Annotated in this window: 205 protein-coding genes, 1 tRNA gene, 2 pseudogenes and 3 riboswitches (1 of these 211 cut by a window edge); of the genes and pseudogenes, 112 read left to right on the plus strand and 96 right to left on the minus strand. The window is 72.4% G+C overall.

Annotated elements, in window-relative coordinates; all coding sequences use genetic code 11:
• Positions 1–214 precede the first annotated feature (214 nt).
• Complete coding sequence (locus ACICHK_RS36285) at positions 215–865, plus strand: DUF4360 domain-containing protein (protein ID WP_406840253.1); 651 nt, start codon at positions 215–217, stop codon at positions 863–865.
• Between the two features lie 85 nt (positions 866–950).
• Here the strand turns inward: ACICHK_RS36285 and ACICHK_RS36290 are convergent, their stop codons facing one another.
• The gene (locus ACICHK_RS36290; protein ID WP_103553717.1) at positions 951–1,157 is read right to left on the minus strand and encodes a hypothetical protein; all 207 of its coding nucleotides are present in this window, start codon (positions 1,155–1,157) and stop codon (positions 951–953) included.
• Between the two features lie 203 nt (positions 1,158–1,360).
• On the opposite strand from ACICHK_RS36290, the gene ACICHK_RS36295 reads away from it, so the two are divergent.
• From ACICHK_RS36295 to ACICHK_RS36315, 5 genes are all read left to right on the plus strand, one after another.
• Entirely contained in the window at positions 1,361–1,597 is a 237-nt protein-coding gene (locus ACICHK_RS36295; protein WP_406840254.1) for a chaplin, read from the plus strand.
• Between the two features lie 146 nt (positions 1,598–1,743).
• Positions 1,744–2,625 carry a hypothetical protein gene (locus ACICHK_RS36300; RefSeq protein WP_406840255.1) on the plus strand — a complete coding sequence of 294 codons (882 nt, stop codon included), beginning with the start codon at positions 1,744–1,746 and terminating at the stop codon, positions 2,623–2,625.
• Between the two features lie 127 nt (positions 2,626–2,752).
• Positions 2,753–3,004, plus strand: coding sequence for a hypothetical protein (locus ACICHK_RS36305; protein ID WP_151471773.1), 252 nt, complete (start codon positions 2,753–2,755; stop codon positions 3,002–3,004).
• 11 nt (positions 3,005–3,015) lie between these two features.
• Positions 3,016–4,209 (plus strand): flotillin family protein, encoded by a 1,194-nt coding sequence (locus ACICHK_RS36310; RefSeq protein WP_406840256.1) that lies wholly within the window; start codon positions 3,016–3,018, stop codon positions 4,207–4,209.
• A gap of 173 nt (positions 4,210–4,382) precedes the next feature.
• Positions 4,383–5,855, plus strand: coding sequence for an FAD-binding protein (locus ACICHK_RS36315; RefSeq protein ID WP_406840257.1), 1,473 nt, complete (start codon positions 4,383–4,385; stop codon positions 5,853–5,855).
• Between the two features lie 276 nt (positions 5,856–6,131).
• Here the strand turns inward: ACICHK_RS36315 and ACICHK_RS36320 are convergent, their stop codons facing one another.
• The 7 genes from ACICHK_RS36320 to ACICHK_RS36350 form a co-directional block, all read right to left on the minus strand.
• A complete protein-coding gene (locus tag ACICHK_RS36320; RefSeq protein ID WP_406840258.1) occupies positions 6,132–7,079 on the minus strand; it encodes a TauD/TfdA dioxygenase family protein in 948 nt (315 codons plus the stop codon).
• Positions 7,080–7,419: 340 nt separating this feature from the next.
• The gene (locus ACICHK_RS36325; protein WP_406840259.1) at positions 7,420–7,887 is read right to left on the minus strand and encodes a peroxiredoxin; all 468 of its coding nucleotides are present in this window, start codon (positions 7,885–7,887) and stop codon (positions 7,420–7,422) included.
• Positions 7,884–8,264 (minus strand): MauE/DoxX family redox-associated membrane protein, encoded by a 381-nt coding sequence (locus tag ACICHK_RS36330; protein ID WP_151471777.1) that lies wholly within the window; start codon positions 8,262–8,264, stop codon positions 7,884–7,886. The genes ACICHK_RS36325 and ACICHK_RS36330 overlap by 4 nt, the downstream gene beginning before the upstream one ends.
• 305 nt (positions 8,265–8,569) lie before the next feature.
• Complete coding sequence (locus ACICHK_RS36335; protein WP_406841413.1) at positions 8,570–8,971, minus strand: hypothetical protein; 402 nt, start codon at positions 8,969–8,971, stop codon at positions 8,570–8,572.
• A 169-nt stretch (positions 8,972–9,140) separates the two neighbouring features.
• Complete coding sequence (locus tag ACICHK_RS36340) at positions 9,141–9,446, minus strand: hypothetical protein (protein ID WP_225860709.1); 306 nt, start codon at positions 9,444–9,446, stop codon at positions 9,141–9,143.
• Between the two features lie 109 nt (positions 9,447–9,555).
• On the minus strand, positions 9,556–9,966 hold the full coding sequence (locus tag ACICHK_RS36345; RefSeq protein WP_406841414.1) for an ATP-binding protein: 411 nt from the start codon (positions 9,964–9,966) through the stop codon (positions 9,556–9,558).
• A gap of 135 nt (positions 9,967–10,101) precedes the next feature.
• Positions 10,102–10,362: a WhiB family transcriptional regulator gene (locus ACICHK_RS36350; protein ID WP_406840260.1), complete on the minus strand. Its 261-nt coding sequence runs from the start codon at positions 10,360–10,362 to the stop codon at positions 10,102–10,104.
• 259 nt (positions 10,363–10,621) lie between these two features.
• Between ACICHK_RS36350 and ACICHK_RS36355 the strand changes: the two genes are divergently transcribed.
• On the plus strand, positions 10,622–11,326 hold the full coding sequence (locus ACICHK_RS36355; protein WP_406840261.1) for a GAF and ANTAR domain-containing protein: 705 nt from the start codon (positions 10,622–10,624) through the stop codon (positions 11,324–11,326).
• Positions 11,327–11,414: 88 nt separating this feature from the next.
• On the opposite strand, the gene ACICHK_RS36360 is transcribed toward ACICHK_RS36355, so the two are convergent.
• A complete protein-coding gene (locus ACICHK_RS36360; protein WP_406840262.1) occupies positions 11,415–12,629 on the minus strand; it encodes a phospholipase D-like domain-containing protein in 1,215 nt (404 codons plus the stop codon).
• A 462-nt stretch (positions 12,630–13,091) separates the two neighbouring features.
• Here ACICHK_RS36360 and ACICHK_RS36365 point away from each other — a divergent pair, with 462 nt between their 5' ends.
• Positions 13,092–13,502, plus strand: a complete 411-nt coding sequence (locus ACICHK_RS36365) for an ATP-binding protein (RefSeq protein WP_406840263.1) — start codon at positions 13,092–13,094, stop codon at positions 13,500–13,502.
• 133 nt (positions 13,503–13,635) lie between these two features.
• Here the strand turns inward: ACICHK_RS36365 and ACICHK_RS36370 are convergent, their stop codons facing one another.
• Positions 13,636–14,823 carry a PP2C family protein-serine/threonine phosphatase gene (locus tag ACICHK_RS36370; protein WP_406840264.1) on the minus strand — a complete coding sequence of 396 codons (1,188 nt, stop codon included), beginning with the start codon at positions 14,821–14,823 and terminating at the stop codon, positions 13,636–13,638.
• Between the two features lie 213 nt (positions 14,824–15,036).
• Here ACICHK_RS36370 and ACICHK_RS36375 point away from each other — a divergent pair, with 213 nt between their 5' ends.
• Entirely contained in the window at positions 15,037–15,468 is a 432-nt protein-coding gene (locus tag ACICHK_RS36375; RefSeq protein WP_406840265.1) for a MarR family winged helix-turn-helix transcriptional regulator, read from the plus strand.
• Positions 15,469–15,521: 53 nt separating this feature from the next.
• Here the strand turns inward: ACICHK_RS36375 and ACICHK_RS36380 are convergent, their stop codons facing one another.
• Entirely contained in the window at positions 15,522–15,899 is a 378-nt protein-coding gene (locus ACICHK_RS36380; protein WP_151471786.1) for an STAS domain-containing protein, read from the minus strand.
• Positions 15,900–16,114: 215 nt separating this feature from the next.
• Here ACICHK_RS36380 and ACICHK_RS36385 point away from each other — a divergent pair.
• Positions 16,115–16,378 (plus strand): annotated as a pseudogene (locus tag ACICHK_RS36385) (ABC transporter permease); the annotation flags it as partial.
• Between the two features lie 32 nt (positions 16,379–16,410).
• Here ACICHK_RS36385 and ACICHK_RS36390 read toward each other — a convergent pair.
• A complete protein-coding gene (locus ACICHK_RS36390; protein WP_406840266.1) occupies positions 16,411–16,635 on the minus strand; it encodes a cold-shock protein in 225 nt (74 codons plus the stop codon).
• Positions 16,636–17,124: 489 nt separating this feature from the next.
• Positions 17,125–17,964 carry an NAD-dependent epimerase/dehydratase family protein gene (locus tag ACICHK_RS36395; RefSeq protein ID WP_406840267.1) on the minus strand — a complete coding sequence of 280 codons (840 nt, stop codon included), beginning with the start codon at positions 17,962–17,964 and terminating at the stop codon, positions 17,125–17,127.
• Positions 17,965–18,258: 294 nt separating this feature from the next.
• Between ACICHK_RS36395 and ACICHK_RS36400 the strand changes: the two genes are divergently transcribed.
• Positions 18,259–19,896, plus strand: coding sequence for an MFS transporter (locus ACICHK_RS36400; RefSeq protein ID WP_151471790.1), 1,638 nt, complete (start codon positions 18,259–18,261; stop codon positions 19,894–19,896).
• Between the two features lie 131 nt (positions 19,897–20,027).
• On the opposite strand, the gene ACICHK_RS36405 is transcribed toward ACICHK_RS36400, so the two are convergent.
• Positions 20,028–22,757 carry a SpoIIE family protein phosphatase gene (locus tag ACICHK_RS36405; RefSeq protein WP_406840268.1) on the minus strand — a complete coding sequence of 910 codons (2,730 nt, stop codon included), beginning with the start codon at positions 22,755–22,757 and terminating at the stop codon, positions 20,028–20,030.
• 188 nt (positions 22,758–22,945) lie between these two features.
• Between ACICHK_RS36405 and ACICHK_RS36410 the strand changes: the two genes are divergently transcribed.
• Complete coding sequence (locus tag ACICHK_RS36410) at positions 22,946–23,182, plus strand: DUF6296 family protein (protein WP_151471792.1); 237 nt, start codon at positions 22,946–22,948, stop codon at positions 23,180–23,182.
• Here the strand turns inward: ACICHK_RS36410 and ACICHK_RS36415 are convergent.
• Both ACICHK_RS36415 and ACICHK_RS36420 read right to left on the minus strand, forming a co-directional pair.
• Positions 23,143–23,700 carry a GNAT family N-acetyltransferase gene (locus tag ACICHK_RS36415; protein WP_406840269.1) on the minus strand — a complete coding sequence of 186 codons (558 nt, stop codon included), beginning with the start codon at positions 23,698–23,700 and terminating at the stop codon, positions 23,143–23,145. The two genes, ACICHK_RS36410 and ACICHK_RS36415, sit on opposite strands and share 40 nt — an antisense overlap.
• 77 nt (positions 23,701–23,777) lie before the next feature.
• Positions 23,778–26,021, minus strand: coding sequence for an MMPL family transporter (locus ACICHK_RS36420; protein ID WP_406840270.1), 2,244 nt, complete (start codon positions 26,019–26,021; stop codon positions 23,778–23,780).
• A gap of 185 nt (positions 26,022–26,206) precedes the next feature.
• Here ACICHK_RS36420 and ACICHK_RS36425 point away from each other — a divergent pair, with 185 nt between their 5' ends.
• On the plus strand, positions 26,207–27,058 hold the full coding sequence (locus ACICHK_RS36425; RefSeq protein ID WP_406840271.1) for an SMP-30/gluconolactonase/LRE family protein: 852 nt from the start codon (positions 26,207–26,209) through the stop codon (positions 27,056–27,058).
• Positions 27,059–27,623: 565 nt separating this feature from the next.
• Positions 27,624–30,017, plus strand: a complete 2,394-nt coding sequence (locus ACICHK_RS36430) for a M4 family metallopeptidase (RefSeq protein ID WP_406840272.1) — start codon at positions 27,624–27,626, stop codon at positions 30,015–30,017.
• A 109-nt stretch (positions 30,018–30,126) separates the two neighbouring features.
• Here the strand turns inward: ACICHK_RS36430 and ACICHK_RS36435 are convergent, their stop codons facing one another.
• The gene (locus ACICHK_RS36435; RefSeq protein ID WP_406840273.1) at positions 30,127–30,747 is read right to left on the minus strand and encodes an L-threonylcarbamoyladenylate synthase; all 621 of its coding nucleotides are present in this window, start codon (positions 30,745–30,747) and stop codon (positions 30,127–30,129) included.
• Between the two features lie 135 nt (positions 30,748–30,882).
• Here ACICHK_RS36435 and ACICHK_RS36440 point away from each other — a divergent pair, with 135 nt between their 5' ends.
• On the plus strand, positions 30,883–31,956 hold the full coding sequence (locus tag ACICHK_RS36440; RefSeq protein ID WP_406840274.1) for a dihydrodipicolinate reductase: 1,074 nt from the start codon (positions 30,883–30,885) through the stop codon (positions 31,954–31,956).
• 9 nt (positions 31,957–31,965) lie between these two features.
• Positions 31,966–32,445 carry a carboxymuconolactone decarboxylase family protein gene (locus ACICHK_RS36445; protein ID WP_151471880.1) on the plus strand — a complete coding sequence of 160 codons (480 nt, stop codon included), beginning with the start codon at positions 31,966–31,968 and terminating at the stop codon, positions 32,443–32,445.
• Between the two features lie 33 nt (positions 32,446–32,478).
• Here ACICHK_RS36445 and ACICHK_RS36450 read toward each other — a convergent pair whose 3' ends face one another.
• On the minus strand, positions 32,479–34,122 hold the full coding sequence (locus ACICHK_RS36450) for a GMC oxidoreductase (RefSeq protein ID WP_406840275.1): 1,644 nt from the start codon (positions 34,120–34,122) through the stop codon (positions 32,479–32,481).
• A gap of 245 nt (positions 34,123–34,367) precedes the next feature.
• Between ACICHK_RS36450 and kstD the strand changes: the two genes are divergently transcribed.
• The gene (gene kstD, locus ACICHK_RS36455; protein WP_406840276.1) at positions 34,368–36,170 is read left to right on the plus strand and encodes a 3-oxosteroid 1-dehydrogenase; all 1,803 of its coding nucleotides are present in this window, start codon (positions 34,368–34,370) and stop codon (positions 36,168–36,170) included.
• Between the two features lie 37 nt (positions 36,171–36,207).
• On the opposite strand, the gene ACICHK_RS36460 is transcribed toward kstD, so the two are convergent.
• Complete coding sequence (locus tag ACICHK_RS36460) at positions 36,208–37,353, minus strand: PP2C family protein-serine/threonine phosphatase (protein ID WP_406840277.1); 1,146 nt, start codon at positions 37,351–37,353, stop codon at positions 36,208–36,210.
• A gap of 185 nt (positions 37,354–37,538) precedes the next feature.
• Here ACICHK_RS36460 and ACICHK_RS36465 point away from each other — a divergent pair, with 185 nt between their 5' ends.
• The gene (locus tag ACICHK_RS36465; protein WP_406840278.1) at positions 37,539–38,396 is read left to right on the plus strand and encodes a DMT family transporter; all 858 of its coding nucleotides are present in this window, start codon (positions 37,539–37,541) and stop codon (positions 38,394–38,396) included.
• Positions 38,397–38,454: 58 nt separating this feature from the next.
• Positions 38,455–39,168, plus strand: coding sequence for an HAD family hydrolase (locus tag ACICHK_RS36470; protein ID WP_406840279.1), 714 nt, complete (start codon positions 38,455–38,457; stop codon positions 39,166–39,168).
• 181 nt (positions 39,169–39,349) lie between these two features.
• Here the strand turns inward: ACICHK_RS36470 and ACICHK_RS36475 are convergent, their stop codons facing one another.
• The 3 genes from ACICHK_RS36475 to ACICHK_RS36485 form a co-directional block, all read right to left on the minus strand.
• Positions 39,350–41,767 carry a SpoIIE family protein phosphatase gene (locus ACICHK_RS36475; RefSeq protein ID WP_406840280.1) on the minus strand — a complete coding sequence of 806 codons (2,418 nt, stop codon included), beginning with the start codon at positions 41,765–41,767 and terminating at the stop codon, positions 39,350–39,352.
• A gap of 102 nt (positions 41,768–41,869) precedes the next feature.
• The gene (locus tag ACICHK_RS36480) at positions 41,870–46,147 is read right to left on the minus strand and encodes a HAMP domain-containing protein (protein WP_406840281.1); all 4,278 of its coding nucleotides are present in this window, start codon (positions 46,145–46,147) and stop codon (positions 41,870–41,872) included.
• A gap of 357 nt (positions 46,148–46,504) precedes the next feature.
• Entirely contained in the window at positions 46,505–47,389 is an 885-nt protein-coding gene (locus ACICHK_RS36485) for an RNA polymerase sigma factor SigF (RefSeq protein ID WP_406840282.1), read from the minus strand.
• A gap of 381 nt (positions 47,390–47,770) precedes the next feature.
• On the opposite strand from ACICHK_RS36485, the gene ACICHK_RS36490 reads away from it, so the two are divergent.
• Positions 47,771–48,706: an anti-sigma factor RsbA family regulatory protein gene (locus ACICHK_RS36490; protein WP_406840283.1), complete on the plus strand. Its 936-nt coding sequence runs from the start codon at positions 47,771–47,773 to the stop codon at positions 48,704–48,706.
• A 104-nt stretch (positions 48,707–48,810) separates the two neighbouring features.
• Here ACICHK_RS36490 and ACICHK_RS36495 read toward each other — a convergent pair whose 3' ends face one another.
• Positions 48,811–49,380 carry a Dps family protein gene (locus ACICHK_RS36495; RefSeq protein WP_151471807.1) on the minus strand — a complete coding sequence of 190 codons (570 nt, stop codon included), beginning with the start codon at positions 49,378–49,380 and terminating at the stop codon, positions 48,811–48,813.
• 289 nt (positions 49,381–49,669) lie between these two features.
• Between ACICHK_RS36495 and ACICHK_RS36500 the strand changes: the two genes are divergently transcribed.
• The 12 genes from ACICHK_RS36500 (at position 49,670) to ACICHK_RS36555 (ending at position 59,336) form a co-directional block, all read left to right on the plus strand.
• Entirely contained in the window at positions 49,670–50,029 is a 360-nt protein-coding gene (locus tag ACICHK_RS36500; RefSeq protein WP_406840284.1) for a DUF5133 domain-containing protein, read from the plus strand.
• A 332-nt stretch (positions 50,030–50,361) separates the two neighbouring features.
• Positions 50,362–50,811, plus strand: coding sequence for a hypothetical protein (locus ACICHK_RS36505; protein WP_406840285.1), 450 nt, complete (start codon positions 50,362–50,364; stop codon positions 50,809–50,811).
• 400 nt (positions 50,812–51,211) lie between these two features.
• Complete coding sequence (locus ACICHK_RS36510) at positions 51,212–51,388, plus strand: hypothetical protein (RefSeq protein WP_192582574.1); 177 nt, start codon at positions 51,212–51,214, stop codon at positions 51,386–51,388.
• Positions 51,389–51,576: 188 nt separating this feature from the next.
• Positions 51,577–53,244 carry a PP2C family protein-serine/threonine phosphatase gene (locus ACICHK_RS36515; RefSeq protein ID WP_406841415.1) on the plus strand — a complete coding sequence of 556 codons (1,668 nt, stop codon included), beginning with the start codon at positions 51,577–51,579 and terminating at the stop codon, positions 53,242–53,244.
• Entirely contained in the window at positions 53,241–54,350 is a 1,110-nt protein-coding gene (locus ACICHK_RS36520) for a B12-binding domain-containing protein (RefSeq protein WP_406840286.1), read from the plus strand. The genes ACICHK_RS36515 and ACICHK_RS36520 overlap by 4 nt, the downstream gene beginning before the upstream one ends.
• Complete coding sequence (locus ACICHK_RS36525; RefSeq protein ID WP_406840287.1) at positions 54,347–54,721, plus strand: STAS domain-containing protein; 375 nt, start codon at positions 54,347–54,349, stop codon at positions 54,719–54,721. Before ACICHK_RS36520 ends, ACICHK_RS36525 begins: the two co-directional genes overlap by 4 nt.
• 214 nt (positions 54,722–54,935) lie before the next feature.
• Positions 54,936–55,301: a PRC-barrel domain containing protein gene (locus ACICHK_RS36530; RefSeq protein ID WP_406840288.1), complete on the plus strand. Its 366-nt coding sequence runs from the start codon at positions 54,936–54,938 to the stop codon at positions 55,299–55,301.
• A gap of 100 nt (positions 55,302–55,401) precedes the next feature.
• On the plus strand, positions 55,402–55,773 hold the full coding sequence (locus tag ACICHK_RS36535) for an STAS domain-containing protein (RefSeq protein WP_406840289.1): 372 nt from the start codon (positions 55,402–55,404) through the stop codon (positions 55,771–55,773).
• Positions 55,770–56,180, plus strand: a complete 411-nt coding sequence (locus ACICHK_RS36540) for an ATP-binding protein (protein ID WP_406840290.1) — start codon at positions 55,770–55,772, stop codon at positions 56,178–56,180. Before ACICHK_RS36535 ends, ACICHK_RS36540 begins: the two co-directional genes overlap by 4 nt.
• Before the next feature lie 290 nt (positions 56,181–56,470).
• Positions 56,471–57,385: a YihY/virulence factor BrkB family protein gene (locus tag ACICHK_RS36545; RefSeq protein WP_406840291.1), complete on the plus strand. Its 915-nt coding sequence runs from the start codon at positions 56,471–56,473 to the stop codon at positions 57,383–57,385.
• A gap of 84 nt (positions 57,386–57,469) precedes the next feature.
• The gene (locus ACICHK_RS36550; RefSeq protein WP_151471815.1) at positions 57,470–57,748 is read left to right on the plus strand and encodes a GlsB/YeaQ/YmgE family stress response membrane protein; all 279 of its coding nucleotides are present in this window, start codon (positions 57,470–57,472) and stop codon (positions 57,746–57,748) included.
• Positions 57,749–58,127: 379 nt separating this feature from the next.
• Complete coding sequence (locus ACICHK_RS36555; protein WP_406840292.1) at positions 58,128–59,336, plus strand: cysteine desulfurase-like protein; 1,209 nt, start codon at positions 58,128–58,130, stop codon at positions 59,334–59,336.
• A gap of 19 nt (positions 59,337–59,355) precedes the next feature.
• Here the strand turns inward: ACICHK_RS36555 and ACICHK_RS36560 are convergent, their stop codons facing one another.
• From ACICHK_RS36560 to ACICHK_RS36585, 6 genes and pseudogenes are all read right to left on the minus strand, one after another.
• Entirely contained in the window at positions 59,356–60,423 is a 1,068-nt protein-coding gene (locus tag ACICHK_RS36560; protein ID WP_406841416.1) for a MerR family transcriptional regulator, read from the minus strand.
• A 213-nt stretch (positions 60,424–60,636) separates the two neighbouring features.
• Positions 60,637–62,592, minus strand: a complete 1,956-nt coding sequence (locus tag ACICHK_RS36565) for an ATP-binding protein (protein ID WP_406841417.1) — start codon at positions 62,590–62,592, stop codon at positions 60,637–60,639.
• A 186-nt stretch (positions 62,593–62,778) separates the two neighbouring features.
• Complete coding sequence (locus ACICHK_RS36570) at positions 62,779–63,666, minus strand: oxygenase MpaB family protein (protein WP_406840293.1); 888 nt, start codon at positions 63,664–63,666, stop codon at positions 62,779–62,781.
• A gap of 29 nt (positions 63,667–63,695) precedes the next feature.
• Positions 63,696–63,854: pseudogene (locus ACICHK_RS36575) on the minus strand (DUF2236 domain-containing protein); the annotation flags it as partial.
• Positions 63,855–64,089: 235 nt separating this feature from the next.
• Positions 64,090–65,040 (minus strand): ornithine cyclodeaminase family protein, encoded by a 951-nt coding sequence (locus tag ACICHK_RS36580; protein WP_406840294.1) that lies wholly within the window; start codon positions 65,038–65,040, stop codon positions 64,090–64,092.
• Complete coding sequence (locus ACICHK_RS36585) at positions 65,037–65,909, minus strand: IclR family transcriptional regulator (RefSeq protein WP_406840295.1); 873 nt, start codon at positions 65,907–65,909, stop codon at positions 65,037–65,039. Before ACICHK_RS36585 ends, ACICHK_RS36580 begins: the two co-directional genes overlap by 4 nt.
• 154 nt (positions 65,910–66,063) lie before the next feature.
• On the opposite strand from ACICHK_RS36585, the gene ACICHK_RS36590 reads away from it, so the two are divergent.
• Together ACICHK_RS36590 and ACICHK_RS36595 are read left to right on the plus strand one after the other, a co-directional pair.
• Entirely contained in the window at positions 66,064–67,509 is a 1,446-nt protein-coding gene (locus tag ACICHK_RS36590) for an amidohydrolase family protein (RefSeq protein WP_406840296.1), read from the plus strand.
• On the plus strand, positions 67,506–68,585 hold the full coding sequence (locus ACICHK_RS36595; protein WP_406840297.1) for a dipeptidase: 1,080 nt from the start codon (positions 67,506–67,508) through the stop codon (positions 68,583–68,585). Before ACICHK_RS36590 ends, ACICHK_RS36595 begins: the two co-directional genes overlap by 4 nt.
• A 284-nt stretch (positions 68,586–68,869) precedes the next feature.
• Here the strand turns inward: ACICHK_RS36595 and ACICHK_RS36600 are convergent, their stop codons facing one another.
• Positions 68,870–69,556, minus strand: a complete 687-nt coding sequence (locus ACICHK_RS36600; protein ID WP_406840298.1) for a hypothetical protein — start codon at positions 69,554–69,556, stop codon at positions 68,870–68,872.
• Positions 69,557–69,895: 339 nt separating this feature from the next.
• Between ACICHK_RS36600 and ACICHK_RS36605 the strand changes: the two genes are divergently transcribed.
• Both ACICHK_RS36605 and ACICHK_RS36610 read left to right on the plus strand, forming a co-directional pair.
• The gene (locus ACICHK_RS36605) at positions 69,896–71,245 is read left to right on the plus strand and encodes a transaminase (RefSeq protein ID WP_406840299.1); all 1,350 of its coding nucleotides are present in this window, start codon (positions 69,896–69,898) and stop codon (positions 71,243–71,245) included.
• A gap of 43 nt (positions 71,246–71,288) precedes the next feature.
• A complete protein-coding gene (locus ACICHK_RS36610) occupies positions 71,289–71,729 on the plus strand; it encodes an Lrp/AsnC family transcriptional regulator (RefSeq protein ID WP_103553863.1) in 441 nt (146 codons plus the stop codon).
• A 94-nt stretch (positions 71,730–71,823) separates the two neighbouring features.
• Here the strand turns inward: ACICHK_RS36610 and ACICHK_RS36615 are convergent, their stop codons facing one another.
• Entirely contained in the window at positions 71,824–74,019 is a 2,196-nt protein-coding gene (locus ACICHK_RS36615) for an FUSC family protein (protein ID WP_406841418.1), read from the minus strand.
• A 229-nt stretch (positions 74,020–74,248) separates the two neighbouring features.
• On the opposite strand from ACICHK_RS36615, the gene ACICHK_RS36620 reads away from it, so the two are divergent.
• Complete coding sequence (locus tag ACICHK_RS36620) at positions 74,249–74,935, plus strand: GNAT family N-acetyltransferase (protein ID WP_406840300.1); 687 nt, start codon at positions 74,249–74,251, stop codon at positions 74,933–74,935.
• Positions 74,936–75,142: 207 nt separating this feature from the next.
• On the opposite strand, the gene ACICHK_RS36625 is transcribed toward ACICHK_RS36620, so the two are convergent.
• Positions 75,143–76,594, minus strand: a complete 1,452-nt coding sequence (locus ACICHK_RS36625) for an MFS transporter (RefSeq protein ID WP_406840301.1) — start codon at positions 76,592–76,594, stop codon at positions 75,143–75,145.
• 185 nt (positions 76,595–76,779) lie between these two features.
• Here ACICHK_RS36625 and ACICHK_RS36630 point away from each other — a divergent pair, with 185 nt between their 5' ends.
• On the plus strand, positions 76,780–77,235 hold the full coding sequence (locus tag ACICHK_RS36630; protein WP_406840302.1) for a MarR family winged helix-turn-helix transcriptional regulator: 456 nt from the start codon (positions 76,780–76,782) through the stop codon (positions 77,233–77,235).
• A gap of 104 nt (positions 77,236–77,339) precedes the next feature.
• Positions 77,340–77,960 carry an exonuclease domain-containing protein gene (locus ACICHK_RS36635; protein ID WP_406840303.1) on the plus strand — a complete coding sequence of 207 codons (621 nt, stop codon included), beginning with the start codon at positions 77,340–77,342 and terminating at the stop codon, positions 77,958–77,960.
• On the opposite strand, the gene ACICHK_RS36640 is transcribed toward ACICHK_RS36635, so the two are convergent.
• The gene (locus tag ACICHK_RS36640; protein ID WP_406840304.1) at positions 77,957–78,550 is read right to left on the minus strand and encodes a DinB family protein; all 594 of its coding nucleotides are present in this window, start codon (positions 78,548–78,550) and stop codon (positions 77,957–77,959) included. The two genes, ACICHK_RS36635 and ACICHK_RS36640, sit on opposite strands and share 4 nt — an antisense overlap.
• A 249-nt stretch (positions 78,551–78,799) precedes the next feature.
• On the opposite strand from ACICHK_RS36640, the gene ACICHK_RS36645 reads away from it, so the two are divergent.
• The 3 genes from ACICHK_RS36645 to ACICHK_RS36655 all read left to right on the plus strand — a co-directional run bounded on the left by ACICHK_RS36645 (position 78,800) and on the right by ACICHK_RS36655 (position 80,414).
• Positions 78,800–79,174: a VOC family protein gene (locus ACICHK_RS36645; RefSeq protein ID WP_406841419.1), complete on the plus strand. Its 375-nt coding sequence runs from the start codon at positions 78,800–78,802 to the stop codon at positions 79,172–79,174.
• 234 nt (positions 79,175–79,408) lie between these two features.
• Entirely contained in the window at positions 79,409–80,113 is a 705-nt protein-coding gene (locus tag ACICHK_RS36650; RefSeq protein WP_406840305.1) for a beta-glucanase, read from the plus strand.
• A gap of 127 nt (positions 80,114–80,240) precedes the next feature.
• Positions 80,241–80,414 (plus strand): hypothetical protein, encoded by a 174-nt coding sequence (locus ACICHK_RS36655; protein ID WP_406840306.1) that lies wholly within the window; start codon positions 80,241–80,243, stop codon positions 80,412–80,414.
• A gap of 18 nt (positions 80,415–80,432) precedes the next feature.
• Here ACICHK_RS36655 and ACICHK_RS36660 read toward each other — a convergent pair whose 3' ends face one another.
• Positions 80,433–80,759 (minus strand): hypothetical protein, encoded by a 327-nt coding sequence (locus tag ACICHK_RS36660; protein WP_406840307.1) that lies wholly within the window; start codon positions 80,757–80,759, stop codon positions 80,433–80,435.
• Between the two features lie 489 nt (positions 80,760–81,248).
• Positions 81,249–81,420, plus strand: a riboswitch (cyclic di-AMP (ydaO/yuaA leader).
• A 7-nt stretch (positions 81,421–81,427) separates the two neighbouring features.
• Here ACICHK_RS36660 and ACICHK_RS36665 point away from each other — a divergent pair.
• Entirely contained in the window at positions 81,428–83,362 is a 1,935-nt protein-coding gene (locus ACICHK_RS36665; RefSeq protein ID WP_406840308.1) for an NlpC/P60 family protein, read from the plus strand.
• Positions 83,363–83,438: 76 nt separating this feature from the next.
• Here the strand turns inward: ACICHK_RS36665 and ACICHK_RS36670 are convergent, their stop codons facing one another.
• A complete protein-coding gene (locus tag ACICHK_RS36670; protein ID WP_151471833.1) occupies positions 83,439–83,756 on the minus strand; it encodes a hypothetical protein in 318 nt (105 codons plus the stop codon).
• 176 nt (positions 83,757–83,932) lie between these two features.
• Here ACICHK_RS36670 and ACICHK_RS36675 point away from each other — a divergent pair, with 176 nt between their 5' ends.
• The 4 genes from ACICHK_RS36675 to ACICHK_RS36690 all read left to right on the plus strand — a co-directional run bounded on the left by ACICHK_RS36675 (position 83,933) and on the right by ACICHK_RS36690 (position 87,608).
• A complete protein-coding gene (locus ACICHK_RS36675) occupies positions 83,933–84,463 on the plus strand; it encodes a helix-turn-helix transcriptional regulator (protein WP_406840309.1) in 531 nt (176 codons plus the stop codon).
• An 84-nt stretch (positions 84,464–84,547) separates the two neighbouring features.
• Entirely contained in the window at positions 84,548–85,723 is a 1,176-nt protein-coding gene (locus ACICHK_RS36680; RefSeq protein WP_406840310.1) for a DUF2306 domain-containing protein, read from the plus strand.
• A 62-nt stretch (positions 85,724–85,785) separates the two neighbouring features.
• Positions 85,786–86,673, plus strand: coding sequence for a hypothetical protein (locus ACICHK_RS36685; protein WP_406840311.1), 888 nt, complete (start codon positions 85,786–85,788; stop codon positions 86,671–86,673).
• A 239-nt stretch (positions 86,674–86,912) separates the two neighbouring features.
• Positions 86,913–87,608 (plus strand): hypothetical protein, encoded by a 696-nt coding sequence (locus ACICHK_RS36690; protein ID WP_406840312.1) that lies wholly within the window; start codon positions 86,913–86,915, stop codon positions 87,606–87,608.
• Positions 87,609–87,681: 73 nt separating this feature from the next.
• On the opposite strand, the gene ACICHK_RS36695 is transcribed toward ACICHK_RS36690, so the two are convergent.
• On the minus strand, positions 87,682–88,911 hold the full coding sequence (locus ACICHK_RS36695; RefSeq protein WP_406840313.1) for a PP2C family protein-serine/threonine phosphatase: 1,230 nt from the start codon (positions 88,909–88,911) through the stop codon (positions 87,682–87,684).
• Between the two features lie 364 nt (positions 88,912–89,275).
• On the opposite strand from ACICHK_RS36695, the gene ACICHK_RS36700 reads away from it, so the two are divergent.
• The 4 genes from ACICHK_RS36700 (at position 89,276) to ACICHK_RS36715 (ending at position 92,961) form a co-directional block, all read left to right on the plus strand.
• Positions 89,276–91,408 carry a DUF1996 domain-containing protein gene (locus ACICHK_RS36700; protein WP_406840314.1) on the plus strand — a complete coding sequence of 711 codons (2,133 nt, stop codon included), beginning with the start codon at positions 89,276–89,278 and terminating at the stop codon, positions 91,406–91,408.
• A gap of 213 nt (positions 91,409–91,621) precedes the next feature.
• On the plus strand, positions 91,622–92,053 hold the full coding sequence (locus ACICHK_RS36705) for a hypothetical protein (RefSeq protein WP_103553805.1): 432 nt from the start codon (positions 91,622–91,624) through the stop codon (positions 92,051–92,053).
• Between the two features lie 98 nt (positions 92,054–92,151).
• Positions 92,152–92,225, plus strand: a tRNA-Met gene (locus ACICHK_RS36710).
• A 142-nt stretch (positions 92,226–92,367) separates the two neighbouring features.
• Positions 92,368–92,961, plus strand: coding sequence for a uridine kinase (locus ACICHK_RS36715; protein WP_192582578.1), 594 nt, complete (start codon positions 92,368–92,370; stop codon positions 92,959–92,961).
• Positions 92,962–93,188: 227 nt separating this feature from the next.
• Here the strand turns inward: ACICHK_RS36715 and pflA are convergent, their stop codons facing one another.
• From pflA to adhE, 3 genes are all read right to left on the minus strand, one after another.
• Entirely contained in the window at positions 93,189–94,016 is an 828-nt protein-coding gene (gene pflA / locus ACICHK_RS36720; RefSeq protein WP_406840315.1) for a pyruvate formate-lyase-activating protein, read from the minus strand.
• A gap of 74 nt (positions 94,017–94,090) precedes the next feature.
• A complete protein-coding gene (pflB, locus tag ACICHK_RS36725) occupies positions 94,091–96,355 on the minus strand; it encodes a formate C-acetyltransferase (RefSeq protein ID WP_406840316.1) in 2,265 nt (754 codons plus the stop codon).
• A gap of 52 nt (positions 96,356–96,407) precedes the next feature.
• Positions 96,408–99,098: a bifunctional acetaldehyde-CoA/alcohol dehydrogenase gene (gene adhE, locus ACICHK_RS36730; RefSeq protein WP_406840317.1), complete on the minus strand. Its 2,691-nt coding sequence runs from the start codon at positions 99,096–99,098 to the stop codon at positions 96,408–96,410.
• Between the two features lie 314 nt (positions 99,099–99,412).
• Here adhE and ACICHK_RS36735 point away from each other — a divergent pair, with 314 nt between their 5' ends.
• Positions 99,413–99,865 (plus strand): flavodoxin family protein, encoded by a 453-nt coding sequence (locus ACICHK_RS36735; RefSeq protein ID WP_406840318.1) that lies wholly within the window; start codon positions 99,413–99,415, stop codon positions 99,863–99,865.
• A gap of 34 nt (positions 99,866–99,899) precedes the next feature.
• Here ACICHK_RS36735 and ACICHK_RS36740 read toward each other — a convergent pair whose 3' ends face one another.
• The 3 genes from ACICHK_RS36740 to ACICHK_RS36750 all read right to left on the minus strand — a co-directional run bounded on the left by ACICHK_RS36740 (position 99,900) and on the right by ACICHK_RS36750 (position 103,464).
• Entirely contained in the window at positions 99,900–101,549 is a 1,650-nt protein-coding gene (locus ACICHK_RS36740; protein WP_406840319.1) for an FAD-dependent monooxygenase, read from the minus strand.
• 118 nt (positions 101,550–101,667) lie between these two features.
• Positions 101,668–102,846 (minus strand): PP2C family protein-serine/threonine phosphatase, encoded by a 1,179-nt coding sequence (locus tag ACICHK_RS36745; RefSeq protein WP_406840320.1) that lies wholly within the window; start codon positions 102,844–102,846, stop codon positions 101,668–101,670.
• Positions 102,847–103,008: 162 nt separating this feature from the next.
• Complete coding sequence (locus ACICHK_RS36750; protein ID WP_406840321.1) at positions 103,009–103,464, minus strand: hypothetical protein; 456 nt, start codon at positions 103,462–103,464, stop codon at positions 103,009–103,011.
• 198 nt (positions 103,465–103,662) lie between these two features.
• Between ACICHK_RS36750 and ACICHK_RS36755 the strand changes: the two genes are divergently transcribed.
• A complete protein-coding gene (locus tag ACICHK_RS36755) occupies positions 103,663–104,298 on the plus strand; it encodes a TetR family transcriptional regulator (protein WP_406841420.1) in 636 nt (211 codons plus the stop codon).
• Positions 104,299–104,504: 206 nt separating this feature from the next.
• Here ACICHK_RS36755 and ACICHK_RS36760 read toward each other — a convergent pair whose 3' ends face one another.
• From ACICHK_RS36760 to ACICHK_RS36770, 3 genes are all read right to left on the minus strand, one after another.
• Entirely contained in the window at positions 104,505–106,070 is a 1,566-nt protein-coding gene (locus tag ACICHK_RS36760; protein ID WP_406840322.1) for an MFS transporter, read from the minus strand.
• 355 nt (positions 106,071–106,425) lie between these two features.
• Positions 106,426–107,148 (minus strand): FAD binding domain-containing protein, encoded by a 723-nt coding sequence (locus tag ACICHK_RS36765; protein ID WP_151471847.1) that lies wholly within the window; start codon positions 107,146–107,148, stop codon positions 106,426–106,428.
• Between the two features lie 250 nt (positions 107,149–107,398).
• On the minus strand, positions 107,399–108,232 hold the full coding sequence (locus ACICHK_RS36770; RefSeq protein WP_406840323.1) for an ABC transporter ATP-binding protein: 834 nt from the start codon (positions 108,230–108,232) through the stop codon (positions 107,399–107,401).
• Positions 108,233–108,528: 296 nt separating this feature from the next.
• Here ACICHK_RS36770 and ACICHK_RS36775 point away from each other — a divergent pair, with 296 nt between their 5' ends.
• The gene (locus ACICHK_RS36775) at positions 108,529–109,269 is read left to right on the plus strand and encodes an alpha/beta hydrolase (RefSeq protein WP_406840324.1); all 741 of its coding nucleotides are present in this window, start codon (positions 108,529–108,531) and stop codon (positions 109,267–109,269) included.
• On the opposite strand, the gene ACICHK_RS36780 is transcribed toward ACICHK_RS36775, so the two are convergent.
• The 4 genes from ACICHK_RS36780 to ACICHK_RS36795 all read right to left on the minus strand — a co-directional run bounded on the left by ACICHK_RS36780 (position 109,250) and on the right by ACICHK_RS36795 (position 112,143).
• Positions 109,250–109,831 carry a hypothetical protein gene (locus ACICHK_RS36780; RefSeq protein WP_406840325.1) on the minus strand — a complete coding sequence of 194 codons (582 nt, stop codon included), beginning with the start codon at positions 109,829–109,831 and terminating at the stop codon, positions 109,250–109,252. The two genes, ACICHK_RS36775 and ACICHK_RS36780, sit on opposite strands and share 20 nt — an antisense overlap.
• Positions 109,832–109,968: 137 nt before the next feature.
• Positions 109,969–110,661, minus strand: coding sequence for a hypothetical protein (locus tag ACICHK_RS36785; protein ID WP_406840326.1), 693 nt, complete (start codon positions 110,659–110,661; stop codon positions 109,969–109,971).
• A gap of 108 nt (positions 110,662–110,769) precedes the next feature.
• On the minus strand, positions 110,770–111,537 hold the full coding sequence (locus ACICHK_RS36790) for a hypothetical protein (RefSeq protein WP_406840327.1): 768 nt from the start codon (positions 111,535–111,537) through the stop codon (positions 110,770–110,772).
• A 60-nt stretch (positions 111,538–111,597) separates the two neighbouring features.
• On the minus strand, positions 111,598–112,143 hold the full coding sequence (locus ACICHK_RS36795) for an RNA polymerase sigma factor (RefSeq protein ID WP_225860720.1): 546 nt from the start codon (positions 112,141–112,143) through the stop codon (positions 111,598–111,600).
• A 90-nt stretch (positions 112,144–112,233) separates the two neighbouring features.
• Between ACICHK_RS36795 and ACICHK_RS36800 the strand changes: the two genes are divergently transcribed.
• The 5 genes from ACICHK_RS36800 to ACICHK_RS36820 all read left to right on the plus strand — a co-directional run bounded on the left by ACICHK_RS36800 (position 112,234) and on the right by ACICHK_RS36820 (position 117,618).
• Positions 112,234–113,142, plus strand: coding sequence for a serine/threonine-protein kinase (locus ACICHK_RS36800; RefSeq protein WP_406840328.1), 909 nt, complete (start codon positions 112,234–112,236; stop codon positions 113,140–113,142).
• Between the two features lie 275 nt (positions 113,143–113,417).
• Positions 113,418–114,581 carry an endonuclease domain-containing protein gene (locus ACICHK_RS36805; RefSeq protein WP_406840329.1) on the plus strand — a complete coding sequence of 388 codons (1,164 nt, stop codon included), beginning with the start codon at positions 113,418–113,420 and terminating at the stop codon, positions 114,579–114,581.
• 189 nt (positions 114,582–114,770) lie between these two features.
• Entirely contained in the window at positions 114,771–115,655 is an 885-nt protein-coding gene (locus tag ACICHK_RS36810; protein ID WP_406840330.1) for a type II CAAX prenyl endopeptidase Rce1 family protein, read from the plus strand.
• Between the two features lie 49 nt (positions 115,656–115,704).
• On the plus strand, positions 115,705–116,925 hold the full coding sequence (locus ACICHK_RS36815) for a sensor histidine kinase (RefSeq protein WP_406841421.1): 1,221 nt from the start codon (positions 115,705–115,707) through the stop codon (positions 116,923–116,925).
• Between the two features lie 3 nt (positions 116,926–116,928).
• Positions 116,929–117,618, plus strand: a complete 690-nt coding sequence (locus ACICHK_RS36820) for a response regulator (protein ID WP_406840331.1) — start codon at positions 116,929–116,931, stop codon at positions 117,616–117,618.
• Positions 117,619–117,660: 42 nt separating this feature from the next.
• Here ACICHK_RS36820 and ACICHK_RS36825 read toward each other — a convergent pair whose 3' ends face one another.
• Entirely contained in the window at positions 117,661–118,650 is a 990-nt protein-coding gene (locus ACICHK_RS36825) for a zinc-dependent alcohol dehydrogenase family protein (RefSeq protein WP_406840332.1), read from the minus strand.
• Between the two features lie 86 nt (positions 118,651–118,736).
• Here ACICHK_RS36825 and ACICHK_RS36830 point away from each other — a divergent pair, with 86 nt between their 5' ends.
• Complete coding sequence (locus ACICHK_RS36830) at positions 118,737–119,120, plus strand: winged helix-turn-helix transcriptional regulator (protein ID WP_406840333.1); 384 nt, start codon at positions 118,737–118,739, stop codon at positions 119,118–119,120.
• A 43-nt stretch (positions 119,121–119,163) separates the two neighbouring features.
• Here the strand turns inward: ACICHK_RS36830 and ACICHK_RS36835 are convergent, their stop codons facing one another.
• Positions 119,164–119,805: an MBL fold metallo-hydrolase gene (locus tag ACICHK_RS36835; protein ID WP_192582579.1), complete on the minus strand. Its 642-nt coding sequence runs from the start codon at positions 119,803–119,805 to the stop codon at positions 119,164–119,166.
• A gap of 88 nt (positions 119,806–119,893) precedes the next feature.
• Between ACICHK_RS36835 and ACICHK_RS36840 the strand changes: the two genes are divergently transcribed.
• The gene (locus ACICHK_RS36840; protein ID WP_406840334.1) at positions 119,894–120,319 is read left to right on the plus strand and encodes a MarR family winged helix-turn-helix transcriptional regulator; all 426 of its coding nucleotides are present in this window, start codon (positions 119,894–119,896) and stop codon (positions 120,317–120,319) included.
• Between the two features lie 188 nt (positions 120,320–120,507).
• Here the strand turns inward: ACICHK_RS36840 and lpdA are convergent, their stop codons facing one another.
• Together lpdA and katG are read right to left on the minus strand one after the other, a co-directional pair.
• Positions 120,508–121,908 carry a dihydrolipoyl dehydrogenase gene (gene lpdA, locus ACICHK_RS36845; RefSeq protein ID WP_406840335.1) on the minus strand — a complete coding sequence of 467 codons (1,401 nt, stop codon included), beginning with the start codon at positions 121,906–121,908 and terminating at the stop codon, positions 120,508–120,510.
• 128 nt (positions 121,909–122,036) lie between these two features.
• A complete protein-coding gene (gene katG, locus ACICHK_RS36850) occupies positions 122,037–124,253 on the minus strand; it encodes a catalase/peroxidase HPI (RefSeq protein WP_406840336.1) in 2,217 nt (738 codons plus the stop codon).
• Between the two features lie 593 nt (positions 124,254–124,846).
• On the opposite strand from katG, the gene ACICHK_RS36855 reads away from it, so the two are divergent.
• Both ACICHK_RS36855 and ACICHK_RS36860 read left to right on the plus strand, forming a co-directional pair.
• Positions 124,847–125,257, plus strand: a complete 411-nt coding sequence (locus ACICHK_RS36855) for a Fur family transcriptional regulator (RefSeq protein ID WP_406840337.1) — start codon at positions 124,847–124,849, stop codon at positions 125,255–125,257.
• A gap of 89 nt (positions 125,258–125,346) precedes the next feature.
• A complete protein-coding gene (locus ACICHK_RS36860) occupies positions 125,347–125,838 on the plus strand; it encodes a GNAT family N-acetyltransferase (RefSeq protein ID WP_406841422.1) in 492 nt (163 codons plus the stop codon).
• On the opposite strand, the gene ligA is transcribed toward ACICHK_RS36860, so the two are convergent.
• Entirely contained in the window at positions 125,826–127,919 is a 2,094-nt protein-coding gene (ligA, locus tag ACICHK_RS36865; protein WP_406840338.1) for an NAD-dependent DNA ligase LigA, read from the minus strand. The two genes, ACICHK_RS36860 and ligA, sit on opposite strands and share 13 nt — an antisense overlap.
• A 192-nt stretch (positions 127,920–128,111) precedes the next feature.
• Between ligA and ACICHK_RS36870 the strand changes: the two genes are divergently transcribed.
• Positions 128,112–129,086 (plus strand): helix-turn-helix domain-containing protein, encoded by a 975-nt coding sequence (locus ACICHK_RS36870; RefSeq protein WP_406840339.1) that lies wholly within the window; start codon positions 128,112–128,114, stop codon positions 129,084–129,086.
• Between the two features lie 27 nt (positions 129,087–129,113).
• Here the strand turns inward: ACICHK_RS36870 and ACICHK_RS36875 are convergent, their stop codons facing one another.
• From ACICHK_RS36875 to ACICHK_RS36915, 9 genes are all read right to left on the minus strand, one after another.
• The gene (locus tag ACICHK_RS36875; RefSeq protein WP_406840340.1) at positions 129,114–129,536 is read right to left on the minus strand and encodes an ArsR/SmtB family transcription factor; all 423 of its coding nucleotides are present in this window, start codon (positions 129,534–129,536) and stop codon (positions 129,114–129,116) included.
• Between the two features lie 204 nt (positions 129,537–129,740).
• Positions 129,741–130,115 carry a hypothetical protein gene (locus tag ACICHK_RS36880; protein WP_151471867.1) on the minus strand — a complete coding sequence of 125 codons (375 nt, stop codon included), beginning with the start codon at positions 130,113–130,115 and terminating at the stop codon, positions 129,741–129,743.
• Between the two features lie 236 nt (positions 130,116–130,351).
• Complete coding sequence (locus ACICHK_RS36885; protein WP_406840341.1) at positions 130,352–132,355, minus strand: acetoacetate--CoA ligase; 2,004 nt, start codon at positions 132,353–132,355, stop codon at positions 130,352–130,354.
• A 29-nt stretch (positions 132,356–132,384) separates the two neighbouring features.
• Complete coding sequence (locus tag ACICHK_RS36890) at positions 132,385–132,963, minus strand: RBBP9/YdeN family alpha/beta hydrolase (RefSeq protein WP_406840342.1); 579 nt, start codon at positions 132,961–132,963, stop codon at positions 132,385–132,387.
• Complete coding sequence (locus ACICHK_RS36895) at positions 132,960–134,246, minus strand: MFS transporter (protein ID WP_406840343.1); 1,287 nt, start codon at positions 134,244–134,246, stop codon at positions 132,960–132,962. Before ACICHK_RS36895 ends, ACICHK_RS36890 begins: the two co-directional genes overlap by 4 nt.
• A gap of 99 nt (positions 134,247–134,345) precedes the next feature.
• Positions 134,346–135,254, minus strand: coding sequence for a TauD/TfdA dioxygenase family protein (locus tag ACICHK_RS36900; RefSeq protein ID WP_406840344.1), 909 nt, complete (start codon positions 135,252–135,254; stop codon positions 134,346–134,348).
• A 51-nt stretch (positions 135,255–135,305) separates the two neighbouring features.
• Positions 135,306–136,280, minus strand: a complete 975-nt coding sequence (locus ACICHK_RS36905; protein WP_406840345.1) for a quinone oxidoreductase family protein — start codon at positions 136,278–136,280, stop codon at positions 135,306–135,308.
• Positions 136,281–136,598: 318 nt separating this feature from the next.
• Positions 136,599–137,651 (minus strand): 3-keto-5-aminohexanoate cleavage protein, encoded by a 1,053-nt coding sequence (locus tag ACICHK_RS36910; RefSeq protein ID WP_103549317.1) that lies wholly within the window; start codon positions 137,649–137,651, stop codon positions 136,599–136,601.
• A gap of 357 nt (positions 137,652–138,008) precedes the next feature.
• Positions 138,009–139,010, minus strand: a complete 1,002-nt coding sequence (locus tag ACICHK_RS36915) for an AraC family transcriptional regulator (RefSeq protein WP_151471610.1) — start codon at positions 139,008–139,010, stop codon at positions 138,009–138,011.
• A 158-nt stretch (positions 139,011–139,168) separates the two neighbouring features.
• Between ACICHK_RS36915 and ACICHK_RS36920 the strand changes: the two genes are divergently transcribed.
• On the plus strand, positions 139,169–140,314 hold the full coding sequence (locus ACICHK_RS36920) for a TauD/TfdA family dioxygenase (protein ID WP_406840346.1): 1,146 nt from the start codon (positions 139,169–139,171) through the stop codon (positions 140,312–140,314).
• Positions 140,311–141,804, plus strand: a complete 1,494-nt coding sequence (locus ACICHK_RS36925; protein ID WP_406840347.1) for a long-chain-fatty-acid--CoA ligase — start codon at positions 140,311–140,313, stop codon at positions 141,802–141,804. Before ACICHK_RS36920 ends, ACICHK_RS36925 begins: the two co-directional genes overlap by 4 nt.
• Positions 141,805–141,856: 52 nt before the next feature.
• Here the strand turns inward: ACICHK_RS36925 and ACICHK_RS36930 are convergent, their stop codons facing one another.
• From ACICHK_RS36930 to sigK, 8 genes are all read right to left on the minus strand, one after another.
• A complete protein-coding gene (locus ACICHK_RS36930) occupies positions 141,857–143,482 on the minus strand; it encodes a cation acetate symporter (protein ID WP_406840348.1) in 1,626 nt (541 codons plus the stop codon).
• On the minus strand, positions 143,479–143,922 hold the full coding sequence (locus ACICHK_RS36935) for a DUF485 domain-containing protein (RefSeq protein ID WP_406840349.1): 444 nt from the start codon (positions 143,920–143,922) through the stop codon (positions 143,479–143,481). Before ACICHK_RS36935 ends, ACICHK_RS36930 begins: the two co-directional genes overlap by 4 nt.
• 378 nt (positions 143,923–144,300) lie before the next feature.
• Positions 144,301–144,864 carry a hypothetical protein gene (locus ACICHK_RS36940; RefSeq protein WP_406840350.1) on the minus strand — a complete coding sequence of 188 codons (564 nt, stop codon included), beginning with the start codon at positions 144,862–144,864 and terminating at the stop codon, positions 144,301–144,303.
• Positions 144,865–145,241: 377 nt separating this feature from the next.
• On the minus strand, positions 145,242–145,733 hold the full coding sequence (locus ACICHK_RS36945) for a peptidylprolyl isomerase (protein ID WP_406840351.1): 492 nt from the start codon (positions 145,731–145,733) through the stop codon (positions 145,242–145,244).
• Between the two features lie 288 nt (positions 145,734–146,021).
• Positions 146,022–147,539 carry a glycerol kinase GlpK gene (gene glpK / locus ACICHK_RS36950; RefSeq protein WP_406840352.1) on the minus strand — a complete coding sequence of 506 codons (1,518 nt, stop codon included), beginning with the start codon at positions 147,537–147,539 and terminating at the stop codon, positions 146,022–146,024.
• Between the two features lie 24 nt (positions 147,540–147,563).
• The gene (locus tag ACICHK_RS36955; protein WP_406840353.1) at positions 147,564–148,409 is read right to left on the minus strand and encodes an MIP/aquaporin family protein; all 846 of its coding nucleotides are present in this window, start codon (positions 148,407–148,409) and stop codon (positions 147,564–147,566) included.
• A 196-nt stretch (positions 148,410–148,605) separates the two neighbouring features.
• Positions 148,606–149,340 carry an anti-sigma factor domain-containing protein gene (locus ACICHK_RS36960; protein WP_406840354.1) on the minus strand — a complete coding sequence of 245 codons (735 nt, stop codon included), beginning with the start codon at positions 149,338–149,340 and terminating at the stop codon, positions 148,606–148,608.
• On the minus strand, positions 149,337–149,933 hold the full coding sequence (gene sigK / locus ACICHK_RS36965; RefSeq protein WP_406840355.1) for an ECF RNA polymerase sigma factor SigK: 597 nt from the start codon (positions 149,931–149,933) through the stop codon (positions 149,337–149,339). Before sigK ends, ACICHK_RS36960 begins: the two co-directional genes overlap by 4 nt.
• A gap of 420 nt (positions 149,934–150,353) precedes the next feature.
• Here sigK and ACICHK_RS36970 point away from each other — a divergent pair, with 420 nt between their 5' ends.
• The 6 genes from ACICHK_RS36970 to ACICHK_RS36995 all read left to right on the plus strand — a co-directional run bounded on the left by ACICHK_RS36970 (position 150,354) and on the right by ACICHK_RS36995 (position 154,856).
• The gene (locus ACICHK_RS36970) at positions 150,354–150,716 is read left to right on the plus strand and encodes a hypothetical protein (protein WP_406840356.1); all 363 of its coding nucleotides are present in this window, start codon (positions 150,354–150,356) and stop codon (positions 150,714–150,716) included.
• 128 nt (positions 150,717–150,844) lie between these two features.
• Complete coding sequence (locus ACICHK_RS36975) at positions 150,845–151,204, plus strand: DUF6204 family protein (protein WP_151471634.1); 360 nt, start codon at positions 150,845–150,847, stop codon at positions 151,202–151,204.
• 60 nt (positions 151,205–151,264) lie between these two features.
• Positions 151,265–151,723 carry a MarR family winged helix-turn-helix transcriptional regulator gene (locus ACICHK_RS36980; protein ID WP_406840357.1) on the plus strand — a complete coding sequence of 153 codons (459 nt, stop codon included), beginning with the start codon at positions 151,265–151,267 and terminating at the stop codon, positions 151,721–151,723.
• A 208-nt stretch (positions 151,724–151,931) separates the two neighbouring features.
• Positions 151,932–152,678, plus strand: a complete 747-nt coding sequence (locus tag ACICHK_RS36985) for a class I SAM-dependent DNA methyltransferase (RefSeq protein ID WP_406841423.1) — start codon at positions 151,932–151,934, stop codon at positions 152,676–152,678.
• Positions 152,679–152,766: 88 nt separating this feature from the next.
• Positions 152,767–153,525, plus strand: a complete 759-nt coding sequence (locus ACICHK_RS36990) for an IclR family transcriptional regulator (RefSeq protein WP_151471638.1) — start codon at positions 152,767–152,769, stop codon at positions 153,523–153,525.
• Between the two features lie 212 nt (positions 153,526–153,737).
• Entirely contained in the window at positions 153,738–154,856 is a 1,119-nt protein-coding gene (locus tag ACICHK_RS36995; RefSeq protein ID WP_406841424.1) for a PP2C family protein-serine/threonine phosphatase, read from the plus strand.
• Between the two features lie 74 nt (positions 154,857–154,930).
• Here ACICHK_RS36995 and ACICHK_RS37000 read toward each other — a convergent pair whose 3' ends face one another.
• The 5 genes from ACICHK_RS37000 to ACICHK_RS37020 form a co-directional block, all read right to left on the minus strand.
• Positions 154,931–155,902: an expansin EXLX1 family cellulose-binding protein gene (locus ACICHK_RS37000; RefSeq protein ID WP_406840358.1), complete on the minus strand. Its 972-nt coding sequence runs from the start codon at positions 155,900–155,902 to the stop codon at positions 154,931–154,933.
• A 180-nt stretch (positions 155,903–156,082) separates the two neighbouring features.
• Entirely contained in the window at positions 156,083–157,291 is a 1,209-nt protein-coding gene (locus ACICHK_RS37005) for an acyltransferase family protein (RefSeq protein ID WP_406840359.1), read from the minus strand.
• A gap of 571 nt (positions 157,292–157,862) precedes the next feature.
• The gene (locus ACICHK_RS37010; protein WP_406840360.1) at positions 157,863–158,471 is read right to left on the minus strand and encodes a hypothetical protein; all 609 of its coding nucleotides are present in this window, start codon (positions 158,469–158,471) and stop codon (positions 157,863–157,865) included.
• Complete coding sequence (locus ACICHK_RS37015; RefSeq protein WP_406840361.1) at positions 158,468–159,121, minus strand: RNA polymerase sigma factor; 654 nt, start codon at positions 159,119–159,121, stop codon at positions 158,468–158,470. The genes ACICHK_RS37010 and ACICHK_RS37015 overlap by 4 nt, the downstream gene beginning before the upstream one ends.
• Positions 159,122–159,326: 205 nt before the next feature.
• On the minus strand, positions 159,327–160,748 hold the full coding sequence (locus ACICHK_RS37020) for an MFS transporter (RefSeq protein WP_406840362.1): 1,422 nt from the start codon (positions 160,746–160,748) through the stop codon (positions 159,327–159,329).
• Between the two features lie 168 nt (positions 160,749–160,916).
• Here ACICHK_RS37020 and ACICHK_RS37025 point away from each other — a divergent pair, with 168 nt between their 5' ends.
• The gene (locus ACICHK_RS37025; RefSeq protein WP_151471649.1) at positions 160,917–161,189 is read left to right on the plus strand and encodes a hypothetical protein; all 273 of its coding nucleotides are present in this window, start codon (positions 160,917–160,919) and stop codon (positions 161,187–161,189) included.
• Between the two features lie 133 nt (positions 161,190–161,322).
• Here ACICHK_RS37025 and ACICHK_RS37030 read toward each other — a convergent pair whose 3' ends face one another.
• Positions 161,323–162,114 (minus strand): glutathione S-transferase C-terminal domain-containing protein, encoded by a 792-nt coding sequence (locus tag ACICHK_RS37030; RefSeq protein ID WP_406840363.1) that lies wholly within the window; start codon positions 162,112–162,114, stop codon positions 161,323–161,325.
• 111 nt (positions 162,115–162,225) lie between these two features.
• Positions 162,226–162,291 (minus strand): putative leader peptide, encoded by a 66-nt coding sequence (locus ACICHK_RS37035; RefSeq protein WP_351121255.1) that lies wholly within the window; start codon positions 162,289–162,291, stop codon positions 162,226–162,228.
• Between the two features lie 36 nt (positions 162,292–162,327).
• Positions 162,328–162,473: riboswitch (SAM riboswitch) on the minus strand.
• A 458-nt stretch (positions 162,474–162,931) separates the two neighbouring features.
• Here ACICHK_RS37035 and ACICHK_RS37040 point away from each other — a divergent pair.
• The 10 genes from ACICHK_RS37040 (at position 162,932) to ACICHK_RS37085 (ending at position 172,506) form a co-directional block, all read left to right on the plus strand.
• A complete protein-coding gene (locus ACICHK_RS37040; RefSeq protein WP_406840364.1) occupies positions 162,932–163,936 on the plus strand; it encodes an amino acid ABC transporter permease in 1,005 nt (334 codons plus the stop codon).
• Complete coding sequence (locus ACICHK_RS37045; RefSeq protein WP_151471652.1) at positions 163,933–164,718, plus strand: amino acid ABC transporter ATP-binding protein; 786 nt, start codon at positions 163,933–163,935, stop codon at positions 164,716–164,718. Before ACICHK_RS37040 ends, ACICHK_RS37045 begins: the two co-directional genes overlap by 4 nt.
• Before the next feature lie 91 nt (positions 164,719–164,809).
• Complete coding sequence (locus tag ACICHK_RS37050; RefSeq protein ID WP_406840365.1) at positions 164,810–165,835, plus strand: ABC transporter substrate-binding protein; 1,026 nt, start codon at positions 164,810–164,812, stop codon at positions 165,833–165,835.
• A gap of 237 nt (positions 165,836–166,072) precedes the next feature.
• The gene (locus ACICHK_RS37055; protein ID WP_406841425.1) at positions 166,073–166,165 is read left to right on the plus strand and encodes a putative leader peptide; all 93 of its coding nucleotides are present in this window, start codon (positions 166,073–166,075) and stop codon (positions 166,163–166,165) included.
• A gap of 72 nt (positions 166,166–166,237) precedes the next feature.
• A complete protein-coding gene (locus tag ACICHK_RS37060) occupies positions 166,238–167,446 on the plus strand; it encodes an LLM class flavin-dependent oxidoreductase (protein WP_406840366.1) in 1,209 nt (402 codons plus the stop codon).
• 18 nt (positions 167,447–167,464) lie between these two features.
• Positions 167,465–168,850: an NtaA/DmoA family FMN-dependent monooxygenase gene (locus ACICHK_RS37065; RefSeq protein ID WP_406840367.1), complete on the plus strand. Its 1,386-nt coding sequence runs from the start codon at positions 167,465–167,467 to the stop codon at positions 168,848–168,850.
• Positions 168,851–168,864: 14 nt separating this feature from the next.
• Entirely contained in the window at positions 168,865–169,992 is a 1,128-nt protein-coding gene (locus tag ACICHK_RS37070) for an LLM class flavin-dependent oxidoreductase (protein WP_406840368.1), read from the plus strand.
• A gap of 179 nt (positions 169,993–170,171) precedes the next feature.
• Positions 170,172–171,254: an enoyl-CoA hydratase/isomerase family protein gene (locus tag ACICHK_RS37075; RefSeq protein ID WP_406840369.1), complete on the plus strand. Its 1,083-nt coding sequence runs from the start codon at positions 170,172–170,174 to the stop codon at positions 171,252–171,254.
• 56 nt (positions 171,255–171,310) lie between these two features.
• Positions 171,311–171,457: riboswitch (cobalamin riboswitch) on the plus strand.
• Between the two features lie 40 nt (positions 171,458–171,497).
• Positions 171,498–171,719, plus strand: coding sequence for a CbtB-domain containing protein (locus ACICHK_RS37080; protein WP_406840370.1), 222 nt, complete (start codon positions 171,498–171,500; stop codon positions 171,717–171,719).
• A 22-nt stretch (positions 171,720–171,741) separates the two neighbouring features.
• Positions 171,742–172,506, plus strand: a complete 765-nt coding sequence (locus tag ACICHK_RS37085; RefSeq protein WP_406840371.1) for a CbtA family protein — start codon at positions 171,742–171,744, stop codon at positions 172,504–172,506.
• A gap of 120 nt (positions 172,507–172,626) precedes the next feature.
• Here the strand turns inward: ACICHK_RS37085 and meaB are convergent, their stop codons facing one another.
• From meaB to ACICHK_RS37100, 3 genes are read right to left on the minus strand one after another with little or no spacing between them, the layout of a single operon-like run.
• On the minus strand, positions 172,627–173,610 hold the full coding sequence (gene meaB / locus ACICHK_RS37090; protein WP_151471660.1) for a methylmalonyl Co-A mutase-associated GTPase MeaB: 984 nt from the start codon (positions 173,608–173,610) through the stop codon (positions 172,627–172,629).
• Positions 173,607–175,781, minus strand: coding sequence for a methylmalonyl-CoA mutase (gene scpA, locus ACICHK_RS37095; RefSeq protein WP_151471661.1), 2,175 nt, complete (start codon positions 175,779–175,781; stop codon positions 173,607–173,609). Before scpA ends, meaB begins: the two co-directional genes overlap by 4 nt.
• Entirely contained in the window at positions 175,781–177,589 is a 1,809-nt protein-coding gene (locus ACICHK_RS37100) for a methylmalonyl-CoA mutase family protein (RefSeq protein ID WP_406840372.1), read from the minus strand. Before ACICHK_RS37100 ends, scpA begins: the two co-directional genes overlap by 1 nt.
• Positions 177,590–177,691: 102 nt before the next feature.
• Here ACICHK_RS37100 and ACICHK_RS37105 point away from each other — a divergent pair, with 102 nt between their 5' ends.
• Positions 177,692–178,189 carry an NUDIX hydrolase gene (locus ACICHK_RS37105; protein ID WP_406840373.1) on the plus strand — a complete coding sequence of 166 codons (498 nt, stop codon included), beginning with the start codon at positions 177,692–177,694 and terminating at the stop codon, positions 178,187–178,189.
• A 22-nt stretch (positions 178,190–178,211) separates the two neighbouring features.
• On the opposite strand, the gene ACICHK_RS37110 is transcribed toward ACICHK_RS37105, so the two are convergent.
• Complete coding sequence (locus ACICHK_RS37110; protein ID WP_406841426.1) at positions 178,212–182,312, minus strand: molybdopterin-dependent oxidoreductase; 4,101 nt, start codon at positions 182,310–182,312, stop codon at positions 178,212–178,214.
• A 255-nt stretch (positions 182,313–182,567) separates the two neighbouring features.
• On the minus strand, positions 182,568–184,124 hold the full coding sequence (locus ACICHK_RS37115) for a hypothetical protein (RefSeq protein ID WP_406840374.1): 1,557 nt from the start codon (positions 184,122–184,124) through the stop codon (positions 182,568–182,570).
• A gap of 433 nt (positions 184,125–184,557) precedes the next feature.
• On the opposite strand from ACICHK_RS37115, the gene ACICHK_RS37120 reads away from it, so the two are divergent.
• Positions 184,558–184,761 (plus strand): cold-shock protein, encoded by a 204-nt coding sequence (locus ACICHK_RS37120; RefSeq protein ID WP_103549273.1) that lies wholly within the window; start codon positions 184,558–184,560, stop codon positions 184,759–184,761.
• 801 nt (positions 184,762–185,562) lie between these two features.
• Positions 185,563–186,141 (plus strand): lamin tail domain-containing protein, encoded by a 579-nt coding sequence (locus ACICHK_RS37125; RefSeq protein ID WP_406840375.1) that lies wholly within the window; start codon positions 185,563–185,565, stop codon positions 186,139–186,141.
• Positions 186,142–186,329: 188 nt separating this feature from the next.
• On the opposite strand, the gene ACICHK_RS37130 is transcribed toward ACICHK_RS37125, so the two are convergent.
• Entirely contained in the window at positions 186,330–187,202 is an 873-nt protein-coding gene (locus ACICHK_RS37130) for a UbiA family prenyltransferase (RefSeq protein ID WP_406840376.1), read from the minus strand.
• A 148-nt stretch (positions 187,203–187,350) separates the two neighbouring features.
• Between ACICHK_RS37130 and ACICHK_RS37135 the strand changes: the two genes are divergently transcribed.
• The 3 genes from ACICHK_RS37135 to ACICHK_RS37145 are packed head-to-tail and all read left to right on the plus strand — an operon-like array spanning position 187,351 to position 189,999.
• A complete protein-coding gene (locus tag ACICHK_RS37135; protein WP_406840377.1) occupies positions 187,351–188,409 on the plus strand; it encodes a type III polyketide synthase in 1,059 nt (352 codons plus the stop codon).
• 40 nt (positions 188,410–188,449) lie between these two features.
• On the plus strand, positions 188,450–188,983 hold the full coding sequence (locus ACICHK_RS37140; RefSeq protein ID WP_406841427.1) for an isoprenylcysteine carboxyl methyltransferase family protein: 534 nt from the start codon (positions 188,450–188,452) through the stop codon (positions 188,981–188,983).
• Entirely contained in the window at positions 188,980–189,999 is a 1,020-nt protein-coding gene (locus ACICHK_RS37145) for an NAD(P)/FAD-dependent oxidoreductase (RefSeq protein WP_406840378.1), read from the plus strand. Before ACICHK_RS37140 ends, ACICHK_RS37145 begins: the two co-directional genes overlap by 4 nt.
• Before the next feature lie 806 nt (positions 190,000–190,805).
• Here the strand turns inward: ACICHK_RS37145 and ACICHK_RS37150 are convergent.
• The 6 genes from ACICHK_RS37150 to ACICHK_RS37175 are packed head-to-tail and all read right to left on the minus strand — an operon-like array spanning position 190,806 to position 194,545.
• Positions 190,806–192,548, minus strand: a complete 1,743-nt coding sequence (locus tag ACICHK_RS37150; RefSeq protein WP_406840379.1) for a complex I subunit 5 family protein — start codon at positions 192,546–192,548, stop codon at positions 190,806–190,808.
• Positions 192,545–192,895, minus strand: a complete 351-nt coding sequence (locus ACICHK_RS37155) for a sodium:proton antiporter (RefSeq protein ID WP_151471670.1) — start codon at positions 192,893–192,895, stop codon at positions 192,545–192,547. The genes ACICHK_RS37150 and ACICHK_RS37155 overlap by 4 nt, the downstream gene beginning before the upstream one ends.
• 19 nt (positions 192,896–192,914) lie before the next feature.
• Positions 192,915–193,655, minus strand: coding sequence for an MnhB domain-containing protein (locus ACICHK_RS37160; protein WP_406840380.1), 741 nt, complete (start codon positions 193,653–193,655; stop codon positions 192,915–192,917).
• Positions 193,652–193,912, minus strand: a complete 261-nt coding sequence (locus tag ACICHK_RS37165) for a DUF4040 domain-containing protein (RefSeq protein ID WP_151471672.1) — start codon at positions 193,910–193,912, stop codon at positions 193,652–193,654. Before ACICHK_RS37165 ends, ACICHK_RS37160 begins: the two co-directional genes overlap by 4 nt.
• Entirely contained in the window at positions 193,905–194,366 is a 462-nt protein-coding gene (locus tag ACICHK_RS37170) for a monovalent cation/H+ antiporter complex subunit F (protein ID WP_406840381.1), read from the minus strand. The genes ACICHK_RS37165 and ACICHK_RS37170 overlap by 8 nt, the downstream gene beginning before the upstream one ends.
• On the minus strand, positions 194,363–194,545 hold the full coding sequence (locus ACICHK_RS37175; RefSeq protein WP_406840382.1) for a hypothetical protein: 183 nt from the start codon (positions 194,543–194,545) through the stop codon (positions 194,363–194,365). Before ACICHK_RS37175 ends, ACICHK_RS37170 begins: the two co-directional genes overlap by 4 nt.
• Positions 194,546–194,877: 332 nt before the next feature.
• Here ACICHK_RS37175 and ACICHK_RS37180 point away from each other — a divergent pair, with 332 nt between their 5' ends.
• From ACICHK_RS37180 to ACICHK_RS37230, 11 genes are all read left to right on the plus strand, one after another.
• Entirely contained in the window at positions 194,878–195,189 is a 312-nt protein-coding gene (locus ACICHK_RS37180) for a hypothetical protein (RefSeq protein WP_406840383.1), read from the plus strand.
• A gap of 75 nt (positions 195,190–195,264) precedes the next feature.
• Complete coding sequence (gene fdh, locus ACICHK_RS37185; protein WP_406840384.1) at positions 195,265–198,510, plus strand: formate dehydrogenase; 3,246 nt, start codon at positions 195,265–195,267, stop codon at positions 198,508–198,510.
• A complete protein-coding gene (locus tag ACICHK_RS37190; RefSeq protein WP_406840385.1) occupies positions 198,507–199,445 on the plus strand; it encodes a 4Fe-4S dicluster domain-containing protein in 939 nt (312 codons plus the stop codon). The genes fdh and ACICHK_RS37190 overlap by 4 nt, the downstream gene beginning before the upstream one ends.
• The gene (gene nrfD / locus ACICHK_RS37195; RefSeq protein ID WP_406840386.1) at positions 199,442–200,362 is read left to right on the plus strand and encodes an NrfD/PsrC family molybdoenzyme membrane anchor subunit; all 921 of its coding nucleotides are present in this window, start codon (positions 199,442–199,444) and stop codon (positions 200,360–200,362) included. The genes ACICHK_RS37190 and nrfD overlap by 4 nt, the downstream gene beginning before the upstream one ends.
• 3 nt (positions 200,363–200,365) lie before the next feature.
• Positions 200,366–200,707, plus strand: a complete 342-nt coding sequence (locus ACICHK_RS37200) for a hypothetical protein (RefSeq protein ID WP_406840387.1) — start codon at positions 200,366–200,368, stop codon at positions 200,705–200,707.
• Between the two features lie 85 nt (positions 200,708–200,792).
• The gene (locus ACICHK_RS37205) at positions 200,793–201,758 is read left to right on the plus strand and encodes an LLM class F420-dependent oxidoreductase (RefSeq protein WP_406840388.1); all 966 of its coding nucleotides are present in this window, start codon (positions 200,793–200,795) and stop codon (positions 201,756–201,758) included.
• Between the two features lie 19 nt (positions 201,759–201,777).
• Positions 201,778–202,449 carry an HAD family hydrolase gene (locus ACICHK_RS37210; RefSeq protein ID WP_406840389.1) on the plus strand — a complete coding sequence of 224 codons (672 nt, stop codon included), beginning with the start codon at positions 201,778–201,780 and terminating at the stop codon, positions 202,447–202,449.
• A 173-nt stretch (positions 202,450–202,622) separates the two neighbouring features.
• On the plus strand, positions 202,623–202,994 hold the full coding sequence (locus ACICHK_RS37215) for a phage holin family protein (protein ID WP_406841428.1): 372 nt from the start codon (positions 202,623–202,625) through the stop codon (positions 202,992–202,994).
• Positions 202,991–203,494 (plus strand): DUF3618 domain-containing protein, encoded by a 504-nt coding sequence (locus tag ACICHK_RS37220; protein ID WP_406840390.1) that lies wholly within the window; start codon positions 202,991–202,993, stop codon positions 203,492–203,494. The genes ACICHK_RS37215 and ACICHK_RS37220 overlap by 4 nt, the downstream gene beginning before the upstream one ends.
• A gap of 459 nt (positions 203,495–203,953) precedes the next feature.
• Positions 203,954–204,280, plus strand: a complete 327-nt coding sequence (locus ACICHK_RS37225) for a plasmid stabilization protein (RefSeq protein ID WP_406840391.1) — start codon at positions 203,954–203,956, stop codon at positions 204,278–204,280.
• A 106-nt stretch (positions 204,281–204,386) separates the two neighbouring features.
• A complete protein-coding gene (locus ACICHK_RS37230) occupies positions 204,387–204,914 on the plus strand; it encodes a DUF6328 family protein (protein WP_406840392.1) in 528 nt (175 codons plus the stop codon).
• Between the two features lie 335 nt (positions 204,915–205,249).
• On the opposite strand, the gene ACICHK_RS37235 is transcribed toward ACICHK_RS37230, so the two are convergent.
• A complete protein-coding gene (locus ACICHK_RS37235; protein WP_406840393.1) occupies positions 205,250–206,038 on the minus strand; it encodes an SAM-dependent methyltransferase in 789 nt (262 codons plus the stop codon).
• Positions 206,039–206,288: 250 nt separating this feature from the next.
• Between ACICHK_RS37235 and ACICHK_RS37240 the strand changes: the two genes are divergently transcribed.
• Both ACICHK_RS37240 and ACICHK_RS37245 read left to right on the plus strand, forming a co-directional pair.
• A complete protein-coding gene (locus tag ACICHK_RS37240) occupies positions 206,289–207,800 on the plus strand; it encodes an MFS transporter (protein WP_406840394.1) in 1,512 nt (503 codons plus the stop codon).
• A gap of 199 nt (positions 207,801–207,999) precedes the next feature.
• A complete protein-coding gene (locus tag ACICHK_RS37245) occupies positions 208,000–208,956 on the plus strand; it encodes an Ig-like domain-containing protein (RefSeq protein WP_406840395.1) in 957 nt (318 codons plus the stop codon).
• Between the two features lie 29 nt (positions 208,957–208,985).
• Here ACICHK_RS37245 and ACICHK_RS37250 read toward each other — a convergent pair whose 3' ends face one another.
• Positions 208,986–209,867: a diacylglycerol kinase family protein gene (locus tag ACICHK_RS37250; RefSeq protein WP_406840396.1), complete on the minus strand. Its 882-nt coding sequence runs from the start codon at positions 209,865–209,867 to the stop codon at positions 208,986–208,988.
• Between the two features lie 113 nt (positions 209,868–209,980).
• Positions 209,981–211,570: an FAD-binding oxidoreductase gene (locus ACICHK_RS37255; protein ID WP_406840397.1), complete on the minus strand. Its 1,590-nt coding sequence runs from the start codon at positions 211,568–211,570 to the stop codon at positions 209,981–209,983.
• A gap of 74 nt (positions 211,571–211,644) precedes the next feature.
• Between ACICHK_RS37255 and ACICHK_RS37260 the strand changes: the two genes are divergently transcribed.
• Both ACICHK_RS37260 and ACICHK_RS37265 read left to right on the plus strand, forming a co-directional pair.
• The gene (locus ACICHK_RS37260; RefSeq protein ID WP_406840398.1) at positions 211,645–212,244 is read left to right on the plus strand and encodes a TetR/AcrR family transcriptional regulator; all 600 of its coding nucleotides are present in this window, start codon (positions 211,645–211,647) and stop codon (positions 212,242–212,244) included.
• The gene (locus ACICHK_RS37265; RefSeq protein ID WP_406840399.1) at positions 212,241–213,878 is read left to right on the plus strand and encodes an FAD-dependent oxidoreductase; all 1,638 of its coding nucleotides are present in this window, start codon (positions 212,241–212,243) and stop codon (positions 213,876–213,878) included. The genes ACICHK_RS37260 and ACICHK_RS37265 overlap by 4 nt, the downstream gene beginning before the upstream one ends.
• Here ACICHK_RS37265 and ACICHK_RS37270 read toward each other — a convergent pair.
• Positions 213,854–214,276, minus strand: a complete 423-nt coding sequence (locus ACICHK_RS37270; protein WP_406840400.1) for a hypothetical protein — start codon at positions 214,274–214,276, stop codon at positions 213,854–213,856. The genes ACICHK_RS37265 and ACICHK_RS37270 overlap by 25 nt on opposite strands.
• Before the next feature lie 186 nt (positions 214,277–214,462).
• Here ACICHK_RS37270 and ACICHK_RS37275 point away from each other — a divergent pair, with 186 nt between their 5' ends.
• The 3 genes from ACICHK_RS37275 to ACICHK_RS37285 all read left to right on the plus strand — a co-directional run bounded on the left by ACICHK_RS37275 (position 214,463) and on the right by ACICHK_RS37285 (position 218,080).
• Positions 214,463–215,200: a YoaK family protein gene (locus tag ACICHK_RS37275; protein ID WP_192582558.1), complete on the plus strand. Its 738-nt coding sequence runs from the start codon at positions 214,463–214,465 to the stop codon at positions 215,198–215,200.
• A gap of 172 nt (positions 215,201–215,372) precedes the next feature.
• Positions 215,373–217,097, plus strand: a complete 1,725-nt coding sequence (locus ACICHK_RS37280; RefSeq protein ID WP_406840401.1) for a PASTA domain-containing protein — start codon at positions 215,373–215,375, stop codon at positions 217,095–217,097.
• A gap of 167 nt (positions 217,098–217,264) precedes the next feature.
• A complete protein-coding gene (locus ACICHK_RS37285) occupies positions 217,265–218,080 on the plus strand; it encodes a hypothetical protein (protein ID WP_406840402.1) in 816 nt (271 codons plus the stop codon).
• Positions 218,081–218,119: 39 nt separating this feature from the next.
• Here ACICHK_RS37285 and ACICHK_RS37290 read toward each other — a convergent pair whose 3' ends face one another.
• Both ACICHK_RS37290 and ACICHK_RS37295 read right to left on the minus strand, forming a co-directional pair.
• Positions 218,120–218,974: a ribonuclease BN gene (locus tag ACICHK_RS37290; protein WP_406840403.1), complete on the minus strand. Its 855-nt coding sequence runs from the start codon at positions 218,972–218,974 to the stop codon at positions 218,120–218,122.
• Between the two features lie 158 nt (positions 218,975–219,132).
• A complete protein-coding gene (locus tag ACICHK_RS37295) occupies positions 219,133–220,968 on the minus strand; it encodes an arabinofuranosidase catalytic domain-containing protein (protein WP_406840404.1) in 1,836 nt (611 codons plus the stop codon).
• Between the two features lie 550 nt (positions 220,969–221,518).
• Here ACICHK_RS37295 and ACICHK_RS37300 point away from each other — a divergent pair.
• The 5 genes in view from ACICHK_RS37300 to ACICHK_RS37320 are tightly spaced (at most 54 nt apart) and all read left to right on the plus strand, a layout consistent with a single transcriptional unit that may run on beyond the window.
• Complete coding sequence (locus ACICHK_RS37300; protein WP_406840405.1) at positions 221,519–224,287, plus strand: phosphoenolpyruvate synthase; 2,769 nt, start codon at positions 221,519–221,521, stop codon at positions 224,285–224,287.
• A complete protein-coding gene (locus ACICHK_RS37305; RefSeq protein WP_406840406.1) occupies positions 224,284–225,936 on the plus strand; it encodes a hypothetical protein in 1,653 nt (550 codons plus the stop codon). Before ACICHK_RS37300 ends, ACICHK_RS37305 begins: the two co-directional genes overlap by 4 nt.
• Before the next feature lie 54 nt (positions 225,937–225,990).
• The gene (locus ACICHK_RS37310) at positions 225,991–227,169 is read left to right on the plus strand and encodes an SDR family oxidoreductase (protein WP_406840407.1); all 1,179 of its coding nucleotides are present in this window, start codon (positions 225,991–225,993) and stop codon (positions 227,167–227,169) included.
• Positions 227,166–228,110: a nucleoside-diphosphate kinase gene (locus ACICHK_RS37315; RefSeq protein ID WP_406840408.1), complete on the plus strand. Its 945-nt coding sequence runs from the start codon at positions 227,166–227,168 to the stop codon at positions 228,108–228,110. Before ACICHK_RS37310 ends, ACICHK_RS37315 begins: the two co-directional genes overlap by 4 nt.
• 11 nt (positions 228,111–228,121) lie before the next feature.
• A protein-coding gene (locus tag ACICHK_RS37320; protein ID WP_406840409.1) for a ScbA/BarX family gamma-butyrolactone biosynthesis protein crosses the window boundary here: on the plus strand, positions 228,122–228,258 show its 5' portion. The gene runs 844 nt beyond the window's last position; 137 of the gene's 981 nt are visible here — the first part of the coding sequence; it begins with the start codon at positions 228,122–228,124; the stop codon falls past the right edge of the window.

Genomic DNA, 228,258 nt, shown 5'->3' on the forward strand with positions numbered 1-228,258 from the left:
CGTACGATTTCGTCGCTCCCGGCCTTCACAGCTCCTTCACAGCCAGGAGCGGGTTGCGCATGTGCATTTGTCATGTGCATGTACAAACGAACCACGCTTGATCCACCGCACTGGTCCGCGACGGCTCCCCGTCCTTCGGGGCGCCGCACCCCCCATTCATGGCGGCACGCCCGTGTGCGGTCGCCGGAACACCGACGCAACGGATTGGAGCACCATGGCCGGTGGCCTGTTCCTGGGCGGCGCGATCGCCGCCCTGTTCGCCACAGCGCTTCCCCTGTCGAGTCAGTCGTCCCCGTTCGACGACCCGCCCCCGGACAAGATCATCATCAGCGTCGCCACGGTCAACGGGTCCGGCTGTCCCCAGGGAACCGCGGCCGTCGCCGTTTCCCCGGACAACACCGCCTTCACCGTGACCTACAGCGACTACCTCGCCCAGGTCGGGGGCAACGCCGACCCCACCGCGTTCCGCAAGAACTGCCAGCTCAACCTGAATGTGCATGTCCCGCAGGGCTTCACCTACGCCATCGCCAGCGCGGACTACCGCGGCTTCGCCTCGCTCCAGCGGGGAGCCAGCAGCACCGAGAAGGCCTCGTACTACTTCCAGGGATCCCCGAACACGGCCTCCATCTCCCACCCCTTCCGCGGCCCGTACAGCGACGACTGGCAGGCCACGGACACCACGGACTGGGCCCAACTGGTCTGGGCCCCCTGCGGTGTCCAGCGCAACTTCAACATCAACACCGAACTCCGCGTCAACGCGGGCACCTCGACGCCCGGCAGCTCCAGCTTCATGACCATGGACTCGACGGACGGTGACATCAGCACCGTCTATCACCTGGCCTGGAAGGAGTGCCCCGCCGCCTGACCCGTCCTTGCCTCGCGGGTCCCCGGCCGGCTCCGCCGCATCGGAGCCGGCCGGGCCGGTCCGTGACCTCTCTCGCGCTCAGGCCCTAGGGGAGCAGCTTGTTGACCGCCGCGGAGCCCTCCTCCTGGAGCTTGCGCTCGGCCCAGGCGAGGTTCTTCGGTGTGACGTCGCGACCCGTGGCGAGGACGAGGTCCTCGGCCGACACCGGGCCTTCGGCCCCGGTGTGCAGCATCTTGTCGGGGGTCGCCCGGTCGTCGGAGGGCGTGGACGCGTCGCTCTGGCTTGTCGGCATGGTTTCTCCCTGCTTCACCGGATCTGTTCTCACGCTACGGGCATTCCGTGCGCCCCGCGCGACACGCCCGGTGCCAGGCCCGTTCCACGCCCGCCGCGGCGGGCGAACCCCCGTTCGGCCGCGCTGCGATGTCGTAGATCGTTCGTGGAGGTGATGGTGAAGGGGCTCGCACCCCTGCGAACGAAACGAACGGAGCTTGGAACATGCGTATTCGTCTGATGGCCGCCGCCGGACTCGCCGGTGTGGCCCTGCTGGCCACCGCCGGGACCGCCGCCGCCGACGATGGGCCGGTGGTCGGTGTCGCGCAGAACAGTCCCGGAGTCCTGTCCGGCAACGTCATCCAGGATCTCGTCGACGTCGACGCCAACGTCTGCGGCAACACGATCGACGTGGTGGGCCTGCTGAACCCTGCGTCCGGGAACAGCTGCTCGAACGGCTGACGGTCCGTGGGTCCGGGCGTTCCCTGCCCGGACCCGGCGGCGGCCCGAGCCCGGCACCCCTCTGTTCCTCGATTGGCCTGTACATGACCATGTGGGCGGGTCAGACTGTGCGCCGACCAGTCACCCCCCAGCGAGGAGCACCATCCATGCGCAAGCCCGCACGGCAACGTTGTCACGCGGTACTGGCCGGTCTCGTCACCCTCACCACCGCCGCCGTCCTGTCCGTGACCACGGGAACGCCCGCCTTCGCCGCCGACACCTGGAACGAGGTGGGGTCGGACCGCGCCGACCCGCTGACCGAGAGTCAGGGACTGGCCTCCGTCGAGGTCCCGGCCGGCAGCCCCAACCGCTACACGGGCATCGGCACGATCCCCGCGAGCGTGAGCGCACGGGGCTGGAACCACGTCGGCGACCCGGACGCCTCGTACGACGGCCATTACGTGGAGCCCTACCAGAGCGACTCCGGCGGCGCGAAGATGTTCCGCGTGCGGGCGCCCGGCGGCGCCTGGTCCGAGTACGTCCACGAGCTGGGCGCCGGAGAGGCGCCGAACAACTCCTTCGCCGCCGTCGCGCCGAGCGGTACGTGGATGCTGTCCGGTGAGTACGGCACGATGAGCCGGCTCCTGGTGTTCCCCACCCCCGGCGTCAACCCGGCCACTTCGCCCTCGGCCGACCTCCCGCTGGTGTCCACCGTCGACCTCGACCACGCCGTGCGCGACGTACAGGGCTGCGACTTCGTCACGGCAACCCGGCTGCTGTGCTCGTCCGACGACCCCGCGGGCACGCTCTTCGGGATGACCAGGCCGCTGCTGCAGATCGACCTGTCCGGCGAGCCGAACGGCTCGGCCGACGTCTCCGGACACGTCACCGCACTGCGTCAGCTCCCGCTGCGCAGCTCCTGCTCGGGCACCTTCGAGGCGGAGGGCATCGACTACGACCGCCGCGGCGCCACCCTGCGCGTGATCGTGGTGTCCCCGGGCTTCTGCGCGCTGACGGACAGCAAGACCTATCGCTTCACCAGGGGTTGAGCCCACACTTCTCCCGAGGCCCGGGCACGTGTCCCGTCGGGGCGCCGACCGACGGGGGGCGTGTACGGCCCGAAAGGGCTGGGTCTAAGGTCAGGGGCAGATTCAGAGTGATGGGGGGTGGCCGACTGTGGTGCAGGACGAAGCCGTGATCGGCTGCACGGGGGAACTGCTCATCGGCACCCGGGGAGCCGCCGGTCCCGGCGAGATCCTGGTGCGCGTGAGAGGCGGATCCGAGACCTTCCTCGCCTGGTCCCGGGAGCCCCTGCCCAAGGGGGCGACCGTGCTGGTGATCGAGTCCCGGGGGTGTCGCACGGTTGACGTCATCGCGTGGGCCGATCCGCTGGACGCGCTGGACGGCGACGCCGTCGGCGCCGGTTGAGAAGGAGAAGCATGTTCGGTTATCGCGTGCCCGCCCCCGACGAGGCGATGTTGATCTCGGGCGGCAGGCGGGGACTGGGGGGCGCGCCGTTCCGGGTCGTGACGGGGCACGGCAAGTTCGTGCTGCCGATCTTCCGCAAGACCCGCTTCCTGACGCTGTCCATGTGCGAGGCGGAGGTCACCGAGACCTGCGTCACCAAGCAGGGCATCACGCTGCACGTCCGTGCCGTGATCGCCTTCAAGGTCGGCAACGACACCGAGAGCATCATCAACGCGGGGCAGCGGTTCCTGTCCGACCAGGAGCAGATGTCGGTTCTGACGGGCCGGATCTTCGCGGGCCACCTGCGCGCCATCATCGGTTCGATGACGGTCGAGGAGATCGTCACCGAGCGGCAGAAGCTCGCCGCCGAGGTCCTCGACACCTCGAAGACGGAGATGGCGAAGATCGGCCTGATCGTCGACTCGTTCCAGATCCAGTCGATCGACGACGGGGACACCGGCTACATCGACGCGATGTCCGCGCCGCACAAGGCCGCCATCCAGCGCCAGGCCCAGATCGCCCAGGCGCAGGCCACCCAGGCCTCCGTCGAGGCGGAGCAGGTGGCGGCGCGCAACCAGGCCGAGTACGCCCGGCAGACCGCGATCGTGCAGGCGGAGTACTCGGCCGAGGTGGACCGGGCCCAGGCGATGGCCGCCCAGGCGGGCCCGCTCGCCCAGGCCCACGCCCAGCAGGAGGTCCTGGCCGCGCAGACCGAACTCGCCCAGCGCGCCGCTCGGCTGCGGCAGGAGCAGCTGGTGGCCGAGGTCGTCAAGCCCGCCGAGGCCGAGGCCGAGCGCATCAAGGTGCTCGCCGTCGCCGATGCCGAGCGCATGAAGATCCAGGCCGAGGCGGCCGCCTCGCACGACCGGGTCGCGCTCGACCGGATGCTGATCGACCAGCTGCCCCTCATCGTCAAGGAGGCGGCCGGCGGTCTCGCCGGCGCGAACGTCAACGTCCTCAACGGCGCCGACGGCCTCGGCGAGATCGCGGCCGGACTGGTCGCGCAGGGCCTGACCATCCTCGACTCGGTCCGCCAGAACCTGGGCGGACAGAACTCCGAGGGCGGCGCCGCGAAGGCGAGCGGCCCGCTCGAACTCCCGGGGTACAGCCGCACGCCGGTCGACGTCGACGGCGACGAGCCGAAGGGCGCCCCGTCGGCCGGCTGACGGTCCACGGCTCCCGGTCCACCGCGTCCGCCGTCCCTCCCGGGACGGCGGACGCGGCCGTTTCCCGCCACGGCGCGCCCGCGACCCCGTTCGGGTCAATCGGCCCCAGGAGATCTCAAGTCCCTTACACTCTGCCCCAGTTGATCTCGACGCGGCCGCACCAGGAGGAGCGCATGCCCCGGACACCCTCGCGACGCACCGCACTGCAAGGCCTCGCCGCCGGCGTCGCGGTCGTCGGGTTCGATCCCTTCACCCGGAGCTGGGCGGCCACCACGACCCGCACCGCCGGGCGGCCGCTCGCCGGTCTGCCGCCGCTGGACGGCAGCGTGCACACCGACGACGCCTCCCTCGCGGCGGACGCCGACGACTTCGGCCACATCGTCCACCGGCGTCCGGCCGCGGTGCTGCGGCCGGGCTCGGTCCGCGACGTCGTCGCCATGGTGCGCTTCTGCAACGAGCACGGCGTGTCCGTCGCGCCCCGGGGCCAGGGCCACGCCACCCAGGGGCAGGCACAGGTCGACGGGGGTCTGGTCATCGAGACCACACCGCTCGCCTCCATCGGCCCGGTCGGACCGGGCAGCACCACGGTCACCGTCGGCGCCGGAGCCCGGTGGAGCGAGGTCGCCCGGGCGACCCTGGCGCACGGACTCACCCCGCCCACCTTCACCGACTACCTCGAACTCTCCGTCGGCGGCACCCTGTCGGTCGGTGGCATCGGGGGCCAGACCCACCAGCAGGGCGCCCAGGTCGACAACGTGACGGAACTCCAGGTCGTCACCGGCGCGGGCGATCTCGTCCGCTGCTCCCCGACCCGTCACCGCGACCTGTTCCACGCCGTGCTCGCCGGGCTCGGCCAGTGCGCGGTCATCGTCGGTGCCACGCTGCGCCTGGTCCCCGCGCCCGGGACCGTACGCCAATACCTCCTTCCGTACGACGACCTGCGCACGTTCCTGGACGACCAGCGGCTGCTGGTCCAGGAGGGCCGCTTCGACTACCTCGAGGGCCAGGTGAGCGCCGACGCCGACGGGGCCTTCCGCGGCTACGTCATCGAGGCCGTCGCCTACGGTCCGCCCGTCGGGCCCGCCCCCGACGACACGGCGCTGCTGCGCGGACTGCGGCACGATCCCGCGGGCGCCCGGACGAGCGACCTCGGCTACTACGACTTCCTCGACCGGCTCGCGGCCTCGGTCGCCGCACTCAAGGAAGCGGGCCTGTGGGCCTTCGCCCACCCCTGGCTGAACCTGCTGCTGCCGGGCCGTTCGGCGGCGACGCTGGCCGAATCCCTGCTGGCGGACCTCACCCCGGCCGATCTCGGTCCCGGCGTCGTCCTCCTGTACCCGGTGCTGCGGAAGAACCTGCACACCCCGTTGCTGCGCACGCCCGACGACCCCGTGTCCTATCTGCTGGCCGTCCTGCGCACGACCGCGCCCGACGACACCGCGACCGTCGACCGGCTCCTCGCGGCCAACCGGGCCGCCTACGACACCGTCCACGCGGCGGGCGGCACCCACTACCCGGTCGGCTCGGTCCCCTTCGGCGCGGCGGACTGGCGCGAGCACTTCGGGCCCGTCTACCGACGCCTGGCCACCGCCCGGCACACGTACGACCCGAGAGGGATCCTGGTCCCCGGGCAGGGCGTCTTCTGAGGGCGGCGGTCCGTTCGCGGTCCGCCCCCGTCCCGGCCCTAGGGCCTGTCTGACAATTCCCGTCTGCCATGCGACGCCATGCACGCTCCCCCGAGCTCTTCGAGCAGGGGGCACCCCCACTCGCCGCACCGGCCCCAGACCCGAGTACATCCAGTACGCAGGCCTGGGGCCGGCACTCCCCCAAGCTCTTCGAGCAGGGGGTACCCCCAGAGCACGCACCTGACGCCGCCCGGCCGCCCTCCGGGCGACGACGCGAATTGTCAGACAGGCCCTAGCTCACCAGCGGCCCGGCTCGCTGCCCACGATCGGCACCGACGGCTCGCCGTCCACCCCCCTCGGGACGTCACCGGCCAGCATCACCCGGTGCATGACCCGGGGGTGGTCGAGGTGGGCCGTGTCGCCCGGCGCCAGATGGACGGTGGCCCGGTTGTCCCAGAAGGCCACGCTGCCCGGCTCCCACCGGAAACGGACCGTGTACTCGGGCCGGGTCGCCTGCTCCAGCAGCATGTCGAGCAGTGCCCGGCTCTCCGGCCGGGACACCCCCAGGATCTGCTCGACGTAGTAGCCGTTGACGAACAGCACCCGCTCGCCCGTCTCCGGGTGCACCCGCACCAGCGGGTGGTCGGTGGCGATCTGACGGTCCAGCAGATGACGGAGGTACGCGTCGTCGCCCGGCCGGCTCTGGTACCCGACCCCGAGCCGGTGCTCGGCGCGCAGGGTGTCGACGAAGGCGCGCACGGGAGCCGACAGGCCCGCGTAGGCGGCGGCCAGGTTCGACCAGGTCGTGTCGCCCCCGTACGGGGGTACGGTCTCGGCGCGCAGGATCGTCGCGGCCGGGGGGTCGACCCGGGCGCCGTGGTCGCAGTGCCACCCGCGCAGCAGGGAGTGACGGCGCCTGCGCAGCCACTCCTCGTGGTCCATGCCGTAGCGCCCGCCCAGTTCGAGACGGTCGGCCGTCGTCTCGACCTCGGGGAACTCCCCGGGCGACACGCTGCCGCGGGACCGCAGCCGGACCGGTGTCCCGAACCGGCGCGCGAAGGCGACGTGCGCGGCGTGGTCGAGCCGCTGGCCGCGGAAGAACAGCACCTTCCAGCGCAGCACCGCCGCCCGGATCGCGGCCACGGCCTCGTCCGTCAGCGGCCCCGCCAGGTCGACTCCCGTGATCTCGGCGCCGATGTGCCCCGCCGCCGGTCTCACTTCGAGGGGTGTGACCTGGTCCGTCATGGGGCCTCCGTGGCTCGTGCGTCCGGCTCGTCGGCTCCAGCATGACCGCTCGGCCCAGTGCCCGACAGGCCGCCTCGCGCACGGAAGCGGGCGCGCGGGCCGGGAGGCCCGGCGCTCGCGGAGGCCCCGGGCGCGTACGGAAGGCGCGGGCGCACACGGGAGGCGCGCCGCGCGCACGGGGTGTGTCCGGTGTCCCCCACGTCACTGTGGCGCACTCCCTGTCGGCGGACGCGGCCCGTGCCGAGAATGGGGGGCAGTGAACGGGGCCCGCCTTCCATCCGCATAGGGGCGGGGCCCGTTCGCTCCGTTCGGGACCGGGCGCGAGCGCGCTCCGGACGTCTCAGCCCTTGTGCCCGCGCAGCGCGGCGAGAGCCCGGTCGGCGTGGACGCTCATGCGCAGCTCGCTGCGGACCACCTCCAGGACGGTGCGGTCCTTCCCTATGACGAACGTGACCCGCTTCGTGGGGGCGAGCGTGAAGCCCCGCTTCACGCCGAATCGTTCCCTCACGGTTCCGTCGACGTCGGACAGCAGCGGGTAGCCGAGCGTGTGACGGTCGGCGAACTCCTGCTGCCGTTCGACCGCGTCGCCGCTGACGCCGACCAGCCGCGCGCCCGCGGCCGTGAACTCGGTGGCCAGATCGCGGAAGTGGCAGGCCTCGGCGGTGCAGCCGGCGGTGAGGGCGGCGGGATAGAAGAAGAGCACCACCGGCCCGTCGGCCAGCAGCTCGGACAGGCTCCGCGTCACCCCGGTCTCGTCCGGCAGCGCGAAGTCCTCGACCTGGTCGCCCACGTTCACCTGAGATGTCATGACTGTCCCTTTCCGGACCGGGCGACTCCGCGCGCCCACAGTACGAGCGGCACCTGGAGCGGGAGCCGGGCGAGTGCCGCGGCCCTGAGCGGCGCGGGACGGCGACGCCAGTCCACGGCCATCTGGACGTTGGCGGGGAAGACCCCGACGAAGAACGCGGCGGTGGCGAGCGCGGCCACCCGGCGTGTGCGGGGGAGGGCCACCCCGGCGGCCAGGGCGAGTTCGGCGGCACCGCTCGCGTACGTCCAGGTCCTGGGTGCTCCCGGAAGGGCGCGCGGGATGGTGGCGTCGAACTGCCGTGGTGCGGCGAAGTGGGCGACGCCCGCGGTGGCCAGGAGGCCTGCGAGCAGCAAGGGTGATCGTTCGGGCCGTGGCACGGTTCCTCCTCCGGAAGCCTGCCGCGGATATTACTGCAGGGTAAGTGGCCGTGGTGCGGGCGGGACATGACGGTGAGGTGCTGTTCACGGGCCGGGGCGGGGGCGAAGTCCGGTGCGTGCCCGAACGTCCGGGTTCGGGCACGCGGTCCACGGTCGGCCGCGGAAGTGACGCGCCCCGGCCGCTCCCGCCGCCCGTACCCCGTGCCGACCCGTACCCCGTGCCGGCCCGTACTCCGACCCGGAGCGGGACAGCGGGACGGGGCGGACTCCGACCCGGAGCGGGACAGCGGGACGGGGCGGAGCGGTCAGGCCGTCAGGGCGTGCCGAAAGGTGCCCGGGTCCATCGCCTCGCCCCGGCCGACCGCCTTGCTCCGGCCGATCGTCCCTTTCCGGCCGGCCGCCTCGCCCCGGCCCGTGGCGGGTGCCGCGGCCCGGACGGTGTACGTGGTCTTCGCGGGGTCGACGAGCGGATCACCGAGCACGATGCGGCCCGCCGCGTGCAGCGCGTCGCACTCGCCGGTGGGCAGGGCCACGTAGCAGCCGCCGCGTCCGGTCGCGGGATCGAGCGGAAGCCAATAGCCGTACCGGCGGCGGCCGTTCGCGTGCACGGTGAGGCGGACGGGGAACCGCCGCTGGGTGATCAGACGCAGGACCTCGGCACCCTCGGGACCGAGCGGGGCGCGTGCGCGGGACAGCGGCCGCAGCATGGTCACCGGCCTCCCATCGGCGCTCGCGGCACGGCACGGAGGTGCGGGGTCGGCGTCATGTGCGGGCGGCCTTTCGACGGACGGACGGGATCACGCGGCACCGGGGCGGTGACGTTCTGGCTGACCGGCATTGTTCCGCAGGGCACTGACAACGCGGGCCGGCCGGCGTTCAGCCGTGCCGTCCCGATGCCCGCGCGCGGTTGGACCGGGCGGTGAGCTGCCCCTGGACGAAGGGATCCGTGGCCGGGTCGTACGAGCCGGCGTGGTCGGCCAGGACGTCGGTGATCCGTTCCCATTCGTCCAGCTCCGTCCGCGCGTCGGGGGTCGTCCTGCCGTCGGCCGAACCCTCCTCGGCCGCCTTCCGCGCCTCGTCGAGGGCGGCCTTCGCCCGGTGATGGTCCATCCCGGTGGCGGTGCGACGCACCCGGTCCCACACGGCGTGCTCCCGCTCGGACGGTTCCCGCTCCGGATCCAACGTTCCCCCTCGATCGTGCGACGCGGCGGCTTCCTTCACCGGAACCGTGTGCCCAGGCCGCGCGGAACGACACCTCCGCGTCGGCGGCGCGGCCGCGGGTGGCGTTCCGTCACCAGGGCAGGAACACGTGGATGTCCTTGCCGTCGGGCCGCACGATCACGCTCACCTGGTCGCAGAGCGCGTGGACGAGGTGCCAGCCGATGCCGCCCCCGCCCTGGGAGGGGCGGAAGCGGCGGGGCGTGGGCGGGGTGGTGCTGCTGTCGTGGAACATCACGTGCACACCGCCGGTGGTGGGACGCATCTGGAGCTCGAAGGGGCCGGGAGCGTACTGGATCGTGTTCGCGGCGAGTTCGGTGACCACCAGCAGGATGTCGTCCCAGTGTTCGGCGGCCGAGGGCGGTGTCGTTCGCGCGAGAACGCGAAGATAACCGTCCGCGGCCAGCCGAGCGTCGGTCACGTTGCGCAGTTCTCCGCCGAACGCGCTCGTGAGCGTCCCGAACTCCTCGGACGACGGCCTCATGTTCCGGCTCGGATCGATCTCCATCGTGCCCTTCGTTCGGATCTCGTCGGCGGGATGCCTCCCGCCGCTTCGCGACCCGGTCGCCTGCTCCCGGACCGGGCTCCACGGCGAGGCCCGGTGATGCTTCCGTCCTGCCTACGCGGAAGAGTCCTGAGGGCGCCGACGCGATCGCCGCCGTGCCAGCGCACGCCGCTCCGCCTCACTCGTACCGCCCCAGACGCCGACGGTCTGGCCCGTGTCCAGGGCCCAGCGCAGGCACTCCTCACGGACCGGGCAGCCCGCGCAGACCGCCTTCGCCTCCTGGATCTGCAGCAGCGCGGGACCGGTGCTGCCGATGGGGAAGAACAGATCGGGGTCAACGGTGCGGCAAGACGCGCTGTCGCGCCAGTTCTCCATGCGAGCCTCCTGCGATCGGGTCGGACGCGTCCTCGGGAATTTCGGTCCCTTCTCGGGTCACCCTTGATCCGCCGGATGAAACAGGTGAGTCGTGCAAAGAACCGGTGGAAACCGGAGCGGCCGCGCGCCGCAGGGCGGGAGCTCCCCCGGAAGGAGAGGAACAGGCGTCACCCGATCGCCTCGGCGGGGGTGCACCGGGATGGCAAAATGGGACCCCGGGTGAAGGCTGGTTTCGTTTCGACGGATGAACGGATGGTCCATGGCGCAGGAGTCCGGCGAGGTCTGGGAGAAGTTTGCCGTCGCCCTGGCGGACATGGCGCGCGACCTGCTGGCCCAGGACTCGGTGCAGGCCACGCTGGACCGGATCGTGGAACACGCGACGGTACTGATCAACGGCTGCGACGAGGGGGGCATCCTCACGGTCCGCCGCGGTGAGGTCAGAGCGCTGGCCGCGACCAGCGACGTCGTGCGCAGGGCGGACCGGATCCAGCAGGACCTGCGGGAGGGGCCGTGCTTCGACGCGGTGACCGACCGGGAGCAGCTGTACGCCATCGAGGACCTGCGCCGGCCGCACGAGAAGTGGGCTCGCTTCGCGCCCGAGCTGAGGAAGCTGGGCATGGGCAGCATGATGGGCTTCCTGCTGTACACCGAGGACGACGAACTCGGCGCCCTCAACCTGTACTCGCGCCGCCCGGACATGTTCGACGAATCGGCCCAGCGCGCCGGCTGGGTGCTCGCGTCGCACGCCGCGGTCGCCCTGTCCTCGGCCCGGACGCACCAGCAGCTCGGCGACGCCCTGGAGACCCGCCACGAGATCGGTGAGGCCATGGGCATCCTCATGGAGCGCCACGGTCTCGGCGAGGAGGACGCCTTCGCCGTGCTGAAGAAGGCGTCCCAGGACCACAACATCAAATTGCGGGAGATCGCCCGCAAGGTCTGCGAGACCGGCGAGCGGCCCCGCTGACCGTTCCGCCGGTCCCGCCGCGGGCACGGCCGGACCGGCGGGGGCCCGGCCGGGCCGGCGGGGCGGGACCGCCGACCGGGCCACCGGACTAGAGGAAGCGGCGCAGCGGTGTGACGGCCAGTTCCTTGGCGCGCTGGACCGACGGCCTGCGCCGCCAGCGTGCCGGGTCGATGCCCACCGCGCGCTCCCGGTCCTCGTCGAAGTCCCGGTCGAGGGCCGCGGTGAACGACTCGTCGAGGACGGCCAGCATGACCTCCTCGTCGTGCTCCATGGAGCGGCGGTTGAAGTTGCTGGAACCGATGAGGGAAGCCACCCCGTCCACCGTCATGATCTTGGTGTGGAGCATGGTCGGCTGGTACTGGCGTATCTCGACACCGGCGGCCAGCAGCGCGCCGTAGTGGTTCTGGCCGGCGAGCTGACAGGCCCGCTGGTCGGTGTACGGACCGGGCAGCAGGATCTCCACCCGCACACCGCGGCGCGCCGTCGCGCACAGCAGGTCCACGAAGTAGACGTCGGGGGCGAAGTAGGCGGTGGAGAGGCGGAAGCGTTCCTCGGCGGACGTGAGCATCACGCGGATGAGGGTCTGCATGTCCTGCCAGCCGAAACTGGCGGAGCCCCGCACCACCTGCACGGTCGCCGTGCCCGGCTGACCGTGTCCGGTGAAGCGGTCCCGGTCGTCGAAGAGCTCGTCGTGGCACTCCGCCCAGTTCTGGGCGAACGCGGCGGCTATGCCGTCCACGGCGGGCCCCCGCACCTTGACGTGGGTGTCCCGCCACTCGGCGGGGCCGCGGGCGTCCCCGCACCATTCCTCGGCGATGCCCACGCCCCCGGTGAACGCGGTGTGCTCGTCGACGACGAGCGCCTTGCGGTGGCAGCGGTGGTTCTGCTTCAGGGGGGAGAGCCACAGCGGTTTGCGGAACCACGCGACCTGCACGCCCGCGGAGGTCATGGACCGCAGCAGGTCCTCCTCGATCCGCTTCGCGCCGAAGCCGTCCAGCAGGAGCCGCACCCTGACACCCGCCCGCGCCCGGTCGGCGAGCGCGGCCGCGAAGTCGCGGGCTATCTGCCCGCGCCAGTAGACGAAGGTCATCATGTCGACGGTGTGCTCGGCGGACCGTATCGCGTCGAGCATCGCGGCGAAGATCCGGTCGCCGTTGCGCAGGGGGACCAGCTCGTTCCCCTCGGTGGCGGCGATCCCGAGGAGCCGTTCCAGGCGTCTGCGGAACCGCTGCTTGCGGCGTCGCGCCTCCGCCGGGTCGACCGCTCCGCTCGCCTCGACTGGTGCCGTGATCGTCCTGGACATCCGCCGTCTCCTGTTGTCCGTGCCGTGATCCGCCTCGCCGCCCCGCGCGGACGAGGAGGAGTGGTGCCGGGGTGGTGGCCCCGCCGTCCCCTGCCCGGCGAGGGCCACCACCCCGGCCGCTCGACCGTGCCGGCTCCGGGGTCGCCCGGCCCCGTACGACCGTCACGGGAGCGATGTCGCCGAGACACCCGCGGGCGCCCGGGACGCGTGTCTGGTGCCCCCGATCCGCCGGGACAGTCCCCCGGACTTCGGCCGCCGCCGCCGACGGGAGGGCGGCAGCCGGACTCCTCGGCGTCGCCCGGACAGGGCTCCTGTGGGCGGGGAGTGAAGGTGGGGAACCCGTGACATGGCCTCCGGCGGTCCGGGAAGAAGAGGAGACAGCCTGTCCGGCACTGTGGACCTGCACGGAGCCGAGCCGCTGCGCGGTGAACGGACGGGAGGTACGGCAAGGGAGGCAAAGGCATGACCACCGTCGAACCGCCCCGCGCGTTCGGCCCCGGTCTCGGCGCGAGGCTGGAGCGGGATTCGCAGGCCGCCGTGCACGCCCGGCGGATGGCGCGCACGTTCCTCGGCGGTCTGCCGCGCGCTGTACCGCGGGAGACCGCCGAGGCGGTCACGCTCGTGGTCTCGGAGCTCGTGACGAACGTGGTGCGACACGCGCGCGGTCGGCTGTGCAGTCTGGACCTGGAGGACATGGGCCACGGAGTGGGCATCGCGGTCTCCGACGACGACCCCGAACCGCCGCGTCCCAGGAACCTCGATCTGACCGGCCGGGGCGGCTTCGGCTGGCCGCTGGTGCGCCGGCTGTCCTCCGAGCTGACCGTGCTGTCCCGCCCCGACGGCAAGACGGTCCACGCGGTCGTGAGCTTCTGACGAGCTCCACCACCGACGAGCCCTGCCGCCGAGGAGCCACGCTGATGCCGAGGAGTCCCGCTGCCGCTGACGGGCCCCGCTGCCGCTGACGGGCCCGGCGGGCGGGCGCCCGCCGGGCCGCCGAGGCATCGGGCTATCGGTCCGCCTGGCCCCCGGTGCCCGCCGGGCCGTGCCAGTCGAGGCACACCACGAGGGCGTCGTCCTCCGGCCGGGTCCCGGCCCGGTGGCCGGTCAGCTCCCTCAGCACGGCGCGGGGCACCTCCGTCGCGGGCAGCAGCCGGGTGGATCCGATCGCCCTGTCCAGGGCCCTCTCCCCGTACTCCTCCCCGCCCGGCCCGGCGACGGCGTGGACGCCGTCGCTCACGAAGAGGAACCGGTCGCCGGGTTCCGCCTGGAACTCCTGCACGAGGTAGTCGGTCTCCTCGAACATGCCGAGGGGCAACTGGGCCTCGAAGCCGACGTGTTCGACGGTCCGGCCGCGCAGCCGCAGCATCCGGGGCGATCCCGCGTCGATCACTCGCATCCGGCCGGTGGACAGCTCGAAGTCGAGCATGAGCACGGACAGATGGCGCTCGCCGCGGTACTGGGCGTAGATCGCCTGATCGGCGAGGGCCGCCTGGTCCTGGAGGGGGATGCCGGCCCGGCGCGCGTTGCGCAGGGCGTTGACACCGAGATTGGTCAGCAGCGACGCCTCGATGCCCTCGCCCATCCCGTTCGTGACGTAGAGGGACAGCCGGTCGGCGTCGGCCGACCAGTCGAAGTTGTCGCCGAAGATCGCGTAAGCGGGCTCCAGCTGGGCGCCGAGCTCGTACTCGGGCCGGGAACAGGAGCGGCCGGGCAGCAGCTGCCACTGCATCTCCGCGGCCAGCGTCAGCCGGTCCTTGCGGCGCGCCCGGAGGTACAGGTCGGTGTCGCGTTCGGCCACGATCACCTCGTGGCCGAGGACCTCCGCGATGTCGGCGAGCTCGGCGAGCGTCTTCGCCCCACAGGCCTCGGGGGGCAGGACGACGGACAGGACGCCGAGCCGGTCACCGCGCACCGTCACCGGGAAGTGCGCTCGTACGCCCTCGTCGCCGCGTTCCTCGACGAAGGGTTCCTGGGACCCGAAGGCCCGGCCCTCGGGGCTGGTGTGCACCGGAACGGGTTCCAGGGTGTGCGGGAGCACCGAGACGGGCTGCAGCACGGTGAGCCCGTAGTCGGCCATGAAGAGTTCGACGGAACGGGCCGCGTAGTGGTCGCACAGCACGCCACGGACCGCGTCCAGCAGCTGGTGGGGCGCCGCGGTGCGCAAGGCGCGCTCCGCGGCCACGAATCTGTTCACGATGTCGGGCAGACCAATCTTCGGTGAGTCGGCTGAGTCGGATGAGTCGGGTGAGTTCGGTGAGTTCAGTGAGGCGGCTCTCGCACACGAGTGCCGCTATCCACCATTTTGTTCATTTCGTCGTGGCGACGGGCTGACAGTGCCCGCGAAGGCTGGGAGAGTTGGACGGTGACTTCCTCCGGCCCGCGTCCGCACCGCAGTGAGGTGGCTCGCGTGACCGCCGAGGCGGCCGAGCTGCTGGAGATCCTCTGGGGCCGTGCCTCGACGGCTCCGGTCTCCGCCTCCCAGCTGCGGGTGCTGTTCATCCTGGAGCACGACGAGGGCATCAACCTGAGGACCCTGGCCGACGCGCTCGGCTCCACTCCTCCCTCGACCAGCAGGCTCTGTGACCGGCTGCAGGCCGTGGGGTTCGTCGAACGGGCACCGGGCGCCACCAGCCGCCGGGAGCTGCGGCTGTTCCTGAGCCCCCAGGGCCGGACCTTCCTCACGGAGCTGCGCTCACGGCGCGAGCACGCCGTGGAGACGGTCCTCGCTCAGATGCCGCCCGCCGGGCGGGCGGCGCTCGTGGAGGGGCTCGCGGCCTTCTGCGCGACAGCGGCGGCGCAGCTCCACGAGGGCGGCACGACGGACGTCCGCTCGGCCTGAACGGTACGGCCGCCCGGACCGGCCCTTTCCCTGGTGCCGGGCCGTCCCTTCGCCTAGTGCCGGGCCGTCCCTTCGCCTATGTGGACCAGCGCGGCGTCGACATCGTCCACCGACGTGATGGCGAGACTGACGCCCGTGAGATCCAGGACGCGCCGGACGGCCGGCGCCGGGGACACGAGGCACACGCCGCCGCCCGCCCGGCCGGCGGTGTCATGGGCCTTGAGCAGGGCGTTGATGCCGGAGGAGTCCATGAAGGGGACCGCGGACAGGTCGAGCAGCAGGTGCCGCCGGCCGCCGCGCACCTGGTCGGCCAGTCGGTTGTGCAGCTCGGGGGCTGTCTCGACGTCCAGTTCCCCGGCGACGGTGACCAGGGCGATGCCCTCGCCGTACAAGGTCGCGTCGATGGACACAGGAGCTTGTTCGGCCGGCACGGTTACCTCCAAGTTGGAACTGACGTCGGGATCCACCCGGCGCTGGGGCACACCGGTGAGCAGGTCAACGGTTACCCCCCGGATCGAGATGCACACCTTGGGTTTCGCCGCCGTGCCCGACCGGACGCCGCCCTGGGCCCACGCGGTCGGCGCGGAGACCGCTGACGGGGGAGCCCCGCTCGCCGGAAGCGACGGCGAACGGCAGCGAGACGTTCACCCGGAACCGCCTGATGGGCACCGGACAGGCCATCACCATGCCGCTGTTCTTCGGCTCCAACGCCCTCTACCCGGTTGCCGTCATGCCCGGCCGGCCCCAGGCCGTCAGTCTGGTCAACCCGCTCAGTTACCAGGTCGACGCCCTGCGCGGCCTGTTGCTCGGTACGCCGGCTCACCTGCCCCTCGGCTACGGAGTCCTGGCCGTGGCCGCGGCTCTCGGTGTCCTGTCCGCCTCGTCGCTGCTGGGCCGGCCGGCCAGGTGAGACGGCGACCGGGCCCGGGACCGGAGCGGGTGTCAGGCGGGCCGGGGCACGATGCTCACCGCTCGGTAGTCGTACCCGTCCTGCTTGAAGCCGGGGGCCTCCCAGGTGAGGTCCACCCGCTGTCCGGGCGACAGCGTGCGGAAGCCGGGCTCCTGGATGTCGGAGTAATGGCCGAAGCAGCCGCCGGGAGTCTCGGGGGAGTCGAGCACGCCCCACCCCTCTTCGTCGCTCCACTCACGGACGGTCGCGATCACCATGGGTGGCACCCTACGGGCCTCCTCCGCGTCGGCGAAACGCTTTTCGAGCCTCGACTCGGTAGTTGCGGGTCGGCCAGCGGTGCCTCGGCCCGCCGCTCCACCGCGACGAACGCCACGCAGGACACCACGGTCAGTGCGAAGCATCCGGCACCGCGGCCGACGTCCAGCCCCATGTGGACCCTCGCCGAGCGCGAGCAGCGCCGGGGTGAGCACGGCGGCGATCAGCATGATCCCCGCGAAGCGGATCGAGCGGCTGCGATCCGGATCGCGTGATCCGGCGACGCCCTTCAGCGTGACCGGTACGAGGGCGAGCGCGATGCCGGCATCGATCAGGAACAGGACCTGCCCCCCGTGCCGTCGACCAGCGGACCGTCGGGCAGCGGTCCGGCCGTGGCGCCCACCGTCGACGCGCCACCCCACAGCGTCGCCGCTCGTGCCTGTCCCTCTCCCGACGCGGACACGGACAGCAGGCTCGTTCCGCAAGCGTGGTCAGCCGTCCGTGCGGGCCTCGGTCAGCAGCGCCGTCACCCCGTGACGGGGCCGGTAGCCGAGCACCGCGCCGGCCCGTGCCGACACGTACACCCGGTCGATCGACATCGGCAACGCCCATCCGAGCCGGCCGAAACCTGTCGCCACTTCGGGGAGGCGCCACGTGATGAGCGCGGCCGGATCGTGCCACAGCTGTTTCCTGTCCTCGGCCCGCCACGGGTACGGGCCCGCGATGTTCAGTACTCCGGCCGCCTCCTGGGCGCCGCGGACCGCGAGCAGATGGGCCTCGGCCACGTCGGCGATGTCCACACCCCGGTGGAGCCGGTGCCGGGCCCGGACCGGCGGCGGTTCGGGGAAGCACCGGGCGATGCGCAGACACACCGTGCTCATCGTGTCCGCCGCGGAGAGCACCAGGCGTTCGGCCGCGAGTTTCGTCTCGTCGTAGATGTCGCGCGGTCGGCAGGGGACGTCCTCGGTGACCCAGACCGCCTCGTCCATCGGTTCCAGGGCGTGCCCGTACACCGAGGTCGAGCTCGTGTACACGAAACGGCGCACCCCTGCCGCGGCCGCCGCGTCCAGCAGGTCCCGGGTCGCCCCGACGTTGATCTCGCGGAACTCGTCGTCCGGGCGTACTCCGACGTGCGGTGCGTGCAGAGCCGCCGTGTGGACGACGGCACCGGCCCCGGACAGTGCCTGGCGCCACGCGGCGGGATCACGCAGGTCCGCCACCACGGACGTGTCGGGCGACGGCACGCGGTCGACACCCGTGACCGGGTGGCCCGCGGCTCTGAGACGGCGCACGATCGCCGAACCGACCAGTCCCGCGGCCCCGGTCACCACGACATGCCCCGACTACTGCGGCACGGACACCCTCCCCTGGACGAGCCGGACGAGCCGGACGAGCCGGATGAGCTGGGCGAATGGGACGGTGTGATCCCCGTCTTGAGCGTACGACCTCCCGGGCCGTCAGTCCGGTCAATCCGTTCGGTCACCAAGTCGGCGCCCCGCGCGGCCTGTTGCCGGCACGCCCGGGCCCGGTCCGTTGATCGATTGGTGAGGCGGGGCGGGCAGGCTTAACGTCGATGGAGTGAACGTCCGCGTTCACCGCCGACCCGCGATGCAGGGCCCTCTCCGATGACGGCCGATCACGTGACATCCTCCGAGTCTGCCGAGTCCCCGCAGCGGGGCCGAGGCAGTGGTATCGCTCTCCTCGTCATCGCCTCGTGCCAGTTGATGGTGGTCCTCGACATCACCATCGTGAACATCGCCCTGCCGCACATCCAGACCTCGCTCGGCTTCTCGACCGAGAACCTGTCCTGGGTGATCAACGCCTACACGCTGACCTTCGGCGGTCTGCTGCTGCTCGGCGGACGCTCCGGCGACATCCTCGGCAGACGCCGGATGTTCATGTTCGGCGTGCTGCTCTTCGTGTTCGCGTCCCTGCTCGGCGGACTCTCCCAGGAGGCCTGGCAGTTGCTCGCCGCCCGCTCGCTGCAGGGCGTCGGCGGGGCCATCGCCTCACCCACCGCCCTGTCGCTCATCACCACCACCTTCCGTGAAGGCCCCGAGCGCAACCGGGCGTTCGGCGTGTTCGCCGCCGTCTCCGCGGGCGGCAGCGCGATCGGTCTGCTCGCGGGCGGTGTCCTCGTCGAATGGCTCGACTGGCGCTGGGTGTTCTTCGTGAACGTCCCCATCGGCCTGCTGATCGTGCTCGCGACCCCCCGCTACATCAGGGAGTCCGAACGGCATCCGGGCCACTTCGACTTCCTCGGTGCCATCACCTCCACGCTGGGCATGGTGCTGCTGGTCTACGGCTTCATCCGGGCCTCCGAGGAGGGCTGGAGCGACCCCCTCACGCTCGCCGCCTTCGGCGCCGCGCTGGTGTTCCTGATCGCGTTCATCGCGGTCGAACGCCGGTCGAGACAGCCCATCACGCCCCTGTGGATGTTCCGCGACCGCAACCGCTCGGGCGTCTACGCGATGATGCTCAGCCTGTCCGCCGCCATCTTCGGGATGTTCTTCTTCCTCACGCTCTTCGTGCAGAACATCCTCGGCTTCAGCCCGCTCAAGGCCGGTTTCGCCTTCCTTCCGGTGAGCGTGATCATCGCGATCGGCGCGGGAGTCGCGTCCAACTTCCTGCCCAGATGGGGCCCCAAACCGTTCATGGTCGTGGGCGCGATCCTGGCCGCGCTGGGCCTGGGCTGGCTGACGCTGACGAACGTCGACAGCACCTATCTCGGCAGCATCCTCGGCCCCACCCTCGTCTTCGGCTTCGGCATGGGCCTGCAGTTCGTGTCGCTGACCCTGATGGCGGTGTCGGGAGTGCAGCCCAGGGACACGGGCGCCGCCTCCGGCATCCTCAACGCCACCCAGCAGGTCGGCGGATCCCTCGGCCTGTCGGTGCTGGTCACGGTCTTCGGCACCGCCAGCCGCAACGAGGCGACGGACCAGGTCAAGAACTTCCTGTCGACCGCGACCCCGGCACAGCAACTGCAGTTCCGCAGGACGGGACAGCTGCCGGCGCCCTGGAGCAACGAGGTGCTGACGTCCGGCATCACGGGGGCGTTCGTCGCCGCCGCGGCCTTCGCGGTCGTCGCCGCGCTGGTCGCCCTGATCGTCATCCAGGTGCGCCCCTCCGACCTGGAGCGGCTCCAGGGAGGCGCCGCCGCGATGACACCCGTGGACGGGGCCGGTGACGAGGCGGGCGCGTCGGCGGGCGCGGCCCCGAGGGGGGAGCCGGACGGGCGGGACGGCCCGTCCGCTCCCGGCTGACCATCCGACCATCCACACCCGCGCCGGTGCCCGCACGCCCCGCGCCGGTGCCCCGCACGTCCTGCCCGAGCGGTCGGCTCGTGCCCCGTCCCGAGCGGCCCGCCCGGGACGGCGGGCCGCTCCGGCCGGGCTCACGGCAGCGGCTGTTCCGCCCAGATGACCTTGCCCCCCGGCGTGTAGCGGGTGCCCCAGCGGTCGGTGAGCCGGGCGACCAGGAACAGCCCGCGCCCTCCCTCGTCCGTCGTCGCCGCGTACCGCAGATGCGGTGAGGTGCTGCTGCCGTCGAAGACCTCGCAGATCAGCGCCCGGTCCAGCAGCATGCGGACCTCGATGGGCCCGTTGCCGTAGCGGATCGCGTTGGTCACCAGCTCGCTGAGGATCAGCTCCGTGGTGAACGCCATCTCGTCGAGCCCCCACCGTGCCAGCTGCCGGCTGACCGAGGCACGCACCTCGCCGACGGCGGCCGGTTCGGGCGGCACGTCCCACGACGCGATCCGGTCGGCGTCGAGGACACGGGTGCGTGCCACGATCAGGGCGATGTCGTCGCTCGGCCGGGCCGGCAGCAGGGCGTTCAGAACGGCCTGGCAGATGTCCTCCGGCGAGCGGTCGGCTCCGGCCAGCGCCGTGCGCAGCAGTTCGAGCCCGACGTCGATGTCCCGTTTCCGGTCCTCGACCAGGCCGTCCGTGTAGAGCACCAGCCGGCTGCCCTCCTCCAGTTCCAGCTCGGCCGTCTCGAAGGGCAGACCGCCCAGACCGAGCGGCGGGCCGGCCGGTACGTCGGGGAACTCGACGCTGCCGTCCGGACGGATCACCGCCGGTGGCGGGTGTCCGGCGCGGGCGACGGTACAGCGCCGGGTCGTCGGATCGTAGACGGCGTACACGCAGGTGGCGCCCGTGACGGCGGCCCTGTCCTCCGGGAGCTCGTCCTGGTCGATGCGCCCGACCAGTTCGTCCAGGAGCGCGAGCAGTTCGTCGGGTGGCAGGTCGAGCGCGGAGAAGTTGTGCACCGCCGTGCGCAGCCGGCCCATCGTCGCGGCGGCCAGCAGTCCGTGGCCGACGACATCGCCGACGACGACCGCGACCCGGGCGCCGGGCAGCGGCAGCACGTCGAACCAGTCGCCGCCCACCCCCGCCTGTGCCGGCAGATAGCGGTAGGCGAGGTCGAGGGCGTTCTGGTCGGGGAGCGTGCGCGGCAGCAGACTCCGCTGCAGGGTCACGGCCATCGTGTGTTCGCGCGTGTAGCGGCGCGCGTTGTCGATGGAGACCGCCGCGCGGGCGACCAGTTCCTCGGCGAGGGCGAGGTCGTCCCCGTCGAAGGGACCGGGCTTCTCGGAGCGCCAGAAGTTGACCACGCCCATGACCCGCGGGCCGACGCGCAGGGGGACGGTGATGAGGGAGTGGATTCCGTAGTCGACGACCCGTGCGGTGCGCTGCGGGTCCTGGGCCAGCCAGCCCGGGGCCCCGCCGAGATCGGGCTCGACCACCGCCTTCCCGGTGCGCAGACTGTGGGCCTGGGGCGAGGAGGGGATGAAGCCGATGTGCTCGCCGACCGGATAGAGCGGCGCGTCCTCGCGGATGCCGCCGTAGGCGGTGCGGCGCAGGCCGGTGCCCGCGTCCGGCTCCTGCCCGTTCAGCACGGCGTCGGCCAGGTCCACGGTGACGAAGTCGGCGAACCGGGGAACCGTGACCGCCGTCAGCTCCTCGGCCGTCGTGGTGACGTCCAGGCTCGTGCCGATGCGCACTCCGGCGTCGTAGAGGAGTCCGAGCCGTTCGCGGGCGATGTCCGCGCGGCCGGAGAGCGCCCGCAGTTCCGTGGAGTCACGGAGCGTGGCGACGCTGCCGACCGGTCCGCCGCGCAGGTGCGTGGGCCGCTGGTTGACCGCGAGGAGCTGCTCACCGACGAGGTGCACCTCGTCGGTGGCGACGCGCCCGGAGGCCAGCAGTTCGGCGGTGCCCGGGTCCAGGCCGAGCCGCTGCACGTGCTGTCCCTCGGCGTCGGCGGGCAGGCCGAGCAGGCGGTTCGCCTCGTCGTTGGCCAGGAGCAGCTCCCCCTCCGCGCCGACGATGATCACTCCTTCCCGGACGGAGTGCAGCACGGCGTCGTGGTGCTCGTACATGCGGGTCATCTCGTACGGGCCGAGGCCGTGTGTCTGGCGCAGCAGGCGCCGGCTCACCAGCGCGGTGCTCGTGGTCGCGAGGGCGAGGGCCACCGCGGCGGTGCCCAGCAGGAGCGGGAGCTGGTGGTCGGCGGCGCCGCCGACGTTCTTCGTGGTGATGCCGGCCGACACCATGCCGACGACCCTGCCGTCGGGAGCCTCGACCGGGACGGTGGCCTGCACCAGCGGCCCGAGCGTTCCGTCGACCTTCTCGGTGACGGAGTGGCCGGCCAGGACCGGTGCGGTGGTCCCGATGAACTTCTTGCCGATCCGGTCGGGCTTGGGGTGGGTGTAGCGGATCGCGTCGGTGTTCATCACGACGATGAAGTCCACGTCCGACGCCTTGCGGGCGGCTTCCGCGCTGGGCTGCAGCAGGGCCGTGGGGTGGGGGGCGTCGAGGGCCGCGCGCGTGCCCGGCGCGTTGGCGAAGGTCTCCGCGACGGCGAGCGAGCGGTTGCGGGCTTCCTGCGTGCTGTCGTGCCGCACCTGGAGGATCAGCGCGACCACCGCGGCGACGACCAGGAGCAGCACGATCACCACTTGCAGGACGAACACCTGTCCGGCGACACTGCGCCCGCCGATGGCGGAGCGTAGCCCGTTGGACGGGCCGTGCCTGTGCTTGCCGTCGTGCGGCCCACGCTCATGGTGCGCTGTACTGGGGCGGCGGGGCGACTGAGCCCGGGTTCGACCCAATAGTCCGACCATGAGCCATGTCTACACTGCCCGGCGTCCTGTGGCGAGAGGCGTGACGGACAGTGACGGGTCGCCGCCCGGGTGCGGGCACCGCTCGGCGGGTCCGCCCGGCGCGGACGGAGCGGCTCACGGGTACATGGCCGCATGATGGGGACACAGTCCTTATTACCCTTATTTGCCGATTCGGCGTGGAGGCCCTGATGAAGACCGCGGACCGCTACCGGCTGACCTTCACCCATCCCGGCCCGGACGCGCGCATGGTGACGGACGAGGTGGTCGTGGAACGGACGAGCGCCAACGGACCGGGCGGCCACCCGGTGTACAGCGATCCCACCGGCATCCTGCGCGCGGAGATCAGCCCGGCGGGCGAGGTCCGCATGCTGGCCAGCGGTGCCTATCAGTCGCCGATCAACCCGGCCGTCGAACCGCTTTCCTGACGGCCCGAGCGCCCGGCCGCGGGCACGGCGCCCGCGGCCGGCAGTTCGCGTGCGAAGCGGAGGGCCGGGCGTCCGTTCAGCTCCGTACGGCCCGTGACGAGGAACCCGGCGCGGGCCAGGACCTTCCGGGACGCGGCGTTGTCGGTGGTCGCGGCGGCGCGCAGGAGACGCAGACCGTACGCGCTCGCCGCCAGGGCGCACACCTCCTGTACGGCGGCCGTGGCGAGGCCCCGGCCCGCCGCCCGCTCGGCGACGCGGTATCCGAGGTCGGCCGAACCGTGCGCCACGTCGACCAGGTTGACGCGGGCGAGCACCGTGCCGTCGTCGTCCACCACGAGATGGAAGTGGGCCAGCCCCGCGGCCTGTTCGTCCAGACGCTCGCCCAGGAGGGCGTCGAACCGGTCGAAGAAGGTGTCGCCGCGGTCGGGGATCGTCGCGGCGAAGTAGGCGCGGTTCTCCCGCTCGAACGCGAGCAGCGCGGGCGCGTGGTCGGCATGGAGACGCTCGATCCGGGGCATCACGTCATGCTAGGTACCCGCGGGCTCCGGGGCACGCGGTTTTCCCCCGGGCGCCGGGAGGCTGCCGACGACAGGGCCTAGGGGTGATCGCCCTCGGGGTCGATGTGCGGGAGGATCCGGTCCAGCCAGCGCGGTGACCACCAGGCACGGGCCCCGAGCAGGGTCATCACCGCCGGGACCATCAGGAGCCGTACGACCGTCGCGTCGATCAGCACGCTCACCGCGAGTCCGAGGCCGAGCATCTTGACCACGATGTTGTCGCTGACGATGAACGCGGCGAAGACGCTCATCATGATCAGGGCCGCGCAGGTGATCACCCGGGCGGTGATCTCCAGGGCGTGCGCGACGCTCGCCTTGGCGTCCCCGCTGCGCAGCCAGAACTCGTGGACCCGCGACAGCAGGAAGATCTCGTAGTCCATGCTGAGTCCGAAGATGATCGCGAACATCATCATCGGCACGTAGCTCTCGATGGGCACCTTGCCCGACACCCCGAGCGCCGGGCCGCCCCAGCCCCACTGGAAGACGGCGACGACGACACCGTAGGAGGCGGCGATGGACAGCACGTTGAGGATCGCCGCCTTCAGCGCGACGAGGAGACCGCGGAAGACGATCAGGATGATGATGAAGGCGAGCCCGACCACCACCGCGATGATGAGCGGCAGCCGGCTCGAGACGATGTTGCGGAAGTCGACCTGGGCGGCCGTGGTGCCCGTGACGTAGCCCTTGGCGGAGGTCCCCTTCACGGCCTGCGGCAGGGTGTCGTCCACCAGGCGGTTCGTCAGGTCCGTGGTGTCCTGGTTCTGCGGGGACACCTTGGAGTAGACGGTGCCCACCAGCACGTCCTCGTCCTTGGTGGCGGTCAGCGGCGTGACCACGGCCGCTCCCTGGACCCCGTCGATGGTCTTCTGCGCCTGCGAGGCCAGCGAGGAGCGCTTGTCGGAGGGTACGTCCGTCTGGTCGATGACGACGGTCAGCGGACCGTTGGAGCCGGGACCGAAGGAGTCCGACATGATGTCGAACGCCCGCCGGTCCGTGAACGACGTGGGGTCGGCGCCGTCACCGATGTGCCCGAGCTGGATGGTGAACACGGGGATGGCCAGGATGAGCACCGTGAGGAGGCCGCCGGTCAGGAACCACCAGGGGCGCCGCTCGACGCGCTGCGCGTAGCGGTGCCAGGTGCCGGTGACGGGCGCCCCGGGCTCGGCGTTCGTCTCCGCGATCGGGGTGCGCACGTGGTAGCGGTCGATGCGCGTGCCGATGAGCCCGAGCAGGGCGGGTACGAGGGTCAGCGCGCCGGTCACCGCCGAGACGACCGTGATGGCCGCGGCGAGGCCGAGTTTGCTGATGAACGAGACACCGGAGACGGACAGCCCGGCCAGGGCGATGATCACGGTGCAGCCCGAGACCAGGACGGCCCGTCCACTGGTGGTGGTGGCCCGGCCCGCGGCCCGCACCGGATCGGCGCCGTTGATGAGGTTCTGCCGGTGCCGCGTGAGCAGGAACAGGGCGTAGTCGATGCCGACACCCAGACCGATCATGGTGGCGAGCGTCGGCGACACCGTAGCGAAGGTGGTCGCGGCGGCGACCAGGCCGAGGATGGCCAGGCCGCCCACCACGCTGACCAGGGCGGTCACCAGCGGCAGACCCGCCGCGATGACGCTGCCGAACCCGACGAGCAGGACGACGATCGCCACCGCGAACCCGATCAGCTCGCTGATCCTGTCGTTCGCCGCGGGTCTGGCCAGTTCGCCCAGCGGACCGCCGTACTCGACGTCGACCCCCGCGGACCGCAGCGGCTGGACGGCGCTGTCCACCCCGTGGAGGTATTCGTCGCCGAGGGTCGAGGGCTGCTCGTCGAAGCGGACGGTGATGTAGCCGGTCTTCCCGTCGCTGGACAGCGGTCCGACGTTCTGCTGCTGGGACTGTCCCGAGGGCGGCTGGGACCCGGGCGGCGGCAGCGGGTTCTGCGCCGACAGGACGTGCGGCAGCTTCTCCAGGGAGTCGACGGTCTGGCTCATCTGGGAACTCAGCTCGGTCAGCGGCTTCTGCGTGTCGCGCATCACGATCTGGCTGCTGTAGCCGCCTGCGGCCGGATCGTGCTCCTTGAGCACGTTCAGCCCTTCGGTGGACTGCACGCCCGGCAGGGAGAAGTTGTCCGAGTACTGTCCGCCGAACGAGTGGTTCAGTCCTTGGAGCACGCCGAGCGCGACCAGCCACGCCACGATGACGATCACGAAGTGGCGGGCACACCACTCGCCCAGCCGCTGCAGTACCCCGGGCCTGGTCCGCCCGCTGGCTGAAGGGGCTCGTGTCGCCGACATGGGCAGCTCCTGCTCGAGGACAATTCCTCCGACTTCGTCATTAAACGATGCGACGATCATCGCGGCCCGGCGGGAACCGCGGCGCCTCTTCGCCGTGCGGCGGTCCGCGACCTGTCGATCCGGCCGGTGCCCGTTCGTTCGGTCGGTGGACACCGGTGCCGGGCCGGTCCGGAGTGAAGGCTGTGATGAGGATGCGCGAGGTGCGGACGCTGCTGGAGGGGTACGGGCTGGTCGAGTCGCCGCGCTGGCACGGGGGCCGGCTGTACTTCTCCGACTGGACCGCGGGCGAGGTCGTCGCCCTCGATCCGGAGGACGGCCGTGCCGAGGTGGTCGCGCGGGTGGCGTCGCTGCCGCTGTGCACCGACCGGCACCCCGACGGGGACATGCTGATCGTCTCCTCGGCGGACGGCCTGCTGCTCCGCCGGGAGTCCGGCGGTTCCCTGACCACGTACGCGGATCTGGGCCGGCCCGGCTGGAACGACATCGTGGTCGACGGACGCGGAAACACCTACGTCAACCGGGCCGGGTCCGATCCGGTGAGGGGCGAGGCGTTCGAGCCCGGCTCGGTCTCGCTGGTCACCCCGGACGGTTCGGTGCGCGAGGTGGCCGACGACATCGCGTTCCCCAACGGGATGGCCGTGACACCCGACGGCTCCACCCTGATCGTCGCCGACTCCTACCGGCACGCCCTGGTCGCCTTCGGCATCGGTCCGGACGGGACCCTGGCGGACCGTCGTGTCTGGGCCGAACTGGGGGAGGGCACCCCGGACGGCATCTGCGCCGACGCGCGGAACGCGGTCTGGTACGCCGACGTGCCGGGCCGGTGCTGTGTGCGCGTCGCCGAGGGAGGGGCCGTGCTGGACCGGGTGGACCTCGACCGCGGCGGCTTCGCCTGTGTCCTGGGCGGCCACGACAGGAGAACGCTGTTCGTCGTGGCCGCCGCCTGGCGCGGTATGACGGAGCCGGGGCTGGTGGCGCCCGGATCCGGTCGGGTCCTCGCCGTCCGGGTCGAGGTGCCGGGAGCGGGCCGGCCCTGACGCGGTCGTCGCCGTACCGCCCTGCCGCCGTCGCGCGGCCGCGCCGCCGCCGCCGTTCCACCGCCCGCCCCTTGCTCCACCGCCCGGCCCTCGTGCCGTCGGTGGCCGAACGGGGTCTGGCGCGAACCGTGTGCCGTGCGGCACGGTGGGGACCGTGCGGCACGTGCCGCACGGCCGGCGTCGTGAACTCCCCGCCGTGAACTGCCCGTCGTGAACTCCCCGTCGTGAACTGGCCTCCGTGTAAAGCGTGTTGTGTGGTGGCCGCTGTGCCGTGCGCGTGGCGCGGTGCCCCGCCGGGCGGTGGGCTCCGGCGGCTCGGGCCGTGGAACGCGGCGCGTGGCGGGGGTTTCGGCGCGCGGGCGTAGGGATAACCCTCGATAGCCCCCGACTCCGTGTCATGCCTCTGTCAAAGGTGCGATCCTTCCCACACCTGTCGGACGGGTCGTCCATGGCCTGCCCGCAGTCGCGTTCCCGCGCGCCCCTGCTCAGCTCTTCCCGGACAGCACATCCCGTCTGCCCGGTCTGTCACCGGCCGCCGACCGCGGCCGAAGCAGTAGGAGTACGAGTGAGACGTTTCCCCCGTCAGGCGACCGCGGCCGGAGCCCTGGTGGCCTCCGCCGCGCTGCTGGCCGTCGGCATGCAGACGGTACCGGCAGTCGCCAAGCCCTCCCCCCACACAACCCCCCTGCGCACGGGGGGACTCGAGGCCAAGCTCACCCCGGCCCAGCACGCGGCGCTGCTGACGAAGGCATCGAAGCAGACCACCGCGACCGCCGGCACCCTGGGCCTCGGCTCGAAGGAGAAGCTGGTCGTCAAGGATGTCGTCAAGGACAACGACGGCACCCTGCACACCCGTTACGAGCGCACCTACGCCGGTCTCCCGGTGCTCGGCGGCGACCTCGTGGTCCACACCCCGCCGGCCTCGCAGGCCACCGGCACGGTGAGCACGACCTTCGCCAACAAGCACGCCATCAAGGTCGCGAGCACCACCGCCGCCGTCACCAAGGCGACCGCCGGAGCCCAGGCCCTCAAGGCGGCCAAGTCGCTGAAGGCCGAGAAGCCCGCGACGGACAGCGCCCGCAAGGTCATCTGGGCCGGCACCGGCACCCCCCGGCTCGCCTGGGAGACCGTGGTCACCGGCGTCCAGGACGACGGCACGCCGAGCAAGCTGCACGTCGTCACCGACGCCACCACCGGCAAGGAGATCACCCGGTACGAGGGGATCCAGACCGGCACCGGCAACACCCAGTACAGCGGCACGGTCACGCTGAACACCACGCTGTCGGGTTCGACGTACCAGCTCACGGACTCCACCCGTGGCGGCCACAAGACGTACTCGCTGAACAACGGCACGTCCGGCACCGGCACGCTGATGACCGATGCCGACGACGTCTGGGGCACCGGCGCGGGTTCCAACACCCAGACCGCCGGCGCGGACGCCGCCTACGGCGCCCAGACGACCTGGGACTTCTACAAGAACACCTTCGGGCGCAGCGGCATCAAGAACAACGGTGTCGCCGCCTACTCGCGCGTCCACTACAGCACGGCGTACGTCAACGCCTTCTGGGACGACAGCTGCTTCTGCATGACCTACGGCGACGGCACCAGCAGCACCCACGCGCTGACCTCGCTGGACGTCGCGGGCCACGAGATGAGCCACGGCGTCACCTCCAACACCGCGGGCCTGAACTACACCGGTGAGTCCGGCGGTCTCAACGAGGCGACCTCCGACATCTTCGGCACCGGCGTGGAGTTCTACGCGGGCAACTCGACCGACGTGGGCGACTACCTCATCGGCGAGAAGATCAACATCAACGGTGACGGCACCCCGCTGCGCTACATGGACAAGCCGTCCAAGGACGGTTCCTCCGCCGACTCCTGGTACTCCGGCGTCGGCAACCTGGACGTCCACTACTCCTCGGGCCCGGCGAACCACATGTTCTACCTGCTCTCCGAGGGCAGCGGCTCCAAGACCATCAACGGCGTCACGTACAACAGCTCGACCTCCGACGGTGTCGCCGTCGCGGGCATCGGCCGCGCCGCCGCCCTGCAGATCTGGTACAAGGCGCTGACGACGTACATGACGTCGACCACCAACTACGCGGGCGCCCGCACCGCCGCGCTGAACGCCGCGACCGCGCTGTACGGCGCCAGCTCCACCCAGTACGCGGGTGTGGCGAACGCCTTCGCGGGCATCGCCGTCGGCGGTCACGTCACCCCGCCGAGCAGCGGTGTGACCGTCACCAACCCGGGCAGCCAGTCCTCCACCGTCGGCACCGCGGTGAGCCTGCAGATCTCGGCCAGCAGCACCAACAGCGGCTCGCTCTCGTACTCCGCGAGCGGTCTGCCCACCGGCCTGTCGATCAACAGCTCCACCGGGGCGATCACCGGGACGCCGACCACCGCCGGGACGTACAGCACCACGGTGACCGTCACGGACAGCACCGGGGCGACCGGCACGGCGTCGTTCACCTGGACCGTCAGCTCCTCCGGAGGCGGCGGCACCTGCACCTCGGCGCAGCTGCTCGGCAACCCCGGGTTCGAGTCCGGCGCCACCACCTGGACCGCGTCCAGCGGCGTCATCACCAATGACACCGACCAGGCGGCCCACGGCGGCTCGTACAAGGCCTGGCTGGACGGTTACGGCTCCACGCACACCGACACGCTCTCCCAGTCGGTGACCATCCCCAGCGGCTGCAAGGCCTCGTTCACCTTCTGGCTGCACATCGACACCGCGGAGACCACCACCAGCTCGCAGTACGACAAGCTGACGGTCACCGCCGGATCGACCACGCTGGCGACCTACTCCAACCTCAACAAGGCCACCGGCTACACGCAGAAGACCTTCGACCTGTCCTCGTTCGCCGGCTCCACCGTGAGCATCAAGTTCAGCGGTGTCGAGGACTCCTCCCTGCAGACCAGCTTCGTCGTGGACGACACCGCCGTGACGACCAGCTGACCTCCGGCAACCGGAATCCCCCCACACGCAGTACCCGGAATTCCCCCCACAACGGCCGCGACGTGGGTCCTCCGCACGGAGGACCCACGTCGCACGCCGCTTTCCGGGGCTACTCGAACCGGGAGGGGTCGCCCGCCCCGAGGCGTACGAGTTCGGCCCCGCCGCCGGAGAAGTCGACGACGGTCGTCGGCTCGGTGCCGCAGTCGCCGGAGTCGATGACGGCGTCCACCACGTGGTCGAGGAGCTCCTTGATCTCCCAGCCCTGGGTCAGCGGCTTGTCCTCCTCCGGCAGGAGCAGGGTGCTCGACAGCAGCGGCTCGCCGAGTTCGGCGAGGATCGCCTGCGCGACGGCGTGGTCGGGGATCCGCACCCCGACGGTCTTCTTCCGCGGGTGCAGCAGCCTGCGCGGAGCCTCCTTCGTCGCCGGGAGGATGAAGGTGTAACTGCCGGGCGTGGCCGCCTTGACCGAGCGGAAGACCGCGTTGTCGATCCGCACGAAGTGCCCCAGCTGCGCGAAGTCCTCGCACATGAGCGTGAAGTGATGGCGCTCGTCGAGCTGCCGGATCGAGCGGATGCGGTCGATCCCGTCCCGGTTGCCGAGCGCGCAGCCGAGTGCGAAGCAGGAGTCCGTCGGGTAGACGATCAGCCCGCCGTCACGGACGATCTCCACCACCTGGCCGATGATGCGCCGCTGCGGGTTCTCCGGGTGAACGTCGAAGTACTTGGCCATGTTGCGAGCCTACGGGTTGTCCCCGACGTCATCCGCCGAACCGTACCGGCCGGCGACACCGGTTCCGTTTCCGTGCGGGAATTCTCCCGGTCACGGCTATAGGAACCTCGAGGTGCTCTCGCTACCCTCCGCCGCATGATTTCCACGGTGGTCTGGGGTACCGGCAACGTCGGCCGCGCGGCCATCCGCGCCGTCGAGGCCCACCCGAAACTGGAACTCGCGGCCGTCCTCGTCCACGACCCCGCCAAGGTCGGCCGCGACGCGGGCGAACTCGCGGGACTGGAGAACGGTCTCGGCGTCGCGGCGAGCGACGACATCGACGCCGTCCTGGCCTCGGGTCCCGGAGCCGTGGTCTACGCGGCCACCGGCGACATCCGCCCCGACGAGGCCCTCGCCGACATCACCAGGGCGGTCCGGGCCGGCGCGGTGGTCGTCACACCCGCCCTCTATCCGCTCTACGACCAGCGCAGCGCCCCGCCGGAGTTCCGGGATCCGGTGCTCGCCGCCGTCGCCGAGGGCGGTGGCTCCCTGTTCGCCTCCGGAGTCGATCCGGGCTGGGGCAACGACGTCCTGCCCCTGCTGATCAGCGGCCTGGGAACCACGGTCGACGCCATCCGCTGCCAGGAGATCTTCGACTACTCCACGTACGAGCAGGAGGAGTCCGTACGGTACCTGGTCGGCATGGGGCAGCCGATGGACTACGAGCCGCTGATGCTCGCCCCGTCGGTCCCGACCATGGTGTGGGGCGGCCAGATACGGCTCATGGCGCGGGCCCTCGGGGTCGAACTCGACGACATCCGCGAGACGATGGAGCGGCGCCCGCTGACGGACACCGTGAGCACCCGCACCATGGGCGAGTTCGCGGCCGGAACCCAGGGCGCGATCCGCTTCGAGGTGCGGGGCATCGTCGGGGGAGAGCCCCGGATCGTCATCGAGCACATCACCCGCATCCACGCGTCCTGCGCACCGGACTGGCCGTCCCCGCCCGACGGGGACGGCGCCCACCGGGTGATCATCGAGGGGCGCCCGCGCATCGAGGTCACCGTCGCCGCCACCGACGAGGGCGAGAACCGCTCCGCGGGCGGGAACGCCACCGCGGTCGGCCGCCTGGTCGGCGCGATCGACTGGCTGGTGGACGCGGAACCGGGGCTCTACGACGCACTCGACGTCCCGCTGCGTCCCGCAGTCGGCCGGCTCGGAAGGAAGTGACCCATGCCCCTGCGCATCGACATCCCCGAGGGACAGGAACCGATCGGATACGTCTGGGGCGAGATGGTGCCCGGCATCGGCATGGCCGCCGCGAACTTCTCGCTGTCGGTGTACGAGCACACGACGCTGGGCCTGCGCGAGTTCGAGGCCGCGCGGCTGCGCATCGCGCAGATCAACGGATGCCTGTTCTGCCTCGACTGGCGTACGGAGCGGGAGGGCCACAAGGTCGAGGAGGAGTTCGCGGACGCGGTGACCCAGTGGCGCACCACCGACGCCTTCGACGACCGGACACGGCTGGCCGCCGAGTACGCCGAGCGGTACGCACTGGATCACCACGGTCTGGACGAGGAGTTCTGGACCCGGATGACGGCGCTGTACAGCCAGCGGGAGATCGTGGAGCTGACCATGAGCATCGGCTCCTGGCTGGCGTTCGGCCGGCTCAACCACGTACTGGGCCTGGACGCCGTGTGCGTGCTGCCGACCCATTGAGCGCACCGGGCCCGTCCCGTCCGACGACGGGCCCTAGAGGTCCACGGCGATGATGTTCTCGATGTTCCTTTCGGCGAGGGCGGTGATGGTGACGAACGGATTGACGCTGGTGTTGCCGGGGATCAGCGCTCCGTCGATGACGTACAGGCCCGAATAGCCCTGCAGGCGGCCGTAGTTGTCGGTGGCCTTGTTGAGCACGGCGCCGCCGAGCGGGTGGTAGGTGAGATGGTCGCCCCAGATCTTGTACACGCCGAAGAGATCGGTCCGGTAGATCGTCCCCTCCTTCGCGTTGATCTTGTCGAAGATGGTCTTCGCCATGTCGATGGAGGGCTGTTTCCAGGCGGTCTGCCAGTCGAGGTCGACGGTTCCGGTGGAGGCGTTCCAGGTGAACCGGGCGCGGTTCGGGTTCTTGGTGATGGACAGGTAGAAGGAGGCGTAGGTCTCGATGCCGGTGGGCAGCGGCGCCACCTCGGCGAACGCGCCGCCGGCGGTCCAGTTGTCGATGCCGCCGCAGGGAATGCTGGCCTGGAGCGAGCCGGTCGGATCCCACAGGTGGTTGGCGCGGCCGCACATGACGTTGCCGTTGTCGCCCCAGCCCTGGCCGATCTCGCCGTTCAACGCCGGCAGGGCGCCGGTGGCCTTCAGCCGGACCAGGAGCTTGCTCGTTCCGACGCTCCCGGCCGCGAAGAACACCCGGTCCGCGGTGACCGTCTTGGTCGCCGTGGTGCCACCGGTGGTGTTCAGCTGGTCGATCAGGACCGTGTAGCCGCCGCCGGCCGCGGGTGCGACCGAAGTGACCTTGTGCAGCGGTGAGATGGTGACCCGTCCGGTGGCCGTGGCCTGGGCGAGGTAGGTCTTCTGGAGCGACTTCTTGCCGTAGTTGTTGCCGTAGAGGATCTCCCCGGCGAGGGCCGACCTGGTGACGGTGCCCGCGGCCTCCTGCTTCATGTAGTCCCAGTCGTACACGTCGGGCACGAAGACGAAGGGGAAGCCGGAACGCTGGGCCTGCTTGCGGCCGACCCGCGCGTACTGGTAGCAGTCGGTGGTGTCGAACCACGCCGGGTCGATGAGGCCCGTCCCGAGCGCCGCGTTGGCGCGCGGGTAGTAGTTCGCGTACATCTCGTCGGCGTTCACCGACGGGAGGATCGCGCCGAAGTTCTCCCGCTTGGGGGTGACCGCCATGCCCCCGTTGACCAGGGAGCCGCCGCCGACGCCACGGCCCTGGTACACGATGATCTGGCCCATCTCCTCGGCGTCCAGGACCCCGGTGTAGCGGGGGATGTCCTTGTCGATGGGGAAGCCGAGGAAGTTGCTGAGGGGCTGCTTGGTCCTGGTGCGCAGCCAGTACGAACGCTGGTCCGGGCTGGTCGTGTTGGCGAAGATCTTGCCGTCCGGGCCCGGCGTGTCCCAGGCCATGCCCATCTCGACCATCTGCACGTCGACGCCCGCCTGGGCGAGCCGCAGCGCGGCGACGGAGCCGCCGTATCCGGTGCCGATCACCAGGACGGGAACGTGCGCTCCGGAAGGGATCGACGAGGCCGCCGCGGCGATCCGTGCGGGGGCCGCGACCGCGCGACCGGCGAGGCTCACTGCTCCAAGAATAGAACCGGTTCCAGCTATGAATCGTCGGCGCGAAACACCCCTGGAGTCTTTTGTCTGCTGGTTGATGGTGCTCATGTGACGCTCCTCACTCTAGATGAGTGGGAACAGGTTCTACTGTTACAGGCTTGTCAAGTCACTACATACCGGTTGGTAACTTTTGGTGTGATGGCCGACGGGGTCCGGCGGGCCCGCTCTTGACTTCACAAGACCCTCGCGCGACATTTCCTGACGCCGCATCAGAAGCAGTACGGCGGGGGCCTGCCGGGCTCCCGGAGCAACGGAACGCCTCACCTTCCCCCGCCCCGCTGGAGAGCCCTGCCATGTCCCCGAGCGCGGACCCCGTCGGACGTACCGAACCCTTCCCGGAACCCGGCCCCACGCGGCGCGGGGTGCTCGGCACGGCCGCGGGCGCCGCACTCGCGCTCGCCGCGGGTGCCGCCGTGTCCACCGGCTCCGCCGCCGCGGCCGACCTGCCCCCGCTCGGCACGTACGACGTCGTGGTCGTCGGCTCGGGAGCCGCGGGGATGACCGCGGCGCTCACCGCCGCGAAACGGGGACTGAGCTGCGTCGTCCTGGAGAAGGCGGCCACCTTCGGAGGTTCCGCGGCCCGCTCCGGCGCGGGCATCTGGATCCCCAACAATCCGGTGATCCTCGCCGCGGGCGTCCCCGACACCCCGGCGAAGGCCGCCGCCTACCTCGCCGCAGTGGTCGGGCCGGACGTCTCCGCCGACCGGCAGCGGGCCTTCCTCGGCCACGGACCGGCCATGATCTCCTTCGTCATGGCCAACAGCCCGCTGCGCTTCCGCTGGATGGAGGGGTACAGCGACTACTACCCGGAACTCCCCGGCGGCCTCGCGGGCGGACGCTCCATGGAGCCCGACCAGCTCGACGGCAACATCCTCGGAGCCGAACTCGCCCACCTGAACCCGGCGTACATGACCGTCCCGGCCGGCATGGTCGTCTTCAGCGCCGACTACAAGTGGCTCACCCTCGCCGCCGTGAGCGTGAAGGGCGCGGCCGTCGCCGCCGAATGCCTGGCCCGGGGCACCACCGCGGCGCTGCTCGGCCAGAAGCCGCTGACGATGGGCCAGTCGCTCGCGGCCGGGCTGCGCGCCGGTCTGCTCGCCGCCCGGGTCCCGGTGTGGCTGAACACCCCGCTGTCCGACCTGTTCCTGGAGAACGGCGCGGTCACCGGCGCGGTGGTCACCCGGAACGGCACGCCCGGCCTGGTCAGGGCCCGGCGCGGAGTCGTCGTCGGCTCCGGCGGCTTCGAGCACAACGCGGCCATGCGCGCCGAGTTCCAGCGGCAGCCCATCGGGACCGCCTGGACGGTGGGCGCCAAGGAGAACACCGGCGACGGCATCCAGGCCGGCCGGCGTGCCGGGGCCGCGCTCGACCTGATGGACGACGCCTGGTGGGGCCCGGCCGTCCCGCTGCCCGACCAGCCCTACTTCTGCCTCGCCGAACGCACCCTGCCCGGCGGACTGCTCGTCGACGCCGCCGGCGCCCGCTTCGTCAACGAGGCCGGACCCTACAGCGACGTCGTGCACACCATGTACGACCGCAACCCCAGCGCCCCGGACATCCCGGCCTGGCTGGTCGTCGACCAGAACTACCGCAACCGCTACCTGTTCAAGGACGTCGCCCCGACCCTGGCGTTCCCCGACTCCTGGTACACCTCCGGGGCCGCGTACAAGGAATGGACCCTGGACGCCCTCGCCGGCCGGATCGGCGTCCCCGCCGCCGCCCTGCGCACCACCGTCAGCCGCTTCAACGGCCTGGCCCTCGGCGGCAGGGACACCGACTTCCACCGCGGCGACAGCGCCTACGACCACTACTACACCGACCCCGCGGTGCTCCCGAACTCCTGCCTGGCCCCGCTGTGGCTCCCTCCCTTCTACGCCTTCAAGATCGTCCCGGGTGACCTCGGCACCAAGGGCGGCCTGCGCACCGACGCCCGCGCCCGCGTCCTGCGCCCGGACGGCACGGTGATCCCCGGTCTGTACGCGGCGGGCAACGCGAGCGCGGCCGTCATGGGCCACAGCTACGCGGGAGCGGGTTCGACGATCGGGCCCGCGATGACGTTCGGCTACATCGCGGCACTCGACCTCGCGGCGGGCTGACGCGGCACTCACCTCGTGGCGGACCGGCGCGGAACGCTCAGCCGCCGGCTCCCGCGTCGGCGTCCTCCGCCTCGTCCCCGCCCCGCTCGCCGCGGAGCCGTGGCGACAGGACCAGGACGGAGACGTCGTCGCTGATCGAGGGAGAGAACCGGACGAGGTCCTCCCACACGTGGTCGACGAGCACGTCCGAGGGCTCCTCGGCGAAAACGGCCAGCCGGTCCGGCAGCGGATAGAAGGCGCCGGAGGCGTCCCTGCTCTCGCTCACGCCGTCCGACGCGATGAACAGCCGGTCGCCGGGTTCCAGCCCGACGGTGCGGCCCTTCGGCGGGGATATCCCGAAGAAGCCGAGCCCGAGCGGGGGGCCCTGCTCGGTGTCGAGTTCGAAGGCCTTCGCGCCGCGCAGCAGCAGTGGGTAGGGGTGCCCGCAGGACACCAGCCGCACCGCGTCGGTGCCGGGCGGGAACTCCAGGAGCAGCGCGGTGGCGAACAGCTCGGCGTGATCGACCGGCGCGGAGTCCACCACCAGCCTGCGGTCGAGCCGGGCCGCGGCCGCCTCCAGGTCACGCTGGTCCAGCACCGTCTCCCGGAACGCCCCGAGCAGCGCGGCGACCGTCCCCACGGCCGACAGCCCGTGCCCCTGCACGTCGCCCATCACGGCCCGGACCCCGAAAGGCCCCTCGCGCACGTCGAAGAAGTCACCCCCGACCAGCGTCTCCTGCTGCGCCGGCCGGTACAGCCCGGCGCAGCGGACCGGGCCGACGTGGTCGGGCAGCGGTGGCAGCACGGCGAGCTGGGCGGCCTCCGCCACCGACCGCACGGTGACCAGGTGCGCGTCCCTGCGGCTGCGGACCAGGGACACGAACACACTGAGCACGGCGATGAAGCCGATGGTGAGCAGGTCCGCGTTGCCCGGATGGTTCAGCTGCATCGCGGGGACGTTCAGCAGGACCACGACGACCGCACCGAAGAAGGCCGTCGCCAGGGGCCCGTAGGAGAGGACGGCCAGGGAGGGGATGGCACCCAGCAGGAAGCCGATGTCCGGTGGTTCACTGCTGGCGAGCCCCGCCACGCAGACGCTCACCAGCAGGAGCGGCGGGAGCAGCCGTACCCAGCGCGGAGGGGGCGAGCCCCGCAGCCATCCCCGGTGGTCGTCCCGCTGACCGGGCGCGGCCTTCGTGGACATGGCGCTCCTCTCCTCGCCACCACGCTCCTCCCATCCCCGCCGTCGCGCATTTCGGTCGGTGCGCGGTCGTGGGCGGCCCGGCCCCGCTCGTGGCCGGTGCCGGCGGCCGGACCGGACACGGCCTGCGGACACCGCGGCCGGCGCCCGGGGAGGCCCGGACCGCCGTCCCGGGGCATGGTGGAGGGGTGACCGGACTGGCCGTGCTGTTCGCGCTCCTCGGGGCCGCGAGCAACGCGATGGGCACGGCGTTCCAGCGCAAGGCGGCCTCCCGCGTCACCGAGGGCGGCGGGCTGCGGTTCATCCTCCGGCTGGCCCGGCAGCCGGCGTGGCTGGCCGGCATCGCCGGGGTGATCGGAGCGGCGCTCTTCCAGGCCCTCGCGCTGGCGAACGGGCCGCTGTCGCTGGTGCAGCCCCTGTTCATCCTGGAACTGCCCTTCGCCCTGATGATCGCCGTCCCGTTGCTGCACCGCCGTCTGTCGCGCGCGGCGTGGCAGGCCGTCGCGGGCGTCGTGGCCGGGCTCGGCCTCGTCCTCCTCTCGGCGGCTCCCTCGGGAGCGCGGTCCGACGCCTCCATGGAGCGCTGGATCCCGGTACTGGTCCTGTGCCTGGGAACGGTGGCGGCCGCGGTCGCCGTCGCCCGTCCGGGCCGCCCGCCGCTCTTCCGCGCCGCCGTGCTGGGAACGGCGTCCGCCATCAGCAACGCGCTGACCGCGGCCCTCCTCAAATCGGCCATGGGCACGCTCGACGACGACGGGTTCGCCGCCTTCCTCGGCGTCTGGCAGACCTACGGATTCGTCCTGACCGGGATCACCGCCGTCCTGCTGCTGGAGAACGCCCTGCAGGCCGGTCCGCTGGCCGCCTCGCAGCCCGCGCTGACCATCGGGGACGCCACGCTCAGCCTGCTGCTCGGTGTCACGCTCTTCGACGAGACGATCCGCACGGGCTGGTGGCTGCTCCCCGAACTGACCGGCGCCGGGCTGGTCCTGTGGGGGGTCCTGCGACTGACCCGCGTGGTCCCGCACCTCGCGGACATGGCCCACTGACACCGACTGGCCCGCCCCCGCCCGCTTAGTGGCGGCCAGGTCTGGACAGACCAATGTGGTGACGAGTCGGATCGATAATGTTCGAGAACTGATCGCACGAACGCGGTACGTCGTCTTCGGTTTCGACGGTCCGCTCTGCCAGCTGTTCTCCGGCCCCTCGGCGACGGCCGTCGCCCGGGCGCAGCTGGACTGGCTGGCGGAACGAGGCCTCGGCGCCCTCCTCACCGAGGAGGAGCGCGGCCGAGCGGACCCCTACCACGCCCTGACGGCGGTGGCGGGACGGCATCCCGGCGGCGACGTCGCCACCCGGCTCGACGCCTGGCTCACCCGGACCGAGCTGGAGGCGGTGCGCACCGCGCTGCCGACGGCGTACGCGGATCCGCTGATCCGCACCTGGACGGCGGTCGGGGCGAGGCTCGCCGTGGCGACCGACACCTCGGCCCGGACCGTCACCTCGTATCTGGACGCGAGGGGTCTCACCCCCTGCTTCGCCCCGCACATCCACGGCCGTACCCCCGACCTGGGCACCCTCACCTCCCGCCCCGGGGCCCTGGAGACCGCCCTGACCACCATGGCGGCCGAACCGGAGGCCTCGCTCGTGATCGGCGGCTCACCCGCGGACCACGCGGCGGCACACCGGGCCGGCGTCCCCTTCCTCGGATACGCCCGCCGTCCAGCCCGCGCGAGGGCACTGCACGAGGCCGGGGTGCCTCCCCACGGCGTCACGGCGTCCCTGGAGCCGCTGCTGCGTGCCCTGAGGGAACGTTCCTGAGCCGGCCGCTCGGCCATACGAGGGGAATACCGGCCCGAAACCCGTGTGCATGCATCGCCGGGAGCGGGGCAGCAGCATTCTGAGACGGCTCGGGAAGCTACCCCCCTGGCGAAGCCCGAGCTGCAAGGCCCCGCAGGCAGTCACTCCCCCCGGCTGCCGGCGGGGCCGCATGCGTATGCCCCTACTCCACCCGGATGCCGACGATGCAGGTGTCGTCGTCGGTGTCGGACCTGCTGTACGTCAGGAGCCGGTCGAGCTGGTGGTCCAGGGTCCCGGACGTCGTACGGGCCGCGCTCAGCAACTGGCGCAGCGACACCTCCACCGAGCGGTCACGCCGTTCGATCAGACCGTCCGTGTACATCAACAGCGTGTCGTGGACCTCCAGCTGCACCTCGTCCTCCTCGAACGTCGCCTCGGGGACGGCACCGAGCAGGATGCCCTTGATGAGCGGCAGCGGGCCCGCGTCCGCGTCCCGGACCAGAACGGGCGGCAGGTGCCCGGCCCTCGCCCAGCGCAGAACGCGCCGGCGCGGATCGTAGATCCCGCAGACCGCGGTGGCGGTGACCCCGCCCGTCAGATGGTGCGCCACGATGTTGAGCCAGGACAGCAGCTGCCCCGGCCCCGCGCCCGTCACGGCGAGTCCGCGCAGCGCGTTGCGCAGCACCACCATGCTGGTCGCCGCCTCTATCCCGTGCCCGGCCACGTCGCCGACGCACAGCAGGACCAGACCGGAGGACAGCACGACGGCGTCGTACCAGTCGCCTCCGACGAGCTGCTCGGTCTCCGCGGGCCGGTAGCGCACCGCCACGTCGAGGCCCGGGGCCCTGAGCGGCGTCCGGTCCGGCGGCATGATCGCGTGCTGCAGCTGGAGGGTCAGCCGGTTGCGCTCGTGCGCCTGCTGTTCGGTGTGCGCCAGCTGGTCGCGGGTGACGGCCAGCGCCACCTCGGTCCAGTGCTGTGCCGAGATGTCCTGGTAGGCCCCGCGGACCGCGAACAGCCGGTCGTCGGCGTCGAGCACCGGCTCGGCCACCACGCGGATGTGCCGGGTCACACCGTCGGGACGCTGCAGCCGGAACGCCGCCGAGGCCGGCCGGCGGTGGTGCAGCACGGTCCGCAGGAAGCGGCCGATGGCGACGGCGTCGTCGGGATGGGCGTGCGCGGCCAGCTCCTCCAGCGGGACCGGGGTCCCGGAGGGGGAGCGGCCGTACAGATCGAAGAGCGTCTCGTTCCAGACGGTCTCGCCGGTCAGCAGGTTCTCCTCGAAGCCGCCGATCCTGCCGAGCCGCTGGGCGTGCTGGAGCAGACTCGCCAGCCGTGCCGTCTCGTCCTCTATGCGCCAGATGAGCAGCACGCACCCGCCGTGCCGGCTGACGTTGATGTCCGCCACGGCCGAAAGCGGCACCTGGTCGACCAGCGCCGTCAGATCCATGCGCCGCGCCCGGAACGGCTCCCCGGTGGCGTAGACCCGCTCGACGCACTGGAAGAGACCGCTCTCCCCGGCGGCCAGCGGGTAGGCCTCGAGCAGCAGCGCTCCGTGGACGGTGCCGCGCGGCCGGCCGGCCGGATCGAGGAAGCGCCCGTTCACGTGGTGGATGCGGAAGTCGGCGAGCCGTCCCTGGGCGTCGAGCTGGGGCACCAGGACCAGGGCGGGATCGTGCAGTCCGTCCACCAGGTCGGTCAGTTCGCGGACGTCGGCCGTCCCCCGCACGTCGTGGCAGTCGTTCGGCAGCGCGTGGGTCTCCAGGGTGTGCGAGCACAGTTCGGCCAGCGCCTCCACCTGACGGACCACCTGGGGCGGCTGCGGCCCGAGGACGGACGGCCAGGCGATCTCCAGGACGCCGTGGATCCGGCCGCCGGAGCCGGCCGGTACCGCGACCCGCCCGCCGTCGGGGTGCTCCGCGTGCCCGATGGACGGCAGGCCGGTGTCGGCCAGCGAGTCCGCCCACCGCGCCGTACGGTCGGTGAGCGCGCGGCGTGCCATCGTCGCCACACCCGGGGGAACGTAACGCCAGCGGTGGGCCTCCGCCGCCGAGAACCCGGCGCTGCCCGCCAGGGAGAGCGAACCGTCGGCGTCCGCGGCCCAGATGGCCACCGCGACCGCCCCGAGCGGGGTCAGCGCGTGCTGGAGCAGGGAGTCGGCCACCGCCTGGGTGTCGCCGGCCGCCAGGGCCCCGCTCTCGGCCGCGCGCAGCCGCACCGCGGGGACGTCGTCCTTCGAGGGGTGCTCGGCCGTGGCGGAGAGGAAGGTGCTGGTCACCTCCGAGAGCCGGTCGTGCGCCGCCTGGTTGATGATCTCGACCGCGAGCTGGAGCTGCGGCACCTTGGCCTGCTCGGCCAGCTCGGTGAGCTGGCGGGCGGCCTGGGCCGGTCCGCAGCCCAGCCGCTCGACCAGGATGCCCTTGGCCAGCTCGATCAGGGCCCGCCCGTCGGCCTCCACCTGGGCGGCCCGCACCTCGCGGCGCAGCCGTTCGACGGTGGCCGCGAGACGGCCCACCGGGGACGTCCGGACCACGTCCGGGAGGTCGTCGGCCCGCCCGGCGGCCGCGGTGCTCTCCGGGGATTCGGGGACGTCCGCGCCGGTTTCCTCAGGACTGTTCATCGTGCGGCCGCTCCTCGGCGGGGACCCGGGGCAGGGCGGGGGAGGGGCGGCAGCGGCGGGTGTTCCGCCGCTCCGCCGCGGCGGAGGCTACCGGGTGTCATGTCACTCCCCGAGCCAGCGTCGGACACAGGCGATGAGGTCCTCGGTGTCGACCGGCTTGGTGACGTGGTCGCTCGCGCCCGACAGCAGGCTCTTCTCCCGGTCGCCGGGCATGGCCTTCGCCGTCACCGCGATGATCGGCAGGTCGGCGTACTGAGGCATCCGGCGGATCTCGGCGGTCGCGGCGTACCCGTCCATCTCGGGCATCATCACGTCCATCAGGATCAGCGCGACCTCGGGCCGGCTCAGCAGGGTCTCGATGCCCTTCCTGCCGTTCTCCGCGTGCAGCACCTGGAACCCGTGCAGTTCCAGGATCCCGCTGAGCGCGAAGAGGTTGCGGGCGTCGTCGTCGACGACGAGCACCGTACGGCCCTGGAAGGTGCCCTCGACCGGCCGCGCGGGCCGGTTCCTGGCCTCCTCGGCGCGGACCAGCGGCACCACGTCGCCCGGCTGTTCCGCGGACAGGTGCAGCGCGATCCGCTCGCGCAGCTCGTCCAGGCTGGAGAGGAACTCCAGCGACCGGGCGCCCGCGCGGGACTGCAGCGCCTGCTCCTGCGCGAGGTCGACGCGACTGCCGTTGTGGACGAGGACGGGCACGCTCGCCAGGGCCGAGTCGCCCTCCACCGCTTCGAGGAAGCGGGCCGTCTCGCCCTCCGGCATGCCCAGTTCGAGCACGACGCAGTGCCACGGCTCCGCGGCCAGGGCGCCGGCCGCCTCCTGCGCCCCGACGACGGTGACCACGTCGACGCTCTCCCGCGCGTCGCCCTCGTCCCGGCTGCGCGCCACGTCCCCGACCGCGCTCTCGGCCACCAGCGTCAGCAGGCCCCGCGGCCGTTCCTCGACGACCAGGAGCCGACGTCGCCGCCGGCGGTCCGGGACGACCGAACCGGGCACGGTGTGCCGGGGTTCGGCGTGCTCCGCGGAGTCCTCGTCCGGTGCCGCCTCGGGTGCCCGGCCACCCGCCAGCAGTTCCTCGAACTCGGGCCGGGCGACCGGGAGGAAGAGCGTGAACGTACTGCCCTGTCCGGGGGTGCTGTCGACGGTGACCGCCCCGCCGAGCAGGTGGGCGATCTCCCGGGTGATGGACAGGCCGAGACCGGTGCCGCCGTACTTGCGGCTCGTGGTGCCGTCGGCCTGCTGGAAGGCGCCGAAGATCGTCTCCAGCTGCTGTTCGGGGATGCCGATACCGGTGTCCTTGACCCGGAAGGCGACGATCGTGCCGCCCCGCGGCACGCCCGCGGGGATCTCCTGGTCGGCCGCCGGTTCGATCCGCAGCTCGACCCGGCCCCGCTCGGTGAACTTGACCGCGTTCGACAGCAGGTTGCGCAGCACCTGCCGCAGCCGGGAGTCGTCGGTGAGCAGGTCCGCCGGGGCCCCGGGAGCGGTGCTGACCGTGAACTCCAGGCTCTTCTGCGAGGTCATGGGGCGGAAGGTGGCCTCGACGTACTCGAGCAGCTGGCGCAGCGGGACGCGTTCGGGGGTCACGTCCATCTTGCCGGCCTCGACCTTGGACAGGTCGAGGATGTCGTTGATCAGCTGGAGCAGGTCGGAGCCCGCGGAGTGGATGATGCCGGCGTACTCGACCTGCTTCGGTGTGAGGTTGCGCGAGGGGTTCTGCGCCAGCAACTGGGCCAGGATGAGCAGGCTGTTGAGCGGCGTCCGCAGCTCGTGGCTCATGTTGGCGAGGAACTCGGACTTGTACTTGGAGGCCAGTGACAACTGCTGGGCCCGCGCCTCGAGTTCCTGCCGGGCCTGTTCGATCTGGAGGTTCTTCGCCTCGATGTCGCGGTTCTGGGTCGCGAGCAGGGAGGCCTTGTCCTCCAGCTCGGCGTTGGAGCGCTGGAGTTCGTCCTGCTGGACCTGCAACTCCTCCGAGCGGGCCTGGAGTTCGGCGGTCAGACGCTGCGACTCGCCCAGCAGTTCATCGGTACGGGCGTTGGCCACGATGGTGCTGACGTTGACGCCGATGGTCTCCATCAGCTGCTCCAGGAACGTCATGTGGCCCTGCTTGAAGCGCGTCACCGAGGCGAGCTCGATGACGCCGAGCACCTGCTCCTCGACGACGATGGGCAGGACCACGAGCGCCGTCGGCGCCGTCCCTCCGAGGCCGGAGGAGATGGTGACGTAGCCCGGCGGCACCTCGTCCACGGTGATCGCCCGCCGGCTGCGCGCCGCCTGGCCGACGAGCGAGCGGCCGAGCGGGATGCGGGTGGGGCGCCCGTCCTCGTCGGGATAGCCGTACGACCCGACCAGCCTGAGCTCCGTTCCCCTCTCGGTCTCCTCGGCGAGGTAGAAGGCGCCGTACTGCGCGGCGACCAGCGGGGTGAGCTCGTCCATGATGAGGTCGGCCACCACGTCCAGGTCGCGGTACCCCTGCATCAGACCGGAGATGCGGGCCAGGTTGGTCTTGAGCCAGTCCTGCTCCTGGTTGGCGCGCGTGGTCTCCCGCAGCGACTCCACCATGGAGTTGATGTTGTCCTTCAGGTCGGCGACCTCGCCCGAGGCCTCCACGGTGATGGACCGGGTCAGGTCGCCCTCGGCCACGGCGCCGGTGACCTCGGCGATCGCGCGGACCTGGCGCGTGAGGTTGCCGGCCAGCTCGTTCACGTTCTCGGTCAGCCGCTTCCAGGTGCCCGAGACGCCCTCCACCTCGGCCTGGCCGCCGAGCCGGCCCTCGCTGCCGACCTCCCGGGCCACGCGGGTGACCTCGGCGGCGAAGGCGGACAGCTGGTCGACCATGGTGTTGATGGTCGTCTTGAGTTCGAGGATCTCGCCCCGGGCGTCGACGTCGATCTTCTTGGACAGGTCGCCCTTGGCCACCGCCGTCGTCACCAGGGCGATGTTGCGCACCTGTCCGGTGAGGTTGTTGGCCATCGAGTTGACGTTGTCGGTGAGGTCCTTCCAGGTGCCCGCCACGTTGGGCACGTGCGCCTGGCCGCCGAGGCGCCCCTCGGTGCCGACCTCGCGGGCGACGCGGGTGACCTCGTCGGCGAACGCGGACAGCGTGTCGACCATCGTGTTGATGACGTCGGCCAGCGCCGCGACCTCGCCCTTCGCCTCGACGGTGATCTTCTGCGAGAGGTCGCCGCGGGCCACGGCGGTCGCCACCTGCGCGATGGAGCGGACCTGACCGGTCAGGTTCGACGCCATGACGTTGACGTTGTCGGTGAGGTCCTTCCAGGTGCCCGAGACGCCCCGCACGGTGGCCTGTCCGCCCAGATTGCCCGCCGTGCCGACCTCGCGGGCGACGCGGGTGACCTCGTCGGCGAACGCCGAGAGCTGCTCGACCATCGTGTTGATGGTCTCCTTGAGCTCCAGGATCTCGCCCCGGGCGTCCACGGTGATCTTCTGCGACAGGTCGCCCTTGGCCACGGCGGTGGCCACCTGGGCGATCGAGCGGACCTGGGCGGTGAGGTTGCCCGCCATGAAGTTCACCGAGTCGGTGAGGTCGCGCCAGGTGCCCTTGACGCCCTTCACGTCGGCCTGGCCGCCGAGGCGTCCGTCGGTGCCGACCTCGCGGGCGACGCGGGTGACCTCGTCGGCGAACGCGGACAGCTGGTCGACCATCGTGTTGATGGTGTTCTTCAGCTCCAGGATCTCGCCGCGGGCGTCCACGGTGATCTTCTGGGAGAGGTCTCCCTGGGCCACCGCCGTCGTGACCTGGGCCACGTTGCGGACCTGGGCGGTGAGGTTGCCCGCCATGAAGTTCACCGAGTCGGTGAGGTCGCGCCAGACGCCGCCGACGCCGGGAACCTGCGCCTGGCCGCCGAGGCGTCCGTCGGTGCCGACCTCGCGGGCGACGCGGGTGACCTCGTCGGCGAACGCGGACAGCTGGTCGACCATCGTGTTGACGGTCTCCTTCAGCTGCAGGATCTCACCGCGGGCGGGCACGTCGATCTTCTGCGAGAGGTCGCCCTTGGCGACCGCCGTGGCCACCTGCGCGATGTCGCGGACCTGGGTGGTGAGGTTTCCCGCCATGGCGTTGACGGAGTCGGTGAGGTCGGCCCAGGTGCCCGAGACCCCCGGCACCTCCGCCTGGCCGCCGAGCGTCCCCTCCGTGCCGACCTCGCGGGCCACCCGGGTCACCTCCGAGGTGAACACCGACAACTGGTCGACCATGCCGTTGAACACCGTGGCGATGTCGCCCAGCAGGCCACCGGCCTCGTCGGGGAGCCGGGTGCCGAAGTCGCCGTCGCGCACGGCGGTGAGGCCGGCCAGCAGTTGCCGCAGCTCCTGCTCACCCGGCGTCCGTTCGGACGTCCCGCTCGCTGCCCTGGTCATGGCCACCCTCGTTCCGCTCCCCTGGAGTCCCGCGGCACGGGACTCGGAACCGTGCCGGGCCCACGGACGACCCCCGGTCCGTCCATGGGATTCCCGCAGATCACAGGTCTTCCATCAAGAAAATACGCCGCAGGCTAACCCAGACGACGGGGGCGGAACAAAGCGTCGGAAGGAATTCCCCGGGGGCCGAAAAATATCGCCGGTGACAGGAATGACCTGGAGAGAAGTGGATACACAGGACCCTCTCGTTCCAGCTCGCCGGAGCCGGGTGCGCGAAAACCCGTCGGCCCGCCCCGGAGCGGAGTCCGGGGCGGGCCGACGGGATCGTCGTGAGGGTCCTCGAGGTGCGCCGGGGCGTCAGGCGACCGCAGGGTCGAGGAGCCCGGCGCGCAGCCGCTTGATGATGCGGGTGATCAGCCGGGAGACGTGCATCTGCGAGATGCCGAGCTCCTCACCGATCTGCGCCTGGGTGCGCTCCTCGACGAAGCGCAGGTGGATGATCCGGCGCTGACGCTCGTCGAGCTCGGCGATCAGGGGGGCCAGGGAGTTGAAGTCCTCGACCAGCTCCAGCGAGGGGTCCTCCTCGCCGATGAAGTCCGCGAGGACCGCCTCGCCGTCCGCGCCGCCGTCGGCCGTGAGAGCGGCGTCCAGGGACGAGGAGTTGTAGCCGTTCGACGCCTTGCGGGCCTCGATGACCTCTTCCTCGGACAGGCACATCAGCTCGGACAGCTCACGGGTCGTCGGCGTACGGCCGAGGCGGGTGCGCAGTTCCTCCGTCGCCTTGGCGAGCTCGACACGCGCCTCCTGCAGCCGGCGGGGCACGTGGACGGCCCAGCTCGTGTCGCGGAAGAACCGCTTGATCTCGCCGACGATGTACGGCACCGCGAAGGAGGTGAACTCGACCTCGCGGGACAGCTCGAACCGGTCGATGGCCTTGATGAGCCCGATCGTGCCGACCTGGACGATGTCCTCCATCTCGCCCTGGCTGCGGCTGCGGAAACGCGCGGCGGCGTACCGGACGAGGGAGAGGTTCATCTCGATGAGGGTGTTGCGCGCGTACTGGTGCTCGGGCGTGCCCTCCTCCAGGACGGCGAGCCGGTCGAAGAACTGGCGGGACAGCTCACGCGCGTCCTTCGGGCTGACCTTCAGCGGCTGGTCGATCTGCGGAAGAAGGGTGTCCTCCGCGGCTGTCGCCGCCCGGTGCGCCGTGTCCGTCGTCCGCACTGCCGTCACGGCTGCCATGCCGCCCACCCCACATCGTCCTAAGGAATTGATGACAGGGCCCGTCTGCCCCGCATCACACCGCCCATGCCGCCCGGTTTCCGGAATTTCGCGGGAGGCGTACGTTCCGCTTCTTTTCCCCATGACACCGGGTCAAGGGACGCTTCTCGCCCGGGACACCGTTCGGATGCGGGTGGACGACGTCCCGGTGCGGCCGGCGCGACGGCGCGGACACCGCCGGGTGCCCGCCGGCCCGTCATGACGGGGACGTAAAATGAGTCACGGGGGTGAGTCCGTGGGAATCGAGCGGCGAGTCGGCCGGGCGCAGAAGCGCCCCTTTCCGGCGTGCCCCGGCCCGGGACCGCTCGCCGGACACCGGTCCCGGGCCGCGGGAGCCGCGGCATGACGACGACGGCACTTCGCGACGATTCCTTCGTCCACCCCGCGCTCGTCTACCGCGACGACCACGAGTACGTGGAAGGGACGACACGTTTCGTCTCCGAAGGCGTAGCCGCGGGGGAACCGGTGGCGGTGGCCGTCCCCGCCCCGCGGCTGGAACTCGTCCGGGACGCGTTGGGACCGCTCGGCGACGGTGTCCGCTGGATCGACATGGCGCGGGCCGGACGGAACCCGGGCCGGATCATCCCCTCCGTCCTGCGGGCGTTCGCCGACGCCCACGAGGGAGTCCGCGTACGGATCGTCGGCGAGCCCGTCTGGCACGGCCGTACGGCGGTGGAGTACCCCGCCTGCGTCCAGCACGAGGCCCTGATCAACAGGGCGTTCGCGGGACGGGACGTGACGATCCTGTGCCCGTACGACGGGCGTGCCCTCTCCCACGAGGTGATCGCCGACGCCCATGCCACGCACCCCGTCGTGATCAGCGCCGGCCGGCGGAGCGCCAGCCTGTTCTACGACCCGGACGCGGTACTGGCACGCTTCAACCAGGCGCTGTGCCACCCCCCGGGAGCGGCCGCGGTCCGTTTCGACGCCGAACTCCTGCCCGCCGCCCGCGACTTCGCGCTGGCCGAGGCCCGGGGCCGGGGGATGACCGGGGTCCGGCTGCAGGACCTGAACCTCGTCGTCGCGGAGCTGACGACCAACAGCGTGGTGCACGGGGGTGGTTCGGGCACCCTGAGGATCTGGGCCGAGGACGAGCAGATCGTGTGCGAGGTGCGGGACGAGGGGCGGCTGAGCGATCCGCTGGCCGGCCGGTATCCCGTGCGTCCCGACCAGATCGGCGGACGGGGCCTGTTCCTCGTGCACTTCCTCTCGGACCTCGTCCGGGTGCACACAGGGGACTCCGGAACGACGCTGCGCAGCTACATCGCCCGCACCTGAGCGGCTCGCCGGCCGGCCGGTGAGCCCGCCGGCACACCGGTGCGGGGCCCGGCCCGTGCTCCCGGGCCGGGCCCCGCACCGGTGTGTGACGCCGTCCCGCTCCGCTACCGTCCGGTGTCCTGCCGGGCCGACCGTGCCGCCTCGTGTTCCGTCCGGGCCCCGGCCTGCGACAGGGACCCGCCCGAGTTCTCCAGGTGCGCCCGGACGAACCACTGGAACTGTTCGAGCGCGCGCAGCTGCTCGATGAGGAGGTCCTCGGTCACCGGATCGATCTTGCCGACCTCGGCCACGGCCGCCCGGTGCGCCTCCACGATCCCCGTGTAGACGAGATCGAGGGCGCCGAGGTGGGCGATGGCGTCGGCCCGGCCGACGCTGTAGTCGTCCCAGCTCCGTTCGGCGACGAGAGCGCCCGGCGTGCCGTGCGGAACCCCGCCGAGGGCGGAGATCCGTTCGGCGGTGTCGTCCGCCATGGCGCGTACGCGGTCCACCTGGGGGTCGAGCATTTCGTGCACGGCGATGAAATGCGGGCCCACCACGTTCCAGTGGATGTGCTTCAGCGTGAGCGACAGATCGTTGAGGGCGTGCAGCCGCGTGCTCAGCACATCGATGATCCGGCCGCCGTCGTGCGTGCTGACGCCGGGGACCGTGTAGTGCGGCGTCGTGGAAGTCGCCATGCTGCTCTCCTTCGTACAGATCTCTTGAGCGTGTTCCCGGATGCGGGTGTCCGTGGCGCGACCACCAGCGGTACCGGCACCCGCCTCGGCGCTCGACGGCGGGACCGCCGGTGTCGATCTCCGGTGCCTCCAAGTGCCCTGGTTCCTCCGCGTCACACCTCCCGCCGGGGCGACGGGATTTCGTCAGGGAGGCGGCGTTGGGCCAAATAGGTTGTCTGGGACTGTTGTTGCGAATGAACCGCCGCGAACCCGGGCACACGGACGAAAACTCGAGAGAGGAGCCCTCGCCGTGCTCGTGCCCGACCCGAAGGTTGTCCGGAGGCTGCTGACGCGTTACGCGGCCCTGAAGATCGCGTACGCCGAGAAGGAGACCCTGGAGACCGCCCGCGGCCTGGAGGACGTCACGTACACACTCTGCGTGATGACGGGAACGACCACCGTGCACGACGCCGTCGTCGCGGCGGACGCCCTGCTCGCGGCCGGAGAGAAGCGGCGGGACGCGCGGCAGGCCGGACTGCTGGGGAGCGGGACGGCATCGGCGGCCTCGCCGAAGGCGATGCCCGTGGCCGCCCCGGCGCTCGGCCGGCCGCACCCCGAGGTGCGGACGCTGCACGGCCGGAGCCTCGACGTGTCCGGTCCTCTTCGCTGAGCGTCGTGCGCGTACGTCCAGGGGTGCCGCCCGGCCGGGCGGCACCCCTGGACGTACGGCGGTCGGAACGGCCGGATCCGGGCCGCCGTCACGACGGGGCTCCCCGTGGTGAACAGGTACGTGGCGCAAGGGAGTTGGCCGGTCGTTCTCGGCCTTCGCCGAACCGCGAACGGCCGGGGCGTACGGCCACGGAACCCGTCCCGACGGCGGCGGCGCCCCGATGGTGAGGGCTCGGTGACGGTACGTTCCTGTCCGTCGAACGGCTGAACTACCTAGTCGGCTCCCGCTCGTTCTTCTGCTGTGAGCATCGTCGAGGCGGAGATGAGGAATCGATGAGCCGACACAGCAAAGGCCGCAGGCACCGCAAGGTGAACATGACGCCCCGTCCGGTCGGACCGAGGAGATCGCCGCGCGGAGTGCGGGAGCAGGTGAGCGCGGGCGTGGTCGACTCGCGGGCGACGCGGGCCGAGCCTCCCGCCCCTGCGCGGGGGACGAGCGGGGAAAGGGCCGAGGCCGTGTCCAGGACGGTGAACGCGAGCGGTCTGAGCCGTCACGCCGTGCGCACGTGGGAGCGGTTGGCGGAAGCGGGCTCCGGCGGGATCGAGGTCGAGGAGCTCACCGAGGCCGTGGGCTTCCGGCGCTCCACCGTGCTCGGGCACCTGAAGGGCCTGGCCGGACTCGGACTGGCCGAGGACCACGAGAGCGTGTGGCGGGCGACCGGCCCGGTGGAGGGCGCGGTCTCGGGTGAGGGCGCGGGTTCCTCGGCCGGGAGCGTTTCCTAGGCGGTGGTCCACGGCGGCGCTCGCCGGGCGACCTGCCCGGGCCGGGCGCCGCCCCCCTTCCCGGGAGCCGGAGGGGGTCCGGTCGGATCGCGCGGGACGGTCCGGCCCGCGCGATCCGAAGCGCGCCACCGGGGCCCGCCGGCCGCTCCGGACGCGGGATCCCCGGGCCGCTTCGCGTGGGTGGGGCCGCCGACGGTACGGGCCGTCGCGGGACGGTCACTCGGCCCACGCCCGTACGTGCCGAACGTCACGCGCGAAGGCCACGCACCCCTTCGCCGGACGGTGGATTCGGCGGATCCCCCGCCCGGCATGGTGTCGGGCGGCCTTCTCCGGGCATCCGGACTCCGTCACTTCGACACCCCGTCACTTCGACGACCGGCTCATCCACGAAGGAGTCCCCATGCTCGGCATCGCCGCCGCCGTACTGCTGTTCATCGCGTTCCTGATCAACGCCGGTGACGTTTCGACCAACCACGTCTTCACGTCCACCAACGTCATGCTCATAGGGCTCGCCCTGCTGGCTCTTCACCTCTCGGGCGTCGGCGGGGGCTGGACGACGCGCAGCCGTCGCCGTTGACGGACGGGGACGGGTCCCTCCGGCGGCGAAGGCGGTCGGCGCGGCGGCGCCCCGTCGGCCGGAACGGCCCATTTCGTATGACTTCGCCGGGGTGACTTGCCGTGACGCGGTCCCGCGAGAGATGGTTGTCGGACGGAAACAATCTGTCGTCCGGAAAGGTGGTGGGCTCGCGGAGCGGGCCCTTGCTCGTGGACACTTCCCAGCAACCTCCCACCGGCCCGCGCGGCGCCGGCACGGGCGCCACGTGGGGTTTCGCCCCCTGCCCCGTCGTGGTCGCCGACCCCTCCGGAGGCGTGGTCGGGACGAACGCCGCCGCGACCGCCCTCTTCCCGGGCGCGACCACCGGCACATGGCTGCAGGACGTGGTCCCCGCGTGGATCGCCGACGCCCACGCACGGCTGCGGGGCACCGTGCCCGGACCCCGGAACTCCGGCTCCGGCCCGCTCGTGCACGGTCCGGTCGGCGACCGGACCTTCGAGGCGCACCCCACCGGCACGGACGACGGCGACGTCATGTGGTGGCTGGTCGACGACACCGACCGGCGCCTGGCGGAGGACGCCCTCAAGGCCGAGCGGGAACGCGCCGCCTTCCTGGCCGGCGCGTCCAGCGCGCTGCTGTCGTCGCTGAACGTCGAACGGTGCATGGAGGTGACGGCGGAGCTGGCCGCCGAGCACCTCGCCGACGCCGCCGTGATCGTCGCCCCTCCGCGAGGGAGGAAGGTCCAGCTGACCTTCTGCGGGCCCGACGGCGTCGTGGTGCACCGGACGGTGCACCACGACGTACGGCAGCTCCCGGGGCTCGGCGAGGCCCTGCGCGGATTCCCGCCCGTGCCGTCCCGCTGGATCGACCCGGCCGCCGTTCCCGGATGGGTCGTGCCGGAGGGATTCACGGAACCGGTCGGCTCGGCGGTCGTGACACCGCTGCCCGGCCACGGGGTGCCGGCGGGCGCCCTGATCCTGCTGCGGTCGAGCCGGCACGCCGCCTTCACGGAGAGCGAGGAGGTCTTCGCCCGGCTCTTCGCCTCACGCGCCGGAGCGGCCGTGTCGGCCGCCCGCATGTACGCCGAACAGGCCTCGATCACGGCGACGCTGATGCGCGAGCTGCTGCCGCCGCAGCTGCACGCGGTGCACGGGGTCGAGTTCGCCGGACGCTACCGTCCCGCGGGCCGGACCGAACGCGTCGGAGGCGACTTCTACGACGTCCACCCCGCCGCGGACGAGGAACAGGAATCCCTCGTCGTCCTCGGGGACGTCTGCGGCAAGGGGCTCGAGGCGGCCGTGCTGACCGGCAAGATCCGCAACACCGTACAGGCGCTCCTGCCGCTGGCCGACGACCACCAGCGGCTGCTGGGACTGCTCAACGGCGCGCTGATGAACTCCCACCACACCCGCTTCGCCACCCTCGCCGTGGCCTCCGTCGTACGCCGCGCGGGCATCGTCCGACTGCGGGTCACCAGCGCGGGGCACCCCCCGCCGCTGATCGTGCGGGCCGACGGCACGGTCGAGCAGGCCAGCACCCGCGGGACGCTCATAGGAGCGTTCCGGGACGTCAGCTCCACCACGGTCCGGGTCGAACTGGCGCCGGGCGAGACCTGTCTCTTCTTCACGGACGGCATCACCGAGGCCAGGGGAGGACCGATGGGGGGCGAATTCTTCGGCGTCCAGCGGCTGGAGGCGGCGCTCTCGCAGTGCGCGGGCATGCCGGCCGAGGCCGTGGTGGAGCACGTCCAGATGCTCGCCGCGCAGTGGGTCGGACGCGGCGGCCACGACGACATGGCGACCGTCGCGGTCACCGCGCCCCACCACGCGCACCTGAGTGCGGTGAACGGCCATACTCGGGGCAGGTACACAGGATGACCCCACCTCCTTTCCAGGACCCCGAGGCCGTGCCGCTCGGTCCCGCCCGCGAAGACCTGTGGTCGGCGGTGCGCCAGGGCGACGAGCGCCGCGCCGCGGCCGTCGTCCTCGACGCGCTGGAATCGTCGGGCGACGCCGAGACCGTCCTGCTCGACCTGATCGCCCCGGTACAGGCGAGAGTCGGCACGGAGTGGGCGGCGAACCGGCTCACCGTGGCGCAGGAACACACCGCCACCGCCATCCACGAGCGGGTCATGGCCGTCCTCGCCCACCACCCCGGCCACCGCGACGAGACCCCGAGCGGCCCTCGCGTCACGGTGGCCTGCGTCGACGGCGAGTGGCACGCGCTGCCGGCCAGGCTCCTCGCGGAGGTGCTGCGGCTGCGCGGATGGCGGGTGGACTTCCTCGGCGCGCACGTGCCCACCCCCCACCTCGTCGCGCATCTGCACCAGACGGGACCGCGGGCGGTGGCGCTCTCCTCCTCGATCCCCACCCATCTGCCCACCGCCCACACGGCCATCACGGCGTGTCAGGCGGCGGGCGTGCCCGTCATCGCGGGCGGCGCCGCCTTCGGCCCCGGCGGCCGCTACGCCCGCTCCCTGGGGGCCGACGGATGGGCTCCCGACGCCAGGGGAGCAGCGGCCGTCCTCGAACGGGGCCTCGACCGCCCCGGTCCCGCGGTCGTCCACCAGACCGTGGACGACCTGCCGCACCTGGCCGACCAGGAGTACACGATCGTCGCCGAGACGGCCCACCAGCTCGTCAAGCAGACACTGGCGGACCTGGAGGACCGGTTCGAGCCGCTGCGCGGTTACACCGAACGGCAGCGGCGGCACACCGCCGAGGACCTCGCGCACATCGTGGAGTACCTGGCCACGTCCCTGTACGTGGCCGACGAAGAGCTGTTCACGCGGTTCATCCTCTGGACCGCGGACATCCTGACCGCCCGCCGCGTCCCCGCACGGAGCCTCGACCCCGCCCTGGACCTGCTGGCCCTGCAACTCAAGGACTTCCCACGCGCCTGCCGCACGCTGGCCCACGCGCGGGATGCGCTCGGAGACCGAACGCCGCTGCCCAAGACCCCCGGCCCCGGAAAGTCCGCATGACCACTTCACATCCCCCCGCCTTCACGCTGACCGTCGACGTCCAGCCCACCGCACTCGTGATCCGCGTCGGCGGAGACCTCGACCACGAGACGTGCGACGAGCTGATGAGGGCGGTCGACCAGAACCTCCCCGGCCCCGGAGCCGGGTTCCCCGAGCTGCGCCTGGACTTCGCCGGTCTCGACGGCATCGACTCCATGGGCCTGTCCGCCCTGCTGATGATCCGGCGCCGTACCGACGCCGCGGGGATGAGCCTGCACCTCGACCGGCGGCCCCGCGCCCTGGACCGGCTGCTGGAGATCACGGGAACCCTGGAGCACCTCACCGCGCCCCGCGACGGGCACGGCGGGGAGCGGAGTCCCGGGACCGGCTGACGCGGCGTACGTCCCGGTCACGTACGCGGGCGACCGGAGCCGGACTCGTGGAACGGCCCGCCGGATTCCGCCGAATGACCGCCGGACAGCGGGGTATTGGCAGCCCTGTGAGACGGCGCGGAGGCGGATTCCCGCCGTCGGGCCCCGCGCCCGCCGCGTCCCCCTCACGGGTGAGCCGCCGGCCGGGCGCACCCGCGAGCTGACGGAGGATGACATGACGATCGACAGGATCTGGACGTACGCACCGGAGTTCGACCACCCCGAAGCGCACGAACTGGCCGGCTACAGCGTCGAGGCGACCGACGGGACCATAGGACACGTCGACCGGCAGTCCGACGACTCCGGGATGCGGCACCTGGTCGTCGACACCGGCGTCTGGGTGTTCGGCAAGAGCGTCCTGGTGCCCGTGGGCGTCGTCGTCGGCATCGACACGGAATCTCAGAAGATCGCCGTCGCGTGCACCCGCGAGGAGATCAAGTCGGCGCCCGTGTTCAGGACCGACCGCGAGACCTCGGACCCGGCGTACCTGTCCAGCGTCGGGTCGTACTATCGAAGCCTTCCGCCGAGGCAGCCCGCGTGAGCCGCCGTGAGGTGATCCCCGGCGGTGCGCACGTGGCCGTCGGCCGCCGTGCCCCGACGACCCGGCTCCGTCACGGGAGCGCACGAGAAAGAGTGTTCACATGTCCGACGAGTGGGAAGCCACCGTGACGCACGGGGCGACCCGGAACGCCCTCGTCGTGCGCGTGGGTGGCGACATCGACCACGAGAGCGCGTTCCGGCTGGAACAGGCCCTGAGCCTGACGCGGCGGGCGGGCCGGGAACGAACGGTGGTCGACCTGTCGGGGACCGACTTCGCGGACTCGTCGATCCTGCACGTCCTCCTCGAAGCACAGCGCGCCCACCGGGCCCGCGGCATGCTCATGGTGGTCTGCGGGCCCTTCAGCGACACCGTTCGGAGGCTGTTCGACGTGACGGGGACCGAAGGCTTCTTCGTCCTGGCGGACGACGTCGGGGCGGCGCTGGAACTCCCGGACCCGGCGACCGGGCGATGACCCCGGCCGACCGCACGCCGACGGCGGGCGGCGCGATCACGAGCGCCGCGACCGCGCGCGACCACGTCCGGGAGCTGCTGCGCGAGCACGGCCGGACGGGCGGGGAGAACCCGGACGCGGTCGTCGACGTGCTGCTGGTGGTCTCGGAGCTGGTCACCAACGCGATCCGGCACGGCGGCGGGCTCGCCGGGTTCGACGCGACGCTCACCGACGGGGGCGTACGGCTCGCCGTGCGCGACTACAGCGACGTCGTCCCCGCCCAGGCCTACGGCACCGGTGAGATCCCGCGGACGCACCGGACGAACGGATACGGGTGGCCCTTGATCATCCGTATCTCCGACGCCGTCACCGTCGAGCCGTGCCCCGGGGGCGGCAAGACGATCCGCGTGTTCGTCCCCCTGACCTGAACGCGCCCCACGTCTCCCCGCGCCGCGCACGAGTGCCGTGCGGGGCGTACGCCACGTCCCGCCGGTCGCGACACCTCCCGGACCGGCAGGCGTAAGGGGAAACGCGCGTGGAAGAAGAGCCTCTACCGACTCCGCCGGACACGGGGTCCCGGACGCCGGCCGGACCGGCGCGGAGAGGTGAGGGATGAACAGACGAATCGCCGGAAGGCGCCGGGAGGCGCGGGACGTCACCGCTCCCCGCCGGAGCCGCACCCGGACCCGGACCGGCGGCAGCCCCCACCGGACCGCGCATGTCCGCTGAACCACGGCCGAACGGCGTCGTCGGGGCGGTCCACCCGGCGCGGCCCCGCCGGTACGGGACGGGATCGCCCTCCCCCTGGTGGCCGGCGCTGCGCCGCACCCCGGTCTCGATGTGGAACGACGACGTGTCCGACTGGGCGGCCGCGCTGACGTACTACGCGATCCTGGCCGTCCTGCCCGCCCTGCTGGTCATGGTCATCGCCTTCGGCCTGATCGGTCCGGGCACCGCCGAGCAGTTCATCGCGCACGTCACGGCGTACGCCCCCGCCCAGTCGGGGGCGGAACTGCACCGGGCGCTGGGAGAGATGCTGCGGCAGCGGTCCGCCGCCTGGACGCTGCTGGTCACCGGCGCGGCGAGCGCCCTGTGGTCCGCGTCGAGCTACCTCGCGGTGTTCCGCCGGGCCCTGCACGGCATGCACGGCGCGGAGGACCACCGTTCGGCCTGGCGCACCGCGCACCGGCTGGTGCTGACCGCGCTGGCGCTGCTCGGTCTGCTCGTCGTGAGCGCGCTCGTCCTGCTGCTGACCGGCCCCGTGGCCGAGGCCGCCGGCCGTGCCCTCGGTGTGGACGGCCCGGTCGCCCTGGCCTGGAACCTGCTCCGCTGGCCCCTGCTGATGTGCCTGGTGGCCCTGTTGGTCCTCGTCGTGTTTCACACCGGGCCGCCGCCCGCCCGCCGCCGTCGGCACAGCCTGCCCGGCGGCATCCTGGCCTCCGTCCTCTGGCTGGCCGTCTCGGCCGGATTCGCCCTGTACGCCTCCGTCTTCGGCGCCTACAGCCGGCTCTACGGCTCCCTGGCCGGCCTCGTCGTCTTCCTCGTGTGGCTGTGGCTGTCCAACCTGGCGCTGCTGGCGGGCGCCCAGTTCACGGCCGAACTGGACAGGGCCGCGGCGGCGACGCGCCGGTGACGGTCCGGGGTTCGCAGGTTTGTTCCGGCCAGGACGGCGCACACGGACTGGGGAAGCCACATCTGTACGGACGATGGAGGAACTGTGGGCGTCATCGCTTGGATTCTGATCGGGTTGCTTGCCGGCGCCATCGCCAAGCTGCTCCTGCCGGGCAAGGACCCGGGCGGGATCATCGTCACCATGCTGATCGGCATCGCGGGAGGCCTGCTGGGCGGCTGGCTGGGCAAGGTCATCTTCGGCGTCGACTCGATCGACGGGTTCTTCGACCTGTCGACCTGGATCGCCGCCGTCGTGGGATCGCTGATCCTCCTGATCCTGTACCGGGCACTGACGGGCAACAGCCGGTCGCACCGCCACGCGTGAAGGACCGGGGCCCGTTCGGCGTTTCACGACGCGCGGCTTGGGGCCGGCAACCGGGAACCCCGGTTGCCGGCCCCAAGCCGCGCGTCGTACCGGGCGGGCCGCAGCGAATCCGGCGCACATTTCCGAGTGCGCCCCCCGGTCCTGGGTACTGGTGGGCCAACCCGCGGGTTGGGATCGACAGCCCCGCGGGCCAGCACTCCTACGGCGTCCCGGGACGCCCGGGGGTGCGCCCGGGGCTGCGCGCCGTCTTCCCACCGCGACGGGCCTCCTGCCATGATCACCGCGGGAGCGCGGGTCCGCCCGGTCACGGGCTCCTGCCCGCCGGGCCCCGTTCCGGGCCGACCGGCGTGGGCCGCGACGCCGCCACCGAGGAGCCCGAGTGACGTACGACGTCGGCGCACTGCGCGCCGAGATCCCCGCCCTGCTGTCCGGTGTCGCGCACTTCGACGGGCCGGGCGGCACACAGACCCCGGCCCGGGTGGCCGGGGCGATCGCGGAGGCGCTCACCGGGCCGCTGTCCATCCGGGGAAGCCTGACCCCGGGAGAGGTGAACGCCGAGAACCTCGTCCAGGGCTTCCGGCGGGCCGTGGCCGACCTGGTGGGCGGCCATCCGTCCGGGGTCGTCTTCGGCCGCAGCGCCACCCAGCTCACGTACGACGTCGCCCGGGCGCTCGCGAAGGACTGGGCTCCCGGTGACGAGGTCGTCGTCAGCCGTCTCGACCACGACGCGAACATCCGGCCCTGGCTCCAGGCGGCCGAACAGGCCGGTGCCCGCGTGCGCTGGGCGGACTTCGATCCCGGGACGGGTGAACTCCCGCCCTCGGCGGTGGGCGGCCTGCTGACGGAACGCACCCGGCTGGTCGCGGTCACCGCCGCCTCGAACCTGATCGGGACCGTGCCCGACGTCGCCGGGATCGCCCACCTGGTCCACCGACACCCGCGGGCGCTGCTCCACGTGGACGGGGTGCACTACGCGGCCCACGCCTTCGTGGATCTCGCGCGGCTCGGCGCCGACTTCTTCGTGTGCTCGCCCTACAAGTTCCTCGGCCCGCACCACGGTGTCCTGACCGCCTCCCCGCGACTGCTGGAGCGGTTGCGCCCGGACAAGCTGCTGCCGTCCACCGACGCGGTTCCCGAACGGTTCGAACTGGGCACGCTGCCCTACGAGTTGCTCGCCGGCACCATCGCCGCGATCGACGTCCTCGCCGGGCTCGCGGGCGGCACGGCGGGCGGACGGAGGGACCGGCTGCGTACGGCCTTCGCGGCGATCGAGCGGCACGAGGGGGCGCTGCGCGAGCGGTTGGAGGCGGGCCTGGCCGAACTGCCCGGTGTCACGCTCCGCTCCCGGGCGGCCGAGCGCACGCCCACCCTGCTGCTCACGTTCGACGGCAGGAAGGCGGCCGACGCCTCCGTGTTCCTGGCGGGCCGCGGTGTGCACGCGCCCGCCGGATCGTTCTACGCGCTGGAGGCGTCCCGGCACCTCGGCCTCGGGGACACCGGGGGCCTGCGGGTCGGTCTCTCGCCGTACAACGACGAGGACGACGTCGACCGGCTGCTGGAGGGGCTGGCGGCTTTCCTGCGCTCGTAGCACGGGCGCGGTGCCGCCGTCAGAGGGGCGCCGGCGGTACCGCGTCGGCCGCCCGGTCGGCCGGGCCGGTGATCAGACGGAGCGCCTCGGCGAGGTCGCGCGGACGGAGGAGCCCCGGTCCGGGCCGCGCGTCCCAGCCCGGACCGCTCAGCAGGACCCGGCTCCGGGTCCGCGCCCCCCGTACTCCCCAGCGCGCGGCGGCGACGTGCAGGGCGAGCGGGAGGTTCGCCGTGGACCACGTCTGGGACCACAGGACCACCGCCGGGGGACCGACGCGGCGCACCGCCGCCAGGAGCGCCTCGGGCGGAACGGCGGCACCGAGCATCAGCGCGGGCACCCGTCGTTCCGCCAGCGCCGCGTTGAGCACCTCCAGGGACAGGGTGTGCTGTTCGCCCGGAACGCAGGCCAGCAGCACGGGTGACGCCCCGGTGGGCGGTTCGTGACCCGCCGCGGACACGTAGACGTGCAGCAGGGCGGCGGAGACGTGCCAGGACATGAGGTGCTCGACCTCGACGTGACGGTCTCCCGAGTACTCCCACCTGCGGCCCACCGTCCGCAGGGCGGGCACCATCACCTCCTCCCAGGCGCCGGTCAGTCCGCGGGTCCGGACCGCCGCCGCCAGCCGTTCCCGGACGGCGAGGGCGTCCAGCCGGACGGCGGCCCGTACGAGGCCCCGGTACTCCTGGGCCGCGTCCATCGGCGGTCCGGTGTCCGGTGGGGCACCCGGGCCGGGGTCCGTCGGCGGAGCCCCCTCCGGAACCCGGACACCGGCCCGCGTACGCGCGGTGGCCCGGGTCCGGGAGGCCAGGGCCGGTGAGGCCGCGACACCGCGGCGGGCCGCCTCCTTCGCGGCGCGGGCCGCCTCGGCGGGCGGCAGGCCGGCGGCGGTCAGCCGGCACATCTCCTGGAGCATGGCCACGTCGTCGGGGGACCAGCGGCGGTGGCGGCCGTCCGCCCGGACCGCGGGCCCCAGACCGTACCGCCGGTCCCAGGAACGCAGCGTCGTGGGCGACACCCCCAGCCGGCGCGCCAGGAAACCGGTGGTGACCCCCACCCCCGTGGTCTCCGTCTCCTCGTCGGAACTCAGTTCCACGGCGCCGTCCCCGGGAGAGCGGTGGAGGACGCCGTGTCGGAGGCCGTGTCCCACCCGCGGGCGGCAGGGACCGGTGCGGGGCGGCAGCGGAGCATGACGGACCTCACCTCGATTTCCGGGCCGTCGGGCACCCGGCCGGTCCGCCGGGCTCATCCCCTGCTTCGGCGCGCGGCGGCCCCCCGGATGCAGCGCACCGCCCGGCGCGCCTCAGGAGCTCCCGCGAGGACCGTCGAGGAGGTGGTGCAGGACCGCCTCGGGGTCGCTGAGGGCCGAGCGCCGCAGGGCCCGCTCGTACCCGTCGTCGCCGAGGAGGGAGCGGGCCGTGTACTCGTAGCGTTCGCGCACCGGACCCAGCTCGGGCGTGCCGCGCTGGGGATGGCCCACCGCGCTCCAGTACGTCTCCCCGGCGCCGTACGCGGCGACCGCCCGTTCCCCCGCGCCCTGCGCGGCCAGGGCGGAGGCCAGCAGGTCCAGGCCGAGCGCGATGCCGAAACTGTCGCCGATGCGCCGCTTGCCGTCCAGCATCGACAGGGCGTGGGCGGTGGCATCCTGCGCGCGGTCCTCGAAGAGGGCGATGAGCGCCAGCTGGTAGTCGGTGTACGAGCGCGTCCACCACTCGCCGCGGGCGACGCAGCCCCCGCGCAGCTCCTCCGCCTCCCGGCGCGCCTCGTCCAGCACGCCCTCCCCGGTCAGGGCGAACACCCGGACCAGACGGCACAGGACGTGCCCCGCGGAGGCGAAGGCCGTGCCGTCGGCTCCCCGCAGGGCGGTCTCGACCTCGCTCCGGGCCTCCGCGGGCCGCCCCCGCAGCAGATGCGTCAGGCCCAGGAGGTAGGCGGCGCGCAGGGTTCCCCCGGTGTCGTCCTGGAGGTCCGCGCGGTCCCGGCAGAACGCGGCCAGCCGCCCCGCGTGCTCGTGCTCGCCGCGCAGGACACGGGTGATGCCCAGTGCCCACAGGGCCCTCGTCCTGACCGGGCCGGACGCGGTGGACAGGGCCAGCGCGTCGTCCAGGTACGCCGCCGCCTCCCTCAGGTGTCCGCAGCAGCTCCACGGGAAGGCGAGCAGGCCGATCAACTCGATCGCGGTGTCCGGCCGTTCGGAGAGCAGGTGGTCGAGCGCCGCGCACAGATCGGCGTGCGCCGAGCCGAGCCGCCCGTACCACGCGGCCTGCCGCCCTCCCAGCCAGTCCCGATCGGCGTCGCGGGCCATCCCCAGGAAGTGCGCGGCGTGCCGGTCCGCCAGTTCCCGGCTCTCGCCCACCTCGTCGAGCCACATGCGGCCGTACTCCCGCACGGTGTCGAGCATCCGGTACCCGGCGTCGACGCGCGACAGCACCGACTTCCTCGACAGGCCCGCCAGCGCCCGGCCGACCTCGTCCGCGGGCAGCGGACCCCCGGCACACACGACGCGTACGGTGTCCGCGTCCACCGGCTCCCGGAACACCGACATCCTCGCCCACAACAGGCGTTCGGCGGGCGCGCACAGTTCGTGGCTCCAGCCGATCGTCGTGCGTACCGCCCGGTGGCGCGGCGGGCCGGGAGGACTGCCCTCCGCCGTGATGTCCAGGCGCGGGCCGAGTTCCAGCTCGGCCTCCTCGACCGTACGGTGCGCGAGCTGTCCCGCGATCAGCTCCACCGCCAGCGGCATGCCTTCGAGCCGCGCGCACAGACGCGCCACGGCCACCGTGTCCGCCGGGGAGGACACGGGGGTGCCCGCCGCGGCCGCGCGCAGCCGGAACATCTCCACGGCGTCCGTCGCGGGCGGCAACGGCCCCACGGCGACGACGTGTTCGCCGGGTACGCCGAGGGGTTCCCGGCTCGTCGAGAGAACGGTCAGGCGGGGACAGGCCGTCGTGAGCCGGGTGACCAGACGGCGGCAGGGGACGACCAGATGCTCGCAGGAGTCCAGGACGAGCAGGACGTCCCGGTCGGCCAGCCAGTCGGCCAGGGAGTCCAGCGCCTGGTGCGTCGTGTGGTCCGCGAAGTCCACCGCGTCGGCCACGGACGCGACGAGCAGCCGGTCGTCCCTGAGCGGCCACAGGTCGGCCCACGCCGCCCCGCGCTCTCCCGCGCGCAGGACCCGGTCCGCCGCCTCCAGCGCCAGCCGGCTCTTGCCGACCCCACCGGCCCCGGTCAGGGTGACGACCCGCTCCTCGTACAACACGTCGTCCAAGTGGGCGAGTTCACCTCGGCGTCCGACGAAACCGGGAGGAACGGGCGGCAGGTTTCTCAGCACGCGCACAGTCTTTCGGCCCGGGCCCCGCCATGGGCCCACTTCGCCCGGTCGGGGCCGGATCCGTGCGCCGGAGGGGGAGTGACGCCCGGGCGGGCGGACCGGTGCGGGCGCCGCTCACGCGACCGCCTGGACGGTTCGCGCCCGCTGCGGTGCCATCGCCCAGCGCACGGCGGAGGTGAAGGCGCAGCCCAGCGGACGTACGCACACGCTGTCCACCAACGGCAGCCGGGGCAGCCGGAGTTCGGCGGCGGCCCAGGAGGGCAGCAGGGACACCGCGTTCGCGGCCAGCACCCCGTACGGCAGGCGGGCCACGAGCGGCACCGGCGGGTTCAGCAGGAGGAAACGCGCGGCGTCGCGTGCTTCCGGCGTCGCCCGCACCTCGCTCCTGTACGCGTCCAGCCGCTCCGCGAGTCCGGCGCGGTCCACGGGCGGGTCCAGGACCCCGAGCGCGGTGGCCACGCGGGCCGCGTCCGCCACGTACCCGTCGTAGTCGGCCCCGGACAGCGGCCGCGCGCCGTACCGCCGGTGCGCGCGCAGGAAGCTGTCCACCTCCGCGACGTGGACCCAGCCGAGGAGGTGCGGATCCGCCGCGTGGTACGGCGTGCCCTCCGAGGTCGTGCCGCGCACCCGCTGGTGGACCGCCCGTACCCGCTCGCAGGCCTGCTGGGCGCTCTCGGCCGTCCCGTACGTCGTCACCGCGAGGAAGGTGCTGGTGCGCTGGAGCCTGCCCCAGGGGTCCCCGCGGAAGCCCGAATGCGCGGAGACGGCGGCCATGGCGAGCGGGTGGAGCGACTGGAGCAGCAGCGCGGAGAGGCCCCCGATGAACATCGACGCGTCCCCGTGCACCGTGCGGATGGGCCGGTCCGGGCCGAACCAGCGGGGCCCGGGCGTGCCGTGGATACGGGCGCGGTTCTCCGGTCCGTCGGGGCCCGCGACCCGGGTGAACAGAGCGCTGCCCAGCCGTTCCCTCACTCCGCCGCCGTCCGCTCCGGTGCGTCTCATGGGGCGCCGGCCTCCCTCCGAGTCGTGTTCCGTCGGGCCCGCCGCCCGTCCGGGCCGAACCAGCGGGGCCCGGGCGTGCCGTGGATACGGGCGCGGTTCTCCGGTCCGTCGGGGCCCGCGACCCGGGTGAACAGAGCGCTGCCCAGCCGTTCCCTCACTCCGCCGCCGTCCGCTCCGGTGCGTCTCATGGGGCGCCGGCCTCCCTCCGAGTCGTGTTCCGTCGGGCCCGCCGCCCGTCCGGGCCGGCGTCTCCGGGACCGCGGCCGGTGGATCCGGAGCCGCGCGCGGACCGGCGGAAGCACCCTTCAGCATGGCCGAACCGGGGGAGGAAAGTCCACGGGCCCCGTCGGTCACCGGGCGGCGCCGACGCGGGGACGGTGTCGGCGCCTCCGGGACCCGTGTCGACGCCTCCGGGCCGCCGGCTCACAGGGTGAGGAGGGTGCCCCATCCCTCCGCCCGGGCGACGGCGTCGGCCACGTGGGCGGCGGCGACGTCCAGCGCGGCGTGGCCGGTCGACTTGAACAGGGTGAGTTCGGCGTCGTCGCGCCGGCCGGGGCGGGTGCCGGCCAGTACCTGTCCGAGGAGCGTCACCCGCCGTCCGGGCGGGAGGTCCTGCAGTTCGTGGGCTCCGGAGGGGGGCGGGGTCGTGGCGGCGCCGGGCCACTCGGCGAAGAGGGCGGCGTCCCGGACGGTGTCGGCGTCCAGCTCGGGCCCGTGGGAGCCGCCCACCGAGCTGACGTGCGTCCCGGGGGCGAGCCATGAGCGACGGATCACCGGGCGCACGGCGCCGGTGCAGCAGAACACCGTGCCCGCCCCGCGTACGGCCTCCTCGACGCTCTCCGCGACCCGGCCGGCGGGATGGAGCGCGGCGGCGCTCCCGGCCCGCAGGGGATCGCGGCCCGCGACGGTGACGGGAGTCCCGGGATCCACGGCCGCGAGCAGCGCGATCTGGGCGCGCGCCTGGGCGCCCGTTCCGACGACGGCGACCCCGGTGACGTCCGGACGGGCCAGGGCGCGGGCGCTCAGGGTGGCGGTCGCCGCGGTACGGATCTCGGTGAGCGGCTCCGCGTCCATCAGGGCCAGCGGGCGGCCGTCGGTCTCGTCGAAGAGCGCGACGAGACCCCGGTGACTGCTGCGGCCGGGTCGCCCGGGGTCGGCGAACACGGAGACGAGCTTGGCCGCGAGCCCGAGACCGGGCACATGACCGGGCATCGCGCCGAGCAGGCCGTGCGGGGTGTGGGCGGCGATCCGCGGCGGTACGGAGACCTCGTCGCGGCCGATGGCGACGAGGGCCGTGGCCACGGCGTCCAGGACGCGGTGCGGATCGAGGGCGGCGCGCGTCCGCGCCCCGTCGAGGAAGAGGATCTCGCTCATGCCGGGCCTTCGGTGGAGGGAGAGGGGGAAGGGGGCGCGGGCCGGGACGGGGACACGGACCGGCCCGGCGTTCGTCCGGAGTCCTCGGCGGCCTCGTCGTCCTCGTCCTCCGGGACCCCGGAGGCCGCGGGGCCCATGAGGATCCGCGTCAGTTCGTCCGTCGCCTCGCGCAGCCGCTCCCGCAGGCCGGGAAACCGGGCCTCGCCGAAGTCCGGTCCCAGTCCGACCAGGGTGAGGGCGCAGACGGGCGCGCCCGGACGCGTGACCACGGCGCGGGCGAGCGAGGCGACCGGCTGTTCGTTGCGCCCGTACTCGACGGCGAATCCCGTGCGTTCGGCGTCCTCGATGTCGGCCAGCAGCCCGTCGGGCCCGTCCAGCGGATACCCGGACTCCTCCGCGGCGCGCAGGTAGGGGGCGCGGTCGGCCGGGGCGAGGGCGGCGACGAGGGCGAGCGGACCGGCGAACCGGTGAACGGGCAGCGCCTGGCCGTTCAGACTGCTGATCATCGCCAGACGGTCGGGACGTACGACGTCGATCACGCGGGACCGGTCGACCTCGGGCACCTGGAGGTTGACCATCATGCCGGTGCGCTCGGACAGCGCCGTGAGGACCGGCCGGGCGAGGGCTCCGAGCGAGTTCCTGGCCGCCGAGGACGACAGCTGCAGGACCGCGGGGCCGGGCAGGTAGCGGTCGTCGGCGCGCAGCACCCAGCCCCGCCGGACCAGGTCGACGAGCACGCGGTAGGCGGTCGCGCGGTGCAGGCCGACCTCCTCGGCGAGGTCGGTGAGGCGCGGCGGCCGGGACGCGCGGGCCACGGCCTCGACCAGGTCCAGGGCCTTGTCCACCGCGGTACGGGGTGCCGAGGGCAATCCGACCCCTCCTTGTGACGTCGTGAGATGCGAGCGTACGGTAACGCATGTTGCGCGAGACGATACGGATGTTACGTACAGCGTAACAAGATCGATCGAGCAGCCAACCGGTCCGGACAGAGCCGCTCCGGTCAGAGCTACCACTGAGGTGAAGATGACGGACGAGACTCCGGGCGCGCCGGCTCCGTACGCGCCCGCGGCGGCGGGAGCCGTCGCGGTGTACCGCGGCGCGACACTGTTCGACGGAACCGGGGCGCCGGCCCGCGGCTCGACGTCGATCGTGGTCGACGGCCCGGTCATCCGCGCCGTCGGCGACGACGCCGAGATCGCCGCGGACCTGCCCGCCGACGCCCAGGTCTTCGACCTCGAAGGCCGCTTCGTCGTCCCCGGTCTGATCGACTCCCACCAGCACATCGCGACGCCGCCCGACCGGCCCGCCGCCGAGGCGGTGCTGCGCCGGCTCGTCCACAGCGGGGTCACCGCCATCCGTGACATGGCCGACGACCTGCGCCAGGTGGGCGACCTCGCGCGGGCGACGCTCGTCGGGGAGATCCCCGGCCCCGACATCCGCTACGCCGCGCTGATGGCGGGACCCGGCTTCTTCGACGACCCGCGCACCCATCAGGTGTCCCAGGGCGAGACGCCCGGCGCCGTGCCGTGGATGCAGGCGGTCACGAAGGACACCGACCTGCGGATCGCCGTCGCCCTGGCACGCGGCACCCACGCCTGTGCGATCAAGGTGTACGCGGATCTCGACCACGGGACCGTCGCCGCGATCACCGAGGAGGCGCACCGCCAGGGCGTCCCCGTCTGGGCCCACGCCACCGTCTTCCCCGCCTCGCCCGGCCAGGTCGTCGCGGCGGGCGCGGACAGCGTCTCGCACGTCACGCTGCTCGCCTTCGAGGGCGCGGACGAGCCGCTGACCAGCTACAAGACCAAGCCGAAGGTCGACCACGAGCGCTTCGCCGCCGGTGACGACCCCCGGATCGAGGAGCTCTTCGCCCTGATGCGGCAGCGGGGCACGGTCCTCGACGCGACCGCGGGCATGTGGGCGAGCGAGGCCCTGGCGGGCGAGGGCCCCGAGGACGCGGCGCGGGCGGCGGCCAACACCGGACTCGCCGCCGTGCTCACCGCCCAGGCCCACCGTGCCGGTGTGGAGATCGCGACCGGCACGGACTACGAGACCGATGCCGGGGATCCCTTCCCCGCCCTGTACGACGAGTTGGCGTTCCTCGTGGAGCGCTGCGGGATGTCACCCGCGCAGGCGCTGCGCTCGGCCACGCTGATCGGTGCCCGCAGCGCCGGGGCCGAGGACGTCATGGGCAGCGTCGAGGCGGGCAAGCTCGCCAACTTCGTCGTCCTGGAGGACGATCCGCTGCGGGACATCGCGAACCTGCGCAGCGTCACCCTGACCGTCAAGCGCGGCCGGCGCTTCGAGCGCCGGGACTTCGAACGCACCGCCTCCGGCGCCGTGGGGCCCGAGGACGTTCAGGACCCCGGGGCCGAAGTGCCCGCCCCGGCCCGGCCCGTCGTGGAGACCGGCCCCGCAGAAGAGACCGGCCCCGCCGAAGAGGCCCGCCCCGCCGAGGAGACCCGATGACCGACCTTCCCATGATCATCAACGCGCTCGGGCAGCTCGACAACCCGAACGCTCCCCGGTCGGCCGAGGCCGCCGCGCAGCTGAACCCCTCCAGCGAGCAACTGACGGTCGACGCCCGCACCCTGGCGGACGCCCACGCCTCCGGCCTCACCGCCGTCAACATCACCCTCGGCTACACGATGGGCGATCTGCCGCCCTACGAGCACACGCTGCACGAGATCGCCGTCTGGGACGGCATCGTCCGGGACAACGCGGCCGACCTCCTCAAGGTGCGCACGGCCGCGGACATCCGCCGGGCCCGGGAGGAGCGCCGGATCGGCGTGATCTACGGCTTCCAGAACGCCGTCGCGGTCGGCGAGGACACCGGGCGCGTCGCCACGTTCGCCGACCTCGGCGTCCGGGTCGTCCAGCTCACGTACAACCAGGCCAATCACATCGGCGACGGCTCCATGGCGCCGCAGAACCGGGGGCTGACCGACTTCGGCCGGAGCGTCGTGGAGGCCCTCGACGAGCACCACCTCATGGTCGACCTCTCCCACAGCGGTGAACGCACGTGCCTGGAGGCCGCCAGGACCGCGCGCCGCCCGGTGTCGATCAACCACACCGGCTGCCGTGCGCTGGCCGACCTCCCGCGCAACAAGACGGACGAGGAACTGCGCCTGGTGGCCTCGCGCGGAGGCTTCGTGGGCATCTACTTCATGCCCTTCCTGAACGTGTCGGGTCACGCGACGGCCGCCGATGTCGTGGAGCACATCGTCCACGCGGTCGACGTGTGCGGCGAGGACCACGTCGGCATCGGCACCGACGGGACCGTGACGTCCATCGACGACCTCGACGCCTACCGCGCGCACCTCGCCGAGCACGTCGCCCTGCGGCGCCAGGCCGGTGTCGGCGCGGCGGGGGAGCGCGACGACACCCTGCCCTTCGTGCTCGACCTGCGCGGAGTGGACCAGTTCCGGGAGCTGATCCGGCTCCTGGAACGGCGCGGCTACACCTCGGAGCGCATCGAGAAGATCATGGGCGGGAACTTCCTGGACTACGCCGACCGGGTATGGGCCCCGGAGGTCTCCCGGTAGCCGCTCCCGGCCCCCGGTCTAGGCCCTGTCGTCACATTCCCGTCGTCGCCCGAAGGGCGGCCCTGCGGCGTCGTGGGGGTCCCCCCTGCTCGAGCGAAGCCGAGAGCTCGGGGGAGCGTGCTCTGGGGGTCCCCCCGGCCGAAGGCTGGGGGAGTGCCGGGCGGAAGTCCTCGTACTGGACGTACTTGGGCTTTCGCCCGGTGCGGCGAGTGGGGGTTCCCCCTGCTCGAAGAGCTTGGGGGAGTGCCGGCGTCGCGGGGCAGGCGGGAATTTGACGACAGGGCCTAGGCGGCCTCGCCCGTCGCGTCGCCGCTCGGTTCCGGAGCCGGCGACCGCGTGGCCTCCCCGGACGAGCCGCTCGGGGAAGGGGAGGGGGAGGAGGAAGGGGACGGGGAGCCGGACGTCCCGTCGGCCGGGACGGCGGGAGCGACGCGCGGAGGTGCCGCACTCGTCCGGGCGCTCGGCGAGGCGGCCGAGGGGGAGGGGGAAGGGGAGGGGGCCGCGATCGCGTCCTGGCGGGGCGGCCCGTCCTCGGTCCCGGTGGCGTCGGCCCGCCGGCCGGTGGCCGCGTCGGCCGTCGGCGGGGTCACGGGTCCGGCGACCGGGCCGGGCGGATCCGCGGCGGCGCTCTCGCGTCCCACGGGCGACGGCGCCGGGGCGCCGGTGGGCCGCTCCTCCACGCGTGACGCGCCCCGCCTGGCCGACACGTCCTTGTGCGCCTCGCGCGCCCCGTCCGGCAGGTGCAGCCAGGGTGCCGCCGAGTCGCCCCCGCTCACCAGGGCCGCGAGGGCCGTGGCGAAACAGACGCAGGACACCGCGACGACCCACCCCATGCTGCGGAGCCAGGAGCGCCGCCGTCCGCTCTCGTCGACGAACACGGCCCCCTCGCCGGGCGCGGCCCCTTGACCGGAGGCGGCCGCTTCCGTCCGGTTCCGTCCCGTGCGGGCCGAATTCCCCGTTGTCCCTGCCATGCACCGCTCCTTGACGATCCTTGCCGCAGGCCGCGTCCGGGCGACCGCGCGCCGATTCGGACGGCGACTCCGTGTTGATCCAGAGATACGAGGGCGATCACTGATCGACTCATTCCGACCGGATGTGACGCATCGGGGACTGGTTCGGTTCGAGGTGGCGACCGCCGAATCGAGTGTCACGGCGATCGAATCAGTTGTCGTGACGGCTGAATCGATCGTTCGAACTTGATTCTTCGCCGCATGCGTTCGTACTCTTGCCGAATCCGCTCGCCGGACACGGCGCCGACCGAGCTCGCCGATCGAGTTCACCGATCGAGTTCACCGACAGAGGAGCCCTTGATGGACCGCACCCGCCTGCAGCAGCTCCTGGCCCGTGAGAGTGCCGAGGCCGAGCGCCGCAACCCGCGGTCCAGGGCCGCGTACGAGCGCGCCGAGCACCTGTTCGGCCGGGTTCCGATGACGTGGATGAACAAGACCGCCGGAGCCTTCCCGCGCTATCTGGACAGCGCGCGCGGCGCCCGTGTCACCGACATCGACGGCCACGAGTACATCGACTTCTGTCTCGGCGACACCGGCGCGATGGCGGGTCACTCGCCCGAGGTGGTGGCCGAGGCCGTGCGGACCCGGTTCGCCGAGAGCGGCGGCGCCACCGCGATGCTGCCCACCGAGGACGCGGAATGGGTGGGCGCCGAACTGACCCGCCGCTTCGGGCTCGCGCGCTGGAGCTTCTCGCTGACGGCCACCGACGCCAACCGGTGGTCCATCCGCCTGGCCCGGGCGGTCACCGGCCGCCCGAAGATCCTGGTGAACAGCTACAGCTACCACGGCAGCGTCGACGAGTCGCTGATCGTCGTCGGCCCGGACGGCCACGGCACGGCCCGCCCCGGAAACGTCGGCGCCCCCTGCGACGTCACCCTCACCAGCCGCGTCGCGGAGTTCAACGACCTGGAGCAGCTGGAGCGCGAACTCGCCCACGGCGACGTCGCCGCCGTCCTCATGGAACCCGCGCTCACCAACATCGGCATCGTGCTGCCCGAGCCGGGCTACCTGGAGGGCGTCCGTGACCTGACGCGCCGGTACGGAACGCTGCTCATCAACGACGAGACGCACACCTTCTCCGCCGGCCCCGGTGGCTGCACCGCCGCATGGGGCCTGGAACCGGACATGCTCACCATCGGCAAGGCGATCGGCGGCGGGATCCCGGCCGGCGCGTACGGGCTCTCGGCCGAGCTCGCCGACAAGCTGCTCGGCCGCGCCGATCTGGACCTGGTCGACATGGGCGGCGTCGGCGGCACCCTCGCCGGGAACGCCCTCTCCACGGCGGCGACGCGGGCGACCCTGGAACACGTCCTCACCGACGCCGCGTTCGGCGCGATGGCGAAGCTCTCCGAGCGCTTCGAGGCCGGGGTGCGGGCGGGCATCGACGCCTGGGACCTGCCGTGGTCGGTGAGCCGGCTCGGAGCCCGGACGGAATACCGGTTCGCCGATCCCGCGCCGCGCACCGGAACGGAGTCGGCCGCGGCCGCCGACACCGAACTGGAGGACTTCCTCCACCTGTACCTCGCCAACCGGGGCATCCTGCTGACCCCGTTCCACAACATGGCGCTCATGTGCCCGGCGACCACCGAGCGGGACGTGGACCGGCACACCGAGGTCTTCGCCGCCGCCCTGGCCGAACTGGTCGGCTGAACCGCGCCGTTAACCTGGGACCGGTCAGCCGGAGAGGAACAGCGTGGACGAGATCGACCGGGCCATCCTGCGGGAACTGCAGATCGACGGCCGTATCGCCTATGCCGAACTCGGCCCCAGGGTCGGGCTGTCCGCGTCGGCGGCCCGCCAGCGCCTGCAACGCCTGCTCGACTCGCAGACGGTCCAGGTCGTCGGGGTCACCGACCCGATGGGCATGGGCGGGCAGGCGATGGCCCTGCTCGGCATCGCCGTGGACGGGGATCCACGAGCGGTCGCCGACGCGCTGGCCGAGCGGTCCGAGGTCGTCTACTCGGTGCTGACCTCCGGCGGCTTCGACCTGTTCGCCGAGGTCGTCTGCCCGGGACCGCGGGATCTGCTGGACTTCGTCAACGACGTCGTACGGCAGATCGAAGGCGTCCGGCAGGTGCAGTCGTTCCCCTACTTCGGGATCCACACGCACCGGTTCCTGTGGAACGTGGGCTGAGCGCCACCCCGCACCGGCCACCCCGCACCGGCCACCCCGCACCGGCCGTCGCGCACCGGCCGTACGACCGCCGTACGACGCGTCCCCGCCGCGGCTACCGGGCCGCGGCGCCGCGGGCCGCCTTCTTGCCGGGGGTCGAGATCCGCACCCCGAGCGGACGGGCCAGACCGATCACCCCTTCGTCCAGACGCTGCAGGTGGCGCAGGACCCGGCCCGTGACGCGGTCGTGGCGGGGCGAGTCCGGCGCCTCCGGCTCCAGCATGGCGGCGAGGCTCGAGCCGGTCTCCGCGACGCCGTCCTCGGCGTCGGCCGCCACCCGGGCGACGAGAACGTCGATGTTGTGACCGATCCGGTGGCCCGCCAGTTTGAGGCGGGGATCCGCGGCGACCGACCTGCTGTAGGGCAGGAGTTCGGCCGTCGCCGCGAGGGACCGCGCGTGATACGCGCACGTCTCCAGCAGGGCGACGATGTAGCGGGCGGTCTGACGGCGGGCGCGCCACGGAGTGATCGGGTGGGTCAGCGGTTTGGTGGAGGCCCGCAGCTTGTCCAGTGCCGTGTCCAGTTCGCGCGCCCTGTCCAGCAGGCCGAGGGCGATGCCGCCGCTCAGCTGCTCCACCGCCGCACCGCTGACGTCCCCGAGCCGGACGAGCGTGGCGGCGAGGAGCTCGTCGGTACGGCGGTCGGTCTGTACCGGAAGGACCACGAGGGCCGCGACCATCCCGCAGACGGCGCCGAGCGCCGTCTCCTCGATCCGCAGGACGAGCACCGCCGAACTGTAGGTGTTGAGCACCGTGTACAGCATCCCCAGCATCGCCGTCACGAAGAACGACATCAGGACGTACGACACGGGGGCGGTGAAGTACATGGCGAAGACGAACAGCAGAACCAGCGCGAACGCCGTCCAGGTATGGCTGCCCACCGCACCGGCCAGGACGACACCGGCGATCACGCCGAGGACCGTCCCCAGCAGACGGCGATAGCCCTTGACCAGGATCTCTCCGGTCGACGAGGTGTTCAGGAAGACCACCCAGCAGGTCAGCACCGCCCAGTACCACCGCTGCGGGGCGATCAGTTCCCCGCCGACGATGGCCAGGGTCGACCCGACCGAGACCTGTACCGCCGCCCGGGTCGTGGGCCGGTCCAGCCCCCTGGGGTGCGGCTCGTCCTGTTCCCCCTCGGCGGCGATGGAGATGTCCTCGGCGTCCAGTTCCTCACGGGAACGTTTCGTCTCGGGGGAGTCGTCGGACTCGTCCTGGGGACCGTCGAGCGCCAGCCGCAGTCCGAGGGCGGCGCGGGCCGCCTCGCCGATGCCGCGGAAGACGTCCTGCACGACCGCCGGGGCCTCGGGCAGGTTCTCCTCGTCCCGGTAACCGAGCAGCCGGTTGCGCAACTGGGCCACCCCGGAGCCGTCCGCACCGGAGGCCGGGCCGGCGACGAGCACCCCCAGTCCTTCGAGATCGCGGTGGAGCGTCGCGACGGTGTCGCCGCGCTCCTGGAGCCGGTCTCCCGGTTCGGGCAGCGGCGCGTGCGGCAGGTGCAGGGCGAGCGTGTCGGCCTGTTCGACGCTGCGCGCCGTGAGGATGAGGATGCCGAGCCGTTCGGCGGCGATCTCGGCCTCGGCGACCCGTCGCTGGAGCAGCGAGACGCTCGCGCCGGCGGAGGCCTTCTCGTCCAGGCGGTCCTGGATCATCAGCGCGCTCTCGTGCAGTCGTGCGGTGTGCAGCCGTACGTCGTCCAGGGCCTTCTCGACGTCGTCGGGACCGGCGTCGAGCAGGGCGATCTGGACGGAGACCAACTGGGCCACGCGAGCCCGGAACGCCTTGCGCAGCCGTTTCAGGATCCGCTCGGTCGACTCGGCGACCAGGACGAAACGCACCGCCGCACTGCAGGTGAAGGCGATGGCCAGCGTCGCCCACAGCTCGGGCAGGGAGGAGGCGGCGGCTCCGCCGAACAGGGACAGGAAGTAGATCTGGAAGCCGATCAGCCCGAGCGCCGTGGCGCGGTCGCCGTACCGGCGGCAGTAGACCGCGGCGAAGATCAGGGCGATGAAGCACACGTCGCTCGCGATCGTGTACGCGCTCAGCAGCGCGCCCAGCGACATCGCCACGAGCGCCACGAGCAGACCGAGCGCCAGGGTGACGGCCTGCTCGCCGCGGTGCTTCTCCTTGATGGAGAAGGTGGCGACCATGGCGCTCATGGCTCCGTTCACCATGTCGTTCGGACCGGCTCCGAAAGGGCCGAGGACGGCGAGGGTGAGGGCGATCGCGCCGACGGTCCGCAGTCCGGCCATGAGCCGCAGCAGGCCCGGGTCGGATGCCACGAACCGGTTCCAGACCGCCGCTCGGTTCGGCCGTGTCGGTGTCCTCACGCTGCCGTCGTTCCCTGCTCCCAGGACATGATCCGGTACTTCAGCATGGCACCATGCGGCGCCGCGTGCCGGACGGTGCCCGGCGGTCCGCGGGGGTGCGGTCGTGCGCGACCCCTTGTGGGAGCGCTCCCAAGAGGTCAGGATGCCGCTCATGAACCCATTGCCGGCCATTCGCGCCTACCGGCCCGCCGACCGCGCCGCCGTCGCCGACGTGTGCGTGAGCACCGCGGACCTCGGAGGGGACTCGCGCGCCCTGTATCCCGACGAGGAGCTGATGCCGACCCTTTTCGCCGCGCCCTACTGTCATCTCGAACCCGGCCTGGCCTTCGTCCTCGACGACGGGAGCGGACGGGCCGTCGGCTATGTGGTCGGCACGGGGGACACCGCGGAGTTCGTCGAGCGGTTCCGCGACACATGGATCCCGCGCGTCGCGCACCGCTATCCGGCGCCCACGACGCCACCTCGTACGCCCAGCGAGGAGATGGTCGAACTGCTGCACGCCCCCGAGCGCATGATCCTGCCCGAGCTCGACGGCTATCCGGCCCATCTGCACATCGACCTGCTGCCGGACTTCCAGCGGCGCGGCCACGGAAGGGCGCTGATGAACACCTTCCTCACCGCGCTGCACGACCGCGGGGTGCCGGCGGTCCACCTGGGCATGGTCACCGCGAACCGGCCCGCGCGGGCGTTCTACGACCGTCTCGGCTTCCACGAGATCCCCGTCGGCGACCCGGGACCGCTCACCTACCTGGGCAGGTCGACGGTGGTGGAGGAGCCCGCGTACGCCGGACGGCCACCGGCGGTGCCCGCCCCCGCGCCGGGGGATCCGCGTCCGTAGCCGCGTGAGGGAGGGGACGCGGTGGCGCGTGCGGCCGAGGCCGGGCGGACGGTACGAAGGAGAGAGGGCGCACCGGCCGGGTGCGCCCTCTCGTTCCGCGTGGGGGGAGCCGGGGGTGTTCGTCCACCGCCACGCTCCCGGGAGAGGCGCGGGCGCACCGGTTCCGGGGGACGGGGGTCGCCGGGACCGGTGCGGGCCGCGCGGACCTCAGCGCGTGGCCGCGGCCGTCTCCGGCGTGGCCGTGGGGCCGGTCCTGTCGTCTCCGGCGGCGCGGGCCGCCGGGATCACGGCGGCGACGGCCGCGGCCACCAGGGCGACGCAGCCGCCGACGACGAGGCCGGTGCGGAAGCCGCTCTCGGAGGTGAAGGTGTAGCCCGCCATGCTGGTCGTCATCTGGGCGAGGACGACGCCGACGACGGCCGATCCGACCGAGGTGCCCAGCGAACGCATCAGCGTGTTGAAGCCGTTGGCCGCGGCGGTCTCGGAGAGCGGGACCGAGCTCATGATCAGGGCCGGCATCGAGCCGTAGGCGAGGCCGACACCGCTGCTGGTGACCATGAGGGTCAGCATGAGACCCCAGGCCGAGCCCATGAGGACCAGCGACAGCCCGTAGCCGAGGGCGACGACGAGGACGCCGCAGACCAGTGTGAACTTCGGGCCGCGGGCGTCCGTCAGCTTCCCGCCGAGCGGGGAGACGAGCATCATCATGATGCCGCCGGGCGCCATCCACAGGCCCGCCGCGAGCATCGACTGGCCCAGACCGTAGCCGGTGGCCTCGGGGAACTGGAGCAGCTGCGGGATGATCAGCATGCTCGCGTACATGCTGAAGCCGACGAAGATCGAGGCGATGTTGGTGAGCAGGACCCGGGGGCGGGCGGTGGTGCGCAGGTCGACCAGCGGGTCCTTGGTGCGCAGTTCCCAGGTTCCCCAGGCGATCAGGACCGCGACGGCGGCGGCGAACAGCCCGAGCGTCGTCGCGGAACCCCAGCCCCAGTCGGCGCCCTTGGAGACGCCGAGGAGCAGACAGACCAGGCCGGCGCCGAGTCCGAGCGCGCCGAGGACGTCGAAGCGCTGACCCTTGGCGCCGGCCGGCACGTCCGGGACGAGGAACCAGATCAGCGTTCCGATCGCCAGGGCCAGCACGGCGGAGCCCCAGAAGAGGACGCGCCAGTTCGTGTACTGGGCGACCGCGGCGGCGATGGGCAGGCCGAGGCCGCCGCCGATGCCCATGGAGGCGCTGACCAGCGCGATGGAGGAGCTCAGCTTCTCCGTCGGCACCACGTCGCGCAGCAGGGCGATGCCGAGCGGCACGATGCCCATGCCCATGCCCTGGAGGCCTCGTCCGACGATCATCGGGGCGACGGACGAGGAGAGCGCGCACACGACCGAGCCCACCATGAGCGGGACGGAGCAGGCGAGCAGCATCCGCCGCTTGCCCACCAGGTCGCCCAGCCGGCCGGAGACCGGCACGCAGACGGCGGCGACCAGCAGGGTGACGGTGATGACCCAGGCGGAGTTCGCGGGGGTGGTGTGCAGGATCCGGGGCAGCTCGGCGATGAGCGGAGTGACCAGTGTCTGCATGATCGCCGCCACGGTGCCGGCGAAGGCGAGCGTGGCGACCACGCCTCCCGCTCGGGCGGAAGGCTGGGGGGCGTCCATGGGGGACTCCTCGGGTTCTGTCTGCAGGGCAAGGGATGTGCATCGTACATGTCCTATGTATCGCACATGCCTTGTGGCTCATGCATGTGATGTGGGGTGTGCATGTGGGTGTGGGACCATGGGGGCGGGCCGCACCGGCACGTGCGGAACGCGCGGCCCGGGCGACAGCGGGAGGCGGCAGGCGGATGGTCAGGCCCACACACGAGGTCGAGTACGAGCAGATGCTGCTCAGCCGTCACGGATGGATGAACCACCGGGGTGGCCGGACCAAGGACGGCGTCCTGGAGCGCAGCGCGTACATCCTGCTCAGCCGTATCCGGATCCAGGGGCCGATGTCGATCGGTGAACTGAGCGACGCCTTCGGGCTCGACGCCTCCACCCTCAACCGGCAGACCGCGGCGGCGATGCGCGCCGGGCTGGTCGAGCGCATCCCCGACCCCGACGGGGGCATGGCCCGCAAGTTCCGCATCACGGACGAGGGGTCACGGCTCCTCGACGAGGAGCGGCAGGGGCTCATCGGTGCCCTGGACCAGGTCATGGCGGACTGGCCGGAGGAGGACATCGCCGCCTTCGCCTCCTACCTGCGGCGTTTCAACACCGACATCGAGCGCATCGGGGGACGTCCCTGGCCGCGCCCATGACCTGGGCCGGCCGCAGTCGCACTCGGGGCCCGCGGCCGGCCGGACCGGCGGCAGGGCGGAAAACCCGGTGACGTGCCCGTGCGGCTCCTCCTAGGCTCACGTGCATGAACAACATCGGGGGACTGATCAATGTCGTGGACGTCGAGGCGACCTGCTGGGACGGAGAGCCTCCGCCCGGAGCGGTCAGCGAGATCATCGAGATCGGCCTGACGGTCGTCGACCTGGAGAAGGGCGTCCGGGTGGAGAAGCACCGCCTTCTGGTGCGGCCCGCGCGGTCGACCGTCAGCGACTTCTGCACCGAACTCACCGGGCTGACGCAGGACGAGGTCGGGCGGGGGCTCGAATTCGCCGAGGCCTGCCGCGAGTTGGCCGTGCGGCACCGTGCCGGTGAGCGGCCGTGGGCGAGCTGGGGCGACTACGACCGGCATCAGTTCACCCGTCAGTGCGCCGCGACGGCGACTCCGTACCCCTTCGGCCACCGGCACACCAACGCCAAGGCGGCCTTCACCACCGCTCACGGTCTTCGCAGACGGCCCGGGATGGCGCAGGCCCTGCGCATCGCCGGACTGCCTCTGGAGGGCAGGCACCACCGGGGCGAGGACGACGCGTGGAACATCGCCGCGCTCGTCCTCGGCCTGGCGGGGCGCGGGTCCTGGCCGGACTCTGACTGCCCGGTCGCCCCGACGCCGTCCCGCGGCGGATCCGGCCCCGGCCTCGGCGTCTAGCCGTTCTCGTCGGCCTCCCGGGCGGCCCGCTCCAGCCGGGCCCGGTAGTCCTCCCACCATGCCGGGCCGCCCGGCATCATGCTGTCGTTCTCCTCGTTCATCCCGACGGCCCCGTCCATGAGTTCGCGGATGATGTCGGCGTGCCCGGCGTGCCGCTGGGTGTCGGCGATCACGCGTACGACCGCGTGGTGCAACGTCACCTCGTCCTTCCCGGCGGGCCACCACGGCACCCGGCCGGTCGTCTCCAGCGGCAGCGCGTCGATCGTCGCGTCCGCGTGCGCCCATGCCCGGCGGTAGAGCCCCACGACGAACTCGCGTGACTCATCGGCGGTGGCCCACATGTCCCCGTTCGTCTCGCCCGCGTGTTCCAGCCAGGGCAGCGGCTCGCCGGACGGGCGTCCGAAGGTGTCGCCGAGATAGCCCAGTTCCACGGTCGCCACATGCTTGACCAGGCCGAGGAGGTTGGTCCCGGTCGGGGTGAACGGGCGGCGGACGTCGTACTCCGAAAGACCCTCGAGCTTCCACAGCAGGGCGTCACGGGCGGACTGCAGATAACAGTGGAGGTCGGCCTTGGGATCCGGTGAGGTCATGCCGCTCAGTGTGCCGTTCGGACTGTCTCCGGCCACCGTTTTCCGGTTTCCACGGCGCACCCCGGTCGAGTAGGGTCACTCGACGTGAACACCGGACCGGCGCCACGCCACACACAGAACGGCAATCCGGTGGAGGGCTGATCGCGCGGCGGGCGCGCCGAGGGCGCCCTCCCGGCCCGGCACGCGGACCTCCTGGTGCTTGTGCACCGCGAGTTCCCTTCCGTGTCGAGCAGAACCGAGGCCATCCTCATGACCGTCACCTTCAACCACACCATCATCGCGTCCAAGGACCGCCACGTATCGGCGGGCTTCTTCCGGGAGTTGCTGGAACTGCCGGAGGCGCCCTCCTGGGGACCGTTCACCAACGTCCAGCTCTCGGACGGCGTGCTGCTGCAGTTCGCCGAGCCCCCGGTGGACATCCAGATGCAGCACTACGCGTTCCTGGTCGACGACGAGCTGTTCGACCGCGCGTACCGGCGGCTCTGTGACCAGGGCGTCGAGCACTGGGCCGATCCCCGGATGCAGCGCCCGGGAGAGATCAACGACGAACACGGCGGCCGCGGCGTGTACTTCAAGGACCCGGCCGGCCACGCGATCGAGCTGATCACCCGCCCGTACCTGTAGCCGGCGCACCCGACCGGGCATCCGGCCGGGCAGCAGGGCAGCAGGGCAGCCGGGCGGCCGGGCGGCCGGGCGGACCGGTGCGCGGGGCGCGGTACGCCGGGACCCGCGCACCGGAGTGCGGCCGGTTCACCCTGACGGGTTGTTTTGTGGCGGGTTGTGGTGAACAGGGCGTGGATGTCGGTGCCTTGGGGAGAACCTGGGCGTACGCGAAACGCCGTCATCGAGGAGCGCCGCGTGTCCGATGTCGTCTTCACCGCGGATTTCGCCTCGTCCCGTCAATGGGTCGCGGGTCATTCCTGGGCCTATCCCGACGGCGGTCCGGTCAACCCGGACGACGGAAAGCTCGACCATCTGGTGAAGGACCCCGCCTACTGCCGGACGGGCCGTTTCCGGGCCACCCGACGACCGGACGGTGACTGGGACGCGGGCCTCCTCACCACCGAGGGCAGTGCGGACGGGTTCATGGTCCGTACGGGGGACGTGCTGGAGACGCGGGTCAAGCTGCCCACGGTGACCGGGGCCTGGCCGGCCGTCTGGACATGGCGGGACGGCGGTCAGGAGATCGACGTCTTCGAGTACCACCCCGACAACCCGGACCTGCTGGAACTGTCCAACCATGTGCGCAACACCCACCGTTACTACCGGAACCAGGCCATTTCTCCGGGTGCCTGGGTCGACCTCGTGGTCGAGTTCGGCGCCCACCGCGTCGTGTGGTGGGTCAACGGGGTCCGCGCCTTCGACGACCGGCGCGGAGTGGGCAGGTCCTGGCACGCCTATCTCATCGTCAACCTGTCCGTGTGCGCCGGGCGTTATCACCCACCACCGCCTCCCGAGGCCTCCGAGATGGACTTCGAGGTGGCCCGTCTGACGGTCCGCAGGCCGCGGACCGACGGGCCCTTCCCCGCGACGGCGGAGCGCGAGGCCGACCTCCTCGACTGACGCACGTCATGCGCCTCGCCGGGAACCGGTCCTCGGCGGGCGCATCCGCCGGGGCCCCCGGTCCGGAAGTACGGCATCAGAAGCGACGTCGCGCTCGTGCGCGTCGCGCCGACAGGTGCCGAGGGTCATGCCGAATCAGCAACCGGGGCGGGACGCCCCCGAGACCGCCTACGTCAGTCACGTCGGCGACTGCCGTACGTGCCGACGCGAGTCCGGACGCTGCCCGCAGGGCGCCCGTCTCTGGCGTTTCTACCAGGAGTGGCGCAACGGCTACCGGGCCCGGCCCGAGGACGCGGACTGACGGCGAGCCCGGCGTTCTCTAAGGGCTGTCTGCCCCGGCGTTCTCCGGCGGCCGTCGGGGCCGGACGGCCGGGGCGGGCCGGTCGCCGGTCTCCGGCCGGGGCCGACTCGCCGTCGGCCGCGGGGCGGTGCCCGGCCGGTCCTCGGGGTCCGGAGCGGGGGAGGCGGGGCGGCGGCCGCCGGACACGAGGCGTGCGGCGGACGCGGGAAGAGGAGCGCCCGTCGACGGATCCCAGCTGAGGATCCACTCGAAGTCGCGTTGCAGCCGACGGGCTTCGCTCCGGACGAGCGTCGGTATGTCGCCGCGTTCGGAGATCAGTTGGGCGTAGATCGGCGCATCGTGCACGTGGGGATCCTCGACTCGCTCTCGTGGTCTGACGTGCCTCGACGGTACGGCCGGCACGTGGTCGCAGCGGTCATCCGGCCAGCTCGGCCAGAACCGGTCAAGGTGTGACCAGTGGGTGCCGCCGAAGTCGAACGACATGCCAGGGAACGCCAGTTCTGTGCACACTTCCGACACATCCGGGACGACCGGATGTGTGACCGGCGGGCCGGGACGGGACGGGTCCGCGCGGCCGGACCGGAACCGGGACGGGGCGGGCCGGGGCGGCCGAGCGGGAGGCCGGGCCGGGATCGGCGCCCGGCCGCCCCGACGGACGTGCTCAGCCGTCATTTCGAGTACGCCGCGTGTCCTCGCCGTCGCGCTGCGGGGTGATGCGATGAAGGTCACGAAAATGTATCGGACATCTGGGACGTGGATCTTCACATCGGGTGCACAACATGGCTAAGTTGGCGACCTGGCCGCCCGATTCCCTCCGGCGAAGCTCGCCGGGCGGTGCGGCCTCCGCCGAATCCGGCCCGTCCTCGTGGCGGCTGGAGCCGGGGACCCACCGAACTTGGGGTGAATCGGCCAACTGTCTTACGGGACAGGGGCCGTAGGGCATACCTTCCGGAATCGTCCGCCCGAACCCGACAGCTAACCCGGTAGGCGGACGACGGAAGGAGCACCACTCCATGGCGCCGGAACGCACCCCGCCCAGCAGCGAAGAAGTCGCCCGACGGCTCTCGTCCCTCTACGACCAGGCGGAATTCGCCACCGGTAACTTCAACGGGACCCGTGCCTCGGCGAACTCCGCCCGTAGGTCGGGCCGAGGGGGTGCCGGTCAAGGAAGCGGGGTTTCCGACGCCGCCCGGGACGACCTGATGCGGCAGTGGTTCGACGGGGCGCGTTCCCGGATCGGACCCGTGGCGCCGGCCGTGCTCCCTGCCGACAGGCAGCCGAAGCGCGGTGGTGAGAGTGCCCGTCCGAAGGAGGGCGGGAAGGGATCCAAGGGGTCCTCGTCGGACCTTCCGACGGTGTACGAGCTGGAACAGATCATGCGGCCCGCCGCCGAGTTGACGGCTGCCCCGGTGCTGGAGCTGACCGCCGGTCCGGCTTCGGAACCGTCCGCGCGTCCCGTTCTGGAGCTGACGGCGGGTCCGGTGGCCGAGACCATGACCGGTCGCGCCCCGGCGGCACCGGGTCCCGGGGTGCCGGGCCGTGCGGCGCTCCCTGCGGGGGCCGCTCCGGCCGCCGCCGCATCGCAGAAGGCCGCGCTGCACGGCAGGAAGCAGAGCGCCCGACGCAAGCTCGCCGCCGCGCAGGAGCTGATGGCGCAGCACGCGGCACGGCAGAGCATGGCCGTCCCGCAGCAGGCGCAGGCGCCGGCGATCGAATACCGGCCGGCCCCGCAGACCGGCACGTTCCCGTCGGCCGCCCAGACGGGTTCGTTCCCGTCGGTCGCCCAGACCGGTACCTTCCCGTCGGCTGCTCAGACCGGTTCGTTCCCCTCGGTCGCTCAGACCGGTACCTTCCCGTCCGCCGCTCAGACCGGTGCCTTCCCGTCGGCCCCGCAGGCTGCGGCGTTCCAGGCGGCCCCGCAGACCGGCACGTTCCCGTCCGTCGCCCAGACGGGTTCGTTCCCGTCGGTCGCTCAGACGGGTTCGTTCCCGTCCGTCGCCCAGGCGCCCGCGTTCCAGGCGGCGCCCCAGCCCGCCCCGTACGAGGCGGTGCCCCAGGCGGCGCCCGCGTCCGAGGTCTTCGGGACGGGCTCCATGCCCCGGGCGTACGAGTCGGCGCCCCCCGCCGCCGAGTCCAAGGCGGTCATCCTGCCCCCCGGGTACGAAGCGCCGGCCCCGGCTCCCGAGTACAAGTCGGTGCTCCTGCCCCTCGAGCAGAAGCCGACCCGTCCCAGCGGTTACCGGCCTGCTCCGATGCCGCCGGTGAGCGAGCCGGCGCCGCAGCCGCCCGCGTACGAGACGGCGCCGCGTCCGGCCGCTTATCAGTCGGCCCCGATGCCGCCGATGAGCGAGCCGGCGCCCCAGCCTCCCGCGTACGGGTCCGCCGCCGGGGCGGCGTCCTACCCGTCGGCCCCCATGCCCCCGGCGAACGAGCCGGCGCCCCCGCCGGTCGACGACGCCTGGCGGCAGTCGTTGCGGCCGACCGGCAAGCAGCAGGCGTGGCCCGCCGCTCCCGGGGCCGTCGACACGAACCCGGGGTTCGACATCGACAGCCTCGTCGCTCCCGCCGCCCCGCCGGTCGTCGGGCACGACAGCAGGGCCGCGGAGGCGGTCGCCTTCGCCCGTGCGCAGGTCGGCAGGCCGTGCGTGTGGGGAGCGTCCGGACCCGGCTCGTACGACCCCTCCGGTCTGACCCAGGCGGCCTGGAAGAGCGCCGGGGTCAGGCTCCCCCGCGCGACGCAGGACCAGGCGCAGGCCGGCCAGGCGATCGCGCTCGCCGACCTCCAGCCCGGCGACCTGGTCTTCCTGCACGCCAACGTGAGTCACGTCGGTCTCTACGTCGGCGACGGCATGATGGTCCACGCGCCGAGTCCCGGGGCGCGGATCACCGAGGAGTCGATCGAGTACGCCGGGCCGGGAACCATCCACAGCGTCGTCCGTCCGGCCTGATTCCCGGCCCGCCGTCCGGGGGCGTACCGCCGTCCGTGGACGGCGGTCGCCCGCGGGGCGTCGCGACGGCGCGGAGTCAGAACTCCCGGTCGATCCCCGTGACGGCGGCGGGTCCCAGCGGGGCGTCGTCCGCGGACAGACCGCTGTCCCGCAGCGCGCCGGAGACGAGCCGCACGGCTTCGGCCTCGGCGCTTCTCCGGTCCGCCGCCTCGACCTCGAGCCGGACGGAGAACCTGTTGCCCTCGTCGACGGTCAGCAGGCTCAGCTCCTCGGTCTCGCCCAGGTCCGTGTTCTGCGGGTCCTGGGGGCGGAGCCTGCGCTCCACGTCGGCACGGGAGGCGTCCGAGAGGCCGTGGACGAAGGTCCCGGGAACGGTGATGACGTAGGTGGTCACAGGAACTCCTAGTGCGGCCGGCGCGCGGGCCGAGGTTCGGTCGGCTGTGTGATCGCCCGTATACCCCGCATTGTGCCGGGCACCCGGATCTTCTTCGCGTCGGCGGAGCCCGCCGTGGGGCGGCCGTGCCCCGCGGGGCACGCCGCCCGGTGATCGCGTGGCGATACCGTCGCCCCATGGCTGACGCTAGGTTGACCACCGCCTCGTACCTCGTCCTCGGCATCATCGACAAGCTGGGCGAGGCCAGCGCGTACGACGTGAAGGGGGAGGCGGCGCGGACGGTCGCGCCCTTCTGGTCGGTGCCGCACGCACAGGTGTACGCGCAGTGCGACCGTCTCCTCGACGCCGGACACCTGTCACAGGTGCGGCAGGAGAGCGGCCGCAACCGCAGGGTGCTGACGCTGACGGACCGGGGCAGGGCGGCCCTGCGGAGCTGGCTCGACGACCCCGCGTTCGTCCCGGTGGAGGCCCGTGAGCGCGGCATCCTCAAGCTGTGGTTCGGTGGCGAGCCCGACGTGCTCGGTCCCGTCCAGCTCGACGAGCACCGCCGGACCCTGGACGGGTACGAGGAACTCGCCGAGACCGTCGGTGAGTTGCTGACGCGCGGGCAGCGGGACGCGCTGGAGTTCGGGATCCGGTACGAGCGGATGATGATCGATTTCTGGGAATGGGTGCAGCGCCGGGAAGAGGACACGACAGACCGTTGACCCCGCCCGTGGACGGCCCTACCGTCTCGATAGTCCAAACGAGACTATCGATGGCCGGGTCGCGGCCACGGGCAGGGAGTCGTCGTGCGTCGTCCAACGGGCACCACCTGGCGCCGCCTCGCCGTCGTCGCCGTGTCGGCCGTGTGCGTGGGCTACGCGCCGATCGCGATGACCGAGCTGTGGCCGTACGCGCGCCCCGGCGCCCCGGCGTTCGGCGAGTGGATCCTGGCCCACGTGGTCTCGCCGCGTTACGTGGCCGACGCGCTGGCCACCCGGATCGGGCCGTACCGCCACAGCCTCGTGCCGATGATCGTGCACTCCGTGCTCGGTGGTGTGCTGATGCTGCTGGGCCCCGCGCAGGTGCTCACCGCCGTACGCCGGCGCGTGCGGCTCCACCGGGCGCTCGGGGTCCTCTTCGCGGTCACCGTGTACGCCTCGATGGCCGGCGCCGGGCTCTACCTGGCGCGCACGGCGCCCGAGGACGCCTTCAGCGGCGCCGCCTTCTGGATCGTGCTCGCGACCATCCTCGTGGGCACCGTGACGAGCGTGACGTTCGGTGTGCTCTCCGCCGTCGGAGGCTTCCCCGACCTGCACCAGCGCTGGATGCTGCTCTGCTACGGCTTCCTGCTGACCGCCCCGCTGCTCCGGTTCGAGTGGGGCGGCCTGCCGCTGCTCATGCCCGGACTCTCCATGGCCGAGATCAACCAGGTGGCCACCATGCACCTGGGCTCGGTCGTGGCGTTCGGCGCCCTGATCGCCTCGCGTTCCCTCGACCGGCGCAGGACGGTCGCCGGGGTGTCCGGGTCGTGGGCCCCCGTGCCCGTCCTGGCCCTCGCGCACCTGGCCGGAGCGGCCGCGCTGGCCTGGATCGCACGCGCCCTGCTGGACCACGGCACGCAGGGGCGACGGCTCCTGCTCGCCTATCTCCTGCCGTACGCCGTCACGTACGCGGTGACGGCTTCGCGCGCGAGGCGCGCCGGCCGTGAGGGCCGCCTCTGGGCGCGGGAGGAGTGGCGCCTGCACTGGGTGGCCCTGTGCCTGGCGCCGGTGCTGTCGGCCGGGGCCGCTCCGCTCCTCGAACGGTCGCTGGGGCTCGACGGCCTCACGGCGCCGGCCGCGGGAGCGGCGATCGGCTGCGGCATGACGGCGTTCGCGGCGACCCTGATGGTGAGCGTGCGCGTCATGTACGCCCGGGAGGTCCTCAAGAGGGCCCTGCCCGCCCCCGGTTCGGCCGGCCGCCTCTCGGCACCGGTCGCGTAGCCCCCGGCCTCTCCCGGCTCCTTCGCCCGCCTCGTCGTGCTCCCGTCCGGAACGGAATCCCCATGCCGAACGCATCCCGTCCACCCCTGCCCGACGACCCCGCGGCGGGCGGGCGGCCGCTGACCGCGGGAGTGGCGATGCTGGCCACCGCGGTCGCCGTGGTCGGCGTCCTCGTCGGTGGTCTGCTGACGGCCGTGGCCCTCACCGGACACGTCTTCGGCGCGTGGCGCTCCCCGGAGTCGCTGACTCCGGGACTGATCGGCGCGGGCATGCTCGGCACCGCGCCCGGCCTGTTCGCGGTGAACCGGGTCCGTGCCTGGCACGAGGCCCGCTCGCTCGTCCACCCCCTGGCCGTGGTCCTGGCCGGGCTGTTCACCGTGAGCCTGCTCGACGCGGGGCACCTGTACATCGCGCGGGGCGGCTCCGTCGTCCCGGTGCTGTTCAGCCTCGGCTGGCTCTTCGTGCTCGGCACGCTGTGCGTGTGCGCCCTGATCGCGCTGGCCCGGCAGTACCTCACCCCCGCCCGGCCGCCCGGCCCGCGCGGCGCGCCGCTGCCCGCATGGTCGAAACCGGCGTTGGCCGTGCTCGGTTCGGCGTGGCTCGGCATCGGCACGGGGCTGCTGGTGCGGCCCGGCTTCTGGGCCGGCTTCGTGCCGTGGAGCGTCAGCCGCCTCGACGCCCAGGCGCTCGGGGTGTGGGCGCTGGCCCTCGGCGTCGGTGTCCTCGCCGCACTGGCCGAGGACGACCTCGGACGCACCGGCCCGGCCCTGATCGCCCTGCCGGGTACGGGTGCCGCCGTGACCGTCGTGCTGGCCTGCCGGGCCTCCGCCGTCGACTGGTCCTCCGGTCCGGCCCTGTGCCTCGTCGCCATGGTGGCCGGGCTCCTGCTGGCCGGCCTCAGCGGGCGCGCCCTGCTGGCGAGGTCCCTGGCCGCGGAGCCCCGGAGCTGAAGTCCGGAGTCGCCAACTCCTCTCACCAGATCTCACCAGATGAGATTTTGACGCTTTGTCGCTTTTCCGTGCGGATCGTGTCGGCTCCCGGGGGAGCGGGGACGGGAGCCTCGCTGCCGACTTCCGGAAGCGTCGTCCACGTCATCTGTTCCGGACGGAGGCAGGGCGGCGGTCCGCGCCCGGACGGCAGGATGCGAGGCGTTGACCGACGAGAGAACGTGGCTGGGAGTGGTACGGGTATGTACCGGTGGCGTCGTCCTCCGCCCGCCCAGGAGACAGAGCTGACGGCGTACCTGCGGAGCACGGTGTGGGGGCCCGCCGAGTTCGTCGGATGGCCGCCCCGGTGGCTGGTGGGGGAGGGGCTCCTCACCGGGGCGCTCGGGGCCGGGTCGATCGTGTGCGCCGGGGTCGTCGGCGACCGGACCGGGACGCCCGTACTGGCCAGTGGCGAGGCGGGACTCGTGTGCGCCGGAATCCTCGTCCTGCACCTGGTCCTCCTGCGGGCGGGGCGGGCGCTGGTGGGCATCGTCGCGGCCCTCGGCGTCTGTCTCGCCCTCCAGGCCCCGCAGGCCGCGGCGGAGGTGGTACCGGTGGGCGGAGGGCGGGCGGCGGCCCCCCTGGCCGCCCCGTCCGTCGAGGGCGGCGGACGGGAGGGCGCGGGCCGCGTCCGCCGCCCCTGCCCGTCGGCCACCCGGGACGGCGCGCCGACCGGGGCCCGCGTCCGGCGGGGCTGCGGGCGGACCGCCCGGCCGGGGGACGCGCTCGCCGTCGTCCACGGCCCCGAGGGGCGGACGCCGTCACGCGCCCTGGCCGCGGGGGCGGTGACGACGGGGCCGCTGCGCGGTCTGGCCGGCCTGGCCGCGGCCCTCCTCACCGGATGCGTGCTCGCGGTCGTCCGTTCCCACCGCCTCACCCCGTCCGCCTCCACCGCGTGATGCCGGACGGCGGTCACCGCCGTCCGGCAGCCGCGGATCGCCGGTGGTCACCGCGGGCCCCCGCCCGGCGCGCTCACAGCGGGAGGATCACCAGGGCCGTGTCGTCGGTGACGCCACCGGGCGGGAGCAGGTCCGACAGCAGTGCGTCGGCGAGGGCCTCGGGCTCGGCCTCCCGGTGGTGGGTCAGCGCGGCGGCGAGGCGTTCGAGACCCACGTCGATGTCCTCGGCCCGGCGTTCGACCAGACCGTCGGTGTACAGGACCAGGGTGTCGCCCGAGGCGAAGCCCGTGGCGGCCTCGGGGCGGTCCACGTGCTCGGGCCGGGCTCCCAGCGGAGGGTCGGTCGCCCCGTCCAGGAACTCCACCCTCCCGTCGCCGCGCAGGAGGGCCGGCGGGAGGTGCCCGGCGCTGCTGTACGTGATGGTGCGGGTCTCCCAGTCGATCCAGGCCGTCACCGCCGTGGTGGATTCGGCGCCCTCGACGGAACGCGCGTACAGCCCGAGCACCTCGAGCGCCCGGGCCGGACCGTCGGCGGCCCGGGACGCGGCACTGAGGGCACTGCGCAACTGGCCCATGACGCAGGCCGCGGACAGACCATGGCCCACGACGTCCCCCACCGCCACGGCCATCCGGTCGCCGCTCAGCGCCACCAGGTCGTACCAGTCCCCGCACACGTTCAGCGAACTCGTGGCCGGCCGGTAGCGCACGGCGGCGTGGTGCGTCCCCACCTGTTCCGGCGAGGGCAGCAGCGCGTCCTGGAGGGCGACGGCGACCTCCCGTTCATGGGCGTGGGCGCGCCGCAGGCGCTCGTTGAGCTCCTGCAGTTCCCGGGCCCGGGTGTACAACTCGGCCTCCAGCAGCGGCGTCCGGTCGTCCCGCGCGAGCCCGCCACGGGCGCGGATGAATTCGGTGACCTCCTCCACCCGGTGGACCACCAGGACCACGGCGCCGTTCTCGTCGAGCACGGGCACGTTGACCGGGCTCCAGTACCGCTCCTCCCAGACACCCGGCCGGTCCAGGGACTCCACGTCGTAACGCTGCAGGGCCATGGAGTCGCGCTCCCCGGATTCCACCACCCGGCGCAGGGAGGCCTCCAGGTTCCGCATCCCGGTGGAGGCGGGATCACCCGGCCGGTCGGGGAAGACGTCGAACAGGTAGCGGCCGACCAACTGCTCCCGGGAGCGGCCGGAGTTGCTCAGGTAGTCCTCGTTCGCGTCCACGAAGACCATCTCCGGGGTGAGCAGGGCGACCATGCCGGGCAGGGCTCTGAAGACACCGGCGAAGTCGATCTCCGCTCCCGTCACCTGTCCACCCGCCTCACGCCGCTGTCCTGGCCGTGCCCACGGTGGAAGCGGCGGAGCACCCTGCCCTGTCCCACGGACCCGGGCATGACCGGGCCCCCGGTCCAGGGCGCACCCGTGGTGCAGTGTTCCCATCAGGCCACCGGCCCGCGCCCGGCGCAACCGCAGAGGCGCGCGGTACGCCCGGCGGTCTCCGGTCCGCCCGGGGCGAGCGGGCCCTCGGGCGTTCACCGAAGCGTCCTGGGCCAGTTGCTCCATACGGGGTCACTGTGAATTCGGAAGACGGTTGAACACAACGCGACCCGTGTGCGTATAGGGCCGGGGGGATTTCCATGCCGAGCCGACCACGACGCGTAGGAGCACCACCTTGGGACGCAACACGCGCAGACGCCCCACGGGCGCACGCCGCGCGACCTCTGCAGCTTTCGCACTGATATTGGGCGGAGGCGGACTCGTAGGAGTCAACGTCTACGCATCGGCGACCGAGACGGGGGCGGGCACCGACGCGCGCGTCCTGTCCGCCGGCTCCGCCACCATCGACTGCCCCGACGTGGGCGAACAGTTGAAGACGGTCCCGGAGGCCGCGAAGGAGGATGTCGACAAGGAACTGGCCGTTCTGGACCAGCAGATCGCCGAGGCCTACCAGCAACTCCAGGCCAGGGCCGACCAGATGCAGCAGAACGGCGACAGCGGCGCCGACGCCGTCATGAACCCGCTGAAGGAGAAGCGGTCCGAGTCGATCGGCCGCATCGTGGCCGCCATCGACGCCGCGGGCGACCCGCCGGGCGGACTCGACGGGTTCGAGGCCTGCACGCTGCGCCCCTCCGGCAATCAGCCCGGCACCGGGGCGGACGCGGGCCAGAGCACCGCGCCGCAGGACCAGGGCGGCCAGCAGAACGGCGCGTCGCAGAACGCGAGCGCCCCGCCCCAGAACCAGGGCGGCCAGCAGGGCGGCGCCGCCCCGGCTGGCAACGGCCCCGTGGCCGCCGACTACGCGGACATCAAGTCCGTCCAGCCCAACGTGGCGAAGCCGCAGCCCCAGGCCGACGCCTCCCAGGGCGAGTTCGTCTCCAGCTGCGGGGTGAACGCGAACGGCCTGTTCAACTCGGACAACGTGATCGTGGCTCCCGGCGTCACCAACGGCGCCCACCACTTCCACGACTACATCGGCAACCAGTCCAACACCGCGTTCGCCAGTGACGACGACCTGACCAAGGCCGACACCTCCTGCCAGGACAAGGGCGACAAGTCCTCGTACTACTGGCCCGTGGTGCGCCTCCAGAACGGGAAGCAGGAACGCGACGCGGGCGCCCCCGGTGGCGGGACCGAGGGCAACGCCGGTCAGATCGTCACGCCCGAGCAGGTCACGCTGACCTTCGTCGGCAACCCGCGCAGCAAGGTCACGGCCATGCCCCGGCTGCTGCGCATCATCACCGGTGACGCCAAGGCGTTCGTCAACGGACCCGCGAACGCCAACGCCTCCTGGAGCTGCACCGGTTTCGAGGACCGGCAGCTGAAGGACAAGTACCCCCTCTGCCCGCAGGGCAGCGACGTGGTGCGCACCTTCAAGTTCCAGAGCTGCTGGGACGGCGCCAACATCGACAGCGCCAACCACCGCACCCACGTGGCCTTCGCGGACGCCCAGGGCAACTGCCCGAACAACTTCAAGGCCATTCCGCAGCTGGTGCAGCGCATCGTCTACGACATCGACGCGCCGAGCCTGCAGGACGGCGGCCGTACGTCACCGCTGTTCGCGGTCGACTCCTTCCCCGAGAACCTCCACAAGCCGATCACCGACCACGGCGACTTCATCAACGTCTTCGACGAAGGCCTCATGAAGGACGTGGTCGACTGCATCAACAGCGGCAAGAAGTGCGGCGCGGGTGCGGGCGGCGGTGGCGGTAACGACAACGGCAACGGCGGCGGTAACGACAACGGTGGCGGCAACGGCGGCGGGCAGCAGGAGGACCCTCCGGCCACCGACGAGCCGTCGCAGAGCGCCGAGCCGAACCCCTCGGAAGCGGCCCCCGAGCCGTCCGAGGCGGACCCGAACCCCTCCGAGAACCCCTCCGAGGAGCCGGCGCCCACCGCGGACGACCCGGCCGACGGCAAGGGCGGATCGGGCTCCGGTGACAACGGCGGCAACGCCGGCGACGGCGACAACGGTGGCGGGCAGACCGCCGAGCCCACCGAGGAAGCGCCGGCCACCGAGCCCGCGGGCGAGGACGCGCCTCCCGTCACGGTGGAGCCCAAGTCCGATGTGACGTCCTCGGCAAAGGAGACGTCGGGTGCCGACCAGGGCGCCGAGGTGGGGACGCCCGCGCAGACGCAGCCGCCGGCCGAGTCCTACCCGCCGGCCACTTCGGGGATCGAGCCGCAGGCCGTCGGGTCCGGCGGGCTCGCCGAGACCGGGGCGAACCTGTGGCCGGGCGTGATCGGCGGGGTGTGCGTGCTCGCCGGTGCCTTCGTGCTCTACCGGATGCGTCGCGCCTACAGGTGACACGGACCGGCGAGGACGGGCGACTCCTGACGGACGAGCCCTGACGGACGAGTTCCGAAAAAGGTGTCGAGGGGGCTCGTGGCCTGTGTGGACAGGGCACGAGCCCCCTCGGGCATGTTCCGGGCGGCCGTCTCGACCGGCGGTGTGCGCCGATCCACAGCATGCTGGGGGGAGACGCGATCATGTCGTCCACATTGGGGAAGGCGAAGCTCCATGGACGCATCAGAGCAGGCACCGGATGACCGGCCCCTCGACCTGTACCTCGAAATGCTCCGCCTGCGTATGGCTCCGGCGGACTACGCGCTCTTGCTGCGCATGGTCGAGCCCGTACTCGAAGCGATCAGGGAGGAGAGAGTGGGAGCGATCGAGCTGTGTCTCGACGGCGCGGAACCCGAGAGCGTCCCGCAGGAGGTCCGCGACGAGGCGTCCCTGGTGGTCGCCGTGGCCGTCACGGGACGTCTGGACAACCGGATCGTCGAGCTGGAGACGGAGGAGATCGGTGTCGTCCGGGTCGTCACGGATTCGGGTACGGCCGATGACCCGGAGCGATGCAGGGAGATCGCCGACTTCATCGGGGAGCGCCACCGGCAGGACGAGGAACTGCGGGGCATCGCCGAAGCGAGCGGTCTGCCCACCGACGTGTGACACCCTCGCAGGAGCGCCCCGGCCGGTCCCGCGCGACCGTGAACCGGCCGGTCATGGTTCTGGGCCCGGAAAAGATGACGTAGAGTTGTGTTCACCGACGCGGGGTGGAGCAGCTCGGTAGCTCGCTGGGCTCATAACCCAGAGGTCGCAGGTTCAAATCCTGTCCCCGCTACTCGAAGACGGAGGGGCCGGCATCACATGCCGGCCCCTCCGTCGTATGTGCGTACAGGACCGCCCGGACCCGTGCGCCGTCGGAACGTACGAGTGTGCTCATTCGGCGGAGGACGGGCGCCCGGTCCCGCCACAATCACCCCATGACGAAGATCGAAACAGCCGCGGAGCGCGTGGTGGCGGCCGCCCGCGCCCGCGGCGGCCGAGGAATGGTGCTGATCGCGGTCGACGGCATGGGCGGTTCGGGCAAGTCGACCCTGGCGGCGGCCGCGGCCAGGCTCGGTGACGCCGTGGTCGTGCACGGAGACGACTTCTACCGTCCCATGGACGCGGACGAACGCGCCGCGCTGACCCCCGCCCAGGGCTACGACCGCTACTTCGACTGGCAGCGGCTGCGCGACGAGGTCCTCACCCCGCTCGCCACCGGCCACGACGCGTACTACCGGCGCTACGACTGGCCGAGCGGATCCCTGGTGACGGACGAGGTGCGTACCGTCGTCTGCGCCGGCATCGTCCTCGTCGAGGGTGTCTACAGCGCCCGGCCCGAACTCGCCGACCACTACGACCTGGTCGTCTACGTCGACACCCCGCCCGACGAATCCATGCGCCGGCTCCGCGCCCGCGGCGACGACCACGGCCCCCTCGACTGGGAGGCCCGTTGGCGGCTGGCCGAGGAGCACTACCTGAACACGACCCGGCCCCGGGAGAGGGCGGATCTCGTGGTCCCCGGGCACTGACGGGGGGCAGACGGCCGGCTTTCGGACCGCACGAAAAAGCACCGCCTCCGGTCGTTCGACCGGAGGCGGTGCCTGTGGAGCGCCGGGCAGGCCTTGCACCTGCATTTCCCCGCAGGAAGCGGGGCGTCTTTCCTTGGACCACCAACGCCTGGCTCGTCACCGGTGTTCGGTGCGGGCTCTGGGCCGAGCATATCAGCTGTTCAGCGGACCCTGTGCCGGTGTGCCGGTCACACGGCGTTCAGGCCGTGCGAGGCGAAGACGGAACGGGCTTCGGCTATCTGGGCGGCGCTCGGGACAGGGGTGTCGGCGAGGGTGAAGTCCATGCCGAGACCCGCCCACTTGTCGGAGCCGAGCTTGTGGAAGGGCAGGATGTCGACACGGGTGACGTTGCCCAGGGACGCCGTGAAAGCGGCGACTCCCGCCACGTTCTCCGGGGCGTCGGTCAGACCCGGGACCAGGACGAAGCGGACCCAGACCTCCTTGCCGAGGTCGGCCAGGCGGCGGGCGAACACGAGGGTCGGCTCCAACTGGCGGCTGGTGAGGCGCACATAGAGCTCGCGGTCCCAGGACTTGATGTCCAGGAGGACCAGGTCGACGCTGTCCAGGAAGGAGTCGGTGGCGCGGGCGCCGAGGAAGCCGGAGGTGTCCAGGGCGGTGTGCAGGCCCAGGTCGTCGTGGCAGCGGCGCAGGATCTCGCCGACGAAGTCCGGCTGGAGCATCGGTTCGCCTCCGCTGACGGTGAAGCCGCCGCCCGCGGCGCGGATGAACTGCACGTACCTGGCCGCCTCCGTGACGACCTCGTCGGTCGTGGTCCGCTTGCCGTTGCTCATCCGCAGGGTGTCGGGATTGTGGCAGTACAGACAGGCCAGCGGGCAGCCGGCGACGAAGACGACGAAACGGGTGCCGGGACCGTCGACACCGGTGGACAGGTCCCAGGAGTGCACCGACCCGGTGACCGGACCGCTGCCGCGCCGGGGTACGGCCTCCTCGACCGGCCTGTCGGGGCCGCCGGCGAGGATGGGCGGGAGAGCGTTTCCCGGCTGGATCAGGGACATGGCGAAGCCTCCTGACGTCATGGCGATTCCCGGGGAGCGCGGCGGGCGGTCCGCGCTCCCCGGGAGGCCGGCGGCTACAGCGACCCGTGGAAGGTACGGCCCAGCACGTCGAGCTGCTGCTCACGTGTCAGCCGTACGAAGTTGACCGCGTAACCGCTGACCCGGACGGTCAGCTGCGGGTACTTCTCCGGATGCTCCATCGCGTCCATCAGCGTGTCCCGGTTGAGCACGTTGACGTTCATGTGGAAGCCCTGGGAGGTGACGAAGCCGTCCAGGACTCCGGCCAGGTTGCGGATCCGGTCCTCGGGGGTGCGTCCCAGCGCGTCGGGGGTGATCGTGTTCGTGAGCGAGACCCCGTCCTCCGCCTGCTCGTAGGGCAGCTTGGCCACCGACAGCGCGCTGGCGACGTAACCGTGGGTGTCACGGCCGTTCATCGGGTTGGCGCCCGGAGAGAACGGCTCGCCCGCCCGGCGGCCGTCGGGGGTGTTGCCGGTCTTCTTCCCGTACACCACGTTGGAGGTGATGGTGAGCACCGACTGGGTGTGCTCGGCACCCCGGTAGGTGGGGTGCCTGCGCACCTTGCGCATGAACTCCTCGACCAGCCACACCGCGATGGCGTCGGGCCGCTCGTCGTTGTTGCCGTACGCCGGGTACGCACCCTCGACGCGGAAGTCCACGGCCAGCCCGGTCTTGTCCCGTACCGGCGTCACCTGGGCGTACTTGATCGCCGACAGCGAGTCCGCGGCGACCGAGAGCCCGGCGATGCCGCACGCCATGGTGCGCCGGATGTCACGGTCGTGGAGCGCCATCTCCAGCCGCTCGTAGGCGTACTTGTCGTGCATGTAGTGGATGACGTTGAGGGCGTGGACGTACGTCTCGGCCAGCCACTCCATCTGCAGGTCGAGCCGGCCCAGCACCTCGTCGTAGTCCAGCACCTCGCCGGTGACCGCCCCGGTGTTCGGGCCGACCTGGGCGCCGGACAGCTCGTCCCGGCCGCCGTTGATGGCGTACAGCAGCGTCTTGGCGAGGTTGACCCGGGCGCCGAAGAACTGCATCTGCTTGCCGACCTCCATCGCCGAGACGCAGCAGGCGATGGCGGTGTCGTCGCCGAAGCGCGGGCGCATCAGTTCGTCCGACTCGTACTGCAGGCTGGAGGTGTCGATCGAGACCTGCGCGCAGAACTCCTTGAAGCCCTGCGGAAGCGCCGGAGACCAGAACACCGTCATGTTCGGCTCGGGCGCGGGACCCAGGTTGTACAGGGTCTGCAGGTAGCGGAAGGAGGTCCGGGTGACCAGGGTGCGGCCGTCCGAGCCGATGCCTCCGATGGACTCCGTGACCCAGGTCGGGTCTCCGGAGAACAGCTCGTCGTACTCCGGGGTGCGCAGGAACCGCACGATCCGCAGTTTGATGATGAAGTCGTCGACGATCTCCTGCGCCGCGCTCTCGTCGAGCATCCCGGCGTCGACGTCCCGCTGGAGGTAGACGTCGATGAACGTGGAGGTGCGGCCGAGCGACATCGCCGCGCCGTTCTGCTCCTTCACCGCCGCGAGGTAGGCGAAGTACAGCCACTGCACGGCCTCCCGGCCACTGCTCGCCGGACCCGAGATGTCGTACCCGTAGGAGGCGGCCATCTCCTTCAGCTCGCCGAGCGCCCTGATCTGCTCGGAGATCTCCTCGCGTTCGCGGATCACCTCCTCCAGGCGTGAGGCGTCGCGGGGCATGGCGTCCAGGTCGGCCTTCTCCTCCTGCTTGGCCGCGATCAGCCGGTCCACGCCGTACAGCGGGACGCGGCGGTAGTCGCCGATGATGCGGCCCCGGCCGTAGGCGTCGGGCAGGCCGGTGACGACGCCCGCCTTCCTGGCGGCCCGGATGTCCGGGGTGTACGCGTCGAACACCCCGGCGTTGTGGGTCTTGCGGTACCGGGTGAAGACCTTCTCCAGTTCGGACGAGACGGGGTAGCCGTACGTCTTGAGCGCCCCGGCCACCATCCGCCAGCCGCCGTAGGGCATGATCGCCCGCTTCAGCGGGGCGTCGGTCTGGAGGCCGACGATCAGCTCCCGGTCCTGGTCGATGTAGCCCGGTGGGTGGGCGGTGATGGTGGACGGGACGTCGTACGACACGTCCAGGACGCCCTTGGCGCGCTCCTCGGGGAACAGAACGGTGATCTTCTTCCACACGGCCGTGGTGCGCTCGGTGGGACCGGCCAGGAAGGAGCTGTCACCTTCGTACGGGGTGTAGTTCTGCTGGATGAAGTCCCGTACGTTGATCTCGTCCCGCCACAGACCTCCCCGGAAGCCGTCCCAGGCGCTGCGGACGGGCCGCTGCTGCTGCGTGGTCATCGGTGCCTGACTCCTTCTCGGTCGATCGGGATCCCGCCGTTCGGACGGGTGGTCACACCGGGTCGCCGTAGTAGGCGCGGCGCATCAGTTCCTGCATGTCGGCCAGCATCGGCAGCCTCGGGTTGGCGGGCGCGCACTGGTCCTCGTAGGCGTTCATGGCCTGTTCGGGCAGGGCTTCCAGGAACGCCGCCTCGTCGACCCCGGCGTCCTTGAACGACCGCGGGATGCCGACCTTCTCGCGCAGTTCCTCGATCGCGTGGGCCAGGGACTCCACACCCTCCTCGGGGGTGTCGGCGGCCAGGCCCAGCATCCGGGCGATGTCCTGGTAGCGCTCGGGGGCGATGTAGCTGTGGTACTTCGGCCAGCTGGTGACCTTGGTGGGCGCCGATCCGTTGTAGCGGACCACGTGCGGCAGCAGCAGCGCGTTGGTGCGGCCGTGGGCGACGTGGAAGGTCGCGCCCAGGGTGTGCGCCATGGCGTGGACCACGCCGAGGAAGGCGGAGCCGAAGGCCATGCCGGCGATCGTGCCGGCGTTGTGCATCTTGCCCCGCGCGACCGGGTTGGCCGCGCCCTCGTTGACGGCCTTCTCCAGGTTGTCGAAGATCAGCCTGATGCCCTGCAGCGCCAGTCCGTCGGTGAAGTCGTTGGCGTACACCGAGACGTAGGTCTCCAGGCAGTGGGTCAGCGCGTCGAATCCCGAGTCGGCGGCGACGGCCCGGGGCAGGTCCAGGGTCAGCGCCGGGTCGCAGATCGCCACGCTCGGGGTCAGCGCGTAGTCGGCCAGCGGGTACTTCTGGCCGGTGGCGGTGTCGGTGATCACCGCGAAGGGGGTCACCTCGCTGCCGGTGCCGGAGGTGGTCGGGATGCACACCAGCCTGGCCTTCTCCCCCAGGTCGGGGAAGGTGAAGGCACGCTTGCGGATGTCGAAGAACTTCTCCTTCAGGTCCGCGAACTCCAGTTCCGGGTGCTCGTACATCAGCCACATCACCTTGGCCGCGTCCATCGGCGAGCCGCCGCCGAGCGCGATGATGGTGTCCGGCTCGAAGTGGCGCATCATCTCGGCGCCCTTCTGCACGGTGTCCAGGCTCGGGTTGGGCTCGACGTTGTCGATCACCCGGATCTCGGGGGCCTCGCTGCGGCGGTTCAGGACGTTGCGGATCCGCTCCAGGTGCCCGATCTCCACCATCGTCTTGTCGGTGACGACGACGAACTTGCGGGAGCCGCGCACATCGGCCAGGTACTTGATGGAATCGCGCTCGAAGTAGATCTTCGGCGGCACCTTGAACCACTGCATGTTGTTGTTCCGCCGCCCGATGCGCTTGATGTTGATCAGGTTGAGCGCGGTGACGTTGCCGGAGACCGAGTTGCTGCCGTACGAGCCGCAGCCCAGGGTCAGCGACGGCATGAAGGCGTTGTAGACGTCACCGATCCCGCCCTGCGAGGTGGGCGCGTTCCAGATCACCCGGCAGGCCTTGACCGCGTGACCGTACTCCTCGGCGAAGGCCGCGTCCTCGGTGTGCACGGCGGCCGAGTGGCCCAGACCGTTGAACTCCACCATCTCGGTGGCCAGCCGCACTCCGTCGGTCCGCCCGTCCACCGTCAGCACGGCGAGGACCGGGCAGAGCTTCTCCCTGGTCAGCGGCTCCTCGACACCGACCTCGGCGGCCTCGACCAGGATCACCGAGGTCTCCTTGGGCACCTCGAAGCCGGCACCCTCGGCGATGGCGACGGCGGTCTGCCCGACGATGTCCGCGTTCAGCTGGGCGCCCGCGCAGTCGCGTCCGCCCTGCTGCTCGGCGCCGACACCGAACAGGTACGACTCCAGCAGGGCCTTCTCGTGTTCGTTGGCCGTGTACGCCTTGAGCTTGCGGAACTCGGCGATCGCCTCGTCACGTATCTCCCGGTCGAGGATCACGGCCTGCTCGGAGGCGCACACCATGCCGCAGTCGAAGGTCTTGGACAGGACCACGTCGTTGACCGCACGCCGTACCTGGGCGCTCTTCTCGATGTAGGCGGGCACGTTGCCGGCCCCGACGCCCAGCGCGGGCTTGCCGCAGCTGTAGGCGGCCCGGACCATCGCGTTGCCGCCGGTGGCCAGGATCGACGCCACTCCGGGGTGGTTCATCAGCGCGCTGGTGGCCTCCTTGGAAGGCCGGTCGATCCACTGCACGCAGTGGGCCGGGGCACCCGCCTTCACCGCCGCGTCCCGGACGATCCTGGCGGCCTCGGCGGAGCAGTTCTGCGCGGCCGGGTGGAAGCCGAAGATGATCGGGTTGCGGGTCTTCAGCGCCATCAGCGACTTGAAGATGGTGGTGGACGTGGGGTTGGTGACGGGAGTGACGCCCGCGATCACCCCGACCGGCTCGGCGATCTCCGTGATCCCGTCGATGTCGTCGCGGCGGATCACGCCGACGGTCTTCACGCCCTTCATCGAGTGGGTGATGTTCTCGCAGGCGAAGATGTTCTTGACGGCCTTGTCCTCGAAGACGCCGCGCTTCGTCTCCTCGACCGCCATCATGGCGAGCCGGGTGTGTTCGGCGAGCGCGGCCAGACTGGCCTTCTTCACGATGTGGTCGATCTGTTCCTGGGTGTAGTCTGCGTACTCCTCGAGCGCCTCCAGGCCGCGTGCGACCAGTTCGTCCACGTCCTGCTCGACCCCGGGGGGCTGGGACCGGGCGCTGGAACCGGCGGCTGAGCCGGCCCCGGAGGAGTGCTGGCCGTCCTTCTTCTTGCGGCTGGTCATCGGATCACCCTTCGTTCGCGGTGCGCCCGACATAGCCGGGCTTCAGCGGCTCCGGATTACCTCCAGCCTTGCACCGCGCACCGGATCCCGCAGCCGGGCAGGTCGCCGCCTCCGGGCCGTTCCCCGCACGTGACGGACGGTGCCGAAGACGGAACCCACGGGTGCGACGGGGAGGCGGGAGTGCCCGGTGCCGCGGCGGGTGACGTCCGCCCCGCCGTGCGGAGACCGCCCGCCACGGCACCGGCCCAAGTCGGCCGGGGGATCGTCCCGGTGGTGCTTGCGGTGGCGGCGGGCGACGGGGCAGGGTGCGGGGTGTGCCTACTTTGCTGATCGTCCATCACACTCCCTCGCCCAACTGCCAGGCCCTGTTCGAAGCGGTGCTCTCCGGTGCGACGGCGCCCGAGATCGAGGGGGTCAAGGTGGTGAGGCGGGCGGCGCTGGAGGCGACCGCCTCGGACGTGCTGGCCGCCGACGGCTACCTGCTCGGCACCCCGGCGAACCTCGGCTACATGTCGGGCGCGCTGAAGCACTTCTTCGACCAGGTCTACTACCCGTGCCTGGACACGACGGCCGCGCGCCCCTTCGGCTACTACGTGCACGGCGGGAGTGACGTCACGGGCGCGGTGCGCGGCATCGAGTCCGTGACGACGGGCCTGGGCTGGCGCCGCGCGGCCGAGGCGGTGAAGGTGACCGGCGAGCCGGGCAAGGCCGACATCGAGGCGTGCTGGGAGCTCGGTGCGACCCTCGCGGCCCGACTGATGGACTGACCGGGCCTGTTGAGGCCGGCGTGGGGCGGCGCCGCTACCGCGCGCCGGAGCCGGCCGGGGCGAACGTGCGGGCCAGGTGGGCCGTCAGCCCCGCCGCCGTCGGGGGACGGAGCCGGGCGCCGACGTATCCGTCCGGGCGGATCAGGAAGGCCGTCGTCCCGTCGGCGACCCCGTAGAGACGGGCGAACTCGCCGAGCGTGTCGACGTACGCGGGCGGGCCGGAGGTCCGCGGGGTGGTCCCGGCGGGCAGGATCACGCAGGTTCCGACCCGTCCCCCGGAGAACGCGCCCGCCGCTTCGGCGAGTTGTCCGTCCTGCCCGCCGTCCCCGTACACCAGCAGTACGTGTCCGCGGTCACGCAGGAGGTCGTACAGGCGCAGCGGGAAGACGGCGATGTGCGCCGAGAGACCGGCGCAGTCCGGTGCCCGGTCGCCCGGCTGGGGGCCGGGACCCTCGGAGGCCGGGTCCACGAGCGGGCCGCCGCGGTAGCCGACGAGGAGCTGGGCCTCGCGCAGCATCAGGGTCTCGGGGTCGGTGCGGTCGGCCTGGATGCCCTGGTTCGCGTGACGGACCGTGCGCTCGACGACCTCCTCGCCGACGGGCCGCCGCTCGGCGTCGTAACTCGCCACCAGGTCCTGGTGCGCGCCGCCCTCGATCGCGAGGGCGATCTTCCAGGCCAGGTTCCAGGCGTCCTGGATCCCCGTGTTCATGCCCTGGGCGCCGGTCGGGGGGTGGATGTGCGCCGCGTCGCCCGCGACGAGGACGCGGCCGTCGCCGTAGCGGTCGACGATGCGGTGGCTGATGCGGAAGACCGAGGCCCAGCGCAGCCGGGAGGCGGTCGTGGGCTGCGGGGACAACCGGTCGAGCACGGCCTGGATGTCGGAGAGCGCGGGGGCGTTCCCGCCCTCCAGGCCGTGTGCGACACCGTCGGCCGGTCCGCCCGGCCCGTCCTTCCGTCCCGCGGCGGAGAGTTCGGGCGGGACCATCATCGACATCCGGTACCGGTTCCGGCCGGGCAGCGGGATGCACACCAGGAGGTCGTCCACCGCGCCGTCCCCGTTCCGGTGCATGGAGCGGACGCCGTAGCCCGCCGGCATGTCCCAGTCCACCTCCACGTCACCGAGCATGTACTCCTCCGGGAACGCGCTGCCCTCGAAGGCGAGACCCAGCCGCTTGCGCACGAGGCTGTGCGCGCCGTCGCAGCCCACCAGATAGCGCGCCCTGACCTCCTCCTCGGCCCCGGACGCCGACCGCAGGGCGACCGTCACGCCGTCGGGGTCCTGGTCGAACGAGACCAGCTCCGTGCCCCGTTCGATCCCGGTCCCGAACCGCGCGAGGTGGTCCTCGAGGATGCGTTCGGTCTCGTACTGCGGCAACGCGGCGAAGCCGTACGGTACTTCGGGCGGCAGTACGAGGTCGATCCGGGGCTGTTCGGCGCCGTTGACGTAGGCCAGCTGCCCGTACATCGGCACGGCCGCCTCCAGGACCGTGCGCGTGAGCCCCATGTGGTCCCAGATCTCCAGCGTGCGGGGCTGGACGCCCACCGCCTTCGCGTACGGCAGCCGTGCCGGAAGCCGGTCGACGAGACGGCAGCGGACCCCGCGTCTGCGCAGCTCCGCGGCCGCGGTCAGACCCACCGGGCCCGCACCCGCCACCACGACGTCGGTTCCGAAGGCGTGCGCCACGGGAGCCTCCTCGTGCGAACCCCCTCGGTCGAGTCGATCTCCCTCCATCCTGGCCCTCCGGCGACCGGCCCCGCTACTCGGGCGGGGCGAGGGGCACGCCGACGCCCGTTCCGCCGGTTCAGCGGGATGCGGGAGGCGGCGGTCCGTCGCTGCCGAGCCGGTGGTGGCCGTCCACGGGGAAGTGCGGGAGGTGGAGGTGGTGCGCTGCGGTGCGTTCGACGACCAGGAAGGCGGCGTCGTCCCCGGGCTGGTCACCGATGTGCCGGACGAGGTCGTCGTGGATGTGGCGCAGCAGGACGTCGGGGCTGGGGGAGGGGAAGGCGGCGACCCGTTCGGCCAGGGGGTAGAAGGCGCCGTCCGGGGACCGGGCCTCGATCACGCCGTCGGTGTACAGCAGCAGGAAGTCGCCGGGCTCGAAGGAGAACGGGTCGGTGCGGTGGCTGGAGGCGGGCAGTTCGCACATGCCCAGCGGGGGCACGGGATGCCGTGCGTGCAGGACGATGACCCGGTGGTCACGCAGGAGCAGGGGCGGCGGGTGACCGCAGTTGATCATCTCGACCCGCGCGCCGTCGTCGGGGATGTCGAGGACGAGCGCCGTGACGAAGTGTTCGCCCGGGTCGTGCTCGGTGTCGGCCACCTCGTCCAGGTCCCGGCACACGCTCACCTCCAGGGCCGCCGTCAGTTCGGGCAGCGTGGCGTACCGGTGGGCGCCCTCGCGGAAGGCGCCCAGCACCACCGAGGCCTCGCCGATGGCGGCCAGCCCCTTGCCCCGGACGTCCCCGATGATGACGCGGGTGGACGCCCCGGCGGCCCGGCTGACCGCGAACAGGTCGCCGCCGATCTGGGTGTCGTCCTCGGCGGCCAGGTAGAGCCAGGCCACGCGCAGCGGCCCGATCCGGCGCGGCGGGGGCCGCAGCAGCACCCGTTGCGCGGTCTCGGCGACCGAGCGCGCCCGCACCAGCTCCCGGGCGCGCCGCTCCCGTACGTGGCACACGAACACCACCAGCGCGGAGAGCACCACCAGGGCGGCGATCTGCGCGATGTGGTTGGTGGTGCCGAGCCCGCCGTGCAGCGCGGCGATGACCACCTGGGCGGCGACGGCGAGCGCCCCGACCAGGGCCGTCAGCCCGGGGCCCGCGAGCGAGGCCGTGAGGGTCGGCGCGATGACCAGCAGGGGGCCCAGGTGGACGTCGGTGGGGGAGCGGATGTCCACCACGGTGATCACGACGATCAACGCGAGCGGGATCGCCACCAGACCGCGGCCCGACGGTTGCTCCACGAGGCGGTCCACTGACATGCGCCGGTTACCCACATGCCCCATTTTGTACCCGTTTCCGTGACTGGGGGATTCCGTACGGTGTTCACCGTCGGCGAGTCCGGCGCGCTCGCCGGTCCCCGGGCCCCGCGGCGGCCCCGGACCGTCTGCGCGGGAGGCGGCCGGGTCCGGGAAGGGCGGGTGTCAGTTCCACAGGGGGTAGCTGACCTTCTGCGCGTATCCGTCCGGGTGGTCGTGGGTGTAGATCAGCGTCATCCGCGTGTAGTGCTGCAGCTGCGGCTTCTTCTTCCACGGCTGCGGGTGGTCCAGCGTGACGACGACCGGGTACGCGTGGAACTTGCCCGCCGCGCAGTAGGGCTTGCAGTCGTTCACCATGTTGACGCCCCGGGCGACCGCGGAATTCTGGTTCCAGTGCGACCAGTGGAGCGAGACGAGCCGGCTGTTGCCGTCTCCGCAGGCCAGGATGAACTCGGCGGGACGCACGTCCGGGTGCCAGAAGCAGTCCACGAGTACGGGGGACGCCTGGCGCTGCTTCGCGGGGTGCGAGGCGGCGGGGGTGGCGGAAGCGGTGCCGGTCACCGCTGCGAGCGCCGCGGCCGCGAGGACGGTGAACGCGGTCCGGATCGAGTTTGTGCGCATATCAGCTCCGTGCGGGACGCTCTGCCATGTGGCCGTCGGCGTGTCGGCTCTGCCTCGACGCCACGGCCCCGATGTGTGATGTACCACTCATACGGGTTAACGGTGCCATTTCGCAAGAACCGCCCGACATCGGTACACAGGGTGATGCATCGCGACGTACGGCGACACCGTCCGTCGCCGCCGTAGAATTCCTCCGTGATGAATAAACCGGGGCCGCACCGCGGACGCAGACCGGGGAGCCCGGACACCCGGGCCGCGATCCTGAAGGTCGCCCGGCGCCGCTTCCTCGAGGACGGCTACCACGCGGTGACCCTGCGGTCCGTCGCCGCCGGGGCCGGGGTAGACCTCGCCCTCATCAGCTACTACTTCGGGTCCAAGAAGGGCCTGTTCGGCGCCGCCCTGGCACTGGGCGCGAACCCGGCCGAACTCCTCGCCCGGGTGGTGGAGGAAGGGGACCTCGCCACCTTCCCCGAACGGGTCGTCCGTCAGGTCGTCGCCGTCTGGGACGACCCCGTGACGGGTCCGCCCCTGATCGCGATGCTGAAGACCGCGGTCGACGACGACTCGCTCGGCGCGCTGGTGAAGGAGGCGGTCGAGCGCGAGATCGTCGACCGGATCGCCGGCCTCGTGCCCGGACGTGACGCCGGTTACCGCGCCGCGGCGTTCGTCACCATGGTCGCCGGACTGATCACCACCCGCTATCTGCTGCGCCTGGAGCCGGTCGCCTCCATGACGGTCGACGACGTGGTCCGTTTCGTGAGCCCGCAGCTGCGGCAGGCCTTGCGCGGCCCCGGACGCGCCGCCCGGGACGCGCGGCCGGCGCAGCGCTCCTGAGCGGCCGTCACCTTCCCCGCCGCGGGCGGGGTCCGACGCGGGGCCGGAGCCCCGACGCACCAGGTGCCGGTTCGGCGCCCCCGGTCCACCGTCCGGGTCCACCGTCCCGTTCCGCCCTCCCGGCCGACGCCCCGGCGCGCCGAGGACCGGCGTCCCGGGGGCTCCGGGACGCCGGTCCTCAGCGCTTTCGAGGGCGCCCGGGCGTTTCAGCGGTACGTGGGCTGCCGCCCCTGCGCACTGACAGGGACCGGTACCTCCTGGGCGTCGGCGAACGCCTCCGGCCGCGGGGCGGAGCGCAGCAGGGCCGCGACGGCGAGGGCGGCGAGCACGGCGGCCGAGGCGGCGCCGAGGAGCGCCAGCTGCATGCCGTCGACGAAGGCGGCCGTCGCCCGGCCGGAGACCGGTCCGCCGACGGCGTGGGCGGCGGCCAGCGAGGAGCGCGCCGCGTCCGCCACCTGCGGGGGCAGACCGGGCAGGATCAGGTGGTCGCGGTAGGCGGCGCTGAGCAGGCTGCCGAGGACGGCGATCCCGAGGGCGCCGCCGAGCTCGCGCGCCAGGTCGTTCATGGCCGAGCCGACGTTCTGCAGCGAGCGCGGCAGGGCGTCCGTGATGGACGTCGTGGCCGGCGTCATGGCCAGGCCCATCCCCGCGCCCAGGGGCACGAGACCGGCCGCGATCAGCCAGTACGGGCTGGACGCGTCGAGCCGGGAGAGGACCCCCATGCCCGCGGCGACACTGGCGAGACCGGCCGCCCAGGGGCCCCGGAAGCCGAACCGGCCGACCAGCGCGGGAGCGGCGCGGGAGACCGGCACCATGGTCACGGCCATGGGAAGCATGGCGGTCGCCGCCATCAAGGCGCTGTCGCCCCGCACCAGTTGCAGGTACTGCATCATCACGAAGACGAACCCGAAGAACACGAAGAACTGAAGCATGATCGACAGCGAGCCCGCGGCGAAGTGGCGGTTGCGGAACAGCCGGGGGTCGAGCAGCGGGTTCTCGCGGCGCAGCTCGAACAGGACGAACCCGGCGAGGACCGCCAGACCCAGCCCGATGCCCGCGAGGGTGACCGGATCGGCCCACCCGCGGGTCGGCGCCTCGATGACCGAGTAGACCAGCGTGACCAGGCCCGCCACGGAGAGGAGGGCGCCGCCGACGTCGAGCCGGGGCTGCCGCGGCTCCGCGGACTCGGGCACGAACAGCAGCGTCCCGATCAGGGCGGCCAGGGCCAGGACGACGTTCAGCAGGAACACCGAGCGCCATGACCAGCCCTCCAGCAGGGCCCCGGAGGCGAACAGGCCCACCAGGGCGCTGGCTCCGGCGACCGCGGCCCACACGCTCACCGCCCGGGCCCGCTGGGCGCGCGGGAACGTGCTGGTGATGGTCGACAGGGTGGCCGGCATGACCAGTGCCGCGCCCGCGCCGAGGACGCCCCGCAGCGCGATGAGCGTCGAGGGATCGGTCGTCAGCGCGGCGGCGGCGGACCCGGCGCCGAAGACCGCCAGTCCCGCGAGCAGGGCCCGCCTGCGGCCGAAACGGTCACCCAGGGCGCCGGCCGGCAGCAGCAGCGACGCGAAGACCAGGCTGTAGGCGTCGATGATCCAGGACAGCTGCGTCTGCGTGGCGTGTGTCTCGCGGGCGAGATCGGGCAGTGCCACGTTGAGCGACGCCATGGCGGCGACCACCGTGCCGAGGGCGACGCAGGTGACCACCAGCACCAGGTTGTGACGTGCGGCCGGTGCGGGACCGGCGGCGGGGGCGTGTGGGGAGGGCATGTGCTCCGTCCTTCGTCCGGGTGGTCCGGGGGTTCCCGGCGCCTGGTCCCAGAGTCGGGAGTCCGCCCCGCGATTTCCACGTCGATGAATTAGGAGTGCGGGCCGGCGGCCGGTGCCGAGGGCCGCGTACGAACGCGGCGCCCGGGCACCGGACCGGGCGAAGAGGCAGCTCAGCGGGCCGGAACGCCCGGGGTGGCGGACCGGCGGGGACGAGCGCGCGGACGCCCCCGTCCCCGGATCGGTACGGCCGATCGGCCCTTGTTGAATTTCCCGTCCCCTGTCCGGGAGTCCGGGGGAGCACGTGCCGGTCCCCGCGATCCGGGGCGAACGTCGCCCGTCGCGGTACTGGGCGGTACTAGAGGGTGCCGGGGCGCGCCAGGAGGTCGGTCACCTGCCGGCCGACGAGTTCCCGTGCCGCGGCCGGAAGGCGGCCGAAGGAGCCGCTGTGCAGCGTGCGCAGCATTTCCTCGGCGTCGCCGTGGCCCACGGCGCTCTCGCTGAACACCTCGTCGTCGGAGCGGACCGCGACGCGAAGACGGGTCCCGCCGCCGTCCACGGAGTGCAGGGCGGCGGCGACGACGAGCGGCGACGCCCCGCCCGGTTCGGCCGCGGCCTTGTGGTAGTTGCTCGCGACCGGTGTGCGCCAGCGCAGGCTCAGGAGCAGCTGACGCTTGGCCAGCACCTCGGCCAGATCGGTCTCGGTGACGCCCTCCGGTTCCAGGATCACCGCCCGGGAGTCGAGGACGAGCGCGGCGGGCAGCAGACAACGCAGCGTGCTGCCGACGATGTTGCCGCCCACCGTGGCCGTCCGGCGCACGGCTCCGGTCCCCACGCCGGCGGCCGCACGGCGGAGCACCTCCGGCACCCGGTCGTCTATTCGGTTCAGCACCACGGCCGCGCCCAGGGCCTCGCGCCCGATCGTGTTGGCCTCGGGGAGGTCGCGCAACGACATGGCGTGGTCGGGGAACCCGTCCCGCTGCCAGGTGGCCCACACCAGTGTGGCGCCGCCGATCGGCACCGCCCCTTCGGCGAGGTACTCCTGTGCTTCGGATACGGACGTGGGCAGACGCAACAGCACGACAGTCGACCTGCTTTCCTGGTGACTTGGCGGCGGGTACTCGGTGTCTTGGCGAAATGACCGTCGACAGGCGCATTTTCGCCGTGCGGACGGGGGCGCGTACAGGGCACACTCCCCCGACCGGTGCGCCCCGCCGTGCGGTCGCGCTCACGATGGGGGACCGGGAGGCCCGCACGTGTCGTCCGTACTCGCTGGGCGGTAATCGCCCGTCATTTCCCTTTCCCGCGCCGCGAGTTGCTTCGTACCGCTGTCAACTACCCAGGTGGGAGCCGGAATAGGCGGCCCATCGCCCGCCGTGCCGGGCCACGGTGATCGGCCGCCCGAAGCAGTCGGTCATCCAGGAATCGGTCAGGGTGTCGCCGACGGGCCCCTGTGCGAGGACGCGCCCCTCGCGCAGGAGCAGGGTGTGGCCGACGGCCGGGGACAGCTCCTCCAGGTGGTGGGTGACCGTCACGGTGGCCAGTTCGGGGCGGCTGCCGGCCAGCCGCCGCATGGCCTCGACGAGGTCCTCGCGGGAGGGCAGGTCCAGGGCGTTGAACGGCTCGTCGAGCAGCAGCAGGGCCGGCTCGGCCATCAGCGCCCTGGCGATCAGGACGCGGGCCCGCTGCCCTCCCGAGCAGACCCCGTACGGCCGGTCGGCCAGCTCCTTGATGTCCAGCTCGGCGAGCAGTTCGTGGCCGCGCCGGCGCACCTCGCCGTCGTACTTCCGCCACAGCGGTTGCACGGTGCCGGTGTGACCCGTCAGGACGACGCCGTGGACGTCGAGGTCCTGCGGTACGCGCTGGGCCGTGCTCACATGGCCGATGCGGGCGCGCAGTTCGCGCACGTCTACCCGGCCGAGCCGGGAACCGAGCACCTCGACGCTGCCGGTCGTGGGATGCATCAGCGCGCCCAGCAGCCGCAGCAGGGTCGTCTTGCCCGCACCGTTGGCCCCGAGCAGGGCCCAGTGCTCACCGGTCCGGACCGTCCAGTCGATCTCCGAGAGGATCACCTGGCTGTTCGTGTGACGGTGGACGCTCACACCGCGGAGCGCGACCACGGTCTCCCCGTCCCTGGCGTCCGTCTCGGTCCCTACCTCGGCCATGTCCGGGCTCCCCTCGATCGGCCGGTGCTCCTCGCACATTAGATGCGGTACGCATCTTGTTTCCCCCGCGTCCGCTTCGTGGACGGCGCCGCGGGCGTGCGGACGTGGAGCCTTCGCGGAAACCTGGTTGGCGGATCACGGAGACCGCTGCTACCTTTCCCGAGGCCGTGCGAGAGAACGAGGAGGTGGTACCCGTGAACGCAGTATCGACATGGGTGCTCCCCTCCGGGGTCACGGTCGGGCGATAGGTCGTCGTCCGGGAGCGCCGTTCATGAGCCCTCCCGAAAGGCACGACCGTGCACTTCACTTCTGAGCAGCGCCTCGACGACGACGTCCTCGAGCGCGAATTCACCCTCGGCGACATCCCCGGCATCCTGTGGACGCCCGCGTCCGCGTCCGTGTCCGCACCGGTGCCGCTGATCCTGCTCGGCCACCCTCCGCTCGGACTGCGCAGGATGCGCCCCCGGCTGGCGGCCCGGGCCCGTCAGGCTGCGGCGGACGGCTTCGCCTCGGCCACCATCGAGCTCCCCGGGAGCGGTGACCGGCCCCGCTGGCCCGCCGTCGAGCAGGCCCGCGCCGACCTGCGCCGGGCGATGGAGGCAGGCGAGCCGGTCGGCGACGGGATCGTCGACGCCCTCGTCCTCCCGCTGGTCGACAAGGCGGTTCCGGAATGGCAGGCCGCCCTGGACGCCCTCCTGTCGCTGCCCGAGGTCGGCGGCCCGGTCGGGTACTCGGGGGGAGTGATCTCCATCGGCATCCGGCTCGCGGTGGTCGAGCCGCGCATCTCGGCCGCCGTTCTGTTCGCCGGGAGTCTCGTGCCCGCCGCCATGTTCGAGGAGGCCCGCCGGGTCACCGTTCCGCTGCACGTCCTGCTGCAGTGGGACGACGAGGGGAACGACCGGCAGGCCGCCCTGGACCTGTTCGACGCCTTCGGCTCCAAGGAGAAGAGCCTGCACGCCAACATGGGCGGGCACACCGGCGTCCCGCAGTTCGCGGGGGAGGCCGCGGAGCGGTTCTTCACCCGGCACCTGAGGTGATGCCGGACCGCCGGACCGCCGGCAGCGGGTAGCCGGTAGCCGGTGGAGCCGGTGGGCGAAGGCCGGAAAGCCGCTCGTCGGGGAGGACAGGAACCTGCCCTCCCCGACGAGCGGTGGCGGGAACGGTCAGTGGAGGATGTTGACGGCGCGGGCCACGACCAGCACCACGGTCACCAGGGAGACCGTGGACTGGAGCATCATCAGCATCTTGGCCCAGCTGGGCGGCGGCCCAGCCGTTGGCCAGACTGATCAGACCGATGAGGGCCAGGCCCAGCGACCGCAGCCGCCTGTTCCGGGGTTCGACCCGGCGGGGGTTCGCGGCGACGAGGCCCATCAGCAGGACCGCCTCCAGGCCCGGCAGCACCCCGAACGGCAGCAAGGTCAAAGGCTCCGGCAGTTTCAGCTGGAGGGCGACCGCCCCCAGGATCGCGGCGGTCACCGCCCAGCGCGGCTCACCGTGCGTCACCCTCCGCCAGGCGGGCGCCACTTCACGTCCGCCGGACTCCAGGAGCCGTTCGATCCTGACGAGCCGGCTCTCGGTGTCGCTCGGTATGTCGTCCACGGAGGCGATTGTCGCGCGCCAGATGTCGATCAAGGACCGGCCGGCTCGGTGACGTGCCGCGACGGCCGTCCGCCCTCGCCGGTGTACATCGGCGAGGACGGACGGGGTACCGCAGAAAGTGCGCCGTGGCGCGGAGATCAGTCGGTCAGCCGGTTGATCGCGGTGGCGGCCATGCCCTTCATGTATCCGGGGTCGTCGCTGGGCTGACCGACGAGTTCGACGATGCCGAACCTGTGACCACCACGGATCACCGCGACGCCACCGGTGACCTTGCCGTCGCCGTTGAAGGCCGGGTACCAAGTGCCCTCGCCGGCCGGGACGGTGAGCGCGTGTCCCTGGCCGTAGTACCAGTGGCCCGCCGGCTCGTTCTGACAGCCGCGCACCGCCTTGTTCAGCCGGTTCTCGTAGGAGACCGCCGACGCGTCGGTGGAACCGTCCGCGACGGATTCGGTGAGGAAGGAGCCGCTGCTGTCGAAGGTCCAGGTCACGCCGGCGTAGGCGCTCGCGCTCTCCTTGGTGAGCGTGCGCATCGTCGTCTCCCCGGAGCAGGCCGAGAGGGCCTGCTTGCCGGTCAGGTCCACGGTCGCGCCGACCGGCGTCAGGCCCTGCTGGAAGAAGTCGTCACTCTGGATCAGGTTGTCGGAGCCGAGGCCGGGCGCGGCGCTCCTGGCGGCCGGGGCGGTTGCCACCCGGCTCGGCGAGGCCGCGTCCGCGGCGGCGGGAGTCATACCGATGCCGACGGCGAGCAGGGCGGCACCGACGGAGGTTGCGACTGCTGCGGTACGACCGCGACGCGAGAGCTTCTTGCCGGTTGCCTGGTTGTCGAACATGTCATCCCCTGTGTGGTCACGACGCGGTGTGCGTCCCCGTACACCCATGAGATGCGGCGCGTGCGGCGGATGTTGGATCGCGGCCCGCCCCGATCGACGTGATCCACGTCACCTCCGTCGGCGCGGCCGGGAACGCCTCACAGCCGTGTCACCGCCGCGCGGACGACGCGCGTCATCGCAGTGGTGTCCAGGCAGGTGTGGACCTCCAGGACACCGTAGTGCGAGCCGTTTTGGAGGACGGCGATACCGCCGCACGGCTCCTTGCCCCGTGGCGCGGTTCCCGTGGTGTTCAGGTCGCCGTCGTAGGAACCCAGCCAGCTCGCGGTGATGCCCGCGGCGACGTCGATCCGTGTGCGTCGGTCCGTAGACCCAGTGAGAGGGCGTCGCCTCCTGGCACGGCACCTCCTCCAACAGGAGGCGCTGGGCGTAGTTCCGGGCCAGAGCGGGGCTTCTGGCGTCGGCGGCGACTTCGCGCGCGACCTGGTCCTCGGGGTCGACCGCCAGCGTGGGATCGCTGTCGTCTGTCTCCCCGGTCGTCATCAGACCGCGGAAGTGCGCGTCCTCCTCTCCCAGGGTCTGTTCGAGGGTCTTCTCCCCGGCGCAGGCCGCGTTGGCGTAGTGGCCGTCCCCGACCCGGTCCCGCACCCGGATGCGCCGGGTGAACCCGACCTTCTCGAACTCGGCCGCCGTCAGCAGGTGCCGGTCGGTCACGGGTCCGTCGGCGGGCTTCGGCGCGGGGGAGCCGCTCCCCGCAGAGGAGGGCGCGGCACCGGGCGGCGCTGTCGGGGCCGAGCGAGCGGGCAGGACGAAACGGCCGGTCAGCAGGCCGAGCACGGCGGCTGTCGCCAGGATGACGACGATCGTCCGGGCTCGCACGACTGCACCTCCCGGCTCCTGCGGGGCCGATGCGGGTGGGGAGTGGAAAGGGGGGATGTCTCAGGAACCGGCGCCGAGGCGGTCCCGCATGAAGCGGCGAGCCTGATGGATACGGTCCTTGACCGTGCCCAGGGGGGCGCCGGTGATCTCGGCGACCTGGAGATAGGTCAGGTCTCCGAGATCGCGGAGCACGAAGGATTCCACCAGGGCCGGATGCCGCTCCTCGAGCGCGGCCAGCGACTCCATGAGATCCAGGCGGGTCCCCGCGATGACGCTTGTCGTCCGGGGGTCGACACCGTCGGGGACGACGGCATGACTGTCCTCCGCGCGCCGCCGCATCGAGCGGTACGTGGACCTGGCGGCGTTCGAGGCGATCACCGTCACCCACCCGAGGAACGAGCCCCGCCCACCGTACTCGTGCAGATGCGTGCTGATGGAGAGCAGGGCGTCCTGGGTGGCCTCTTCGGCGTCGGCGTGGTGCGGAAGCATCCGGGAGCAGCGGCGCATGACCCTGGGGCGGAGCCTGACGAGGAGGCGGTCCATGGACGCCGGGTCACCCGCCTGCGCGGACGTCACGAGCTCCGCCAGCTCGTCTTCTTCGATCACCCTGCCGTCTTCCGTTCTGGGCCGACCTCAAGTCCCCCGTGGTCACACCGGAGTTCAGAGCCCCCGACACCTCGGGCAGAATGGTGCCACATGCAGAAGCTGGGCCGTTACCTCCTCGAGGACAGACTGGGAGCCGGTTCGTTCGCCACCGTCTGGAGGGCGTACGATCCCGAGTTCGACACGGACGTCGCGGTCAAGGTGCTGGCCGACAACTGGGCGTCGAACGCCGATGTACGAGAACGGTTCCTGGCGGAGGCGAGGCTGCTCCGCAAGATCTCCAGCCCGCGGGTCGTACGGGTTCACGACGTCGGTGTCCAGGACGACCGGCCCTACTTCGTCATGGACTACGTCCGGGGCGGAACGCTGGCCGAGAGGATCGGGCACTGCCGGCCCGCCGAGGCACTCCGACTGGCGGCCGAGGCCGCGTACGCCGTCCAGGTGCTCCACGACACGGGCGTCGTCCACCGCGACGTCAAGCCGTCGAACCTCCTGCTCGACGCCGGCCGCACGCCCCCTGCCGTTCTCGTCGCGGACCTCGGCAGCGCGAAGCGACTCGCTGACGCGTCGGGGGTGACCGTGACCACCGGCACTCCCGCGTACATGGCGCCCGAGCAGGCCTTCCGGACCGGCGGGTTCGACGGTCGGGCCGACGTGTACGCCCTCGGTGTCGTGACGTTCGAACTGCTCACCGGGGAAAGACCGTTCGGCGCGGGCGGTCGCCTGGACCTCACGAGGAAGCGGGCGTCGACGTCTGCGCCGCCGGCGATTCCCAGGGAGCCGGGGGTTCCGGACGGCATCGACGCACTTCTCCGTGCCGCGCTGTCCGTGGACCCCGAGCACCGGCCGCGAACCGCGCGGGCGTTCGCGGACGCACTGCTGTCGGGGGAAGGACGGGAAGGGGTTTTGGCCGGGTCCTCACGGCCGACGCGCCTTGTGGTCTGGCTTTCGGCGGTCGCCCTCTACCTGGTGACGGCGATACTGACCTGGCTGGTCCGCTGAACCCGAAACCCGCCTCACCGCCGGCACGCGCCGCCGCGTCGCCGACCCCGATGACTTGACCACCGGTGCGTCGCAGGCCGTTAGCCTGTCGGTATGTCGGAGCGTGTCATGCCGGGTCGCACGGACGGCCTGATCACCCTGGGCGCGGCGGACGCCCTGTGGGTCGATCTGACGGCCGACAGCGCTGTGCCGACGGCCTCCGGGGCGTTCACCCGTCCTCCTGCCCGGGCCCGGGTGGGATATGTCCTGCTCGGTGGCCATGCGGTGGCCATGCGGTGGCGACGGTGCGGGGGAGCGGCGGCCGGTGGAGTGTTCCGGAGGCCGAGGTGCGCCGGGCGGCCGCGGAACTGAACGCGGTCCGGGTGGACCGGCGGGACCTGGTCCGCATCGGCCCCTTTCGCGGGGCACCGGGGCGGGAGGGCGGCGAGGAGACGCCGCTGCGGTGGCGCCGGCGCATCGCGGAGGAACTGCGGGATCCGGGCGGCCCCGAGCGGACGGCGCGGGATGACGTCGGCCGGCCGCACCATCTGGCGGGGGTCGACTGGCGACGGATGCTCGTGGAGCAGACCCGCGACGGGACGCGGCGGACGTGGTGGCTGCCGCGCGCCGTGGTCATGCTCCTCGACGCGGCCGAGCACACCGAAACGCGGTGGGTGCGCGCCGCGCGGCCCCGCCGGGCGAGCGCGGCCCCTGCCGAGCCGCCCTCCCGCCCCCGAGACGCCGGCAGCCGGCGGACGACGAGCCCCGAGATCCCCACCGCCCCACCGCGCCCGTACGGCAGGGAGCTGGAAGGCCAGCTGTACTCGGTGCTCAGCAGGAAGCCCGGTACCTCCCGCAGGGTGGCCGGGTGGGCGTGCGCCGTCTGCCGCGCCGCGCCCGCCGCGGTCCTCGACCACTGCCACGAACACGGCTACGTCCGCGCCCCCGTCTGCCAGTCCTGCAACACCCAGGAACGCCCCGACCACCTGTACGGCAACGACATCCGCGTGGCGAACCGCTACACGCGCCTCTTCGACACCGACACCGACGACTGGCTCCGCCACTGGCACCGCTGCCCCGGCTGCCGCGCACGTACCACCCTGCCCCTGCCCCACCTCGCCGCATGGACCGCCCACACGGCCTGCCGATCGCTGCGCCCGACCCACCGTGCCCCTGGCGGGCGCAAGCCCTGCGGTGTCCTGCGCGTGTCCTGGACGGGCAGTCAGAACGCGCCCCGTTCCTGCCTGCTCACGGTCGCCGTCGACTTCTGCCCCTCCGGCGAGCACCGTGTGCTGGCACAAGTCCCCTACCGCGAAGCCGTCGAGCGGTTTCGTGTCTGGCTGACCGAGACGGCCCCCGCCGTGGCCGCCGCGGCCGGCCCCGACCGCCTGGACGGCCTCCCTGACCGGCCCCGGCCCGTCATCGCGGACTCCGACGGCGAGGGCCTGGCCCTGTTCTGAACGGACACCGCGAGCCCTGACACCGGTAGCTCTCCCGGGGGATGCGCGGCGAGGGCATGCCGAGGGCGGGAGCGCGTCCCCCGTGAGAGCTACCGGTGTCGTCCGCTCGCGGGTGAATCGCGGAAGTCGCGGGGTTCCTAGCGTGGTTGTCGGGTCGCCGCCCGGGCGGCCGGACATCAGGGGGAGGCCATGATGGACACGTCATCCACCGACCGCCGCGAGACGGACCGCGACCGGCTCGCGGACGTCTCCGTCCCGAGCGGTGGCCGCTTCGGCCGGATCTGCCGCTCTCCGCTCGGCTGGATGCTGATCGGAATCGTCGGGGTGGGGGCGGTCTCCACCGCGACCGCGACCGGACCCGGACCGGTGCCGGTGCTGGGAGCCGCCGTCGCGATGGCCGTGTACTGGGCGGTCCTGCGCTTCGTCGCGCGACGGCCGACGACGGAGATCGCCCGGCGAGGGGCCGTGCGGGAGGCGGCGCTCGGCTGCGGGATCGGCCTGGGCTTCATCCTCGTGTCCACCCTCGTGGTCATGGCGCTCGGAGGCTACTCGTTCTCCTGGGCCGGAAACGGGTTCTTCTCCGTCGTGGCGTCCGCGGTCGCCGTGCAGGCGGGCGCGGCGGTCACGGAGGAGCTGATGTTCCGGGGCCTCGCCCTGCAGGCCCTGGAGCAGATGTTCGGCAGCCGTGCCGCTGTCGCGATCACCGCGCTGCTCTTCGGGGCCGCGCACCTGGCGAACCCCGGGGCCGGTGCGTGGAGCGCACTGGCGATCGCCGTCGAGGCGGGCGCGCTGCTCGGGGCGGTGTTCCTGTGGCGGCGCAGCATCTGGTTCGTCGTGGGCATGCACTTCGCCTGGAACGCCACCGAGCAGCTGCTCGGCATCCCGGTCTCGGGCAACGCCGAGAAGGGGCTGCTGTCCCTGCACGCCAGTGGTTCGAGCCTGCTGACCGGCGGCACTTTCGGTCTGGAGGCGTCGGTCGTTACCGTCCTCATCGGTACGGCGCTGGCGGTCCGGATGTTCGTCCTCGCCGACCGGCGGGGCGGTCTGCTGCCCCGGCGGCGCGCCGTCCGCTGAGTCCTGCGCGCGGCACCGCCCACGGCCGACCGGAACGGAGACAGGAGTGATGATGCCCGGGTGGTCTCGGACACCCCCGTTGCTGCGGGGGCCGCTCGGTCGGGTGGCAGAAGGCCGGCAGCCCGTCAAGGACGGTGCTTTCGCGCTGGTTCTCACCGTGCTGGCCTTCGTGCCGACCCTGTCGCAGATCGGGGCGCAGATCGGCGATCTGCCCGAGCACCCGCAGAGCCCCTTGGGCATCGGGCTGACGCTGACGCAGACTCTGCCGCTGGCGGTACGCACCCGACGGCCCGCGCTCTGTCTCGTCGCCGTCGGATGCGCCTTCGCGGTGCATCAGGCCCTGGGCGGCGCGGCGACGTTCGGGAGTGTCGGGCTCTACGCGGCCCTGTACTCCGTCGGAGCCCACCAGGTCTCCTTCCGCCGCGCGCTCGCCGCCGCGGCGAGCGCGGGCTACGCCGTGCTGACGGTCGTCCTGCACCGCCTCGGCTCACCGCAGCGGGTCCCGGACTACCTCGCGTTCTTCCTGGTTCTGGCCGGGATCTGGCTGCTGGGGAGCAGCGTACGCAGGCGTCGGGCGCAGGAGGCCGAGCGGCGGCGGCTGGACGCGGAGGTGGCCGCGGCCGCCGAGCGCGCACACATCGCGCGTGAACTGCACGATGTGGTGACCCACCACGTAACGGCCATGGTGGTCCAGTCCGACGCGGCGCAGTTCCTCCTCACGTCCGCGCCGGAGCGTGCCGCCGACAGCCTGACGGCCGTCAGCGACACCGGTCGCCGGGCGCTCACCGAACTGCGGCACCTGCTCGGCGTGCTGGAGGCGACGGGCCGGCCGGCCTCCGCGCCCGCGGACCGGGCGCCCACCCTGGGAAAGGTGGGGGACCTGGTCGAGCAGGCCCGCAGGTCGGGCCAGCCCGTCGAGTTCACCGAGCGGGGCGAGCGGCGGGTGCGGAGCCTGGAGGTGGAACTGGTCGCGTACCGCGTGGTGCAGGAGGCGCTCACCAACGCGATGAAGCACGCGGTCGGACAGCGGACACAGGTCCTGGTCCGGCACGGCGACGAGCACATCGAGATCGAGGTGGCCACCGAAGGATCCGCGCCCTCCTCGGCACCCGTACCCGCCGCCCGGGAGGTGGGCCGTGGCGGCGGACGGGGGCTGACCGGGTTACGGTCACGGGTGCGGATGCTCGATGGTGAACTGGTGGCCGGGCCCCTGCCGGACGGCAGGTTCCGTGTCCGTGCCCTGATCCCCGTCCAGCCCACGCAGGAGTGACCCGTGTCCGATGCGCCGCCGATCCGCGTACTCGTCTGCGACGACCAGGCACTGGTGCGGACCGGCTATGCGACCATCTTCTCCGCCCAGCCCGACCTGGAGGTCGTCGGGGAGGCCGAGAACGGGCACGCGGCGGTCCAGACCGCGCTGCGACTGCGCCCCGACGTCGTCGTGATGGACATCCGGATGCCCCTGCTCGACGGCATCGAGGCGACCCGTCGGCTGGCCGGCCCCGATGCCGTGGCGCCCCCGAAGGTACTGGTCGTCACCACCTTCAACGTCGACTCCTACGTCTACGAGGCGTTCCGGGCCGGAGCGAGCGGCTTCCTCCTCAAGGACTCACCCCCGGCGGAGCTGGTGGGCGGGATCCGCACGGTCGCCCGGGGCGAGGCACTGCTGGCACCGGCCGTCACCCGCCACCTCATCGGCCACTTCGCCGAACGGCTGCGCCCGGCGGACACCTCCCGGCCGGCCAGGGAGGACGTCGTGAGCGCGCTGACCGCCCGCGAACTGGAGGCGCTCCGGCTGATCGCCGAGGGGCTGTCGAACGCCGAGATCGCCGCGGCGATGTTCATCGCACCGGAGACGGTCAAGACCTATGTGTCGCGGATCCTGACCAAACTCGGCCTGCGCGACCGCGTACAAGCCGTCGTCCTCGCCCACCGGATCGGCCTGGTTTCCGCCACGCCCTGAGCGGCCACGTCCTGAGTCGGCACGTCCTGAGCCGGCACGGCCTCAGGAGACCGTCACGACGATCTTCTTCCCGGCGTGCAGCCCCTTCTCGAGATGGCGGTGCGCCTCGACGACCGCGTCGAGGGAGAACACCTTGTCGTCGACGGCGGGACGCAGCGCGCCGAGGCGCACGCCCGCGTCCAGGAAGGCCGCCATGCGCTTCACCACGACGACGTCGAGGGTGTGCTCGAAGCTTCCGTAGCTGAAGACCGTGAGCGGCGGGCCCGCCGGGAAAGGCGTGGGCCGAGGGTCCAGGAAGCCCGCGGCGACCAGTGTTCCGCCAGGCCGGGCCGCCTTCAGGAGGTCCTGCTGGCCGGGGCCCCTGACCAGGTCGAGGACGATGTCCGCGCCGGTACCGCCGGTGTGGCGGCCCACGGCTCGGGCGATGTCCTCGTGGTCGGTGGCGACGACCGCGGCGGCGCCGGTGGCGAGCAGCTCGTCCCTCTTCGCGGCGTGCCGGGTGACGGCGATGGGCACGGCACCGATCTGACGGGCGATCTGCATCGCCGCCCGGCCGACGCCACCGGACGCGGCGGTGATGAGGACGTGGTCGCCGGGCCGCATCCCCGCCTTCTCGACCAGCGCGCCGTAGGCGGTGGAGAAGGCGACCCAGACAGCCGCCGCCTCGGTGGTGCCGAGCCCGGCCGGCCGGCTGACGACCCGGCTCGCGGGGGCCGTGACGTATTCGGCGTAGCTGCCTCGGGCGTGCGCGTCCGGGACGGCCGCGAGGAGGACCGGATCACCGGTCCTCAGCCCGGTGACCCCGGGCCCCAGCGCGTCGACGACGCCGGTTCCCTCGACGCCGAGGCGGGCGTGCGGCAGGGGGACGGGTGCGGGCGAGGCGCCGGAACGCATCATCCGGTCCAGCGGGTTGACGGCGAACGCCTCCATCCTGATCCGGACCTCGTCGGCCGTGGGCTCGGCGAGGGGTTCCTCGACGACGTGCATGACCTCCGGTCCGCCGAACTCGTCGAACACGACGACTCGTGGCATGGTGACTCCTCCGTATCCGGTGCTGGTCGGTCGATCGGGGAAGACGCTACGGAACCGTGGGTTACCTCCTGGTACCTTCGGCTTTCATGCAGAACGTGGACGGAGCGGCCTCCCTCGTCGACTGCCCCACTCGTCTGGCGGTCGAGATCATCTCCGACAAATGGGCCGTGCTCGCGCTCTTCGGTCTCAGCCAGAAGCCGCGCAGGCACGGTGAACTCGTCGGCCTCATCGGCGGTGTCTCGCGCAAGGTCCTCACCCAGACGCTGCGCCGGCTCCAGGAGTACGGCCTGGTGGACCGCCGTGCCGAAGCGCCGAGGCGGGTCGAGTACAGCCTCACCGACCTCGGCCGGACCCTCATCGAACCCATCGAGGTCCTGACGGACTGGGCGAGGGAGTACGGCGGGGACATCGCCGACTTCCAGGAGGCCGCGGAAGCCGATTCCGCCGACCGGGCCCGCCCGGCGGACTGATCCCGGCGACGATCGGCCTCCCGCCGACGCGGGAGGCCGGCCCTCAGCCGATCCGGACGCTCGTGCCCGGGGCCGGCCGGTGATAGCGGGCCGGGACCCCGGGGCCCCGCTCGCCGAGGAAACCTTCGACCATCGTGGCGCCGATGTCGTTGAGGGCGCCGTCGTGCACGGCGTAGGCGTCCCGCGGGGCGACCTCGCGCACGTAGTCGATGAGATCGCCGACGGTGGACCAGGGAGCGTGCACGGGCAGCAGCAGCGTGTCGACGGGACCGTCGGGGACGGTCAGGGCGTCGCCGGGGTGGAAGAGGGAGTCGTCCACGAGGAAACCGATGTTGGGGATGCGTGGAACATCGGGATGGATGACCGCGTGCCAGGTGCCGTGGACACGGACGTCGAAGCCGGCGGCGGTGAAGGCGTCCCCGTCCCCCGTGGTGGTGACCCGCGTGCCGAGGCCGTCCAGTCGCTTCGCGACCGAGGGGTTGGTCCAGATGCGCAGGCCCGGACGCGCCGCGGCCGCCCGGCGCAGTACCTCCTCCGAGAAATGGTCGAAGTGCTCGTGTGTGACGAGCACGGCATCGGCGCCTTCCAGCGCCGTCGCGTCACTCAGACCACCCGGGTCGATGACCAGGCGGCGCCCGTCCTTCTCCAGCCGCACACACGCATGACCGAACTTGGTGAGCTCCATGACCGGCATGTCCTTCCGTCTTCACCGTCACTCATTTGTACAACAAGACTGTACAGTTAGATTGTGTGAATCGGGGTAGGATGCTCCCATGGACGAAGACGTGCTGGCCGAGGAGTTGCGGCAGTCGCTCGGTGAACTGGTCCGTGCGGTACGAACCGTGGACACCATGCCTCCCGGCGAGGCCGCCGTCCTCGGATTCCTCGACCGCGAGGGCCCGTTGACCACGGCCGACCTCGCCCGTCTGCGCGGCGTCACGCACCAGTCGGTCGCCAAGTCGGTCAAGGACCTCTCCGCGGCCGGCCTGGTCCGCGGCGAGCGGCACCCCGACGACGGCCGCAAGCTCCTGCTGCACCTCACCGGCGCCGGCCTCTCCCGCCTCAGGCGGGAACGCACCGGCCGCGCGGGCGCCCTCGGTGCCGCCATCCGCGAGACCTTCACCCCCGAGGAACAGCGGCGACTGGGCGAGTCCGTCGCCCTGCTGTCCCGGCTGACGGCCCACCTCGCCGGACACTGACCGCTCGGCCCTCGGCCCGGCCGCTCTTCGGCGGGGCGCACCAGGAGCGGCGGATCACTGCTCGGGGCCGCGCCGCCGTCGACGCGAAGTCCCGGAGGAGCGCCGGGGAGAAGTGCCAAAGACGCCGCCGCCCCCCTTCATGACCCGTCGCGTCGCGGGTCGAAAGAGGGGCGGCGGCATTGCACCCGTCACATGTTGATCATGTGGCCGGCCAGCCCGTGAACGGCCTCCTTGACCGCCTCGCCGAGGGTCGGGTGCCCGTGCACGTTGCGCGCGACCTCGTGGACCGTCAGATCCCACTGCTGAGCGAGCGTCAACTCCGGCAGCAGCTCGGTCACTTCGGGGCCGATCAGATGGGCGCCGAGGAGTTCGCCGTAGCGCGCGTCGCTGAGGATCTTGACGAATCCCGCCGTCTCGCCCAGGCCGTGGGCCTTCCCGTTCGCCGTGAACGGGAACTTCGCCACCTTGACGTCGAAGCCCCTCTCGCGGGCCTGCGCCTCGGTCCAGCCGAAACTGGCGATCTGCGGCTGGCAGTAGGTCGCCCGGGGGATCATGACGTAGTCGAGTTCCATCGTCTCCGCGTCGGCGATCGTCTCGGCGGCCACGATGCCCATCGACTCGGCCGCGTGGGCCAGCATCAGCTTCGCCGTCACGTCCCCGATGGCGTAGATGTGCGGCACGCTCGTGCGGCACCGGCCGTCGATGTCGATCGCGCCGCGGTCGGTGAGCTTCACACCGGTGTTCTCCAGCCCGTAGCCCTGCACGCGCGGCTGGAACCCGATCGCCTGGAGCACCTTGCCGGCCTCCAGCGTCTGCCGCTGGCCGCCCGTGGTCACCATGACCTTGACCCTGTCCCCGGAGTCGTCGATCGCCTCGACCCGGGTGGAGGTCAGCACGTTGATGCCGAGCCGCTTGTAGCGGCGGGCCAGTTCGGCGGAGACCTCCTCGTCCTCCAACGGGACGATCCGGTCGAGGAATTCGACGAGGGTGACCTGGACGCCGTAGTTGTGGAGCACGTAGGCGAACTCCACGCCGATGGCGCCGGCGCCCGCGATGATGATGCTGTCCGGGAGGGCGTCCGAGAGGATCTGCTCCTCGTACGTCACCACGCGCTCGCTCAGCGAGGTTCCAGGGAGCAGCTTGGTGGTGGCGCCGGCGGCGATGACGCAGTTGCCGAAGGTGACGGTATCGGAGCCGCCGTCGGACAGGGCGACGTCGAGCGTGCGGTCGTCGCGGAAGGTGCCGCGGCCGGTGTACTGAGTGATCTTGTTCTTCTTCATCAGGTAGTGGACGCCCTTGACGCGTCCGTCCGCCACCTTGCGGCTGCGGGTGAAGGCCGCCCCGTAGTCGAAGCTCACCTCGCCGCTCACCTGGATGCCGAAGGTCTTGGCCTCCTGGGTGAAGATGTGGGCGAGCTCCGCGTTGCGCAGCAGCGCCTTCGACGGGATGCACCCCACGTTCAGGCACACACCGCCCCAGTACTTCTCCTCGATGATCGCCGTGCTGAGTCCGAGCTGGGCGGCCCGGATCGCCGCGACATATCCTCCCGGGCCGGCGCCCAGGACCACCACGTCAAAGTGTGCGCTCATGGCGGCCAGCCTAGAACGCCACCGCACCCGGCGACGGGACGGGCGCGGCCGTCAGGGGCCGGGGCCGCCCGTGCCGTGGGACGCGTGAGGGCCGGCTCCCCGCGGGGAGCCGGCCCTCACACCGGGCGTCAGACGAGGTCGAACCGGTCCAGGTTCATGACCTTGTCCCAGGCGGCGACGAAGTCCTTCACGAACTTCTCCTTCGCGTCGTCGCTCGCGTAGACCTCGGCGAGCGCGCGCAGCTCGGAGTTCGAGCCGAAGACCAGGTCGGCACGGGTGCCGGTCCACTTGGCCTCGCCGGTGGCGGCGTCGCGGCCCACGAAGGTGTGCTGGTCCTCGGAGGTGGACTTCCAGGTCGTGCCCAGGTCGAGCAGGTTGACGAAGAAGTCGTTGGTCAGCACGCCCGGGGTGGCGGTGAACACGCCGTGGGCGGACTGGCCGGTGTTGGCGCCGAGCACCCGCAGGCCGCCGACGAGGACGGTGGTCTCGGGGGCGCTCAGGGTGAGCAGGTTCGCCTTGTCGAGCAGCAGGTACTCGGCCGGCAGGCGGGTGCCCTTGCCGACGTAGTTGCGGAAGCCGTCCCAGACCGGCTCCAGCGCGGCGAACGACTCGGTGTCCGTGTGCTCCTCGGTCGCGTCCACGCGGCCCGGCGTGAAGGGCACCTCCACGTCGAAGCCCGCGTCCTTGGCGGCCTTCTCGACCGCGGCGGCACCGCCGAGGACGATCAGGTCGGCCAGGGAGACCTTCTTGGCACCGGAGTTGAACTCCGCCCGGACGCCTTCGAGGACGCTCAGGACGTGACGCAGCTGGTCGGGGTCGTTGGCCTCCCAGCCGCGCTGCGGCTCCAGGCGGATGCGGGCGCCGTTGGCGCCGCCGCGCTTGTCGCTGCCGCGGAAGGTGGACGCGGACGCCCACGCGGTGGACACGAGCTGGGAGACGGACAGGCCGGACTCCAGCAGCTTGGCCTTGAGCGCCGTGACGTCGGCGGCGTCGACGCTCTCGCCCTCGGCCTGCGGCAGCGGGTCCTGCCAGAGCAGGGTCTCCGCCGGGACCTCCGGGCCGAGGTACAGCGACTTCGGGCCCATGTCACGGTGGGTCAGCTTGTACCAGGCGCGGGCGAAGGCGTCCGCGAACTCGGCCGGGTTCTCGTGGAAGCGGCGCGAGATCTCGCCGTAGACCGGGTCGAAGCGCAGCGACAGGTCGGTGGTGAGCATCGTGGGGAGGCGCTTCTTCGAGGGGTCGTGCGCGTCCGGGATGATCGCCTCGGCGTCCTTGGCCACCCACTGCTTGGCGCCGGCCGGGGACTCGGACAGCTCCCACTCGTAGCCGAAGAGGATGTCGAAGAAGTCGTTGCTCCACTGGGTGGGCCTGGTGGTCCAGGTGACCTCCAGGCCCGAGGTGATGGCGTCCCCGCCCTTGCCGGTGCCGAAGCTGTTCTTCCAGCCCAGGCCCTGCTCCTCCATGGTGGCGGCCTCGGGGTCGGCGCCGACGCTCTCCGCCGGGCCGGCGCCGTGGGTCTTGCCGAAGGTGTGACCGCCCGCGATCAGGGCGACCGTCTCCTCGTCGTTCATCGCCATGCGGCGGAACGTTTCACGGATGTCGCGGGCCGCGGCGATCGGGTCCGGGTTGCCGTTCGGGCCCTCGGGGTTGACGTAGATGAGGCCCATCTGGACGGCGCCGAGCGGGTTCTCCAGCTCGCGGTCGCCGGTGTAGCGGCGGTCGTCGAGCCAGACGCTCTCGGGACCCCAGTACACGTCCTCGTCGGCCTCCCAGACGTCGGCGCGGCCGCCGCCGAAGCCGAAGGTCTGAAAGCCCATCTGCTCCAGCGCGACGTTGCCCGTGAGGATCATGAGGTCGGCCCAGGAGATGGACTGGCCGTACTTCTTCTTGACCGGCCACAGCAGACGGCGGGCCTTGTCGAGGTTGCCGTTGTCCGGCCAGCTGTTCAGCGGCGCGAAGCGCTGCTGCCCGCGGCCGCCACCGCCGCGGCCGTCGCTGATGCGGTAGGTGCCGGCGCTGTGCCAGGCCATGCGGACCATCAGCGGGCCGTAGTTGCCGAAGTCCGCCGGCCACCAGTCCTGCGAGGTGGTCAGGACCTCGGCGATGTCCTGCTTCACGGCCGCGAGGTCGAGGTTGCCGAACGCCTCGGCGTAGTCGAAGTCCGCGCCGAGCGGGTTCGCCACCACGGGGTCCTTGGCGAGGATCTTCAGGTTGAGCCGATCCGGCCACCACTGGCGGTTCCCGCCGCCCTGGGTCGGGTGCGGGGCGCGCTCGTGCGCGACCGGGCAGCCGCCCGAGGCCTCCGTTTTCGCGTCGGTGACGATCGCGTCGTGGTTCTCAGACATGGGAATCCTTCCGGACAAGCCGATCTCGGTGCTCAGCGACTGCGGGTGGGGGGAGCGGCCGGGGCGGGGCCCCGGCGGGAGGCCCCGGAACCGCCGACGGGGTCGACGGGGAGGCCGTGGTCTTCGGACGGGAACGGGCGAAGGGACCGGCCGGCCGCGCGGCCGGGTGCGGGGACGCCGTACACGGCTCGCGCCGGACCGGCTGGACCGGTCCGAAACGGGGTACGCATCCCGCCACGGCGAGCGGACGGAGGACTGTGTGCGACGTGCCGGGAGATGCGGCGGCGGGTCGTCCGCCCCGGCGGCGATCGCGTCGTCGCCGAGGGGGTCCCGGGTTCCGGGAGGGTCCCGGGCTGCGGATCACGACGGCCGTCACCCGCAGACCGGCGCCGTGTGGTTCCACGGCGGTGGTCCCGACATCTGTGTCTCTCCTGCCCGTCCCGAAGTCTTCTTGATCCCTTGGCCAGTGCCGAAACCGATCCTACAATGGACAGAGTCCAAGTCAAGAAGGACACCAGATCCATATCTGATCGGACCCAGGATGCGCACAGATAAACTGCGGGTTCCCACTGATCCCGAAAAGGTGAACCGATATGAGTGACCTGCTGGAGCGACTGCGAGGGCGCGGCTGGCGCATGACCTCCCAGCGCCGTGTCGTTGCGGAGGTCCTCGACGGCGACCACGTGCACCTCACGGCCGACGAGGTGCACGCCCGCGCGGTCGAGCGGCTGCCCGAGATCTCCCGGGCGACCGTCTACAACGCGCTGGGGGAGCTGGTCTCGCTCGGCGAGGTCATCGAGGTCTCCACCGACGGCCGGGCCAAGCGCTACGACCCCAACGCGCACCACCCGCACCAGCACCTGGTGTGCTCCAGCTGCGGCACCGTCCGTGACGTCCACCCGACCGGCGACCCGCTGGCCGACCTTCCGGCGACGGAACGATTCGGGTTCACGGTGGCCGCCGCCGAGGTCACGTACCGGGGGCTCTGCCCTTCGTGCTCCTAGGCCTTGCCGTGGACGAGATCGAGTGGGACGCCTCACGGCCGCTGCGGATCAGGCCGGGCGGCCCGGCCGACGCGGGGGCCATCCTGGACATGCTCGACGGAGCGGTGCTCTGGATGAACGCCCGTGGCAACACCGAGCAGTGGGGCACGACCCCGTACTCGGGAACGGAGGGCGGGGCGGAGCGCGTTCGGCGGTACACGACCGAGAACGCGCCCTTCGTCGCGGAGGCGGCCGGAACGGCCGTCGGAGCCATGGTCCTCGACACCGGGCCCAGCCCGCGGATGCCGATCGAGCCCGCCGGGGAACCCGAGCGGTACGTCCGGCTGCTGGTGTCCGACCGCCGGTACGCCGGGCGCGGCATCGGGGCCGCGCTGCTGGCCCACGCCGTCGAGGAGACCCGGCGGGCCGGCGTCGGACTGCTGCGGGTCGACTGCTGGGCGGGCGGCGGGGGCGAACTGGTCGCGTTCTACGAGCGCCAGGGCTTCACCCCCACCGAGCCGTTCCTGTCCGGCACCTGGCCGGGCCAGGTGCTGGCCCGGCGGATCGGCGCCCCGCGCGGACGAAGCGGTCAGACGAGGTAGTCGGCGACCAGCTCGGCGAACTCCTCCGGATCCGCGAGTCTGACCCCGAGGGTCTCGGCCTTGGCCCGCTTGGACCCGGCGCCCTCGCCGGCGACCACCAGGGTCGTCTTCTTCGACACGCTGGAGGACGAACGGCCTCCGGCGCGCTCGACGAGCTCGTTCATCTGGTTGCGGCTGAGCTGTTCCAGGGCCCCGGTCATCGCCCCGGTGACCACCACCGTCATCCCGGACAGCGGACCGCCGGCCGCCTCGCCCGGCTCCGCGTCCGCGCCGTCCTCGCCGGGTGCGGAGGGCGGGGTGGCCCCGGGCTCGGTCATGTTGACCCCGGCGGCGACGAGCCGGTCGATGAGCGGGGCGAGTTCGGCCAGCTCCGCGACGATCGAGGGGGCCTTCTCCGTGCCGATGCCCTCGACCCGCTGCATCGTTTCCGCGTCCGCCGCGCGGACCGCGTCCATGGTGGCGAAGTACCGGGCGATGCGCCGGGACATGGAACGGCCGGTGCCGCGCACACCGAGCGCGCACAGCACCCGTGACAGCGGCCGGCCCTTGGCCGTCCCGATCGCCGCGAGGAGGTTGTCGGTGCTGGTCTCGCCCATCCGCTCCAGACCGAGGAGCTGCTCACGGGTCAGACCGAACAGACCGGCGAGATCGGTGACCAGACCGGCCTCGACGAGCTGGACGACCCGGGTGTGACCGAGACCCTCGATGTCGAGCTGGTCGCGGCCCGCCGCGTACGAGAGGGCGGCGACCAGACGGCAGTTGCGGCCCTGCTCGCAGCGCCAGCGCTGCTCGCTGGTGTCGATGGCGGATCCGCAGTTCGGGCACGCCTCGGGGAAGGCTATGGCCTGTTCCTCGCCGGTGCGCAGATGGGCGACGGGCGCCTCGATGCGGGGAATGACGTCCCCGGCGCGGTGGACCATCACATGGTCGCCCAGCCGCAGATCGCGACGCGTGATGTCCGCCGGGTTGTGGAGGGTGGCGTACGTGATGGTCGAGCCGTCGATCTCGACCGGCTCCAGCACGGCACGCGGCGCGATGATGCCGGTGCGGCCCACGTTCCACTCCACCGCCAGCAGCCGGGTGATCTTCTCGACGGCCGGGAGCTTGTACGCGATCGCCCAGCGCGGCGCGCGTGAGCCGGACCCGGCGGCCCGCTGGTCGGCCGCCAGGTCGGCCTTGACGACGATCCCGTCGATCCCGAACGGCAGCTCGGCGCGCAGCGCCCCGATCTCCTGGACGCGGGCCAGGACCTGCTCGGCGTCGGCCGCCGTGACGCCGGGGACGGCCGTGCTCGCGGTGGTGTTCACGCCCAGTCCGGCCGCCCGCGCCATCAGCTCGCTGTGGGCGAGGTCGTCGAGCCGGGCGGCCGTGTCCGCGTCGGTGCCGGGCACCGGCAGCAGGCCGTAGCCGAAGAAGGTCATCGGCACGGTGTAGGCGCGTTCCTTGGCGCGCAGCGTGCCCGCCGCGGCGTTGCGCGGGTTCGCGAACGGCTGCCCGCCGTGCGCGGTGCGGACCTCGTTGGCGTGCTCGAACTGCGCCGTCGTCATGAGGACTTCGCCGCGCACCTCCAGCGTGAGGGGCTCGGTGAGCTCTCCGGGCAGGCCCTCGACCGTCCCGATCGCGTGCGACACGTCCTCACCGGCGGTGCCGTCCCCGCGGGTGATCAGCCGGGTGAGCCGGCCCTGGTGGTAGCGCGCGGCGATGGCCAGGCCGTCCAGCTTCGGCTCGACGCTGAATCGTTCCGTCTCGTGACCGGTGCGCCGGGCCAGCGAAGCCGTCCAGGCGGTGAACTCCTCGGGCGAGAACACGTTGTCCAGGCTCAGCATCGGCACCGTGTGCGGGACGTCCCCCTCGACGGCGCCGCCCGCGACCTTCCCGGTCGGCGACTCGGGCAGCACCTGATCGGGATGCGCGGCCTCCCACGCGGCGATGCCCCGCACCAGCCGGTCGTACGCGTCGTCGTCCAGCACGGAGGTGCCGCCCTCGTAGTAGGCGGCCGACGCCTTCGACGCGTCCTCGACCGCCTGCGCGTAGGCGACGGCGTCCACGATCACTGCAACAGGTGTTGTCATGCCCGTCATCCTGCCTGCCACCACTGACAATGCCCTCTCGGCGGCCTCGCCGGGGCACGCACTTCGGGCGATGCGGGCAACAACGCCACGCGGAGGTGACAGGGGCCCCGGGGGTGAAGTAGACCTGGGGACCGGGCGGAATCCGCGCCTCCCCCGCGGCGTCCCGCCCCGGTACCACCAGCCGACTTCAAGGAGTGGCCCATGCTCGCCGCGCTCGGTCTCGGTCCGGCCGAGGAGGAGATCTACCGTCTCCTGGTGGCGCGTGGACGGGCGGCCGTCCACGAACTGGCCGCCCGCAGCGGCCGTTCCGAGTCCGAGGCGCGTGACGTCCTCACCGCCCTGGCCGGGCGCGGCCTCGTCGTCCCCCAGCCGGTCGAGGGCGCGGCCACCCTCTTCGTGGCGGCGCCGCCCGCGGTCGCGCTCGGTGGAGAACTGCGGCGCCGACGCGATGAGTTGAGCGCCGCGGAGCACGCGGTGCTCACCCTGGCGGAGCAGCACCGTACGGGTGCCGAGGGCGGCGTGGTGGAGGTGATCAGCGACGTCGACGCGGTACGGCACCGGTTCCGGCAGCTCCAGGAGTCCGCCCGGCGCGAGGTGCGGTCGATGATGGTGCCCGAACAGCGCGTCGTGTCGCGCGACGACAACACCGCGGAGGGGGCCGGGATCCGCCGGGGTGTGCTCTACCGGACGATCCTGCACCGGGACGCGCTGACCGAACCGGGAATGGTCGCCCAGGCCCTCGCGGTGCTGGCGGAAGGACAGCGGATCGGGGTCGCCGACGCCGTGCCGGTCAAGCTCATGATCGCGGACCACGACCTGGCCATGCTTCCCCTGTTCAGCGGCCGCAACACCGCCGCCGCCTCGGTGCTGGTGCACCCCGGCGGACTGCTGGACGCCCTCGTCGCCTATTTCGAGCTGGCCTGGGAGCAGGCGTACCCCCTGTCGCCCCACACGGCGGGAGACGGGCTCGTGGAGCAACGCCCCGACGAGATAGACGAGTTCGACGCCCGGATGCTGGCCCTCGTCCTCGCCGGGCTCACCGACCAGGCGGTCGGCGCGCGCCTCGGTGTCTCCCGCCGCACCGTGCAGCGGCGCATCGGCGAACTCATGGCGCGGGCCGGCGCGGAGAGCCGTATCCAGCTCGGCTGGCACGCCGCGCGCAAGGGCTGGGCCTGACGGACCGCCCGCCGACCGCCCCGGGTATCAGTGCCCCCGGACGGCGGGTGAGGGGCGCGCGGACCGGGTGACGACGAGGTCCGGTTCGTGCGGAGCGGCAGGCAGGCCCGTGCCGACGTCGGCCTGCCGCAGTTCGGCCAGCAACTCGGTCTGTCCGGCGAGCAGTTCGGTGAGGATGCGGCGGGCGGCGCGCAGCAGTTCGGCGACGTCGCCGCCGGCCAGCGCGTAACTGACGGTCGAGCCCTCGCGGATGGACACCACGATGCCCGAGCGGCGCAGCACGGCCAGCTGCTGCGAGAGGTTGGACGGTTCGACCTCGATCTCGCTGAGCAGGTCGCGCACCGAGACCGGTCCGCTCTGCAGCAGCTCCAGGACGCGGATGCGCACAGGGTGTCCGAGCATCCGGAAGAACTCGGCCTTGGCCTGGTAGAGGGGAACCTGCCTGTTCAAAATCGTTCGCTCCCTGCCGCCTGGGGACGGGCTGTTTCTCCGGCTGGTGCGGTGGCTGTCCGCGTGCCCGCCGCGAACCGTGCCTGAAGGACCGATCCTGGCGGCTCCGCCTCCGCACGCCCACGTGATTGACTCCATCTGGATGTACCTAATTGAAGAAGTCTTCAAGTCGTGGGCATGCGAAGGTGCGGAGGGCGTGGCTGTCTACACCTCTAGTTCGGCTTCGATGCGTGCGAGCTGGTGGCGGGCCATGGCCAGGTTGGACGTCGTCTTGTTGAGCACGAGGTACAGGAACAGCCCGTTGCCGTCGCGGCCCGTGAGCGGCCGGATCAGGTGGTACTGACTCGAGAGCGTGATGAGCACGTCCTCGATCTTGCTCTTGAGTCCGAGGTGTTCCATGGTGCGCACCTTGGCCCGGACCACGTCGGTGTTGCCGGCCGCGGCGACGTTCAGGTCGAGGTCCTTGCCGCCCCCCAGCGTGCCCAGTGCCATGCCGCTCGTGTAGTCGACGAGGGCCACGCCCAGCGCGCCCTCGATCGACGTCATCGTCTCCTTGAGGGAGATCTCCACATTTGCCATACCGATGTCTCCTTCGGGTCACCGCGCGGACGGAGGAGTTCCCGACCGGCCGGTGCCCCGGACACTACGGACCGTTCGCGCCGGTCGGCCGGGTTGTTCCGGGACTGACGGAAGGAGTACTGAAGAGCATTTCGGGAGGCCGGGAATTGACCGTCGTTGATTGGTGGGTGATCACGAATGTCGCCCGCGGGGGAGACGGGCGACATGCGTGGAGCGGCGGCCGACGGCCCGGTGTCTCACCCGTCCGCCGGAGCCCCGGCACGTGCCCCGCGCGCGGCGAACTCCGCGAACCACGTCAGCATCTCCGGATGGGTGACGGCTCCCTCACTGCTGACCTCGCCGGGACGGGCGCCCTGGAGGACGCGCTTGACCGGGACCTCCAGCTTCTTGCCGGTGAGGGTCCGGGGGACGGCGGGGACCGGCACGATCACGTCGGGCACATGGCGCGGGGACAGCCGGTTCCTGATGGCCGAGGCGATGCGCCGGCGCACGTCGTCGTCGAGCGAGGTGCCCTCGGCGGGCACGACGAACAACGGCATGAAGTAGCCGCCGTCGGGCTGTTCGACACCGATGACGAGACTGTCGGCGATTCCGGGGAGCTGGTCGACGACGGCGTAGATGTCGGCGGACCCCATGCGTACGCCCGACCGGTTCAGGGTGGAGTCGGAGCGGCCCGCGACGACGACCGACAGATCGGCGTCGACGGTGACCCAGTCGCCGTGCCGCCAGACCCCGGGGTAGGTGTCGAAGTAACTGGCCCGGTAGCGGGCGCCGTCCGGGTCGCCGACGAAGTGGAGCGGCATGGACGGCAGCGGCGCGGTCACCACCAGCTCGCCCTGCTCGCCCGTCAGGGGGCGTCCCTCGGGGTCCCAGGAGGCCAGGGCGACGCCGAGGGCGGGGGCCTGGATGCGGCCCGCGCGGACGGGCAGCAGCGGGGTGCTTCCCGCGAGGACCGAGCAGACGTCCGTACCGCCGCAGATGGACTGGAGCCGCACGCCGGGTGCCAGCCGGTCGTGGACCCAGTGCCAGGTGCCGGGCGGCAGGGTCGACCCGGTCTGCAGGACGGTCCGCAGCCGGCCGAGTCCGAACGTGTCCGCGGGACGGCTGTCCGCCTTCTCCGCCGCGGTGAGGTAGGCGGCGCCGAGGCCGAGGACGGTCGCGCCGGTCCGCTCGGCGACCGCCCAGGCGCCGTCGAGGTCGGGATACGTCGGGCTGCCGTCGTACAGGACGACGGTGCTGCCGTGCAGCAGACCGCCGACCAGGAAGTTCCACACCATCCAGCTGGTGGAGGTGATGAAGAGGTAGCGGTCGTCGGCGCGCAGGTCGACGCCCAGACCCAGTGCCTTGAGCAGTTCGACCACGATGCCGCCGTGGCCCTGCACGATCCCCTTCGGGATCCCCGTGGTGCCCGAGGACCACAGGATCCAGAGCGGGTGGTCGAAGGGGACGTCGGCGAACTCCAGCGGTTCGTGCGTCGACGGCAGCGCGGACCAGACGTGCTGGTGGACGTCGCCCCGCCCGGACCACGGTCCGTCCGGGGCGCCGAAGAGGCTGTCGACGGCGAGGACGTGGCGGACGGTGGGGAGCCCGTCCGCGAGTTCGGCGATCTCCGGGCGCCTGTCGTAGGTCTTGCCGCCGTAGCGGTACCCGTCCGCCGCCACGAGGACCGTCGGGCGGGCCTGCCGGAGCCGGGCCAGCACGCTGGGCGTGCCGAAGTCCGGGGAGCAGGCCGTCCACACGGCGCCGACGGAGGCCGTGGCGAGCAGCGCCACCACGGTCTGGCGGAGGTTGGGGAGGTACCCGGCCACGCAGTCGCCCGGCTCCACGCCCATGCGGCGCAGCGCCGCCGCGACATCGGCGACCTGCCGGCGCAGCTCGTCCCAGGAGGTCTCCTCGGGAGTGCCGCCCTCGGTCAGGCACACGAGCGCCGGGCGGGCGTCCGTGGCCCGGGCGAAGCAGCGCTCGGCGAAGTTCAGCCGGGCGCCGGGGAACCACGAGGCGCCCGGCATCGACGCCTCGCCCAGCACCGCGTCGTAGTCGCTGACCGCGTCCAGCCCGTAGAACTCCCACACCGCCGACCAGAATCCCGCGAGGTCGGTGGAGCTCCACCGCCACAGCTCGGCGTAGTCGGAGAAGCGCAGACCCCGTACTTCGCCCACCCAGTCCATGAAGCCCGCGACGTTGGAATCCTCCAACTCGCGGCGACCGGGGGACCACAGCAGGTCGGTGTCGGTGTTCATCGGTTGCCTTCCTGGGCTGGACGCGGCGTTCAGCCGGCTTCGACTTGGCGGAGCAGTTCTTCCGCGCGCGGCCACGGGCCGTAGCCGGACGCGGGGTTGAGATGGCCGACCTCGCCGAGTTCCACGAGGGTGCCGCCCCAGTCACGGGCCAGTGCGGCGACCCGCTCGGCCGTGCCGAGGGGGTCGTTCGAGCTGGCGGCGACGACGCTGGGGAAGGGCAGCGGGCTCCGGGGCACCGGTGTCCAGCCGTGTTCGCCGAGCGTCTCCGGGGTCGGATAGCCCTCGGGCAGCGGGGTGTCGAAGTCCGGCGGTGTCACGAGCAGCGCTCCGCGCACCTGTGCCGTGCTTCCCCTGGCCCAGTGGACCGTGGTGATCACGCCGGCGCTGTGCGCGACGAGCACGACGGGACCCTCGGCCTCCGAGACCACCTTGTCGAGCGCCGCCACACGGGCCTCGCGGCTCAACGCGTCCTCGGTGAGCGGCGGGACGGTGAGCACGGTCCGCCCGGCCTCGGCCAGCCGGTCACCCAGCAGGGTCTGCCAGTGGTCGGCGACGTGATCGCGCAGTCCCGGGACGATCACGATCACCGGTTCGGTCGTTGTGCTCACGCGGTCACCACCGCGTCCTCGGGCTCCGCCGCCGGGGCGGGGGTGCCCGTGAGCCGGCGCAGGTCACGCTCGTAGAAGTGGCGGCCGACCAGGAAGGCGAGGGTGGCGGCGAGCGCCGTGAGCGGGATGATCCGCAGGGCGCCGAGCAGCCCCGTGTCGTCCGCGAGCGCGCCCGTCAGGGCGGGACCGGGAGCCAGTCCGAGCAGGCTGTTGGCGAGGGTCAGGGTGGCGAAGGCCGTCGCGGAGATGGCAGCGGGGGTCAGGTTGGCCACCATGGCGGTCGCGGGTCCCGCCGTGCCGGCCGACAGCAGGGCTCCGGCCGCCAGCACCGCCAGCTGGAGGGGCCCCGTCGGCAGCCGGAAGGCGGTCATGAGCAGGGCGAGCGAGCCGAGGCTGCACCCGATGGCGACCGCCCATTTGCGGATGGGGAACGCCCGGCTGATGCGGTCGGAGACGATGCCGCCGCCGATCATGCCGACGCCGATGACGAGGATGAAGACACCGGCGGTCGCGCCCGCCTTGGCGGTGGGCATGTCGTAGTAGCGGTTGAAGTAGCTGGGCAGCCAGGCCATCAGGGAGGCGGCGATGAACAGTTGGAGGCCGCTGCCCACGTAGGCGCTGATCACCGACACGGAGGAGAACAGCCGGGGCAGCAGCACGCGCAGCCGTCCCTGGGGACCGGGCTCGGGCCCGGCGTCGGTGGAACCGCCCTCCGGCACCAGCCTCTTCTCGGTGACGACGACGCCGTAGACCGCCGCCAGGACCAGACCGAAGATGCCCATGACACCGAACGCCCAGCGCCAGCCGAGGTGTTCGGCGACGGCGCCGCCGATCGACACACCGAGGACCGAACCGAAGGCACCGCCCGCGATGAAGGCGCCGGAGAGGGTGGCGCGCAGACCCAGGGGGAAGATGCTCAGGACGACGGCGATGCCGACGCTTCCGTACGCCGCCTCGCCGATGCCGACGAAGAGCCGGCCGACGAACATCTGGTCGTAGTTCGCGGAGAGCGCGCAGCCGAGGGTCGCCACGCTCCACATCCCCGCGGCGAGCAGCAGGCTCTTGACCCGGCCCCAGCGGTCGGCCATCAGCGACATGGGGAAGGTGAGCAGGCCGACCATGAGGGCGACGACGCTGCTGAGGGTGCCGAGCTTCGCGTCGGAGAGCAGCCACTCGCTCTTGAGGTCCGGGAAGACGGCGTTGAGTACCTGCCGGGACATGTAGTCGGACAGCAGCAGGCCGAAACTGAGGGCGAAGACCACCCAGGCGTAGCGTCGGGACACGGGCCATCCGGACGATGCGGTCGTGTCCGTCTCGGAGAGGGGCCCAGCAGTGGTGTGCAACTCCATTGTCATCACCTCACGCGCTTGGAGGAAGAGGGGTCAGAACGGTCTGTCGCCGACGATTCCCGCGCGCTCCATGCGGCGGACGGCGGGCCAGTAGTCCTGTACGGCGTAGTGCTGGGTGGAGCGGTTGTCCCAGATGGCGACGCTGTTCGGGGTCCAGCGCCAGCGCACCTGGTACTCCGGGATCGCGGCCTGGGCGATGAGGTAGTTGAGCAGGAGGCCCGCGCCGGGGGCGAAGTCCTGTCCGAACCGGACGTTCTCGGGCGTGTGGTAGTTGACGAAGTGGGTGGTGAACGCGTTGACGAAGAGGATCTCCTCGCCGGTCTCCGGGTGGACGCGCACGACCGGGTGCTCCGCGTCCGGGAACTGCGCCTTGAGGGCGTGCCGCTTCTCCTGGGGCATCACGGCGCCGAAGGTGGCCTCGATGCTGTGCTTGGCCCGCAGACCACGGATCTTGGTGCGGATGTCCTCGGGCAGCCGGCGGTACGCCTCGGCCATGTTGACCCAGATGGTGTCCCCGCCGACGGGCGGCCCCTCGATGCAGCGCAGCACCGCGCCCATGGCCGGGTTCTCGCGCCAAGTGCCGTCCGTGTGCAGGGCGTTCTCGTAGTGCTCGGCCGGGCTGTCCAGGTCCTTGTAGATCCGCACCAGGCCGGGGTGCTCGGGGTCGCTGCCGGCCACCGGGTGGTCCTCCAGCGCGCCGAAGCGTTCGGCGAAGGCGACGTGTTCGGCGCGCGTGATGTCCTGGTCGCGCAGGAACAGCACCTTGTACTGGAGCAGCAGGGACTTGATCTCGGCGAAGAGGTCGTCGTCGCGTGCGGCGTCGCCGAGGTTCACACCGGACAGTTCCGCGCCGATCGAGCAGGTCAGCGGTTCGACGCGGATCGAGCCGCGGTGATGGGCGCGGACCGGCGCGCCCTCGGGCGGAGCGAGCGTGTGTTCCATGGTGCTTCCTCCTGGAGAGAGTGGAGTTGAACCGCGGGGGAGGGCTGGGGCTCAGAGGACGAAGACGGACGATCCGGTGGTCCGTCCCGCCTCCAGGTCGCGGTGCGCCTGGGCGGCGTCCTCGAGGGCGTAGCGCTGGTTGACCTTGATGTCGATGCGGCCGGAGCCGACGTGGTCGAAGAGTTCGCCGGCGAGCTCCGCCCGTTCCGCGGGGTCCGCGATGTAGTCGGCGAGGGCGGGCCGGGTGACGAACAGGGAGCCCTGGACGGCGAGTTGCATGGCGTCGATGGGCGGGACGGGGCCGGAGGCGGTGCCGAAGCAGACGAGCAGACCGCGGCGGCGCAGCGAGGCGAGCGAGGAGGCGTACGTGGTCTTGCCGACGCTGTCGAAGACGACCGGGACCCCGGCGCCGTCGGTGAGTTCGCGCACCCGCTCGGCCACGTTCTCGCTCCGGTAGTGGATGACGTGGTCGCAGCCGTGGGCCCGGGCCAGTTCGGCCTTCTCCTCGGTGGAGACGGTGCCGATGACGTTCAGTCCGAGGAGCTTGGCCCACTGGCAGACGATGAGGCCGACACCGCCCGCCGCCGCGGTCAGCAGGATCGTGTCGCCCTCCTCGAGGGGGTGGATCCTGCGGAGCAGGTACGAGGAGGTCAGGCCGCGCATGGTCATCGCCGCTGCGGTCTCGAAGGCTATGCCGTCCGGCAGCTTGATCAGGGAGCCGACGGGCATGACGCGCTCGGTGCTGTAGGCGCCGAGCGGACTTCCGGTGTACGTGACCCGGTCGCCCTCGGAGAACCCGGTGACGCCGTCGCCGACCGCCTCGATCACGCCCGCCGCCTCGACGCCGAGCCCGGCGGGCAGCGGCGCGGGGTAGAGCCCGGTGCGGAAGTAGGTGTCGGCGAAGTTGAGTCCGACGGCGTGGTGGCGGATCCGGACCTCGCCGGGGCCGGGGTCGCCGACGACGACCTCCTCCCAGCGCAGGACCTCGGGACCGCCGGTCTCCTCGAATCGAATGGCGTGGGCCACGGGGGCTGCTCCGTTGTTCGTGTCGGATGGATGGGGAGGGGAAGGGCCGCCGGAGCCGGGGGGTCTGGCCCCGGCGGCCACGTGGTGTGTCGGGTGGCGCGAGGCCGTGCCCGTCCCGGTTCGGCGCGGGGCCGGCCCTGGTGCGGTCCGGTGCGGATCGGCCCGGTCGCGGGCCGTGCGTGGCGGCCGGCCGGGCCGCGCCGGTGATCCGCGTGGCGGCCGGGCGGCCCGGACCGCGGGCCGGCGTCCTGCCGCGCGGTCCTGCCGCGGGCCCGTGCCGGACGGCCCGGCACGGTGGTGGACCGGTGGACCGCCGGATCAGGCGTCGCGGAGCATGAAGCCGCGCTGTCCGGGGCGGCGGTTCGGCACCATGCCGAGCTGGGCGAGCGTCTCGTCGGTGCTCGAGTAGGTCTCGCCGATCTTGTAGATCTTCCGGGCCTCCGCGCCGGTGGCGATGTCGCGGCCGAGCGCCTGGGAGATCTGCACCATCTGCTCGACCTGCTCGACGCTGGACATGCGCTCGCCCTTGCGCCGCCACAGGTTGTCCTCGTTGCCCACCCGCACGTGCACACCGAGCGCGATGCCGATCGCGTTCATGGGTGCCACCGCGCGCATGGAGCTCTCGATGGTGAGGACGGCGCCGTCGGGGACGCGGCGGACGAACTCGATGAGGTCGGCGGGGTGACGGCCCGCGAAACCGCCGCCGATCGCCACGTAGTTGAGGACCAGCGGGCCCGTGTAGACGCCGGACCGGATGAGGCGCTCCACGGTCTCGAGCTGGGCCAGGGTGGCGAGCTGGAAGTGCGGCTGGATACCGCTCTCGCCCAGGCGCTTGAGGTGCTCCAGGTAGAAGTCCGGGCCGGCCTCCAGGTACATGTCCCGGTACGCCTTGTAGTAGTCCGGCTTGGCGATCGAGGTGCCTTCCAGATCGTCGTCGGTCATGATCTCGACGATGTTCATCTGGCTGGTGTTGATCGCGATGGTGACCTGGTCCGGCTTCGGGTCCAGGTCGGCGAGCATGTGACGGCTGTCGAAGTCGAGCCACTTGGCCTCGGAGCCCTCGCCCTCCGGGGCGAAGGAGATCGATCCGCCGATCTGCAGGACCATGTCCGGCACGGCCTCGCGCAGTCGTCCTATCAGCTCGTTGAACATGGACAGGCGCTTGGAGCCCTTGCCGTCCAGCTCACGCACGTGGATGTGGAGAACGGTGGCACCGGCGTTGTAGCAGTCGACGGCCGCCTGCACGTGCTCGTCCATCGTCAGGGGAAGGTCGTCGGCGTCGCCGGGAAGCCATTCGGGGCCGTAGGGGGCGGCCTGGATGACGAGTTTTTCCTGGTTCTCGGGGAAGAGCGAGTCGTCGTGGAAGTGCACGGGGTCCGTCTCCTTCGTCGGATCGGTGATCACTCGCCGGGGGCATCGCCGCGTGCTGCGCGGGCCTGGGACGTCCGGCGGGGATCGATGCGGGTCACCGGTGGCAGCGGGCGCGAGACGGCCCGCTGCGGTCGGCCGGTCCGGAGGGAGCCCGGGGGAGTGGTTCGGCTCCCTCCGACGGCCGACCGCGTCTTCTGTGCGGTGGTGCAAAGGTAGGGCCGAGTCCAGGGACGTGCTTGCCGTCAGGGGACAGATGATTTGTCATTTGGGGACATCGGCGCCGCGGGGCGCCGGCGAGGGCGGCGGGCGGCCGGGGAATGGGTTCCACCCGTCCCTCCGGTCCCGGAAGGGGAGTTGCTAGGAGGCCCTGCTTCCGCGCCACGCTCGCGGGCTGCATCCGAACTGCTCGCGGAACCACCGCGAGAACCCGCTCAGCGACGAGAACCCCAGCAGGTCGGAGATCTCCGTCAGCGGGCGCCGGGGATTGGCGACGAACTGCTCCGCGAGATGGCGGCGGGTGACGTTGAGGAGCGAGGAGAACGTCTCGCCGGACGCGGCCAGATGACGGTGGACGGTGCGCCGGTCGACGCCGAGGCTGCGCGCGACCTGCTCGATCGAACAGCGCCCCGTCGGCAGCAGGACCTCGATCAGTTCACGCACCCGGTCCGCCGCGGTGGTGTCCTTCGGGACGGCGATCGCGTCGAAGTACTGGCGGGCGTACTCGCGCATCAGCGGGTCCGCCATGGCGTTGGGCGCGTCGAGGTCGTCGGCGTAGAAGACGATCCCGTCGATCTCGCGGTCGAACTCCACGATCGGCCCGAACGCGTCCTGGTGCGCCGAGGTGTCCGCCGGCGCGGAGTGCCGGAACCAGACGGACAGCGGCTGCCAGCGGGCGTGCAGGAAATCGCTCAGGATGCGGTGGTACGCGGCGACGGCCAGCTCCGTCGCCTGCCGGGTCTCCATCGCCTCGCCGAGCCGCAGGTCCACCTTCAGCGTCGCCAGGCCGTCCCCCTCGGACAGCCGGGTGTGCAGCACCTCGTTGTACATGTACTGATGGCGGATCAGCATCTCCAGCGCGCTGCGCACGTCGGGTTCTTCGCGGACGACCAGGCTGATGGGGCCGAGCGTGGAGAAGCGGCGGAACTCCGCCAGCAGCACCCCGAAGTCCTCGTGACCGGACTCGGCCGCCGACAGTTCCAGCACCTGGACGGCCGCCGTGCCGGAGATCCACCGGTCCTGGACGGTGAGGGCGGCGGTGTCGAGGCCCACCCGCTTCAGCAGCTCCTGGGGGTCGATCCCGAGGGAGCGGCACAGCTCGACGTAGCCGCTCAGGGCGGCGGTGCGGACCAGAGGTCTCATGGGCACGCTCCAGGGATGTCCCGAAAAGCCAAGTCTCCTGTCCCGCCATGACAAGCGCGGCGGTGGTCGAGGAACCTAGCATGACGCCGTTCACCGGCCGGGCCCGATCGGGGTGACCGCTCCCCGGCGGGTGAACGCGCGACGGATTGGAGGCGAACATGACAGGAACGGCGGACGCGGACCGGGCGCCGGAGACGCCCACGCCCCGCCCAGGCACGGACCGGACATCGTCCACGCCCCGCCCGGGTACGGACCGGACACCGCCCACGCCCTGCTCGGGCCCCTCGGTGTGGAAGGGGCGCGAGCTCACGCGTCCGGAGGAGTGGCGGCTGAGCCTGTCGGAGGCCCGGCTCGCCGAGATCGACTCCGCCCTGCGCGAGGCACGCAGGCGGGACCGCACCCTGCTGAGGCTGACGGCCGCCGACTTCCCGCTCCCCGGCCTCGCCGCCGACCTGGCGCGCCTCTCCGGTGTCCTCGAACACGGACGGGGGTTCGCGATCGTCCGGGGCATCCCCGTCGAGCGGCTCGGCGAGAGCGCCGCGAGCACCGTCTTCTGGGGGATCGGCCGGCACCTGGGGCACCCGGTGCCGCAGAACGCCGACGGACTCGTCCTCGGCCATGTCCGGGACACCGGCCGGAGCCTGGACGACCCCGCCGCACGCGGCTACCAGACCCGGGAGGCCCTGCCCTTCCACACCGACCCCACCGATCTCCTCGCCGTGCTGCCGCTGAGCGCGTCCCGCACCGGCGGCCGCGTCTCCCTGGTCAGCTCGGCCGCGGTCCACAACGCCGTGCTGGACCTGCGCCCCGATCTCGCGGGGCGCCTGTACCGCACGTACCACTTCGACCGCCGCGACGAACACGCCCCCGGCGAGCCGCCCTGCACGAGTGCCCCGCTGGTCTCCCGCCCCGGCGGTCTCGTCGGCGCGCCGAGCATGCGGTACAACCGGTGCTATCTCGAATCCGCCCAGCGCTTCCCCGAGGTGCCCCGCCTCGAACCGGCGGACCGGGAGCTCTTCGACCTCATCGACTCCGTGGCCGCCTCCCCGGAGTACCGGCTCGACCTCGACCTCCGGGTCGGGGACCTGCTGCTGATCAACACCCACCGGGTGATGCATGCCCGCTCGGCGTTCGAGGACCACCGTCCGCCGGAACCCGGGCGCCACCTGCTGCGTCTGTGGCTGGCCTCACCCCGGGGGACCGGTAGCCAGGACGCACCCCCCTGGGTCACGCTTCGCGATGTGATCCGACCGCGCGCCACCGCCGCGCCCCGCGCGACGAACTCAAGGAGATACCCGGCATGACCGACCTCGTCACCCTTCTGGCCGCCACCGCCTCGGCCCACGGCGAGCGCGTCGCCGTCCGCCACGACGACAGCACGCTCACCTACGCCGAACTCGACGACGCCAGCGCACGGGTGGCCGCGCTACTGCGGGACCGCGGCGTCGCTCCGGGCGACCGCGTCGCGCTGACCATGCCCAACGTCCCGCTGTTCCCGGTCCTCTACTACGGCATCCTGCGGGCCGGCGGCGTCGTCGTCCCGATGAACCCGCTGCTCAAGGCCCGTGAGGTCGCCTTCACCCTGCGCGACTGCGGAGCGCGCGCCGCACTGGTCTTCCCGCTGTTCGCCGACGAGGTGACGAAGGCCGCCGCCGAGACCGGCACCGACTGCCTGGTGACCGACCCCGGGACCTTCGACGCCCTGCTGCGCGGCCACGAGCCCCTGCGCGACACCCCGGACCGGGCCGAGGACGACGCCGCCCTGATCCTCTACACCTCCGGCACCACCGGAACGCCCAAGGGCGCCGAACTGTCCCACCGGAACCTGGCCCGCAACACCCTCACCACGGCCGAGACCCTCCTCCAGGTCGGGTCGGAGGACGTCCTCTTCGGCGGCCTGCCCCTCTTCCACGCCTTCGGCCAGACCTGCGCGCTCAACGTGGCCGTCGCGACCGGAGCCACACTGACGCTGCTGCCCCGGTTCGACCCGGTGAGCGCCCTGGAGGTCATCGCCCGGGACGAGGTCACCGTCTTCCTCGGCGTGCCGACCATGTACGCGGCACTGCTGCACGCCGACCTTCCCGAGGGCTTCGACGCCGGCCGGCTGCGCCTGGCCGTCTCGGGCGGGGCCGCGCTCCCGGTCGAGGTCCTGCACGGATTCGAGCGACGCTTCGGCGCCGCCGTGCTGGAGGGCTACGGGCTCTCCGAGACGTCGCCGGTCGCCGCGTTCAACCACCCGGACCGCCCGCGCAAGGCCGGCTCGATCGGCGTGCCCATCCGCGGGGTCGAGATGCGGCTCGTCGCCGAGGACGGGGGCGTGGTCGCGTCCGGAGAGGTCGGCGAGATCGCCATCCGCGGCGAGAACGTCATGACCGGTTACTGGAACCGCCCCGACGCCACCGCGGAGGCGATCCGCGACGGATGGTTCCACAGCGGAGACCTGGCCCGCGTCGACGAGGACGGCTTCTACTTCATCGTCGACCGCAAGAAGGACATGATCATCCGCGGTGGCTACAACGTCTACCCGCGCGAGATCGAGGAGGTGCTGTACGAGCACCCCGCCGTGGCCGAGGCCGCCGTCGTGGGGGTGCCGCACCCCCTGCACGGTGAGGAGGTCGCGGCCGTGGTCACGCTCAGGCCCGGCGCCGAGGCCACGGCCGAGGAGATCCGCGCCCACGCCAAGGAGCGGGTCGCGGCGTACAAGTACCCCCGTCTCGTCGAGATCGCGGCCGAACTGCCCAAGGGACCCACGGGCAAGATCCTCAAGCGCGAGATCGTGGTCGACGGCGCGTGAACCGCTGAGGGAGCGGGCCTCCGGGACGACGGTGGCGGCGACCCCGCCGCCGTCACCGCTCCCCGCCGCCCCGCCTCCTCCGCCGCGGCCCCGCGAGGATCAGACTCTCGACGCTCTCGTACACCCCGCGCTCCCGGTCCGCGGCGCGGCGGCCGGACAGCATGCTGCCGAGCCAGCCGAGGACGAAGCCCAGCGGGATGGACACCAGCCCCGTGGTGGTGAACGGGAACCAGTTGAAGTCGGCGGCGGGGAAGGCGGACGTCGGGGAGCCGGAGACCAGCCGGGTGCCCGGCATCAGGACCAGGACGGCGAGGGTGCCGCCGATGAGCGTGCTGAGCAGACCGGCCCGGGTGTAGCGGCGCCAGAAGAGGCTGTAGACCAGGGCCGGGGCGATCGCCGAGGCGCCCACGCAGAAGGACATGGTGGCCAGCGGCTGGAGACTGCGGTCCTGGACGAGGACCGCGAGGGCGATCACGGGCGCGCCGACGACCAGGGCCGAGCCGCGGGCGAAGGCCGTCTCGCGCTGGGACGACATGGCGGTGCCGCGGTCCGCGAAGACGTCGTGGGCCAGCGAGTTGGCGCAGGCGAGGGTCATCCCCGCGACCGAGGCGAGCAGGGTGAGGAAGATCGCCGTGGTGACCGTGGTGAACACGAGGGTCTCCGCCCGGGACACCACGGGGCCGAACGCGGCCCGTGAGCCCAGGAGATAGGCGGTGTGCCCGCGCGGGTCGGCGGCGGTGACGCCCGCCCGGCCGAGCATCGCCGTGGCGCCGACGGCGACGACGCCCGCCACGAGCATGAACAACGCCACCGAGGACACCGCCCAGGACATCGAACGCCGCACCTGGCGCGCGCTGTTCGCGGTGAACATCCGCATCGTCACATGGGGCAGACAGGCACCGCCGAACACGATGGCGAACTGCGTACTGATCATGTCGAGCCGGGGATGCGGGCCACCGGCGAACTGGAGCCCGCCGTGCAGGAACGCCTCCGCCGATCCACTGCGCCGCGCGGCCGTGGTGAACAACTCGCCCGGATTCCAGTGGAACTGACCGAGGATCAGCACGGAGACCACGATTCCGGACCCGAGGAGCACGACCATCTTCAGGAGCTGGATCAGCGCGGTGCCCCGCATGCCGCCGATGGCCGCGTACGTGATCATCAGGGCGCCGACCCCCACGATGCAGCCCGTCTTCATGGAGCCGTCCGTGAAGCCGAGGATGAACGCCAGCAGCTGCCCCGTGCTGGCGAGTTGGACGAGCATCATCGGCACGAGGGCGGTGATCGTGACGGCGCACCCGGTGATCCGTACGGCGCGTGAGGGCATCCTGCGGGCCAGCACGTCGCCCATGGTGAACTTGCCCGTGTTCCGCAGGGGTTCGGCCAGCAGGAACATCAGCACCAGCAGGGAGAGCAGGGTGCTGAGAGCCAGGACGACACCGTCGAAACCGCACAGGGCGATCACGCCGCCGATGGTCAGCACGGTCGCGGCGGAGATGTAGTCGCCGGCGATGGCGAGTCCGTTGCGCAACGGGGAGAGCGAGCGGTAGCCGGTGTAGAACTCGGCGAGATCGTCGCTGTCGGGGCCGGTCAGCACGCACAGCAGCAGGGTGACCGTGACGGCGACGGAGAAGGCGACGAGGGACCAGGACTCGGTGGAGCCGGCGAAGCCGCTCACCGCTCGCGCTCCTGCTCGCCGCCGGCCCAGGGGACGCTGCGGTTCACGCGGCGGGCGAGGGGATCGACGTAGCGGCGGGCGGTGCGCTCGTAGACGAGGACGGCGAGCCAGGTGGCGGGGATCTGGGAGAGGGCGATCACCAGGCCCGTCGAGAGGCCTCCGGATCCGGTGACGGGACGGTCCATCAGAGCGGGACAGCCGGCGCACAGGCCGAGGAAGAGGGTGAAGCAGCCGAGCACAGCGAAGGTGGTCACGCGCCGCTGGCGGCGGTAGGCGCGGCGCAGGATGCGCAGATCACGGTGGTGTCCGGTCCAGGCGCGGGGTGATGCCCCGCCGCGTAAGGGTTCCGCCGCGGCGGGGTCCGGGACGTGGTCGGCGAAGGAGTTGTGGTGTCCCCGCGGCGGTCGCGCGGGCCGCGGGGCGGAGCTGTCGTACGACATGCCGGTCTCCTGGTGGGGTGCGGGCCCGGCGTGCGCGGACCGCGGGACGGTGGGGACGGCTCGGGTCCTCGCACGCTATTCGGCTCCTCGGTCCGTGCGAAGGGCTTTCCTGCAACTGCCTGGTCGGAACGTGTTCACGCCCCTGACCTCGCCCGTTGTCGAAGAAACCGCTGTTGCGCCCGGGCTCGGAGTGAGGACTGGGGTGTGGGTGGGGCGGACGTCCGGTGCGCGCGGATCCGTCGGCGGTCCCACCGTGAGGGGGCGTCCGGGGCGTGCGCGTAGGTCGACGGGGCGGTCCGGGAGGAGGTTCGGGAGGAGGTCCGGCGGGGTGTCCGGTACGGGGCCCGAGGGACACGGAGGGCGGGTGCCCGCGCGGGCTCAGGACGAGTCGCCCAGTTCGTTCAGCGGTGTTCCGTGCGCCCAGCGCCGCAGGCACGAGCCGTCGATCAGACGGACACCGCCCTGACGCCGCGCCCACTGCACGTCACGCCGGGTGAAGGCCCCGCGGTGTACCACGAGGCGGAGCGGCGGGCCGGGGCCGCCCGGGCGTCCGGGGCGCGAGGGCACGTCCTCGTCGGGCAGCGGCTCGGCCACGGGACGGAAGGCGACCTCCAGCCGCCGCCCGTGACCGTCCCGCGCGCGGACGCGGACGCGGGCCTCGCTCCTGCGGGAAGGGAGCACGCGCCAGCCGTCCCGGCGCAGCATCCGGGAGACGGCCAGTGCCAGTCCCTGGGTGTCCAGCTCCGCGAGCTCCTCGGGCGTGTAGAAGCCGAGCCGCCGGCGGGCCAGCGGACGATTCCGCCGCACCGCGACGGAGCAGGCGAGGGCCAGGACGGACAGAGCGCCGAGGGGTACGCCGATACCGGCCACGCGGTAACCGACGGCGAGGCCGGCGACGACCGCGCAGAGGGCGACGACGACCGCCGCGAGGGCGGGCAGCACTTCACGGAGTACGGGCCCGTGGGCCCCTTCCGCGCGTAGCCGGCGCACGGCCGACCGCCGCCGCGCGCGTCCTGACAGGTGTTCTCCCGGTGTCCGCCCCCGCCAACTCACTCGGGCCAGCTCCCCCCAACCCCCACACGCTTCGGCGTGTTCGGGTAGGGCTACCCCTCGCGGCGGGGCCGGTCTCCTGGTGTACGGGATCCGGCCACGAATCCGGCCGAACTCTTTCGGGGCCCCGCGACGTGTGGGGCCCGATCGGTTCCGGTGGCCGCGGAGTCCCGTGCGGCGGACCGCCGGGCGGGGGCGGCGGGTGCGTCACCCGCCGCCCCCGCACGCACGCGTCCGCGGAAGGGACCCCGTATCGGTCGTCGGACGGATCAGACGGTGCCGCTCTTGGAGACGAGGATCTCCTTGGAGGTCCTGCCGGAGTCGCTGCCGAGCGCCTCGATCGCCTTCACGACGTCCATGCCCTCGACGACCTCGCCGAAGACGACGTGCTTGCCGTCCAGCCAGCCGGTGACGGCGGTGGTGACGAAGAACTGCGAGCCGTTGGTGTTCGGCCCGGCGTTGGCCATCGACAGCAGACCCGGCTTGGTGTGCTTGAGCTTGAAGTTCTCGTCGGCGAACTTCTCGCCGTAGATGCTCTTGCCGCCCGTGCCGTTCCGGCGGGTGAAGTCGCCGCCCTGCAGCATGAAGCCCGGGATGACCCGATGGAACGGCGAGCCCTCGTAACCGAAACCGTGCTTGCCGGTGGCGAGCTCACGGAAGTTCTGCGCGGTCTTCGGGACGACGTCGTCGAAGAGCTTGAACTCGATGCGGCCCAGCGGCTGGCCGTCGGCGGTGACCTCGAAGAATACGTTCTGGCTCATTGCTCTGCTCCTCATGGATGCGAAGGTTCGTCACCGAGCATAGATAAGCCGAGGCGGCGGGCGCGTGACCGGGGGTGATCATTCGGCACGTGGTCCGGGCGGACGGGACGGCGGGCCGTCGGTGGCACGCGTCCCGGGAACGGCCCAGGACGCGGCGGTTCCCGGCGGGCCCGACGGGGTTCGCGACCGCACAGGAGAGCGAACCCCCGAAGGCTTCGGCCCCCGCCCTGATACGGGCCGGGGGCCGAAGGGCGCGCCGTCGGCCACCGGCGTGGCCGACGCGCCGGTCTATTCCACTTTCGCCCAGTCGAGCGTGCGCTCCACCGCCTTCTTCCAGTCCGCGTACCCCTGCTGACGCCGGTCCTCGGACCACTGGGGCTCCCAGCGCCTGGACTCCTGCCAGTGGGTGCGCAGTTCGTCGGTGTCCCGCCAGAAGCCGGTGGCCAGACCCGCCGCGTACGAGGCGCCGAGCGCGGTCGTCTCGGCGACCACGGGACGGCTGACGGGTACGCCGAGGACGTCGGCCTGGATCTGCATGCACAGGTCGTTGGCGGTCACGCCGCCGTCGACCTTGAGCACGTCGAGATGGACCCCGGAGTCCTGCTCCATCGCCTCGACGACGTCGCGGCTCTGGTAGCAGATCGCCTCCAGCGTCGCCCGGGCCAGGTGGGCGTTGCTGTTGTACCGCGCGAGTCCGACGATCGCGCCGCGGGCGTCGGAACGCCAGTACGGGGCGAACAGGCCCGAGAACGCCGGGACGAAGTACATCCCGCCGTTGTCCTCCACGGTGCGGGCCAGCGTCTCGCTCTCGGCCGCATTCATGATGATCTTCATCTGGTCGCGCAGCCACTGCACCGCGGATCCGGTGACCGCGATGGAGCCCTCCAGCGCGTAGACGGCGGGCTCGTCGCCGAACCGGTAGGCCACGGTGGTCAGCAGTCCGTGCTGCGAACGGACCAGTTCCGTACCGGTGTTGAGGACCAGGAAGTTGCCGGTGCCGTACGTGTTCTTGGCCTCGCCGGGCGCGTAGCACACCTGCCCGACGGTGGCCGCCTGCTGGTCGCCGAGCACGCCGGTGATGGGGACGGCGGCGCGCAGCGGCCTGGAGGTGCGCGCCGTGCCGTACGCCTCGCGGTCGGACGAGGGGTTGATGCTGGGCAGCATGGCCCTCGGCACGCCGAAGAAGCCCAGCAGTTCGTCGTCCCAGTCGAGGGTCTCGAGGTTCATCAGCATGGTGCGGCTGGCGTTGGTCACGTCGGTGGCGTGGATGCCGCCGTCGGGGCCGCCGGTCAGGTTCCACAGGACCCAGGCGTCCGTGTTGCCGAACAGGGCGTGCCCCTGCTCCGCCGCCTCGCGGACCCCGTCGACGTTCTCCAGGATCCACTGGATCTTGCCGCCGGAGAAGTAGGTCGCGGGCGGCAGCCCCGCCTTGCGGCGGATGACGTCGCCCCGGCCGTCACGCTCCAGGGCCGCGGCGATGGAGTCGGTCCGGGTGTCCTGCCAGACGATGGCGTTGTAGTAGGGACGGCCGTTGCGCGGGTCCCACACGACGGTGGTCTCGCGCTGGTTGGTGATCCCGATCGCCGCCAGGTCCTCGGCGGTCAGGTTCTTGTGCCGCAGGGCGTTCTGGATCACCGAGTTGGTGCGCTCCCAGATCTCCACCGGGTCGTGCTCGACCCAGCCGGAGCGCGGAAGGATCTGGCCGTGTTCCAGTTGGTGCTTCGCCACCTCGTTGCCCGCGTGGTCGAAGATCATGAATCGGGTGCTGGTGGTCCCCTGGTCCACCGCGCCCACGAAGTCAGCCATGAGTTGCCGCCTCTGCCGGGGGTGTCAGTCCTTGGGAGCCGGGATGCGTCCCGCGGGCTCGGGTTCCGCCGTCGGCAGGAACCGGCCGACGAAGAGCTTGTACGCGCCTGCGCCGAGCACACCGCCGATCAGCGGACCGATGATCGGCACCCAGAAGTAGAAGTTTCCGTACTGATCTCGCCAGGCTCCTCCGTATCCCGTGAGGAAGCTGGCCAGCCTCGGTCCGAAGTCACGTGCCGGGTTGATCGCGTAGCCCGCGAGGGTGCCCCACGCCATGCCGATCCCCACGACCAGCAGGCCGATGATGAACGGGCCCAGGTTCGCGCCGGGCGGGGTGTTGAGCAGGTCAGTGACGGCCAGGATCACCAGCAGCAGGATCGCGGTGCCGATGATCTGGTCGCGGAACGCGCCCCACTCGTGGACCGGCAGGTTCGGGTTGCCGTTGGCGGGCAGCGTGGAGAACACGCCCTGGGTCTTGATGGTGTGGCCGGGGTCGGCCTTCGCCAGGGCCTCCGTGTAGTTCCACCGCACGATCAGGGCCGCCACGAAGGCGCCGATGGTCTGGGCCACCACGTAGGGCGCCACCTTGCGCCACGGGAAGCCTTTGAACGTGGCCAGCGCGAGGGTGACCGCGGGGTTGAGGTGCGCGCCGCTCAGCCGTGCGGCGACGTAGACGCCCATGGTGACGCCGATGCCCCAGGCCCACGCGATGCTGTCGTGGTTCCCGAGGCCGCCCGGGGGCGTCGTGAGTGCGCCGCCGGCGACCACCTGGGCCACGACGCCGCAACCGAAGAGGATGAGAATCATCGTGCCGAGGAACTCGGCGGACATTTCGCCGATCAGCCCCGACTTTTTGAACCGCTCAGTCATGGAAGCCCGCTTCCCGCCGGTGCAGGACCGGCTGTTGACCGCCGCCCGAGCCCCTCCTCACATCAGCATAGGGTGATCAAGAACGAATCGCATCAAAAGTTAACTATCCAGTTTTGACATGTCATGTCAGGCGACTCGCAAGTCTGACGGGTTTCGCGGAGACGGGTGCCCGCGCTTCTCGGCATGGCCTCGGGCCTCAGGCGGGCACCGTGACGATGCCGAGCGGCTTGCTGGTGGGCTGCCGGGATCCGCCCGCCGGTTCGGCGGTGATGCCCACGGCGCTGACGTCGTCCAGGGAGCCGTGGAGCAGTCGCGCCTGGCCGCCGCCGGAACCGGGGAGCAGGCCCGCCGGGCGGAGGGCACCGGACTCGGCGGCGTACCAGAGTTCGTAGACCTGGTCGTTCTTGAGGCGGGGCAGGTCCGAGGCGATGAAGGCGGCCCGGCCCTGGGAACGGGAGGAGACGACGCCGATGTCGGCCCCGTCGTCCAGCCTCTGCGTGCTGATCGTGGCGTCCCGGGCCGTCAGGAGGTCGGAGAGGACGGAGGCCTGTGCCTTTTGGGCGGAGACCTCGGCTCGTGCGTCCTCGGCCCGGGTGTGCTGCCAGACGGCGACTCCGCCGAGCGCGGCCGCGAGAGCCAGGCACGCGGCCAGGGCCGTCCGCAGCGCTCGCCGGCGGACCGGAAGGGCGCGGGAAGGACGCTCCTGGCGCGTGTGGGCGATCCGTTCGAGGACGCTTTGGCGCAGTTCGGGTGACGGGGTCGCGTCCTGCGCCGAGGCGAGTCGCAGCGTGACCTCGGACAGCTCCGCCACCTCGTTCCGGCACGCGGCACAGCCGGCGAGGTGGTTCTCGAAGGAGGCTTCCTCGGCCGCCGGCAGGGCGTGCAGGACGTACGCGCCGACGAGCTGGTGCGGGTCCTCTGCGGCTGTCATCGGCCGGTCTCCAGACATCTGCGGAGCAGGCGCAGCCCGGCGCGCATCCTGGAGTTCACGGTGCCCGCCGGGGTGGCCAGGCAGGCGGCCACTTCCAGATAGGTCATGCCCTGGTAGTAGGCGAGCACCAGCGGTACGCGCTGGTGCCGCTCCAGGTCGGCGAGACAGCGCTGGACGCGCTCGTGGTCCTCGTGCCGCTCCACGGCCTCGGCCACCGCGTCGAAGGGACGGTCCTCCGCGAGCAGGGCGCTGCGGCGCTCGCGTGCCGTACTGGCCCGGACGTGCCGGACCCGGTCGACGGCCCGCCGGTGCGCGAGGGACAGGACCCATCCCCGGGCGCTGCCGAGTTCGGGGCGATAGCGGTCCGCTGTCCGCCAGATCTCCACCATCACGTCCTGCGTCACCTCCTCGGCCTGTGCCTCGTCCCGCAGTACGCGGCAGATCAGGCCCTTCACCGGCCGCGCGAGGGTGTCGTACACGTCGGTGAACGCGTCCTGGTCACCTTGTGCGGCGCGCTCGAGCCGGGCGTCCAGCCACGTCTCCGCCGATGGGCGCCGTCGCGAACCGTGTCCGTTCTGGCCGGTCTTGGGCATCGCTCACAGGATCCGTCCGTTGCTTCCTTCTCGCCGGGCCCTCGGCCCGTCCGGCTCGACTCCCCGCCCGGCGCCGTCGCGGTCGGGCGTTTGGTGTCGCCGGGGAAAGGGCGTCAGGGAAAGGGTGCCGTCGCCGTGTATTCGTAGCCGCTCCGACCCGCGTATGAGCCGGGAGCGCCGCGAAGTCCCCGTGCGGGGCCGTGCGGTCCGGTGCCCGGGGAACCGGCCCCGGCCGGCTCCTCCCCAAAAGTCGTGACGGAAACTTACCGGGGTCTATCCTCATATGGTCCTTTTGTTGCTCCGAATGGCTTATGTCCCGCGCGTCGGGAGTCCTGGAGCGTCTCGAGGGCTTCGCCGCGAACTCTCGTGACACCGGCTCCCGCTGCGCACGTCCATCACGTTTCGAGGGAGGTGAGTCCTGTGACCACACGCATCAGCGTCCGGCGCCTGATCGCCGGTGCCGCCGCTACGGGCCTGCTGGCCGGAGGGGCCGCTCTGGGCACGTCCGGCGTCGCCGCCGCGACGACCCCGGCGCCTTCGCCCACGCCTTCGGCGACCGCCGACCACCACGGCCACCACGACCGCTGCGAGTGGAAGAAGGGGCACTGGGTCAAGAAGTGGGTGCCCGGACACTGGGTCAAGAAGTGGGTCCACCAGGACTCCTGGCACCACGGCCATCACCACCACGGCTGGGTGCAGAAGTGGGTCTACGTTCCCGGTCACTGGGACCACGTGTGGGTGAAGGGCCACTGGGACTGCAAGCCGCATCACCACGGCCACTGAGTGCTCCGGCCGAGGCGTGAGGGCCGGGGGCGGTCGTTCCGCTCCCGGCTCTCCTCGTGCGCGCGTCCCCGGCGAGCGTGCCGGAAACGTGGTGGAGCAGGGCCGATCCCGCCGGTTAGGCTCGCCCGATGACCACACGCACTTTCCGCATCACCGTTCGCGGTGTCTTCGACGGGCTCGGCGCCGACCAGCGTGCCGAGCTTCTGGCGCACGCGTCGGAACACGACGTCCTGCAGGCGGCCTTCACCCCCGAGGGGCACCTCAGTTACGACGTGGCCGCCCGGCCGGCCTTCACCTTCCGCTTCCTGGACTCGGGGGAGGCGGAGGAGGACATCCTGGAGGCGGTCGAGCGCGCCGAGGCCGCGGCGACGGCCTGGCTCACCGGGCGCGGCTACGGCTTCAAGAGGCTCAGGTCCCAGGGTGAGGACCTCTCCCAGGCTCCTCTCGGCAAACGACAGCGACGGGCCATCGCGCAGAACACCCCCTGACCTTTCGTACGTCGACGGGGCTCGCGCTCCGGATATGCTTGAGTAGTCAAGGAGAAATCAATGAATGAAGGGCTGGACGCGGTACTGCGTCTGATGAGGGCGCAGGCCGCCTTGGTGAAGCGGTTCGACGCGAGCCTCGGCGGACTGCACGGAGTGAGCCTCGCCGACTTCACCGTGCTGCTGCGCCTGTCCCAGGCCCCGGGCGACCGCATGCGCCGGGTGGACCTGGCGGAGGCGCTGGGACTGACCGCCTCCGGCGTCACCCGGGGTCTCGTGCCCCTGGAGCGCATCGGACTGGTCAGGCGGGACACGGACGCCCGTGATGCGCGGGTGGCCTACGCGGCCCTGACGGAGACCGGCCGGGAGCGCCTGGCGGACATGCTCGTCACCGCCGGGCACGTCGCCGGCGAGATCTTCGCCGAGCCGGCGTGGACCGGGGAGGAGGTCGCGCGGCTCGCCGGTCTCCTCGGCCGCCTCGACGGCACCGGGTTCACCCGGCGCGGGTCGGCCGGCTCCTGAGCCGGCACCCGCCCGCCGGCCGGTCCGGTCCCGGACGGGGCGCCCCGAGGGGCGCCCCGTCCGGCACCGGCGCCGCCCGGGTGACTGCCGGGCCGGACGACGGCGCCAGGGCCCGTCTGGCAATTCCCGTCCACCCGCGAGGGCGCGCCGGAGCCCCGAAAACGGGGTGCGCCGTCCGGGCTGCCTTCAGTACGGTCCGACGATGGCGATCCAGGATCAGGACGGTCATTTCGGAGAGCGTGTCGCGGCGGGCTACGACGAGTCGTCGGGGGAGATGTTCGAGCCGGGCGTCATCGAGACGACCGTCGACTTCCTCGCGGGCCTGGCCGGAGACGGCCGGGCACTGGAGCTGGGCATCGGGACGGGGCGTATCGCGCTGCCCCTGGCGCGACGCGCGGTACGGGTCCACGGCATCGACCTGTCACGGGCGATGGTCGCCCGGCTGCGCGCCAAGCCCGGCGGTGACGCGATCGGCGTCACGATCGGTGACTTCGCGACGACGAGGGTGGACGGGACCTTCTCCGTCGTCTACCTGCTCTACAACACGATCATGAATCTGACGACGCAGGAGGAGCAGGTGGCCTGTTTCCGCAACGCGGCGGCCCACCTGGAACCCGGGGGCCGCTTCGTCATCGAGGTCATCATCCCCGAACTGCGGAAGCTCCCGGCCGGGCAGAACGTCGTGCCCTTCCACGTGAGCCCGACGCGCTGGGCCTTCGACACCTACGACGTCGCCACCCAGGCGACGAGCTCGAACTACGTCGAGGTCGTCGACGGCCGCGGCGAGTACAGATCGATTCCCTTCCGGTACGTCTGGCCCTCCGAACTCGACCTGATGGCCCGGCTCGCCGGGCTGCGACTGCGTGAGCGATGGGACGGATGGACGAGGGAGGCCTTCACCAGCGAGAGCGCCCGGCACGTCTCCGTCTGGGAGAAGCCCGCCGGCCGACCGTGATCGTTCCGGTCCGCCGCGGGACGGGCCGGAGCGGGCGGAGGTCCCGTGACCTCTTGCCTGTCCCGGGACCTCGGCGCACGCTGGGGGCATGGGAGCTCGGGACGGGCCCACGCTGATCACCTCCGTTCAGCGGGCCTTCCGCCTGTTGGAGGCGGTGAGCGCGCACGAGAACGGCGCGCCCGCCAAACAGCTGGCACGCGAGACCGAGCTGCCGCTGGCCACCGCCTACCACCTGCTGCGGACCCTCGTCCACGACGGATACGTACGCAAACTCGACGACGGCGGGTTCATCCTGGGTGACAAGATGCAGACGCTGCAGACCCAGGGCCGCGGACAGGCACTGCTCAGCCGCGTCCGCCCCACGCTCGCCGCCCTGCGCGACGAAATCGCCTCGGCCGCCTACCTCACCTTCTACGAGGAGGGCGAGATCAGGGTCGCCGAGATCGTCGACGGACCCAGGGCGCCCAGGGTCGACCTGTGGGTCGGGTTCGAGGACGCCGGGCACGCCACCGCGCTGGGCAAGTCCGTGCTGCGGGAACTGGACGAGGAGTCCCGCAACGACTACCTCGCCCGTCACACCCTCGCCGATCTCACTCCGCGGACGATCACGAGCCGGCGGCAGCTGTTGCGGAGCCTGGCCTCGTCGCCGATGGCCCCGGCCGTCACGGACCTGGAGGAGTACTCTCTCGGAACGGTCTGCGTCGCCGTACCCGTCTACAGCGGGGACACGTTGGGCTCGCTCGGCGTGTCGCTCCCGGCCGAACGGCTGTCCCGGCTCGACGAGGTCCTGACCCGGCTGATCCCGACCGCGAACCGGGTGACCAGGAGCCTGTCGCTCACTATTTGAAATCCCCGCGCTTGTGGAGCTTGCTCCGAACGTCTTTCCTGAATCAATCGGACATTTCAGATGATCGACCCAGGTGAGGACTGCGCACGCACATGAGTCGGGCCCGAGAGCACGGTAGCGAGCACTGGCACGGACGGACGTTCAGGAACCGAGCCGCCTGTTTCGGGGCTGCGGGCCGCAAGCACGCGGCCCGCTTCGCCCGCGGCACGTCGATGCTCCCCTTCCTGTTCGTCGCCGCCGTCGTGTTCGTCGACCTGGCCGGCGGCGCGGGCATGATCTGGCTGCCGCTGCTGGCCGCCGGACCGGCGCTGGCGGCCATCACCAGCCGGCCGTGCGGGGTTCTGGGCGTCGGCTTCCTCGCCGCGGCGCTGAGCGCGGTGCTCGGCATCCGGGACGGCGTTCCGGGCGGCGAGCTCACGGCCGTCCTGTCCGCCCTGTCGGCCGTCACCCTGGCGAGCGCCCTGGCCAGCGCGCTGCGCTGGCGTCGGGAGCGGGTCCTCGCGGCCGTCCGTTCGGTGGCGGAGGCGGCCCAGCACGCCCTCCTCGCCCCCATACCGGCGAACGTCGGGCCCTTCCAGGTGGCCGTCCGCTACAGCGCCGCCGCCGCGGAGGCCCGGATCGGCGGGGACCTCTACGCGCTGGTGCCCACACCGTACGGCGTCAGGATGATCGTCGGAGATGTCCGGGGCAAGGGGCTGCCGGCCGTGGGTACGGCCGCGCTCGTGCTCGGTGTCTTCCGCGAGGCCGCCTACGACGAGCCCGACCTCCTCGCCGTCGTCGCCAGGATCGAGCGGAGTCTGGCCCGTAACCTGGGCCACGACGACTTCGTGACCGCCGTGGTCGCCGGGTACCCGGAACCGGGCCGGCTGGAGGTCGTCAACTGCGGGCACGCGCCCCCGCTGCACGTCCGCGCGTCCGGGAGCGTCGTGTCGGTCGACCCCGTGGACCCCGCCCCGCCCCTCGGACTGCGGGCCCTGACGGGGGAGACCCCGAGCCTGCAGGTGCTGCCCCTGGCCGACGGCGACCAGCTCCTGCTGTACACCGACGGAGTCACCGAGGCCCGTGACCACGGCCGCGAGTTCTACGCGCTCGCCGAAGGGCTGGCCCGGCACGTCTCCGACGAGCCGGCCTCCACCCTCGCCGCGCTCGAAGCGGAACTGCAGGACCACGTGGGCGGCCGTCTGCACGACGACGCCGCGCTGCTCCTGCTCCGCAAGCCGGCCGCCGCCGATCCGTCACCCGTGGTCGTCGCGGGCGGCGGCTCCGTCGTCGTCCCCTCCCCGCCCCAGCCCTCCGCCGCGGGTGTGAGCTGCGGCAGGGACCGGGGGTAGCCGCTCCGGAGGGGGAGGGGCGGCGTCCGGCGCGCGCCCCGGCGAGCGGCGGCGGACAGGTTTCGCGGAACGGCTCAGTGCCGGGCGAACTGGAGCCGGGTCGCCTGCACCGCGTCGGGGCGCAGCGCGATGCCGTCGACGGTCAGACGTTCACCGTAGATGTCGGTGACCCTGATCGTGCCGCCGCATCCGCCGCCGTCCTCGGCGAGGAAGTAGTTGTAGTCGGTGCGGGGCAGCCGCCGCCATCCGCCGCCGGTGCGCAGTTCGAGCCGGGCCACCGGATTCCGGTGGCCGAGCACCTGGACCGCGCACCAGTAGCGGCTGGACCCCGTCTTGTAGCGGAGCGCGACCGTGTCGGAGTCGCCGGGGCTCAGCAGCTCCCAGGTGACCGGGATCCGGCCGGCCGACGGGTCCGCGAGCCGGGCGAACGCCTGGGCGCTGAGGTCGAGCTGCCCGGGGGCGCAGCCCGTCGGGCACTCGTTGGTGATCCGGACCGTGACGGTCGCTCCGTCGGCCGCGCGCACCAGCACGTACGCCCCGCACGCCTTGGACGTCTCGTAGTCGGTGTGGTTCATCGCCGCGGTCATGAGGTCGTCGCTCGGACCGTAGGAACAGGAGCCGCCCTCGCCGGTCCCGGCGTCATAGGTGGTCGCAACTCCCCGGTAGCCGGTTCCCGGGCGGATCCGTCCCACCAGTGAAGCGGTCGTGGTCGTGGCCCGGGAGGTGCGCGACGCCGACGGCCGCGCCGGGGCGGCGGAGGGGCGGGCCTTCGCGGCCGGGGCCGAGGTCGGGGAGACGGCCGGACCCGGCGACCGTGTCGCGGCGGGGGACGCGGACGCGGCCGAGGACGCCCGGCCGGGAGCCGCGGTCGCCCGGGAACCCGCGACCGCCGTGGCCGCGGTGTGCTCCGCGTCGGTCCGGTGGCCGGGCCGGCACGCGGCGGCCAGGCAGACCAGAGCGCCTGCCGCGACCAGTGCGACCGGGGCGAGCGCCCACGGCCCCGGCCGGTGTCCACGCCGCCGCGCGGCCTGCCTCGTTTCCTTCATGCGCATCCGTCCGGGAGATCGAGCCGTTCGTGTGCCCGTCAGTGGCCGCCGGGAGCGAAAAGGTTGCCGCCCGTTCTCCACGGCCACCGGACCGCGCCGGATGCCGGATTCCGCCCGGACGCCGGTCACCCCCGCCCGGCGCGGGCGGGCGGTGTCACCACGGACGGCGGGGCGGCAAGGTCACGTCGAACGGATGCGGCGGATCCGTTTCCGGCCCCGGGCCGTTCCCGGTACTTCGACGAGGCGGTGGCTCAGCGCGGACAGCGGCAGCAGCACGGCGAAGAAGGCCGCTTCGAGCACGGGATCGTCGTGCCGGCTCCGGCCGATCACGCCGTCGCTCACCGCGAGCAGGACCGGATGCACCAGGTACACCGAGTAGCTGATCGTCCCCAGCCAGATCAGGGCGCGCGGAAACCTCCGGTGGCGCAGCGCCAGGGCCACGCCGAAGGTGAGCACCGCCAGCAGGAAGGCCGTGATCCAGCCGCGCCGCGCGAAATGAGCCCCCTCGCCCCGCACGTACGCGCTCCCCACGGCGCAGACCAGCACCACGACGGCCGCGCGGGCCGCGCACGGCCAGGTGCTCCCCCCGCTCTCCGCCCGCCGGACGGCGGTGCCGAGGAACATCACGGCCAGGATCACCAGGCCCTCCCAGAGGGGAACGGTGCCGTTGAAGGCGACCAGGACCAGCGCGAGCACACCTCCCGCCACGGCCCCCGGCACCCGCAGCGCGGACGGCCCGGAACTCCCGCAGAGGACGGCGGTCACCAGCGCCGCCGAAGCGAGCGCGACGAGGGGGCCGGTGCCGACGGCGGAGGACAACGCGGACGCCCGTGGCACGAACGCCGCCGTCGCGCTCACCGCGGCCAGCGTTCCCAGAACCACCGCGACGGTCGCCGGCCGCCGGTGCAGCCGGACCGTGAACAGGGCGACCACCAGGAGGTAGAAGGCCAGCTCGTACGACAGCGTCCACAGGACGAGGACGGCACTCGGCGTCCCCAGCAGTTCCTGGAGGAGGGTGAGATGGGCGACGGCGACCGTGACGGGGTCCCGCCCGGCGAAGCGGGCACCCATGTGGACGACGCCCAGCAGATTCAGCGCCAGGACCGAGCCCACCACGGCGGCCCACAGCGGGTAGATGCGAAAGGCCCGTCCGGTCCAGAAGGCCCGGACGGAGCCCCGGCGCTCGAGCGAGGCGGGGATGACGTAGCCGCTCACCAGGAAGAACAGCATGACGCCGTACCGGCCGAGGTTCAGCTGGGGCATCACCTGCTCTCGGAACTGGGCCATGAAGGCGTGGGACGAATGCTCGACCGCCACGAGGAGCGCGGCGAGACCGCGCAGCGCGTCGAGCCAGCCCAGCCGCGCGGGACCGGCGTCGTCGCCGGACACGGGTGGACAGGGTGCCGCGGAAGGCCGGTGCGAGAGCGGCCGCGGAATCGGAGGTTCAGGTTCCATGGGATTGCCTGCCTGGGCCGGGTTCTGTGGGTGAGGGGTTCGCCGGTCCGGCCGGGAAACGGGCACGGCGAGCGGGGCGGCCCGGTCCGGCGGTCCGCCGGCGGTCCGCCGGCGGTCGGCGCGCGAGGCCGCGGATGCCGCACGGAAGTGCGGACGCCCGGTGGCGCGGCACGGGACGCACCCTGAAGGGACGGCTCTCGCCAGGATCACCCACGCGTCGTCCGGCGGCGCGCTCAAGCGGGTCGGTAAGGGAGAGGAAGGGGTGGGGGGACGAAGTCCCGGCTGCCGCGGCAGCGCGCGGGTGATGCCGGGCGGCCGCCGTCGGGGCGCACCGGGCGGCGGGTCGTCATGGCCCGGACTCCGTGCCGCGGCGGAGCCCCCCGGCCGGGCGGGCTGCCCGGCCGGGGATCACGGCGCCCGGCCGCCCCGCCCCTCGCGGCCCGGGTCCCGCTTCTCCCGCGGTGCTCCGGCCGATCGGGTCGCGGGGCCCGCCGCGGGTCTGCCGCTAGGAGTTGTCCGGCGCGGTGGGTTTCACCGGGACGCAGGGCTTGATCCCGCTCCTGGTCGTGAAGACGTCGACCCGGTGCGGTTCGGTGTGTCCGCTGAGGTTCTCGAAGACCAGCACGTTGCCCGGGCGCAGACTGATTTCCCGGGGAAACTGCTGAACGAGGATGGGCATCCGCGCACCCCGCTCACCGACCCCCCAGACCACTGGTTCCCCCCGGCAGACGTAGCCGGGCGCCAGGACGTCCACGATCACGGCGATGTCGCTCCGGCGCAGTACCACCGCCAGCTCACGCTGAGCACCGACGCCGATGTGCTGGTCCTTGACGGTCAGGGTGACACTGCCGTCACCGTGGCGCTCCACCGCGTACGCGGCGGGGGTGGCCGGCGAACCGGGCGCGACCACCGTGGCGAGGGCGGCCATCGCGCAGCCGACCGCGGCGACGGTGATCCGGCGCACGGTGAGCAGCCGGCGCACCGAGGCACGTGTCCCGCGCTCCGGGGTTCTCGCGCCGGCCGGCGCGGTCTCGCGCCCCGTGCTCCCGCGGAGCGCGATCTCGCGCTTCAGCTCGTCGAGCAGCCGGTCCTCGAACGTCGGCGTCGAGTTCATGCCTCTCCCCTTTTCACGTACAGCAGCGCCGCGTTCGATGTCCGCTCCCGTGACGGGCCGCCGGACGCGCGTACGGCCGCCGCGCCCTGCTCCGGGGCCCGGGAGTCGGCTTCCGCCCGCAGTGCCTTGCGTGCCCGGTGCAGCCGGACCCGGGCGGTCACCTGGCGGATCCCGAGAGCCGCCGCCGCTTCGGTGACCGTGAGCTGGTCCACGGCGATCAGCTCCATGACGGCGCGCTCGCCCTCGGGGAGCCGGGCGAGCGCGGCCAGGACACGCCGGCCGGGGCTCTCGGCGTCGAGCTTGTCCTCCAGGCGGACGATGTCGTCGGCGTCCAGCAGCCGCCGTCCCCGGAACCGCAGGTCCCGTTCGGCCTCCCGGGCGACCCGGCGGCGCTCCGACGACACGACGTTGCGCGCGATGCCGTACAGCCAGGCCCGCTCGCTGCCGAGGGCCGGCCGGTAGGTGTGGGCCGAGTCGAGGACGGCGAGGAAGATCTCGGCCGTCAGGTCGGCGGCGGTGTGCGGGTCGTCGACCCGGCGGGCCACGAAACGCGTCACGGCGTCGACATGACCCCGGTAGAACGCTTCGAAGAGCCGGGGGTCGCGCGCCGCTGCGGCGGGCCCGCCCCGTATCGGTTCCGCGCCGTCCACAGGCGTCTCCTTCGTGTCGCGGGCCCCTCGGTCCTTCACGGCGGAGGTTCCCGGAGTGCTTCAGAGTCTCTTCACCCGTTCTTGGACAGCGGTGCGAAAAGCGTTACAGGAGCTGGAGGGGGCGCGGGTGGCGGGCGGTTCCCGGTGGTACGGGCCGCAGGGAACCGCCCGTACCCAGGAGGACGGCGGCCGCCCCGTCCCGGGTTCAGCCGCCGTCGGGTGCCCGGGCGCCCACCGCGTTCCGCGTGCTCCTGGCGGGGTGGGGAAGGAGTGCCGCCGCGGTGAGTCCGAGCAGCCCGAGGACGGCGAGGGTGACCATGGCGGCGGCGTACGAGCGAGTGGTGAAGCCGGCCACGAGGATCGTGCCGGCGACGGCGGTACCCAGCGAGGAGCCGAGGTTCGACACGCTGCGGGACAGGCCGGAGATCTCGCCCTGCCGGTCCTCGGTGAAGCTCGACTGGACGATGTTGACCGAGGGGGTCAGCATCACCCCGAGCCCCAGTCCGACCAGGAGGAGTCCGGGCGCGAAGGCCCAGGCGCCGGCGAAGCTGTCGACCATCGCGATGAGGAGGACGACGCCGGCGATGGTGACGACGAAGCCCGTGATGATCAGGGTGCGCTGCGGGCGGCGTTCGGCGAGACGCTGGGCGGCCAGGGAGGTCGCGAGCAGACCGAGGGTGGCGGCCGTGAAGATGACACCGGTCTCGATGGCGTCGTAGCCGCGCACCACCTGGAGGTAGGCGGCCACGGTGAACGAGGTGCCCATGAGCAGCAGCCACTGGATGTTCTGGGTGATGAGCCCCAGATTGGAGGTGCGGTCACGGAACAGACTGACGGACAGCAGCGGTTCCTCTCCCGCCGACTCGAGGGCGCGCACGTGGCGGAAGAACCACAGCAGCGTCAGGGCGCCGAGGACGAGCAGACCGGCCATCAGCCACACGTCGTTGTCGGCGGCCAGGATGCCCATGACGACGAGGACCAGTCCCGCGGCCGACAGGACGGCCCCGACGGTGTCGAAGGGCCGTCTCGGGTCCGGCGGCAGGGGGTCCTCCAGATGCCGGCTCAGCACGATGATGAGGGCGATGACCAGGGCCTGGAACACGAAGGCGGCCCGCCAGCTGATCCACGAGGTGATGAGTCCGCCGATCAGCGGACCGGCCGCGGCGCCGATCCCGCCGAGCGCCATGACGACCCCGAAGGCCCGCGCGCGGGAGGTCATGTCCTCGAAGAGGAGCGTCGTGAGGATGTAGACGGGCGGGATCAGCAGGGCCGTCCCGATACCCTCGAGGATCGAGTTGCCGAGGATGAGGACACCGAGGCCGGGGGAGACGGCGCTCAGCAGGGCACCGACGCCGTACACCGTCAGACCGGCGAGGAAGCAGCGCTTGCGGCCGTGGCGGTCCGTCAGCTTCCCGCCGGGAATCATCAGCGCGGCCATCACGAGCAGGAAGACCGTGATCGCGACCTGCACGCCCTGCACGGTGGTGTCGAGGTCCTCGCTGATGTCGTTGATCATCACGTTCATGTTGGAGCCGGCGAAGCTGCAGATGAACTGGGCGAGGGCGAGCGGAGCGAGCACACGGCGCTGTGCCGCCGACGGCCGTTTCGCGGGGCCGGTTCCAGCCATCGTCATCCTTCTGGCCACCGGACGTGTGGTGTGGGTGCCGGGCTTCTACGCTCATAGCGTGCGCCGAACACCGGTGGACCGCACGTGGACGGGGTCCGACGGCGGACCCCGGAGGGTGTTCCGGGCATCGGACATGCGTCGGTTCCGGGGATGGGACAGAGTGATGCCATGGGTCGCCTGTGGATGACGTGGTCGATCGAGGGCGTCGGATCGGCCGGCCAGAACGTGGCCGACGTGGAAGCGGCCTGCCGCGCTCTGATCGGCTCGGTGGAGCGGGCCCGGCGCGCCTTCGAGGTGCAGGAGCCGTGGGAGGAGCTCCGCGAGTCGGCGCTGATCGTCCAGGAGCAGATCCTGGGTCCGGGGCGCGAGGCCCTCGACCAGGGCCGGCAGTGGACCTCGACCCTGAAGGGCGTGAGCATCCTGCTGGTTCCGCGCGAGTGAACCGTCCGGGCGCCGGGCCGGGGCCGGCGGACGACGTGCCTTCCGTCCGCCCCGTCCGCCCGTGGCACCGCCCGGCCGCGTGGTGCTCCCCCCGCCGCCGGGCGTACCGCGTCCCCGGGTTCTGCCCGGAGCGTCAGGCGTCCGCCGCCAGGGGCACCACATCGGTCGCCCGACGGAAGGCGGGGTGGTCGCCCAGGCGGCGGACGTACTCCTGGAGCCGGGGGTGGGAACGGAGGGCGTCGGACCGGCCCAACGCGGTCAGCGCCACCCACGCGTCCACGTCCGCCGCCGTCAGGCTGTCGCCCAGCACGTAGGGACCGGAGGCGAGCCGACGGTCCAGCAGCTCCAGTGCCGCCGTGAGCTCCGGCGGACAGGCGGACGGAGTGACATCACGGTCCAGCAGATCGCGCAGGGCCTCGATGTCGGCGCCGAGGGACGGGGGACGGAGCGTGGAAGGACATGCCGTGGTGTGGCCGGAGAGCAGTCCGGCGAGATCGCGGAGGATGTCGGGCGTGTGGTTGCTGACGATGCGTCCGCTCCAGCGGTCGCACAGCGCGGGCGCCGTCAGCGGTCCGTCGAAGTGGTGCTCGGTGGCCTCGTAGGCACGGCGCAGCGAGGCGAAGGCGTCGGGGGTGCGCTCGGGGTCCACGAGGAGCGTGGTGGCGACCGATTCCTTCGGACCGAGCAGTCCGAGGGTGATGGCGATGCGCAGCGAAAGGGGACAACTCCGTGACAGATACAGCTCGTAGCGGTGCGGAGCCGGGTAGAAGCCGCCGGCGAGGCCCACACCGATACGGCTGTCGACACGGTGGGGGAGGGCGGGCGACGCGGCCGCCGGCTGGAGACGCAGGGTCGAGGGGAGCGAGACCGGCTCACAAGGGCGTGAGCCGGTGGTGCTGGACGTGCGCGAAGCTGTCTCGGGCATGACTCTCCCTGGGGGAAGAAGGAAGCCACCGCCGCCTTATGGGCACCAGCGGCCGAATGCGGATCGACTGCGCTCGTCGCGCCGGTCCGGATCGAACGGACCGGCCGCGGATCAGTAAGCGCTGGAGACACGCAACAGATCGATGTGCAGGCGCCTCGTCAAGCCGTTCCTCGGCATTCCCACCGGTCCCGATTCCAGGGCTCGCGAGACGCGAGACCGCGCTTGCCCCGCCGCACCGGCGGGACCCGGTCGTCACCCGGGGCACCCCGTCGCAGCGGAAGGGTTGCCTGCCAGCGGGCCGGGGCCGATGACCACTGGAGGGAGTTCTACCCCCACCATGGGCGCTGACAATCGTGACCGTCCATGTCAGTCTCGACGGGCTCCGTTGCGCCGTCAAGAAGGCGGTACGAGTGGTCTCACCTGGTGGTCACGCGCATTGACATTCTTTTCGGGGCGGGCCTAACGTGCGGCCCACCAAGGGGATTCCTTCCGACCGGAGAAGAGATGGTGACGGTGACGCACACAGCCGAGGGGACGGCCGCATGGCGGCGCCTCGGCCGCGATGTGCTGTGCGCCGACCGCTCCGTGGACCTGCTGCGCGTCAACAGCGCGCTGTGTAGCGGTCCGTGTCGCCCCGTCAGCCAGGGCTGACGCTTCCTCCGCGTCACTGACGACCACCGCCGTCGCGGTGCGTCCCCTCCTGTCCAGCCCCCGTCGTCCGCGCGACCGCGCACCGCCGTGTCCGAGCCGCCTCCCGGCTCGCACGGTGCCGTGCGCCCGCGAGAACGCGGGGAGTCCGAATCCGCTGGAGCTCTCCATGAGTCAACCTCCCGGCAGCGCCGTGTCCTTCGGACCGGCGACGCCAGCCGATGCGATCCCCCGTACCGGCTTGCCCGCCCCGTCCGAACCCGTGGCGGCCCGGCGGGTCCTTCCGCTCCGGCGTCCCGGCCGCTGGATCGTCACGGCCGTCGTGCTCGTGCTGGTCGCCCAGATCGCCCACGGCCTGGTGACCAACCCCTTCTACCAGTGGGACCGCTTCCGGTACTGGTTCCTCCGGCCGGCCGTTCTCGACGGCCTGCTCATCACCCTCGAAGTCACGCTCTACAGCGCCCTGTCGGGCCTGCTGGGCGGAATCCTGCTGGCCCTGGCCCGGCTCTCCCCGAGCCCGGTGCTCCGCGCGGTGAGCTGGGTCTACACCTGGCTGTTCCGGTCGGTGCCGCTGATCGTGGTCCTGCTGTTCCTCTACAACTTCAGCGCGCTGTACCAGACGCTGAGCCTGGGCGTTCCGTTCGGGCCGGCCTTCCTCACCTTCGACGAGTCCCGCCTGGCCACCGACATGGCCGTCGCCGTCGTGGGACTGAGCCTGAACGAAGCGGCGTACGCCTCCGAAGTGGTGCGCGGCGGCCTCCTCTCCGTGGACCAGGGGCAGCACGAAGCGGCCGCCGCCCTGGGCCTGCCGAAGCGGTACCGGTTCGCGAGGATCGTCTTCCCGCAGGCGCTGCGCTCCATCGTCCCCAACTACGTGAACCAGCTGATCGGTCTGATCAAGGGCACCTCGCTGGTCTTCTACGTCTCCCTGCTGGACCTGTTCGGCTCCGTGCAGAGCATGGGCAGCACCTACCCCGGCGACATCGTGCCGCTGCTCCTCGTCGCCACCGCCTGGTACCTGATCCTCACCAGCGTCGTGTCCGTCGTCCAGTTCTACGTCGAGCGGCACTACTCGCGGGGCGCGCTGCGCACCTTGCCGCCGACCCCGTTGCAGAAGGCGCGAAGCGGTCTGCGTGACCTGCGGGCGCGGATCCGGAGGGAGACGGCGGTATGAGCGGCGAGACGAACAGCCCGGCGCCCGCGGCCGTCGACGTGCTCGACGTCCACAAGTGGTACGGCGCCCACCATGTGCTGAAGGGGGTCCGGCTGACCGTGCGGCCGGGAGAGGTGACGGTCGTCGTCGGCCCGTCCGGATCCGGCAAGTCCACCCTGCTGCGCGTGATCAACCACCTGGAGAAGCCCGAGGCCGGCCACGTCAGTCTGAACGGCGAGCTCGTCGGCGTACGCAGGCAGGGCGACCGCCTGAGGGAGCTGAGCGAGCGGGTCATCCTGGCCCAGCGCGGCCGCATCGGTTTCGTGTTCCAGAACTTCAACCTCTTCCCGCACCTGACCGTGCTGGACAACGTGGCCGCGGCTCCGGTGGCGGTCGGCAGGCTCTCCAAGCCGGAGGCCCGGAACCTGGCGCGCGATCTGCTCGCGCGGGTGGGCCTGGCGGACAAGGCCCAGGCCTACCCCCGGCAGTTGTCGGGCGGGCAGCAGCAGCGCGTGGCCATCGCCCGCGCCCTCGCCCTGCGGCCCGGAGTCATCCTCTTCGACGAACCGACGTCGGCGCTCGACCCCGAACTCGTCGGCGAAGTGCTCGCCGTCATCAAGGACCTGGCCCACAGCGGCACCACCCTCGTCATCGTCACCCACGAGATCGGCTTCGCCCGTGAGATCGCCGACCGGGTGGTCTTCATGGACGGCGGCCGGATCGTCGAACAGGGCACGCCCGCGGAGGTGTTGGACCATCCGCGACAGGAACGGACCAGGGACTTCCTGAGCAAGGTGCTCTGAGCCCGCGCGGGGCGAGGCGTCCCCGCCCGAAGACCCGCGGCCCGCCGGGACCGCGCCCCCACATCCCACCGCACACCCCAGAAGGACAGTCATGCGCGCCATCAGCCCGAACAGCAGAGTTCTCCGCGGCGTCACGGCCACCGCCGCCGTCGCCTCCCTCGCCGTCTCGCTCGCCGCCTGCGGGGGAGACGGCGACGCCGCCACCCGGACACGGACCGACGCGGCCGGAACCGTGACCGTGGGCGCACTCTCCAACGGGGCCGCGAAGGAGACCGCGCTGAAGGTGTCCGAGGTGAAGTCGATCAGCGCCGAGCTGCCCGAGTCCGTGGCCGAGAGGGGCACGTTGGTGGTGGGCATCGGCGCACTGCCCGCCGGGTCACCGCCGTTGAACTTCGTCGGCGAGGACCAGAAGACGCTCACCGGCAGCGAACCCGACCTCGGCAAGCTGGTCGCCGCGGTCCTCGGGCTGAAGCCGGTGGTGAAGAACTCGACCTGGGAGAACCTGTTCGTCGGGATCGACAGCGGCAAGGTCGACGTCGCCTTCTCCAACGTCACCGACACCGAGGAGCGCAAGAGGAAGTACGAGTTCGCCTCGTACCGGAAGGACAACCTCGCCTTCGAGGTCCCGAAGACGAGCACGTGGAACTTCGACGGCGACTACCGCAACCTCGCCGGCAAGACGGTCGCGGTGGGCGCCGGCACCAACCAGGAGAAGATCCTGCTGGAGTGGAAGGAGAAGCTGGCCAAGGCCGGCAAGAAGCTCACCGTCAAGTACTACCAGGACAACAACGCCGTGGCCCTGGCGCTGACCAGCGGGAGGATCGACACCTACTTCGGGCCCAACCCCGCCGTCGCCTATCACGTCACCCAGACCGCCGAGTCCCCCCACCCGACCCGCGACGCGGGGCAGTTCTCCGGCGCGGGCGCGACGATCCAGGGTCTGATCGCGGCCACCGCGAAGAAGGACAGCGGACTCGCGAAGCCGGTCGCCGACGCCATCGACCACCTGATCGAGAACGGTCAGTACGCCAAGTGGCTGGCGGCCTGGAACCTCTCGAGCGAGGCGGTGAAGACCTCCGAGGTCAACCCGCCCGGCCTGCCGCTCGACAACTCCTGAACCACCGTCCGCCCGGGGGGAGTCCACCGAACCCCCGGGCGGACGGCAGGCCGCGTGGGAGAGACGGGAAGAAGTCCGGCAGCGGGAAGAGGCCCGGCAGCGGGAAGAAAAGGCACAGCCGTGCGGTTGCGCTTGTTCAGGACCCCTGGCGTCCCGCCGGGGACCGGCGGAGAAGAACCCCGGGAACACCGGACCGAGAAGGCGGAGGTGAGGCACGTGCGTCAGGCGCCCCACCGCGTGCCGAGGCCGCTCCCGCCCCGCCGCCCGTACCTGTACGGCCGGCCGCACATCGATCTGCTGCGGGTCGCCGGCGCGCTCTGTCGTCCCTGACCCGTTCCCACGCGGCCACGCCCCGCTCACCGGGGCGGGCTTCCTCGTACGGTCGATCAGGAAGGCACCTCCGTGTCCTCGTCACCCTCTTTTCTGCACCTCGCCGTCGCGCTGGACGGCGCGGGCTGGCATCCGGCCGCCTGGCGCGAGCCCGTGGCCCGCCCCCACGACCTGCTGACCGCCGCCTACTGGACCGGCCTCGTCACCGAGGCCGAGCGCGGTCTGCTCGACTTCGTGACCATCGAGGACGGGCTCGGCCTCCAGTCCTCCTCGCCCACCGGACCCGACGGGCGCACCGACCAGGTCCGCGGCCGCCTGGACGCCGTCCTCATCGCGTCGCGGGTCGCGCCGCTGACACGCCGCATCGGCTTGGTGCCGACCGTCGTGGCCACCCACACCGAGCCGTTCCACATATCCAAGGCGATCGCCACCCTCGACCACGTGAGCTCCGGCCGCGCGGGCCTGCGCGTCCAGGTCAGCGCACGCCGGAACGAGGCGGCGCACTTCGGGCGGCGCACCTTCCCGCCGTTCCGCTTCGAGGACTACGACACGCCCGCCGCGCAGGAGTTGGTGACCGAGCTCTTCGACGAGGCCGCCGACCACGTCGAGGTCGTGCGCAGGCTCTGGGACAGCTGGGAGGACGACGCCGAGATCCGGGACGCCGCCACCGGCCGCTTCATCGACCGCGACAAGCTGCACTACATCGACTTCGAAAGCAGGAACTTCCGCGTCAAGGGTCCCTCGATCACGCCCCGGCCCCCGCAGGGACAGCCGATCGTCAGTGCCCTGGCCCACGCCACCGCCCCGTACCGGCTGGTGGCCCGGGCCGCCGACATCGGCTACGTCACCCCGCACGACGCCGGGCAGGCACGTGCCGTCGTCGAGGCGATCCGCGCCGAGCAGACCGCGGCGGGCCGGGAGGACGAGACCCTGCACGTCTTCGGCGACCTCGTGGTCTTCCTGGACGACGACCCCGGTGCCGCGAGGGCCCGCCGCGAACGACTGGACGCCCTCGCGGGCGGTCCGTACACGAGCGATGCCTTGATCTTCACCGGCACGTCTGTCCAACTGGCTGACCTGCTTCAGGAGTTGAGTGGGGCGGGACTGTCCGGATTCCGGCTGCGGCCCGCCGTCGCCGGACACGACCTCCCCGCGATCACCCGTGCCCTGGTACCCGAACTCCAGCGCCGTGACGCGTTCCGGCGGGCCTACGAGGCGGACACCCTGCGCGGGCTGCTCGGACTGGCCCGCCCCGCGAACCGCTACGCCACGACCGCCTGAGCCGGAAGGACCCCGACCATGAGCAAACCGCTCAAGCAGATCCACCTCGCGGCGCACTTCCCCGGCGTCAACAACACCACCGTGTGGAGCGATCCCGAGGCCGGCAGCCACATCGAGTTCAGCTCGTTCGCGCACTTCGCGCGGACCGCGGAGCGCGCCAAGTTCGACTTCCTGTTCCTCGCCGAGGGCCTGCGGCTGCGTGAACAGGGCGGAAAGATCTACGACTTGGACGTCGTGGGCCGGCCCGACACCTTCACGGTCCTCGCCGCCCTCGCCGCCGTCACCGAACACCTCGGCCTGACCGGCACCATCAACTCCACCTTCAACGAGCCCTACGAGGTGGCCCGCCAGTTCGCGAGCCTCGACCACCTCTCCGGCGGACGCGCCGCCTGGAACGTCGTCACCTCCTGGGACGCCTTCACCGGCGAGAACTTCCGCCGCGGCGGCTTCCTGCCGCAGGAGGAGCGCTACTCCCGGGCCGAGGAGTTCCTGGCCACGGCGAACGAGCTCTTCGACTCCTGGCGCGGCGACGAGATCGTCGCGGACCAGGAGACGGGAACGTTCCTGAGCGACGCCAAGGCCGGAGCCTTCGTCCACGAGGGCCGGCACTTCGACATCGAGGGGCAGTTCAACGTTCCGCGCTCCCCGCAGGGCCGCCCGGTGATCTTCCAGGCCGGCGACTCCGAGGAGGGCCGCGAGTTCGCGGCGTCGAGCGCCGACGCGATCTTCAGCCGGTACGCCACCCTCGAGGAGGGCCAGGCCTTCTACACCGACGTCAAGGCACGCCTGGCCCGCCACGGCCGCCGCCCCGACCAGCTGCTGATCCTGCCCGCCGCGACCTTCGTGCTCGGGGACACCGACGCCGAGGCCGAGGAGCACGCCCGCGAGGTGCGGCGCCTGCAGGTCAGCGGCGCCACCGCCATCAAGCACCTGGAGTTCGTCTGGAACCGCGACCTGTCCGCGTACGACCCGGACGGACCGCTGCCCGAGATCGACCCCGACCTCGGCGAACACACCCTCTCCCGCGGCCGCGCCCAGGTCCGGATGTACCGCGACCCGCTGGCCACCGCCCGGGAGTGGCGGGAGCGGGCGGCCGCCAACAAGTGGTCCATCCGCGACCTCGTCATCGAGACCGGGAACCGGCAGGCCTTCGTGGGCAGCCCGGCGACGGTCGCCGAGGCCATCGACCACTTCGTCCAGGCCGACGCCTCCGACGGCTTCATCCTCGTCCCGCACATCACCCCGGGCGGCCTGGACGCCTTCGCGGACACCGTCGTCCCGCTCCTGCAGGAGCGCGGCACCTACCGCACCGAGTACGAGGGCAGCACCCTGCGCGACCACCTCGGCCTCGCCCACCCCGACGCCGGGGCGCCGACCGCCCCGCACCTGTCCGCCGACCACTGAGGAGGCCCCAGCACATGTCCGACATCCCTCTCGGCGTACTCGACCTGGTTCCGGTCTCCTCGGGTTCCACGGCCGGTGACGCGCTGCGCAACTCCATCGACCTGGCCCGGCGGGCCGAGAGCCTCGGGTACGCCCGCTACTGGTTCGCCGAACACCATCTCAATCCCGGTGTGGCCGGAACCTCGCCAGCCGTCGTCATCGCCCTGACCGCCGCCGCGACCTCGACCATCCGGCTCGGCGCCGGTGCCGTGCAACTCGGCCACCGCACCGCCCTGTCCACCGTCGAGGAGTTCGGTCTGATCGACGCGCTGCACCCCGGGCGCCTCGACCTCGGCCTCGGGCGCTCCGGCGGCCGGCCGTCCGGCAAGCCCGCCGTCCCGCCCGCCACCGTGACCCCGGTGGTCGACGGCCGCGCCCCGAACGGGCTGCGCATCCCGCCCCGCTTCTCCTTCGAGCACCTTCTCGGCTCACCGCGGATCGCCCTGCAGCGCACCCTCCTCCAGCAGCCCGGCGCACAGTCGCAGGACTACGGCGAGCAGATCGACGACATCCTCGCGCTGCTCGCGGGCACCTACCGCTCGCCGGACGGCGTCGAGGCGCACGTCGTCCCCGGGGAGGGTGCCGACCTGGAGGTGTGGATCCTGGGCAGCAGCGGCGGACAGAGCGCCGAAGCGGCCGGCCGGGGCGGGCTCCGGTTCGCCGCGAACTACCACGTCAGTCCGGCCACCGTGCTGGAGGCGGTGGAGGGCTACCGCGCCGCGTTCCAGCCCTCCGACGTCCTCGACAAGCCGTACGTCAGCGTGTCCGCGGACGTCGTCGTCGCCGAGGACGACGAGAAGGCCCGCGAACTCGCCACGGGATACGGCCTCTGGGTCCGCAGCATCCGCACGGCCGAGGGGGCCATCGAGTTCCCCACCCCGGACGAGGCGCGCGCCCACGTCTGGTCGGACGCCGACCGGACGCTCGTCCAGGACCGCCTCGACACTCAGTTCGTCGGCTCCCCGCAGCGGGTGGCCGACCAGTTGGCGCAGCTCCAGGAGGCCACCGGAGCCGACGAACTGCTCGTCACCACGATCACCCACGGACACGCGGACCGGGTGCGGTCGTACGAGCTGCTGGCCGAGGAGTGGCGCACACGGTGACCCACCGCCTCTGCCGGACGTCCCTCGCCCGGGGACCGCCGACCAGGACGGGAACCCGGACACCACCGGTGTGTACGGTGGCGGGAAGATCGCCGTGACCGGCGAACCGGCCGGACCGTGGAAGGAACCACCGAGATCATGCGCGTCATCGTGGCCCGTCGGCCGGCGGAGGTGTCCGGATGAACGGCACCGGGACATCGGGCGCCGGGGATCCCGTCCTGCTGCGCACCGAGGGACGGGCCGCCCGTCTCACCCTCAACCGGCCCAGGGCCCTCAACGCCCTGAACCACGAGATGGTGCGCCGGATCGACGGGGCGCTCACCGCCTGGGAACACGACCCGGCCGTCGAGACCGTCGTCGTCACCGGCGCCGGGGAACGCGGACTGTGCGCGGGCGGCGACATCCGGGTCGTCCACGACGACGCGCGCGACGGGGACGGCACCGCGTCCGCCGCCTTCTGGCGGGACGAGTACCGCCTCAACGCCCGTATCGCCCGCTATCCCAAGCCGTACGTGGCGGTCATGGACGGCATCGTCATGGGCGGCGGCGTCGGCGTCTCCGCGCACGGCAGCGTCCGGATCGTCACCGAACGCTCGCGGATCGCCATGCCCGAGACCGGCATCGGTTTCGTCCCCGACGTCGGCGGCACCCGTCTGCTCGGCCTCGCCCCGGGCGAACTCGGCACCCACCTCGCCCTGACGGGCGCCTCGATCGGCGCCGGGGACGCGCTGCTGTGCGGCCTCGCCGACCACTACGTGCCCTCCGCCTCGCTCCCGCGACTGCTGTCCGACCTCGCCGACCGGCCCGTGGCGGAGGCCCTGGCCGCGCACGAGCGGCCCGCGCCCCCGGCGGAACTCGCGGAGCGGCGCGGATGGATCGACGCCTGCTACGAGGCCGACACGGTCGAGGAGATCGTCCAGCGGCTGCTCGCGGCCGGTGACCCGTCCGCCAAGGAGACGGCGGAGATCCTCCTCGGCAACTCGCCCACCGCCCTGAAGGTCACGCTGGCCGCCCTGCGCCGCGCCCGGCGGCTCGGCTCGCTGGAGCGCGTCCTGGACCAGGAGTACCGCGTGTCCTGCGCGGCCCTGTCCGCCCCCGACCTGGTGGAGGGCGTCCGGGCCCAGATCATCGACAAGGACCGCGAGCCGCGCTGGTCCCCGGCCACGCTCGCCGAGGTCACCGACGCCGACGTCGAGCGCTTCTTCGCCCCGCTCGGCGAGCGTGAACTCGGCCTGTCCGACGGGGCCTTCCGGTCGTCGTGAGGACCCGTCACCTGGGACGAGAGGAAGATCACCCCGGTCGGCGCGGTCTTGGCCAGGTACGCGGCACGCGGTACGGTCGGTCCGATATCGATGACGTCAAGACGGAAGCCGGCGGAAATCCGGCACGGTCGCGCCACTGTGAGCGAGACGCCCCAGCCACGCTGGGCGCCCCGTGAGTCAGACCCGTAGGCGGCATCCTGTGCACCACCGAGATGGGACGCGAACTCCCGAGGAGGTCCTGCCATGGCGCAGACCGTCGCCCAGCCGACAGCCACCACCCCCGCCATCCCCGCCAAGCTGCCGATCGGTGCGATCGCCCCCTGGGCGGTCTTCTTCGGCATCCTGATGCTGGTCCTGCTGTACTTCGTCGGCGCCGAGCAGGGCGCCACCTCCGTCGTCTCCGGCGAGGACGTCCACGAGTGGGTGCACGACGCCCGCCACCTGCTCGGCTTCCCCTGCCACTGACCCGAGGGGACCGCGCACACCCATGAACTCCGCAACGGTAAGAAATCTCCTCGTGCGGGGCATGCTCGCCGGCCTCGCGGCCGGTGTACTCGCCCTGGTCGTCGCCTACTTCCTCGGTGAACCGAGCGTCGACAGCGCCATCGGCCTCGAGGAGGCCCACGCCCACACCCACGAGCACGGGCACGAGGTCGAACTCGTCTCCCGGAGCCTGCAGTCCACCGCGGGCCTGGCCACCGGCGTCCTGGTCTACGGCGTCTCCTTCGGCGGCATCGCCGCGCTCGCCTACTGCTTCGCACTGGGCCGCGTGGGCCGCTTCGGACCGCGCGCGACCGCGCTCCTGCTGTCCGGGACCGCGCTGCTGGCCGTGTACGTCGTGCCGTTCCTGAAGTACCCGGCCAACCCGCCGGCGGTCGGCGACGCCGACACCATCGGCAAGCGGACCGCCCTGTACTTCCTGATGATGGTCCTCAGCGTGCTCCTCGCGGTGGGCGCCGTCATCCTCGGCAAGCGCCTCGCGCCGACCCTCGGCACCTGGTACGCCACCGTCACCGCGGTGGCCGCCTTCGCCGTCGTGATCGGACTCGCCTACCAGTTCCTGCCCGTGGTCAACGAGGTCCCGGGAGGCTTCCCGGCCACCCTGCTGTGGCGGTTCAGGCTCTCCGCACTGGCCATCCAGACCGTCCTGTGGGGTGGATTCGGCCTGGTCTTCGGCGAGTTGGCCGAACGCATGCTCAACCCCCGGCCCGCCGGGGCACCTTCGGGCCGGTCGGTCCCGGCCGCGAACTGAACCCTCCGGCACCGACGCCACAGGCCCCCGGATCACTCCGGGGGCCTGTGGCGTTCGCGCGGTCCACCGCGGATATGAGCGGTGGCAGGGCTCCGACCTGCCCCGCCACCGCCGTCCAGGTCAGCGGCCCTCGCCGCCGAACACCTCCAGGATGCGCTCCGCCGCGAGCGTCGCCGTCAAGTCGCCCTCGCGGACCTGCCGTTCGAGCTCGGGGGCGAGAGCCCGTACGGCCCGGTCGGCGTGCAGCCGGCCGAGCAGTTCGTCCCGGACCATGTTCCAGGTCCAGTCCACCTGCTGGTCACGGCGCTTCTCGGCGAGGGCGCCGGTCGAGTCGAGCAGCGTCCGGTGCTGTTCCAGACGGTCCCAGAGGGTGTCCAGACCGGCCGACTCGCGGGCGCTGCAACTCAGCACCGGCGGCGTCCAGACGGCGTCCTTGCCGTGCATCAGCCGCAGCGCGCCCGCCAGTTCACGCGCCGCCGACTTCGCGTCGCGCTCGTGCGGACCGTCCGCCTTGTTGACCGCGATCACGTCCGCCAGCTCCAGGACGCCCTTCTTGATGCCCTGCAACTGGTCCCCGGTACGCGCCAGCGTGAGCAGCAGGAAGGAGTCGACCATGTTCGCGACCGCGGTCTCCGACTGACCGACACCGACCGTTTCCACCAGCACCACGTCGTAGCCGGCCGCCTCCATCACCACGATCGACTCGCGGGTCGCCTTCGCCACCCCGCCGAGCGTCCCGGCGGTGGGGGAGGGGCGGATGAACGCGGCCGGGTCCACGGCGAGCCGCTCCATCCGGGTCTTGTCACCCAGGATGGAGCCGCCCGTACGGCTGGAGGACGGGTCGACGGCGAGCACCGCCACCCGGTGCCCGAGCGAGGTCAGCATCGTGCCGAACGCGTCGATGAAGGTCGACTTGCCCACGCCCGGCACCCCGCTGACACCGATCCGCCGGGCCTTCCCGCTGTGCGGGAGCAGCTCGGTCAGCAACTCCTGCGCCAGCGCCCGGTGCTGGGGCCGGGTGGACTCGACGAGCGTGATGGCGCGGGCGACCAGCGCCCGCTTCCCGTCGAGCACACCCTTGACATAGGTGTCGAGTTCGATCACAGGTCGTGCCCGAGGTCGGCAGAGAGCCGCTGGACGAGGTCGTACGCCGCGTCCGGGATCACCGTCCCCGGCGGGAAGACCGCCGCCGCGCCCATCTCCAGCAGCGTCGGCACGTCCTGCGGCGGGATGACCCCGCCGACCACGATCATGATGTCCTCACGCCCCTCCGCCGCCAGCTCCTCGCGCAGCGCCGGTACGAGGGTGAGGTGTCCGGCGGCCAGCGACGAGACGCCCACGATGTGCACGTCCGCCTCGACCGCCTGCCGGGCCACCTCGCCCGGCGTCTGGAACAGCGGGCCCACGTCGACGTCGAAGCCGAGGTCGGCGAAGGCGGTCGCGATCACCTTCTGGCCGCGGTCGTGGCCGTCCTGGCCCATCTTGGCGACCAGGATGCGCGGGCGCCGGCCCTCGGCCTCCTCGAACGCGTCCACCAGCGCGCGGGTCCGGTCCACGGAAGGGGACTCCCCTGCCTCGTTGCGGTACACCCCGGAGATCGTACGGATCTGGCCGGCGTGCCGGCCGTAGACCTTCTCCAGGGCGTCGGAGATCTCGCCGACGGTGGCCTTCGCGCGGGCCGCGCGCACCGCCAGCTCCAGCAGGTTGCCCTCACCGGCGGCCGCCCGCGTCAGATCCTCCAGCGCGGCCTGCACCTCCTGGCCGTCGCGCTCGGCCCGCAGCCGGCGCAGCTTCTCGATCTGCTGCGCGCGCACGGAGGAGTTGTCGACCTTGAGCACGTCGATCTGCTCGTCGGACTCCACGCGGTACTTGTTGACGCCGATGACCGGCTGGCGGCCGGAGTCGATGCGGGCCTGGGTGCGGGCCGCCGCCTCCTCGATCCGCAGCTTCGGGATGCCGGCGTCGATGGCCTGCGCCATGCCGCCCGCCGCCTCGACCTCCTCGATGTGCTGCCAGGCACGCCGGGCGAGGTCGTGGGTCAGCTTCTCCAGATAGGCGCTGCCGCCCCAGGGGTCGATGACCCGGGTCGTGCCCGACTCCTGCTGGATCAGCAGCTGCGTGTTGCGGGCGATCCGCGCGGAGAAGTCGGTGGGCAGCGCGAGCGCCTCGTCCAGCGCGTTGGTGTGCAGCGACTGCGTGTGGCCCTGGGTGGCGGCCATGGCCTCCACACACGTGCGCGTGACGTTGTTGAACACGTCCTGAGCGGTCAGCGACCAGCCGGACGTCTGCGAATGGGTGCGCAGGGAGAGGGACTTGGCGCTCTTCGGGTCGAACTGCTTGACCAGCTTCGCCCACAGCAGGCGCGCCGCCCGCATCTTGGCGATCTCCATGAAGAAGTTCATGCCGATCGCCCAGAAGAACGAGAGCCGCGGCGCGAACGCGTCCACGTCCAGGCCCGCCTCGCGGCCCGCCCGGATGTACTCCACACCGTCCGCGAGGGTGTACGCCAGCTCCAGGTCGGCCGTCGCGCCCGCCTCCTGGATGTGGTACCCGGAGATGGAGATGGAGTTGTAGCGCGGCATCCGCTGCGAGGTGTACGCGAAGATGTCGGAGATGATCCGCATCGACGGCTTCGGCGGATAGATGTAGGTGTTGCGGACCATGAACTCCTTCAGAATGTCGTTCTGAATGGTTCCGGCCAGCTTCTCGGGCGGTACGCCCTGCTCCTCCGCCGCCACGATGTAGAGCGCCAGCACCGGCAGCACGGCACCGTTCATCGTCATCGACACGGTCATCTTGTCCAGCGGGATGCCGTCGAAGAGCTGCCGCATGTCGTAGATGGAGTCGATGGCCACGCCCGCCATGCCGACGTCGCCCGTCACCCGGGGGTGGTCGCTGTCGTAACCGCGGTGCGTGGGCAGGTCGAAGGCGATCGACAGGCCCTTCTGGCCCGCGGCGAGGTTGCGGCGGTAGAAGGCGTTGGACTCCTCGGCCGTCGAGAAGCCCGCGTACTGGCGGATGGTCCAGGGCTGGTTGACGTACATCGTCGGGTACGGGCCGCGAAGGAACGGCGCCACGCCCGGGTACGTCTCCAGGAAGTCCAGGCCCTCCGTGTCACGGCCGGTGTACAGCGGCTTGACCGCGATGCCCTCCGGGGTCTCCCAGAACGCGTCGCCGGTGCCGGCGGCCTTCTGGGCGGCGGCCTTCCAGGCGTCGGCGGTGCCTTCGGCGGTGGGTGTCCCCAGGTCGATTCCGGAGAAGTCGGGGATTCCCATCAGGACACTCCCATGCGGTCGAGGGTGGCGGTCAGGACGGCGACGGCGTCGCAGCCCGCGAAGACGTAGGAGTCGACACCGGCGTACTGCGCGGGCCGGCCGGCCAGGAAGACGTGCCGGGCCCCGGCCGCCGCGAGGGCTTCGGCCGTGCTCACGGCCTGCTCCTCGTACAGCGCGTCGCTGGAGCACAGGACGGCCTCGGTGGCGCCGCTGTCCTCGAACGAGCCCTCCGTGACCGGCTCGATGCCGCCGGCCTGGAACAGGTTCGCGACGAAGGTGCTCCGCGCGGTGTGCGCGGCGGCGGATCCGATCGTGGCCAGATAGATCCGGGGACGGGCCCCGGTGGCGGCGAGATGCGCGTCGGAGCGTGCCCGCAGCGCCTCGTACGCCTCGTCGCGCCGCACCCGCGGCAGGCCGCCGGACGGTGCCGCGGGAGCGGGCTCGCGCTCCACCGGGCGCTCCGCCAGGTACGGGAACTCGCTGACGCCGGTGATCGGTTCGCGCCGCTTGGCGAGCTTCACCGAACGGGCCGCCCAGGTGTCCGCCAGGTCGCGCGCCAGCCGGCCCGAGCGCAGCACCGCGGCCTGGCCGCCGTCCCGCTCGATCCCCTGGAAGAACTCCCAGCCCGCGTGGGCGAGTTCGTCGGTCAGCCGCTCCACGTACCAGGAGCCGCCCGCCGGGTCGATCACCCGGGACAGGTGCGACTCCTCGATGAGGATCGTCGAGGTGTTGCGGGCGATGCGCCGCGCGAACGCGTCGGGCAGCCCGAGCGCGTGGTCGAAGGGCAGGACGGTGACGGAGTCGGCGCCGCCGACACCGGCCGCGAGCGTCGCGATGGTCGCGCGCAGCATGTTCACCCACGGGTCGCGGCGCGACATCATCACCGGCGAGGTCACGGCGTGCTGCACCTGCCCGCCCGCGCCCGGCGTCCCGCAGACCTCGGCGACCCGCGCCCACAGCCTGCGCGCCGCCCGCAGCTTGGCGATCGTCAGGAACTGGTCGGCGGTCGCGGCGTACCGGAACTCCAGCTGCGCGCAGGCCTGCTCGACGGACAGTCCGGCTTCGGTCAGCTCGCGCAGATAGGCGACACCGGTCGCCAGCGAGGCGCCCAGCTCCTGCCCGGCCGAGCCGCCGGCCTCGTGGTACGGGAGCGCGTCGACGGTCAGCGCCCGCAGCCCCGGGTACTCGCCGGCGCACCGCAGCGCGAGCGGGACGACCGCGGCGAAGTCCGTCGCCGCCCCCGTGCGGGCCTCGTGGCCGAGCGGGTCCGCGCCGAGGTTGCCGCGCACGGCATCCGGAGCGACACCGCGGGCCGCGTACAGCCGCAGCAGCTCCCGGGCCGCCGCCTCGACGTCACGGCCCGCGTCGAGGACGACCGGGGCCAGATCGAGGTACACGCCGTCCAGGACCGCTTCGAGCGAGGAGACGGGAACGCCGCCCTCGCCGACCGCGAGCCACAGCGACGTGACGCCGTTCTCCAGGTCACCGAGGACCAGGGCGTTGTCCGCCGCCGAGTGCCGCTGTCGCACGTCCCAGCCGCCCGCGGTGTTGCCCTCGGGCCTGCTGCCCCGGACGAAGGGGGCGAAGCCGGGGAAACCGGCATCGGCGGCCGTGTCGCGCGCGGTGTAGAGGGGCCTGGTGGCGAGTCCGTCCTCGAGCGCGGTGGACAGCGCGTCTTCGGCTGCCGCGCCCGAGGCCTCCTTGCCCGATTTGCGCAGCACACCTTCTACCAGGAGCTGCCACTGGTCATGGGTCGCGGAAGGGAACTCGGCGGCCAGCGCGAGCCCGTCGTTGGGCAGGACTGTCATGCTCGGATGCTAGGTCAGAGTACTGAAGCAGCAGCAGTGTCGAAGCCTGTGACCTTGACCTCTCGCTGGCGGTGATCCAGATCTCTCTGCCAGGGTGGGCCGATGCGGATACCCAGGCAGGCAGCCAGAGTCGCGGTGCTGGACCCGGCGGGCGCCGTCTTCATGTTCCGGTACGACAACGAGGAGGTCGGCGTCCACTGGGCGCTGCCCGGCGGCGGACTGGATCCGGGGGAGACCCCGCTCCAGGCCGCCGTGCGAGAGGTGCGGGAGGAGACCGGCTGGACGGACGTCGAACCCGACGGAACGGCGCTGTGCTTCTGGGAACACGACTTCACCCGCGCCGGGGTCCCCGTGCGGCAGTACGAGCACATCTTCCTCGCGTACGGGCCGCGCAGGGAGCCGGTGAGCGAACTGGGCGCGTTCCAGGCGGCGGAAGGCATTCTCGGGGGCAGCTGGTGGTCCCCGCTCGACCTGTCGGATCCGGCGGAGCCGCTGTGGCCGCCCCGGCTTCCGGAACTGCTGGCCGCGGTACGACGGGACGGCCCGCCCGCGACACCCGTCGACCTCGGGTTCACGCCGAACGGCGGCCTCGCGCCCTGAGCCGGGAGCGGGGCCGCCCCGGTCAGTACACGTCGCGGACGTACCGCTTCTCGGCCGCGAGCTGCTTGACGTAGGCGGCGGCGCCGTCCGCGCCGTGGCCGCCGTGGGTCACGGCGATGTCCCGCAGGGCCTGGTCGACGTCCTTGGCCATGCGGGACGCGTCGCCGCACACGTAGAGGTGCGCTCCGTCCCGGAGCCAGGACCACAGCTGGGAGCCGTGCTCGCGCATCCGGTCCTGGACGTAGACCTTGACCCGCTGGTCGCGGGAGAAGGCCGTGTCGAGGCGGTCGAGGGTGCCGTCGGCGAGGAAACCGGTCAGCTCCTCCTCGTAGTAGAAGTCGGTGGCCCGGTGCTGCTCCCCGAAGAACAGCCAGTTGGGCGCGTGGTGGCCGAGAGCGCGCCGCTCGTGCAGGAAACCGATGAAGGGCGCGATCCCGGTGCCGGGGCCCACCATCACCATGGGCGTGGCGGGGTCGGCCGGTGGCCGGAACCTCGGGGAGGGCTGGACGAAGACCGGTACCGGCGTGCCGAGGGGCGCGTCGGCGAGGAAGGGCGAGCAGACGCCCTGGCGCGCTCGTCCGCCGGGGTTCTCGTAGCGGACGACGGACACCGTGAGCGAGACGAGACCGGGGTCGGTCAGCGGGCTGGACGATATGGAGTACAGCCGGGGCTGCAGCGGCCTCAGGACCTCGGCCCATTCCTGGGCGTCGGCCCGGACCGGGTGTTCGGCGACGAGGTCGACCGCCTGACGGCCCCAGGACCACCGGGCCAGTTCGTCCTTGTTGTCGGGCCGCAGCAGCTTCTTCAGCACCCGGTCGTGGGTGCGTTCGGCGACGAAGCGCAGCAGCCCGGGGGTGATCCGGGTGATGTCCAGATGCCGGTGCAGGGCGTCGTGGAACGGGATCTCCCCAACTCCTTCCAGGCGCACGGCGCCGTCCGCCGCGAGTCCGGTGGTGGCCAGCCACTCCGTGACGAGTTCCGGGGAGTTGACGGGGCGTACGCCGAGGGCGTCGCCGGCCCGGTAGACGAGCGGGGTCTCGCTGTCGCGGGTGTCGAAGGTGAAGCGCCGGACCTCCTTGCCGGCCCCGGGCAGACTGAGCAGCTGGTTCCCGGCCAGGCGGGCGGTGACGAGACCGGGCTTTCCCGGCGGGGCGGCGGACGGGGGTGCCGGAGGAGCGGGCGCCGGCGGCGGCGTGACCGTTTCCGCGCCGTCGGTCAGGGAGGCGAGGACCTGGTCGAGCCAGGCCGTGGCCGAGGGCCCGTAGTCGGGTTCGCAGTCCGTGCGCGGGGCCAGGCGTACGGCGCCCAGTTCGTCCAGGCGCTGGTCGAGGCGGCGGCCGTGCCCGCAGAAGTCGTCGTAGGAGGAGTCGCCGAACGCGAGGACCGCGTAGCGCAGGCCGTCCAGGCGGGGGGTGTCGGGCGCGGCCAGTGCGTCCCAGAACCCGGAGCCGTTGTCCGGGGCGTCGCCGTCGCCGAAGGTGCTGGTGATCAGCAGGACGTCGGCGCCGGCGGGCAGTTCCCCCGGACGGGCGTCGTCCATGCCGACCAGGGTGGCCCTGTGCCCCGTGGTGGTGAGCCGGTCGGCGGCGGCCGTGGCGAACTCCTCCGCGTTGCCGGTCTGCGAGGCCCACAGGACGACGACCTCCCGGACGGGACCGGCGGACGCCGGGGCCGGGGGCGGTGTTCCCGGGGTGGCCCGGGAGTACATGCCGGCGAGCACCCCGTTCACCCACAGGGCGTGCTCGGGGCTGAACGGGGCGCCCGGCGGCAGCACCGGCACGCCCGGAGCGCCCGGTTCGATGCCGGCGAGGAACCCGATCAGGTACTGGCGCTCGTGCTCGGCCAGGACCGGCGGCGGAGCGGGCCGGAGCCCGAAGACGTCCACGGGTCCCGCGGGCAGGGGGGCGGTCACGGCCGGTCCTCCGGCAACGGCGGCCACCGCGAGGGCGGCACCCGCGTCGGACCCGGACCCGACGCCGGCACCGGCACCGGCACCGGCACCGGCGGTGACCGTGACCGGCGCCGTCACGGACACCGGGGCCGCCACCTTCGTCAGGGACGCCGCGCAGACCTTGAACTCCGGCTGGAAGGACAGCGGGTCGACGGCGTCGTTGGTGACCGCGTTGACGCTCAGGTACTCGCCGAACAGGTCGTTCCAGTGGAAGGGCGCGAAACAGCAGCCCGGCCGCATCCGGTCGGTCACCACCGCGGGCAGCACCGCCCGGCCGCGCCGCGAGGCGACCTCCACCGAGTCGCCGTCGGCGACACCGAGCCCGGCGGCGTCGTCCGGGTGCAGTTCCACGAAGGGCCCGGGATCGAGCTTGTTGAGCTTGGCGACCCTGCCCGTCTTGGTGAGGGTGTGCCACTGGTGCTGCACCCGGCCGGTGTTCAGGATGTAGGGGTAGTCGTCGTCCGGCATCTCGGCGGGAGGCAGGTGCGGGCGGGCGTGGAACACCGCCCGGCCGCTCGCCGTGGGGAAGACCGGACCTCCGCCGTGCTCGTCCACGTACCGGATCGGGTTGCGGTCGGGGCCGTCCTCGCGCGCGGACGGCCACTGCACCGGGGTGGAGCGCAGCCGCTCGTAGCTGACGCCCCGCAGGTCGTAGCCGGTCCCCGGGTTGTGGGCGCGCTTGATCTCCTCGAAGACGTCCTCCGCGCTCTCGTACGAGAAGCCCCGCTCGTAGCCCATCGCGCGGGCGACGGCGGCGATGATCCGCCAGTCCGCCGTCGCCTCCCCGGGAGGCTCCACCGCGGGCCGGGCGAGGGTCAGGTTGCGCTCGCTGTTGACGAGGACGCCCTCGGTCTCGGTCCACAGCGCTCCCGGCAGGACGATGTCCGCGTACGCGTTGGTCTCCGTCTCGGCGAAGACGTCCTGGGTGACGACGAACTCGGCCCGTTCCAGGCCCTCGATCACGGTCCTGCGGTTGGCCACGGAGGCGACGGGGTTCGTGCAGATGATCCAGCAGGCCTTGATGTCCCCGTCGGCCATCCTGCGGAACATCTCGACCGTGCCCCGGCCGGACCCGTCCTCGCGCAGGGTGCCGGGGGGCAGTTCCCACAGGTCCTCGACGAAGGCGCGGTCCTCGGCGGCCAGGACCGACCGCTGGCCGGGCAGGCCGGGACCCATGTACCCCATCTCCCGGCCGCCCATGGCGTTCGGCTGGCCCGTCAGCGAGAACGGACCGCTGCCGGGCCGGCAGATCGCCCCCGTCGCCAGGTGCAGATTGACGAGCGCGTTGGTGTTCCAGGTGCCGTGCGTGGACTGGTTGAGGCCCATCGTCCAGCAGCTCGTCCACTCCCCGGCCTCGCCGATGAGCCGGGCCGCCTCGCGGATGTCCTCCTCCGGCACGCCCGTGATCGCGGCGACCGCGGCGGGCGGGTAGTCGGCCAGGAACTCCGGCATCGCCTCCCAGCCCTCGGTGTGCGCGGCGATGAAGCCGGGGTCGGTGTGCCCGTTCTCGTGCAGCAGGTGCAGCAGCCCGTTGAGGAGGGCCAGGTCCGTGCCGGGCCGGACCTGCAGGAACAGATCGGCCTTGTCGGCGGTCGCGGTGCGCCGGGGGTCGACGACGATCACCTTGGCGCCGCCCGACCTGACCCGCTCCATCATCCGCAGGAACAGGATCGGATGGCAGTCGGCCATGTTGGAGCCGATCACCAGGAAGACGTCGGCGTGCTCGAAGTCCTGGTACGAGCCGGGCGGGCCGTCCGCGCCGAGCGACAGCTTGTATCCGGTGCCCGCGCCGGCCATGCACAGCCGGGAGTTCGACTCGATCTGGTTGGTCCCGACGAAGCCCTTGGCCAGCTTGTTCGCCAGGTACTGGGCCTCCAGGCTCATCTGCCCGGACACGTAGAACGCGAAGGCGTCCGGACCGTGCTCGTCGATCACCGCCCGCAGCCGCCGGGCCGTCTCGGCGATCGCGGTGTCCAGCGGGGCGGGCTCGGCCTGCGCGCCGCGTTCGGCCCGCACGAGGGCCGAGTCCAGCCGCCCGGGGGCGGCGAGCATGTCGGCCGTGGTCGCGCCCTTGGTGCACAGGCGCCCGAAGTTGGCGGGGTGCGCCTTGTCGCCGGACGCCTTCAGGACCGTACGCCGTCCGTCGGGCCCCATGCCGATGTCGAGGACCATCCCGCAGCCGACACCGCAGTACGAGCAGACCGTCCGCACCTGCTGGGTGGTCGTGGTCACGAGCGGCCCTCCGTGTGATCGGTACCTTTCTCCACCGACGCTACGAAGGGCCCATTACGCGGTTGTCACACCGCTCGATCACCGGGGGTTACGCGCTCCACACACCGCGGCCACGGCGCCTGTGAGGTGGGGCCGTCGGGTGTGGCCTGCGGCGACGGGGACACCCGGCCCGGTGCCGGGTGTCCCGCCGTCACCTCAGTAGCCGAGGCCCGTGGTGGTGTACGCACACTCCGTGTAGAGGTAGCCCGGGGAGAGCTTGGCGGTGTCCGAGGCGGGGGACTTCCCGGTGCCGCTCCGGGACTTGTGCACGAAGTAGGTGGTGCCGACGGGCAGGTGGATGGTCCGCTGCGGGTAGTTCTTGCCGCTGCTGCACGGCTTGAAGCCGATCCCCAGCGTGCTGCCCAGCGAGTACGAGGTGCAGCTCCCGCAGGCCTTGAGGTTGAAGCTCCCCGTCACCGGCCCCGTGTACAGGACCGTGATCTCGTCGGGGCTGTCGTTCTTGACCGTGACGGCGATGCTGCCGCCCGAGGCCGTGGTCGGCAGACGCTTGCCGGCCGCGGGCACCGTCTGCGCGACCTCCGCGGCGATGGCGATCTTCTGGGCGCGCGCCCGGTTCTTGTGGTGCGGGTTGTTCTTGGCGAAGTCGTTCATGGTGGTGACGGCGTCACCGAACTTCTTGTCCTTGTACTGGTCGACACCGCAGGCGTACGCGCCCGAACGCGCGCTGTCCGAGGCCCGGTCGGCGTCCTTGCCGAGGGCGTCGGCCACCCCGGCCCGCTCCCCGGACAGTCCGCGGACCTGGGTGTCGAGACCGTCGAGCCGCTGCACGGCGGCACAGGGGTCGTCACCGCCCACGGACCTGACCGCCTCGTCGACCGCGTTCCTCACGGCGGGCTCGACCTTCCTGGCCTGCGCGGACCTGGGGAAGGTCGACAGGAGCTCGTCGAACTGCGTGGTCCAGCCCTCGTTCCCACCGCTCAGCGACGCCGCCGCGCACTCGTAGAGCGACGTGGCCAGCCGGTCGTCGGGCCAGTCGGCGAGGTCCCCCAGCTGTTCCTCGTCCACCGTGCGCGGAACCGTGCGGAGGTACTTCAAGGGCGGTACGGCCGAGCAGTAGTCCTTGCGCGCGTAGGGGGCACCGACGGTTTCGTAGTAGGTCTCGAGCCGGTCGGGCACCCGCCGGGCCGCGCGTGAGTCCGGGTGGTCCTCGCTGAGCGCGGCGTAGGAGGCCAGGGCGCGGCGGTAGCCGGCCTCGGCCGTCGCGAAGCCCTGCTTCCCGGAGCGCTCGACCAGTTCGTCGGCCCGGTCGAGCCGGTCGAGGAGCATCCGCTCCGTGGCCTCGTCGCGCGCTCCGTCGTACAGGACGACTCCCGAGGCGGGCACGGCCAGCAGGACGACGCCGAGCGCGGCCGCGACCAGGGCGCTCGGCAGCAGCGCCGACCGGGCCCGCAGTCCCACGAACGCGCCGTGCGCGGCGGCGAGCACAAGGAAGGCCAGGTAGAGCACCACCGCGGCACCGGGGACCCCGTCGGGATCCGCGGGCAGGGCCACCAGGAGCAGGATCGCCGTCGCGACCCAGCACACGGCCATCAGTCCCCAGCGGCGCACCACGGCGTAACCGAGCCCGAGCCCGCTGAGGTTCAGCAACGCCACCGCGACGGCCCGCCAGGGGCTGGCGGGAGCGGGCGGCGGCGCGGTCGGCATCGGCGGAACGACGAAGCCGTCACGAGCACCTTGATGATCCCAGGACATGACGGTTCCCCCCGTCGATCACGCCTGAAGCTGTCTGGCTTGTCAGCGTACGGTCAGTCAGCGGCCTGCGACAGAGCATATGTCGAGCGTCCGGGGCCCGTCTGTCCCACCCGACGACGGACGCCCCACCCGTCGCACGCGGTGCGGCCCGTGTCCGGGGTCCGGCCATGTACTCGATGCCGCCCGGTGACCGGGTCCGCGCACGGATGCCGAGACCTCCTGGGGCGTGTGTGTCCCGGGTGCCGCTCCACCTGACGGCCCTCGCTCTCTGGTGAGAGGCGCTCTCGCCGTGTAACGTCGCCGACAGATGTCGTGGTTCGCAGTACCTGCCCGCGCCGTGGTGCGGGCGTTTTGCTGTGCAGTGCCCGAGGACCAGGACGACTACCTCCGGGTTCGCGCGGTGCGGACCCGTCGACGAGTGAGAGGCACTGGCATGGCCAGCGGAACTGTCAAGTGGTTCAACGCCGAGAAGGGCTTCGGTTTCATCGCGCAGGACGGCGGCGGCCCTGACGTCTTCGCGCACTACTCCAACATCAACGCCACCGGCTTCCGTGAGCTCCAGGAGGGCCAGGCCGTGACGTTCGACATCACCCAGGGCCAGAAGGGCCCGCAGGCGGAGAACATCACGGCCGTCTGACCCCGCGTCACGCCGGCGCGGCGCCTCGACGATCACCCGTGACCGAGGCGCCGTGCGGGACGGCGGACGACGAAGGCCCGGTAGCCCTCCCCAGGAGGGGCGGCCGGGCGGCGTGCCGGCACGATGTCGGTGCGCCATGCGCCCGCAGCGGGGCGCGCACCGTGTTTCCGGCGCCGTACGCGCCGATGCCCGGCGGCCCGAGTGCCGCCGTCCTTCCCCGCCCGGGCCGGACCACCCCCGTTCAGGGGCGCGCCGAGGCGTCCGGGCCCCTTCCTCCCGCGGCCGTCGACGGCGTCCGGCCGCTACCGCTCGTGGCGGCACCCGCGTCCCGTCGATCCCGTGGTCCGAGGCCGCGTTGACGACGCGTCCGCTTTCCGGGCCCTCCTCTTCGCGTTCCGTCCACCCGTTCCACCGGTCTTTGATGGCGGATGCCGATACGGCCGTGTCACACGGTCGCACCGGACCGGAGGGGCGTTACTCACTTTCGGGTGATGGCCGGATGGTCCCCGGTGACGCGAGGGATGCCCGCATGTCGCCAGGACGCCACGGAGACAAGGGAGTTGGCGGTGACGAGACGGCACTGATGGCCTTTCAGCAGTTAAAGGGCTGATACAAGCATCTGTAACCGACATGTCCGTAATCTGTAACAGCGGCCGGGTGTCGCCCGTCCTGGGCGGGGATGTGGAGCAAGTTATGAGTCCTCGGCCACCGGGCCGGGACTCGCACAGGGTCGCACCGTGCGGGTTCCCCGCGAGGGGGCCCGCACGGGGTGTGCCGGCTCTCGAACCTTGAGGAGCTTTCATGTCCGTTTCCACGTCTGTCACAGCCCGCCGTATGGCGGCCGCCGTCCTGGCGGCCGGCGCTCTGGTCGGTTCGGCCTCCGTGTCGGCCTCGGCCGCGGAGCCGCGCTTCGAGCGCTCGCACGTCGCGATCAGCCGGGTGCAGGCCGACGCGCCGGGCTTTGACGACCGCTCCGCCCGTTCCCTGAACGCGGAGTGGGTGGAAATCACCAACTCGGGCCGTCGCGGCATCGACCTGGACGGCTGGACGCTGTCGGACCGGCAGGGCAACCGCTACACCTTCAACCACTACCGCCTGGCCGGGCGTTCCACCGTCCGCGTCCACACCGGCTACGGCCGCGACACCAGCCGTGACCTCTACCAGGACCGTCGCAACGAGGTGTGGGACAACCGCTCCGACGCCGCCACGCTGCGCACCGAGCGCGGCCGCTTCGTCGACAGCGTCTCCTGGGGCCGGCACCACGACCGTGACGACCGCTGGGGCCACTGGGGCCACCGCCACGACGACCACCGCCGTGACGACCACCGTCGTGACGACCACCGTGGTCCTGGGGACCACCGCGGTCACTTCGGTGGCTGAACGCCCCCTGACGGCAAGCCCGTTCGGAGCCGGATGACGGCAGACGACCGGCCGTGGGCCGGGCGACGCCAGACCCCGTGATCATCCGGTTCACCGGACGGTCCCGCCGAGGAAGACCCGCACCGCACGGTGCGGGTCTTCCTTGTATGCGCGCGGCTCCCCTTCCCCTCCACGACCGGGCACGACGGTCAGACGGGTCCCATCCCGGTGCCGCCCAGCAGCAGCGTCACGTCCACCGCCGCCACGACGACCGCCGTCGCGAACGCCAGCCGCTCCCGGCGGCGTCCCAGCACCGTCCCCGTCACCGCCACCAGCAGGACCAGGACCAGCGCCGTCACCTCGCGCCGGCCGGGCGGTCCCGCGGGCCCCAGGGTCAGCAGCGCGGACGCGGTCACCAGGGGCACCGGAAGCAGCAGCCGCGCACGGTCCGGCCCCAGCCGCTGCGGCCACCCGCGCACCCCCGCCGCCAGATCACCACGGATGTCCGGAAGCACGTCGCCCAGATGCGCCCCGATCCCCAGGAACGCCCCGGCGCCGAGGACCCACCAGGCGGGCCACGGCCGGCCGGGCAGCCCCAGTGTCACGAAGGCCGGGAGCGCGGCGAACGCCAGCGCGTAGGGCGCCCAGGACCAACGGGTGGCCTTGAGACGCAGGTTGTACGCCCATCCCGCACCGACCGCGGCCAGATGGACGGCGCCGGCCCAGAGACCGTTGAAGAGCGAGAGGGGCACGCACAGGGCCAGCGCCGCGTACGCGGCGGTCCACACCTGACCCGCTCCGACCGCTCCGGCCGCGACGGGCTTGCCGCGGCGGCCCTCCGCCGTGTCCCGGCCCGCGTCGAACGCGTCGTTGCACCAGCCCACGGACAACTGCCCCGCCAGGACGGCGGCCCAGGCCAGGACACACCCCTCGGTCCCGCGGCCGGCGATCACGGCCAGCGCAGCCGTCAGCGTGGTGACGGTCACGACGGGCCCGGGATGGCACGCCCGGCCCAGACCGGCCACCAGGCCGCTCCCGCGTCCGGCGCCGTCACCGGCCGTCGTGTGCTCGGGAGTACCCACCCGGCGATGGTAGGAGGCCCGGTCCACGCGGTTCGAGCGCGCCACGGGACGAACGGCCGGACGGGCGATCCCTGGTGACGAAGCGCCGGTGCGGGGAAAGCCTGCTGAACCGGGCAGCCCGGCCCGGTCGGTTTCGGACGGGAGTCCTATGACGCGGATCGCCGCCGTTCACGGAACCCTCGCGCCGCACCGCTACGACCAGTCCGAAATCACGGACATGGTGGCCCGCAGGTGTCTGCGGGACGGCGCCGACCGCCGCGCGCTCGACCGGCTGCACCGGGCCGCGCAGGTCCGCGGCCGCCACATGACACTGCCGCTCGAACAGTACGAGGCACTGGACGGATTCGGCGCCGCGAACGGCGTCTTCGTCCAGGCCGCGACGGACATGGGGGCCAAGGCCGTCCGGGAGGCGCTGCGCCTGGCCGGTCTGTCCGCCACCGACGTGGACCTGCTGGTCTTCACCTCCGTCACGGGCATCGCGGCGCCCTCCGTCGACGCCCGGCTGGCGGGCCGCCTCGGACTGCGGCCCGACGTCAGGCGCGTGCCGATGTTCGGCCTGGGCTGTGCCGGCGGCGCGGCGGGCCTGGCCCGCGCGCACGACTATCTGCTGGGCCGGCCCGACGAGGTGGCGGTGCTGCTGTCGGTGGAGCTGTGCTCGCTCACCTTCCAGCGCGACGACGCGTCCCTGGCCAACCTGGTCGCCACCGGTCTGTTCGGCGACGGCGCCGCCGCCGTGGTGGCCTGCGGTTCCCGTCGTACGGGCGGAGCCGGGGGCCCCACGATCGTGGACACGCGCAGCCGGCTGTACCCCGGCACCAGCCGCGTCCTTGGCTGGGACATCAAGGACTCGGGCTTCCGGGTCGTACTGGACCCGGAGATCCCCGACGTGGTGCGCCGTCACCTCGCCGACGACGTCCGGGGGTTCCTGGAGGACCACGGCCTGAAGCCGAAGGACGTGAGCGCGTGGGTGTGCCACCCCGGCGGCCCCCGGATCCTGGAGGCCGTCGGCGAGGCGCTCGACCTGCCCGAAGGGGCCCTCGACGTGACCTGGCGCCATCTGGCCGAGGTGGGCAACCTCTCCTCGTCGTCCGTGCTGCACGTACTGCGCGACACCCTGGCCGGCCGTCGCCCGCCCCCCGGCACGCCGGGTGTGCTGCTGGCGATGGGGCCGGGCCTCGCCTGCGAACTGGTGCTGCTGCGCTGGTAGGCCGCCCGGCACACGACACGGAACGGTGGGACACGCACACATGGACTGGTACGGACTGCTGGTGGCCGCCGTCGCCGCCGAGCGGGTGGGCGAACTCGTCGTCGCCCGCCGCAACGGACGCCGGAGCCGCGCACACGGCGCGATCGAGGCGGGCCGGGGCCACTACCCGGCGATGGTCGCCCTGCACACCGCCCTGCTGATCGGCTGCCCGGCCGAGGTGTGGCCGGCCGACCGGCCCTTCGTCCCGGCGCTCGGCTGGTCCATGCTGGCCGTGCTCGCGGGCGCCCAGGCGCTGCGCTGGTGGTGCATCACCACCCTGGGGTTCCGCTGGAACACCCGGGTGATCGTCGTGCCCGGTCTGCCGCTGGTGGCCCGCGGCCCGTACCGGGTGCTGCGCCATCCGAACTACGTGGCGGTCGTCGCGGAGGGAGTGGCCCTCCCGCTGGTGCACACCGCCTGGGTCACGGCACTCCTCTTCACACTGGGCAACGCCGTCGTGCTCACCGTGCGCGTCCGGTGCGAGAACCGGGCACTGGCCGGTGCGGCCCCCTCGCTCGGGTCCGTTCCGGCGTGATCGACGTCCTGGTGGCCGGCGGCGGCCCGGCCGGCCTGGCCGCCGCGATCCACGGCGCGCTGGCCGGTCTGGAGGCGGTGGTCGTCGAGCCGCGGACCGCGCCCGTGGACAAGGCCTGCGGAGAAGGTGTCATGCCCAGCGGGGTCGCCGGGCTGCGGACGCTGGGCGTCGAGGCCGCGGGGAAGGAACTGCGCGGGATCCGGTACGTGGACGGCACCACCCGTGCCGAAGCGTTCTTCCGGGGGCCGAGCGGCCTGGGGATCCGCCGTACCGAACTGCACCGGGCGCTGCACGAGCGCGCGCTCGGTCTCGGCGTACGGATCGTGCCGGGCAAGGTGGGGGAGGTGTGCCAGGGCGCGGACACGGTCACCGCCGCGGGTCTCACGGCGCGCTGGCTGATCGCCGCCGACGGACTGCACTCCACCGTCCGCCGGGGCCTCGGGCTGGAACTGCCCGGCGGCGCGCACCGGCGCTACGGACTGCGCCGGCACTACCGTGTCGAGCCCTGGACGGACTTCGTCGAGGTCCACTGGTCCGGCCGTGGCGAGGCCTATGTGACACCGGTCGCCGACGACCTGGTCGGTGTCGCGGTCCTCAGCCGTGTGCGCCGCGGATACGACGAGCACCTGGGCGACTTCCCGGACCTCACCGCCTCGCTGCGCGGGGCCGGAGCCGAGGCCACGGACGTGCGGGGCGCCGGGCCGCTGCTCCAGCGGGTGCGCCGCAGGGTCGCCGGACGCGTCCTGCTCGTCGGCGACGCGGCGGGCTATGTCGACGCCCTCACCGGGGAGGGGATCGCCCTCGGCCTCGCGACGGCCGGTGCCGCCGTCCGCTGCCTGGCGGCGGGGCGGGCGGGGGAGTACGAGCGGGCGTGGGCCCTGCTGACCCGGCGTCACCGGCTGCTGACCGGGGCCCTCCTGGCCGCGAGCCGCCGCCCCGGCACCGCCCGCCTGGTCGTCCCGGCGGCGTCCCGGCTCCCCCCGCTCTTCAGCGCCGCGGTCCGGGCCCTGCAGTAGCCCGGCGGGGCGCCCGTACCCACGGCCCGGGGTTCCGGCCCGCGCTCCCTCATCGCCCCGCGCTCGCGGAAGCGGACGAGCGTCCTGCGGCGAGCACGCTCGGACGGCGCCCGCACGCTGCCCGCGGCCCGCACCGGGTCGGGCACCCGTCCACGACTGCGGGCTCGGGCCGGGCACCTGCCCGCGGCCGGACGGGCGCCCGCAGGTGCCCTGCGGCTGGGCCAGGCACCCGGCCACGGTCCGCACCGGGCCCTGCGGCCCGCGCGACCGGGGCGGGCAGCGGCCTCTGTGCCGTACCCGAGGCCGGGTTCCTGGTCGCGGTTCGAGGCGGGGCCGGTATCGGCTGCGGCCCGCACCGGAGGCAGCCGTCCGCGGCTTCGCGTCCGGGGCCGGGTGTCTGCTTGTGCTCCGCGGGGCGGGGCCGGGCGGCGGCTCGCGTGGCCGGGCGGGTGGCTTCCTCCGCGCTGTGCCCGAGGCGGGTACTCGTCCGCGTGCTGCGGCCGGGCTCCTGGTCGCGGTGCGAGGCGGGGCCCGGTATCCGTCCGCGGCTCGCGCGGCCGGGGCGGGTGGCTTCCTCCGTGCCGTGCCCGAGGCGGGTACTCGTCCGCGTGCTGCGGCCGGGTTCCTGGTCGCGGTGCGAGGCGGGGCCCGGTATCCGTCCGCGGCCCGCGCGGCCGGGGCAAGTGGCTGCCTCCGTGCCGTGCCCGAGGCGGGTACTCGTTCGTGCACCGCGGCCGGGCTCCTGGTCGCGGGCCGCGCCGGGGCGGGCACCGCCGGTGCCCCGGGCCCCGTGTTCGACGCCGGTGTCACCCCGTGAGAACGCCCGGCAGGGCCAGCGCGCCGAGCAGGGTGATGCCGGCCAGGAGCCAGACCACGTAGTCGCCGATGTGCCCCGAGTGCAGCAGGCGCAGCGGCTTCGTCCAGCCGTACGGCTCCTGGCGGGCCGGGCCGCGGACACCCGCCGCGGCCAGTCCCACCGCGAGCGCGGCCGAGACGAGGCCGAGGACCATGCCCGGCACGGTCCAGTGCGGTGGTTCCGCGGTGCCGAACGCCCGGCCGACACGGGCGGCGGACTCCGGGACCGGACCGGCCACGAGGGCCCCGGCGAGCAGGACGGCGGGCACCGCGGCCATCGTCGCGGGCACCCGGCGGAGCCGCCCCCGGCTCTCCGGCTCCTCCCGGTCCCCCTTCGTCTCGTACGCCGCCGCGGCAGCGGGCCGCTCACCGGCGCCGAGGAACACCCGCGCGGCCACCCGCAGGACCGCCCCCGCGGTGACCGCCGACACGGCGACGAACACCACGGTGAGGAGCGGGCCGCCGGCCTCCTCCGTGAGCGCCTTGCCGAGACCCGTCGCGAAGGGAGGCATCCCGGACAGGGCCAGCGCACCGGCCACGAACAGCACGCCGACCCCCTTGAGCTCCTTCGCGCGCCCGTACAGTTCGTGCTCGTCGACGCTGCCGTACCGGTCGAGGAGGATGCCCGTGCAGGCGAAGAGGGCGGCCTTCGCACCCGCGTGGCCCGCGACGTAGACGGCGACACCACTGGTCGCCTCGTCGCTCAGCAGGCCGATCCCGACGAGGAACAGCCCCGTGTGCGCCACGGTCGAGAAGGCGAGGAGCCGCTTGATGTGCCGTTGCTGCCAGCACATCACCGAGCCAGCCAGCGCCGTCAGGACGCCGACGGTGACGAGGGTGCGCTCGGCGTCCGGCGCCGGGACGCCCCCGGGGCCGGCGAAGACCGTGTGGTACACCCGCCACACACCGTAGGAGCCCAGCTCCACCATGACGCCGGACAGCAGCATGCAGACCGGCGTCGGCGCCACGGCGTGCGCGTCCGGCAGCCAGAAGTGGAACGGGACGGCCGCCGCCTTGACCAGGAGCCCGGTGAGCACCAGGACGAAGGCGCACAGGGTCAGCGCGTCGGGCCCGCCGAGGGCGTCGAGCCGTACTCCGATCCGCCGCATGCCGAGCTCCCCGGTGCGGGCGTACAGCAGCACGATCCCCGTCAGCGTCGCGTACGCGCCCAGCGAGTTGACGACCCCGAACGTCAGCGCGCCCTGCACGGCCTTCGCCTCCTCCACGCGGTAGCCGGTCAGGGCGTACGCCACGACGCCCATCAGCTCGAAGAAGACGAAGGCGTCGAAGAGGTCCCCCGTGAGGGCGAAGCCGCACATGCCCGCCTGGAAGAGCAGGACGAGCGCGGGGAAGGAGCCGGCGTGCCGGTGCGGCGGCTCGTCGAAGTAGCGCCAGGAGTAGACGAGCACGGCGACGACCAGGACGGAGACCAGCGACGCGAGTCCCGCCCCGGCCGCGTCGCCGACCAGGACGATGCCGACCCCCTCGCCGTCGTGCGGACGCCGGCCGCCCACCCACTCGACCGCCTCCGGCCCGGACCCCACGAGGAGCGCCACGGCCAGGCCCGCGGTGGCCGCCGCCACGGCGCAGCCGGTCGTCTCGGCGGCGACGCGCGGCAGCCGGCGCCCCGCGGCCACGAGCACGGCGGCGCCCAGCAGCGGCAGCGCGACGACCAGCGGCAGCAACCGGCTCATCCGCGCAGCTCGGACAGTTCGTCGGGGTCCACCGTGCCGTGTCGTTTGGCGACCTGTATCACGAGGGCGAGCAGCAGGGCCGTGACCGTCGCGCCGACCACCACGTCCGTCAGGGCCAGGGCCTGCACCACGGGGTCGACGAGCGGTCTCGATCCCGGCTTCAGGTCGGAGAAGACGGGCGCGGTACCGCCGTCGCGGTAGCCCACGGCCAGCAGCAGGACGTAGGTGGAGGACTGGCAGACCGACAGGCACCCCACCGCGTGCACCAGATGCCGGCTGGTGGCGAGGCCGTAGCACCCGGCCAGGAAGATCCAGCCCGCGAACAGGTAGGGCAGTACGGACATCATGACGTGGTCCCCCGCTCGCTCATCGTCCGCTCTCCTCCTCGATCTCCACGGCCTGGTCGAGGAAGCGGGCGAGCAGCACCACCACGGCACAGGCCACCTCCATGCCGACGGCCGCGTTCAGCAGGGGCACGACGCCGCCCGACGCGAGCGTGTTGAACGTGCCGTACCCGATGACGGTGTTGGCCAGGAACGAGGACCCCGCGACGAGTCCGGCGAGCCCCAGGACCAGGTACGCCCCCTCACCGGCCGCGTCCCCGACCTCGTACACGCCGACCGGGCGGACGCGCTCCAGGGCGCGGTAGTCGGCCCCGATGTAGAGCAGGTGGAGCGCGGTCGCCACGACGACCCCGCCCTGGAACCCGCCTCCGGGGCTGAGCTGACCATGGGCGACGACGTAGAGGCCGACGACCAGGGCGACGGGCAGCAGGACGACCGCGTAGCGGCGGACGGGGAGCGGGACCCGGGCCGGTGCGGGCGGCACCTCGCGCTCCTCGCGCGTCTGCCGCAGCAGGACGACCGTTCCGAGCACCGAGGCGAACAGGATGCTCTCCTCGCCCAGGGTGTCGAACGCCCGCTGGTCGAAGTTGACCGCCGCGATGACGTTGGCGGTGCGGTGGGCGAGCGCGGCTCGCACGGCACGCTCACCGTAGGGGTGGCTGTCACCGCCGAAGGCGGGCAGCCGCAGGCAGGCGGCGCCGAACAGGGCGGCGAAGCCGAGGGCGCCCACGGCCAGGACCCACATCCGCAGGCGGCGGCTCACCGGCCGTCCTCCTCGCGCCGCCCGCGGCGGCGCGCCTTCCGCACGGACAGGAGGATCAGCAAGGGGGTGAGCGCCGATCCGACCGCCAGCTGGGACAGGGCGACGTCCGGTGCCTGCAGGACGGTGAACAGCACCGCGAGTGCCAGGCCGAGCACCGAGAGCACCAGGGCCTGGCGGACCGGGTCACGGACCAGCACCGCGGCCGTCGCGGTGGCGGCGACGGCGCACAGCGAGATCAGCAGGAGGGCGTCAGCCATACCGGGTCTCCGTCGCGTCGCGGTGGGCCCCGGACAGCGTCCGTGAGGCGATGACGTTCCCGGCGGCGAGCAGCACTCCGATGAACACGACCTTGGCCGCGGCCCGCCCCGGGCCGGTGGCCACGCAGGACGCGATCACCACCGGCGCGGTGGCGGCGACCGTCAGCGCGGTCACGGCCCGCGCCCATCGCGGTGCCTCGTCCAGTTCGTCGGCGAGCAGCCGCGCGAACACGAGCGTGCCGACCGGACCCAGTACGGCGGTGACCAGGGCGAGATCGGTGTAGGAGGGGCGCCCGTAGCCCTGGGCGAGCAGCAGCATCACCAGGCACACGACGGAGGTGCCGCAGTTCTGGGCCATGACCCTGTGCCCGAGCGGTCCCCGCACCGTGCCCCACACGACCGGCAGGAAACCCGCCACCAGGAGCAGCGACGCGCACACGAGCCACGTGTTCACCGGCCGCTCACCGCCCGGCGCGCCGCCACCGCCGCGGCCGCGCCCATCAGCGCGCAGCCCAGCCCGACGAACAGTTCGAGGGGGTCGACCGTGCTGATGAGAACGAGCCACAGCGCCGACAGCGCCGCCTGCCACACCAGGACCTCGGCGATCGTCGCGCCCAGCCGTCCCGCCCTCATGCCGGGGTCGCTGTGCTGTCCGCCGAAGGGGATCCGGTCGTGCGCAAGGTGACCTCCGCGTGGTCGTCGTGGTTCTCGTGGCCGTCGTGCGTGAGCCCGGACCGTCCAGTGCCCGGCGGGGCCGCGGACATGCACCGCGCGGGAAGGACGTGTCCCGCGGGGAACCGGTGGCGGGGTGGTCCCCCGCGCGGTATCGCCGGCGCCGGGCCGGACGGGGGCGGGCCGGACGGGGGCGGGCCGGAGGGGGCGGTCGGGCGATCATCTGCATCATCACGAACGAGAGGGGTACTTGCGCGTCACGCCACACCCGCGCGCTAGGAAATGAGGACGCCGTGAGCGAGCCCCGCCCACAAGGCCCCGGGACCGGTGAGGGGCCGATGCCGAAGCCCGTACCGAGGGACCTTCCCGATCAGCAGGCCGCACCCGACGAGGACCCCTCGGACGTCGTCGGCGTGCCCGGACGGCCGCCCGAGAGCCGCGGGCCCGGGACGGGGCGCCACGGAGCGGAGGGCGAAGCCGAGGACGGACAGGAGCCCGACGCGGAGGGCCACGGCGCGGACGAGGCGGGCACCGGTCGCGAGGGCACCCCGGACCCCGCCGGTTCACCCGCCGAGCATCCGGTGCCCGACGAACCGGCCGACTGACCCCCCGCACCGCGGGAGCCCGGGGAGCGACGCCCGCGACCGTTGACAGAGCCCGGCCGCCGGAGAGGAATCACGATGGGTGTGCGAACGTGGGTCAGCGAGTGGCCCGTCTACCGCCAGCTGACCGGCCCCGACCCGCTGGGGCGCGGCCGCGCCGCCATGTCGTCCCGTACGGAAGGGCTGAGGCCGCGCACCGACAGCGCCGACCGGGTGGTGCAGTCGGTCTGTCCGTACTGCGCGGTCGGCTGCGGCCAGCAGGTCTACGTCAAGGACGACGAGGTCGTCCAGATCGAGGGCGACCCGGACTCACCCGTCAGCCGGGGCCGCCTCTGCCCCAAGGGCTCGGCCACCCTCCAGCTCACCACCGGCCCCGCGCGCCTGCACGAGGTCCTGTACCGGCGCCCGTACGCCACCGACTGGGAACGGCTGGACCTGGAGACGGCCATGGACATGGTCGCCGACCGGGTGGTCGAGACCCGGCGCCGCACCTGGGAGTGGGAGAGCGACGGGGTGCGCACCGCCCGCACGCTCGGCATCGCGAGCCTCGGCGGCGCGACCCTCGACAACGAGGAGAACTACCTCATCAAGAAGCTGTTCACGGGGCTCGGCGTCGTCCAGGTGGAGAACCAGGCGAGGGTGTGCCACAGCTCCACCGTCGCGGGCCTCGGCACCTCCTTCGGCCGCGGCGGCGCCACCACCTTCATGCAGGACCTGCAGTTCGCGGACTGCATCGTCATCCAGGGGTCCAACTACGCCGAGGCGCATCCGGTCGGCTTCCAGTGGGTGATGGAGGCCAAGCGGCGCGGTGCCCGTGTCATCCACGTCGACCCGCGCTTCACCCGCACCAGCGCCCTCGCCGATCTTCACGTACCGATCCGGGCCGGCAGCGACATCGCGTTCCTCGGCGCCGTGATCAACCACGTGCTCACCGAGGAGAAGGACTTCCGGGAGTACGTCCTCGCCTACACCAACGCCGCCTCGATCGTCGACGAGGACTTCCGGGACACCGAGGACCTGGACGGCGTCTTCTCGGGACTCGACGAGGAGGAGCACCACTACGACCCGCGGAGCTGGCAGTACGAGGGCGTCCAGGTCCAGGCGCCCGCCGGCGACGTCGACGAACAGTACGAGCAGAAGACCCAGGGCTCGGGGCACTCCGAGTCCCACGGCTCGGGGGGAGCCCGGACCAGCGCCCGCCCGCCCCGCGACGAGACGCTGACCCACCCGCGCTGCGTCTACCAGATCCTCAAACGCCACTACGCCCGCTACACCCCCGAACTCGTCGAGGAGACCTGCGGCATCCCGCGCGCCACGTTCCTGCGCGTCTGCGAGGCACTGACCGCCAACTCCGGCAGGGACCGCACCAGCGCCTTCGTGTACGCGGTCGGCTGGACCCAGCACTCCACCGGCTCCCAGTACATCCGGGCCGCCTGCATCCTCCAGCTCCTCCTCGGCAACATCGGCCGGCCCGGCGGCGGGATCCAGGCGCTGCGCGGCCACGCCTCCATCCAGGGCTCCAGCGACATCCCGACCCTCTACAACCTGCTTCCCGGCTACCTCCCGATGCCGCACGCCCACGCCCACGAGGACCTGGACACGTTCGTCGAGGCGACCCGCACCGAGAAGGGCTTCTGGGGGAACATGCGGGCCTACCTCGTCAGCCTGCTCAAGGCGTACTACGGCGACGCCGCCACCGCCGACAACGACTTCTGCTTCGACCACCTGCCGCGCCTCACCGGCTCCCACGCCACCTACGACACGGTCATGGCCCAGCTCGACGGCGTCTGCGAGGGCTACTTCCTGATGGGCGAGAACCCCGCCGTCGGCTCCGCCAACACCCGGCTCCAGCGCCTCGGCATGGCCAACCTGAAGTGGCTGGTCGTGCGCGACTTCTCGCTGATCGAGTCCGCGACCTGGTGGAAGGACGGCCCCGAGACGGAGACGGGGGAGCTGCGCACCGAGGACAACGGAACCGAGGTCTTCTTCTTCCCCGCCGCCGCCCACACCGAGAAGTCCGGCTCGTTCACCAACACCAACCGCTGGCTCCAGTGGCACCACGCGGCCGTGGAACCGGAGGGGGACGCGCGCAGCGATCTGTGGTTCACCTACCACCTGGGCCGACGGATCAGGGAGCGGCTGGCCGGCTCGTCCGACCCCATGGACCGGCCCGTCCAGGACCTCACCTGGGACTATCCCGTCGACGGCCCGCAGCGCGAACCGGTCGCCGACGCGGTCCTGGCCGAGATCAACGGACACGGCCCGGACGGCGCGCCGCTCTCCGCCTACACGGAGCTGAAGGACGACGGTTCCACCCGCTGCGGCTGCTGGATCTACTGCGGTGTCTACGCCGACGGGATCAACCACGCGGCCCGCCGCACCCCCCAGGCCGAACAGGACCATGTGGCCGCCGAGTGGGCCTGGGCCTGGCCCGCCAACCGGCGCATCCTCTACAACCGCGCCTCCGCCGCGCCCGACGGCACCCCCTGGAGCGAACGCAAGGCCTACGTGTGGTGGGACGGGGAAGCGGGGAAGTGGACCGGGCGCGACGTCCCCGACTTCATCCCGGACCGTCCGCCCGGCCACGTCCCCCCGGACGACGCGACCGGCCCCGACGCCCTGCGCGGTGACGACCCGTTCATCATGCAGGCCGACGGCAAGGGCTGGCTGTACGCGCCGGCCGGCCTGGAGGACGGGCCGCTGCCCACCCACTACGAGCCGCAGGACTCGCCCTTCCCCAACCTCCTCCACCCGTCGACCCCGCGCTCCCCGGTCCGGCAGCTGCTGCCGCGCGAGGGCAACCGCTACCACCCCAGCGGCGACGAGCCGGGCGCGGAGGTCTACCCGTACATCGTCACCACCCACCGCCTCACCGAGCACTTCACCGCGGGCGGCATGAGCCGCTGGTCGTCCTACCTCTCGGAGCTCCAGCCCGAGTTCTTCTGCGAGCTCTCCCCGCAGCTCGCCGCCGAGCGCGGCCTGGAACACGGCGGCTGGGCGACGATCATCACCGCGCGCAACGCCGTGGAGGCGCGCGTCATGGTCACCGAGCGGATCGCACCGCTGACCGTGCACGGACGGACCGTCCACCAGATCGGCCTGCCCTTCCACTGGGGGCCCAACGGGGTGTCCACCGGCGACGCGGCCAACGAACTGATGGCCATCGCGCTCGACCCCAACGCCCACATCCAGGAGGACAAGGCGCTCACGGCCGACATCCGGCCCGGGCGCCGCCCCCGCGGGCCGGACCTGCCGAAGCTGGTGGCGGAGTACCGCCGGCGCGCGGGAATCACCGAGACGACGGGGACGGAGACCCGGAAATGACGGACCGGAACCTGCTGAGCGGTCCCGAGCCCGAACCGGCCCGGGACGCGGGCCACTCCCGGCCTCCCGAGCGCGTCGGCTTCTTCACCGACACCTCGGTCTGCATCGGCTGCAAGGCCTGCGAGGTGGCGTGCAAGGAGTGGAACGCGATCCCGGAGGACGGGCTCGCGCTGAGCGGCATGAGCTACGACAACACCCAGGGCCTGGGCGCCTCCACCTGGCGCCATGTCGCCTTCGTCGAACAGCGGGTGCCCGCGCCGGAGGGACGCACCGAACTGCCGCTCGCCGGGAGCACGGCGAAGGCTCCGGAACCCTCCCCGGCGGCGGTCCCCGAAGGCTCCCCCGCGCCGGGCGACATGCGGTGGCTCATGTCGTCGGACGTCTGCAAGCACTGCACGCACGCGGCCTGCCTCGACGTGTGTCCCACCGGCTCGCTGTTCCGCACGGAGTTCGGCACGGTCGTCGTCCAGGAGGACATCTGCAACGGCTGCGGCTACTGCGTGCCCGCCTGCCCGTACGGAGTGATCGAGCAACGCCCGGACGACGGAAGGGCGTTCAAGTGCACCCTGTGCTACGACCGCCTCGGCGCGGGACAGGAACCGGCCTGCGCCAAGGCCTGCCCCACCGAGTCCATCCAGTTCGGCCCCCTCGACGAACTGCGCGAACGGGCCGCCCTGCGGGTGGAACAACTGCACGAACAGGGAGTCGGGGAAGCCCACTTGTACGGACACGATCCCGAGGACGGGGTCGGTGGCGACGGCGCCTTCTTCCTGCTCCTCGACAAACCGGAGGTCTACGGACTGCCGCCCGACCCGGTGGTGACCACCCGCGATCTCCCGGCCATGTGGAAACACGCGGGGGCCGCCGCGCTCTCCCTCGCCGGAGGCATCGCGCTCGCCTTCGCCCTGGCGGGCCGGACCGGAGGGACGCGATGACCAGGACCCGCAAGCGCCGCGGCGAAGAACTGATGGTCCCGAGGGCTGAGTTCACCTCCTACTACGGGCGCCCGATCATCCACGCCCCGTCCTGGGCGGCCCGTGACATCGCCGGATACTTCTTCCTCGGCGGCCTCGCCGGAGCCGGTTCGGTGTTCGCCGCCGGGGCGCAGCTCAGCGACCGCACCCGCACCGCCACCGCGATGAAGGTCTCCTCCCTCGCCGCCGTGTCCCTGTCCGCCGCCGCGCTGGTCCACGACCTCGGCCGGCCCGGCCGGTTCGCCAACATGCTGCGGGTCTTCAAACCGACCTCCCCCATGAGCGTGGGGTCCTGGCTGCTCAGCGCCTACGGCCCCGCGGCCGGCGCCGCCGCCCTCAGCGCCGTCACCGGCCGGCTGCCCCGGACGGGTGCCGTCGCGACCGCGGGCGCCGCGCTGCTCGGGCCCGCCGTCGCCTCGTACACCGCGGTCCTGGCCGCCGACACCGCCGTACCGGCCTGGCACGGCGCCCACCGGGAACTGCCCTATCTGTTCACGGCGTCCGCCACGGCCGCCGCCTCGGGAATGGCGCTGGTCGTGGCGCCACCGCGCGAGAACGCTCCCGCCCGCCTCGCGGCGGTGCTCGCGGCGGCCGGGGAGAGCGCGGCGGCCGAGGCGGCCGAGCGACGCCTCGGCATGGTGGCCGAGACCTGGCGCGAAGGACGGGCGGGCACGCTCCTGCGCGCCGCCCGCGCCCTGACCCTGGCGGGCGCCGCGACCGCGGCGCTGGCCGGCGGACGCAGCAGGCCGGCCGCCGCCCTGGGCGGGCTCGCCCTGCTCGGGGGATCGGTCTGCACCCGCTTCGGGATCTTCGCGGCGGGAACCGCCTCCGCGCAGGATCCGAAATACACCGTCGTACCCCAGCGGAATGGAGAGTGACCCGTGGTCACCGTGTCCCTCACCGGCACGTCCAAGGAGGACGCCGCCGCCGTCTTCGACGTACTGCGGACGGCGTTCCCCACCGACCGCCCCCCGGAGGCCCCCGAGGACCCCCCGGGATCCCGTCCCGCGGTGTGGACCGCGGAGTTCGCGCCCGCCGACGACCGCATCCCGACCGGCCCGGCCCCGCTGGAAGGCCCGGTCAGCGCGACGCTGCAGGGCGGCTGCCTCGCCGTGGACCTCCTGCGCGAGGCACTGGACGGAGCGTTCGCCGTGCGGGAGCGGGGCACGGCGTCGGGAGACCAGGAGAAGGAGATCGACCTGCGGCTCGGGGCCAAGCGGTAGCCGGGAGAAGAGGGGCGGGGCGCGGCCGGGCGCTCCTCGTGCCCCGTCCGTCCCACCACCCGTTCACACGGAGGAGAAGAGCGACATGGTGCAGATCGGGTACACGATGATGACCGAGCAGGCCGGCCCGCGCGAACTCGTCGAGCAGGTGGTCCGCGCGGAACAGGCCGGATTCGACTTCTCCGTCACGTCCGACCACTACTTCCCCTGGCTGGACTCCCAGGGGCACGCCCCGTACGCGTGGAGCGTGCTCGGCGCGGCCGCGCAGGCCACCGAACGCATCCCGCTCATGACGTACGTGACGTGCCCGACGACCCGCTACCACCCGGCGGTCGTCGCCCAGAAGGCCGCCACCCTGCAGATCCTGTCCCAGGGACGCTTCCGCCTCGGACTCGGCTCCGGTGAGAGGCTCAACGAGCACGTGGTGGGCGGGGGTTGGCCCGCCGCCCACGTCCGTCTCGACATGCTGGAGGAAGCCGTCGGGATCATCCGTTCCCTCTTCGAGGGAGGCGACGTCAATCACCACGGCACCCACTTCGACGTGGAGAACGCCCGGCTCTTCGACCTGCCGGACACCCCACCGCCGATCGGCGTCGCCGTCTCGGGCGAGCACTCGTGCGAGATCGCCGGCCACCTCGCCGACCTTCTGATCGCCACGGAGCCCGAACCGGAACTGATCTCCGCGTTCGACCGGCACGGCGGGACGGGCAAGCCCAAGGTCGGCCAGCTTCCCGTCTGCTACGACACCGACCGGGACGCGGCGGTCGCCCGGGCCCACGACCAGTTCCGCTGGTTCGGCGGCGGCTGGCCGGTCAACTCCGAACTGCCCGGCCCCGCCTCCTTCGAGAGCGCCACGCGGTTCGTACGCCCCGAGGACGTGGCCGGCTCCATACCCTGCGGCGACGACGTGGAGAGCGTGGTCGAGGCCGTACGGCCGTTCGTCGACGCGGGGTTCACCGAGGTCGCGCTCGTCCAGATCGGCGGCGACCACCAGGAACCCTTCACGGACTGGGCCGAGAAGAAGCTGCTTCCCGCCCTGCGTGAGCTGTGAGAGGGCGAGGACACCCGCGATGACCGAGAAGCGCGCCGCGATCTTCGACGTCGACGGAACCCTGGTCGACACCAACCACCTGCACGTCGTCACCTGGTGGGAAGCCTTCCGGCAGGCCGGACACCGTGTCCCCATGCACGACGTGCACCGGGCCGTGGGCCTCGGCAGTGACGACCTGATCGAGCACCTGCTCGGCAAGGACCGTGACCCCGAGGACGACGGGGAGCTCGAGGCGGCCCACCGCACCCTCTACGCCACCTGGTTCGACCGGCTGACCGTGCTGGACGGCGCGGGCGAGCTGCTGCGCGCGCTGGCCGGGCGCGGCTGGGAGATCGTCCTGGCGACCTCGGCGAGCGGCGCGGAACTCTCGGCGCTCCGCCGCGCCATCGACGCGGACGACGTCATCCTCGGGGCGGCCAGCGCGGACGACGTGAGTTCGGGCAAACCCGCGCCCGACCCCGTCGAACGGGCCAGGGACCTCGCCGGTGTGCCGAGCGGACGAGCGGTGTTCGTCGGCGACACCGTCTGGGACATGGAGGCCGCGGCACGGGACGGGGTGACCTCCGTGGCGGTGCTGTCCGGCGGCATCCCGCGGGCCGACCTGGAGGCGGCGGGCGCCGACGCGGTCCACCAGGACGTCGCGGACCTCCTCGAGAACCTCGACTCCAGCGTCTTCGCCGACCGGGAATGAAAGGAACGGCCCTGGACCGGCGGGAACGGGGTACCCGGTCATCGGCGATCGCCGGAGCGCGTCCGCGTGCTCCGGCCGCATCAGGCTACGGACAGGAGGTGATCACCGTGTCGGACGTACGGACGCGGGCCGACGGATCGGCCGAGCGGACACGTGGAGCCGGATCGGATCAGGTGGGTGATCTGGTCCAGCGGGCCTCGCAGCAGCTCACCGAGCTGGTTCGGGGCGAACTCCGGCTGGCACAGGCGGAGATGAAGGAGAAGGGCAAGCGGTACGGGAAGAGCGGCGGTCTGTTCGGCGGCGCGGGAGTGGTCGGTTTCCTGACGCTCCAGGCCCTCGTGGCCACCGCGATCGCCGCGCTGGTCGTACCGCTGCCGGTATGGGCCGCGGCACTGATCGTGACGGCGGTCCTGGGCCTCGTCGCCGCGGCCATGGCGCTGACGGGGAAGAAGCAGGCCGACCGGGCGGCACCGCCGAAGCCCGAACAGGCGATCGAGAACGTTAAGGCCGATGTGGCCGAGATCAAGAGGAGTGCCCACCGATGAGTGAACCGTCCGACGACAAGCGCACGGCCACGACCCCCGGCGAGATGCGCGAACAGGTCGAGCGGACCCGCGCCGAGCTGGGGGAGACGGTCCAGGCACTGGCCGACAAGGCGGACGTCAAGGCACGCGCCCAGGAGAAGGGCGCCGAGGTCAAGGAGAGGGCCGTGGAGGTCGCCGGACAGGCCAGGGAGAAGACCGCCGAGGTCACCGGGCAGGCCGTGGCCAAGGCGGGGGAGCTGAGGACCCGGGCGGCCAGGGCCGCGCACTCGGTCCAGGACAAGGTGCCCGACCCGGTCAAGGACAAGGCGGCCCAGGCCGCGGGCCAGGTGCGCGACAAGGCCGCGCGGGCGGGTGGCGTGTGGCAGGAGAAGGCTCCGGAACCGCTGCGGCAGCAGGCGGCCCAGGGAGCGCGGATGGCGCGCGAGAACCGGGCACTGGTCCTGGCCGCCGCGGGCGCGGTCGTCGTCGTATGGCTGGCGCTGCGCCACCGCAAGGGCTGAGCGGGCGGGCGCGCGGAACACCGTCGGGCGGTCGCGTCACGTGACCGGGTCCGCCGGGTGATGCGCGGTGCTCCCGTCCGCCGGCAGCCACTGCCACGGGAAGTCCCCGGCCGTCACGGCGCGGGGACTTCCGCCGTTCCCGGGGGTTCGGATCTCCCTGCCGCGGAAGGGTCCTGTTCGGCCGACATGCCACCGGGGACTCGGCCTGTCCGGCGAAAGACGTCCGGTGCGCGAGGACGCGCGCACCGGACGGGACCGCCCGGCGTCACCGTGCGCGGGCCTCGCACCGGCGCGACCGCGGGCGAGCACGGCCGAGGTGGTGAAGGACGCGACACTCGGTTTCATCGTGCCCGACGGCCACCGGCCGTAGGGGCGCAATTTCCGGCCGACCGTGAGCCCGCGGGCCATCGGGGGTACTCGATGTCCACGTACAGGCCACGTCCCGACAGGAGGCGCACCATGCCCGCAGGATCGAACAAGAAGCGCGAGCGGCAGTACGAACACATCAAGGAGAGCGCGCAGGACCGCGGGGAGTCCGCGAGCCGCGCCAAGGAGATCGCGGCGCGCACGGTGAACAAGGAGCGGGCCAGGGCGGGCGAGTCCGAGACGGCGAGCAAGACGTCCACCCGGGACCCCAAGTCGGCGTCGCAGCGGGGCGGCGAGCGTTCGCACTCCGGGGCGCAGGGCCCCACCAGGGACCAGTTGTACGAGGAGGCCAAGAAGCGCGACATCCACGGACGCTCGTCCATGAGCAAGCAGCAGCTGAAGAACGCGCTGGGCCGCTGAGACGCGTCACGACGCCGATCGCGGGAACGAGCACACGGACGGGTCGGAACGACACGACGGACGACGGGGTGGCTCCGAGACCGGTGCCACCGGAGAGGGACTGCCGATGCGGGACGACAGACCGGGGGACGGACGTGAGGAATCGCCGGAGGAGCGGGCCGACCGCAAATGGGGTGACCTGCTCCAGGAGATCCGTGTGGCGCAGACCGGCGTGCAGATCCTCTTCGGCTTCCTGCTGACAGTGGTGTTCCAGCCGTCCTACCGGCGGCTGTCCGAAGCGGACCAGACGCTGTACATGGTCACGATCGTCCTAGGAGCCACGGCCATCGGTGCCCTGGTGGCCCCTGTGTCGTTCCACCGCATCGTGTCGGGCCACTTCATCAAGCCGGAGGCCGTCGTATGGGCGTCCCGGCTGACTTTCCTCGGTCTGCTGCTCCTGCTGCTCACCATGACGGCCTCCCTCCTGCTGGTGCTGCGCACGGCCACCCACGACGACGGGTATGTGCCCTGGATCGTCGCGGGTGTGGCCGCGCTGTACATCTCGTGGTGGTTCGTCATCCCCGTGGTCCTGCGGATGCGCAAAGCGGGTTCCGAAGTCCGCGCGGACGCCGCGGACACCGGAGAGGAGAACTGAACCGGGTCCCCGGCGCGTGACCGGGCGGGCCTGCCGCCCGGTCACGGGGTCATCCGGGGACGCGGGCGGGCAGGACCTGTCCCAGGTGTCAGCGGTTGCGGATGGCGCTGGTGGTGAAGAAGCCGGTGGCGGCGGCTGCGACGAGGGCACAGACGGTAAACAGCACGGTTCGGCGCACGGTACGTCCTCTCTGACTGATCGTGAGGTGGCACCCTGCACAACGCCGCTCGTGCCGCCGGGGCTCGCCGCCACCCCGTACGCCACCCGCATGGACGCGGGGCCGGGCCGCACCGCGGGGATCACCCGCGGCGCGGCTTTGCCGGTTCCCGTGCCGCTCAGCGGACGCGTGCCACTCCCGCGTAGATGCCGCTGCCCTCCTGCTCCGGTGCCCGGTCCGACCTGAACCACTCCGTCGCCGTCACCAGGCCGGGGGTGACGAGGTCGAGGCCGTCGAAGAAGCGCTCCACCTCCGCCCGGGTGCGGAAGCCGAGCTGGATGCCGCCCTTGGCGTACTCGGCGGTGACCTGCGCGGAGAGTTCCGGGTACACGTCGGAGGAGGCGTGCGACAACACGAGGTAACTGCCCGAGGGCAGCGTCCCGACCAGGTTGCGGACGATGGAGTGGGCGTCCTGCTCGTCGGGGATGAAGTGCATCAGCGCGATCAGCGACAACGCGATCGGACGGCTGAAGTCCAGCACGTGCCGGGCGTGTTCGACGATGTCCTGCGGCCGGCGCACATCGGCCTGGATGTAGTCGGTGACGCCCTCGGGACTGCTGACCAGGAGCGCCTCGGCGTGACGCAGCACGATCGGGTCGTTGTCGGTGTAGACGACCTTCGCCGAGGGCGTGATGCCCTGGACGATCTGGTGCAGGTTGGGCTGGGTGGGGATCCCGGTGCCTATGTCCAGGAACTGGTCGACGCCCTGCTCGGCGAGCCAGGCGGACGCCCGGTGCATGAACTCGCGGTTCTGCCGGGCCGCGTCCCGGGCCTCGGGCGGCAGTTTCTCCGCCACGGCCTCGTCGACCGGGTAGTTGTCCTTGCCGCCCAGCAGCCAGTCGTAGACCCGCGCGGGATGCGCCTTGCTGGTGTCGAGCGGCGGAAACGACTGTCGGTCGATCGTCATGCTAGCTCCCATCGCACCACGCGAACGCGGGCAGGCCAAATGTTCGGTCATCCTACTCGGGAGGGTCATGTGGTCCGTGCGACAAGGGAGTTGGGCGGAAGAAGAGGACGCCCACGAGGAACGCGGCCGGCCGGGCGCCCCTCACGGAGCCGCGGGGCGGCGCGGCCGGCCGGGCGGGGCTCCGGTTGCGAGGCCCCGCGAGCGCACGCACGCTGGCTGGAGGGGTGACCCGTGGCAGGGGATGGTCGTCGTGAGCGGATCCGCAGGGCGGACGGCCGGACTGTTCTCGCGCCGGGACCGCGCGGTCATCGCCGCGGCCGCGATCGCGGTGCTGCTGGTCGAGCTGGACTGGTTCGCGCTGAACCTGATGCTGCCGGTGATCGCCCGCGACTTCGGGACGCCGGCCACGAACCTGCAGTGGCTGGTGAGCGGCTACATGCTGACGCTCGGGGCACTGATGATCGTCGCCGGGCGGGCGGCCGACCTCTACGGCCGAAGACGGGTCCTCGTCATCGGGCTGACGGGCTTCGCCGCGATGTCGGTGGTGTGCAGCGCCGCGCGGAACGCGGCGTGGCTGACCGCGGGACGAGTGGTCCAGGGGACGGCGGCGGCACTGGTCCTGCCGATCGCGGTCGCGGTGGTGACCGCGCACTTCCGTGACGGACGCCAGGGCCGCGCCGTCGGAACGGTCCTCGCCTTCAGCGCCATCGGCACCGCGCTCGGTCCCTTCGTCGGCGGGACCTTCGCCGAACTCGTCAGCTGGCGCGCGGTCTTCCTGCTGAACGTGCCCTTCTGCGCGCTGGCGGCGCTGCTGACGCTGCGGTACGTGACGGAGTCGCGGGACGAGGGGGCCGCGCGGGGGATGGACCTGCCGGGCGCCGTCACCCTGGCCGGCGGTCTGACGGCCGTCATGCTCGCCGTCGACCAGGGATCGGACTGGGGCTGGGCCTCGGCGGCCACCGTGGCGTGCTTCGCCGCGGGCGCGGCCATGCTGGGCCTGTTCGCGGTGGTCGAGCGGCGGACGACGGAACCGCTGATCGACCTGTCCCTGCTGCGCAACCGGCCGTTCGTGACCGTGACGGCGGCCGGGACGGTGTCCAACATCGTGTACTGCCTCGTCGCGGTGCTGGCGGCGCTGTACCTGGAGCAGGCACGCGGACTGTCGCCGCTGGAGTCGGGGGTGATCTTCCTGGCACTGTCGGCGGGGGTCGGCGCGGCGAGCTACTGGTCGGGCCATCTGGCGCGCCGGTGGCGGGCGGAGGTGCTGATGGCGGTGGGGCTGCTGCTGAGCGGGGTGGCGCTCGCCGCGCTGACCTGGGCGCGTCCGCTGCCGCTCTACGCCGCCGTGTTCGCGGTGGTCGGAGCGGGCGTCGGGCTCGGCTGGGCGCTCACCAACGCGGCGACCCAGTCGTACGTGTCCGCCGGGCGGCTGGCGGCGGCGTCGGGGCTGGTGCTCACCTCGCTGGTGCTGTGGGGCGCGGTGGCCGTGACGGTGGCCGCGACCGTGCTGGAGGAGGTCAGCGGGTCCACCGGTGCCGCGGCGTCCGACGGTTCGGCGATCGACGGGGTGCTGCGGGTGGTCGCCGTGCTGTCCGTGGCCGGTGCCGGAGTGCTGGTCCCGCTCGTCCGCTCCGGCGCGCGGACGCCCGCGGGAGAAGCCGCGGCGACGCGGGAGGGGGGCGGCGCGGCCCGGGGAACACGCTCCAGGAATCTCGCCGGGGGCGGGGCGGGAAGAGGAACGGCGGGACGGCGTACGGGCTGACGGCTTTCCCGTGGGGCGGCTCCCGCGCCGTCCGGCGCCTCGGTCCGGACCGGCGTGGGCGAGAGCCTCCCGGGTCGGGTTTTGAATCGCGCTTTACACATTCCCTGCAACCGCGGACCGGTGCTCGCAGTCAAAAAGAGAAGTGAGGCAGGCACGATTGTGAGCCGGGGTAAAAGTGAAGCGACGTAGCGGGATATCGATGGCACTCGTCATGGCGGCGGTGCTGGCGGGGGCCGGCGCTTGTGGCGGCGGGGGCAAGACGAAGGCGAGTTCGGACGACGGGAAGGGCGGGTCGAAGAAGCCGGCGGCCAGCGCGAAGCCGTCTCCGACGAAGCCCGCCGGGCCGCCGATGCTGCTGGAGACGATCACTCCGCAGACCGGTGCCACGGTCGGCGTCGCGATGCCGATCTCGGTGATCTTCACCAATCCGGTGGGGCAGAAGGCCCGTGCCGACATCGAGAAGCACATGAAGGTCACCAGCTCCAAGCCGATGACGGGCGCGTGGCACTGGTTCGGTGACCGGCGCGCCGACTGGCGGCCCAAGTCGTACTGGGCGGCCGGCACCAAGGTGAAGATCACCGCCGACCTGAAGGGCGTCGCCAACGGCAACGGCCGCTACGGCACGCGTTCCTACGTCCACGACTTCACCGTCGGCGACGACGTCCGCGCGGATGTCTCGGTCACCGGTCACACGATGAAGGTGACGAAGAACGGCGCGCCCGTACGGACGCTGTCGATCAATGCGGGAAGCGCCGAATACCCCACGTGGAACGGTGTGATGGCGGTGATCGACAAGCAGGAGAAGGTCCACATGACCTCGTGCAGCGTCGGCATCAGCTGCAACAAGGGCGACGCGAACTACTACGACCTGACGCTTCCCTGGGACGTCCACCTGACCCAGTCCGGGACCTACGTCCACTACTCGACCGGTGACCCGAACCCCGGCAGCGGCAGCGCCCGCGGCTCCCACGGCTGCGTCCACCTGTCGATCACCGACGCCAAGTGGTTCTACGGCCAGGTCAAGCAGGGCGACCCGGTCTCCGTCACCGGCTCCCCGCGCGCGAAGGCCTCGGCCGACAACGGCTACGCCTCGTTCAACCTGAGCTGGGACCAGTGGCTGGCGGGCAGCGCGAGCGGCGAGACCACCGCGGGCTGACCCGCGGCGGCGCACCGGGGCCGGGGCGGTCAGAAGAGCATGGACAGATCGCCCGGCCGCACCCGGGCCGTGACGGGGAGGGTGGCCTCGACCTCCCCGTCCGCCCCGTAGGGCACCGGCCGGTCCGCCTCGATGCGGATCTCCCGGCCCCGCAGGATCACCACTTCCGGCCGCGCGACGTGCGCGCCGGTCTTCAACTCGTTCATGAGGGTGAAGAACAGCCGCCGCGGGGCCTGCCGGATCATGACGACGTCCAGCAGACCGTCGTCCGTCAGGGCCAACGGGGCGATGATGCGCCCGGAGCCGTAGTAGGCGGAGTTGGCGGCCACGACGGTGTAACCGCGGTGGAAGTGTTCCTCCCCGTCGACGGTGACGCGGTACGACACCGGGCGCCACCCGGTGACCGCGCGCAGACCTCCTGCGTAGTACGAGGCGGCCCCGCGCAGCACGCGCGCCTGGTTGGCGTGCTGATTGGCGAGGGCGTCGACGCCCGCGTACACGCTGCCGAGCACCACGGTGCGCGGGTGCACCGCCGATTCCACCTCGATGGTGTCGACGCGCCGCGGCTCGTGGTGCAGCAGGACACGGGCCAGGTCCGCGGCGGCGGTGGGCAGCCGGAGCGCGCGGGCGAAGTCGTTGCCGCGGCCGGCCGGGACCAGGCCCAGCACGGTGTCCGTCCCGCTGAGGGCACCGCCGATGCCGCCCGCGATCCCGTCGCCGCCCACGGCGAGGACGACCCGGCCCCGTTCCCCGGCGCGCAGCGCGAGTTCCTGCGCGTGGGCCAGGCTGCGGCTGTACTCGGTCTCCAGTCCTGCTCCGGCCTCCCGCAGCAGGCGGGCGACCGGGAGCAGCGCCGCCGCCCCGGTGGAGCCGCCCGCGGTGGGATTGACGACGGCGGTGAACTGTCGCATCGGTGTGCCTCCGGGCAGTGACGGTGGGACGGAGCGGGGCAGGGGTTCGGGCGGGCGGAACCGGATCACGCCCCCGGCGGCCTCGGGCCGCCGGAGCGCGTGTGTGCCGGGTGTCAGTCGACGGGGAGCAGGATCCCGGGGTTCAGCACGCCGTCGGGGTCCAGCCGCCGCTTGACGGCCCGCAGGGCCTCGACGCCCAGCGGCCCCGCCTCGCGGAGGTACCAGTCACGGTGGTCCGTGCCCACCCCGTGGTGGTGGCTGATGGTCCCGCCCGCGCCCAGCACGGCCTCGTTGGCGGCTTCCTTGGCCGTCGCCCAGTGGGCCACGGCGTCCTCGCCCTGCGCCGAGACCACCGTGAAGTAGAGCGAGGCGCCGTTCTCGTAGACGTGCGAGATGTGGCACATGACCAGGGGCGGGGTTCCCGCGGCGGTCAGGGTCTCGGTCAGCGCGGTGCGCACGGCGGCGTACAGCTCGGGGACGCGGGACCAGAAGGTCGCGGTCTCCAGGGTCTCGGCGAAGGCCCCGGCGTCGAGCAGCGCGTCGCGCAGGTACGGTGCCGAGTAGCGGCCGTGCGCCCAGCGTTCGCCGGGCTCGGCGCCCAGACAGGTGCCTCCGGCCGCGCGCAGGACGGCCGCGGCCTCCTCGCGGCGGCGCGCGGTCTCCTCCTCGGTCCCCTCGTACCCGGCGATCGCCGTGCAGCCGGCGGTCGCGGGGGCCCCGGCCGAACCGATGGCGTCGGGCTGGGCGAGCCCGACGAAGGTCTCGGTCTCGTCGGACAGCCGCAGCACCGTGGGGCGCGGTCCGTCCTGGGCGAGCCGGCGCAGGGCGGTGGCGCCCTCCTCGAACGAGGCGAACCGCCACCCCTCGTAGACACGGGTCCGCGGCAGCGGCCTGATCCGCACGGTGACGGAGGTGATGACGCCGAAGGCGCCCTCGGAGCCGAGGATCAGCTGCCGCAGGTCGGGACCGGCGGCCGAGCGGGGTGCGCGGCCCGTGTCCAGGGTGCCCTCCGGGGTCGCGAGGGTCAGACCGAGGACCATCTCGTCGAACCGGCCGTATCCGGCGGAGGCCTGGCCGCTGGAGCGGGCGGCGGCGAACCCGCCGATGGTGGCCCATTCGTAGGACTGCGGGAAGTGCCCGAGGGTGAAGCCGTACTCGGTCAGGAGCGCCTCCGCGTCGGGTGCGCGCAGGCCCGGCTGGAGCGTCGCGGTCCGGGAGACGGGGTCGATGCCGAGCATGCCGTTCATGCGGCGCAGGTCGAGGGCGACGAAGGCGCTCCGTTCCGGGGTGAGGCCGCCGACGACGGAGGTGCCGCCGCCGAACGGCACGACGGCGAGGCCGTGTGCGGCGCACACGCGCAGTACGGCGAGGACCTCGTCGTGGGTGGCGGGCAGTACGACGGCCGCGGGGGCGTCCCCGGCGTCGCCCGCGCGGATCCTCAGCAGATCGGGCGTGGACTTCCCGCGGGTGTGCCGGATCCGGGTCTCCGCGTCGGTGCGCACGTGCGCCGGGCCGCCGACGGCGTCCGCGAGCGCGCGCAGGACCGGGTCCGGCGCGGGTTCGGCGAGGGGGATCTCGTCGAGGGCGTGCGGGGCGGTGTCCCGCGGCTTGACGCCGAGCAGGTCCCGCAGCAGGCCGGTCACCGCGTCGGGCAGCGGTGCCGCCTTCGCCGGGTCGCCCCAGCCACTCCACAGCATGTCCATGAACGTAGTCCTCATCGGTCGGTTCGCGACGCGTCGGCTCCCGCACGGCCGCTCAGGGCGTTACACTGTGACACATGGCGCCCATTCGTCACAACCACTCGGACGGTGACCCCGTCCTCGACGCCGTACGCGACTGCGTCCTGGCGGTCGGAGTCCGGCGTACCACCCTGACCGACGTGGCCCGCCGCGCCGGTGTCTCGCGCATGACGCTCTACCGGCGCTGGCCCGACGTGCGCTCGCTCGTCGGCGACCTGATGACCCGTGAGTGGATCGACGTGGCGACCCGCGCCATGCCGGAGCCCCAGCCGGACGGGCACACGCGGACCCTGATCGTGGACGGTCTCGTGGCCGGGGTGGAGGGCTTCCGGGCCCACCCGCTCTTCCGCAAGATCATCGACGTCGACCCCGAACTCCTGCTCCCCTACGTGCTGGACCGCCGCGGCGCCAGTCAGGAAGCCCTCCTGGAACTCCTCGGTGACGCCCTGGAGCAGGGGCACGCCGACGGCTCGGTGCGGATCGCCCCCACGAGACGCCAGGCCCGTGCCGTGCTGCTCGTGGTCCAGTCCTTCACCCTGTCGCTGCGGACCATGACCGACGAGGACGACCCCGAACTGACCGGCACCGCCTTCCTCGACGAGCTGCGCACCCTATTGGAGAGGACCCTCACGCCATGAGTCCCACGAGCAGTCCGTCCGGCCCGGCCGCCCCGGCGCCCGGATCGTCGCTCTCCGCCGCCCGCCGCCGCCGTGAACTGGACCGGGCCGTGGGCGGCGACACCGTGGACGTCCTGGTCGTCGGACTCGGCGCCACCGGCGCCGGGGTCGCCCTGGACGCGGCCGCGCGCGGTCTGAGCGTCGTCGCCGTCGACGCCCACGACCTCGCCTTCGGCACCTCGCGCTGGAGTTCCAAACTCATCCACGGCGGACTGCGCTACCTCGCCTCCGGACAGCTCGACGTCGCCCACGAGAGCGCGGTCGAACGCGGTGTCCTCATGGAGCGCACCGCCCCCCACCTGGTACGCGCCCAGCCCTTCGTGCTGCCCCTGACGCCGTTGGTGTCACGCGGTCAGGCCTCCCTGGCCTGGGCCGGGTTCAGGGCCGGGGACACCCTGCGGCTCGCCGCCCGCACCTCCCGCGCCACCCTGCCCGCGCCGCGCCGCCTCTCCGCGGTGGAGGCCCGCCACCTGGCGCCGTCCGTGCGCCCCGCCGGCCTGCGCGGCGGACTGCTGTCCTGGGACGGCAAGGTGACCGACGACGCCCGGCTCGTCACGGCGCTCGCCCGTACCGCCGCCGCCCACGGCGCGAAGATCCTCACCCGGGTCCGGGTGCTCGGGACCAGCGGTACCGTCGCCCGCGTACGCGACGAACTGACCGGGGAACAGGGCGAGATCAGGGCCCGCGCGGTCGTCAACGCCTCCGGCGTCTGGGCGGGCGAACTGGTCGAGGGCATCCGGATCCGCCCCTCGCGCGGAACCCATCTGGTGCTGCGCGCCGACCTGTTCGGTCCGCTGCCCGCGGGCCTGCACATCCCGATCCCGGGCGAGACCAACAGGTTCGTCCTCGTCCTTCCGCAGGACGACGGCCGCGTGTACGTCGGCCTGACCGACGAACCGGTCGACGGGGACCTGCCGGACGTGCCCGAGGTGCCCGAGTCGGACGTCGGCTTCCTGCTGGACGTCGTCGGCTCGGCCCTGGACGTCCCGGTGCGGCGCGACGACGTGGTGGGTGCCTTCGCGGGGCTGCGCCCCTTGCTCGACACCGTGCCCGCCCGCTCCGGAGAGCCCGCCCGCACCTCCGACATCTCGCGCCGGCACGCCGTCCTCACCTCCGACGACGGGGTGACCACCGTGGTCGGCGGCAAACTCACCACCTACCGGCGCATGGCCCAGGACGCCGTCGACGCGGCGGTCGAGGCCCGGGGGCTGCGGGCCGGTCCCTCGACGACCGCCTCCCTGCCGCTGGTCGGCGCGGCGGCCCCGCACCGGCTCGGCTCACTGGCCGCCCCCGGCCACCTGATCCGCCGCTACGGCGCCGAGGCCCCCGCCGTCCACGCCCTCGCCGCCCGCGATCCCCGGCTCGGCGAACCCGTGGTGCCCGGACACCCCGTCACCCGGGCCGCGCTGCTGTGGGCCGTGCTGCACGAGGGCGCCCTCGACGAGGCCGACCTCCTGGACCGGCGCACCCGCATCGGTCTGGTGCCACAGGACCGGACCGCCGCCGCGGCCGCCGCCCGGGAGGCCCTCGACGCGGCTGCGGAGCACCCCGTCCGGCGCGGCGACACCCCTCAGTCCGAGGTGACTCCCCAATAGCCGATCCGCGCCGGCTCGCCATCGGCGTACAGCACCGTGCATCTGCCCTGTGAGCGGTCGGGGAAGTCCAGCCGACCGGAGTCCAGTGCTGCGTCCCAGTCGTCATAGGTGGGGCGGCCGTCGGGGGCCCAGGCCCGGATCTCCTCGTCCGTCAGGGGACGCATGAACGGGCCGTCGTCGGAGTCCGTCGCGTCGATCATCTCGGGCTGGTCCAGGACGGTGGCGGTACCGCCGGTGAAGATGTACTCGTGCCATTCCGGGTCCCGCCACAGCTCCTCCACGGTCCGGCCGGGGAAGCCGTGGTCGTCCTCGGACAGTTGCTCCTCCTGGGCTCTGCGGAACGCGGCCGCCAGGTCGGGCTCGTACGGTCCTGTGTGGGTCCAGCAGTCGCCGCCCATGCCGTTCGTCTCCCTCGTCTCGTCGATCGGTGGGTCAGCAGCCTAGGAGGGGGCACCGACAGCCGGGCCGTCGCACGGTGCGCGCACGTCGGCCGGAGCCCTGACGCGCCGTCCATCGGTGGCACGGTCGTCGCGTTTCGGCCCGGACACCGCGGCTGTGGCGTCGCCGTTGCCGAGACTGGCCCCATGAGCGAAGAAGCGGGACCGCCGGCGTCGGCCGTACGACGCGAACGCCAGCAGACCGTCGTCATGGCGACCCTGACCGTCCTGGCGGGCGCGGTCGACGCGGTCAGCTTTCTGACCATGGGGCACGTCTTCACCGCGCTGGCCACGGGCAATCTGCTCTTCCTCTCCTTCGCCGTCGCCGGTGAGGGAGAACTGCCGGTGGCCCGCCCCGCCGTCGCCCTGATCGCCTTCGTCCTGGGGGCCGCGGCCGGGGCCCTCGCCACCGGCGGTCTCGTCGCTCGCCACCGGCACTGGTTCGCGGCCGCCCTGGCCGTGGAAGGGGGGCTCCTGGCCCTCGCGGGCGCCACGGCGCTGTGGCGGCACGGTTCCGGCTCGCTCACCGATCACCCGGACGACCTGGTCATCGCCATGGTCGGCTTCGCCATGGGCCTGCGCGCGGACACCGCCCTGCGCGCGGCGGTCCCCGGCATGCCGACCCTGCTGGTCCAGGTGTCCCTGGTCCGTCTCGTCCACGGCCTCACCGGAGCCACCGCAGCGGCCGGGCAGCACCCCACGGCCCGGATCCGGCTCGTCGCCACCGTCGCCGGCATCTTCGCGGGCGGCGCCCTCGGCACCCTCATCACACCGTGGGGGACGGGCCGGGCGCTGCTCGCCGTCGCGGCGGCGGTCCTGGTCGTCGCCGCCCTCAACGTGCTCCTGGCACGGCTGCACCTGCTCTCGCCGGAACTCATCGACTGAACTGCCGGAGCCCGGCCGGTGATTGGCGCCCCGCGGGCACGCCGACCGCCTCCAGCCGCCGCGGCGATCGCGGAAATGACGGCGAGACGACATCATCTGTGCAGGTCACGGCCGTGCATCGGTTCGTGGAGCAGGGTTTCTGTCGAAGATCGACAGCGGCTAATCTCCGCGTATGTCCCCAACCGCTGCGCAGCGTCTGCTGCGTGACGACCCGCGCACCACCGAAGTGGCCGCCCGAGAGGTCGCCCTTCCCCTCCCCAAGGCGCGGGCCCTGCTCCGTACGCTCCTGCCGGGAGAGCCGGTGCTGGCGCTCTACCACCAGGGGCTGGGGTATGCCGCCCTCACCGATCGCGCGCTCGTCCTGCTGAGCGGGGACGAGCCTTCGCGGGTCCCGAGGCCCTTGGTGGTCCTGCGCCCCGCGTACGGGGTCGCGTCGCGCGTGGACCTGTCCGTCGACGGGCGACGGATCACCGTGTGGGGGTCGCGGATCGACGCGTCCGGAGCGTTCGTGCAGGCGGCCGACCACGCGCTGCCCGGTTCGCCCGCCGACGACCCCCGCCTGGCCGCGGTCCTCGCCGACGAGAAGCTGTCGCTGCCCGACGACCACAGGCGGACCCTGCTCGCGGAACTCGGTCCCGCCGAGACCGTACGGGCCCTCTACCACTGCGGCTGGGGCTACGCCGCGCTCACCGAGGACGGACTCGTCATTCTCCGCGGTCTCTGGGCCCCCAAGGCGCTCAGGGTGCCCCACCCCGTGTCCCTCCTCCGCCGTGGGCACGGCATCCTCGACTCCACCGTGATCGTCGTCGACGGCAAGGAGTACGGGCTCCACGGGTCCCGCCTCGATCCCGGGGGAGAGCTCCTCGCGGAGAGGGGAGAGCAACTCCCGCGGGTCGGCCCCTCCGCCCGCCCGCGTGGCGGAGAGCGTGTACTCGAATGGGCCCACCGGCGTCCCGTCCCCGCCGCCATGATCGCCATCGCGATGCTCGCGACCGTCTGGGGCGTGGGACACGGCACATCGGCACGCGCCGGTGCCGACCGCGCCGACGCGGACCGCGCCGTCGTGGTGCGGGACTTCGGGGGAACGGCCCTCACCGGCGCCGTCGCGGACGCACGACGCCAGAACTGGATGACGGTGACGACGGCCGACGCGTCTTCGTCCTTCCGTCCGGTGAAGGACTCCGAGCCCGGTTGGAAGGTCTGCTTCCAGACGCCCTCCCCGAAGGAGGAGGTCCGTCCGGCCGTCCGCGCCCTGACGCTGTATGCGGTCCCCGAGAAGGAAGCGTGCCCCACGAGCCTGCACGCCTCCCGACGGGTCGTCATGCCGGACCTCCGGGGCGAGAGTTTCGGCGCGGCCTCGGGCGCCCTGGACGACCTGGGTCTCTCGTACACGACCACGTGGCACGCGCACACGGATGAGCGTCTGGGCGGCGGCACCGGAGACCTGGAGGACTGGCGGGTGTGCCGCCAGCAGCCGGAACCCGAACGCGAGGTGCAGCCCTCGACGCCGGTCGACCTGTGGCTGATCGGTCCGGGTGGGCCCTGCGCCAAGCCCAGCCCGAAACCCACTCCGAAGCCGAAGCCGAAACCGAAACCGAAGCCCGCTCCCAAGCCGAAGCCCGCTCCCGAGCCGGAGCCGAAGCCGCGCACCGGGGGCACGAGCGGCTCCGCCACGACGGGCGGCACGTCAGGAGGCGGCAGCGGAAGCGGTGGGTCCACGGGCGGTTCCTCCGGCACCTCGGGCGGAAGCGGCGGCGGCACGGGCGGCCGGTCCGGCATCGGGTTCGGGCAGTACTGCTCTCCCGTGGGTGCCGTCGCGACCACGGCCGACGGGCGCCCCGCGAAGTGCTTCATGGGCAGGGACGGCCGCGCCCGCTGGGGTTACAACTCCGGCTGACCGGGGCGCCGGCCGGGGCCCCGGATCCGGCCGACCGGGAACGGGCACCGGCCCTCCACGTTGCCGGGAACCGGCAGTCCCGCCGGGGTCCGACACTTCCGGGACCCGACGTGTCGGCCGGTCGGCCGCGTGTGACCTAATGCTCCCGGAACGAAGGAGACACGGAAGTGGCTGTGCGGTCGGTGGAGCGGTCGGTGCCGGAGCGGATCCGGCGGGAGCGGCGGCAGGCGGCCGCCTGGACACTGCTGGGACTGGCCCTGTCGGCGGTGGCCGCGGTGCCGGGCCTCTTCGTCCCCGGACGGGTCGCCACGGAGGCGGCCTTCGAGGACGCCCGGCCGTGCGCCGGTGAAGCCGCGGTGCGGGACGACGGCGCGAGCTGTCTGCGCACGATCCGCGGGACGGTGATCTCCGCCGGGAACGCCAAGAGCGGCAAGGCGACGGTCTTCCGCGTGATGCTGCGGCCGCCGGTTCCGGCCCCCGCCGATCAGCCCATCGACCTCGACTCGCACGGAGACCTGTCCGAACTCGTCGAGCCGGGGGAGCGGGTGGACGTCACGACGTGGCGGGACGAGGTGGTCGCCGTCAGCCAGGGCGGGGTGCGCGAGCGGCTTTCGGGACTGCCGGACGAGACCCCCACCGTCCTCACCGGAGCCGCACTGATCGTCGCCTGGTCGGCGGCCCTCGCCTTCGTCGCCGCCTTCGGCAGCGCCCGGCGGGCCCGCCGCATCGCCACGGGCCGCCCCGTCGTTCCCCGGGTTCCGCTGGGCAGGGCGAAACCCGTCGGCGTGTTGATCACGCCGATCGTCGCGGCCTTCACCGCCGGTCACTTCTGGGACACCTGGACGGCTGTGGTCATGACCGTGGTCCTCTGGGCCCTGATCGCGGTCCCGGCCACGATCCTCGCCCTGCGCTGGGACCGGGAGCCGTCCTCGGCGTCCCCGTCGGGCCGGCAGGCGGACACCCCGCTCGGCGCGTCCGGCTGACCCGGCGCGGCACGGAGTCCGGGTCATGGCCGCCGGGAGTCACCGCTCGCGCCCCCGGCCCCGCCGCCGAAGGGTTCTCGCGCCGGTGGTGATCTCCTCGTGCGCCAGCCGCCCCAGCAGCGCGCCGCCGAAGACGACGACGCCGACACCGACCAGCCAGGACTGGACGACGAGGACGGTGCCGAAAGGGCCGTAGGAGACGGTGCTGGAGGCGATCAGGGGTGAGAAGACGCGACGCGAGAAGACCCGCAGACCGAGCAGGCCGAGAGCCGTCAGCACCGCGCCGGGCAGCAGGGCCCCGGCGGCGATCCTCCCGCCGAGCAGCATCCACTGCGACCACCAGAAGAACAGGACGGCACTCAGCGCCGCGGCCACCGTTCCGGCGGCCGAGTGGCGCCACAGCGTGGTCGTCGCGGTCACGTAGATCGATCCGATGAGCACGGCCAGCCAGAGGACCTGGCGCCATCGCGCGTACCAACGGGCCGCGGACAGGTCCCAGACCTTCTCGTAGCCGGTCTGCACCGCCGCACCGAAGCTCAGGCCGAAGACGGCGAGGGCGGCGAGACCGAAGGCCGTCGTGGTCTGCCGTACCTGTGCGGGCCCGGCGAACAGCCGCGCGACCTCGTCCCTGGCGGCACTCGACACGCCGAGGCCGTCCCCCAGCCACTCCGCGAAACCCCGCCCGTGCGCCGGATCGGCGGCGGAGACGACGATCAGGAGCGGTACCAGCGTGAGGAAGCCGAGGGCCGCGAAGCCCAGTGACCGCTGTCCCAGTTCGATGGCCTTGCTGTGCCGCCATCCCCGGCCGAAGGGGGAGTCGTGCAGCGCCGCGTACAGCCGTGCCCGCGGGGCGGGCCGGTCGTCGTCGGCGTCCGGGAGAGCTTTTTTCGGCATGCAGGTCGATTACCACAGACACCGCCGGCGCCAACCGCATCAGGACAGGCCGGTGCGGGGGCGGCCTCGGCGCCTTTGCCGGATCGGTCGCGCGACCCGCGAGGAGCGGGCCCGGCCGGACGTCGGGTCCGGCCGGGCCCAAGGGCGGTGAGGCGATGTCAGCCCAGTGCGAACTTCTGGGCGGCGGAGCCGTTGCAGTCCCAGATCCGCAGCCGGGTGCCGTTGGCCGTGGCACCGTCGGGGGAGTCGAGGCAGCGGCCCGACTGCGGGTTGAGCAGCGAACCGTCGGCCTGCTGCTGCCAGACCTGGCCCCCGGCCCCGTTGCAGTCCCACAGTTCGACCTGGGTGCCGCCCGCGGTGCCGTTGCCGTTGATGTCGAGGCAGCGGCCCAGCGTGTGCAGCCGGCCGTCCGAGCTGTGGAACCAGTGCTGGTCTACCGCGTACGACTGGCAGCTCCAGAGCTGTACGGCGGTCGCGTTGGAGCCGTTGTCGTCACCGGCGACGTCGGCACAGGTACCGCCGGGTCCGATGACGGGCGCGCCCGCGTTGACCGCGAACTTCTGGGCGGCGGAGCCGTTGCAGTCCCAGATCCGCAGCCGGGTGCCGTTGGCCGTGGCACCGTCGGGGGAGTCGAGGCAGCGGCCCGACTGCGGGTTGAACAGCGAACCGTCGGCGCGCTGCACCCACTTCTGGCCGCCGACCCCGTTGCAGTCCCACAGCTCGACCTGGGTGCCGCCGGCGGTGCCGTTGCCGACGATGTCCAGGCAGCGGCCGATGGTGCCGAGCGATCCGTCCGCGTTGTGGGTCCAGTGCTGGTCCTCGGCGTACGACTGGCAGTTCCACAGCTGTACGGCGGCGCCGTTCACCCCGGTGTCGTCCGCGGCGACGTCGACGCACTGGCCGCCGGGGCCGCCGATGGTGCCCTGCGGACCGTTGGGGACGTTGGTCTGGCCCGAGTAGCCCACGGAGACGATGTTCGACTGGACGGCGTTCTCGGCCGCGTCGGTCGGATAGCCGATGACCATGACGCCCTCGAAGAACGTGCCCATGTTCCAGTTGCTGTTGTCGCCGCCCGTGCCCAGGATGATGCCGCCCTCCTGCTGCATGGGCCGGTAGCCGCCCCGTGAGGGCAGCGCCCCGTCCCACCAGGTGGTCAGGCCCCCCGACTGCGAGTTGCCCCCCTTCAGCGCGTAGGTGGTCTGGCCGTTGTTCTTGAGGACGGCCGTGACGTACGTGCTGTTGTTGCCCTTGTTCGCGGTGTTGGAGCCGTTGTCACCCTGGAACATGCCGTTCTCCAGGTCGGCCTCGATCCAGGGTCCCGAGCCGCTGCAGGGAGCGAAGTAGCAGGTGGTGGCGATGGACACGGCGTCCATGTGGCCGTTGCCGGTGTCGGCCGGTGTGGCCTCGGCGTTGCCGTAGTCGAAGCAGCAGGCGGAGCCGACGTGGGTGCCGCTGGCGACCATGTAGGCGCCCTCCGCCTGGCCGTTGACCGCGGTGCCGGACGCGGCGCCGTGCGAGCGGTAGCCGACCCCGGGGGAGATCCAGATGCCGTACACCTTGTGACCGCCCGCCGTGACGGACAGCTCACCGGCGTCGGCGCCCCGGTCGGCACCCATTCCGGCCGTGCCGGCGGGACCGGGGAACAGGTCGTTGTGGCGGGAGGTCTGGTCGTACACCTTCGAGATGCTGCAGGTGGTGTTCGCGCAGAAGCCGTCCTGCTGGGCGGCGTTCGCGTAGCCGCCGGCCGTGAGCAGCCCGATGTCGGCGGTCGCTCCGTCGGAGACGCGTTTGACCTGGTACAGCGGGCCGTTGTACGCCGAGAAGAGCGCGCGTGTCGTGCTGTGGGCGGCGACGCACGGGGTGCCCGCGCCTGCGTAGATGTCGCAGGGCTGGGAACCCGCGGCCCGGGCGACGCCGGGCATGCCGACCAGGACGGTCACCAGGAGGCCGAGAACGGCGGCGGCGGACAGCAGGGCGTGGCGCAGCCGGAGCACCGGCCCGGCCGTGGAAGACGGAAAGCGACATGGGGAAGGGGATCTTCTTCTGCGCACGTGTGCTCCCAAGGTGGCGGGTGGAGCTACAACTCGCCCTCGGGACAGCCGAGTTCAGGCTGCCTGGCGACTGAGACGGAAGTTACAAGCGCTGGTTGATTGTGTCAATATTTGTTGCTTTCCTTTCTTCTGGGTCCTCGTCGATGTCCGAACGTGTGGCTTTGTGGCGGCCGGTGGCCCATGGCGCGTCCTGCCGGGGTCCGGTCCCACGCTCCGCCGGGACGGGAGGGGCGGCGGGACGTACGCGGTGGTACCGCCGCGTATCGCCACCGCGGTCCGGTCCGCCCTCGGGGCCGGGTCGACCCACTTCGGCTGGATCATCCCGTTTCCCCTCGCGCCCCCGTCGTTCGTCCTGAACAGCGGTGCGCGACCGGAATTTGAAAGGGGTACGACGACCGAAAAGCGTCTACGGCGGCCCGGGGGAGTTTTTTCGACCGGCCCTGCTGTGCAACATTCGAGCGAGGCCGAGCAACACCCTTGGAGGGGAAGCGCATTGTCGCCCACCACGGGATCCGAACGCGGGTCCCTGCACGTCCTCACGCCGTCCAGTGACGAATCCATTGCCGCCGAATGGGCCGGTGGAAAAGGGAAGAACCTGCACACCCTGACCGTGTCCGGATTTCAAGTACCGCGCTGGTCGATCATCGGCCTGGACGTATTCGCGGAATTCTGCCGCGACGGCGGCCTGGACGGACACCTGGGGCGCCTGCTCGCCGGTGACCTGGAGTCGAGGGCGGGCCGGATCGCCGCGGAGATAGCCCGCCTGATCGAGGACGCGCCGCTCGGCGACCGCCTCACCGACGCCATCGGGCTGGCCTACGGGCTGGCCGGCGGCGGCGCCGTGGCCGTCCGCTCCTCCGGCCCGCAGGAGGACGGCACGCGCCACTCCTTCGCCGGCCAGTTCGACACCTTCCTCAACGTCCGCGGCCTCGACGAGGTCGTCGCCCACGTCCGCCGCTGCTGGGCCTCGGCGTTCTCCGAACGCTCCCTGCGCTACCGCGCACGGCACCGGCTGCCCGCCGACACCGGTGGCGTCGCCGTCGTCGTGCAGCACATGGTGGCCGCCGAACTCAGTGGAGTGCTGTTCACCGCCGACCCGGTGACCGGACGCACCGACCGGTACGTCGTCAGCGCCGTCCACGGGCTGGGGGAGGGGCTGGTCTCGGGCGCGGTCGACGCCGACACCGTCGTCCTGGACGCCACCACCGGCAAGCCGCTGACCACGGTGGTCGGCGACAAGCGGGAGCGCTACGACGCCGGATCCGGGCCCGGCTGCCGGGTGTCGCCCGTCGCCGACGGGGACCGCGCCGAACTGTCCCTGACCGCCGACCGGCTGGAGCGGCTGCACGCGGCCGGGACCCGCCTCGCCGCCCTGTACGGTACCCCCCAGGACATCGAATGGGCCATGGCCGACGGCACCCTGTGGATTCTGCAGAGCCGGCCCGTCACGACCCTCGCCCCGGCCGCCGACCCCGTACCGGACCCCGGACGGGACCTGCGGCTCTGGGACAACTCCAACATCGTCGAGAGCTTCAGCGGCGTCGTCTCCCCGCTCACCTACAGCTTCGCCGCCGACACCTACGCGAAGGTGTACGACAGCTACGCCCGCGCCCTGGGGGTCCGCGGGGAGCGGCTGCGCGAGGTGCAGGAGTGGACCCCGCACCTGCTCGGCTACATCCACGGACGGGTCTACTACAACCTCTTCCACTGGTACCGCATGGTGCGCCTCGCGCCGTTGTACCCGCTCAACCGGCGCGTCCTGGAGAAATCCCTGGGCGTCGCCGAGAGCATTTCCGACGAGGTCGCCGACACGCTCCATCCGTTCACGCCCCGGACCGGACTGCGCGGTCACGTCGAACGCCTGACACGTACGGTCATCTTTGCCGGGCGGTTCATCACCATCCGGAAATCCGTCGACACGTTTCATCGAGATTTCTATCGTGCGTACACGATATTCAACAACGTCGACTACGACGCCCTTCCGGGTGATGAGACGTACCGCCGTTTCCGGCGGCTGCAGCGGGAACTCATCGAAAAGTGGGGTCCGATGCAGACCCTCGACGCGACGATCCTGCTCTCCGTGGGACTCCTGGCCCTGCTCACCCGCAGATGGCTGCCGACGGCGCCCGAATGGTTCACCTGGGCCGCGGCGGCCCCCGGCGGCGGTGTCGAGTCCGCGGAACCGGTATGGGCGCTGCGCGAGCTGGCCGACCAGGCGCGTGCCGACACCGAGGTCCTGGCGCTGCTGGAACGGACCCCCGACTCCGAGGCCCACCAGGCCCTGCGCGACGCCGGCCACGTCCGGTTCCTGCGGGCCGTGGACGCGTACATCGCCGACTACGGCTACCGCAGCCCCGACGAGCTCAAGCTGGAGGTCCCCGACCTGCGCGAGAACCCGGCGGGACTCTTCACCCTGCTGCGCGGGGCGCTGCCGGACACCGGCGACGGCGGCGGCACCCCGGACCGCGGCGGCGAGGTCGACGCCTACCTCGACGAACACCTCGGCCGCCCGCGGCGCCTTGTGTACGAACGGGTGCGGGGCAAGGCCCGGGCCGCGCTCGCCGACCGGGAACGGCTCAGGTTCTGCCGCACCCGCGCCTTCGGAGCGGCCAAGCGCATGCTGCGCGCCCTGGGCCGCGATCTGGCGCGCGCGGGTGCCCTCGACGCCTGGGACGACGTCTTCCTCCTGCGCCTGGAGGAGATCCGGGGCGCCTACGAGGGCATGATCGCCCACACCGAACTGCGGGAACTGGTCGTGCTGCGCCGCGGACAGCAGGCCGCCGACACCGCGCTGCACGCCCCGTCCCGCTTCACCACCCGCGGCGCGCCGTACTGGTCGGGCAACCTCGAACGGGCCGGCTGGAACAGCGGCCCGGCCGCCCCCGGCGGTGCCCGTGAACTGACCGGCGTCCCCTGCTGCCCCGGCGTCGCCGAAGGGCCCGCCGTGGTCACCGACACCCCCGGCGACATCGGCGGCGGCATCCTGCTCACCTACCGCACCGATCCGGGATGGGTGACCGCGCTGTCCTCGGCCGCCGCCCTGGTCATCGAACGGGGCAGCCCGCTGACCCATGTGGCCGTCGTGGCGAGGGAGCTGGGCATTCCGACCGTGGTCCAGGTGAAGGGCGCCACCACCGAGATCCGCACCGGCACCCGGCTGCGGGTCGACGGCGCCGCCGGCACGGTCGCCGTGCTCGCCGACCCGTCCCGCGACAGCGCGGCCGCCGCCCCGGACAGCCCCCGAACGGAGACGCGCCAGTGATCCTCACCGAGGAACGGCTGCAGGACCTGCTCGACAAGTCCCTCACCGAACTCCCCCTCGACACCGAGTGGGCCGTGACCCTGGAGGGCTCCATAGCGGAGGGGTTCGGCAACCCCTCCTCCGACATCGACTTCCTGCTCGTGAGCCGCCGCGACGACGACCTGCCGACCATGCCCTCCCTGTTGTTCGTGGACGGCAGAAGGGTGGAGATCCGTACGCGGTCGGTGCGTCAACTGGCCGACCAGTTCCAGGAGGTGGAGCGGGCGGCCGCGCGGCCGTCCCGGCTCTCCGAGGACCTCCTCAACCGCTGCCAGCGGGTGCTGCACAGCCATCCGCTGCGCGGCCACGCCCTCGTCGAGGAGGTGAAGGCGCTGCTGTCCGTGGAGCGGTTCCGCCGGATCACCGCCGACTGGTGGGCGCACCGGGCCCGGCAGTCCCTGCGGCACGCGCTGGCCCTGCAGTGCCTCGGCGAGAGCGACGAGGCGGTCGACTGGACCCGCGCCGCGCTCGTGCAGAGCGTCAAGTCCTGGGCGGCGGGCCTCGGCGAGACCTATCTCGAACCCAAGTGGCTGTCCATGCAACTGGACCGGGCGGGACGGGAGGACGTACGCGACCGCTACTGGGCGCTGGAGACGGCCGTCGTCCCGTCCGGCGACGCCGGTGCCGCCCGGGACCGTCTGACCGCCTGCCTCGACTTCGCCGCGGACCTCGGAATCACCGGCGTCCCCCGGAAGCCCGAACGGCTCACCGTGGAACGCGTGGCCCGGGTGACCACCTGGCAGACCGGTGAACGGGTCCACGTCGTCCGCGGCCGACGCGACGTGTTCGCCCTCGGCGCCGACGCCGGAACCGTCTGGCGCTCCCTCGTCCTGGGCCGGCCGCTGCCCCGCGTACTGGCCGAGAGCGCCGCCACCGGCGTCACGGACCCCGGCCCGCTGCTCGCCGCCTTCCTGCGTCACGGACTGGTCCGCCTCGTCTGGAAGGGCGGCGGAGCCGTCACTCCCGCGCTTCCGCTCGGGGCCCCGCCGGGCCCCGTGACCCCGCCGCCCTCCACCGCGCGGCCGCTGCTGTCGGTCCGCGGCGCGGCCGTCACCGGAGCCCGCGCCGTCGACCTGATGCCCCTGCCCGCCGACCGGTTCGCCGCCGCGGCCATGGCCCTGGTGTGGTCCAACGTGGTGGTCGAGAACGCCCTCGAGGACCTGACCGGAGCCCTGCGGCGCGGCCAGCGGCGGGTCGCCGAACTCACCGCGCGCCGCGCCGTGCACGCCGCGCTGCGCGGACTGTTCAGCGCCCACGGGGTCAACCCGCTGCCCGCGGACACCGACCTCGTGCGCCGCATGGACCTGCTTCCCGCCGCCACCGGACCGATCGGCGTCCGTGCCGGGGAACTCCTGGCACGGGGCGTGGACTCGGCGGAGGACGGCGACGCGCTGCGCGCGGAGCTGCGCCGCTTCATCGCCCTGGTACGCGGTGCCATGGGCGCCGACTCCTTCCCGCTCTCCTTCGACTCCGCGCACACCTGGCGGGCGACGCTGCAACTCGGCCACGACTGGCTGCGCATGGGCGCCCACCTCGGCGCGGAGCTGCCCATCGAAGAGGCCCGCGACCTGCTGGCCGGCAACGGGGCCCAGCCCCATCAGGCCCGCTGACGGGCCCTCGGTTCCCGAGCATCCGACCCGACGTTCCGCGCGGAGGATCCACCGATGTCCGATCCGACGACCCCCGATCCGACGACCTCCGATCCGACGACCTCCGATCCGACGGCCCCCGATCCGACGGCTTCAGGTCCGGCGGCGTCCCACCCGATGACGGTGCTGGTGACCGGCGCCAGCGGCTTCGTGGGCGCCGAGGTGACCGCCCGGCTCACCGCCGCCGGCCACAGAGTGCTGGCGGTGGTGCACCGCAACGCCGACCTCGTCCGCAACAACGGCAGGAAACTCACCGCCGGTCCGGGCCTCCTCACCCGGATCACCGGCGACATCACCCGTCCCGGCCTCGGACTGAGCGGCGACGACAGGCGGCTCGCCGCCGGTGCCGACCGGATCGTCCACTGCGCCGCCGTCACCGACTTCGGACTGCCGCCGGGCCGGTACGAACGCGTCAACGTCGAGGGCACCAGGCACGTCCTGGGCCTCGCCCTCGGCGCCCGCACACCCCTGGTCCACGTCGGCACCGCCTACGTGTGCGGGGAACGCGACGGCATCGCGTACGAGGACGAACTCGACCTCGGCCAACGCCCCGGCAACGACTACGAGAAGAGCAAACTGGCCGCCGAGACCCTGGTCCGCAAGGCCGCGGCGGACGGCCTGCCCGTGACCGTGGTCCGCCCGAGCATCGTCACCGGCGCCAGCCGCACCGGCCGCGTCCGCGACCACAAGACCGTCTACCCCGTGCTCCGGGTCCTGACCAGGGGCCTGGTGCGCACGGTGCCCGGCCACCACGACGCCGTCCTCGACCTGGTCCCGGTCGACCGGGTCGCCGACCTGGTGACCGAGGCCGCCACCCGGTTCCGGGACGCCGAGGGCCGCACCCTGCACGCCGTCGGCCACGAGCTGACCCTGCGGGACATGTCCGACGTCCTCGCCGAGTACCCGTCCCTCCACGTACCGCGGTTCGTCCCCCCGTCCGCGTTCTCCGCCACGGCCCTGCCCGGCCGCGAACGCCCCTACTACGACCGCGTCGTCTCCCTGTACGCCCCCTACTTCCGGCGCCGCGTCCGCTTCGACGCCGCCCACGCCGAGGCCTTCGGCCACCGTCCGCCCGCGACGGGCGCGCACGCCTACCTGCGCCGCCTCCTCGACCACTGCCTCGCGACCGGCTACCTCGGCCCGCCCCCGGGCAAGGAGCCGACCGCCCGACCCGACGGGAGCACCCACCGATGACCCTCGCCCACCTCGCCGAACCCTCGTACGGCATACCCGTCTCACCGCTGCTGACCTGCCACCCCGACAAACAACGGCTGTACGGCGCGGACACCTACTACCAGGAGAGCCACGACCAGCTCGCCGCCCTCACCGGCGACGTCACCGGCTTCGCCCACCGGCACGCGCTGCTGCTGCTCAAGCCCGACGCCGTCGTGGCCCGCAGACTGGAGGCGGCCGCGGACTGGCTGGCCGAACGGGGGTTCCGGATCGTCGGCGCGGCCGTCACCCGGCTGACCCGCACCATGATCCGCTCCCTGTGGTACTTCCAGTGGAACCTCGCCACCCCTCACCGCAGGCGGCTGGCCGCGCTCTTCCTGGAGGACGCCGACGCCCTCGTCCTGCTCGTCCGCCCCGAGAACGACCTGGACGTGCCCGCCTCGGTCGAACTCACCCGGCTCAAGGGGCCCACGGACCCGGACGCCAGGCGGCCCGGCCAGCTGCGCCATCTCCTGGGCCGCTACAGCTACTTGCTGAACCTGGTGCACACCCCCGACGAGCCCGCCGACGTGCTGCGGGAGCTGGCCGTCCACTTCGACGAGACCGAGCGCGACCGCCTGTTCCGCTCCGCCCTCGCCGACGAGGACCGCGCCGCACACGCCCGCGAGCTGACCGGTCTGCTGTACGCCGCCACCGAACCCCGGGACCTCGACTTCGACCCCGCCCTCGCACGGCTGCGCGCCACCGTGTCCCGGCACCGGGGCGCCGACCCCTCGGGCACCCCGCGGGCGCTGCTGGAGGACGCCTGGCGGCGGGGGATCGACCTCGACCCGTGGGACGCCGTCGTCGTCGGCTCGAAGGTGCTCCCCATGCGACAGCCGGGCCGGGCGCCCGTGCTGGACGGAGCCGACGCCGGCACCTGGCGCCGCCACCTGGAAACCGTCCGCGCCACCGCGAACTGAGGAGCGCCACCATGCGGTTCACCCCGACACTCCCCAAGGAACTCGTGCACCGCTCGGCGGCCGAGGAGGTCTTCCTGACCGACGCCGAGCGCCACGGCGAGGACCAGATGCTGCTGGCCGCGCGCTTCCCCCGCCGTCACGCCTTCTA

The organism is Streptomyces sp. AHU1 (assembly GCF_045343905.1).
GTDB lineage: Bacteria > Actinomycetota > Actinomycetes > Streptomycetales > Streptomycetaceae > Streptomyces > Streptomyces triticiradicis.

Bases quoted from the DNA above. Each gene is read 5' to 3' on its own strand.
- ACICHK_RS36870 (WP_406840339.1), top strand. From the start codon at position 128,112: ATGCTCGCCGCGCTCGGTCTCGGTCCGGCCGAGGAGGAGATCTACCGT.
- ACICHK_RS36960 (WP_406840354.1), bottom strand. From the start codon at position 149,340: ATGACAGCCGCAGAGGACCCGCACCAGCTCGTCGGCGCGTACGTCCTG.
- ACICHK_RS36570 (WP_406840293.1), bottom strand. From the start codon at position 63,666: ATGAGACGCACCGGAGCGGACGGCGGCGGAGTGAGGGAACGGCTGGGC.
- ACICHK_RS37220 (WP_406840390.1), top strand. From the start codon at position 202,991: ATGAGTGAACCGTCCGACGACAAGCGCACGGCCACGACCCCCGGCGAG.
- ACICHK_RS36785 (WP_406840326.1), bottom strand. From the start codon at position 110,661: ATGTTCGACAACCAGGCAACCGGCAAGAAGCTCTCGCGTCGCGGTCGT.
- ACICHK_RS36935 (WP_406840349.1), bottom strand. From the start codon at position 143,922: ATGTCGTACGACAGCTCCGCCCCGCGGCCCGCGCGACCGCCGCGGGGA.
- ACICHK_RS36300 (WP_406840255.1), top strand. From the start codon at position 1,744: ATGCGCAAGCCCGCACGGCAACGTTGTCACGCGGTACTGGCCGGTCTC.
- ACICHK_RS37230 (WP_406840392.1), top strand. From the start codon at position 204,387: ATGCGGGACGACAGACCGGGGGACGGACGTGAGGAATCGCCGGAGGAG.
- ACICHK_RS36520 (WP_406840286.1), top strand. From the start codon at position 53,241: ATGACCCCACCTCCTTTCCAGGACCCCGAGGCCGTGCCGCTCGGTCCC.
- ACICHK_RS37000 (WP_406840358.1), bottom strand. From the start codon at position 155,902: ATGAAGGAAACGAGGCAGGCCGCGCGGCGGCGTGGACACCGGCCGGGG.
- ACICHK_RS36715 (WP_192582578.1), top strand. From the start codon at position 92,368: ATGACGAAGATCGAAACAGCCGCGGAGCGCGTGGTGGCGGCCGCCCGC.
- ACICHK_RS36900 (WP_406840344.1), bottom strand. From the start codon at position 135,254: ATGGAACACACGCTCGCTCCGCCCGAGGGCGCGCCGGTCCGCGCCCAT.
- ACICHK_RS36810 (WP_406840330.1), top strand. From the start codon at position 114,771: ATGATGGACACGTCATCCACCGACCGCCGCGAGACGGACCGCGACCGG.
- ACICHK_RS37260 (WP_406840398.1), top strand. From the start codon at position 211,645: ATGGCGCCCATTCGTCACAACCACTCGGACGGTGACCCCGTCCTCGAC.
- ACICHK_RS37040 (WP_406840364.1), top strand. From the start codon at position 162,932: ATGAGTCAACCTCCCGGCAGCGCCGTGTCCTTCGGACCGGCGACGCCA.
- ACICHK_RS37100 (WP_406840372.1), bottom strand. From the start codon at position 177,589: ATGACAGTCCTGCCCAACGACGGGCTCGCGCTGGCCGCCGAGTTCCCT.
- ACICHK_RS36770 (WP_406840323.1), bottom strand. From the start codon at position 108,232: ATGGCCGAGGTAGGGACCGAGACGGACGCCAGGGACGGGGAGACCGTG.
- ACICHK_RS36285 (WP_406840253.1), top strand. From the start codon at position 215: ATGGCCGGTGGCCTGTTCCTGGGCGGCGCGATCGCCGCCCTGTTCGCC.
- ACICHK_RS37190 (WP_406840385.1), top strand. From the start codon at position 198,507: ATGACGGACCGGAACCTGCTGAGCGGTCCCGAGCCCGAACCGGCCCGG.
- ACICHK_RS37120 (WP_103549273.1), top strand. From the start codon at position 184,558: ATGGCCAGCGGAACTGTCAAGTGGTTCAACGCCGAGAAGGGCTTCGGT.
- ACICHK_RS36655 (WP_406840306.1), top strand. From the start codon at position 80,241: ATGCCGAATCAGCAACCGGGGCGGGACGCCCCCGAGACCGCCTACGTC.
- ACICHK_RS36920 (WP_406840346.1), top strand. From the start codon at position 139,169: ATGACAGGAACGGCGGACGCGGACCGGGCGCCGGAGACGCCCACGCCC.
- ACICHK_RS36915 (WP_151471610.1), bottom strand. From the start codon at position 139,010: ATGAGACCTCTGGTCCGCACCGCCGCCCTGAGCGGCTACGTCGAGCTG.
- ACICHK_RS37245 (WP_406840395.1), top strand. From the start codon at position 208,000: ATGGCACTCGTCATGGCGGCGGTGCTGGCGGGGGCCGGCGCTTGTGGC.
- ACICHK_RS37010 (WP_406840360.1), bottom strand. From the start codon at position 158,471: ATGAACTCGACGCCGACGTTCGAGGACCGGCTGCTCGACGAGCTGAAG.
- ACICHK_RS36705 (WP_103553805.1), top strand. From the start codon at position 91,622: ATGGACGCATCAGAGCAGGCACCGGATGACCGGCCCCTCGACCTGTAC.
- ACICHK_RS36955 (WP_406840353.1), bottom strand. From the start codon at position 148,409: ATGACTGAGCGGTTCAAAAAGTCGGGGCTGATCGGCGAAATGTCCGCC.
- ACICHK_RS37065 (WP_406840367.1), top strand. From the start codon at position 167,465: ATGAGCAAACCGCTCAAGCAGATCCACCTCGCGGCGCACTTCCCCGGC.
- ACICHK_RS36415 (WP_406840269.1), bottom strand. From the start codon at position 23,700: ATGCCCCGGATCGAGCGTCTCCATGCCGACCACGCGCCCGCGCTGCTC.
- ACICHK_RS36665 (WP_406840308.1), top strand. From the start codon at position 81,428: ATGGCGCCGGAACGCACCCCGCCCAGCAGCGAAGAAGTCGCCCGACGG.
- ACICHK_RS36620 (WP_406840300.1), top strand. From the start codon at position 74,249: ATGAACCCATTGCCGGCCATTCGCGCCTACCGGCCCGCCGACCGCGCC.
- ACICHK_RS36450 (WP_406840275.1), bottom strand. From the start codon at position 34,122: ATGAGCACCATCAACCAGCAGACAAAAGACTCCAGGGGTGTTTCGCGC.
- ACICHK_RS36625 (WP_406840301.1), bottom strand. From the start codon at position 76,594: ATGGACGCCCCCCAGCCTTCCGCCCGAGCGGGAGGCGTGGTCGCCACG.
- ACICHK_RS36490 (WP_406840283.1), top strand. From the start codon at position 47,771: ATGACGACGACGGCACTTCGCGACGATTCCTTCGTCCACCCCGCGCTC.
- ACICHK_RS37140 (WP_406841427.1), top strand. From the start codon at position 188,450: ATGGACTGGTACGGACTGCTGGTGGCCGCCGTCGCCGCCGAGCGGGTG.
- kstD (WP_406840276.1), top strand. From the start codon at position 34,368: ATGTCCCCGAGCGCGGACCCCGTCGGACGTACCGAACCCTTCCCGGAA.
- ACICHK_RS36800 (WP_406840328.1), top strand. From the start codon at position 112,234: ATGCAGAAGCTGGGCCGTTACCTCCTCGAGGACAGACTGGGAGCCGGT.
- katG (WP_406840336.1), bottom strand. From the start codon at position 124,253: ATGTCTGAGAACCACGACGCGATCGTCACCGACGCGAAAACGGAGGCC.
- ACICHK_RS37115 (WP_406840374.1), bottom strand. From the start codon at position 184,124: ATGTCCTGGGATCATCAAGGTGCTCGTGACGGCTTCGTCGTTCCGCCG.
- ACICHK_RS36605 (WP_406840299.1), top strand. From the start codon at position 69,896: ATGGACCGCACCCGCCTGCAGCAGCTCCTGGCCCGTGAGAGTGCCGAG.
- ACICHK_RS36405 (WP_406840268.1), bottom strand. From the start codon at position 22,757: ATGGTCGGACTATTGGGTCGAACCCGGGCTCAGTCGCCCCGCCGCCCC.
- ACICHK_RS36435 (WP_406840273.1), bottom strand. From the start codon at position 30,747: ATGGCCAAGTACTTCGACGTTCACCCGGAGAACCCGCAGCGGCGCATC.
- ACICHK_RS36420 (WP_406840270.1), bottom strand. From the start codon at position 26,021: ATGTCGGCGACACGAGCCCCTTCAGCCAGCGGGCGGACCAGGCCCGGG.
- adhE (WP_406840317.1), bottom strand. From the start codon at position 99,098: ATGACCAGCCGCAAGAAGAAGGACGGCCAGCACTCCTCCGGGGCCGGC.
- ACICHK_RS36880 (WP_151471867.1), bottom strand. From the start codon at position 130,115: ATGGCAAATGTGGAGATCTCCCTCAAGGAGACGATGACGTCGATCGAG.
- ACICHK_RS37135 (WP_406840377.1), top strand. From the start codon at position 187,351: ATGACGCGGATCGCCGCCGTTCACGGAACCCTCGCGCCGCACCGCTAC.
- ACICHK_RS37085 (WP_406840371.1), top strand. From the start codon at position 171,742: ATGAACTCCGCAACGGTAAGAAATCTCCTCGTGCGGGGCATGCTCGCC.
- ACICHK_RS37025 (WP_151471649.1), top strand. From the start codon at position 160,917: ATGGGTCGCCTGTGGATGACGTGGTCGATCGAGGGCGTCGGATCGGCC.
- ACICHK_RS37125 (WP_406840375.1), top strand. From the start codon at position 185,563: ATGTCCGTTTCCACGTCTGTCACAGCCCGCCGTATGGCGGCCGCCGTC.
- ACICHK_RS36295 (WP_406840254.1), top strand. From the start codon at position 1,361: ATGCGTATTCGTCTGATGGCCGCCGCCGGACTCGCCGGTGTGGCCCTG.
- ACICHK_RS37165 (WP_151471672.1), bottom strand. From the start codon at position 193,912: ATGGCTGACGCCCTCCTGCTGATCTCGCTGTGCGCCGTCGCCGCCACC.
- ACICHK_RS36640 (WP_406840304.1), bottom strand. From the start codon at position 78,550: ATGACCTCACCGGATCCCAAGGCCGACCTCCACTGTTATCTGCAGTCC.
- ACICHK_RS37310 (WP_406840407.1), top strand. From the start codon at position 225,991: ATGTCCGATCCGACGACCCCCGATCCGACGACCTCCGATCCGACGACC.
- ACICHK_RS36425 (WP_406840271.1), top strand. From the start codon at position 26,207: ATGAGGATGCGCGAGGTGCGGACGCTGCTGGAGGGGTACGGGCTGGTC.
- ACICHK_RS36885 (WP_406840341.1), bottom strand. From the start codon at position 132,355: ATGAACACCGACACCGACCTGCTGTGGTCCCCCGGTCGCCGCGAGTTG.
- ACICHK_RS36595 (WP_406840297.1), top strand. From the start codon at position 67,506: ATGACCGACCTTCCCATGATCATCAACGCGCTCGGGCAGCTCGACAAC.
- ACICHK_RS37020 (WP_406840362.1), bottom strand. From the start codon at position 160,748: ATGGCTGGAACCGGCCCCGCGAAACGGCCGTCGGCGGCACAGCGCCGT.
- ACICHK_RS36995 (WP_406841424.1), top strand. From the start codon at position 153,738: ATGCTCCCCTTCCTGTTCGTCGCCGCCGTCGTGTTCGTCGACCTGGCC.
- ACICHK_RS36945 (WP_406840351.1), bottom strand. From the start codon at position 145,733: ATGAGCCAGAACGTATTCTTCGAGGTCACCGCCGACGGCCAGCCGCTG.
- ACICHK_RS36840 (WP_406840334.1), top strand. From the start codon at position 119,894: ATGGACGAAGACGTGCTGGCCGAGGAGTTGCGGCAGTCGCTCGGTGAA.
- ACICHK_RS36310 (WP_406840256.1), top strand. From the start codon at position 3,016: ATGTTCGGTTATCGCGTGCCCGCCCCCGACGAGGCGATGTTGATCTCG.
- ACICHK_RS37070 (WP_406840368.1), top strand. From the start codon at position 168,865: ATGTCCGACATCCCTCTCGGCGTACTCGACCTGGTTCCGGTCTCCTCG.
- ACICHK_RS36600 (WP_406840298.1), bottom strand. From the start codon at position 69,556: ATGGCAGGGACAACGGGGAATTCGGCCCGCACGGGACGGAACCGGACG.
- ACICHK_RS36480 (WP_406840281.1), bottom strand. From the start codon at position 46,147: ATGACCAGGGCAGCGAGCGGGACGTCCGAACGGACGCCGGGTGAGCAG.
- ACICHK_RS36460 (WP_406840277.1), bottom strand. From the start codon at position 37,353: ATGTCCACGAAGGCCGCGCCCGGTCAGCGGGACGACCACCGGGGATGG.
- sigK (WP_406840355.1), bottom strand. From the start codon at position 149,933: ATGCCCAAGACCGGCCAGAACGGACACGGTTCGCGACGGCGCCCATCG.
- ACICHK_RS36400 (WP_151471790.1), top strand. From the start codon at position 18,259: ATGACGGCCGATCACGTGACATCCTCCGAGTCTGCCGAGTCCCCGCAG.
- ACICHK_RS37255 (WP_406840397.1), bottom strand. From the start codon at position 211,570: ATGGACATGCTGTGGAGTGGCTGGGGCGACCCGGCGAAGGCGGCACCG.
- ACICHK_RS36525 (WP_406840287.1), top strand. From the start codon at position 54,347: ATGACCACTTCACATCCCCCCGCCTTCACGCTGACCGTCGACGTCCAG.
- fdh (WP_406840384.1), top strand. From the start codon at position 195,265: ATGGGTGTGCGAACGTGGGTCAGCGAGTGGCCCGTCTACCGCCAGCTG.
- ACICHK_RS37110 (WP_406841426.1), bottom strand. From the start codon at position 182,312: ATGGTCCTCGACATCGGCATGGGGCCCGACGGACGGCGTACGGTCCTG.
- ligA (WP_406840338.1), bottom strand. From the start codon at position 127,919: ATGACGGGCATGACAACACCTGTTGCAGTGATCGTGGACGCCGTCGCC.
- ACICHK_RS37045 (WP_151471652.1), top strand. From the start codon at position 163,933: ATGAGCGGCGAGACGAACAGCCCGGCGCCCGCGGCCGTCGACGTGCTC.
- ACICHK_RS36615 (WP_406841418.1), bottom strand. From the start codon at position 74,019: ATGGCCGGACTGCGGACCGTCGGCGCGATCGCCCTCACCCTCGCCGTC.
- ACICHK_RS36485 (WP_406840282.1), bottom strand. From the start codon at position 47,389: ATGGCAGCCGTGACGGCAGTGCGGACGACGGACACGGCGCACCGGGCG.
- ACICHK_RS37235 (WP_406840393.1), bottom strand. From the start codon at position 206,038: ATGACGATCGACCGACAGTCGTTTCCGCCGCTCGACACCAGCAAGGCG.
- pflB (WP_406840316.1), bottom strand. From the start codon at position 96,355: ATGACCACGCAGCAGCAGCGGCCCGTCCGCAGCGCCTGGGACGGCTTC.
- ACICHK_RS36855 (WP_406840337.1), top strand. From the start codon at position 124,847: ATGAGTGACCTGCTGGAGCGACTGCGAGGGCGCGGCTGGCGCATGACC.
- ACICHK_RS36580 (WP_406840294.1), bottom strand. From the start codon at position 65,040: ATGAGCGAGATCCTCTTCCTCGACGGGGCGCGGACGCGCGCCGCCCTC.
- ACICHK_RS36495 (WP_151471807.1), bottom strand. From the start codon at position 49,380: ATGGCGACTTCCACGACGCCGCACTACACGGTCCCCGGCGTCAGCACG.
- ACICHK_RS37030 (WP_406840363.1), bottom strand. From the start codon at position 162,114: ATGCCCGAGACAGCTTCGCGCACGTCCAGCACCACCGGCTCACGCCCT.
- ACICHK_RS36760 (WP_406840322.1), bottom strand. From the start codon at position 106,070: ATGCCCTCCCCACACGCCCCCGCCGCCGGTCCCGCACCGGCCGCACGT.
- ACICHK_RS36975 (WP_151471634.1), top strand. From the start codon at position 150,845: ATGACCACACGCACTTTCCGCATCACCGTTCGCGGTGTCTTCGACGGG.
- scpA (WP_151471661.1), bottom strand. From the start codon at position 175,781: ATGGGAATCCCCGACTTCTCCGGAATCGACCTGGGGACACCCACCGCC.
- glpK (WP_406840352.1), bottom strand. From the start codon at position 147,539: ATGGCTGACTTCGTGGGCGCGGTGGACCAGGGGACCACCAGCACCCGA.
- ACICHK_RS36745 (WP_406840320.1), bottom strand. From the start codon at position 102,846: ATGTCAGTGGACCGCCTCGTGGAGCAACCGTCGGGCCGCGGTCTGGTG.
- ACICHK_RS37150 (WP_406840379.1), bottom strand. From the start codon at position 192,548: ATGAGCCGGTTGCTGCCGCTGGTCGTCGCGCTGCCGCTGCTGGGCGCC.
- ACICHK_RS37265 (WP_406840399.1), top strand. From the start codon at position 212,241: ATGAGTCCCACGAGCAGTCCGTCCGGCCCGGCCGCCCCGGCGCCCGGA.
- ACICHK_RS36830 (WP_406840333.1), top strand. From the start codon at position 118,737: ATGCAGAACGTGGACGGAGCGGCCTCCCTCGTCGACTGCCCCACTCGT.
- ACICHK_RS37175 (WP_406840382.1), bottom strand. From the start codon at position 194,545: ATGAGGGCGGGACGGCTGGGCGCGACGATCGCCGAGGTCCTGGTGTGG.
- ACICHK_RS36925 (WP_406840347.1), top strand. From the start codon at position 140,311: ATGACCGACCTCGTCACCCTTCTGGCCGCCACCGCCTCGGCCCACGGC.
- ACICHK_RS37080 (WP_406840370.1), top strand. From the start codon at position 171,498: ATGGCGCAGACCGTCGCCCAGCCGACAGCCACCACCCCCGCCATCCCC.
- ACICHK_RS37280 (WP_406840401.1), top strand. From the start codon at position 215,373: ATGTCCCCAACCGCTGCGCAGCGTCTGCTGCGTGACGACCCGCGCACC.
- ACICHK_RS37225 (WP_406840391.1), top strand. From the start codon at position 203,954: ATGCCCGCAGGATCGAACAAGAAGCGCGAGCGGCAGTACGAACACATC.
- ACICHK_RS37315 (WP_406840408.1), top strand. From the start codon at position 227,166: ATGACCCTCGCCCACCTCGCCGAACCCTCGTACGGCATACCCGTCTCA.
- ACICHK_RS36475 (WP_406840280.1), bottom strand. From the start codon at position 41,767: ATGAACAGTCCTGAGGAAACCGGCGCGGACGTCCCCGAATCCCCGGAG.
- ACICHK_RS36635 (WP_406840303.1), top strand. From the start codon at position 77,340: ATGAACAACATCGGGGGACTGATCAATGTCGTGGACGTCGAGGCGACC.
- ACICHK_RS36545 (WP_406840291.1), top strand. From the start codon at position 56,471: ATGTCCGCTGAACCACGGCCGAACGGCGTCGTCGGGGCGGTCCACCCG.
- ACICHK_RS37075 (WP_406840369.1), top strand. From the start codon at position 170,172: ATGAACGGCACCGGGACATCGGGCGCCGGGGATCCCGTCCTGCTGCGC.
- ACICHK_RS37270 (WP_406840400.1), bottom strand. From the start codon at position 214,276: ATGGGCGGCGACTGCTGGACCCACACAGGACCGTACGAGCCCGACCTG.
- ACICHK_RS36815 (WP_406841421.1), top strand. From the start codon at position 115,705: ATGATGCCCGGGTGGTCTCGGACACCCCCGTTGCTGCGGGGGCCGCTC.
- ACICHK_RS36290 (WP_103553717.1), bottom strand. From the start codon at position 1,157: ATGCCGACAAGCCAGAGCGACGCGTCCACGCCCTCCGACGACCGGGCG.
- ACICHK_RS36535 (WP_406840289.1), top strand. From the start codon at position 55,402: ATGTCCGACGAGTGGGAAGCCACCGTGACGCACGGGGCGACCCGGAAC.
- ACICHK_RS36755 (WP_406841420.1), top strand. From the start codon at position 103,663: ATGAATAAACCGGGGCCGCACCGCGGACGCAGACCGGGGAGCCCGGAC.
- ACICHK_RS37250 (WP_406840396.1), bottom strand. From the start codon at position 209,867: ATGCGACAGTTCACCGCCGTCGTCAATCCCACCGCGGGCGGCTCCACC.
- ACICHK_RS36825 (WP_406840332.1), bottom strand. From the start codon at position 118,650: ATGCCACGAGTCGTCGTGTTCGACGAGTTCGGCGGACCGGAGGTCATG.
- ACICHK_RS36505 (WP_406840285.1), top strand. From the start codon at position 50,362: ATGAGCCGACACAGCAAAGGCCGCAGGCACCGCAAGGTGAACATGACG.
- ACICHK_RS37205 (WP_406840388.1), top strand. From the start codon at position 200,793: ATGGTGCAGATCGGGTACACGATGATGACCGAGCAGGCCGGCCCGCGC.
- ACICHK_RS36630 (WP_406840302.1), top strand. From the start codon at position 76,780: ATGGTCAGGCCCACACACGAGGTCGAGTACGAGCAGATGCTGCTCAGC.
- ACICHK_RS37105 (WP_406840373.1), top strand. From the start codon at position 177,692: ATGCGGATACCCAGGCAGGCAGCCAGAGTCGCGGTGCTGGACCCGGCG.
- ACICHK_RS36350 (WP_406840260.1), bottom strand. From the start codon at position 10,362: ATGGAGAACTGGCGCGACAGCGCGTCTTGCCGCACCGTTGACCCCGAT.
- ACICHK_RS37155 (WP_151471670.1), bottom strand. From the start codon at position 192,895: ATGATGTCCGTACTGCCCTACCTGTTCGCGGGCTGGATCTTCCTGGCC.
- ACICHK_RS36675 (WP_406840309.1), top strand. From the start codon at position 83,933: ATGGCTGACGCTAGGTTGACCACCGCCTCGTACCTCGTCCTCGGCATC.
- ACICHK_RS36835 (WP_192582579.1), bottom strand. From the start codon at position 119,805: ATGGAGCTCACCAAGTTCGGTCATGCGTGTGTGCGGCTGGAGAAGGAC.
- ACICHK_RS36860 (WP_406841422.1), top strand. From the start codon at position 125,347: ATGCTCGACGGAGCGGTGCTCTGGATGAACGCCCGTGGCAACACCGAG.
- lpdA (WP_406840335.1), bottom strand. From the start codon at position 121,908: ATGAGCGCACACTTTGACGTGGTGGTCCTGGGCGCCGGCCCGGGAGGA.
- ACICHK_RS36590 (WP_406840296.1), top strand. From the start codon at position 66,064: ATGACGGACGAGACTCCGGGCGCGCCGGCTCCGTACGCGCCCGCGGCG.
- ACICHK_RS36990 (WP_151471638.1), top strand. From the start codon at position 152,767: ATGGGAGCTCGGGACGGGCCCACGCTGATCACCTCCGTTCAGCGGGCC.
- nrfD (WP_406840386.1), top strand. From the start codon at position 199,442: ATGACCAGGACCCGCAAGCGCCGCGGCGAAGAACTGATGGTCCCGAGG.
- ACICHK_RS36690 (WP_406840312.1), top strand. From the start codon at position 86,913: ATGTACCGGTGGCGTCGTCCTCCGCCCGCCCAGGAGACAGAGCTGACG.
- ACICHK_RS36440 (WP_406840274.1), top strand. From the start codon at position 30,883: ATGATTTCCACGGTGGTCTGGGGTACCGGCAACGTCGGCCGCGCGGCC.
- ACICHK_RS36325 (WP_406840259.1), bottom strand. From the start codon at position 7,887: ATGACATCTCAGGTGAACGTGGGCGACCAGGTCGAGGACTTCGCGCTG.
- ACICHK_RS36320 (WP_406840258.1), bottom strand. From the start codon at position 7,079: ATGACGGACCAGGTCACACCCCTCGAAGTGAGACCGGCGGCGGGGCAC.
- ACICHK_RS36345 (WP_406841414.1), bottom strand. From the start codon at position 9,966: ATGAGGCCGTCGTCCGAGGAGTTCGGGACGCTCACGAGCGCGTTCGGC.
- ACICHK_RS37050 (WP_406840365.1), top strand. From the start codon at position 164,810: ATGCGCGCCATCAGCCCGAACAGCAGAGTTCTCCGCGGCGTCACGGCC.
- ACICHK_RS36410 (WP_151471792.1), top strand. From the start codon at position 22,946: ATGAAGACCGCGGACCGCTACCGGCTGACCTTCACCCATCCCGGCCCG.
- ACICHK_RS36315 (WP_406840257.1), top strand. From the start codon at position 4,383: ATGCCCCGGACACCCTCGCGACGCACCGCACTGCAAGGCCTCGCCGCC.
- ACICHK_RS36685 (WP_406840311.1), top strand. From the start codon at position 85,786: ATGCCGAACGCATCCCGTCCACCCCTGCCCGACGACCCCGCGGCGGGC.
- ACICHK_RS36335 (WP_406841413.1), bottom strand. From the start codon at position 8,971: ATGCTGCGGCCGCTGTCCCGCGCACGCGCCCCGCTCGGTCCCGAGGGT.
- ACICHK_RS37210 (WP_406840389.1), top strand. From the start codon at position 201,778: ATGACCGAGAAGCGCGCCGCGATCTTCGACGTCGACGGAACCCTGGTC.
- ACICHK_RS36510 (WP_192582574.1), top strand. From the start codon at position 51,212: ATGCTCGGCATCGCCGCCGCCGTACTGCTGTTCATCGCGTTCCTGATC.
- ACICHK_RS36355 (WP_406840261.1), top strand. From the start codon at position 10,622: ATGGCGCAGGAGTCCGGCGAGGTCTGGGAGAAGTTTGCCGTCGCCCTG.
- ACICHK_RS37275 (WP_192582558.1), top strand. From the start codon at position 214,463: ATGAGCGAAGAAGCGGGACCGCCGGCGTCGGCCGTACGACGCGAACGC.
- ACICHK_RS36390 (WP_406840266.1), bottom strand. From the start codon at position 16,635: ATGGTGATCGCGACCGTCCGTGAGTGGAGCGACGAAGAGGGGTGGGGC.
- ACICHK_RS36365 (WP_406840263.1), top strand. From the start codon at position 13,092: ATGACCACCGTCGAACCGCCCCGCGCGTTCGGCCCCGGTCTCGGCGCG.
- ACICHK_RS36360 (WP_406840262.1), bottom strand. From the start codon at position 12,629: ATGTCCAGGACGATCACGGCACCAGTCGAGGCGAGCGGAGCGGTCGAC.
- ACICHK_RS36980 (WP_406840357.1), top strand. From the start codon at position 151,265: ATGAATGAAGGGCTGGACGCGGTACTGCGTCTGATGAGGGCGCAGGCC.
- ACICHK_RS36750 (WP_406840321.1), bottom strand. From the start codon at position 103,464: ATGCGCACAAACTCGATCCGGACCGCGTTCACCGTCCTCGCGGCCGCG.
- ACICHK_RS36530 (WP_406840288.1), top strand. From the start codon at position 54,936: ATGACGATCGACAGGATCTGGACGTACGCACCGGAGTTCGACCACCCC.
- pflA (WP_406840315.1), bottom strand. From the start codon at position 94,016: ATGTCCCTGATCCAGCCGGGAAACGCTCTCCCGCCCATCCTCGCCGGC.
- ACICHK_RS37290 (WP_406840403.1), bottom strand. From the start codon at position 218,974: ATGCCGAAAAAAGCTCTCCCGGACGCCGACGACGACCGGCCCGCCCCG.
- ACICHK_RS36645 (WP_406841419.1), top strand. From the start codon at position 78,800: ATGACCGTCACCTTCAACCACACCATCATCGCGTCCAAGGACCGCCAC.
- ACICHK_RS36540 (WP_406840290.1), top strand. From the start codon at position 55,770: ATGACCCCGGCCGACCGCACGCCGACGGCGGGCGGCGCGATCACGAGC.